We start from the raw sequence: 230686 nt of genomic DNA, 5'->3' as shown, positions 1-230686 counted from the left end.
TCCTGCTGCAACATGCGCACGCACCCGGCCGACGCGTTCTTGCCGATCGAGCGCCACTGCGGCGAGCCGTGGATGCGGTAAAGCGTGTCCTGGCCGTTCTGGAAAATGTACATGGCGCGGGCGCCGAGCGGATTGTCGAGGCCCGGATCCATGCCGCCGGCGTCGATGCCGTATTTCTTGAGGTGCGGCTGGCGCGCTACCATGTCGTCCGGCACCGTCCAGCGCGGCCACTTGCGCTTCCAGTGCACGACCGCGCGCCCCTTCCAGGCGCGCCCCGCGGCCCCGAGGCCGACGCCGTAGCGGATGGCGCGACCGCCCGGCAGGACGTAGTAGAGGAACATCGTCTGGGTATCGACGACGATCGAATAGGGCGGCTCGTTGGTGGCATAGGCCACTTCCTGGCGCAGGAACTGCGGCTTGATCTCCGTGTACTGGACGCCTGGAACGTCGTAGCCTTCGTCCTTCACCGGCGCATAGACCTTGGCGTAGTCGAAGGTCTTCGTCGGCACGCCCGCGGCATCGGCAGCCTTTTCCGGCGAACCACCGTCGCCGGCGATCGGCTCGATCAGCTTCGGCTTCGGTTCTGGTTTCGGGATCTGCGTGCAAGCGCTCAAGACAGAGCTGGCGATCACCGCGAGCAGCGAGCGGCGGGACAAATTCATCGACACTTTATTCTATTCCAGGTTGGGGATTTCGGTAGGAAATGTTCCGAGGAGAGGCCCAAGGCTGTTGGGCCGAACCGTGACCGAAATGTGGTGAAAATCATTCTTTGGCGTGGATCGCCGCTCGCTGGGGGCACTCGTTTCCGGAGTGTTGCAGAATTCCCGCGCCACCTCTGTTGGCCGCCTTAGCCAACGGCCAGATCACCCTTCGCGGGATCCGGAATGACGACGATGGTGCTGCCGTCCCGCACCTGATCGTAGAGATAGACGACATCCTGATTGAGCAGGCGAATGCAGCCCGACGAGACCGCCTTGCCGATCGAATGCGCCTCGGGACTGCCGTGGATCCGATAGAGCGTGTCCTTGCCGTCCTTGTGGATGTAGAGCGCACGGGCGCCGAGCGGGTTCTTGATCCCCGGCGGCATGCCGCCATTGGCGATGCTGTAGGGCGCGAGCTTCGGCTGGCGCGCGACCATCTCGTCGGGCGGCGTCCAGCGCGGCCATTTGCGCTTGTAGGCGACGATCGCGCGACCAGACCACGCAAAGCCCTCGCGGCCGACGCCGATGCCGTAGCGCATCGCCCGCCCGCCGGGCAGCACATGATAGAGATATTTCGCCGGCGTATCGACGATGAGCGTGCCGGGCCGCTCGCCGCTCGGATAGTCCACCTCCTGTCGCCAGAACTTCGGATCGACCTCGGCGACCTTCACCTCGGGGATCGGAAACTCTTCATCCGGCATCGCGTAGTACATCGGCGGCACGGTCGGTCCGGCGGCGGCACGAACGGGTGCTGCCGCCAGCGGCACCACCGCCGGCGTCGGGCGCGCGGTCGCGCAACCGGTGACGAACAGCGAGGCTGCTCCGACAACAAGGCTGCGGCGGGTGAGCGTGATGCCGGTCTTGTGATCGGCCGCGGATGAAGAGGGCTCGTTTGGTTCGGTCATATCGGGCATTCAACGATTCGATTGTTGCAATGCCGCTTCAGAGGGAAGTCCTACCTTAAGGCTGCCTTAAGGGAGCGATTTAAGAGTTCCGCTCTCAAAAATGTGAGGAATAGCAATGCGAGTCCTGATCGTCGAAGACGATGACATCCTGCGTGACGGGCTGAAGGTCGGCCTGGCTCTGGCCGGCTTCACCACCGATGCCGTCAGCACCTGCGATGCAGCGGCGACGGCGCTGGCCGCCAACGGCTTCGACGCGATCGTGCTCGACCTGATGCTTCCAGATGGTTCCGGCATGGATATCCTCAAGGACTTGCGCTCCAGCCAGAATGACACTCCCGTGCTGCTGTTGACGGCCCGCGACACGGTTCGCGATCGTGTGGCCGGCCTCGACACCGGCGCCGACGACTACCTCGGGAAACCCTTCGACCTCGACGAAGTGGCCGCACGGTTGCGGGCGCTGTCTCGGCGGTCTACCGGCCGTGCGACGGCGGCGCTCGAATGGGCAGGCCTGCGGCTCGATCCCGCCCGACAGTCGGTGGAACAGGCCGGCAAGCCAGTGCAACTCTCGCGGCGCGAATATTCGATCCTGCACACGCTGATGGCACACCCCGGCGTCATCTTTTCGAAAACCAAGCTCGAAGACAGGCTCTACGGCTGGCAGGAGGAAATCGAAAGCAACGCCGTCGAGGTTCATATCCACCACCTGCGCAACAAGCTCGGCCCCGGCCTGATCGAAACCGTCAGAGGCATCGGCTACCGGCTGGGTGGGGCCGGCTGATGCGGTCGCTGCGCACCCGCCTCTTCGCCATACTGTTGATCACGACAGGACTGCTGTGGCTGTCGGCGACGGTCTGGATCTTCCTCAGCACGCGCGCCGAGGTGGAGCGTGTGCTCGACGCGCGACTGATGGAGGCCGCGCGCATGGTGAATTCGCTGATCGTCAGCCCCGACATGATGAAGGAAGAAGGCGACGGTGGCGCCAACCGTCCGGCGCAGAGTGCGATCAAGATACCGGTTCTGGAGCACCCGCATTACGACCGGCAGCTCTCCTGCCAGATCTGGTCGCTGGACGGCACACTGATCGGCAAGTCTGACAGCGCTCCCGACACGACGCTCGCGCCGCATGCGATGGGTTTCTCGGAAACCGTCATCAACGGCGAGACCTGGCGGGTTTTCGCGGTTGAGAATGCCAGCCTCGGCGTGCGTGTCCTCGTCGGTGACAACCTTCGCATCCGCGACCGGCTGGTCAACGATCTGGTCAAGGGATTGCTGCTACCGGCGCTGTTGATCATCCCGCTTCTCGCCGTGCTGATCTGGCTCAGCGTCGGGCGCGGGCTGGCACCGCTTCGGAAACTTGCGGGCGATCTCGCCGCGCGCGAGGCTTCGGATCTTCACGCGATTGAAGACGCGGGCACGACGCGTGAAATCAGCCCGGTGTTGAAATCGCTGAACGGCCTCTTCGCCCGTGTCGCCGGCGCCCGCGAGCGCGAACAGAACTTCATCGCCTTTGCCGCCCACGAACTGCGCACGCCTCTGGCGGGTCTCAAGACGCAAGCCCAGGTCGCGCTTGCCAGCGACGACGGCGAGATCCGTGAGAAGGCGCTCGGCCAGATTGTCGCCGGGGTCGACCGGACCGGCAAGCTGGTGCGGCAACTGCTCGACATCGCCTCCGTCGAAGCCTCCGAGAGTGCCAAGCCGGCAGGAGCCTTCGATGTCGGTGAAATATTCACAGGGCTTAGGACCGAACTCGCCGGCCAGGCTCACCGGGTCGACGTCGCCATCGACCCGCACCTCTTCGGTGTGAAGATCGACATGGATCCGGACCTCTTTCGCCTGGCGGCGCGCAACCTCCTGGAAAATGCCATCAACCATTCGCCGCCTGGGGCAACAGTTTCCTGTACCTGCGAGATGGCGGCCGGCCGCCTCGTCATTGTGATCAACGACACAGGCCCCGGCATTCCCGACGAGGAGATGCCGCACGTGACCGAGCGTTTCTTCCGCGGCCGCTTCAAGACATCGGTCGGCAGCGGCCTGGGCCTCAGCATCGTCGAACAAGCGCTGGATCGTACCGGCGCGGAACTCGAGCTCCGCAACCGGGACGGCGGCGGTTTGTCGGCCCGCATCGTGCTGCAGCAAAGCCTCATCCGGTGACCAGCCTCAGGGCCGAAGCACAAACCTACAGCGCCGCGCGTCTTATCAGACGCGCAAAGGTCGCTGTAGCACTTTGAATTGCTGCATGTTTTTACCCTTTAATCGGGTACGATTAAAGGAAACATGCAGTAGCTCGAAAGGAGGCGTTGACCTCAGGATCAGGCGTGACACGCTCAGGCATGGTTCAGATCGGTCATCGGCGAGAACCCAATCTCCGGATGGCGCGAACCGAAAGGAGAAAGTCATGGCAGCGAACGGCAGCTACAACGGAAAGTGCTTCTGCGGCGCAGTCGAGATCGAAGTGAACGGCGATCCGGCCGCCATGGGCTTCTGTCATTGCAATTCGTGCCGGACGTGGTCGGCGGGACCCGTGAATGCATTCACGCTTTGGCCGCCGGAGAAGGTCCGCATCGTCAAGGGCGCGGACAATCTTGTCGGCTACCAGAAGACCGCGACGAGCGTGCGCAAATGGTGCAAGGCCTGCGGCGGTCACCTCATGACCGAGCATCCGCTCTGGGGCGTGACGGACGTCTTTGCTGCGGTCATCCCGGCTCTGCCGTTCAAACCCGCGCTCCACGTCAACTATCAGGAGACGGTGCTGCCGATGAAGGACGGCTTGCCCAAATATCGCGACTTCCCGCCGGCATTCGGCGGCACCGGAGAATTGATCGCGGAGTGAATCAGGCTGCAGCCGGAGCGATGCTCGCCAGATAGTGCTGAAGGGCTGTGCGGGTGTTGACGAACAGGCGATCGGGGCCGAGCTGATCGGCAAAACCGGAGGCCCGCACATAGGCGAGCACATCCGGGTTCAGCTCGGCCAGCCAGACGGTGACCCCGTGCTCGCTGATGCGACGCTCGCCCTCCATCATCATCTGCAGCGCGGAATATTCGATATCGAAGACCCGGCTCATGTCGAGCACGAGAACCTTGGGCTTGTGCTTGGCGACCAGCATCTGCGCCTGGTCTGCCACTTGCTGGGCATTGGCAAAGAACAGGCGCCCCTCCGGCCGAAGGATCAGCAGCCCTTCGAAGGTCTCGTCGTCAGGATGATCCGGCGACAGCGGCCGGAGCCGATCGGTGCCGCGCTTGCGGCCGACGACATAGACCTTCGCCGATGCCGCCTGGCGGGCCAGTCCGATGAAGGAAAGCACGATCGCGACGATGATGCCCTGCAGCGTCCCGAAGAGCAGCACCCCGAGAAAGGCCGCCAGCGCCCAATGGAACTCCATGAGGCGCACCTTGCGCACCGACCAGAAATCCGCCGGTTTGATGAGCCCGATCGAATAGACGATGACGATCGCCGCCAGCACCGCCTGTGGCAGGAGACCGAGCAGGGGCGCCAGCACCAGCATCGTGGCAGCCGCTGCCGCAGCGGTGACCAGCGACGCCACCTGCGAATGTCCACCGACGGCACGCACGACGGCCGTCTGTGATGTTCCGCCGCCCGCGCTCATGGCGCCGAACAATGCACCGCCGAGATTTGCAGCACCGGTTGCCAGCAATTCGCGGTTCGCCCTGATCGGCGGGTCGGAGGGGGCGGCAAATGCGCGTCCGGCGGCGATAGTCTCGGTGAAGCTCATCAAGGCGATGCCGAGCGCGCCGGGCAGAAGCTCCTGGGCAAGACCGAGGCTCGGAAGCGTGATCGAAGGCAGAGACTGCGGGATGAAGCCGACGGTGGAGACACCGAGCGCCTCGAGGCCGGCAAACCAGGAAAGCGCGATGCCTGCCGCCACCGCCAGAAGCGGCGCCGGCGAATGCGGCCAGAGCCGCTCCATCGCAAGAAGCGCCACCAGCGCCGCAGCCGCAATCGCAAGCGTCAGTAGCGAGGTCTCGGACAGATGGCCGGCGATGCTGAGGATATCCCGGAAGAACCCTTCCTTGGTGATGTGAAGGCCAAGCAGCTTCGGCACCTGGTCGAGCACGATGACGAGGCCAATGCCGGCCTTGAAGCCGATCAGGACCGGCGAGGAGATGAAGTTGGCGACAAAGCCGAAGCGGAGAAGCGAAGCCAGGATGAGAAGCCCACCGGTCATCGCCGTCAGCGTCGCGGTTGCCGTTATCAACTTGCCGGGATCGCCATCCGGGACGGCAAGGCCGAGCTGTGTTCCGGCGAGAATGGCAAGGGTCGTGGTCGACGAGACGCTCAGCACCCGGGACGTGCCGAGAAGCGCGTAGATGATCATCGGCACGAAGGCGGTGTAGAGACCGACACTGACAGGCAGACCGGCGACCGTAGCATAGGCCATCGCCTTTGGCAGAACCACGGCAGCGGCCGTGAGACCTGCAATCACGTCGAGCCGGAAACCCGCAGTGGCACCGCGACCGTCGCCGACAGGCGAATGCTCGTTCGATGCCATCCGGACTATCCTCTGGCAGGAGCTTTCATGAAGTTATTCTAAAGCGATAGCACTGGGTAAAATCCGTTGCAAGGAACGCCTCAGCCACACTTCGGGCATCGCTTGTCGCCTACCAAAGCAGACGCTGGCAGGCTGCTCGACTTGCGGATATCTTGAGGACTGCGGGTGCCGGGCCGAGAGGGGATTTCGGCGGCAGGGAGCGAAGCCAAGGCGGACCGTCGCAGGCGTACGGAATCGTTAGCCTGGCGGGCTTCCTACCTGGCGAGAGGGAGGGTTGCGTGGCGAAATCTGATCGCAGGAGCCATTCAAAAAGAATGCGGCGCCTGTTCTTCTCCAATCTCTACCAGCAACTTCAGGTGCTCTGGCCGATCTTCTCCGCAATCCTGATCGTGATGACCGGATGCGGTGTCATCATTGGCCGCATCGAGGAATGGCGGCTCGATGAATCCCTCTATTTCACCTTCGTCACCGGGCTGACGATCGGCTACGGCGACATCACGCCCAAACACCTGGGCGCACGGCTACTGGCTCTGGTGATAGGCTTTTCCGGCATCGTCCTGACCGGCCTCGTCGCGGCCATCAGCGTTCAGGCGCTGAACGCGACGAGCAAGGGTGAAACGGACGATCGCTGAGGAGAGCGGGCCGGCAGTGTACCCCCGCTCCCCGTCCAAGTCTACCGAAGCTTAGCCGGCCACGAAGCGCCCTTCGGACACGATCTCGGAGAGGGCTTTGCGCGGGCTTGGTTGCTCGCGCTGTTGCAGCGCCTCCGGAAGCAGAGCCTTGTCGCCGAGGCGTCCGATCGCAACGGCAGCCTCGATCCGGTAGTTTTCGGGAACTTCGAGTTCGGCCCGCGCGCGGTCGTAGTCGATGCCGGCCATGCCGTGCGCCTGCCAGCCGGAATGGGCCGCCTGCAGGGCGAGTGCGCCCCAGGCGGCGCCCGTATCGAAGGAATGGGTGTAGGAAGGCACCTCCTCGCTGGCGCCTGGCGGCAGCAGGGAGGTTTTCGACAGCACGAAGATGAGGGCCGAAGCCTCTTTTGCCCAACTGCGGTTGAACTCGTTCAGAAGACCGAGCAGCTTCTCCCAGTCCTGTCCGCCGCGGCGGGCATAGACGAAATGCCAGGGCTGGGCATTGTAGGCTGATGGCGCCCAGCGGGCGGCCTCCAGGATTTCGAACAGCTCGGCCTCGGAAATCTCTTCGCCCGAGTAGGCCCGCGGCGACCAGCGTTCGAGAAAAAGCGGATTGATCGTGTGATCCGCGACGCGTGAATTCACATGCAATGTCATGGGGATGGTCCATTCATCGGCGACGTGCTGCCGCCGTTCGGGTTGGTCATTGACGGCCGAAGCTTTCGTACCGGTCGCAACGACTTCTCAAGGTCGAGATTTCATCGGAGAGTTCGGCGATACGGTCCCTGAGCTCATTGGCCGTGCCGTCCTCGACATCGTCGAAGCCGAAACAGTCTCGCGCCTCGTGAAGCTCCAAACGGCCCTGCAGGACCTCGCGAATTGCGCTCAAACGCTCAAATTGCCGCAGCATACTCATCTCGGACCTCATTTCAGGCGGTCAACGCAAACCTGCGCCGACCGGAAGGCGTTTCTGCCCAGCTCGATTCCTGACCGAGCCTTTCCGAGATTATCCACTCAAATAGTAGATTAAAGGAATTCTGACCCAAAGAGCAGGCGAGAGATGAAAAACTGCTCCGTTTTTGGCGCACGTCAGAGCCGTGAGTGAAGGAGCGATGCAGTGGAGGAAGGAGGCCCCCGGCGACGGTGTCACGCCCCTTGGCATTGGTGGACCTGGGCGATGGGAGGCTCGCCCAGGTCGGAAGCGGTCAAGCGGTCGGGAGGTCCTTCGCGTCGGGGCGGTTGCCATCGAGGAAGCCCATGTCCCGTTTCAGGTGATCCGACAGGTCTCGGACGTCGACGATATCGAGCGCCGGGCGCTTCCGAGCGAACAGAGGCGCCAGCCAGGAGCGCGCGGAAAAATCGTTGGTCGACGAAAAACTACGTACTTGAATGGTTGTCATAGCCGTCATCCTCTTCATCAATCCGTCTAATGGACGGACCTTGAAAATGGTTACGAACGGCATCACCTTCCAATCGAATATCGCTTACCATGCATAAGGCCATTTAATGCATAAGACACTTCCGCTTCCACCATTGACGGCTATCCGCGTCTTTGAGGCGGTTGCCCGGCATGGAAGCTTCACCAAGGCCGCAACCGAGCTCGGCATGACGCAAGCCGCGGTGAGCTATCAGATCAAGGTTCTCGAGGATCGGGTCGGTGCACCCCTGTTTCTGCGCCGCCCACGCCAGATCGCCTTGACAGAAGTCGGACAGCGGCTCGCTCCGGCGGTCACGCAGGCTTTCGAGCAACTCAGCGAAGCCTATGTCACGGCGCGCGGCGGCGCCCAGGGAACGCTGGTCATCAGCACGATCGCCACTTTCGCCTCCAATTGGCTGGCGCGGCGTCTTGGCTCCTTTCAGATCGCCCACCCTTCCCTTGCCGTCCGCCTTCAAACGGAGCCTCACCTGGTGGACTTCAGCCGCGAGGAGGTCGACATCGGTATTCGCTCCGGCCGCGGCGACTGGCCGGGGCTTGCAGCGCATCGGCTGATCAACGCCGACTTCACGCCTATGCTCAGCCCGAGCCTTGCTGCCAGTATCGGCGGGGTGAAAGAGCCGGCCGATCTGTTGCGTCTGCCGCTGCTCGATCCCGGCGATCCCTGGTGGGCGAAATGGTTTGCGGCCGCGAATGTGCCTGCCGAGGGGCTTTCAAGTCGTCCCGGCGCCAGCATGGGCGCACAGGCCTATGAGGGCAACGCCGCGACGGCCGGCCAGGGCGTGGCGATCCTGACGCCGGCGTTCTTCGCCGCCGAGCTGGCCGATGGGCGCCTCGTCCAGCCCTTCGATCTTCTCTGCAACGACGAGCATGCCTACTGGCTGGTCTATCCGGAGACGCGGCGCAATTCACCGAAGATCAGCGCCTTCCGCCAATGGATCCTCGGCGAAATCACGGCATCTTCGCGCTGAAGCGGGAATCGAGAAGGGCACCCCGCACGGGACTGATCTGCCATGGAATTTTGAATCTTTGCGGAACTCTCGGGCGTGCCCGGGAGTTGCAGTCCCGAAGCGCCCATAGTGAGGGCATGCGGGAGCGAACATGCAACGCGAGCCGACGGAACAGTTCCGTTCAGCCACGGAGAACGCCTGGTGGACCGTAAATCGCGGCGATGGACCGATCGTCGGCACCGCGATCCACAATGGGCATGCGATGCGTAGCGATGCCCGGGCGCTGGTGGCGTTGACGGAGGAAGAAAGGCTGCGCGAGGAGGACCCGTTCACCGAGTTCATCATCCGGGACCTTGCCAACCGCATCGTCGTCCATCGCTCCCGTTTCGAGGTCGATATCAATCGTGCCCGCGCAGGCGCCATCTATCTCCAGCCCGCACAGGCCTGGGGCCTTTCCGTCTGGCGGGAGCAGCCGCCTGCGGCGCTGATTGCGGCGTCCCTTGCCGTCCATGACGAATACTATGCCATGCTACGGTCGATGCTGACGGCGATCGAGCGCCGCCATCAGCGCTTCATCGTGCTCGACATACACAGCTACAACCATCGGCGTCAGGGGCCGGAGGCCGAACCGGCCGATATCGCCGAGACGCCCGAGATCAACATCGGGACCTCCTCCATGGATCGGGTCAAATGGGCCGACGTGATCGATACGCTGGTCGCTGCCATCAGCGCCACCACGCTCGCGGGTCGGCCTGTGGATGTGCGTGAAAACATTGCCTTCCAGGGACGCGGAGAACAGACGCGCTTCATTCACGAGCACTTTCCCGATACGGGCTGCGCGATCGCGATCGAGTTCAAGAAGACCTTCATGGACGAGTGGACCGGCAAGCCAGACCTCGAAGCGCTGAGGTCACTGCGCACACTGGTCGGATCACTCGTTCCAATCCTGACCGAGGCGCTCGCGAGGCAGCGATGACGGACGGGAGATCCATGCGCGCGAGCCCCGACCCGGAGTGGCTCGATGAAGCCATAGCCCGGCTGAAGGATGGTCGCGCCGTGCGACGGGACTTCGGCGAGGGTGGACGGCTGCACATCGACCGCCTGCTTCCCTTCCTCTGCGTTCATATCGCAGCCGAGCACCAGCAGCCGGTCGCGCGCGATATCGCCCAGGCGAATGCCGCCTATCTGCTGGCTCCGAGCGTCGATATCGCCGCCGTCGTCATCGAGCGGATCGGCCGCGTGATCGAAGAGCGCCAGGGCATGTTCATCGTTCTCGAATTCGCGGAGCTCGAAAGCGATGACCCGCCGGCCAAGGACGCGCCGTTCCTGCCGCCCTTCCTGATCGAGGTCGTCGCCGGGCTAAGCGCCGCCGAGCAGGTTGCCGCGAAAGCACTGATCGAGACGGCCGCGACGATCGAAGGAAAGTTCCGGACCCCGCATGTGACGCTTGTCGAGCGGCAACCGGATGCGACCGCGCGCAGAGAAACCCTGGCGCTCGACTATCCCCATCTCACCGTGCGTTTTGCCCCCATCTACTGCGAGCCAGGCACCCGCCGCATCTATCCGCAATTGCGCGAGCGGCTGGTTGCGAGCGTCTTCGATGCCGGCCTCCGCGCCGTTGCGGCCTTCGCCCGCGCGCGGTCCGACGACTTCCGGCTGCCGACGCACCGCGCCCTTGGCCGGAAAGCCTTCGTCGACGCGGTCGTGCGGGCCGACCGCGGCATCGACGAGATTGCCTCGAGTTTCGATTTCCTGCTCGCGGTGACGCCGATCAACGCGGAAACCGCCTGGGCGGAATTCGCGTCGAGCGGCTTTGCCCGAAGTCCCCGCCTCTACTATCGGCCGCTGGCGCTGCAGATCGAAACGGCCAAGCGCAAACTCTTCACCCTCAATTTCGAACATCTCGAAGATCCGCTGCTCTACGCCCTCTATCGGGAAAAGCAGCAGGAGGTCGATCTCCAGCTCTCGATGATTTCCGCGCGCGAGACCCGCAAATTCGTCGAGCTCGGCCGCGCACTCTACGGCCCGGTGGAAAGCGAACTTCTCAACGCCGCGTCCGACATCCTTGCACGCACCGCAGCCGATGGCGCCTCGTCTCCGACATCCGCCAACAAGCGCGACTGCGACTACATAAGGGAGCGTGCGCAGGCGATGATATCAGCCTATCGGCGCCAATCAGCCGATTTCACCGCCTCCGTCGAAATTCGCGACGACCTGCCAGCCGGCATGCTCGTCTCGCGCGGCCAATTGCTGATCGCCCGAAGCTCGGCACTCGACCCCGACCGCGTCGAGGCGCTGCTCAACCACGAGGTCGGCGTGCACCTGCTGACCTATTTCAACGGCTCGGCGCAGGGCCTCAGGATCCTCCGCTCCGGGCTTGCAGGTTACGAGGGCATGCAGGAAGGGCTTGCCGTTTTCGCCGAATACTTGAGCGCGGGAATGACCGCGGACCGGCTGCGGGTGCTTGCGGCGCGAGTCGTCGGCTGCGCGGCCCTGCTCGACGGCGCACTGTTTGCGGAGACCTACCGGCTGCTTGTCGACGGCCACGGCTTCGGCACCGCCGAGGCCTTCAACATCACACTGCGCATCTATCGCGGCGGCGGGCTGGTCAAGGACGCGATCTACCTGCGCGGCCTGCTGCAGCTTCTCGACCATCTCGCCGACGGCGGCAGTCTTGAGCCCTTCTGGATGGGCAAGATCGCCGCCTCGCATTTCGGTGCGATCCAGGAACTCAATTTGCGCGGCCTCCTTGGTGCCGCGGCCATTCGCCCTATTTTCCTCGATGACGTCAAAGCGCGCGACAGACTTCAGCGAGCCCAAAGGGGAATAACTCCGCTCGACATGGTCGCAGACTAGGAAACCGGATGCGCATCGCCTTTCTCGTCAACTCCATCGAGGGTGAAGGGACGTTCTACGCGACGACGTCGCTTGCGCTTGCAGCGCTCGCCCGCGGCCACGAGATCGTCTACGTAACGCCTGGTGATTTCATCCTGAGGCCCGATGGCCGCCTGATGATCCACGCCCTCAACCTCGGCGCGGCAAAGCCGCGCAAGGCCGAAACCTTCATCGCCGCATTAAGGGGCGACGCAACAGGGCGAGACATCCTGGACATCGCCGACGTCGACGTTCTGTTTCTGAGAAACGACCCGTCGGAAGACGCCGGTCCGCGCCCCTGGGCCACCCAGGCGGGCGTGATCTTCGGGCGGCTTGCGGCCGAGCGCGGGGCAATCGTCGTCAACGATCCCGACGGGCTGGCGCGGGCGCAGAACAAGCTCTATCTCCAGGACTTCCCCGAGATGGTCCGGCCGACCACGCTGATCTCGAAGCATATCGAGGAGATCAGGGCCTTTGTCGACGAGCACCCGGAAGGCGTCATCCTGAAGCCGCTGCAGGGCTCCGGCGGCAAGAACGTCTTCAAGGTGAGTTCCAGCCACGAGACGAACCTCAACCAGATTTTCGAGGCCGTCAGCGAGATGGGCTATGTGATCGCGCAGGAATATCTGCCGGCCGCAACGGAAGGCGACGTCAGGCTGTTCCTGATGAACGGCCGGCCGCTCAAACGCGGCGATACCTATGCTGCGGTTCGGCGCGTCCCGGCGGAAGGTGAGCTGCGTTCCAACATGCATGTCAACGGCAGGCCCGTCGCCGCCGTCGTCACGCCGGAAATGCTCGCGGTGGCCGAACAGATGCGGCCGAAGCTGGTGCGCGACGGCATGTTCCTCGTCGGGTTGGACGTCGTCGGCGACAAGCTCGTCGAGGTGAATGTCTTTACCCCCGGGGCCCTGCCCGAAATCGCCGAACTGACATCGATCGAATTCAGCGAGGACATCGTGGCGGCGCTTGAACGGAAGCTCGGCATCAAACGGACCAATGCCGGCGGCCTCTCCAATCGCGAGCTGGCCACCCTGTAACCCATAGCCAGCCCTCGCGACGGGCCCGGCGACCGGGGAAATCCTACCTTTCACACTGTCAAAGCACTGTGCGCGCGGTATAAGCGCCGCGCAGCCGAGTATCTTCGTGCTCCCAAGCGAAGATCACGGCTGCCGCCGGCGCGTCCAATGCGACGCCCTCCCAAGGCCCAAGCTCCGGCGTCAACGACATCACGAGGTTAAACCATTGGCAGGTATCATCACCAAGGGCGCTGAGCCCACGCGCGCGGCCTCATCCGCGTCACCGGACGCGACGGGCTATCGATTTGCCCTCTTCGCGCTCACCTCACTGTTCTTCATGTGGGGCTTCATTACGTGCCTGAACGACATTCTGATCCCGCATCTGAAGAACGTCTTCTCGCTCAACTACACGCAGTCGATGCTGATCCAGTTCTGCTTCTTCGGCGCCTATTTCATCGTCTCGCTGCCCGCCGGCGCGCTCGTCAAGCGCATCAGCTACAAATGGGGGATCGTACTCGGCCTCGTCATCGCCGCCATCGGCTGCGCACTGTTCATCCCTGCGGCAAGCTATCGCATCTATGCACTGTTCCTCGGTGCTCTCTTCGTGCTGGCAAGCGGCATCACGCTGCTGCAGGTTTCGGCCAACCCCTATGTGACCGTGCTTGGTCCGCCGGATACGGCCGCGAGCCGCCTGACCCTGACCCAGGCCTTCAACTCGCTCGGCACGACGCTGGCCCCGATGTTCGGTGCGGCGTTGATCCTGTCGGCTGCTGTCGTCGCCACCACCGACGCGACGCCGGAGCAGCTCGACGCCCTGAGGCTCGCAGAAGCAAGCGCAGTCAAGATGCCCTACCTGCTTCTTGCCGCCGCCTTCCTGCTGCTTGCGGCGCTCTTCGCCGCCCTGAAGCTTCCGACCGTCGAAGTGCATGACGAGATCGAGCCGATCACCGACGGCAAGTCGGCTTGGCACTACCGCCACCTGGTCCTCGGCGCCATCGGCATCTTCGTCTATGTCGGCGCGGAGGTCAGCATCGGCAGCTTCCTCGTCAACTTCTTGAACCAGCCCGATATTGCCGGCCTCTCCGAAGCCGAAGCCGCCCATTATGTGATGTATTTCTGGGGCGGAGCGATGGTCGGCCGGTTCATCGGCGCGGTTGCGATGCGCTTCGTCGACGACGGCAAGGCGCTGGCCTTCAACGCAGTCGCAGCGATCGTGCTGTTGCTGCTAACCGTCTTTGCCGGCGGCAGCGTTGCCATGTGGTCGGTTCTGGCGATTGGGCTTTTCAATTCGATCATGTTCCCGACGATCTTCAGCCTGGCGCTCTACGGCCTCGGGAAATACACGAGCCAGGGCTCCGGCATCCTGTGCCTGGCAATCGTCGGCGGCGCGCTGTTGCCGCTCGTTCAGGGCGGCCTTGCCGACACGATCGGCATCCACCTCGCCTTCCTGATGCCCGTCGCCTGCTATGCCTATATCGCCTTCTACGGCCTGAAGGGGCACAAGCCGACCTGATCTCAAAAGCCGCACTTCGCCGCCTCGGCGGCGAAGTGCTTCCAGCCTCTTGAATTGGCGCAGTTCCAGACGGAGACCGCTTCACATTTTCCTGGAATTGTTCTGGCGCCTAGATCACTTCACAGTTTCATTGAAACAGTGAAGTGATCTAACTCCTTGAAATTACGCAATTCCGGACGGAAAACCGTTCCACACTTTTCCTGGAATTGCTCTAAAGCGACTCGTCGACGATGACGACCGGGCGCCCCATCGAGCAAGCCTCCACTCGCGCTTCGACGCGGTAGACCGAGCGCAGCATGTCCGCGGTGATGACCTCATGAGTCGGACCGCTCGCCAGAACCGAACCGCCGCTGATGACGATCGTGTCGTCGCAGTAGCGCAGCGCATGGTTCAGGTCGTGCAGCGCGATCAGCACCGCCATGCCCGACTGCGCCGACAGGCGCTTCATGAAGCCGAGCACTTCGATCTGGCGGAAGAGATCTAGCGCCGACGTCGGTTCGTCCATCAACAGCACTTCGGGCTTGCGCACCAGGGCCTGGGCGATGGAGACGAGCTGGCGCTGGCCACCGGAGAGTTCGCCAAGGCCGCGAAAGGCGAGGTCGGCGATCCGGAGTTCGCCGAGCACCCGGTCGATCTCGGCGAGTTCGGCGTCCTTCACCTTCCAGCCGGAACCCTGCTTGGCCGACAGAAGCACCGACTCGTACACGGTGAGCACGGCATTGCCGCCGGTATCCTGCGGCATGTAGCAGATGCCCTCAGGCCCCTTGGCCGTGTCCGAAAGATGGACAGTGCCGGGCCCGGACGTCAGGCTTGCGATGCGCTTGAACAGCGTCGACTTGCCGGCGGCATTGGGACCGATCACCGCCGTCAGGCCACCGCCCCTAAGGACACCTGTATTGACGTCCGACAGCACCACGCGCCGGCCATAGTTCGCACCGACCTTTTCCAGCGTCAGGCTTACCATGCGCGCCTCCTGTTGGTGAAAATCAGCACGAAGAAGAAGGGCACGCCGACGAGTGCGGTGATGACGCCGATCGGCAGCACCGCGCCCGGGATCAGCATCTTGCTGACGACCGAGGTGACCGAAAGCAGCAGCGCGCCGCAGAGCACCGAGGCCGGCAGAAAGAAGCGCTGATCCTCGCCGACCAGCATGCGGGCGATATGCGGCCCGACGAGACCGACGAAACCGATCGTGCCGACGAAGGAGACCGGGATCGCCGCAAGCAGGCTGACCGTCATCATCGCTTCGAGCCTTAGCCGGCGAACATTGATGCCGAAGCTCGCCGCCTTGTCGTCGCCGAGCCGAAGCGCCGTCAGCGCCCAGGCGTGCCGTGCAAAGAGCGGCAAGGCGAACAGGAGCACGGCGCCGGTGATCCAGACCTTCGGCCAGGTTGCCTTGGTGAGGCTGCCCATCGTCCAGAAGACGACGGCGGCCAGCGCCTGTTCGGAGGCGAGGTATTCGAGCAGCGACAGCGCGGCATTGAAAGTGAAGACGAGCGCGATGCCGAGCAGCACGATCGTTTCGACGGTGACGCCGCGCATGGTGGAGGCGAAGTGGATGAAGAGCGCCGCCAGCATCGCCATCAGGAAGGCGTTGATCGGCACCATGTATTGGACGGCAACCGGAAAGACCGCGACACCGGCAACGAGGCCGAGGGCTGCGCCGAAACCGGCGGCGGCGGAGATGCCGAGCGTGAACGGACTTGCCAGCGGATTGGCGAGAATCGTCTGCATCTGCGCGCCGGCGACCGACAGCGAGGCACCGACCGTCACGGCCATCAGCGCGATCGGCATGCGGATGTCCCAGATCACCACCCGGAGCTGGTCGCTCACCGTTTCCGACCGGAACAGCGCCGTCAGCACATCGGCAAGCGGATAGTTCGCAGGCCCAAGCGCCATGTCGACCGCGACGGACGCAAACAGCGCGCCGATGAGACAGAAGATCAACACCAAACGGCGCAGGACGAGCGCGCGATAGCGCCCTCGTCCCTCAATGCCGGAAATTTGGTCGGTCACAGCAACCATCATTCACCACCCTTCGGAAACGAGGCGAAGTAGCCGGGGCGATAGGTCACCGGCAGGAACTTCTCATGGAACTCGCGGAACGTCCGGTCCGGGTCGATGTCGGCAAAGAGCTCCGGATGGAACCACTTGGCAAACTGCTGGATCGGAATGAACTCGTAGGGCGCGCCGTAGAACTGGTGCCAGACGGCATGGACATTGCCCTCCTTCACCGCCTTCAGGCCGGGGAAGCCGGGGCGCTGCATCAGGCCGCGCAAACGCTCCACGGCCGCCGCCGTATCGGCGCCACGGCCGACGCTGACGAACTGGTTGAGATCGGATTCCGCCGACCAGTTGCTGCCGGTGATGATGACATGGTCGGGATCGCTGACGATGAGCTGCTCGGGATTGAGGTCGCCGAAGGTGCCCTTGATCACGTCCGAACCGATATTGTGGCCTCCGGCCTCTTCCACCATCTTGCCGAAATTGGCCGGACCGAAGGTTCGGCAGCAGACGACGTCGCCGGTGATGCCGGGCGAGCGCTCGATAAAGACCTTTGGGCGCGCGATTGCACCGGCCTTCTGCAGGCGGTCCGTCACCAGTGCGATCTGGGCGTTGCGGTATTCGATGAATTCGCGCGCCTTCGCCTCGGCACCGAAGAGCTGGCCGAGGATTTCGACCGATTTCTCGCTGTTGGCCGCAGGATCGACGCGGAAATCGAGATAGACGACGGCAATGCCGGCAGCCGCCGCCTTCTCGATGAAGCCCGATTCCTCGACGGCCTTCTCAGCCTCGAGGTTCAGGGTCAGCACGTCGGGCTGCAACGCAATGGCCGCTTCGAGGCTGAAATCGCCTGAAGGGATATAGCCGAAACGCGGCAGCTTCTCGATCTCGGGGAAGCGCTCGACATAGGCAGCGTAGGAATCCGGATCCTTTTTCACGAGGTCGTCGCGCCAGCCGACGATCGTGTCGAAGACATGCTCGCCTTTCAACGCCGCCGCGACATGGATCTGCCGCGCCTCGCCCAGCAGAACCCGCTTGGCCGGAAGTGCGATTTCGACCCGACGGCCGGTCACGTCGACGATTTCCGCAGCACTGGCCGGCAGAGCCGCCAGCACGATGGCGGCGATCATCGCCGAGGCGATTGTCCTGAAGATCGGCATTCTCATTCCTTTCGATCGTGACGCTGCTGCTGTTTCTTTAAATCGTATGCGATTTAAGGACGAAAACACGCAGCAATTCAAAGTGCTACGGCGACCTTTGCGCGTCCAATAAGACGCGCGGCGCCGTAGAGACCTCCCCTCTTCCGGCTGTCGATCTGCTTACTTGCTGGTCGTTAGCGAAACGAAGTAGCCGCTCTCATAGGGAAGCGGCAGGAAGCGCTCGTGCAGCTCCTTGAACGTCGCTTCCGGGTCGAGGTCGGCGAAGAGATCCGGATGCAGCCACTTGGCGATCTGCTGGATCGCGACGAACTGATAGGGGTTGTTGTAGAACTGGTGCCAGATGGCATGGACCTGGCCGTCCTTGACCGCCTGGACACCGGTGAAGGCCGGGCGCTTGGTCAGGTTTTCGAGCTTGCGGGCCGCTTCCTTTTGATCGGCGCCATAACCGACGCCGACCCAGGCGCCGCCCGGCACGTAACCCTGCCAGTTGCCGCCGGTAATGATGATCTGGTCCGGGTTCGCGGCGATGATCTGCTCCGGATTGACCGTGCCGAAGGTGCCGGGGATGATGTCCTTGGCCATGTTCACGCCGCCGGCGAATTCGACCATCTTGCCGAAATTCTCATTGCCGAAGGACATGCAGCAATCGTCGGAGTAACCGCCGGCGCGCTCGACGAAGACCAGCGGCTTCTTCGGATTGGCCTTCGCCAAGACGTCGGTCACCTTGGCGATGCTCTCGGCGCGGAACTTGATGAACTCTTCGGCCTTTTCTTCCTTGCCGAGCAGCTTACCCATCACACGCATGCTCGGCTCGGTGTTTTCCATCGGCTTTTCGCGGAAGTCGACATAGACGAGCGGGATACCAACCTTGGCGAGCTTTTCGATGTAGCCGGCCTCTTCCGTTGCGGTCTTGGCATCGACATTCATCAAGACAACATCGGGCTTCAGCGCCACCGCCTGCTCGATGTCGAAGGTGCCGTCCTTCATGCCGCCGAAGGTCGGCAGCTTGGCGATATCAGGGTATTTCGCGAGATAGGCGGCGTAGCTTTCCGGATCGGCCTTGGAGAGATCGTCGCGCCAGCCGACGACGCGCTTGAACGGGTCGTCGCGGTCGAGCGCGCCGAGGAAATAGATCTGGCGCCCTTCGCCGAGGATCACGTGCTCGACCGGCACATTGACCTCGACATCGCGGCCGGTCACGTCTTTCAGCGTCACGACATCAGCGAAGGCTGCCGTTGAAAAAAGCACACAAAAGCCCGTGGCAGCCGCAGCCACCCTGTTGAAAAACCGCATTGTTTTCTGCTCCGCTGGGAAAATCGACGCGATCTAATGTTTCATGACTTTATTAGTCAACATTTATCTTTTAGAACGCCTCCAAACAGAGGCGGCGGTACCGACATGAGCGATGTAACGGATCGGCAGAACTACAACCTGCGGGACGAGATCAAGGCCTACTGGTCGGAGCGCGCTGCAACTTTCGATCTGTCGCCGGGACACGAGATCTTCTCGGAGGAGGAGCGCGCGGCCTGGCACGCGTTGTTTCTACGCCACCTCGGACCAGGCGCCGGCCGCGCCGCGCTGGACCTTGCAAGTGGGACGGGCGTCATCTCGCATCTGCTCGACGAACTCGGCTTCAAGGTGCAGGGCCTGGATTGGGCCGAACCCATGCTCGAGCGCGCTCGCGAAAAGGCCCGCAAGCGTGGCCGCTCCATCCGCTTCGCCCTCGGCGACGCCGAAAATACCATGGAGCCCGACGGCCATTACGATGTGATCGTCAACCGGCACCTGGTGTGGACGCTCGTCGATCCGGCCGCAGCCTTTGCCGAATGGCTGCGTGTCCTGAAGCCCGGCGGGGTGCTGCTGATCGTCGATGGCGACTTTGTGAACACCACAGCGCTCGAGCGGCTGTTCTCAAAGCTCAGCGCCTGGGGACAGCGCCTCGGCCTCTTCAAGGCGGAAACGCCGACCGGCTCACCGCAGATGATGGCGACGCATCGCAGCATTCTCTCCCGCGTGCATTTCTCAGAGGGCGCCCGCGCCGAGGCCGTCGTCGAACTGTTGCGGGAGGTCGGCTTCGTCGACATCACCGTCGACCGGGACCTCCGCGAGATCCATCGCACCCAGGCCAGGAACTGGAATGTCTTCAAGGGTCTGGCACGGCAGTCCCAGCATCGCTACGCTGTTCGGGCCAAAAAACCCTACTGCATGTCTCCTTAAATCGACTTCGATTTAAGGACAAAGACATGCAGAAAATCAAAGTGCTACAGCGACCTTTGCGCGTCTGATAAGACGCGCGGCGCTGTAGCAAAATCTTGCCATTGGGATTGCCCGATATCGGTTAATCCCCCACATGATAGGACGGAATTTCGACAGCCCTGTCGTGAACGATCAACTGAAATAGGTAGAATAAATGCGCGCTACAATCTTGTTGGCAATGGTTCTCAGCCTCGCCGCATGCTCCCAAACCGGCGGTGGCGGTTACAGCGGGGACTACGAAGGCGGCGACGGTGACTTCTATCCCGGGATCGTCGCTCCAAAGTAGACCTGACTCACTGTAAACCGTGATCTACGATCCCTTCCCGTCGACATTGTGCAAACTTGCGATTGGCGGGGTGGGTTCTCAATAGCGCGTCACGCGCAAGTGAATGGCGTCATGCGATGCACTTGTAGAAGAACGTCGCAGGATCGCCCGCTGGTGTACGGCCAGCCGCTCTAGCTGCCAATCCGTTCCGCCAAGCGCCGCAGGCCTGGAATGTCCTTGAGCGTCAGCTTCTGCCGCCCGCCCTGGACGAGACCCTGCCCTTCCCAGGCGCTGAGGATGCGCGAGACCGTGTGCAGCGTCGTTCCGGTCATCTCGGCGATATCCTGGCGCGAGATCGGGAAGTCGATGCGGATGCCGCCGCCGTCGGGTTTACCGGCCTGTTCGGCGAGCCGCAGCACCGTATGCGCGACGCGGCGCTCGACCTCTTCCGTCGACATTTCGCGGATGCGGGTATGCGCCTCGTCGAGACGCTGCCCGATCGTATGCATGGCGTTGACGGCGAGGTGGGGGTTCTTCTCGACGAAGACGTTCCAGAGTTCCGTCGGCCAGGCGAGAACGAGACTCTCGGTCGCCGCCGTCGCCGTTCCCGGATAGTCGCTGCGCTGCAGCGCACGGGCAAAGCCGAAGAGGTCGCCGGGATTGACGACCCGGACGATGATCTGCTGCCCATCTTTGGTGACCTGGGTCACCTTCAGCCGGCCGTGCAGAAGCAGGAAGAAGAAGTCTGCCTGCGCACCCTGTTCGAACACGGCTTCGTTCTGCGGAACGCGCCGCACGGTGGCGCGCGTCAGCAGCGAATCCAGTTCCTGGTCGCTCATCTTCTGGAACAGAGGGAGCGATTTGACGAGTGTGCGATCGAGTGCAGCCACTTTGGCCCTACATCCTGCCGTTTGAGTTGCTCTGCTCTAGCACAGCCCGGAACCCTGCAAAAGGACCACGGCGCCGCACGTCCTGTCAGATGTGCAAAGGACGTCATAGCACCGCGATTGCCACATGCTTTTGCCCCTAGATCGGTGACGATCTAGGGGCAAAAGCATGTATTGGACCTTGCGCCGGTTGAGAGGTGCGAGCCCCAGCGGGTCCCCTGGCTGCGCCATGTCACCCGGCGCCCTGGAGCCGGCGTTCGAAGGCATAGAGAAAGCCCGAATACCAGCGGCCGTCGCGCACCAACCGGAAGCCGAGATTATCGGGCGGCACGCCGACGGCGCAGCCGCCGCTTTTCGGATCACGGATGAAGAAGCTCATCGACGCCCGGTGCTTGCCGTTGACGACGAAGATGCCGCAGGCGGGCGCCTCCTTCAAAACCTCGCCATCGTCGCCGATCGTGACGCGGCGGTGGCAGGTCTCTGTCCATTCCCAGACATTGCCGTCCAGGTCGGCAACGCCGTACTCGTTCTCGCCGAAAGCGCCCGAAGGCTGCGGCAGCGGGTCCTTCGCCCGCTGCCGGCTCGCCTCGCGCTCGTAGTCCGCCAACCAACGCAGCGCCGGATTGTCCTTGCTGCCGTCGATCCCGAGCGCATCGTCAGGAAACTTGGAGCCGGCGGCAAAGGCCCATTGCTGGTCGGTCGGCAGGCGCCAGACCTCGCCGGTCTTCTTGGTCAGCCACGCCGCATAGTCGTTCGCGTCGGTATAGTTGACCCCGGTCATCGGCACGCCCGACAGGGCCGCGCCGTGACCGCCCTCCGGCTGCTGGCAGGCGCCGTCGGCGATGCAGCGATCAAAGTCCTGGCGCGTCACCTGGTACTTCATGATCTCGAGCGGCTGCTCGAGCGCAGCAACGACGATGGGCGCATCGACGGCAAAGCCGTTCTTCAGGAAGTGTCCCTCCGCCCGATAGCTCATTTGACGCGGTGCGATCGTCACGGTCACCGGTGGCCTGATCGACAGGTCGACGCCGTCCTGGAGATCGTCGAACAGCCCCACCTTCGCCGAAAGCACGCCACCGATTGCGGCCAAAAGGACGGCCGGGGCTGCGAGCGAGAGGAGCGAAACCGCAGATTTCTTGTTGCTGGTCATGGGAGGTCTCCGGGGAAAGGGCACGCGCTGACGAGCGCGTGCCTTCGTTCGCGTGTGGGGTCGCGCAGGTCGCGGCCCCGCAATCACCTTGCTTCAGCCGTCTACATCGACGCCGGCTTGACGACCGAAGTCATGAGGTCGTCGTTCCAATCGCCGGTGACCTTGAAGTGGCCGGCAGCGCCCAGTTCGAACGCTTCGATCAGGTTGTGGTTGACATAGGCGTACACACCCGGCTGGCGGAAGGTGTAGAAGGCAGCGCCCGCGGTTCCGCCCGGAATGAGCCAGGTTTCCTGGTCGAGGTCCGGCGGGTTGCGGAACTTGCCGGTCGCCCAGACATAGTCCCCATGCCCACCGATCAGGTGCGGCCGTGTATCGCGGTTGGCCTGCGAATGGACGACGAGCACGCGCTCACCCACAGCCGCTGTCAGAGCGTTGTCGCCGGTCAGTGCGCCGACCGCGCCGTTGAAGACGATGTGGGTCGGGGTCAGCGTGCGCATCGCCTTCACCGCATCTTCATAGGCATCACCGGGGGTTTCGTACTTCTTGTAGTTCCCGGCCTCGTCCTTCGGCACGTAGAAATCCTGCTCGCCGACATAGTAGATCTTGTCATAGGTCAGCGGCTGACCCTTCTCGTCCTTCAGGCCCTCGCGCGGCAGCACTATGATGGCGCCGTTCATGCCCGAGGTGACGTGCCAGGGCACCATGCCTTCGGGCGCGCAATGGTAGACGAAGACGCCGGGCTTGGTGGCCTTGAAGCGAAGCGTGGTTTCCTCGCCCGGGTTGACCTGCGTCAGCGCACCACCGCCCAGCGCGCCGGTTGCGGCGTGGAAGTCGATGTTGTGCAGCAGCGTGTTCGTCGCCGGGTTGATCAGCCGGAGCTCGACATAGTCGTTCTCATGCACGACCAACAGCGGGCCAGGCACCGAGCCGTTGAAGGTCATCGCGTGGATCTCGGTGCCCTCGCGGTCGATCACCAGCTTCTTTTCCTCGATCGTCATGGTGAACTCGACGACGCGCGGTCCGGTCTTGGCGACCTGTTCATGGGCGTGGACGAAAGGCGGCTTGACGAGATCGACCTTCACGCGCGGCAGGGTCGAGATGTCGACGGGGACAGCACCCGCTGCCGTGGCGGCGCCGGCCGCCTGTGCCGAAGCGGTATGGAGAAGCGGCGCAACCGCGCCCGCCAGGGCAGCGCCGGCAAGCATCGTCCGGCGGGTCATCTGAAGTTGTTCAGTCATCTTGCTCTCCTTCGACGCGCTCCAGCGGCCGGAATTGGCCTTCTGCGAAACGCGCCTGTATTCAACGAGTTAGGGTGGGCGACGCCGACTTGGGCGGCCTCACCTCCGGTCTCGACCACCGGTCCCCCAGCAGTCACAAAAGAAATAGAACCACAGACGAATCGCGTCTTTGTCTTGGAACAAATCGTTTCGAGGCGATCGTTTTTCTTTGCCCCCGCATGAACACACCTGGCGGAGCGGGGCCGCGATACTTGCGTTTTCGCAAAGAGCCCCTCTGAAGCCATTGATAGATCAAGCCTCATCCGCAAGTCCGCAAGCACGCACGACGAGGACCACGATCATGTTGGACAGACTCATAAGACCGAAACCGAGCGGCGGCATTCCGCGCGGACTCTCCACCACCGGACCGGTGCTCTTCTCCTATGGCTTCCGGCCGTTCTTTCTCGGTGCCGCCCTCTGGGCGATCGGCGCCATGGTGCTGTGGATCTCGGCACTGGTTTTCGGGCTAGACCTTGCCGGCAACTACGGCGCCGCCCACTGGCACGCGCATGAGATGCTGTTCGGCTTCTCCTCCGCCGTGCTCGGCGGCTTCCTGTTGACGGCGATCCCGAACTGGACGGGAAGGCTGCCGGTCTCCGGCAGTCCGCTCGCCGCCCTCTTCGGGCTCTGGGTGGTCGGCCGGATTGCTCTGCTATCGAGCGGTTTGATCGGCCTGCCGGTCGCGGCCGGTATCGAAGCGTTGTTTCTGCCGGTGCTCCTGCTGATCTGCGCGCGCGAGGTGATCGTCGGTCGCAAATGGAAGGATCTGAAAGTCATCGGCGGGCTGGTGCTCCTGTCTGCCGCCAATATCTGCTTTCACCTTTCGGTTCTCAGCGACCTCGACGTCGATGCCGCGGCGCGGCTGGCGATCGGCGCCTACACCATGCTGATCATGATCGTTGGCGGACGTATCGTGCCGAGCTTCACGCGCAACTGGCTGAACAAGGTCGGGCGCACAAATTTCCCGGTGCCCTATAACCGTTTCGACACCGCGGCGATCCTGATCGGTGTTGCGGCGCTTGCGGCCTGGACCTTTGCGCCCATTCACATCGTCACGGCGGCAATCGCGCTCATCGCCTGCGCCTTCCATACGGTGCGGCTGTTCCGCTGGCGCGGATTGGCGACCTGGCCGGAGAAGCTGCTCTTCGTGCTGCACGCAGCCTACGCCTTCGTGCCGCTTGGCTTCCTGGCGGTCGCGGCCGGAGCGATCGAGCTCCTGAGCGAATACCCGGTCATGCATGTGCTGACCGTCGGCGTGATTGCGTCGATGATGCTTGCCGTCATGACGCGCGCCAGCCGTGGCCACACCGGACGGCCGCTGGTGGGTTCAGCACTCACCAGCAGCTCCTATGTCGCCATCATCGCCGCGGCGCTGATCCGGCCGCTCGCAGAGGTGCTGCCCGCACACTACCAGCACCTGATCGCGCTATCCGGCGGTTTGTGGATTGCCGCCTTCGCGCTGTTCACGCTTGAATACGGACCAATGCTGGTGTGCGATCGTCGTTCACCCCGCGCGTCATCCTGACGGCAGGTTCGAACCCAAAGAAGAAAGGCGCCGCATCAGCGGCGCCTTTTGTTTGTCGCAAGACAACTCTCAGAAGATGCTGCCGTGCGTCAATTCGACCAGGCCGTCGACCATCATCTCAGGCGTCCACGGCGGCTCGTAGGTCAGGCGCACTTCGGCATATTCGACGCCTGGCACATACCAGACGCAGTTCTGCACCGCCTCCTTGAGGAAGGCCGTCGCCGGGCAGCCCTTGATCGTCGTCGTCATGGTGACGCGGGCGATGCCGCCCTCCTGGACGTCGATGTCATAGATCAGGCCGAGATCAACGACGTTCTTGCCCATTTCGGGATCGATGATGATGCGCAGCGCATCGCGGATCTTCGCTTCGAGGTCCAGTGTTTCAGGCGCCGACATGAGATTGCCTCCCGCCAATGCGAACAAGGATGCGGTAGGTCTCGCCGGTCGCATCGAAATTGCCGGCCCATTTGTGGCCGCGTTTGGCGAGCTCCGGATAGAGGAACAGCGGCTCGCGCGCGAGCAAGGCGAACAGCACTTCGCCCTCCGTCATCTTCTCGGCCGTCGCCAGAATGCGCACCATCGGATCGGGCGGATCGAGGTCGGTGAGATCAAGCTGGCGGCTCGGGTCGGGCCAGGTGTCCAAATCCGTTTCGCCGGCCGAGAGCCTGATTTCCTCGACCTCGCCTTCGGGCGTGAACAGAACCTCCCAGTCGCCATTGTCGAGCGGGCGGTCCTGATGGGTGAAACCACGTCCGGCCATGACGCTGTAGAGCGGAACGGGCCGGAAGGTCGCAATCAGCTTCAGCGCCTGGCCCGGCGCCAGACTGTCGACGGCTTTCATGATGGCCTGGAACGGGTCGCTGCCACCGCGCAACAGCGGCCGGACATCGAGTTCATAGGGATCTTGGCTCATGGGAACCTCCGTGAGGAATGGATGGCAGAAACAGGCCTGGTCGAACTAGTCCGTCAGGCAATCGAAGTTCGGCCGGAACGTTGATCAGTCGCCGTGTTTGCACGAACTCCAGGATGAGCGCATTGACGGCAATCAATTGGCCGAGGCTCGCAAAGCGAAAGAGGACGGCACTACCGATCAGCAGGGCCAGAGTACCGAGCGCTACCGTCAGATAATAGAGCCGAAACCAGCGAAGGGCCGAGACCTCTACGACGAGATCCTGAACCCGCGGCGTCGGCCTACGCCCAAGCGCCGGCCCGTAGCATTCGAGCCAGGTCATGAACGGCACGATCTTGTAGAGCTGGGCGAGCCCCATGCCCGTCAGCCAGCCGAAGGCGACGAGATAGATGACGGCACCCGAACCAGCGTCGAGACGGCCGACCGCGAGCAGCGCGACGAAGAGCGCAGTCGCGGCGATCAGCGACGCGAAGGCGCCGATGCTGGCGCGGCTGTTGAGCTCGATCGCCTTGCGGCGACGCTCCCGGTAAATGCGCAGGATATCGCCGATATAGATCGCCACCACGGCGGCGCCGGAACCGACAGCGAGAAGCAGAAGCGGCGTACGACTGAGCGCACCCACGAGAATGACAGGCACCTCCGCTGCCAAAAGGCCGAGGCAAAGGGCGCCAAGCCCGAAGACCAGACGACTGCTTGTCTGCTCCTTGTCCGGCGACAGCATGAACATGGTCAAGAGCCTGTAGCTGACGCCCATGGTGGTGAAGCTCAACCAGCCACAGAGGCCCAGGGAAGCATGTAGCGAGACGCCTTCGATCGTTAGATCGATTGCGCTCTCCGCATCGACAAACCCGGAGAGCACGCCGGCATAGACGCCGCCGAGCAGCATCGTGCCGAAGAGCGCTGCAAGACCGACCGCGACGAAGCGGGCCGGGAGCGGCAGGGGACGCGCATGCCAGAGCGTGGCTGTGAAAGCAAAGCCAAGCGCCGAGAGGCCGACAATTGAGAAGGCAGCGCCGATAGGAAGGAGCGTCACCGGAAGATCTATCGCGCCGGACAGGCTGACGAAGCCAAATGTCAGACCGGCGATGCCTGCGATGAGGAACAGGAGGGCCGGCAGCGCTACGCTCGGGAAGGAAAGCGGCTGGCCGACGAGCACCGGCACGAACTGCAGCAGCGCACCGGTCATCAACAGGCTCAACCAGCCCAAGACGACGACATGCACGAGCGCCAGCGTTTCGGGCGCCTCAAGGGCTGAGACCGGGTAGCCGTAGCCGAGAACCATCATGATCTCGCCAAGGACGAGAAAGATCAGCGCGGCCGCAAAATAGGACATCGTCCAGCGGGATAGCGTGGCTGCGAACATGGCGATTCATCCGTAGATCACGATGGTTTTGGTCGAGCCGACCAAAAACCAAAAACGTGATCGATTCTCGTAAGTTGGGGCGGGATGTGAGCGGAAAACCGCACACACTTTTCCCGATCCCGCTCTTGAGGCGCACCGGGGGCTCAGTGCCCGCCGCAGCAGCAATCGCAGCCGGAGGACTGCTGTCGGCCGATTTCGACGCGCCAGACAGTCGGCCCCTGCTCAAGGTACTCCCAGGTGAACTCGCCCGGATAGCGCGTTTCCAGCTGGTAGTGCAGCGGACGCGGATCGTGATCGTTGATGATGATGAAGGCGCCACCCTCGGCAAGCGCATTCAGCATGCCGAAGATTTTCGGATGGCGCTCCACCGGCGGAATGGTCCGCACATCGATGAAGGGCTTGTCGGTCTCTGCAATGGTCATGGTCATCCGCTCTAGGCGCCGTCGTTTGATGATGGTCCGGGAAACGCCGGCGCACACGCCCCGGATTTCCGCAATCTAGCGACGGCGGCGCCGCGACATTTTGTCGAAGCGCAAACAAATCCCGGTTTGGCCGAGACCACGCCCGTCCTTGACTTTTCGCAAAGAGTTGCCGGGCCGCGAAGCCTAGAAAGGTGCATCCATCGCCACCCAGATGAGGACGAAATGTTAGCTTCCGCGCTCCTGAAATACGGTGAAATGCGCCTGCCGCGCTACACGAGTTACCCCACCGCACCACGCTTTGCCGCGGCGGTCGACGACCACACCTACGGCGACTGGCTGAAGGCGATCCCTAGGGGTGAGGCCGTGTCGCTCTATCTGCACATCCCGTTCTGTCGCTCCATGTGCTGGTACTGCGGCTGCCACACGACGATCACCAAGAAGGACGATCCGATCCTCGATTATCTCGATGTGCTGAGAGACGAGATCCGCATGGTCGCCGATACCATCGGCCGGCCGCTGCCGGTCGCGGAAGTGCACTTCGGCGGCGGTACGCCCACGATCATCGAGCCGCGCGAATTCCTGGCGCTGATGACCCTGATGCGCGAGCGCTTCGCGCTTTCGCCGTCGGCCAACGTCGCCGTCGAGATCGATCCGCGCCGGCTGACGCTCGCCATGGCCGAGGCGCTCGGCGAAGGCGGCGTCAGGCGCGCAAGCCTCGGCGTGCAAAGCTTCGATCCCGTCGTGCAGAAGGCGATCAACCGCATTCAGAGCGAGAAGCAGACGGCCGAAGCCGCCAGCCACCTGCGCGACGCCGGCATCGGCGGGATCAATTTCGACCTGATCTACGGCCTGCCGCATCAGACGGTTCGCTCCTGCGTCGAGACGGTCGAGGCGGCCGTGGCAATGCGCCCGGAACGGTTCGCCGTTTTCGGCTACGCCCATGTGCCAAGCTTCAAGAAGCACCAGCGCATGATCGACGAGAAAGCGCTGCCCGACAGTGCGGCCCGCGCCGAACAGGCAATGGCGATCAGCGAAGCGCTATGCAAGGCCGGCTACCGTCAGATCGGCCTCGACCACTTCGCCTTGCCTGACGACGATCTCGTCACCGCCCAGGCGACCGGACGGCTTCGCCGCAACTTCCAGGGCTACACGACCGACAATTGCGAGACGCTGATCGGTTTCGGCGCCTCGGCGATCGGCCGTTCGCGCGATGGGTACGTGCAGAACGAGGTACCGCCCGGTCTCTACGCCAGCCGGATCGCCTCGGGCCGGCTCGCAACAACCAAGGGCTACCGGCTGACCGACGAGGACCGTTTGCGCGCCGCGATCATCGAACGGCTGATGTGCGATTTCAGCGCGGATATTTCCACGATCGCCACGGCGCATGGCCAGGCCTGGCGAACGCTCGTCGACGGCAACGGCAAATTGGCCGAACTGCAGCAGGATGGGGTGATCGATATCGCTGATGGCGTCATCACGGTCCGCCCCGAACACCGCTTCGTCATCCGCGCGGTGGCGGCCGCCTTCGATGCCTATATCGACGAGTCCCAGAGGGTACATGGCAAGGCGGCTTGAGCGATCTTATCCCGTCTTGAACGCAAAAGGCCCGGCGATTGCCGGGCCTTCTTTTCTTCTCGGTTGACTACCACCTCCACTATCCCACCAGATTGCGGTAGATCGCCGGCAGTGCCGCGGGCAGGCGCGAGATGTTGCCGACGACGGCGTAGCCGTTCTGGCCGAACATGGCAGGCACATAGGACTTCGCCTCGCGGTCGACGGTGACGGCAAAGGTGTTGATGCCGCTGCGCCGCGCTTCCGTGACCGCGCGGCGGCTGTCTTCGAGCGCGAAGCGCCCCTCGTAATGGTCGATGTCGTTGGGCTTGCCGTCGGTCAGTACCAGCAGAAGCTTCTTGCGGTTCGGTTGCCGGCTAAGCTCGGCCGAGGCATGGCGGATCGCAGCGCCGATGCGGGTGTAGTAGCCGGGTTTGAGCGCCGCGATGCGCGCCTCGACCAGGGGTCCCATCGCCTCGTTGAAGGCCTTCACCGTTTCGACCCGCACCCAGTCGCGCCGTCGCGAGGTAAACGTCAGGATCGAGTGGTTGTCGCCGCAGGCCGACAGCCCGTGCGCAAGAATGAGCAGCGCCTCCTTCTCGACGTCGAGCACCCGCCGGTTGTCGGACCAGGAATCGGTCGACAGCGACACGTCGACGAGGATCGTCACCGCCAGATCGTGCACCTGCGGCCGGCTCATCAGATGGATGCGGTCGCTGCCCTGGCCGCCGGCAGCGAGATCGGTGCGGGCGCGCACGACCGCATCGAGATCGAGATCGGCGCCGTCGAGTTGCGCGCGCAGCATCTCGTGCCGCGGGCGCAGCACTTCGAACTGGCGCCGCACCCGGCGGATGAGGCTCTTGCTTTCCTCCGTGAGCTCGGTCCGCTCTTCCTGGGCCGAGGCAGGCGTCGCCAGCACCCGGCAATGGTCCTTGAGGTATTGTCCGGTCCGGTAGTTCCACTCCGGATAAGTAAGCTCGGCCGTCAATGGCGTCGCATCGACGGCTTCCGGCGGCAGGTCGAGATCGAAGCGGAAGCGCGCCGAGGGGCGTCCCTTACGCTCGCCGAGCGTCATGTCGTCGAGTTCCTCGGCCGCCTTGCTGTCATGGTCGTCGCTGTCGTCGCCGGGGCGGTCGACATTGACCATCTCGGCCATGGCGAGGATCTTCTCGAACCGGTTGAGAATGAACGGGCTGCGCTCCCCTTTACGGTTCTCAGGGTTTTCGCGCACGGCGACGTGGCGTTCGACTTCAGCAACCGCACTTTGAGTGCCCGGCGTCGCGGCGACATCCTCGTCGCGCGTGGTTGTCGTTTCGGTGCGCAGCAGCGTGTCCGGCCAGAGCGGCATCGGCAGCATCGGCAGGTAACCGGGCGGCGCACGATGCGGGAAGATCACCGGCAGCGTCGCATCCGCTTCACCTGCGACCTTGCGCAATAGGCGCAGGATACGATTTTCGAGATGTTGCTCGATCGATGGCAGCGCGCCCCGCTGCCGCTCAGCAAGCGTCGCCTCGGCCAGGCGCCGATAGCGCCGCCGGAGACCGGGGAACCGCTGGAAGACTTCCTCGACCGTTTCCTGGGCGCGCGATACCAGCGCCAGGTCGCGACGGAGCGGATCGGTTTCGTCGATGGGGTTGACGGGCATCGTCGCCATATAGGCGACGAGCCAGTGATAGAGATCCCGGTTCAGGTCTTTCGTCGGAAAGATGTCGATCTCGCCCGGCAGCATCAGCGACGCGTGGTCGCGCGCCGGCTGGACGAGCTTCTCTTCGCCGAGCCCCATGCGCTGCCGCCACCGCAAGCGATGGCCCGACGTGCGACCGCGGGCCGGCACGATCTGCACCGCAGCCTCACCGCCGTGACCGCGAAAGCATACGGCGAGCACCGGCATCATGTCGGCGAGCTTCACCGCCTGTTCCGGATAGCGCCGCCAGGTTCTGGTATTGCCGACGAAGCGGTGCCAGGCCCGTCCGACGGTCTCTTCGAGCTCGAGGAAATCAAGCATGGTCCACCTCAGGCGATCAGCGAACCGGCCACTTCGAGAAGTGCTGCACGCACATCCGGCTCGTCGGTGAGCGGCTCGATCATCGCTGCCCGCACCGCATCCTTGACCGGCATGCCGGCATCGATCAGCGAGGCGCAGTAGACGAGCAGCCGGGTCGACACGCCTTCTTCCAGGTCATGCCCCTTAAGCGCACGCAGCCGCTGCGCGAGGTTGACGAGTGGCGCCACCTGGCTCTCCAGCAATCCGCTCTCCTGGGAAACGACTGATATCTCCTCGTTCCGCGGCAGGAAGTCGAATTCGATCGCCACGAAACGTTGCCTTGTGCTGGGCTTCAGGCTCTTGAGCAGGTTCTGGTAGCCGGGATTGTAGGAAACGATCAGCATGAAGCTCGACGGTGCTTCGAGCAGTTCGCCGGTGCGCTCCAGCGGCAGCATGCGGCGGTCGTCGGTCAGCGGATGCAGCACGACGGCCACGTCCTTGCGGGCCTCGACGATCTCGTCGAGGTAGCAGACGCCGCCATTGCGCACGGCGCGGGTCAGGGGGCCGTCGACCCAGACGGTATCACCGCCCTTCAGGAGATAGCGGCCGGTGAGGTCGGCGGCGGCAAGATCGTCGTGGCAGGAAACAGTCGAAAGCGGCAAGCCTAGCTTCGCTGCCATGTGGCTGACGAAACGGGTCTTGCCGCAACCGGTCGGTCCCTTGAGGAGCAGCGGCAGTTGCCGCACCCAGGCGCTTTCGAAAAGCGCGCACTCATTACCGGAGGGACTATAGGCGGGAATATCGAGCGCCGCGCGACTGGCGGCGGTTTGGACAGGGCTCATGGCAGGTCTCCATGGTGGGATTTCTTGGGGGTGCCGGCGCGGCAAACCGCGCCGGCCGATAGGTCATTCGGCAGGCTGGACGACGCCGGCGAGCTTCGCGCTGCGCTCGCGGCCGGGGACGAGAACCGCCCAGATGAACATCAGCGCCGAGATCAGCACGACGGCACCGGAGCCGAGGCGGATCCAGTAGAACAGCGCGAGCTGGTCCTGGACGTCCATGTAGCTTTCGCCGAGCACCCGCTGCAGGTGCGCCTGGAGGACACCGGCGAAGGTGAGCGCGAAGGTCATGACCGACATGGCGGTGCACATGGTCCAGAAGCTCACCATCGACAGCCACTGGTTATAGGGCGCGCGGCCGCGGATCTCCGGGATGGCATAGGCCATGACCGCCAGGTTCAGCATCACATAGGCGCCGAAGAAGGCGAGGTGTCCGTGGGCCGCGGTCACCTGCGTGCCGTGGGTGTAGTAGTTCACCGAAGACAGCGTGTGCAGGAAGCCCCAGACGCCGGCACCGAAGAAGGCCATGACCGAGCAACCGATCGACCAGAGGAGGGCTGCGCGATTCGGATGCTTGCGGCCGGCCTTCCAGGTCATCACGAAGGTGAAGATCACCATGGTGAAGAAGGGGGCCACTTCGAGCGTCGAGAATAGCGAACCGATCCACTGCCAGTAGCCCGGCGCACCGATCCAGTAATAGTGGTGGCCCGTGCCGAGAATACCGGAGAAGAGCGCCAGGCCGACGATGACATAGAGCCACTTCTCGACGACTTCGCGATCGATACCGTTGAGCTTGATCATCAGGAAGGCGAGCACCGATGCCATGATCAGTTCCCAGACGCCTTCGACCCAGAGGTGGACGACGTACCACCAGTACATCTTGTCGAGTGCCAGGTTGATCGGGTTGTAGAAGGCGAAAAGGAAGAAGATCGCCACGCCCCAGAGCCCGAAGATCAGGATGTTGGTAACGGTCGTCTTGCGGCCTTTCAGCACCGTCAGCGTGATGTTGTAGAGGAACATCAGCGCGACGATGACGATTCCCACCTTGATCGCGAAGGGCTGTTCGAGGAATTCGCGCCCCTCATGAATGTGCAGGAGGTAGCCGACGACGGCGACGGCCGCGGCGATCAGGAAGATCCAGAACTGCGCAATGGCGATCTTCGTGCTGTAGAGTTCGGTTTCCGCCTCTTCCGGCAGCAGGTAATAGGTCGCGCCCATGAAGCCCATGAGCAGCCAGACGATCAGCGCGTTGGTGTGGACCATGCGCACGATATTGAAGGGCAGCAGCTCGGAGAGCGTATTGGGTAGGACATAGATGGTGCCGGCAAGCACGCCGAACAGCACCTGGGCGAGAAACAGGCCGAGCGCTCCGTAGAAGTAGAGCATCGCGACCTTCTGGGTTTGGTATTTCATGGTGTCACACTCCAATCGGTTCGCTTAACCCGCCTCGTTCGGCGGCCAGTCCTGGGTCTTGATGCGGCTCGTCCATTCCAGGAAGTCGGCGAGGTCGTTGAGTTCCTGTTCGGTGAGGTTGAACTGCGGCATCTGCCGCCGCCCCTCGATGCCGGTAGGCTGGGCAGCCATCCAGGCTTTGAGCGTTTCGCGGGCGCCGTCTCGATCGGCCTCGCCGCCGAAGCGCTTCCAGACATTGCCGAGCTCGGGCGCGAAGTAGGCGCCTTCGCCCAACAATGTGTGGCAGTTGATACAGGAGTTCTTTTCCCAGACGTGTTTGCCGCGTGCGACCGCATCGGTCAGCGTCGTCTCATCCGTCGAGGTCGTCCGCATGTAGTAGTGGCTGTGGGCTGTCAGCCCCACGAAGATTGCGAAGAAAAAGAAGGACCCGCCGTAAAAGACGTTACGGGCCCCGGTTTTGGTGAGGCGTTCTGCCATCACGTGGTCCTTTCGATTTCAGTTGGCCGCGAAGAGCGCGGCCGGCTGATCTGATCCCCTCCCCGTGTGGCGTCGGAATTTGCGACACCTGCAACAACCGGGGCGAACCCATGTCTAGGGAAATCGGCGGCGGCTTCTTTGCGTTTCGGCAAACAAGTCGGCGGGTGAGCTCAGATGAAGAGAACGGTGCTCAACACCAGCTTCGCTGCGGCGAGCAGGACGAGCGTTACGGGCCAAATCAAAAGGCCTAAGCGAAGGGCGGACGGCGCCTGCCTGAGCCCCATGAAATCGAGCGCAACGAACCGGCATTTGACAACGGCGAGCCCGAGCAAGAGCGCGATGACGGAGGCCGTCGGCCCGACGATCGCCATCAACGCCATGCCCGCGAGCACGACCACGGCGAGCACGAGCCAGGTGTTGAACAATTGTCGGGGATTTCGGTCGGTCATGGCACTCACACGAGATAGACGAGCGGAAACATCACGATCCAGACGAGATCGATCACATGCCACAGCGTGGTGATCAGGGTGACGTTGCCGGATGCCGGGCGCCACGCAACGATGAGCAGCACAAAGGCACCGAAGACGACGTGCAGCAGATGGAAACCGGTGACGAGGAAATAAAGTTCGAAGAAGGAGCCGAATGCAGGATCGCCGGCGACGCCCGCCTCCGTACTGTATTCGAAGAGCTTGATCGCCACGAAGGCAAAGCCGATAAGCGCGGCATTCACCAGCGCCCGCCGGCGCTGCCCGAGCGACGCCCGCGGCCTTGTCGCCAGGGCCGCCTGCCAGCCGCTGGTCAGAAGAACAAGCGTGTTGATACCGGCAAGCAGCGGATCGAGATGCAAACGGGCGGCAACAAGCGCGTCCGGCTGGACGAGACCGACAAGCAGAAAACCGGCAAGCAGAATGCCGAAGGCGGCAAGTTCGCTCCAGACGAGCACCCAGAGCAGCAGTGTGTCCGTCGTGTCCTCTTCCGCCGTCGCGGCAATCGGATGACTGCGCGCATCCATGTCAGCGCCTCCGTCAAAAAACTTGAGGCTTGAGCTAGGCACGGGCGCCCACCCTGTCTTTGCGATTGAGCAAAGAAGGCGGCAGGGGGCGGGGCTATTGGCGGGAAACAAAGGAGCCTTCCGATGACAGACGCACAGATCGGCCTTTCCGTCGCCACCCCCATCATCATCGTCTTCGCCCTGGTGCTTTATCGTATGGGCGTGCTTCAGCGCGGCGCGACGCTGTCGGCGATCCTCTCCTCCGTTGCGATCGCCATCGTTCTCTTCCTCGATCGCTAAGGCGCGAAGTCTTCCGCGGCGCCAGCTGCCTGGACCTACAGCGCCGCGCGTCTTATCAGACGCGCAAAGGTCGCTGTAGCACTTTGATTTTCTGCATGTCTTTGTCCTTAAATCGAGATCGATTCAAGGAGACATGCAGTAAGGGAGTGGACTCCTAACCACGCTCGCGGACGGCTTGTCAGAGTCCGCTTTTGGAGCGGTGAGCGGCCCTTCCGAGTCATGTTATAATCGGAGTTCGAGCCTCGCGGTTGAAGCCACATGTCAGCACTGCTCAGCTTCGGTTTCTTCCGCATCCAAAATGGGCGCGTGTCGCGGGCGCGGAGCGATGCAGAAGAGTTCAGCCTGACGAGCTGCCCTCTCTCACGGAATAGGGGAGGATCGGGGTATGATCGACCAATGGCTATTCAAGAGCGAGACTTACGATAACTGCAATTGCGCCATGAACTGCGGCTGCCAGTTCAACCTGCCGAGCACCCACGGCTATTGTCAGTCGGCTTTCGTCGGCAAGATTGTGGAAGGCTACTTTGGCGATACGCCGATAGCGGGCCTGAACTGGGCGGCGATGTACAAGTGGCCAGGTGAAATCAAGGATGGAAACGGCCAGCGCCTGATCGTTATCGACGAGCGTGCGGATCAAGCGCAACGGAGCGCGCTTGAAGCGATCATCTCGGGCGAAGCAGGCGAACCACTCAGCAATCTGTTCTCCGTGTTCGCGTCCACATGCTCGGAATTTTGCGAAACATTGTTCCTGCCGATTCATCTTGAAGCGGACCTGGAACTCAGAACCGCCAGAGTAGAGATACCCGGCGTCATGCGCAGCACCGGTCGGCCGATGATTAACGAGTTTACTGGTCAACCGTTCCACATTGCGATGGCGCGTCCGAGTGGCAGTTTCGAGTTTACCTACGCAGAGATCGGGCTAGGCACGACCGCGGTCACCGGGGGTATAGACATGGCCTACGAGGACTCATGGGCGCATTTTTGCGTTCACCACTTCAATCAGAATGGTTTGGTCCGCGAAAGATCAAGACTGACTGCATGGCTTGATCGATTGACACCGCGTCCGTGAATGACGGCGACGGAGCCAAGCCTGGCCAAAGGCCGCGGCCGTGTTCCGGGCTTGCAAACTCCAAGTCACAATCTGATTGAGGTGACAAGGACGCCGTCGCCAACGCGTGCCGCACACACACACACCTTGTTCGTATCGCGCGAGACAAGCGTCCGAGCCGTGAACGGTCACGCCGCAGACTTTGAGAAATGTCAAAGAGGACCGTTGCCGTCGGGTGTAGTTCAAACACGACACTCAACGGAGCAGATCGATGCAGCAGCAATTTTCGGAACACCACGAGCTGGGACAGGCTTACCGCGAGCTTCTTTCGCTGTGCGATCGCCTCGAGACGCTCGCCGATTCCATTCCGCGCCGCATCGACCTGACAAGCTGCCGGATGATCATGACCGAACTGCCGGAAAAGCTCAGGCGCGTCCACGCGCTGGAGGAAATGATCCTGTTTCCGGCGGTCGAGGACCAGCGCGAGACCGACGATCGCGACGCCTTGATCGCCCGACTGCGCGCCGAACACGACCAGGACGATCGGGCAGCCGTCGAACTGGTGCGCGTGCTGAAGGCCGTTCTCGATGACAGGGCAGCGCTCAGCTGGGATGCGATCGGCTATATGTTGCGGGCCTTCTTCGAAACCGTTCGTCGCCATGTGGCAACGGAGCGCCTGCTTCTCTGGCGCCATGCGTGAGGCGATCGACATGACCTATTTTCTTCTCGCCTTCGCCGTCTTCCTCCTGCTCCATCTCGTGCCGGCCTGGCCGGCGCTGCGCCAAGGCCTGATCGACCGGCTCGGCCGCTCGACCTATTTCGCGGTCTACTCGCTTCTGTCGCTGCTCGCTCTCGGCTTCGTCTTTCACGCAGCGCTGCAGCTCGATTTCATCCCGCTCTGGGAACCGGCCGCGTGGCAGGCGTGGGTGACCTTCGTGCTGGCGCCATCAGGCATCTTTCTCGTGCTGGCGGGCCTCTTCAGCGAGAACGCTTTGTCCGTCTCCATCTATCAGGGGAACGACCGGCCCGGCGCCATCGTGACGATCACCCGGCATCCAGTGCTCTGGGGCTTCCTGCTCTGGGCCGCCGGTCATATCGTGCCCAATGGGGACCTGCGCTCGCTGGTACTTTTCGGCGGCTTCGCGCTGTTTTCCGTCGGCGGTTTCTTCATGCTCGAAAAGCGCGCCCGCCGCCGTCTCGGTGGGGGCTGGCAAGCGGCCTCGAAGGGCACATCGGTCTGGCCCTTCGCCGCAATCATCAGGGGCGAAACCCATTTGCGCGCCGATCCCGTGATGATCATCGCCGCCTTTGCCACCGTTGCGATTGCCGTCTGGCTGCTGCTCGGCGGGCATGAGGTCCTCTTCGGCGCCGATCCGCTGCTCCAGGCTGGTGCCTTCGACTAGAGCAATTCCAGGAAAAGTGTGAAACGGTTTTCCGTCCGGAATTGCGTAATTTCAAATACTTAGATCACTTCAGTGTTTCGATGAAACAATGAAGTGATCTAGCCCTCGCCCTGCCAGGCCCTCGCCAGCGGGGGGATCGGCAGCGCCAGGAGGTCGATCGCGCGCGCGGCCAGATGGTCGACGATGGCGTCGACGGTTTCAGGTCGATGGTAGAAGGCCGGTACGGGCGGCATGATGATCGCCCCCATTTCCGTGACGGCGCACATGTTGCGCAGGTGGCCGAGATGCAGCGGCGTCTCACGCGCCATCAGTATCAGCCTGCGGCGCTCCTTCAGATGCACGTCGGCCGCGCGAACCACGAGATTGTCAGCCATGCCGGCGGAGATCGCCGCGAGCGTACGCATGGAGCACGGCGCCACGATCATGCCCGCCGTCGAAAACGACCCGCTCGCAATTGCCGCCCCGATGTCGGCGTGGTCATAGGTTCGGGTAGCCCTACGTAACAGCGACGGAAGCGCCTCCGCGCCAACCTCGTGCGCGAGTGTGCGGTGTGCCGCCGGCGACAGAACGAGGTGCAGCTCGACGCTGTCGATATCGCCAAGCCGCTCGGCGATGCGCACGGCAATCGCGGCACCGGAAGCGCCGGTAACACCGAGGACGATTTTCATTCTGGTCATCGCGTCGGCCCTCCAAGCCCGAGACCGGCCCAGATCGCATCCACCTGACGAGTAACCTCTGGCGACATTTCGAGGACCCGCCCCCATTCACGATCGGTTTCGGTGCCGATCTTGTTGGTGGCGTCGAGCCCGAGCTTGCCGCCGAGGCCAGAGCGCGGCGAGGCGAAGTCGAGATAGTCGATCGGCGTACCCTCGATCACCGTCACGTCGCGGCTGGCATCGAAACGAGTCGCCAAAGCCCACATCACATCGGACCAGTTGCGCACATCGATATCCGGGTCGACGGCGATGATCAGCTTGGTGTAGCTGAACTGCGGCAGCATCGACCAAAGCCCCATCATCACGCGTTTGGCCTGCCCCGGATAACGCTTGTCGATCGAGACGACCATCGCCCTGTAGGAACAGGCTTCGGGCGGCAGCCAGAGATCGGATATCTCCGGAAACTGCTTGCGAACCAGCGGTACGAACAGCCTGTTCATCGCTTCGCCGAGCCGCGAGGGCTCGTCCGGCGGCCGGCCGGTATAGGTCGAAAGATAGAGCGGGTTCCGGCGCATGGTGATCGCCGACAGGCGCATGACCGGGAACGACTCGACCGAATTATAGTAGCCGGTGTGGTCGCCATAGGGGCCCTCCTCCGCCGTTTCGACGGCCGAAACGGCACCCTCCAGCACGATCTCCGCATTGGCCGGCACCGAAAGCGGCACGGTCTTCGCCTTCACAAGCTGCGTCCTGCCGCGTCTGAGCAGTCCCGAGAAATTCAGTTCGCTCAGTCCGTCCGGAAGCGGCATGACCGCGGCGAGGATCGTTGCCGGGTCGGCGCCGATGACGACCGCGATCGGCATATCCTGACCCAGCCGTTGCCACAAACGGTGGTGGCGGGCGCCGCCGCGGTGCGCGAGCCAGCGCACGATCGCACGATCGGGGCCGAGCACCTGCATGCGATAAATACCGACATTGACATCCAGCGGATCGTCCGGCGCGCGCGTGATCACCAGCGGCCAGGTGATGAGCGGCGCAGGCTCGCCCGGCCAGCACCATTGGACCGGCAGGCGCCCGAGGTCGATTTCCTGATCACGCCAGACGACCTCCTGGCAGAGTGCGCGCGCTACCTTTCGCGGCCGCATATACATCGCCGATCTCAACAGAGGCAGCCGGTCCCAGGCATCGCGCAGGGACTGCGGCGCTCTGGGGTCGCGCAGTTCCGCCAGTTCGGCGGCAAGCGCATCGAGCCCTCCCGGCATCAGGCCGAAACCACGTTCGATCCGACGTTCCGACCCGAAGAGATTGGTGAGAAGCGGGATCGGCTGCACGGCGCCAGATGCATCAACCGGCTGTTCGAAAAGAAGTGCCGGCCCGTCGTCCGCAAGCACGCGGCGGTGGATCTCGGTCACTTCATGCACCAGCGAAACCGGCCGTGAGATACGCTTCAGGTCGCCCTCGCGCTCGAGCGTATCGACAAAATCCTGAAGCGTTGCAAAGCCCTGGGACGGGCGGAAGGTCCTGTTCATGGAGCCTGTTTGTGGCGGCGAATGGCCCTTGTCTTTGACGTGGCGCAAACAACCGGCGGCGGCGGGCGACTAGCATGCGCCGCATCGTCCGATTCCGTCGCTCCGCAGGTAGTCCCCAAAGGTAACAATGACACTTCCGCTCGCCATCACCGCACCTCTCAGCGTCGTTCCCATCATCGCCATCGAAAGCGTGGTGCGACGCGTCTTCGCCCGCGTGATCGGGACCCATCCCGGCCTCTTCGATCGCTTGGCCGACCATGCCAGCAAGCGCTACGCCTTCCTGCCCTCCGATCTGCCGATCGGCTTTCTCGTCGAGCCGTCCGTGCCGCGCATCTCCGTCCACCGCAAGGGGCGAGCACCGGCCTCCGATGCCTGCATGGAAGGTGAACTCGTCCTGCTGCTGGCGCTGCTCGAAGGCCGCATCGATGGCGACGCCGTCTTCTTCTCGCGTGATCTCACCGTCAGCGGCGACATGGAGGCGATGCTCGCGCTGCGCAACGCGCTCGACGATTGCGAAATCGATCTTCCACGCGATCTTGCGCGGATGAGTGGGCCGTTCGCACCGCTCGTGCGCCGCGCCACGGAGGAAATCCGCGAGCGCGCACTTGGCCGTGTTGTCAAGGAGGAGGCTCCCCAATGGAACTGATCTGCCCCGCCGGCACGCCGGCCGCCTTCCGCGAAGCCGTCGATGCCGGCGCCGACGCGGTCTATTGCGGTTTTCGCGACGAAACCAACGCCCGCAATTTTCCCGGGCTGAACTTCTCCCGAGAGGAACTCCGGACGGCAATTGCCTATGCCAAGCAGCGCAAGGTGATGACCTTCGTCGCGATCAACACCTTCATGCGCGCCGGCCAGGAGACGCTCTGGCACCAGGCGGTGGACGACGCCGTGGCACTCGGCGCCGATGCCGTCATCCTCGCCGACTTCGGCCTGATGGCCTACACGGTCGAGCGCCATCCGCAGCAGCGGCTGCATGTCTCCGTGCAAGCCTCCGCCTCCAATGCCGATGCCGTGCGGTTCCTCGTCGAGGCCTTCGCGGCAAAACGCGTCGTGCTTCCGCGCACACTGACGATCGCCGACATCGCCCGCCTCGCCAAGCAGATCGATTGCGAGATCGAGGTCTTCGCCTTTGGCGGCCTCTGCGTCATGGCCGAGGGGCGCTGTTCGCTCTCTTCCTACGCCACGGGCAAGTCGCCCAACATGAACGGCGTCTGCTCGCCCGCAAGCCATGTGCGTTACCGCCAGGATGGGCGCGATCTCGTCTCCGAGCTCGGCGACTACACGATCAATCGCTTCCCGGCCGGCGAGGCCGCCGGCTATCCGACGCTCTGCAAGGGACGTTTCGACATTGCCGACGAGCGCGGCTACGCCTTCGAGGATCCGGTTTCGCTCGACGTGATGGACCATATCGATGCGCTGCGCAGCGCGGGCGTCAGCGCACTGAAGATCGAAGGGCGGCAGCGCGGCAAGGCCTATGTCGCCGAGGTCGTCTCGGTGATGCGGCGGGCGCTGACCGCCGGCGCCGCCGAGCGGCCCGGTTTGGTATCGCGGCTTAAAGCGCTCAGCGAAGGCCAGAAGACGACAACAGGCGCCTATGAGAAGCGCTGGAGGTAATCGGCCCATGACCACATCTACGAGCCCATCCAAGCCCGCCTTGAGCCTCGGCCCGGTCTATTATCTCTGGGACGGCCCCAAGTGGCGCGACTTCTATTTCCGCATCGCCGACGAGGCGCCGATCGCCCATGTAACGATCGGCGAGGCCGTGTGCTCGAAGCGGCTGCATTTCATCGAGCCGCATGTCGGCGAGGTCATCGAACGGCTGGAGAGTGCCGGCAAAGAGGTGAGCCTCGCCTCGCTGGCGCTGGTGACGCTGGAACGCGAAAGCCAGCTCGTGCGCGGGCTGGTGCGTGACAGCACCTACCCGATCGAGGCCAACGACCTATCCGCGCTGCACCTGCTTGCCGGCAGGCCGCATTCGGTCGGTCCGCTGGTCAACGTCTATAACGGCGCAACCGCCAGGCTATTGGCATCGAGGGGCGCGACGAGCATCTGTCTGCCGCCAGAACTGCCGATCGCGTCGGTGCGCGGCATCATCAAGGACAATCCGAGCCTCGCTTTCGAGATCTTCGCGTTCGGTCGCGTGCCGCTGGCAATCTCGGCGCGCTGCGCCCATGCCCGTTCCAAGGGCCTGATCAAGGACAATTGCCAGTTCATCTGCGGCGAGGATACGGATGGCCTGACCGTCGAGACGCTCGACCGTCAGCCTTTCCTTGCTCTCAACGGCGTGCAGACCATGTCGCACACCTGCCAGGCGCTGATGCAGGAACTGCCTGAACTTGCCGCCGCCGGCGTCTCCCGGATCCGGCTGTCCCCACAGGACTGCGACATGGTCGCCGTCGCCGAGATCTATGGCGACGCGATCGTCGGCCGGCGCGCCATCGACGAAAGCCTGGCACGCCTCGAGTCTGTCTATCCGGGAGTCCCGTTTTCCAATGGCTTCCACCACGGCCAGACGGGAGCGGCCTGGGTCAAGGTACCAGCGTCCTTGGCGATCCCGGTTGCCTGAGTCGCGGGCCGGCCACACTTGTGCCGGGCGACAAGGAAGCAACGATGCCGACTTCCGTCACATCGCCTCGTCCCAATGGCTGGTGGGCGGCACTACGCCCTTGGTGAACAGGAAGCAGCCATAAAGGCGCGCCTCGCCGGTCACGATGACGCAATAGGCGCGTCTTGCTTCCTCGTAGAAGGCGAAGCGCTCGATCGCGTACATCTTCGGCGCGTCGCCATCCGCCCGTGCGATTTCGGCCTGCACCTCCAGCTGGACATCCGGCAACTCCCCCGCCTTGGCTTCTGGCGCCATTCGAGCGGCGGGAGGCTGCAGCGGCGTATCGAGCGGCATGACGGAGAGGATTGCTCTGGCTGCGCGCGCAGCCGAAACATTGGCAATGTGCAATGGCAGGCCAAGCCGGGTGTTGCGGGCAATCGTGTCGGCCGGAAAGTTCGCGTCGACGAGTGCGATTCGGTCTCCGTGACCCATGGAGCGAAGCGCGTGCAACACGTCCGCATTCAGCGCCGGGTCAACATTCATAAGCATCAGCCTATCCTTTCCTCAGCTTGTCTCTGCCACGGAAATCCGGGCACGAAACTGCGATGCATGCGGGCCTTATCGCCCCAGCAGCGCGCATGAACGTTTCTCGTTGGTTGGGAGCGGGCGGCGGGCCGCCCGGATCAAATGCCCGTCAGCCGCTCGCGATATTTGTCGATGATGACGGCGAGGATGATGACGACGCCTGTTATCATCTGGCGCATGAAGTCGCTGAGGCCGAACAGGATGAGGCCGTTGGCGAGCACGCCGGTGATGCAGGCGCCAAGCAGCGTGCCGATCACCGTGCCCCGACCGCCATTGAGACTGGTGCCGCCAATGATGACTGCGGCGATGGCATTCAGTTCGAAGCCGATGCCGATGATCGGGCTGGCGATGTTGAGGCGGGCCATGTAGACCATGGCGGCAATGCCGACGAGCGCGCCGGCGATGGTGAACGCCGCCACCTTGTAGAACATCAGCGAGTGGCCGGCGAGGCGCACGGCCTCCTCATTGTTGCCGATGCCATAGAGCAGCCGGCCGAACACCGTCTTCGACAGCACGAACCAGGCGATCGCGACGAGCACCAGCGCGATCAGGAAGACCACGGGTATGCCGAAGATCATCTGCGAACCGAAGGCATTGAAGCTCGGCGGAAAGGAATAGATCGTCCGCGCATCCGTCACCTGCAGTGCTGCGCCGCGGGCGATGTTGAGCATACCAAGCGTGACGATGAAGGAGGGTAGCCCCCAGAAGGCGCTGATCCAGCCATTGAGGAAGCCGCAGACCACGCCGGTGCCGACGGCGGCGAGCGTCGCGAGGGCTACTGCCTGAAACACAGAGAGGTCGGGGATCGTCAGTACCGTGCCGCCGACGACGGCGCAGAAGGCGAGCATCGAGCCGACGGAAAGATCGATGCCGCCGATCAGGATGACGAAGGTCATGCCGACGGCGAGGATCAGGTTGATGGTGATCTGCGTCAGGATATTGGAGATGTTGTTGGGCGTCAGGAAATGCTCGGTGCTGACCGAGAAGAACACGATCAAAAGCAGCAGCGCAAGGCCGATACCGGCATCGCGCAGGAGCACCTTCGGCGACCAGCCCGTCAGCCGGCGCGTATCGACGGTATCGCTCGCTTGTGTCTTTTCGAGTGCTTGCATCTCAGTGCCTCGCCTGTTGCTGCTCGCCCTGGTAGGCATATTGCAGGATACGTTCTTCAGAAAATTCCGGCCTCGACAGTTCGCCGACGACGCGGTGCTGCGACATCACCAGGATGCGGTCCGACAGGGTCATCAGTTCCGGCAGTTCGGACGAAACGATCAGGAGCGCGAGACCGCGTTCGGCGAACTGGCGGATCAGCGCATAGATTTCGGCCTTCGCGCCGACGTCGACGCCGCGCGTCGGTTCGTCGAGCAGCAACACCTTCGGATTGCGCGCCAACCACTTGGCGAGCACCACCTTCTGCTGGTTGCCGCCGGAAAGCGTCGCGGCATTCCTGCCCGGCCCGCCATATTTCAGCTTGAGCTCGGCACCGAGCCGCTCCGTCACCGCGATCTCGGCCTTCCTGTCGAGGATGCCGGCACTTGAAACGTCCGAGAGAGACGCAAGCGTGACATTGGCGGCGATCGGCATGTTTAGGATCAACCCCTCTTCCTTCCTGTCTTCGGTGACGAAACCGATGCCGGCATTGATCGCCTCGCGCGGCGAGCGGAAGGAAACGGGCGCGCCCTCAAGACGAAGCGCGCCGGAGAGCGGTGGCTCGGCAGCGGCAATCGCGCGCAAGAGCTCGGTGCGCCCCGAACCGACGAGACCGGCAATCCCGAGGATTTCACCCTTGTGCAATTGCAGCGAGATGCCCTCAGTATGGGGCGATTGCGGATGGCGGAAGTTGACGAGCGACAGCGCTTCTTCGGGGCGCGCCAACGACACCATTTCGCTCGCCATCTGCTGTTGCAGCTTGCGGCCGACCATGGCGCGCACCAGTTCGTCCTGGTTGGTTTCGGCAATCGGCCGCGAGAACACCGTCTCGCCATTGCGCAGCACCGTTACCCGGTCGCAAATGCGGAAGACCTCGTCGAGGTGATGGGAAACGAAGATGATCGAAACGCCGCGACTGCGAAGCTCGTTGATGATCTTGAACAGCCGCTCGGTCTCGCGCGACGTCAGCGTAGCCGTCGGCTCGTCCAGTATGAGGATGCGGCTTTCCGTCATCAGCGCGCGGGCAACTTCGACGAGCTGGCGATGGGCGATGCCGAGCCGCTCGACCGGCCAACGCACGTCGATATCGCTGAGCCCGATGGCATCGAGCGCGGCACGCGCGCCGGCATGCATCTCCTGCAGTCTGACAACGCCGAGTGCATTGCGCGGCAGATGTTCGATGAAGATGTTTTCCGCCACCGACAGATAGGGCAGCAGATTGAATTCCTGGTGCACGACCTGGAGGCCGTTCGCCTTGGCCTCGCGCGGCGTCGTCGGCGCATAGAGCCGTCCGGCAAGGTTGATCTCGCCTTCGTCCGGACGGACGATGCCGCAGAGAACCTTGATCAGGGTCGATTTGCCGGCACCGTTCTCGCCGATCAGGCCATGCACTTCGCCTGGCGCAATAGAAAGGCTGACGCCATTCAGCGCCTTGGTGCCGCCGAAGGCCTTCCTGACATCGTGCAGTTCCAGAACGGGCGGCGTCGAAATGTCAGCCGCATCCGCGCGCACAGATTCCGTGTTCATCATAATCTAGCCCTTTGAAACGCAGCAGTTCCGAACGGGAGCCAATCGCATCCCGCGTCTGCTGTTCCTGCCTAAGCCGCACCGGGCGACACCCGGTGCGGTAGAAGCAATCTCTGGGCTATTTCACGTCGTCCTTGGACACGAGTTTGATGTCGGTCTTGACCCAGCCTTCAAGCTTGGGACCGCCAGCGACGACGGCGAGCGCCTTGTCGATCGCATTGGCCGCCATCTCCGAGCCGAACTGATCGACGGTCGCGAGCAGCTTGCCGTCCTTCAGCATAGGCGCGACCGCTGGCACGTTGTCGAAGCCGACGACCTTGATGTCATTGCGGCCGACCGCATCGAGCGCCTTGACCACCCCGATCGCCATGGAATCGTTGGCTGCGAGCACACCCTGGATATCGGGATGCGCCGTCAGCATGGTGGAAAAGACGGCGTTCGCCTCTTCCGTTTCCCAATGAGCCGTGCGGGAATCGAGCAGATCGAGCTTGCCGGCGGCGATCGCGTCTTCAAAACCGAGCTTGCGCTGCGCCGCATTGTCGGCGCCCGGGTTGCCTTCGAGGATCACGACCTTGCCGCCGGCGCCAAGGTCCTTGGCGAGCGCATCGCCAACCATCTTGGCACCGCCGCGATTGTCGGGACCGACGAAGGCGAGGTCGACACCCGCATCCTTCTTCGCCTGCTCGTCGAGCGAGACGTCGAAGTTGACGACGACGATGCCGGCGTCCATCGCCTTCTTCAGCGGCGCGACCATGGCGCGGGAGTCGGCTGGTGCGATGACGATCGCGTCGACGCCTTGGGTGATGAAGTTTTCGACGCCGTTCAGCTGGCTCTCGAAATCCGTCTCGTTCTGCATGCCGATGGCTTTGAGCTCGTAGTCGCCACGCTTCTTTGCGTGCGCCTCTGCGCCTTCGAGCATGTTCTTGAAGAAGTCGTTGGCAAGCGACTTCATGACGAGGCCGACGACGGGCTTGTCGGCGGCCATCGCGATTGTGGGCAGAGCGGTGGCAACAGTGAGCGCGACGATAGATGCGAATCTTGAAAGCTTCATGGGTTCTCCTCCGGTGAAACGACGGTCCTCCAACCATCGATGAAACGTTTCATCGCGTCATCGCGAATGAGCCGCTTCTGCCGCCAAGAAGAGCGAAAGATCTCTCTGCTGTCAATATGAAACGTTTCATCACGGTGAAATTTGTGCTGGAAGTCGCTATCTGTTACCGGCATTCTCTGATTTGAGATGAAGAAGCCAGCCGCCACCCGATACTCCGGGGGCTTGCGATAACGCATTGATCTGCTGCATGATTTCTAACCGCAGCGGACGCAGAAAATGGGACTGGAGCCGACCGTTTGAACCCGACGATAAAGGATGTTGCCCAGCGTGCCGGTGTCTCCGTGGGCACTGTTTCGCGCGTCCTCGCCAAGAACAAGACGGTCAGCGAAGACATCCGGAAGAAAGTGGAAGCAACGATTGAGGCAATCGGCTACCGCCCGAACATCCTCGGCCGCAGTCTCAGGCTCGCCAAAACCGACATCATCGGGCTCGTCGTGCCAGATATCACCAATCCCTTCTTCGCCGAGCTTGCCAAGCACGTCGAGATGCTTGCTTCGACCGAGGGATATTCGGTCCTGCTCGCCAACACCCATGACGACCCGGAGGCGGAAAGGCAGCAGATCGAGACACTGCTCGGACGCCTGCCCGCCGGTTTGATCCTCGTTCCGGTCAGCAACAGTCTCGTCGACGGACTTGTCGCCGGCACGCGGACGGTAACCGTCGACCGGCCCTTGAGCGGGCATGCACTCGTTGCCGTCGACAACAGGCGGGGCGGCTACCTCGCCGCCGATCATCTGCTCGCACTCGGGCATCGCCGGCTCGGCTACATCAGCGGACCGAGTTCGACCGAAGTGTCGGGCCAGCGCCGCGATGGCTTCAAGCAGCGGCTCGAGGAATTCCGCACGACCCATCCAGGCGAATACGTCGCACCGCAAGTCGTCGAAGGTCACTTCGACTACCGCTCGGGCGAAGAGCTCGGTAAGCAGATGCTGACACAAGCGGCAGCAACGCGCCCGACGGCGATCGCCACTGCGAGCGATCAGCAGGCGATCGGTCTTCTGCGCGCCGCCGGCGACATGGGCGTGCGCGTGCCGACCGATCTTTCGATCGTCGGCTTCGACGACATCCCGCTTGCCTCGCTGGTGCTGCCGCGCCTGACGACGATCCGCCAGCCGATCGACGAGATCGCACGGCTGGCGCTGGACGGCGTGCTCGGCAGCCACGCGCTGCAGGAGGAATACAAGCTGCAGCCAGTCCTCATACGCCGCGGATCCTGCGCAGCGCCCGGGACGCCCTGACCGCGAGCGTACCCAAGTGAGGCGCGAAAATTGCGCGCGATTTCCGCACCCGTCTCGCAGCGGCTAAAAGCCCAGCACCACAGCCCCTCCGGTGAGCCCGGCACCCGCCGCCGTCAGCAACAGTTTCTCCCCGCGAGCGAACGGCCGCACTTCCCGCGCCAGCGATAACGACAGCGGGATCGTCGCGGCGGACGAATTTCCGTAGTCCGCGATGGTCCGCACGGTTCTTGCAGGCTCGATGGCAAGGCGATCGCAGACGGCGTCAAAGATCCGGGCGTTGGCCTGATGCGGCACGAAGCGGCTGATCTCTTGGGAATTGCAGCCGGCGGCATCCATTGCGCGGACGGCACAGGCTGTCATCATCTCCACCGCCTGAGCGAACATCTCCCGCCCGTCGCGCATCGTCATCAGGAAATCCTCGGGCAGCAAACCCGGCGAGAACGGTTGGCTGCTGCCGCCGGCAGCGATCGAGATCAGGTCGTAGCGGCTGCCGTCGGCGGCAAGATCAACGCCAAGCAAACCGGTCTGCGGGTCATCGGCGGGCGCGACGACAACAGCTCCGGCTGCATCGGCAAAGAGAACGGCGCTTGCTCTTTCCGCAGGATTGATGCGCCGGCTGAGGATATTGGCCGCCACCACCAGAACCGGTTTTCCCTGCGCGCGCACGAAGCCGTCAGCGAGCGTCAGCGCATAGAGAAACCCCGAGCACGCACCGGCCAGATCGATCGCGCCGGAACGGGTGAGCCCAAGCCGGTGGGCGAGCAAAGGTGCGGAAGGCGGCAGGAGATGATCGGGTGTCGAGGTCGCGAGCAAGGTCAGGGCGACATCGCCCCGCGGCATGCCGGCATCATCAAGCGCCGCCGCGCCGGCGCTCGACGCAAGTCCCGTCAATGTCTCGCCATCCTCAACCCAGCGCCGCTCGCGAATGCCGGTACGACGCTCGATCCAGCCGGGTTCGAGACCAAGCTTCGCTTCGATCTCGCAGTTGGCTACGCGGCGCTCGGGCACGGCATGACCGAAGCCCATGAGCCGCGACGACCGTGCGGCGCTCACAGCCGCCCTGCCACGAAAAGCGACGTCGCCTCGTCGATCGCGCCATAGGCCCGGTCGAGCTCATCGGCGGTCACGCAATAGGGTGGCATCAGATAGATGACGTTGCCGAGCGGGCGGATCAGCAATCGCCGCTCGCGGAAGAAGGCCCTGAGCCGCGGGCCGACCTCGGAGAGGTACCCGCCTCCCGGAACCTTGAGATCAAGGGCAGCAACCGTTCCAAGCTGGCGGGTATTGCGGAAGCGGGGATCGTCGCCGAAGCGAGCGACATGCCGACGCTGCCGTTCGGCCAGCGCGTCGATCCGTTCCCGCACAGGTTCTTCTTTCCAGACGGTAAGATTGGCGAGCGCTGCCGCGCAGGCGATCGGATTGGCCGTATAGGAACTCGAATGGAAGAACGTCTTGCGTCGATCTGTCGAGAGATGCGCCTCGAAGATCTCGGCCGTGCAGAGCGTTGCAGCCAAGGGTAGCGCGCCACCGGTTAGCCCCTTCGAGGTGCAAAGAATATCGGGCGTGATGCCAGCCTGCTCGCAGGCAAACAGCCTGCCCGTCCTTCCCCATCCGGTCATCACCTCGTCGGCGATCAACAGGCTGCCATGCCGTTCGGCAATCCGTTTCAACTCGGCAAGCACGGAAGCCGGGTAGGTCTTCATGCCGCCTGCACCGAGGAGCAGTGGTTCGATTAACAGGGCCGCAACCTCGCCGGTGGCACAGGCCGCCTCGAATGAATCGAGAGTCTCCTGTTCGCGACCCGGCTCCGGAAACGGTAGCCGATCGACGGCGAAGAGCAACGACGCGTAAGGCGTATTGAAGACGCCCCTTTCCCCCGCCGACATCGTGCCGATCGTGTCGCCATGATAGCCATGTTCGAGCACACAGATGCGATTTCGCGGCCGGCCGAGATTGTGGAAGAAACCAAGTGCCATCTTCAGCGCGACTTCGACCGCGGTCGAGCCGCTGTCGGAATAGAACACATGGGCGAGCCCGGAGGGCGCGATCTCGATCAACCCGCTCGCCAGGTCCTCCGCCGGCGCATGCGTATATTCGGCGAAGATCAGTTGGTCGTAGGTTTGCGAGGCTGCGCGGATCGCTTCCATGATGGCGGGATGCCGGTGGCCATGGGTGATGACCCACCAGGACGAGATCGCATCGAGGATCGCCGCCCCGTTTTCGTCGATGAGATAGGCGCCCTCGGTCCGGACGACACGTCGCATCGCCGGCTCCAGTGCATGCTGGGTGAAGGGATACCAGACGGTGGAGTTTCTCATGCCGGCACCTCCAGCAAATCGTCGATGTCGAAATTTTCGCGAAACGCCTGCCGCAGCCGTTCCGGCGTCAACGGGTCGAGCCGCGGTAGCCGCCCAAGCCGTCGAACCTCCCCAAGTTCCGCGATGATCGCTTCGCTGTCCGCCTGCTCGTCGCCGATGAAGACGACACCCAGGACCGGGATCGCACGGCGCCGGAGCGCCTCGAGCGACAACAGCGTGTGATTGATCGTGCCGAGCCCGGTGCGAGCACAGAGAATGACCGGGATTTGCCAGCGCGCGAATACATCGGCAAAGACGCTCCGCTCGGTGAGAGGCACCAGGAGCCCGCCTGCCCCCTCGATGACGAGCGGGCGATCGACCTTGGGCGGCAAGAGATGTTCAGGCACGATCGACACACCATCGATCCGCGCCGACAGGTGTGGCGAAGCCGGTGTTCGCAGCCGATAGGTCTCAGGCAGGATGCGCTCGGGCGGGATCCGACCGAGCCGCGCTACAGCCTCGCTGTCGGTCTCTTCATCGAGCCCCGACTGCACCGGCTTCCAGTAGCAACCGCAAAGCGCGTCTGTCAGCGCTGCGCAGAATATCGTCTTGCCGATGCCGGTGTCGGTGCCGGTGACGACGAAACGGGGCATCATGACCGCTCCTCCGCCATTGCGACCTTCAGGCGCTCCAGCATGTTCGCGATCATCGGGCGATCGACGTTCAACGTGATCGCGATCCGAAGCCGCGCGGTCCCCTCGGGAACGGTCGGTGGACGGATCGCCCTAATATCGAAACCTTCGGCGCGCATTCGCGCGGCAATCCGCACGGCACGACCGTTGTCGCCGACCGGGACTGGAAGGATCTGCGAGCCGCTGCCTTCGGTGCCGAGGGTTTCGGTGAACACGCGATTGGCGCAGGTCCTGAGATCATCGAACTCCGCCCGCCGCCGAGGCTCATCCACGAGTGTCACAAGAGCCTCGCGGACGGCAGCGGCAATGAGCGGCGAAGGCGCAGTCGCATAGATGAAGTTGCGAGCACGGTTGACGAGGTAGTCGCAGAGCACCGCATTTGCGCTGATCAGAGCACCGGAGACGCCGAGCGCCTTGCCGCAGGTGTGGAGAACGACGAGATTCCGTCGGCCTTCCAATTCCGCGGCCAGACCGCGGCCGTCGGGCCCGAAGACGCCGGTCGCATGCGCTTCGTCGACCACCAGAAAACCATCATGCCGCGCCGCAATCGCGGCGAGATCCGCAAGCGGCGCCCGGTCGCCGTCCATCGAATAGAGGCTTTCGACGGCAATCCAGGGATGTCCCATGCCGCCGTGCTTGCGCCACGTGCCGATCGCATCGGCGAAGGCGTCGACGTCGTTGTGCTTGACCGCGACCGCGCCGGCCCTGCTTGCGGCGATACCCTCATGGGCACTCGCATGGATCAGGGCATCGTGGACGATGATGTCGTCGCGCTGCGGCAGCGTCGAAAACAAGGCGGCATTGGCCGCATAGCCGCTACCGAAGAACAGCGTTCGCTCCGCGCCAAAGAAGGTGGCCGCCTCCGCCTCCAGCGCCTCATGTTCCGCATGGTTGCCGCGCAACAGCCGCGAACCGCCGGCCCCGACCGGCACGCCGCGCTCGATCGCTGCGACAATTGCAGCCTTCAGGCGCGGCGATCCGGCGAGGCCAAGATAGTCGTTCGAGGTGAAGTCGATGCCGTCCCCGGCGACGAGCTCGCGCCGACGCCCCTTGCGCTCGAGGCCATGAAGCGTCTTCTCCTGGCGAGCGAAGAGGCCCGCGGTCATTCGGCCGCTTCCGGTTCTGCCGTAAGCGCCATCGGCTTCAGCCCGAGGCGGCGGAAGAGGGCCGCATCGTAGTCCTCGCCGGGGTTGTCGGCCGTCAGCAGCGTCTCGCCGACGAAGATAGAATTGGCGCCGGCGAAGAAACAGAGCGCCTGCATCTCGTCGCTCATATCGGTGCGGCCGGCCGAAAGGCGGACATGCGACTGTGGCATCAGGATGCGCGCCAGCGCGATGGTGCGAACGAAATCGATCGGATCGACCGGCGCCGCATCGGCAAGCTTCGAGCCCGGAATCGGAATCAGCATGTTGATCGGCACGCTTTCGGGGGGCACCGGCAGATTGGCGAGCGTCACCAGCATCGAGATCCGATCGTCAGCCGTCTCGCCCATGCCGAGAATACCGCCTGCGCAGACCTTTATGCCCGCGTCGCGGACGTTCGCCAACGTTTCCAGCCGGTCGGCAAAACTGCGGGTGGTGATGATCTCGCCGTAGAAGCGCTCCGACGTATCGACATTGTGGTTGTAGTAATCGAGCCCGGCATCTGCGAGCCGCCCGGATTGTTCCGGCGTCAGCATGCCAAGCGTCATGCAGGTCTCCATGCCGAGCGACCGCACACCGCCGATCATGGCGACGATCGCCTCCATGTCGCGCTCCTTCGGGCTGCGCCAGGCGGCGCCCATGCAATAGCGCGTCGCGCCGCCGTCCCTCGCTTTCCGTGCTTCCGCAAGCACCCGCTCGACTTCCATCAGTTTCGACGCTTTCAGCCCCGTCGGGTAATGTGCCGACTGGCTGCAATAGCCGCAGTCTTCGGCGCAGCCGCCGGTCTTGATCGACAGCAGGCGGCTCATCTGGATGGCATTGGGGTCGAACTGGGCGCGGTGAACGGACTGGGCACGAAACAGAAGGTCGTTGAACGGCAAGTTATAGATTTCTTGCGCGTCGGCCAGACTCCAGGCGGTTTTGGCGGGCTTGGCGGCTCCCGAGGTCGGCTCGGTCGAACTGTTTGTGTCCAGCATGTTCGTTCACTTCCCTGTTTGCGGCAAAGCAAAATAGATAGAATCCATTATTATCTATAATTTTCACGGACACCGCATCAAGCAACCACCTAAAAGGAGAGCGTACGCTAATTAATCAACCATCGCGTGCTTATGTGCGCCTCGACGGCTGCGGTCAGAAGGGCAAATACCGCGACTTTCCGCCGCGGCGGCATCAGCTGATGGCGATAACAGCAACGGCCAGATGCCCGGATTTTCGGGACCTTGCGCCTTGCACTAGCCGTCGATCTCTCGACCAATGCCCGCTACCGACACCACCGAGCCTCAAGAACACACGTCCTTCCACTTTTTATAGATAATTTTTTGCGCACGAGGTACACACCGGCAGCCCTTGACAAAATCCGATCCAGCCGCTCAGTTTGAAGCATTCACCAGGGGTGTCCCGACAAGGGGCTGAGATTCTGCTAGGCGGTTTCCGCGGCGCAGTGACCCGTTGAACCTGATCCAGTTCATACTGGCGTAGGGACGGTGCAGACATCGCTGCCGCATTCGCGTTCGCGCGAGCAGATCTCGGCAAGGCGTCCTTCCCTCTCTTCCGGTCCGAGCTGGGTCTCCAACAATGGAGCCTCGGCAATGCGTATCTTCATCGCGATTCTGCTTCCTTCAGACCGACGTTCGGCTCGCCGCAGCTGGGCGCATTGACCATGCGCGCCCTGATCAAAGGTGCCGGCGTCGTCGGGCTGACCTTGGCGCATGAGCTGATCGCCCGCGGCGTCGAGGTGGCCGTTGCCGAGCGGCAGCCGGACTTCGGCGGGGCGGCCTCGTGGTTTGCCGGCGGCATGCTGGCGCCCTGGTGTGAACGCGAGAGCGCCGAGGAAACGGTGCTGACGCGCGGCATCGACGCCATCGACTGGTGGGACCGCGCGCTTCCGGGCGAAGTGTCGCGCAACGGCACCCTCGTCGTCGCTCCGCCGCGAGACGCCGGTGAACTCAAACGCTTCGCTTCGCGCACGACCGGCTTCGAATGGCTCGACGAAAAAGCGATCGCAAGGATCGAGCCGGCGCTTGCCGGACGCTTCCGAGAGGCGCTGTTCTTCCCGGGCGAGGCGCATCTCGACCCTCGTCGAGCGCTAGTCCTGCTGCGGCAAAAGCTCGTCGAGCACGGCGTCGCCTTCATCGGCGAGGTGGATAGTAACAGCGACAGCGATCTGATTGCCGACTGCAGCGGCGCTTCGCGCATCGGCGCCATCGCCGGCCTGCGCGGCGTGCGCGGCGAGATGCTCTATCTGCAGACCGGCGAAGTGGAATTGTCGCGGCCAGTCCGCCTGATCCATCCGCGTATCCCGCTCTACATCGTGCCGCGCGGCGATGGCCTCTTCATGTGCGGGGCGACCATGATCGAAACCGACGACGGCGGTCCGATCACCGCCCGCTCGCTGATGGAGTTGCTGAACGCAGCCTATGCGCTTCACCCCGCCTTCGGCGAGGCGCGCCTTCTCGAAACCGGCACCGGCGTCCGGCCGGCCTTTGCCGACAATCTGCCGCGCGTCACGCGTGCCGGAACCACCATCACGCTCAACGGGCTCTACCGCCACGGCTTCCTGCTTTCACCGGCCTTGGCCGAGGAAGCGGCGGATCTTGCCCTTGCCCGGAACCTGAAGGGAGACGCCGCATGAAATTGACCGTCAACGGCGAGGATCACGACCTCACAGTCACGACCCTTGCCGAACTCCTGGCCGCACTCGACTTCGAAGGGGACTGGCTTGCCACCGCCGTCAACGGCGAGCTGGTGCACCGAGCCGACCGTTCGGCCCATTCCCTCAGTGATCGCGACCGGATCGAAATTCTCTCGCCGATGAAAGGAGGCTGAGACATGCTGACGCTTTATGGACAGGAACTGCGTTCCCGCCTGCTTCTGGGCACCGCCCGCTACCCCTCGCCTGCCGCGCTCGAAGACGCGGTTCGTTCGTCGGCGACCGAGATCGTCACGGTTTCGCTGCGTCGCGAAACCGCCGGCGGCCGCCAGGGCGGCGCCTTCTTCGAACTGATCCGGTCGCTCGGCGTACATGTGCTGCCAAACACGGCCGGCTGCCACTCGGTGTCGGAGGCGGTGCTGACTGCCAAGATGGCACGCGAGGTCTTCGGCACCAACTGGATCAAGCTCGAAGTCATCGGCCATCAGGACACGCTTCAGCCCGACGTCTTCGGGCTGGTCGAGGCAGCACGCATCCTCTGCGCCGAAGGCTTCGAGGTCTTCCCCTACACGACCGACGACTTGGTGGTCGGCGAACGCCTCGTCGAGGCCGGATGTAGGGTGCTGATGCCCTGGTGCGCGCCGATCGGCAGCGCCATGGGGCCGCAGAACATCCCGGCGCTGCGAGCCATGCGGGCCCATTTTCCGGACATGCCGCTGATCGTCGATGCCGGCATCGGCCGACCCTCACACGCAACCACGGTGATGGAACTCGGCTTCGACGCGGTTCTGCTCAACACCGCCGTGGCCGGGGCAACGAAACCGGCCCTGATGGCCTCGGCCTTCGCCCGGGCAATCGACGCCGGACGCGATGCCTTCGAGGCGGGCATGCTCGAACCACGCGATTTTGCCGTTCCCTCCACGCCCGTCATCGGAAAGGCGGTGTTCGCGTGAAACTCGACCCCTTCTACCTCATCGTCGATAGCGCCCAATGGATCGAGCGGCTGGTGCCGCTCGGCGTGAAACTGGTGCAGCTTCGCGTCAAGGATCGTCCGGAAACGGAGCTTCGCGACGAGATCCGCGCGGCCAAGGCGATCTGTGACCATCATGGGTGCCAGCTCGTCGTCAACGACTACTGGCGCCTCGCGATCGACGAGGGCTGCGATTTCGTCCATCTCGGCCAGGAGGATCTCGCGGATGCGGATCTTGCCGCAATCCGCTCTTCCGGCGTGAAGCTCGGCCTCAGCACCCACGACGAGAGGGAGTTGGTGACGGCGCTTGCCGCCAAACCTGACTATGTCGCGCTCGGACCGATCTATCCGACGATCCTCAAGCAGATGAAATGGGATCCGCAGGGGCTGCCGCGCCTCTCCGCCTGGCGGGAGCGCGTCACGCCGCTGCCGCTCGTTGCGATCGGCGGCCTCAATATCGACCGGATTGCCGGCGTCTTCGAGCATGGCGCCGACAGCGCCGCGGTCGTCACCGATATCACGCTGAATGCCGATCCCGAGGGGCGGACGCGGGAGTGGATTGCACGCACCGCGCCGTGGCGCTGATCCAGGAAAACAGCAGGATCACCTGACGGCGCGGCTCTGCCTCAGGCAATCGCCAGTCCGGAAAGCCAGGCCGAACCCAGGCCGTGCTTGTCGCAATAGGCGGTAAGCCGGTCGCGCGTTTTGCCCGGCCGGTCGAGACCGAGAAAGCGGGAAGCGTTCCTCCAGAGGATATTCTGCTGGTGCTCGTCGCTGACGCTAGCGAGCGTCATCTGCTCGACTATTCTCGAAACATAGGCGTTGTAGTCCTTCTCCAGCGCCATCATCGACCAGTCGGTGCCGAACATGAGATGGCGGGCGTCGGGGTCATAATCATCAAGCCATTCGTCCAGCAGCTGCCGGATCTTCGCGTGAAGATTCTTGTCGTCGCTGCTGACCAGCTCGCTGAGATAACTCAAATCCGCGAACAGGTTCGGGCGACGCTCGTGATCGATCGTCCTGCCGATGATCTCTTCCCAGGTCGGCGGCCCGGAAAACTTGTCCTGGGCACAGGAGACCATCACGCCCGTCGGCGCCCCCGGGCGCAGGATTTCGTCGAAGGCGCCGAAATGCGCCAGGTTGATCCGCAGCTTGTCGTACTGGTTCGTGTCGAGCAGCTTCTTCCAATAGGCGGGGCTTGCAAGATTGCCATAGCCGCAGCCGGCCCCGATGCTGTTTTCCGCATGGGCCATGATCGGCACATCGTTGTCGCGACACCAGACGTAAAGCCGCTTGAGCGCGGCATCGATCGCCGGATCCGCATTGCCCCACGCCTTGAAGCCCATCGGCGGATAGATTTTGACGCCGATGAAGCCCTTTTCCATGATCGCATACTGGACGCTTGCCAGCGATGAACCCGGCCTTTGCGCTTCCCGATGCGGATCGAAGCCGACGAAGCTGTGCATGCGGATGCCGTGCTTCCTGGTGACGATCTGCTGGACCTCGTCCATGACATCGATCTGGTCGCGCTGTGGCGACGATGTCCCGTGAAGCGATCTATCGAAGTCCAGGATGCTCGGCGTGATCAGAGAGAGCCGACATTTGGACGCGAAGATCTTGATATAGGCTTCCGCCAGGTTTTCCCGATAGTCTTGCATCAGCCGGACGAAGGAAAGATAGGTTCCGATCTGGTCGTGCGCCTTTGCAGCGGTGGCCAACGTATCGACATCCTCTTCACTCACACCGCCGTCCGAACGCCGCTGGAATGTCTGCAGATTGGGCGCGCCGCCGAGCTGGCGCAGCAGGCCGTCGTAGTCAGGCGATTCGCCGACGCTGCGCCTCGAGAACGTCGAGCGTTGCTCGTCTGCGCGCGCGACCAGCTCCCTTATCGCGACGCGCAATTGTTCATCCTTGCGCCGCGCGAGCTCGGCGTCGGAAAGCCGCCGCGCGCCTTTTTTCAGAACAGCAAGTTCATGCTTGGCTTTGGGCGCGACGTCGCCAAGCGCTGTCACCAGGAAGACCACCAGGGCATTTTCCAGCCCCTTCGCCTCCTGCGCGTTCGAGGAGAGCCTTTTCTCCGGCATCTTCTCGCGCAGCGCCACGTAGCGAACCAGACCATCCACCGGCACATCGGCCGCATTGAAGAAATGGCAATGAACATCGATGATCGGATGACTGAGACTGCAGGCGCCGGGCGAAGGCAGATGCCGGCACCCGGAAAGCACATTTGCAAGCACGCCCGCCGAAACCAGCCGCAAGACATCGCGGCGCGTCACGGCGGCGACCGGACCAGCCCAGTCGACCCCCATCGTCCCCTCCTGTTGCGAGACCCCCTCGAACAATCGGGCAAACATTACTCCGTCCGAAAGCCGCGCGAAACAGATATTTACTTGCCGTTACTGGCGTCCCCTAGATCAGCGTGAGCCGACTTTCAGTCAGACAGGAGGCGTGTTACTCTAAAATCTTGGGGAGAATTTTGCGTGGTTGGTGGCGCCGGCAAATATGAGTTCCAACGTTACCTGTCCGGAGCCCTGGTCCAATGGTCCTCCCCGGCAGCGACGGAATCGGCTGCCCCCGCACGGGAAGACTTCCTCGGCTCGCTGCTTTTCGCCGACATTTCCGGCTTTACGCGTTTGACCGCCAAATGGTCCGAAAGTGACCGCGCTGCCGGCGCCGAACGCGTCAGCCTGCTTCTGAACGCCTTCATGGGCGAGCTCATCAACCATATCGAGGAGCATGGCGGCACGGTCTTGAGTTTCGCCGGCGACAGCCTGATTGCCGGCTGGCGGGCACCGTCCCCGGATGAGCTCGAACAGACGGCCTGGCGCAGCTGTTATTGCGCCGAACGGATCCGCGAGCAAATCGGCGGGCCGGGTAATCCCGAAGACGCGCTTCAACTGCGCATCGCCGTCGGTGCCGGCGCCATCACGCTGCTGCACCTGCTGCCGCGCGCGGACCAGCGTTGGCTGATCGTCGCAGGCGACTGCCTGGCCCAGGCCGATCATGTCGGCCAACTGAGCGACGCCGGAGAAATTCTCGTCTCCGATGCCGCGTGGCAGCTGATCGGCAGGCGCGCCAAGGGCGGGCTGAACCGGGAAGGGACCACACGCCTCCATAGCATCGAGCCCTTCTCGACCACGAAGGAAGCGCCCCGCACTCAGCCGGGCTCCGCAACCGACCGGCTTGAGGCCTATCTACCCCTTTCGCTGCGCAGCCGCCTGCTCTCACCGCTTTCACAATGGCTCGCAGACCTCAGGACCGTGACCGCGCTTTTCGTGCATATCGTCGGGCGCGATCTCGATACGGATCTCGATCGGTTGAACAAGCTCGTAGCACGATCGATTGCTGTCGTCGGCCGCACCGGTGGAGAGATCCTGCACACAGCCCTCCATTCCGGCGGGCTCGAAGTCTTCGCCGTCTTCGGCCTGCCCGGCAAGAAACATGCCGACAATGCGCGCCGGGCGATCATCGCTGCCCTTCGCCTGTCGAACGAGCTCGGCGAGCCGGATCTCGGCCTGTCGGCCGGCATCTCGACCGGCGAGAGCTTCTGCGGCGCACTCGGCACGATCCATCGTGCCGACTACACCGTCGTTGGAGCCGCCGTGAACATGGCCTCCCGGCTGGCGAGCGTTGCCGCAGGCCGCATTCTCGTCGACCAGGCGACGGCGAAGGAGACTGCCGGCCAGATTGCTTTTTCCGGCCCCTGGACACTTGCCGTGCCCGGCATGCGCGGCGGCGTGGTCGCCTTCGCGCCGATTGCCGAGACCGTCGCGACGATCGACACCAAGTCCCCCGTTCTCTTCAACCGGGCGCCCGAACTTGCAGCACTCAACGCGTACGTGGAGCGCGCAGGCAGAGGACAGGCCACCGGCGTGATGATCGTCAAGGGTGATTCCGGCGTCGGCAAATCGGCGCTGCTTCGTTCCTTCGTCGAAGCCTGCCGTGACCATGGAAGCCAGGTTCTGGTCGGCAATGCCGACGATATCGAAAGCGACGTGCCCTATTTTGCCTGGCGCGGCGTGATCCGCGACCTGCTTGGTATCGGTGACCTGCGCGGCGCCGAAGCCTCCGATCAGGTGATGCAGTTCTTCGCCCACCGAGCGGAACTCGCCCATCTGGCGCCGTTGCTGAACGATGCCATCAACCTCACCTTGACCGACACGGTCGAGACCCGGGCGATGTCGGGCGACGGGCGGTCGCACCGGCTGCGTGAATTGCTGCGCGACCTGATGGCCGACAGCCTTTCCTGGGGGCGCGGCCTGGTGGTGCTCGAGGACGTCCACTGGCTGGACGAGGCATCCGGTCAGCTGTTGGGCCGATTGGTTTCCGGAACGGCGCCGATCCCGGTCGTTGTGTCAACCCGCACGGCCAGGACGCAGCAGGACCTGACGCGGTGGACCGGACAACACCACAATGGTGCGCAGACACTTGATCTCTTGCCGCTCGACTTCGAGGGCACGATTTCACTCGTGCGCGCGTCGATCGGCAGCAGTTCCCCGGCAGATGGATTCTGCGAAGCGGTCTATGCGCAGTCGGCTGGAAACCCGCTGCTCATACGCGAAATCTGTCGGATGATCGGCGAACGGCGGTTGCCGAAGGCTGCGGAAACCCAGGCGCCCCTGTCGCTCGCCGAAACCCGTTCAAACGAAGCGACCTTGCTCAATACGGCCAAGGTCACCGTGATCGCCCGAACCGACCAGCTTTCGGCCGAGCTCCAGGCTCTCCTGAAGATCGCAAGCGCCATGGGCGCGACCTTTTCCATCGCCGAACTCCAGGCGCTTTCACCGATCAGGAAGTCCGCCTTGGACATCGAGGCAAGCATCGAGCGGCTGCAGGCGGCCCATCTGATCAAACCCATGGACGACCGTCCGGGTCGTTTCACATTCAGTCACGCCGTCATCCGACAGGCCATCTACGACAGCATGCTGTCGGAACAGCGCCGTGAGGCACATCGGGCCATCGCCCAGGCGATGGAGGAAAGCGGGCAGCCCGACAATGCGGAAAACCTGCCGCGCATATTGAGCCATTGGGAGCGCGCCGGCGATGCAGCTCTGGCATTCAACTACCTGGATCGTGTCGCCGAGCTGCGTCTGCGCCAGTTCGACAATGCCGCCGTCGTCGACCTGATCGAGCGCTTTTTCAAGACCGCGCGCGAGCTCTCGATCACGATCACGCCTGCCCGGCGGGCGGCCGCCTGTTTCCTGCTCGGGGAGGCCAGTCTCAATCTCGGCCGCGCCGAGGCTGCGAGGCATGCCTATGAGGAGGGCCTACGGCTTTCCGGCCTGCCGCTTCCACGCACATCGGCCGGCCTTGCGCTGCATCTCGTTCTCGATCTTGCCGAACAGGTGTGGCGTCGCGCGACCCACGGGGACAAGGACTGGATTCTGGAGCGCGAGATCTCGCGATCGCCATCCGATCCGTTCCTTCTCGCGGCAAAGGCGCATGAGGACCTGACGCGGATCTACTACTTCACCAGCGAGAAGCTGCGGCTGATCCATGCGACGCTTCGGGCGACGAACCTTGCCGAAAGAAACAAGTATGTCTCGCCGACGACCGCCACCAATTACGCGAGCCTCGGCGCCATATGCGGCGTGATCCCGCTTCACAAACAGGCCGAGCACTACAGCCGATTGGCCGCCGCCCTTTCGGAGCGCGTGGATCAACTGGGAACGCGCGTGCGCGTCGACCTTTTGTCGGGCATGTACCAAATCGGCATCGGCCATTGGCGCGAAGGCAAGCGGGCGTTCGAGGCCGGCCTCAACAACGCCTCGACCGTCGGCGATTTGAGACGCTGGTGCGAGGTGGCCGTTGGCCTCGAGACGATTTCCGGTCCCTGGTTGCTGACCTCCGCCTTCGAAGGCATTGCACCTTGGGAGATCCTGGTTCAGCGCATCTGCGAAGAGGGCCGCAGGCGCGGCGACACCCAGGTGCTTGGATGCGGCCTGCTCGGCCGCCTCAGGGGTCATGCGGCGCTGGGCCGATGGGCCGCCATCGACGCCGATCTCGATGAACTCAGGCAGATCATCACCGCCAAGGCCGACGGACTGGAACTCGTGCATTGCATCGAGGGCGCATCGCTTCTGGCGGAAGCCGCCCGGCGGCAAGGCGACACGCGCGAAGCAAAGGCGTGGTTCGAACGCGCATTCTCCTGGTGCCAGACGCTCAACCCGGCAATGAAGACGCGAACCCTGCCTGCGCTTGCCCGGCTGTTCGACGTCGCGAGCGACACGGATGGCGGCGACCCGGCAGCGGCACAGCTTGTCCTGCGAAAGCTCGAGCGGTTCGCGCGCGTCTATCCGATCGGCCGCCCAACGGCAGCACTCGGCGAGGCGACCCTTTACCTGCATCACGGCCAGCAACGACGCGCCGAGCGGGTGGCGCGATACGCCTTCGCAGAGGCGATACAATTGGAGATGCCGGCCGTGGCGCTCGCCTCGTTGCACCACCCGGCGGGGCCGAAGGATGCTGCGGCGTGGCAGGCCCTGGAGACAATGTTTGCCGTTCGGCAAAACACCTGGGGCGAGGTCCTCCAGCTCGATCAGGCCGAGTTTCCGCCCCATGTCCCGGTTGTTGCGTTCGAGGGAGGCCATGCGTGAACCAGTATCGAGTGCCTCGCGTCCTGATCGTGCTTGCGCATTTCGACGAGACCAGAAATCCGGAAGGTCGCCCCGATTTCATCCCGCAGGGAACCGGCCACCTGTTCCTGGCCGGCGCCTTCGCCCCTAATCGCGTGAGCCTTCGCGCCTACAGCGAATTTCACGACGGGCCGCTCGTCGACGAAGCGGCTTTCGCGGAACTCGACATGCTGGTGCTGACCGGGGTCACCGCCGCCTTCGACCGGATGCGTCATCTGACCGCCTATGCCCGCACGAAATCGCCAGGCTGCGTCATCGTCGCCGGCGGGCCGGTCGTCCGCAATCTGCCGGTTTCGAGCGCCGAAACCTTCGATTACGCCTGCGAAGGTGACGTCGAGGAGATGCAGGCGGTTATCACGGAGGTCTTTGGCGAATGGGCCGTCTCCGAGACGATCCTGCCGCGCTTCGACCTCGCCGGCTGGGGCGGCCCGGTCAGCTATGTCGAGACGAGCCGCTACTGCAATTTCAAGTGCAGCTTCTGTGCGCTCACCGCCGAAGGCCGGCGCTATCACAGCTACGACCTCGGCTATATCGAAGCGCAATTGCGCAATGTCCCGGCCAAGAAATACGTGCTGTTCATCGACAACAATTTCTACGGCAACAGCAAGGATGCCTTCCATGCCAAGCTCGACCTGATCCGGTCGCTTTGGAAAGAGGGGCTGTTTCAGGGTTGGATTGCGCTCGTCACCGGGGATTTCTTTCGAGACCCCGACAATCTCGAAGCGGTGCGGGCGGCCGGCTGTCTCGGCCTTTTCAGTGGCGTCGAGACGCTGAACGAAGCGCAATTGAAGCGCTACCAGAAGAAACAGAACCTCGTGGTGCCGCAGCTGGAAGCCATTCAGACCTGCCTCAAAGCCGGCGTCGCCTTCCAGTACGGGCTGATGTTCGACCCGTCGTCGCAGACGATGCAGGCGATGCAGGACGAACTCGCCTTCATCACCGGCGAGAGCAGAATGCCGCTGCCGGCCTTTCTGAGCCTGACGATCCCGCTGTTGGGCACCCCCCTGTTTGACGAATGCGCCGCGGAGGGCCGCTTCCTTCCATCCGCCAAACTGCGCGACATGGATGGGTTTACGCTGATGACCCGTCCCATCGACAACCTTGACGACGTCGCCCTGTTTGCCCGCAAGCTGTCGCGCCTCGACGGCAATCGGACCCAAATCCTGCGCCATTGCCTGGGCTTCTACCGCAATTACCGCCGATCGCTTTCAGGCCGGCAGATGATCCATCTGCTGGCCAACAGCCTGCGCCTCGCTTTGCCCTCGGTCATGCATCGCCATGGTCTTCCGACGCGTTCGGGCAGCGACGACAATCTCACCTATGTCACGACGACGCAGCCGCTTGGGCCGCTCTACACGCCGGCCTTTCGGGTCGGCGAAGGCTTCCGCTCGCATTTCGCGCCAACGATGATCACCGATGCCTCGGGCGCACTTGACGAAACCATTGCCCGCAATCTCGAATTTCGGACCAGCCAGCGGCAACGAACGAGCCTTGGCGTCGAACATAGCCCTGGTTGAAAGTGTCCCTGCGCCTGCGTCAATCTGCCCCTGATTGCAACCTCCAGTGCGTGAAGTTGGGTCGGCTTGGTAAGATTGGATTCAAACTTTTTGGGTAAGCTTCCGTTAGCTATTTCACACCTGTCGGCCGGCGATCGCCGTCGACCTTGTTTTGCGTACGGGTGCCCATGCGTCTTTCAGCTGCGACCGCAATCATCTTTGCCGGCCTGGTTTCCGGCTGCTCTTCCAGTTCGAGCCTGGACACGATCGCACCGCGGCCGTCGCGCGAAACGACCAGCTCTGTCGTGCTTTCGGCCGCGCCGGTACCCGCCGCCAATGTCGGCGCAAGGGTGGCCGAGGTCACGCCGCCCCAGAGCGTCCAATCCGCACCGCCGCAGGAAATGCTCGCCTGGGCCGGCCCGGTTCCGGAGCCCGAAGCCTTTGCGCCCACGGCCAATACCACGACGACCACGACGACCCTGGCCACGCCCGTTCCGGGCGCGCGCCCGGTCGCCTTCGTCGCGCCGGACAATCCGGTGACGCAGGCGATGCCGCAGGGGCGTTCGCGGATCTACGGTCACCGTTTCCGCGACGCCAAGCCGATCAATTTCGGCCGCGCCAAAAATCCGCGCAAGATGGCCGTTCACGGCGTCGATGTCTCACGCTGGCAGGGCGAGATCGACTGGACGAAGCTGCGCACTCAAGGGGCGAACTTCGCCTTCATCAAGGCGACGGACGGCGGCGACCATCTGGACCCGATGTTCAAGAAGAACTGGCGCGCCGCCAAGGCGGCCGGCATGCGGCGCGGCGCCTATCACTTCTTCTACTGGTGCCGCACCGCCGGCGAGCAGGCGGACTGGTTCATTCGCAACGTTCCGCGCGAGCCCGGCGCGCTGCCGCCGGTCATCGACGTCGAATACAACGGCGAATCGAGCTGCAAGCGTCGCCTGTCGCCGGAGCGCGTCCGCGAGAAGATGCAGGTGTTCATGGACAAGCTCGAGGCGCATTACGGCCAGCGCCCGATCATCTACACCGCCCCGGACTTTTATGCCGACAACCTGCAGGGCGCGTTCCAGAAGTATCCGTTCTGGCTGAGGGCCGTGGCCCAGCATCCGTCTAAGGTCTACCCGAACCGCAAGTGGCTGTTCTGGCAGTATTCGGGCTCGGGCCTGTCTCACGGCGTCGACGGCAAGATCGACCTCAACGTCTTCCACGGCAGCGAGGCGGAGTGGCACGACTGGCTGGAGGCGCGGGCGAATTGAGGCTCGGCCACGCTCTACAGCGCCGCTGGTCTTATCAGACGCGCAAAGGTCGCCGTAGCGCTTTGATTTGCTGCATGAGCTCACGATAGTCAGCCCCGGCAACTGCGACGTCAGCGCCTCTCCTTCCGTGTCAGGAAGAGGAGCGTTCCGCCAAGTTCGGAGATGACGATCTGGCTGCTATCCCAAACGAGCACGGAGACCGGTCGCGTCAAGCCGTCGACCACCGTCTCCCGGCTGCCCGTCGCCTTGTCGAGCCGCAGCAGCCGGCCGCTTCCTGACCGGAACCCTTGCTGCTGGTCGTATAGGCCGTGTTCGAGAATGAGCATCTGTCCTTCGTCGTCGAAAGCAATGGCGACCGGTGCGTTCAGGCCCTCAACGTCCGGCCGCACCTCCGTGCGCTCCCCTTTCTCGGCCATCGAAACGACCTTTCCGGCACCGCCGAGGAAGGGAAAGCCGCCGAAGAGCGCGACATAGAGGCGCCCCTCGCGAAGCGCGATACCGGTCGGCACGGCGTCGACCTCGTAGCTGTCTTCACCCTTGAACTCCGTCGGCGAGAGCGTCTCCAACCCAGTCGCCTGTTGCCGCAGACGACGGAAGCTCATGATCGTCTGCTTGCGGCCATCGACCCCAAGACGCTCGACACTGTTGCGCGCGGAGTCGACGACGTAATAGGCATCCTCGACGGCGACAAGGTCGAACGGGTTCCAGAAATCGGCGCTGATGACGTGGCGTCCGCCGGCACCGTCGAGCGCGATGAGCGCATGGTCATAGGGTCCCTCAGCGCCGTTTGCCGGCGTCCAGCCCTGGGCGACGATCAGTTTGTCACCGGCGCGAAACACGCGATAGGGACCGGTTGGGTCGCCGATCACATCGAGCCCATGGGGAAAGACCGGACCGAACGCATCGAAATCGCCGCCCGGCATGCGGCGATAGAGCCGGCCACTGGCGAGATCGGTGACGAGCAGAGCCTCGCCATCGCGAGAAAGGCCGGCGAAGGCGGCACCGGTTTTGCTGAAGCTTTCGAGCCGATAGCCGGGCGCGACCGTCGGCTCGGCAGCGGCTCCTGCTGCCAGAAGCAAAAAGGCGACGAGGATCGTCATCTGCCGGAACGGACGCATCGGAAGCCGCCATTGGCCGAGAACCGGAAATCCGGATCATAAGCCAAACGATAGGTTGTGGTAAGATGCGCCGGATCGCTGTTCCAGGACCCGCCACGCAGTACGCGATACGATCTGGCTCCCTTGGGTTCATAGGGCGCATAGAGATCGCTGGTCCATTCCCAGACATTGCCGATGAGATTGAGCACCCCCTCGCCGCTCGCGCCGGCGGCAAACGACATCGCCGGCGCAGTCATCGGATAGCCGTCGCTCGCATCGCCGGAGCAACAAATCGCCGCGCCGGCATTGACCCGCCAATGATCCGCCGGCGCCATGCCCCAAGGGAACGCCTGTCCCTCGGTTCCGCGCGCCGCTCTCTCATATTGCTGCTCCGACGGAAGGGTGAGGCCGTGATGACGGCAAAAGACGTCGGCATCCGCCCAGCTTACGCCGACGACAGGGTGATCGTCCAAACCAAGTAGCGGGTGATCGGCATAGAAGGCGGAGCGATGACCCGTTGCAGCCACGAAATCCTGATACTGACGATTCGTGATTTCGGTGCGGTTGATCGCGAACGCACCGCCTAGCAATTGCCGACGCGGACGCTCGTTGTCCGGGCCATTATCGCGACCGAAGACGAAGGTGCCGGCGGGAACATCGACGAGCGGATTGCCGGTGATCGGGCCGTCATCCGCGGAGGCTGACCCTGCCGCAAGCGTCAGCGCGATCGACACAGCCACTACCCGGAAATCAGAAGTCGACACGACGCTGAGACTCGCCATCGAACAGAAACACCCGGTCGGCCACGACCTTGATGCCAATCAGCTGGTCGATCTGGCCGGCGAAATTCTTGTCTGCACGCAAGGTCAGCAATTGAGCGCCGAGCCGCAGGCTGACCAGCGTGTTCTCGCCGGTGAGCTCGACCGAATAGATCGGCGCAACCAGATTGACATCGGCGTCTGCGGCGCTCGTTGCCTGGACATCTTCCGGGCGAACACCGAGAACCGCGCGGGGAATGGTCGCCCGGCCGAGCCCACCGACCCTGAAGCCGGCACTTGTGAATACACCGTCGCGCGCCCCGCCCGGAATGAGGTTCATCGGCGGCGAACCGATGAAGCCGGCGACGAACAGCGTGCGCGGATCGCTGTAGATTTCCCGCGGCGTTCCCAGTTGCTCGATCACACCCTTGTTCATGACCGCCACCCGGTGCGCCAGCGTCATCGCCTCGATCTGGTCATGGGTGACGTAAATCGTCGTGACCTGCAACTCGTGCTGAAGATGTTTCAGCTCCGCGCGCATCTGGGTGCGCAGCTTGGCATCCAGATTGGAAAGCGGCTCATCCATGAGAAAGACGCGCGGCGTGCGCACGATCGCCCGGGCGAGCGCGACGCGCTGGCGCTGGCCGCCGGAAAGCTCCTTCGGCAGGCGAGAGAGCATGGTCTCGAGTTCCACCCGGCGTGCGACCTCGGCGATACGTTGCTTGCGTTCCTCCTCAGGCACTTTGCGTATCCTGAGCGGGTAGCCGATGTTCTCCTCGACGGTCAGGTGCGGATAGAGCGCATAGGACTGGAAGACCATAGCCACGTCGCGGTATTTCGGCAGCACGCCATTGATGCGTACCGCATCGATGAAGATGTCACCCGATGTCGCCTCCTCGAGACCGGCAACCATGCGCATTGTCGTGGTCTTGCCGCAGCCGGAAGGGCCGAGCAGGACGAGAAACTCCTTGTCCCGAACCTCCAGATTGAAGTCGGACACCGCGACGAATTCGCCGAACTTCTTGCAGACGTTGCTGAACGTGACGGACGCCATCATCTCACCCCTTGACCGCCCCGAGAGACAGCCCCCGGACGAGATGCTTCTGAACAATGAAAGCGAAGATGACGATCGGCACACAGGCCATGAAGCCGGCGGCGCTTATTTCCCCCCAATAGGTCTTGTACTGCGTCACCCGCCCGGCGATGCCGATCGGCAGCGTCTGCGACTGCTCGGTGAGCGTGATGATCAGGGACAGCAGGAACTCGTTCCACGAGATGATCAGGCAGAAGATGGCCGTCGCCGCAAGCCCGGGCCTGGCGAGCGGCAAAGCGACATGCAGGAAGGCGCCCCAGCGCGTGTCCCCGTCGACAATCGCCGCCTCTTCCAGTTCGACCGGCAGGTCCTGGAAATAGCTCTTCATCATCCAGGTGGCGAACGGCAGGTTGAAGGCCGTGTAGGCGATGATCAGCGCCGACTTCGTGTTGAGCATGTCGAAGTAGTTGAAGAATAGGTAGAGCGGGATGATGCTGACGATCGGCGGCATCATCCGCGTCGACAGGATCCAGAACGAGATCTGCTTGCGCCATTGCCAGGGATAGCTGAAGCGCGCCAGCGCATAACCCGCCATCGTACCAAAAACCACGGAAACGATGGTCGTGCCGACCGCGACGAGGAAGCTGTTCAGCGCGTAACGCAGGAACGGTCGCTGAATGAAGGCTTCGTCATAGTGCTTCAATGTCGGGTTGCGCGGCAGCCATTCGGGCGGCACGGCGAAGATGTCGATGTCGAACTTGAACGAGTTCGCGGCGATCCAATAGATCGGGAAAAGCGTGAACACCAAGGCGACGAGGATCGCCAGATAGGCGGACAGGCGGATGAGCCATTCTCTGGTGCGGCTGCGTGTGGGGAGGGTCGTCGTCGCCATTGTCGTCAATCCGCCAGCCGCATGCGTTTCATGAACCAGGTGCTGAGAACGATCGTCACGAACAGGACGAACAGCGATATCGCCGCCGCATAGCCGGGATCGGCGAAGCGATAGGCGACCTGGTAGATATAGAGGCTCAGGACCTTGGTGCGATCGGCGGGACCTCCTCCCGTCAGGATGAAGACGAGATCGAAAAGGCGCAGCGCATCCATGACGCGCAGCAGCAAGGCAATGGCGATCACCGGTTTGAGGAACGGCAGCGTGAGGTCCCAGAACTGCCGCCAGGACGAGGCGCCATCAAGCGCGGCCGCTTCGTAGGGCTCGACCGGGAGACTTGCCAGCCCCGCCAGCATCAGAAGGAAGATGAAAGGCGTCCATTGCCAGACGTCGGCAACGATGATCGAAAACATCGCGAGGTTCACGTCGCCCGCCCAGGCCTGCAGTGGAAGGCCGAGGCGGTACATGATCTCGTTCAGCACGCCAAACTGTGGCTCGTAGATGATCTTCCAGGTGATCGCGACGGCAATCGGTGGCAGCATCATCGGGATCATCAGCACGGTCTTCAAGAAGGTGAGCCGGCGAATGAACCGATCAAGAAGCAGCGCGAGGCCGAGACCGAGCACGAACTCCACTGCCACGGAGACGATGGTAAAGACCGCAGTGTTGCGCAGCGCGACGTGAAATTGTGCATCGGTCAAGAGCCGCGCAAAATTGCCTGGACCGACGAATTGCCAGGGCAGGTCGGGATTGGGGCTGATCTTGTGGACCGCCGCATAGAACATATAGAGGCTGGGGAAGATCGTCAGCGCCAGAAGGATGAGCATGGTCGGCGCCAGCATCAGGTAGCGCAGGTGCCGCTCGGTCCAATGTTCGAACGCGCCACCCACTCGGAACGACGCCGCCGGTATGCCTTTGCCGGGCTTCAACATCGATTTCTCCCGCAGGCGCTACTGCATGTCTCCTCAAATCGACCTCGATTTAAGGACAAAGACATGCAGCAACTCAAAGTGCTGCAGCGACCTTTGCGCGTCTCGTAAGACGCGCGGCGCTGTAGCTGCACTGACCTCGAATGCGGTCCACCGGATCGATGCCGGTGGACCGCGAGGGCAGGGTTTGGCCCTGCCGATACATGCGTCCGCCTATTTAAGACCGGTGATTTCTTCGACCGCTGCCTGTGAGTTCTTCAGCGCTTCCTCGGGCGTAATCGTGCCCGCGACCGCCTTGGAGAGCTCAATACCGAAGGCGTTCTCGATCTCCGGCCACTTCGGGTGCCGCGGGCGAGGCGTCGAAGCCTGGATCGCCTCCATCAGCACGGGGTAATGGCGGAATTGCTCCTGCTTGGTCAGTTCCGGATCGGTGAAGACCGAGGTCCGCACCGGCGGATTACCGCGCCCGGCGGAGATCTTGATCTGCTCCGGCGAGGTCGCCCACAGCATGAAGTCGAACGCTTCCTGCTTGTTCTTGGAGGCCGACATGATGCCCATGGTCCAGTGGCCGATTTCCGAGCTGCCCGGTTTCGTGCCCGCCGGAATTGGGGTGTAGGAAATCTTGCCAACCATTTTCGACTGGCTCGGATCCTCGAAGGTCGCAACCCAGTTCGGCCAGTTGATAGACGAGGCGGCGGTGCCGGCGGCCAGCGCCGTACCCACTTCGTTGGCGTTGTAGCTCTCGATCCCCTTTGGCGAAACGTCGCGGAGCGCGATGAAGGTCTTCATCGCGGCGGCGCCTTCCGGCGTGTCGATCGTCACCTTCGTGCGATCCTGGTTGAACATATCGGCGCCGTAGGACCAGAAGATCGGCATGAAGTCGGCCACGACCGGGTTACCTTGACCGCCACGGAAGACGTAGCCGAAGTAGCGGCCGCCGCCGTCCTTGGTCAGGGTCTGGCTCGCCTTCAAGACGTCATCCCAGGTCTTGGGCGCGTCGACGCCGGCTTCCTTGTACTTGGCGGCGTCATAGAAGAACATCTGGGCGTTTCCCACATAGGGCAGGCAAACATAGGGGCCGGTATTGTAAGGGTTGCGGCAGATCGCCAGCGACTTCGACAGGAAGTCGGTGTCCGGCCCCTCTAGGCCCGCATTCTTGAAGTATGGCGTCAGATCCTCGAGATGTCCGTTCTCGGCAAAAAACGGAATCCACGGGTCATCCATCAGGATGATGTCGAACACGCCGGATTTGGTTGCCCCTGCATTGGCGCCCTGCTCGAAGACGTTGGCATAAGGCGCCTGCACGATCTCCACCTTCGTGCCCTTCATCTTCGAGTAGTCGTCGGCAGCAGCCCTAAGGCCATCACCCTCGCTGCTGGATGGCACGAGGACCGTGAAGTCGGCCCAAGCGGCTCCGTTGATCGCAAGCGCGGACGCCGCGGCAGCCAAGATGAGAAACAATTTGCGAACCATCATACACCTCCCAATCCGAGTTCTGGTCAAAGGTCGACTGTGCGGACGGCCTGACCGGGTCCGGCATGGTGGAGACACTGCCTCGACATCCACGAACGACTGAACTGCAAGATGAAACGGAGGCTGGCATCTCCTAAACCGGCTGTTACTCCCGCGATGAGTTTATCACATCGAAAGCCTTATTCAGAGAGGTTGTATTAGTATTCCCTGTTATTTGAGATTGCGCGACCAGCGAACGGCGACTCCGGTCTTTGTCAGATGGTCGATGCGTGAACGGAAGAAGCCCCGGAACGTGACGTTCCGGGGCTCAATCGCGACCTGACCGGGAGAAAAAGTCAGGCCGCCTGGATTTTCTTCGAAACCCGCGCCCATTCCGGGATCCAGTCGCGATGGGCAACCAGCAGATCGTCGACGAGCGACCAGATCTGGTCGAGGTCGAGTTCGGCCGCCGTGTGCGGATCCATCATCGCCGCGTGGTAGAGGTGCTCGCGGTTCTCGGTCACGAGCGCCTGCACCGTCAGTTCCTGGACGTTGATGTTGGTGCGGATCAGTGCGGTCAGCTGCGGCGGCAGGTCACCGATGAAGGTCGGCTGTATGCCCGAGGCATCGACGAGGCAGGGCACTTCCGCTGCGCAGTTTTCCGGCAGCGAGGTGATGCAGCCGTTGTTGCGGAGGTTGCCGTAGATCACCGACGGCTCGCCGGTCCAGACCGAGTTCATGATCGAGGAGGCGTATTCGTGGCTCTCTGCCACTTCGATCGTCTCGGCCTCCTTGAAGGCTGCAGCCTGCCCCTTCCAGCGCTCGATCTGCTCGACGCAGCGCTTCGGATATTCATCAAGCGGGATACCGAACTTCTCGATCAGATCAGGCCGGCCGTCCTTGATAAAATAGGGCGTGTATTCGGCGAAATGCTCGGAGCTTTCGGTGACGAAGTAACCGAGCCGCGTCAGCATCTCGTAGCGCACCTTGTTCGGGCAGCGCGGGTTCCAGTGGCTGGGCTTGGGGAAGCGGCCTTCGCGGTAGCCGCGCACCAGATCCGGATAGAGGTTGCGGAAGCTGCCGTCGGCCTGTTTGTGCTCGAAGGTCAGGTAGAAGGCCATGTGGTTGATGCCGGCCGCACGGTAGCGGATTTCCGACACCGGGATATCGAGATCGCGCGCCAGCTCGAAGGCCGTGCCCTGCACCGAGTGGCAGAGGCCGACCTGGCGGATCGTCGGGAATTTTTCCGAGATCGCCCAGGTGTTGATCGCCATCGGGTTGACATACTGCAGCAGAATGGCGTTGGGGCAGACCTGCAGCATGTCCTCGCAGATCTTCCAGAGGTGCGGCACCGTGCGAAGCCCGCGCATGATGCCGCCGACGCCGAGCGTGTCGGCAATCGTCTGGCGCAGGCCGTACTTCTTCGGCACTTCGAAATCGGTAACCGTGCAGGGCTCATAGCCGCCGATCTGGAAGGCGACGACGACGAAATCAGCACCTTCGAGCGCCTTGCGCTGGTTGGAATGGGTCTCGATCTTGGCTTTGACGCCGAGCGTGCGCACCAGTTTGCCGGCGACGATTTCGCTTTCGCCGAGGCGCTCAGGGTTGACGTCCATCAGCGCGATCGTCGCGGCGGACAGGGACGGCCGCTGCAGCACGTCGCCGATGATATTCTTCATGAAGACGGTGGAACCGGCGCCGATGAAGGTAATCTTGGGTTGTCTGGTCATGGATTGCCTCTGGTTTTTCGTGGTCATGCTGCCACATCGAAGGCGGCTTTCACGAGCCGTTCGGTGTAGGCGGTCTTGGGATTGGAAAGGATTTCGCTCACCGGCCCCTCCTCGACTATTCTGCCATGCTGCATCACCACCACCCGGTGGCAGAGCGCGCGCACGACCTTGAGGTCATGGGAGATGAAGAGGTAACTTAAGCCCCGCTCGTCCTGCAGCTTGCGCAACAGCTCGATGATCTGGGCCTGCACAGAGAGGTCGAGCGCCGAGGTCGGCTCGTCGAGCAGGATGAACTCCGGCTCGAGCGCAATCGCCCGGGCGATCGCGATGCGCTGGCGCTGGCCGCCGGAAAACTCATGCGGGAAGCGCGACAGGATGTTGCCCGGCATGCCGGCGGCGCTGAGCGCGTCCACCACCCGGTCGAGCCGCTCCTTGCGGTTCTGACCGATGCCATTGACGACCAGCCCCTCCTCGATGATCTGGCCGATCGACATGCGCGGATTGAGCGAGGCGAAGGGATCCTGAAAGACGATCTGGATGCGCGAACGCAAGGGCCGCATCGCGGTCCGGTCCTTGTCGTGGATCGGGATACCGTCGAAGAAGATCTCGCCGCCATCGGCATTGAGCAGGCGGATCAGCGCCTGGCCGAAGGTCGTCTTGCCGGAACCGGATTCACCGACAAGCCCAAGTGTCTCGTGCTTACGCAGATTGAGGCTCAGCCTGTCGACCGCGACGAGCTCGGAGAACTTCGGGCGAAACAGGCCGCCCTTCTTCAATGTGAAAGAGACCTTCACGTCGCGCCCGTCGAGCATGATCGGCGCATTGTCCGGCAGTGGCTTGGCGGCGCCTGACGGCTCCGATGAGAGCAGCCGTTTGGTATAGGGATGTGATGGGTTGGCAAAGAGCGCGGCCGTGGTGTTGTGCTCCTTCACCTCGCCATACTGCATGACATAGACGTAGTCCGAGAACTGCCGCACCACCGTCAGGTCGTGGGTGATCAGGATCACCGCCATGCCTAGCTCGCGCTGCAGGTCGCGGATCAGATTGAGGATCTGCGCCTGCACGGTGACGTCGAGCGCCGTCGTCGGCTCGTCGGCGATCAGTACATCCGGATCGTTGGCGAGCGCCATGGCGATCATCACCCGCTGGCGCTGGCCGCCGGAAAGCTGATGCGGATACTGGTTGAGCCGAAGCTCGGGGTCCGGGATCCGCACGTGGCGCAGCAGTTCCAGTGCACGCTCGGTTGCCGCGCGGCGGCTCATCCTGCGATGCGCCCGGATTGCCTCAATGATCTGCGCGCCGACCGTATAGACCGGATTGAGCGAACTCATCGGCTCCTGGAAGATCATCGCCAGCCGATTGCCACGCAAGGCGCGCCGTTCGCGTGGAGAGAATTTCAGCACGTCCTTGCCGTCATAGTCGATGCGCGATTGCGGAGCGACGGTGGCGCGCTTCGACAAAAGCCCCATCACGCTGCGGGCCGTCACCGATTTGCCCGAGCCGGACTCACCGACAATGGCGATGGTCTCGCCGCGGTAGAGCTGGAAGGACACGTCCTTCACCGCCTCCACCGTGCCATGCTCGACCTTGAAGCGGACCGCGACATTGCGGGCGTCGATGATCGGCCGGCCGTTGCGTTCGGTAAGATCCTTGCGCTCGGCGGGCGCAGCGGCGAGGACGTCGAATGTCTCAGTCATGAAGCGTCCTCCTCAATAGGGGTCGATGGCGTCGCGCAGGCCGTCGCCGAGAGCATTAAAGGCGAAGACTGTGACAAGCACGAAGGCGACGGGCGACAGGATCCAGGGATAGGACCCGATGACGGAATAGGTTGATGTGTCCTGCAGCATCAGCCCCCAGGAAATCAGCGGCGGCTTGACCGCAAAGCCGAGGAACCCGAGGAAGGATTCAAGCAGCACCACCTGCGGGATCGACAGCGTGACGGCGACGATCACGTGGCTCATCACGTTCGGCAGGATGTGCTGGAAGATGATGCGGCGGTCGCTGGCGCCGACGGCGATGGCCGCCCGCACATAATCGATACGGGCGAGCGCCAGCGTCTTGCCGCGCACCTCGCGCGACATCTGCGCCCAGCCGAGCGCCGACATGACGATGATGACGAAGGCGAGGAAGACGTTGGTCGGCGCCGTCACCGGGATCAGCGAGGTCAGCGCCAGATAGAGCGGCAGTTGAGGGAAGGCGAGAACCAGCTCGACGAAGCGCTGGGTCCAGACGTCGAAGCGGCCGCCAAAGTAACCCGACGCCATGCCGACGGTGGTGCCGACGACGGTCACGATCGAAACGACGATCAGCGCGATCATCAGCGAGATGCGTGATCCGACCAAAATTCGCGAGAGCACGTCGCGGCCGAACTTGTCGGTTCCGAGCAGATGCACCGGCGAGCCATCGACCGCGCCGAAAAGGTGGCGCTCGGCCGGGATCAGGCCGAAGAGGCGGTAGGGCGTGCCCTTGACGAAGAATCCGAGGATCTGCGGATTGTCGTAATCGGGGCCGATGATCGGCTGAAAGGTGATCGGGTCAAGCTCCGTGCCCTCGCTCAGCGGGTAGCTGCGCGGCGAAAAGACGAAGTTGCCGTCCTTGTCGGTGAAACTGATCGCCTGCGGCGGCGCGAAGGCGACACCGGTTGCCTTCGGATCGACCGGCGACAGGAAGTCGGCAAAGACCGCCATGAAGATCAGCAGGCCGACGAGGACCAGCCCGAGCATGCCCGTCCAGGAGCGCTTCAGCCGCCGCCAGACGAGCGCCTGGTAGCTTTCATTGTGCTGCTCGTTCTTGGGCTCGATGGCGAGCGGAAGGGTCGTCTCAATCTCGACGGTCATGCCGGGGCTCCTCCGAGACGCACGCGCGGATCAAGTGCTGCGAGCAGCATGTCGGCGATGATGTTGCCGAGGATCAGCGTGGCCGACAGCACCAACATGAAGGTGGCGGTGACATAGACGTCGCCCACCCACATGGAGCCGACGATGGCGGGACCGACGGTCGGCAGCGCGAAGATGATCGCGGTTTCGATCTCGCCCGTCAGCATATAGGGCAACACGACGCCCTGATACATGATCAGCGGGTGCAGGGCGTTCGGAACCGCGTGGCGCATGACCACGGCCCCTTCGCTCAAGCCCTTCGCTCGCGCCGTCTCGACATATTGCGCGTTCAGTGTGTCGAGCAGATTGCCGCGCATCACCCGCATATTGTAGGCGAGGCCGCCGAAGGTGGCGATCGCCACGACCGGCCAGACATGTTTGACCAGATCGACGAATTTGTCCCACGACCAGGGCGCGCCACCGTAGCGGGCCGAATGGAAGCTGTTGATTTCGCTGACATTGAAGTGGAAGACGAGGATATAGACGATGATCAGCGCCATCAGGAAGCGCGGCACCGTCATGCCGAGAAAGGCAACCGTCGAAAGCAGGCTATCGATCCAGGAATATTGCCGGGTCGCAGCGATGATGCCGAAGGAAATGCCGATCACCGACGCGAGAATGTGGCAGACGAGCGCCAGCGCCAGCGTGCGCGGCAGGCGTTCGCCGACGACATCGGCCACCGGCTTGTTGTAGTAGAGGCTGTGGCCGAAATCGCCACGCGTCAGGATGCCGGTCATCCAGTTGACGTATTGCACCGCCATCGGCTTATCGAGTCCATGCTCCTTGCGATAGGCCTGCGCCTGGGCTTCGGCTTCCTCATAGGACGCGCCGCCCTGGTTGATCAGCTGCGAGCGGATGTAATCGCTGTAGTCTCCGGGCGGGGCCTGGATGATGGCGAAGGTCGCGACGCTGAGGACAAGCAGCACCGGAATGGCAGAGGCGATGCGGACAAGCAGAAACCTGAACATGCCGTTTCCTTCTGTCGGTTGGGGTGATGGAGCGCTCCTCCGGCCTGCGACCGGAGGAGCAGCGTGGCATCAGTTGCTGAGGCCTTTCTCGCCGGGCTTGCCCGGAAGCTGTTCAGCGAAGAGCTCGAAGTCACCCTGCTTGTCAGAGGGAACGAAGAGGCGTTCGCGCATAACCGTGTCCTCCGCCCAGTTAAACATGAAGATCGGCGCGCCCGTCGGCACGTTGGCGAAGCGCTTGTTGATGATCAGCGCGCCCGGGTATTCGGTAAGACCGATCGTATCGAGGTTCGTTGTCGCGATCTTCTGATACTGCTTCATCAGTGCGACGCGCTCGGCATTGTCGTTGCTGGCGATGAACTTGTTGATGGTGTCGACAAGCTCCTGCTCGAACGGCATCAGATCGACCTGTCCACCCTCCGGCGCGCGGTGGTGCCAGCTGGTGCGCGGACCCGTTGCGCCAAGCTGCGGCGTGTTCTGCACGACGGACGCGTATTCCGGTCCATTTCGGTGAACCATCCAGTCGAAGCGGCCGGCATAGTTGGTCGCATCGCGCTGTTTGCCGTCGAGGGAATTCAGCACGACCCGAAGACCGAGTTTCTCCATCTGCCCGATGATACCTTCGGCGAGGTTGCGGTCGGTCGCGTAGCTGTTGTCGATAAGAAGCACGATCTCGACGTCTTGCCCACCGGCCTTGTCGGCCGGGAAGTTGACGAAGCCGTTGCCGTCGGTGTCTTTCAGGCCAGCTTTTTCGAGCAGAGCCTTCGCGCCATCGAGGTCAAAGGGATAATAGACGGTCGACTCACGGTCATAGAAGCTGGTGCCGGAGGAAAGTCCGCCCGGATAGATCGCCGTGAACGGACCCTTCACCAGCGCCTCGCCGAGCTTCTTGCGATCCACCGCCATGGTCACCGCCTTGCGGAAATCCTCGTTGCGGTTGAGCTCGCGCACGGCCTGGGCCCGTTCGTCCGGTTCGCCCCAGCCATTGGCCGAGAAGTTCATGTGCAGATTGTAGCCGATGAGGCGCGGGCCGAAGGCAAGCCGCGCGGGTGCCGTATCCTGGGCAGCGCGCTTCAGAGATTCGACGAAGTTTTCCGGCTGCTCGAGGTTGGAGAGATCGGCGGAACCGGCAATCGCCTGCACGTCGCGGTCGGCCCAGGTCGAGAGCTTGTAGTGCAGCTCGTTGATGTAAGGGAGCTGGTTGCCGGCCTCGTCCACCTTCCAGTAGTAGGGGTTGCGGCGCAGCACGATGATATCGTCAGCACGGTAGGCGACCGGCACCCAGGCGCCCATGACGGGGATGTTCATGTATTCCGGCGGGAAGGCGTTCTTGTACTGGTCGTAGGTCGTGCCGGCATACTTCGGATGCTTGGCTTTGAGGATATGCGACGGGCCCGGGCAGAAGGTGCCATAGGCCATGGCATAGAGGTGCTGGCGCGGGAAGGCCTCCTTGAAGGTCCATTCGACCGTGTACTGGTCGATCTTTTTCAGCGTCGTTCCGGCGCCGAAGGTCTCAGGCGTTGCGCCGTTTAGCGGAGATACATTCGGGTCGAGGACATTGTCGTCCCAGTAGAACATCACGTCGTCGGCGTCGAAGGGGTCGCCGTCCGACCATTTCGCACCCTCGACGAGATGCATCGTCAGCTTGTGGCCGTCAGCCGACCAGTCCCAGCTCCTGGCAAGGTTTGGCAGCGGCTCGACGTCGTTCGCTTCCACCTGGAAGAGCGGTGCGGTGCGGGTCAGGCATTCGGACATGCCGATGTCGATGCCGCCCCAGCCCTGGCTCTGGCCGGCGCTGTAGTTCCAGCCTTCCGGCCGGCCGCCGATCACGTGACGCAGCGTGTCGCCATAGACGCCGACGCCATCGGGCATATTGCCGCTCTTGAAGACCATCGGCTCCTTCGGCAGGCGCTCGGCAACCGGCGGCAGCTTGCCGGCCTTGACGTATTTCTCGGTGACCCAGGCCGGCTCCTTGTATTCCGGCAGCGTCTTGAACTCGGCGATCGAGTCGCGCGGCACATAGGTGATCTTGCCCTGGGCCGGGAACGGCGGCTGCTCGGGCACGACAGTGGGATCGGACGCCGCCGCCTGAAGGGCGAAGGTCGAGATGCCGACGAGCAGCAGGCTCGCCATTTTCGTCAGTCTGTGGCTGGTCATTGGCTCAGATTCTCCCTCTTTTCGCCGCGCCGAAGCGTGGCCTCCTCCTTGAAAGTCTGCAGTTGTGGCAGCGCAGCCCGCGTCTCCTCACGCGGGCATGCGCTGCAATCGGTTAGCCGGCGGCGCGGGCCGCCTGCCGCTCGGCACGCAGTTCGTCGAGCGAGCGCACCTGGCGTCGGGCGGCGCCGTTCCACTCGCGCGTTTTGACGGTGGCGCGGCTCAGGCGCTCCTTCGCGCCGTCGATGGCGTGGGCGTATTGCGGCAGCCACTGGGCTTGAGCGACGACCATCTCGTCGACCATCTGCCAGACTTCCTCAGGCGTGCAGATCGCACCGACCAGCGGATCGTGCAGCATTGCGAGCTTCAGAAGGTCGAGATCGCCCGTAACGGCCGCATGCACCGACATCCGCTGGACATTGATCGACGAGAGGCAGGTGGCGGCGCAGGCTTCCGGAAGCGTGATGCCCGAGACCATGTTGATGCCGAAGCGGTCGACGAAGCCGGGGGATTCGATGATCGCATCAGCCGGCAGGTTGGTAGTGACACCTGAATTCTTGACGTTGAAGTGGCCGCGATAGACACGCCCCGTCTCAAGCGCTTCCAGAATGTGGCTCGCATGCTCGTTCGAGCGCTTCTGGTGATCGAGCGGTTTTCCGGCGGCTTCCAGGAATTGCGGAAACTCGGTCTCGAACCAGTTGCGGGTTTCCGTCGAATACCTGAGATAGCCGCCGGTTTCGCCGTGGATCCAGTCCGACATGTCGATCCATCGGCTGATCTCTTCCGGGCGCTTGCGGTACCAGGGAAGATATTCGGAGAGATGGCCGTTGCTCTCGGTCGAGTAGACGCCGAAGCGCTTCAACACGTCGATGCGGAGCTTCTCCTGTTGCGAAAACACCGGGTGCGACTCGAAGGCGGCGATGAGTTCGTCCTTGCCTATTCTGCGGCCCTTGAGCCTGACGTCGACGAACCAGGTCTGGTGGTTGATACCGGAGCAGATGTAATCGAGTTCGCCCTCGCCGGCGCCGAGGATCTCGGCGATCTGCTCGCCGCCGTGCTGGACGCCGTGGCAGAGACCGACCGTGTCGACCTTGCCATATTCGATCGCCGCCCAGGTGTTCATCGCCATCGGGTTGGCATAGTTCAAGAACTTCGCACCCGGTTCTGCGACCGCGCGGATGTCCTTGCAGAAATCGAGAATAACCGGAATGTTGCGCTGGCCGTAGAGGATGCCGCCGGCGCAGATCGTATCGCCGACGCATTGGTCGACGCCATATTTCAGCGGAATGCGGATGTCGTCGGCATAGGCTTCCAGACCGCCGACGCGAACGCAGCTGATGATGTAGCGCGCACCTTCCAGCGCCTTCAGCCGATCGGTCGTCGCCGTCACCTTCGTCGGCAGGCGGTTGACCTCGACGATCCGGTCGAGGATCGCCTTGATCATCTCCAGATTGCGGGCACTGAGGTCGGTCAGCGCCACTTCGATATCACGCAGTTCCGGCACGGCGAGAATGTCGGTAAAGAGCTTCTTGGTGAAGCCGATGCTGCCGGCGCCGATGATGGCGATCTTGAATGTTGCCATGCCCTTTCACTCCTCATGAACTGCACGTGTGTCTGACAAAGGGTAAAATCAATTCACGGTTCCTTACCGCATATGCCTGCAACTTCGACGCAGCCCCTCATTTCTTACTGGCCGAAAGCGCCGCCTATTGCAGTGTTGGCCGTCATTATGTGTATAATCGCCGTCCCCGCCAGAGCGGTATTGTGCTTTCATGGGTAATTTTATGCTGCAAGATTTGATCAATAATGGCCCGATCATGCGAACGGTTTCGCTGCCGCGGGGGCGCCAGAGCCTGCACACGATGCCGACCAGCACCGGCTATGAAATGCGCACCAATGCCACCTATGACTGGGACGGAAGGAAGCGCGGCAACACGCCGTTCACCGTGCTGCAGCACACGATCGCGGGTGCTGGAAACCTGCGCTACGAGAATCGGAGCTATCGGGTGCGCGAGGGCGAGACGCTGCTCTTGCTCGTGCCGCACAATCATCGCTACTGGCTGGAAGACGGCGGGCGCTGGGAATTCTTCTGGATCTCGATGAACGGCGACGAAGCCTTGCGCGTCCATCGCGCGATCCTCGCCGTCACTGGCCCGGTGCTGAAGCTGCAGCCGGAAACGATCGAGCATCTGGCCGATTGCAGCCTGCGGCTGATCCGCGGCGGCGAGACGCCCGGGCGGGCTTCGGCGATCGCCTACGAGGCGGCGATGGCGCTTTATGACGACGTTTTCGGCTCGCACCCGGTGTTCAGCCACGAGCACCGAACGATGCACCGCGTCGTCGACCACATCATGAACAATCTGCAGAGCCCGCTTCCGGTGGAGGAGCTGGCGCGTGTCTCCGGCTTGAGCCGCGCGCATTTCTCCCGCGTCTTTGCCGCCAGCGAAGGCATGGCGCCGGCCGAATACGTTTTGCAGAAGCGATTGCAGCGCGCCGTGAAGCTCTTGACAAAGACGGCGAGCCTGCCGGTCAAGGAGGTGGCGATCCTCTCAGGCTTCGAAGACCCCAACTACTTCGCCAAGGTCTTCCGCCGGTCCTTCGGCCTGAGCCCGACCGAGTTCCGCACGACGGGCATGTATGCCAGCGTCGCCGCCGGTTCCGTCGAAGAGCCATCCGAGAGCATTTACGATCGGGCGCCATCGAACTGACGCCTCCTTGCATACGCGGCGGCACCGGGTTTCAGTGCCGGTACCGCCGCACAGAGAAGCAATCTTACGCCGTCAACACGTCCTCGATGTGGATCGGCAGCGAACGTACGCGCGTCCCCGTCGCATGGAACACCGCATTGGCAATGGCTGGCGCCGTTCCGACCAGGGCAATTTCGCCGAGGCCTTTCACGCCGAGGGCGTTGACGTGCGGGTCGACCTCGTCGACGAAGTGCGCTTCAAGCTGCGGTATGTCGAGGTTCACCGGCATGAGATAGTCGGCCATATGGGCATTGACCGGCCGGCCATCACGGCTATCCAGAACCGTGCGCTCCATCAGGGCCATGCCTATGCCGCCGATCATGCCGCCGGTGCACTGGCTACGGGCGAGCAACGGATTGACGACCCGACCAATGCCATAGGCGCCGACGATGCGGCGCACCCGGATGGTGCCGACATCCGGATCGACCGCGACTTCGGCAAAGACGGCACCGAAGGAATGCATCGAAAAGCGTTCGGCTACCTCAGCGGACCGCGCAGCCGATCCGTTCGCTTCGATCGGCGCGCCGGCCTTGGCGACGATCTCGCGATAGCTGATGCTCGTCGTTTCGCCGCGGCGCCGCAGCCGCCCGTCGCTCCACTCGAGCTCCCCGGCCACGACATTGTAGAGCGGCGACGCGGCATCGGCCGCCGCGAGACGCGCGACCTGCGCCTGCGCCTCGATGCAAGCCGCCTGAATGGCCGATCCGACCGAAGCCATGGTCCAGGAACCGCCATGGGATGGGGTCTGGGGGTAGCTTGACCGGCCGAGCCGGAAGCGGATCCGTTCCGGTGGCAGCCCAAGCGTCTCGGCGGCAACCTGGGTCATGGACGTATAGGTCCCCGGCCCCATGTCGCTGGCCGCGGCCTCGACCTCGACCGTGCCGTCGGCAAGCAGCCGCACCCGGGCGTTCGCCGCCGCGTGGAACGCCGGGTAGGTGGCGGTGGCCGCGCCCATGCCGATCAGCAGCCGCCCGTCACGCATCGAGCGCGGTTCGGGCGTGCGCCGGGCCCAGCCGAAACGCTCGGCACCGAGCGCGTAACATTGCATCAGCGAGCGGCTCGAGAACGGTTTGTTTTCCGCTTCGTCCTTCTCGGGCTCGTTGCGGCGCCGAAGCTCGATCGGGTCGATGCCGAGCTTGTAGGACAGCTCGTCCATCGCGCTTTCGAGCGCGAAGATGCCGCTCGCCTCTCCCGGCCCGCGCATGTGATTGGGTGTGCCGGTGTCGAGCTCGGTCAGCCGGTACTGGGTGCGCACGTTCGGGCAGGAATAGAGGTAATCCGTGACCGCCGTCAGCGCTTCCATGAACTGTTCATAACGGCTCGTTTCCCCCGTGCCTTCGTGAACGACGCCGGTGAGCTTGCCGTCGTTGGTGGCGCCGAGCGCCACGCGCTGAAGCGTGCGCGGCCGGTGGCCGGTGGTGAAGAACATCTGCTTGCGGGTGAGCACCAGCTTCACCGGCTTGCCGACGTGACGGGCGGCGAGCGCCGCCAGCGTCACATGCGGCCAGGTCCTGAGGCTCGTTCCAAAGGCCCCGCCAATGAAGGGACAGATCACCTCGACGTTTTCGACGGGCATGCCGAAGACTGCGGCAATTTCCGCCTGCTCGTTGACGAGATACTGGCTCTTGCTCCACAGCGTCAGCCGGTCGCCGCTCCAGGCGGCGATGGTTGCGTGTGGCTCCATCGGATTGTGGTTTTCCCGCGCCATTTCATAGGTGGCATCGAGCGTGACAGGCGCTCCTGCCACCGCTTTGTCGGCGTCGCCGCGCGCCCGGTCGGGAGACACGCGCCCGCGTGTATCGGGGACAATGCTCTCCGCCTTCGGGTCCATCGGGTCGACGAGCGGCGGCCGCGCCTCATAGGTCACGCGGAGCGCTGTGGCGGCGCGCTCGGCGTGATCGAGCGTGTCGGCAACGACGAGCGCAACCGGCTGGCCATAGAAGCGCACGGTATCGTCCTGCAACACGTGCAGCCGCTCGCCGGTGGCGGGGTCGATGCCGGCCTTGTGCGGGAGATAAGGCAGCTTCTCGGCGTTGCGGTCCGTGATGACGGCGACGACGCCGGGCATGCGCTCGACGTCGGCAGTCTGAAATCCCGTGACGCGGCCAAGGCCGATAGTTGAACTGACGATCACCGCATAGAGCTGGCCCGGCTGGTTGAAATCGGCGGCATAGCGCGCCCGACCCGTAACCTTGGCCCGGCCGTCGACCCGGATCATTGGTTTTCCGATGGTGTTGACGGTCATGCGACTTCTCCTGCCATTTCGAGTGCCCGGACAATCGTCCGCGGCAAGAGTTCGACCTTGAAGTGATTGTGCTGCAACGGCCGCGCGCCCTGTGTTGCCAGATGCGCCGCTGCCTCGAATGCCGGCCTTTCCAGGCGCTTGCCGACGAGGGCCGCCTCGCAATCGCGCAGGCGCCAGGGTCTCGTCCCGACGCCGCCGACGGCAAGGCGAGCCTCGCGGATCACCCCGTCTTCGACCGAAAGTGCAGCGGCCGCCGAAACGAGGGCAAATTCATAGGAGGCGCGGTCGCGCACCTTGAGATACCGCGCACGGCGACTGTAGGCCCCGCCGGGCACACGCAGTTCGACGATCAACTCACCGGGAAGCAGGCTGTGCTCGAGATGCGGCGTATCTCCGGGTAGCCGGAAGAGTTCTTCGATCGGAAAGTTGCGTTCGCCCTCAGGTCCCCGCACTCGCATCGTCGCATCGAGCGCCACCAGAGCAACGGCGACGTCGGAGGGATGCGTCGCAACGCAGTGCTCGCTGGTGCCGAGGATCGCGTGACCGGCGTTCAATCCGTCGATGGCGGCGCAGCCGGAGCCGGGCGTGCGTTTGTTGCAGCCGGCGTCCAGCATGCGGAAATAGGGACAGCGCACCCGTTGCAGCATGTTGCCGCCCATCGACGCCATGTTGCGCAGTTGCGGCGAGGCGCCCTCAATCAAGCTTTCGGCGATCAATGGCTGCAGCCGTTGGACGTTGCGATCGGCCGCGACTTCGGACATGCGAGCCAGCGCGCCGATGACGAGGTCGTCGCCCTCAACGCGGATACCGCCAAGCGGTAGCGCGTTGATGTCGACGAGCCGTTCCGGGCGCTCGACCTCTTCGCGCATCAGGTCGATGAGCGTGGTGCCGCCGGCAATATAGCGCGCGCCGCCGGCGGCCGCCGCAATCGCCGCTTCGGCACTCTCAGGTTTTTCCATCGTGAAAGGAAGCATGGTCAGCCCCTCCCCGCCGCGTCGGCAACAGCCGCGACGATGCCGGGATAGGCGCCGCAACGACAGATGTTGCCGCTCATCCAGAAGCGGATCTCGTCCGTCGAGCCCGCATGGCCTTCAGCGATACAGCCGACACCTGACATGATCTGCCCCGGCGTGCAGAAGCCGCACTGTAGGCCCTCATGCACCACGAAGGCTTCCTGGAGCGGATGCAGCACGCCATCTTTCTCGAGCCCTTCGATCGTTTCGATCCGGGCGCCGTCGTGCATGCATGCCAGTGTGAGACAGGAGACGATGCGCTTGCCGTCGACAAGCACCGTGCAGGCGCCGCAGGCGCCCTGGTTGCACCCCTTCTTGGTGCCGGTGAGATCAAGCGTCTCGCGCAGGACGTCCAGGATCGATTGCCTTGGGTCGATGGTCAGAACATGCAGTTCGCCGTTCACGGTCATGGTCAGGGTCATGGGGCTTACCTCCTTCGCCGGAGAACCTGTCGCTGCCGCCGACTGAGACGGCAGCGCTGCCAGCGCCACGGTTCCGGCACCTGCCAGAAGCGCTTCCCGGCGCGACAGCACCGGACCTTGCACATAGGATTCTGATCTATTTTCGACCATCTCGGAAACACTCTCCTGCCTCAACAAACCGTGCAGAAGATAGGCGTCGAACGACGGCGTTACTGTTGCGATCTTTCGATCCTGCTTGAAAGTTGCGGCGGTCGAGGACGCCGGTGCACGGGAGCGCCGGCCCGGTCGCAGCCGAGGTCAAAGCCGACGGCGAAACTCGCTCGGGGTGAGGCCTGTCACTTTGCGAAAGCTCGAAGCGAAGGCCGATTGCGTTTCATAGCCGACGACAAGAGCGATATCGGTGATGCGCAGCGTCCGGTCCGCAAGCAGCGCCTTGGCGTGGGCGATGCGCTGCCGTGTCAGCCAGACATAGGGCGTGTGCCCGGTTGCCACACGAAAAGCGGTACAAAAATGAAAGCGGCTGAGATTCACGAGATCCGCCAGCTCCTGAAGCCGAATATCCTTGGTGAGATTGTCACGCATGTAGGTGGTGACACGCTTGATCTGCCAGGCCGAAAGGCCACGCCGTGGTCCGGGGGCGAGGGGCACGGACATTGCGGCGTGCCCGCGCAGAAGCTGGAGACAGACGAGATCGAGAAGCTGCTCGATGAACAGGTGCGATACCGCGTCACCGGTACTGATCTCGTCGTTGATCAAGGACATGATCGTAAACAGTTTGGGATCGCTGAAATTCACGCGGTCGAGAAGCTCGGGCTCACGACCATTCCCAACCTGATCCGCGCAGGCAAGCAGGCGCTGGTGCCCCAGAAAGATATTCGACACTTCGACGGCACCATCCGCGCGCCAAAGTCCTTCGTGCCCCCTGGGCGCAAAAGTGATGGTGCCGGCTAGCGCCGGCGCGGCGATCGTCTGACGACCAACCTTCAACGAAGCAGTCCCGTCGCCTGCATACTTCGCCGCGAGAATATGATCCTTCAGTGGTGGCAGGTGGTACTCGAAGGGCTCGTTGCGCCAACGGCCGACCAAGCGCGTATCGCCGGAGAACACCTCCGGAATGACCGGCGGGGAAAACCCGCGCTGCAAGCGACGGATATGAACCTCCGTATCCGCAAGTCCCATTCCGCCCATTCGATCTTGTCTCTCGTGGATAGCCCGAAACGCGTTATCTCCCGGAGAACTAACATCTTTCGCCGCGCGCGAAAATATCGCCCGCGGGTCAAGTTTTCGACCCGCGGGCTGCAATCACGCCCAGGCTTGCCGGCGGTACTCGGCCACCCCCAGGAAAACGCCACCAAGGTCGGCATGCATCGCCCGCGCGATCACGCGGAAATCATGTTCGCTGATGGCGAGATGACCGAAACGAAGTTTCTGATCCCAGTTTCGATTGCCCTCGGCAAATTCCAGGCTGTCGAGCCACGGACGGACGGGAGCCTCCATACTGTCCGCCCAATCGATATCGCCGCGATGCGGCGCGACTCCACCCATTGCAAAGAAGTGGGGCGGACGCTCCTTGACCACACCGATGGCCGTAAAACAAGCGAGCCCCGCTCTGCCGCTGAAGGCGGCGTTGGGTGAATAACCGATAAAACCGTCGCCCGCCTTCATGCGCGTCAACGGCTGCACGTTGCCGTAGCCGAATCGCGAGAAGCCGCCTTCCGAGGCATGGTGCATGTCATCACCGGAAACCGCGCCGATCCAGAAGTTGCGCTCGCCCGCCCGGCTTCCTGCACCCACTTGAAACACATCCTGCGCCAACATCCGTCATCCCTCGATCTCTGATCATGGGAGCACTTTACGCGCGACCGCTGCCAGATTCTGTCAGCATTGAATTCGAGGAATTGGTGCCGGGGCAACCTGGATTTCGGCGGAGCAGTTGCCCCGCGTGCAACCGTTCGCCACAAAGCAAAAGCGCCCGCAGGAGATGCAGGCGCTTGGCAAATTTTCAGTCTGTGTAGATCGCCTTAGCGGGCGAAGGCCGTGCGTGCGACGCGGTCGATGTCGGCGCGTTCGATGCCGAGGTCACGGAGTTCCCGGTTCGACATGCGGCCCAGCTCGGTGACCGTCTGACGATACTTGCGCCAGTTGTTGATGGAGCGTGCAATGTTCATTTGATCCCCCTTTCAATGGGCTTTCGAAGCCTGGCAGCCAGTCCTTGGCGCCTCGTTTCGCTTCGATGAACACCTTATAACTCAGGCCTTTGGTAAGTTGCAGCGCTCAAAAGTCAGCGCTCCCATGTGGGAAATGCATGGGTCGTTTTGCGTGCCGCAAGCTCAAGCGCAAAGCCCGCGCGTTGTGATCCTCCCTTGTTCGCGCCCTACCGGACAGAAGGCAAAAGCAACAGCTGCGTGCATTCGAAATGTCAGCCTCGCACAATCGTTGCCACGGAAGCTGTTGATCCCGACGGCAGAGACAAGTATTTCTTTTGTCGACAAAGGAATCCGAGATGACCGATATCGACACCGACAACAGCCCCATCCCTGAACGCAAGCGCGGTTCCGGCGTGAAGATGGTCTATGACCTCCTGCGCGACGAGATCCTCGATCTGGTGCTGCCACCGGGCAGCCCGATCGACGAAGTGCAGCTTGCCGAGCGACTGAAGATGTCGCGCACGCCGATCCGCGAGGCGCTGGTCCGGCTTGCCGGCGAAGGGTTGATCGACACGCTGCCCAACCGCTCGACGATGGTGGCGAACATCGACTTCCTCAACTTGAACCCGTTCTTCGACGCGCTGGTGCTGATGTACCGCGTCACCACGCGGCTTGCGGCACAGAACCACCGTCCGGAAGACCTGCCGATCATTCGCGGCTTCCACGAGGACTATGCCGCGGCCGTCCAGGCGCGCGACGCGCTGACGATGATCGCCACCAATGCCGCTTTCCATGCGGCGATCGCCGAGGCCGGCCGCAATCCCTATTTCACCAGCCTGTTCCGCCGGCTGCTCGACGAGGGGCGGCGCATCCTGCGTCTCTACTACCAGTCTTACGAGGAGCAGTTCCCGCAGCGCTTCGTCGACGAGCACGCGGCGATCATCGCGGCAATCGCAGCGCGCGACATCGAGACGGCGGACCGTCTCGGCAAGGCGCATGCCGAGCAGATCGTCGAGCAGGTGCAAAAGCTTTTTGCCCGGAACAACAAGCTCGACATCGCCTTGTAGCAGTCTTTGTATTTTTCTTGTCGACAAATAAAATACAAACGGCTATTGTCTAGATCAAAGGCAAGGGCGCGCGTGCGCCGTTGCCCCGAAAACAAAGCCGAGAGGAGTTTCAGATGAAGGCTCAGATTTTCACCGGCGTCATCCCGGCGCTGATGACCCCCTGCAAGGAAGACCGCACCCCCGATTTCGACGCGCTGGTGCGCAAGGGCCAGGAGCTGATCGCTCAGGGCATGTCGGCCGTCGTCTATTGCGGCTCGATGGGTGACTGGCCGCTCTTGACCGATGCGCAGCGCATGGAAGGCGTCGAGCGCCTGGTCAAGGCCGGTATCCCGGTTATCGTCGGCACCGGCGCCGTCAACACCGCTTCGGCCGTCGCCCATGCCGCACACGCCGAAAAGGTCGGCACCCAGGGCCTGATGGTCATCCCGCGCGTGCTGTCACGCGGTTCGGTCGTCGCCGCCCAGAAGAACCACTTCAAGGCCATTCTTTCGGCCGCCCCGAGCCTGCCGGCGGTCATCTACAACAGCCCCTATTACGGCTTTGCCACCCGCGCCGACCTGTTCTTCGCACTGCGCGCCGAACATCCGAACCTCGTCGGCTTCAAGGAATTCGGCGGCGCCGCCGACATGCGCTATGCGGCCGAGAACATCACCAGCCGTGACGATGGTGTCTCGCTGATGATCGGCGTCGACACGGCCGTGTTCCACGGCTTCGTCAACTGCGGCGCGACGGGTGCGATCACCGGCATCGGCTGCGTGCTGCCGAAGGAAGTCATCCACATGTGCAACCTGTCGCGTGGCGCCGCCGAAGGCGACGTCGACGCACGTCTGCGCGCACTGGAACTGGAACAGGCACTCGCCGTTCTCTCCTCCTTCGACGAAGGCCCGGACCTCGTTCTCTACTTCAAGCACATGATGGTGCTGAAGGGTGACAAGGAATACACGCTGCACTTCAACGAGAGCGACGTGCTCTCGGACAGCCAGCGCGGCTACGTCGAGGCCCAGTTCAAGCTGTTCAACAGCTGGTATGCCGAGTGGAGCAAGCTCCCGGGCGCCGTCCAGAAGTACAAGGCCTGATCGTTCGATCGGCCCGCAATTGAAAAAGGCCCTCCGGTTGGAGGGCCTTTTTTCGTCGCCCCTATTCAACATCGCAGAGTGCCTCGGGATCGCAGGCACCAGCCAAGGTTTCCCTCATTCCTGTGCTTGTCACAGGAATCTAGCCAGCCCGAGTCCTCGGGCTGAAAGGTCTTTTGCCCCGACGGACGTCGGGTCGCTGGATCCCCGCCACAAGGGCGAGGATGAGGGAGAATGGGGCGGTCCTCTCGTCAATCAAGAACTTTCAGTGCAGCAAAAAGCCCCCGGTCGGGGGCCCTTCCGTTTGATAAGATCCGGTTGTGAGCGGAAGAAGCCGCGAAAAGGTCAGCCGTTGCTTACGCGACGGCGTCAAGCCCGAGCGCGAGCAGCCGGTCGAGCTGCTCCATCTCCGCCGTGTTGAGCACGATGCCATCCGTTTCCGACTTGGCGCGCGCGACGAAGCGGCGCTGCGACGGCAGGCGGGCGCCCTGGCCGACGATCGCTTCGAACAGCGCTTCGGCGCGTGCAAAGGGATCGCCGGGACGGCCGGCTGCAAACTTCTCCGGCGAGAAGGCGACGATCAGTTCGCCGTGGAAGGGTGCAAGTGTCGTGGTGCCAAGATAATCGAGCACTTCCGGGCTCGTCAGGTCGCCGATCATGATGCCGGCGAGGAGTTCGACCATCGTACCGATCGCCGAACCCTTGTGGCCGCCGAAGGGCAGCATCGCGCCGGCAAGGGCCGCTTCCGGATCGGTCGTCGGATTGCCCTCGGCATCGATCGCCCATCCCTCGGGCAACGGCTTGCCGGCGCGGCGGTGAAGCTCGATCTCGCCGCGGGCGGCAACCGAGGTCGCGAAATCGAAGACGTAGGGCGACTTGCCCTGGCGCGGCCAGCCGAAGGCGAATGGGTTGGTACCGAGCAGCGGCTTGTTGCCGCCGGTCGGTGCAACCGTCGCGTAGCTCGGGCACATGACGAGACCGGCAAGACCTTCGCCGGTCAATCCTTCGACCTCAGGCCAGAGGGCGGAGAAATGGGTGCAATCGTTGATGACCAGTGCGGCGACACCGAGCGAGCGGGCGCGCTCGGCAAGCACCGGCAGGCCGAGCTCGAAGGCCGGGTTGGCGAAGCCGCCCTTGGCGTTGACCTTGACGATGGCGGACCCTTCGCCGGCATCGAGTTCCGGCACCGCATCCGGCTTCACCTTGCTGGCCTTGACTGTCCGGAGCGCCCCTTCGATGCGGTAGATGCCATGCGATTTGCAGGCGTCGCGCTCGCCGGCGACGATCACGCGGGCAAGCGCGCCTGCCTGGACGTCATTCAGCCCCGCCTTCAGGAAGATCGCCTCGACGCGCTCGAAAAGTGCTGAAATCGTCAGGGTGTTGGTTTCGCTCATCTCTCTCCCTCTCAAATGCTGCGCCTGATCCGGATGAGCCAGTCAGGCGATTGATGTTCTGCATACATATAGTATACAAAGATCCGACAAGTGCAATTCAGCCATGATCCCCTCTGCCACAAAAGGCAATCCGGGATCGAACGAAAGGATCGCCAGATGGCCTACACCCCCAAAGGAAAACACCTTGTCGCCGGCGAATGGCTCGACGGCGCGGGCACCTTCGCATCCGCACCCGCTCACGGACCGATCCATCAGTTTGCCACCGGCACCGTGGAGCTGGTCAACCGTGCGGCTGAAGCCGCGGAAGAAGCGTTCCTGAGCTACGGTTATTCGATCCGCGCCGAGCGCGCCGCCTTCCTGCGGGCCATTGCCGACGAGATCGAGGCGCGCGCCGAGGCAATCACCGAGATCGGCAGCCAGGAAACCGGCCTGCCGGAAGCCCGCCTGCAGGGCGAGCGCGGCCGCACCACCGGCCAGCTCCGCCTCTTTGCCGACCACATCGAGAAGGGCGACTATCTCGACCGCCGCTTCGACGCCGCCCTGCCCGAGCGCCAGCCGGCGCCGCGCCCGGAAATCCGCCTCATCCAGCGGCCGATCGGCCCGGTCGCCGTCTTCGGCGCCTCGAACTTCCCGCTCGCCTTCTCGACCGCTGGCGGCGACACGGCAGCGGCGCTGGCCGCAGGCTGCCCCGTTGTCGTCAAGGGCCATTCGGCCCATCCCGGCACCGGTGAAATCGTCGCTGAGGCAGTCGAAGCTGCGATCCGCAAGACCGGTGTACATCCGGGCGTATTCTCGCTCATCCAGGGCGGCAACCGACAGGTCGGCGAAGCGCTGGTGCAGCATCCGCTGATCAAGGCCGTCGGCTTCACCGGTTCGCTCGCCGGTGGCCGTGCACTCTTCAATCTTTGCGCCGCACGCCCGGAACCGATCCCGTTCTTCGGTGAGCTCGGTTCGGTCAACCCGATGTTCCTGCTGCCGGAAGCGCTCAAGGCGCGCGCTGAAACGCTCGGCCAGGGCTGGGCCGGCTCGCTGACCATGGGCGCCGGCCAGTTCTGCACCAACCCCGGCATCGCCGTGGTCGTGGAAGGTGCTGACGCCGACCGCTTCACCGCTGCCGCGGTCGAGGCTCTTGGCAAGGTGGCGCCGCAGACGATGCTGACCGACGGCATCGCCAAGGCCTATCACGATGGGCAGGCGCGCTTTGAAAGCCGCAACGCCGTGAAGCCGCTGCTCACCACCGAATCCTCCGGCCGCTCGGTCTCGCCGAACCTGTTCGAAACGACCGGCGACCAGTTCCTCGCCGACCATGCGCTCGGCGAAGAAGTCTTCGGTCCGCTCGGCCTCGTGATCCGCGTCGGTTCGACCAGCGAAATGGAGCAACTCGCCCGCGGCTTCCAAGGACAGCTGACCACCACGATCCACATGGATGCAGCCGACCTCGAGACCGCCCGCCGTCTGCGCCCGATCCTCGAACGCAAGGCCGGCCGCGTGCTCGTCAACGGTTTCCCGACCGGCGTCGAGGTGGTCGATTCGATGGTGCATGGCGGCCCCTACCCGGCCTCGACCAACTTCGGCGCGACCAGCGTCGGCACCCTGTCGATCCGCCGCTTCCTGCGCCCGGTCGCCTACCAGAACATGCCGGAAGGCCTGCTGCCCGAGGATTTCCAGGGCTAAAACGGAATGTGGAATGGGCGGGCGGCTTGCCGCCCGCAGTCCGCTCTCACACGTGAGACACGACAGATCGCTGCGCAGGCATCCCATTTGGCGAAACAAATGGGATGCCTGCGCGCGTTTTGCGTTATGAAGATATACTTTTTGTATACTAATTGTATTTTTCTATTGATTTGTGCTCTCTAAAACGGAATAGTGCGACAGCCGTCAAACGGCACTCATTTCAGGGAGAGAGATAATGAAGACTTCGGTGCTCGCGCTCGGCCTCGTTGCGGCCGCTGCTCTGACCAGCCAGGCCCATGCCGACAAGCTGGATGACGTCATCGGCTCGGGAACGCTGCGTTGCGCGGTCGTGCTCGACTTCCCGCCGATGGGTTCTCGCGACGAGAACAACAACCCGATCGGCTTTGACGTCGACTACTGCAACGACCTCGCCAAGGCCCTCGGCGTCACCGCCGAAATCGTCGAGACCCCGTTCCCGGAGCGCATTCCCGCTCTGATGTCGGGCCGTGTCGACGTCGGCGTTGCCTCGACCTCGGACACGCTTGAGCGCGCCAAGACCGTCGGCATGACGATCCCCTACTTCGCCTTCGAAATGGCCGTGACCGCCAATGAAAAGTCGGGCGTCAAGTCCTTCGAAGACATGAAGGGCAAGGTCGTCGGCGCCACCGCCGGTACCTTCGAAGCCATCGCGCTTGAAAAACAGGTCAAGGAATGGGGCGCCGGCGAGTTCCGTCCGTACCAGACCCAGGCCGACGTCTTCCTCGCTCTGAGCCAAGGCCAGATCGACGCCACGGTTTCGACCTCGACCGTTGCGCAGGCCAACGTGAAGACCGGCAAGTTCCCGGGCATCGCCGTTGTCGGCAAGGCTCCGTTCGACACCGACTACGTCGCGCTCTTCACCAACCGCGAAGAATACGGCTTCGTCAACTTCCTCAACCTCTTCATCAACCAGCAGGTCCGCACCGGCCGCTACGCAGAACTCTACGAAAAGTGGGTCGGCGGCGAGCTTCCCGACCTTACGGCAAAGGGCGTTTACCGCTAATCTGGCCGTCCATCTGGCGGCGCGGAGTGTAGCTTCGCGCCGCTATTCGTTTCCGAAGAGGCGAGACGAAACATGTTCAGTTATACCTTCCATTGGAACCAGGCGCTGAAAGCCCTGCCGCAGATGCTCGATGGAGCGCTGGTCACCTTGCAGGTGGCTCTGCTCTCGATGGTCATCGGCCTGGCACTGGCGCTGGCGCTGACGGCCTGCCGCCTTTCCGGCAATCGCATCCTCGGCGGTTTTGCCACCGCTTGGGTCGAAATCGCCCGCAACACGCCGGCACTGTTCCAGATCTACATGGCCCATTTCGGCCTTGGCAATTTCGGCATCCATCTGAGCCCCTATACGGCGCTGCTCGCCGGGATCGCCTTCAACAATGCCGGTTATCTCGCGGAAAACTTCCGCGGCGCGCTCAAGGCCATTCCCGACACCCAGGCGCGCGCCGGTCGCTCGCTGGGCATGACGCCGGTGCAGGCCTTTCGCTACATCGTGCTGCCGCAGATGCTGCGCATCGCCTTCCTCCCCGTTACCAACCAGATGGTCTGGGCAATCCTGATGACCTCGCTTGGCGTTACCGTCGGCATGAACACCGACCTTGCCGGCATCACCCAGGAACTGAACGCCCGCTCGTTCCGCACCTTCGAATTCTTCGCGATCGCCGCAGTGATCTACTACCTGATCGCCAAGGCCGTGACGCTGGCAGCCCGTCTGCTCGCCGCGCGCATGTTCCGCTACTAAGGAGAGGTGAGAGATGTTCAATACCGCCCTCACCCTCGCTGATCTCGGCTTCCTGCTGCAGGGCGCCCTGATGACGCTTGCGGTCACCGCCGTCTCGGTCACGGCCGGCACCGTTCTCGGCATCATCTTCGGCGTCGTGCGCAACCAGGTCGGCCCCTATTGGGGTGCACCGCTCACCTTCGTGCTCGACGTCTTCCGCTCGGTGCCGCTGCTGATTCAGCTCGTGCTTGCCAATGCCTTCCAGGCGATCGCCAAGCTCGGCTGGGCACCGTTCACGACCTCCTGCGTGGTGCTGTCGCTCTATACGGCCGCCTATTGCACCGAGATCGTGCGCGGCGGCATCTCCTCGGTGCCGCCGACGACGCGCCGCGCCGCCCGTTCGCTCGGCATGACCTGGTGGCAGGACATGCGCTACATCGTGGCGCCGCTTGCGACCCGCGTTTCGCTGCCGTCCTGGATCGGTCTGACGCTCGGCGTCATGAAGGACTCCGCACTCGTCCTCTGGCTCGGCCTGATCGAGTTGCTGCGCGCCTCGCAGGTGCTCATCACCCGCCTCCAGGAACCGCTGCTGATCCTTCTGATCTGCGGCGCCATCTACTTCCTCATCAGCTTCCCAATCGCCCGACTCGGCGGTTACCTTGAAAAACGGTGGTCCAATGATTGAGATCCAAAACGTTCGCAAATCCTTCGGCTCGCTGGAGGTTCTCAAAGGCATCGACCTTACCGTCAACAAGGGCGAGGTGCTGACCATCATTGGCGGCTCCGGTTCCGGCAAATCGACGCTGCTTACCTGCATCAACGGTCTCGAGCCGATCGATGCCGGCCGCATCCTCGTCGACGGCACCGAGGTCCACGCGAAATCAACAAACCTCAACAAGCTGCGCAGCAAGCTCGGCATCGTCTTCCAGCAGTTCAATGCTTTCCCGCACCTGACCGTGCTTGAAAACGTCATGCTGGCGCCGCGCAAGGTGCTCGGCCTCTCCAAGGAAAAGGCCGAGGAGAACGCCGTCAAGCAGCTCACGCACGTTGGCCTCGGCGAGAAGCTCTCGGTCTACCCCACCCGCATGTCGGGCGGCCAGCAGCAGCGCATGGCAATCGCCCGGGCGCTTGCCATGTCGCCGGAATATATGCTGTTCGACGAAGTGACCTCGGCGCTTGACCCGCAGCTCGTCGGCGAAGTGCTCGATACGCTGCGCATGCTGGCGTCCGAAGGCATGACGATGATCTGCGTCACGCACGAAATGAAGTTTGCCCGCGAAGTCTCCGACCGCGTGGCTTTCTTCCACAAGGGCGTGATGGCGGAAATCGCAGCACCCGAGGCGCTCTTCGGCGCCCCGAAGGACCCGGAACTCAAGAAGTTCCTGGCAGCGACGCACTGAGCCGATCATGAAGGATGCAGCTCAGCCTGACGTCATCGTCATCGGCGCCGGCGTTGTCGGCCTATCGGCGGCCATCGCCGCCCAGGCACGGGGACTTTCCGTCACCGTGCTCGACCGGGAAGGCCCGGCCGCAGGTGCCTCGGCGGGCAATGCCGGGGCCTTCGCCTTTACCGATATCCTGCCGCTCGCCTCGCCCGGCATCCTCAAAAAGGCGCCGAAGTGGCTGCTCGACCCGCTTGGGCCCTTGAGCGTCCCGCCCGCCTACGCGGCGCAGATCGCCCCTTGGATGTTCCGCTTCTGGCGCGCCTGCTCGCCTAAGAAGGTGGCGCATTCGACGACGGCCCAGACGGCGATGATGGACCTGTCAAAGGCGGAGCTAGAACCCTTCCTCACCGCAACCGGCACCCTGCCGATGCTGCGCAAGGAAGGCAATCTCCAGGTCTATGAAAGCGAGACCGAGCTGAAGGCGTCGCTTCCCGGCTGGAAGGCGCGGTCCGAGCACGGCATCGAATTCCGCCATATGGCTGCTGCCGAAATGGCCGATATCCAGCCCGGTCTCGCGCCGCGCTTTACTCATGGCACGTTTACCCCCGGCTGGTACTCGATCGCCGATCCGAAGCTCTATACCCTCGCGCTCGCGGACCATTTCCGCGCCAAGGGGGGCGTCATCGAACGCGCCGAGGTTACGGCATTGCGGCCGGTCGAGGGTGGCGTGGAACTGACGTCCAACGGCAAGACACGGCGTGCGGACCAGGTTGTGCTATCCGCCGGCGCCTTCTCGCACCAGATCGCCCGGACGCTCGGCGAACGTATCCCTCTGGAAACCGAGCGCGGATACAACACCACGCTGCCGGAGGATGCCTTTGATCTGCGCACCCAGGTCACCTTCGGCGGCCACGGCTTCGTCGTCTCGCGGCTTTCGACCGGCATACGGGTTGGCGGCGCCGTCGAGCTTGGCGGCCTGAAGCTGCCGCCGAATTTCCGCCGCTCGGAAGCGATGCTGAAGAAGGCGCAGGCCTTCCTGCCCGGCTTCAAAAGCGAAGGCGGCGTGCAGTGGATGGGCTTCCGCCCGTCACTGCCCGACAGCCTGCCGGCGATCGGCCGCGCCCGCGCCACGGGGCGCGTGGTCTACGCCTTCGGCCACGGCCATCTGGGTCTCACGCAATCGGCCGGCACCGCGCGCCTCGTCGCCGATCTCCTGACCGGCCGACGGCCGTCAATCGACATCCAATCCTTCTCGCCGCAACGTTTCTGATAGGGCTTCGACCATGGCCAACCACACCTTCTCCTGCATCGACGGACACACCTGCGGCAACCCGGTCCGCCTCGTTTCCGGCGGCGGGCCGCGGCTCGAAGGGGCCAACATGCTGGAGAAGCGGGCCCACTTTCTGCGCGAGTTCGACTGGATCCGCACCGGCCTGATGTTCGAGCCGCGCGGCCACGACATGATGTCGGGCTCGATCCTCTATCCGCCGACGCGGCCGGACTGTGACGTCGCGGTGCTCTTCATCGAGACTTCCGGCTGCCTGCCGATGTGCGGCCACGGCACGATCGGCACCATCACCATGGCGATCGAGAACGGGCTGATCACCCCGCGCGAACCCGGCAAGCTGTCGATCGACGCGCCGGCCGGCAAGGTCGATATCACCTACCGCCAGGAAGGTCGCTTCGTCGAGGAAGTGCGGCTTACCAACGTGCCCGGTTTCCTCTACGCCGAGGGGCTGACAGCCGAGGTCGAGGGCCTCGGCGAGGTCGTGGCCGACGTTGCCTATGGCGGCAACTTCTACGCCATCGTCGAGCCGCAGAAGAATTTCCGCGACATGGCCGACCACACGGCCGGCGAACTCGTCGGCTGGAGCCCGAAGCTGCGCGCAGCACTCAATGCCAAGTACGAGTTCGTCCATCCAGAGCACCCGGAAATCCAGGGCCTCAGCCACATCCAGTGGACCGGCAAGCCGACTAAAGGCGAGGCGCATGCGCGCAACGCGGTGTTCTACGGCGAAAAGGCGATCGACCGTTCGCCCTGCGGCACCGGCACATCGGCGCGCATGGCGCAACTGGCCGCCAAGGGCAAGCTCACTGTCGGTGACGAGTTCGTGCATGAATCGATCATCGGCTCGCTGTTCAAGGGCCGTGTCGAGGCGGCGACCAAGGTCGCCGGCCGTGACGCCATCATTCCTTCGATTGCCGGCTGGGCCCGTATGACCGGCATCAACACAATCTTCATCGATGACCGCGACCCCTTCGCCCATGGATTTGTCGTAAAATGACCCAATCGATCTCCGCCCGCAGTATTCTGACCGGCTCCGCCGGTGGCCCCATCATCGCCACCCAGGAGGCGCTGAGCTTCTGGGGCGGGGTCGATCCGGCAACCGGCGGGGTGATCGATGTGCACCACCCGCTGCATGGGCTCTGTCTCACCGGCGGCATCCTGATGATGCCGTCGAGCCGCGGCTCCTGCACCGGTTCGGGCGTTCTGCTCGATATGGCGCTGACGGGCCGTGCACCGGCAGCGCTGGTGTTCTCGGAGGCCGAGGACGTGTTGACGCTCGGCGCACTGATTGCGGCGGAGATGTTTGGCAAGTCCTTGCCGGTCCTCAGGCTTTCCCGCGAAGCCTTCAAGACGCTCTCACAGGCAAAGTCTGCGCGGATCAGCGCGACCGCGATCGAAGCCGACGGCCTGACGATCCCGGTCGAACCGCCGGCAACGGCAGCTCTTGATCTGACCGAAGCCGACCGCGCCAAACTCGATGGCCGCGAGGGCGTTGCGGTCCAGCAGGCGATGCGGATCATTTCGGCGATGGCCGCACAGCAGGGGGCGGAAAAGCTCATCGACGTGGTCCAGGGCCATATCGACGGCTGCATCTATGCGAGCCCCGCCAACCTCACCTTCGCCGAAAAGATGGCGAACATGGGCGCCAAGGTTCGCGTGCCGACCACGATGAACGCGATCTCGGTCGACCGCGCCAACTGGCGGGCGCAGGGCGTGCCGGAAAGTTTCGGCGACCCGGCGGCTAAGCTTGCCGACGCCTATGTGCGCATGGGCTGTCGCCCGACCTTCACCTGTTCGCCCTATCTGCTCGACAGCGCACCGAAATCAGGCGAATCCATTGCCTGGGCGGAATCCAACGCCGTGATCTTCGCCAATACCGTGCTTGGCGCCCGCACGGCGAAACACCCTGACTTCCTCGACCTCTGCATCGCGCTCACCGGCCGTGCACCGCTCTCGGGTGTCTATCTCGACGAACCGCGCAAGGCGAAGCGCGTCATCGACGTGGAACTGCCTGATGGTATCGACGATGCCTTCTGGCCGCTGATCGGCTACCTCGCCGGCAAGGCCGCGCCCGACCGCATTCCACTTCTGCGCGGTCTTGCTTCCGCAAAGCCTTCGCGCGACGACCTGAAGGCGCTCTGCGCCGCCTTCGGCACCACATCCGCAGCCCCCATGTTGCATGTGGACGGTGTAACCCCGGAAGCGGAAGGTGCCGCGGCTGAGAATGCCGACCAATCGGCCATCACGCGCGCCGACATGGCCGAGGCCTGGGTTCATTTCAACGAGGGACCAGCCGAGGTCGAGCTCGTCGCAATCGGCAGCCCGCATGCATCGCTGGAAGAATGCCGCGCTCTGGCAGCGGCCTTCGACGGTCGCAACCGGCATGGCGATGTCGCCGTGATCGTGACCGCCGGACGAGACGCGATCGCCGCAGCACGGGAAGAAGGTCTGCTGGCTCGACTGGAGGCAAGCGGCATCCAGGTGCTGCCGGATCTCTGCTGGTGCTCGATCTCGGAACCAGTGTTCCCGACGAAGACCCGGGCGCTGATGACCAATTCCGGCAAATACGCGCATTACGGCCCCGGCCTCTCCGGCCGCGCCGTTCGCTTCGGCAGCCTCGCCGATTGCGTTGAAGCGGCGCTCACGGGCCGCGTCCCGGCACGTCTGCCGGCCTGGCTGTCGTGACGACTTCGCCGCCGGCTTAGGCGCCGCGCGGCGGTGCCGTCGAGGCCCGCGGCACCAGATGACAGGCGAGTTCGACGCGACGCGGCGGCGCCGGAATGCCGGACAGCGTGTCGCGCAAAAGGTCGAGCGCGACCGAGCCGATCTCGCGCATCGGAATATGCATCGTCGTCAGCGGCGGATTGAGGAAGGCCGCCTGCGGCAGATCATCCATGCCCATGACAGAGACATCGCCCGGAACCGAAAAGCCCTTCTGTTGAATGCCGAGCATGGCGCCGACGGCGAGGCTGTCGCCGGCCGCGAGCACCGCGGTGAAATCCAGCCCCCGCTCCGAAATCCGCTGCGTCAGCGCCTGTATCGCAAGCTCCGGCAGCCAGTCCTCGACGGTGACGAGCAAGTCGTCGGTAGCGGGCAGGCCTTTCGCGAGCAGCCCGTCGCGCCAGCCCTCGTAGCGCCGTTCAATCGTACGGCGCCCCGGCCGCATCAGAAACAGGATGCGCTCGTGGCCGAGTTCGATCAGGTGATCGGTCGCAAGCCGCGCGCTCGATCGGTTGCAGGGTGTGACGCTCGATAGCCGCATATAAGGGTCGTCGCTGTTCAAGAGCACGACCGGCTTGTCGAAACCGCGGGTGGCGGCGATCATGCCCTCGTCGTCAATGGTGAGGAAAAGAAGCCCGGCAACCTGCTCGTCCTCCTCAGCCTCGGCGAGGACCGCAAGCTCCTCGTTGCGGTCGGCGATCGGCCTGGTGACGATTTCGAGGTCCAGCGCCTGGGCGCGCTCCTTCAACCCCTCCAGCACGTAGTGTGTGAACTGATTGCGCACATAGTCGATCATCGCGGCACTGGACGCCGCCACGATAACCTTCTGCCCGGCGACCGCCGTCGGCACGACATAGTTGGCGTTCTTCGCCGCCTCCAGCACCTTCTGGCGGATTTCCGCGCGCACGCCCTTTTCGCCGGCAAGGGCGCGGGAGGCGGTGCTCAAGGAGACGCCGCAGGCCTCGGCAATGTCTTCCAGCCGAACACGCTTGCTCTTTTTGCCGCGTTTGCCCGGCAGCGGTTTTGCGATCATGCGATCCTCCCTTGCCACAATATTGGGAAAAATTTTCATATTGCGCAAGAAAAAACATCGTGCCTTTATCTTTCTCAAGAAAGCCGAGGGAAGAGCGGCTTAAGGAGGAGGAGTGCCATGGGCCTCAACGCCCACGATATTCGCACGGGTCTCGATCGTCTTGTCGGCGGCATGACCGGACTCAAGCATGACGGCCGGTTCGATGAACCGAACCTCGACGGCACCGCAGGCGACTACATCAGCTTCGAAAGCTGGGAATGGCCGCAGGGTGTCGGCCTCTACGGCCTGATCAAGCTCTGGCTGTTTACCGGCCGCGAGGACATCCGTCAGCTTATCGAAGGCTGGTACGAAGGACGCCTTGCTGCCGGGCTTCCGGAACTCAACGTCAACACGACCGCGCCGATGCTCGGCCTCTCGGTTCTCTGGGCCAAATCCAGGAATCCCCGCTGGAAGCCGCTGCTCGACGACTGGGCGAACCGGGTGATGAGCGAAATGGGCCGGACGCCGGAAGGCGGTTTCGAGCACCATGTCTCCGACAAGGTGAATGACAACGAGCTCTGGGACGACACGCTCTACATGGTCGCCCTGTTCCTAGCCTCCTATGGCCAGGCCAGCGGCCGTCGCGAACTCGTCGACGAGGCCTCGCGGCAGTTTCTCGTCCATGCCCGTTACTTGGCCGACACCCAGTCGGGCCTCTGGTTCCATGGCTGGACCTTCGACGGCCGGCACAATTTCGCCCGCGCCCGCTGGGCCCGCGGCAATGCCTGGATCACCGCCGGCATGCTCGATTTCTTCGACCTCGCGGAACTCGCGGCACCGGTCAAGGAATACCTGCGCGGTGTGCTCGTCACCCAGGTCGAGGCACTGTTGCCGCTGCAGGCCGCTTCCGGCGCCTGGCGCACGCTGCTCGACGACGCGACCTCCTATGAGGAAATTTCCGCGACGGCCGGCATCGGCTACGGCCTGCTCAAGGGCTATCGGCTCGGCTATGGAACGCCGGCATGGCGCAACGCCGGACTGCGCGCACTTGAGGCGGTGATGCGCAACATCGATGAAAGCGGCACCGTGCTCAACGTCTCCTACGGCACACGCATGGGCCACGACCTGCAATTCTACAAGGACATACCAATTCAGCCGACCGGCTATGGCCAGGCACTGGCAATCCTGTGCCTCTCCGAAGCCCTGCAGCATGTCGGCGCGGAAGGACAGGCAGCATGACGATGAAGGTTCTCTACGGGGCCAACCCCGAGGATATCAAAGGCTACGACACGGCGCGGCTGCGCCGCGAGTTCCTGATCAGTGATCTCTTTGCGGAAGACGCGGTGAACTTCACCTATACCCATGTCGACCGGCTGATCCTCGGCGGCGCCGTGCCGAAGACGAAAAGCGTATCCTTCGGCTCCGGCGCCGATATCGGCACGCCCTATCTGCTTTCGGCGCGCGAGATGGGCATCGCCAATCTCGGCGGCACCGGCACCATCACCGTCGACGGCAAGAACTTCGTGCTCGAAAATCGCGACGTGCTCTATGTCGGGCGTGGTGCAAAGGAGATCGTCGTTGCAAGCGAGAGCGCCGACCGCCCGGCCCGCTTCTACATGAACTCGGTGCCCGCCGGCGCCGAACTGCCGCACCGGCTGATCAAGAGGGCCGAGGCAAAGGCGCTCGAGCTCGGCGACGTCAAGCGCTCGAACAAGCGGCGCCTCGTCATGTACATCCATCCGGAAGTCATGCCCTCCTGCCTGCTTCTGATGGGCATTACCGATCTGGCCGAAGGCAGCGCCTGGAACACCATGCCGCCGCATGTGCACGAGCGCCGAATGGAGGCCTATTGTTACTTCGACATGGCGTCCGAAGACCGGATCGTCCACGTGATGGGCGAGCCGGAGGAGACCCGGCACCTGATCGTCGCAAACGGCGACGCCGTGCTTTCGCCCGCCTGGTCGATCCATATGGGCGCCGGCACCGGCCCCTATGCCTTCGTCTGGGGCATGACCGGCGAGAACCAGGAATACAACGACGTCACCCCCGTAGCCTTGGCTGAGCTGAAATGAGCGATACGATTTTCCATCTGAAGAAGAACCTCGCTGCGGGACAGGCCGTCGGCTACTGGCAGCTCGGCGCGATTGCCGAGGAGCGCTTCGACGTGCCGGACCAGCCGATGAAGGGCGAGATGGACCCCTTCTTCTTCCTGACCAAGCACAAGAACTTCATCCCGCACGAATACCCCTGCAGGACGATTTTTGCCGAACAGTTTCGCGGCAAGCGGCCGCAGGTGCGCGGCACCTTCGAGGCCAGCCGCTGGTGGCTGCCCTTCGGCTCGCCACGGCTCGATCTCTCCGGCTTCTGGTTCCGGCCAACACGACTTGCGACCTGGGCCCGCACCTCGATCGAGGCCGACACGGCTGGCCCGGCGAAAATCCGCCTCGGCACCTGCGGCGGTGCAGTGCTCTTCCTGAACGGCGCAGAGGTCGGCTGGATGGCGCCCTATAGCCGCAATCTCGAGGCCAAGGCCGAATTCGAACTGCCGCTCCAGGCCGGTCTCAACGAAGTCACGATCTTCTTCGACGACCTCGCCGAACGCGATGCGCGTTATTTCTTCCAGTTCGACTATCTCTCGGGACCGACGGCGCGCGTGGCGCTGCCCGTTCCCTGCCCAAGTGCGGCCGCCTCCGATATCGAGACCGCACTCGACGGCATGCATTTTGACCGGACCGCCTATTTCGAGGGCGACATCACCCTTCTCTTCGCCGCCGCCCTGCCGCTTGACGTCAAGGTCAATGTCGCGGTCGAAGGCGACTTCATGTCGACCGAGCGCTTCGACCACGACTTCGTGCTGAAGGCCGGCGACAAGAGGCTGGTGATCGGACCATCGGAGGAGACGCCGGCCGACTTTCGCCATTTCCGCATCACGCTCAATGCTGGCGGCTTCGTCGCCTCGCGCTCTCTGGGCGTCGAGATCTGCCACGCCGGCCGCCAGGGCAAACCGTCGGAAACGCTTGGGCATCGCATCGCCGAGACGCTCGACGAGATCTCGGGCTTTTCCGAGCGCGACACGGTGCGCGCCTTTGCCCGGCTTGCAAGCGGGCGCGGCGGTGCCGACACGGATGCGATGATCGAGGAGATCCTGCCGTCGATTGAGGATTGCCACGACTGCGCCGACTTCTCGCTGGTGCCGCTGATCTGGTCGCGCACCACATGGGGCCAGGATATCGGCGAAAAGACGCGCGATCGCATCGATCAGGCGATCCTTGGCTTCCGCTACTGGATGGATGAGCCCGGCAACGACGTGCAGTGGTATTTCTCCGAAAACCACGCGCTTCTGTTCCACACTTCGGCCTATCTCGCCGGCCATCTCTTCCCCGAGGCGAGCTTCCGTCGCTCCGGCCGCAAGGGCAGCGAGCAAAGCGCCGTCGGTGCTGCCCGCGTTCGCGCCTGGCTCGATCATTTCGAGGCCTGGGAAATGGCGGAGTTCAACTCCGCGCCCTATTACCCGATCGACCTCAAGGGCCTGACGGCACTGGCGGCACTCTCGCCCGACGCCGACATCGCCGACCGCGCCAAGAAGGGCATCGTCCGCCTCTGCGAGATCATCGCCCGTTCGGCTCACCACGGTATGGTGACGGCAGCCCAGGGGCGCTCCTACGAGCACACGCTTTGCGCCGGCCGCTCGCTCGAGCTTTCGGCCGTAGCCCGATTGCTCTGGGGCAAGGGCTGGTACGGCCGCCGCGTGCATGTGCTGCCGCAACTCGCCGTCTGCCTTCGCGATCACGGCCTCGTCGTGCCGGAAGCGCTTGCCGCCGTCGCCTGCCATGAGGACGATGCGGCCCATCAGGAGTGGCGCTTCGCCCAGGGCGAAAACCGCTTTGCGGCGCTCTACCATTACAAAGGCCGCCATTTCGCCATGGGCTCGGCGGCGCATTATCGCTGGAACGAATGGGGCTATCAGGAAACGGTGCTGCATTTGCGCCTTGGCCAGCGCCCCGAAGCGGCGATCTGGATCAACCATCCGGGCGAGACCATTCAGTTCGGGTACGGCCGGCCCTCCTATTGGGGTGGTTGCGGCACCCTCCCTCGTGCCCACCAGTACAGGGGGCTGGCCGTACTCGACTTTGCGACCGTCAGCGAGCAACCGGATTTCACCCACGCCTGGTTCCCGGTCGCCGAGTTCGACGAAAGCAGGGTCAAGGGCAAACTCGCGCTGGCCCGCAGCGGCCGCGGCGCCGTGGTGCTGATCGGCGCAACCGACCTGTCCTCGATCACCGATGGACCGTCCGCCAATGCGGAGTTGCGCCAGCCGGGCCACAAGACACGTTGGATCGTTCGGGTCTGCGAAGCCACGGGCCTTGCTGAAGTCGAAGCCCGGTTTGCTGCGCTTTCGATCGAGGAGACCGGTGACGGATCTTTTGTCATCAACGATCCGGACTATGGCCGCGTCGTCTTCCGCAACGACGGTTCGACGGAAGCCGAAGGGCGCACCATCGCCGCCAAGGATTTCACCGTGGCAGGTGAGGCAACCATGCTCGCCGCCAGATAAGGCGAAAAGAATTGCGCCGGCCGGGGAAGCCGGCGCCATCCCAAGCGAGCGGGAGGAAGCTCGTGTATGGATAAGTGGAGGAGAAAGACAATGAAGAAGACCGGAACGATGCTCGCGGCGATCGCCGTCGGGCTCCTGACGTCGACGGCGGCAATGGCCGGCGACGTGCGCATCATGTGGTACTCCGATGGCGTCGAGGGCGAGGTGCTGAAGGACCTGCTCGACCGCTTCATGAAGGAGAACCCGGGGATCAACGTGATCCTCGACAATGTTTCCTACAGCGTCGTGCGCGAGCAATTGCCCGTGCAGCTTGAGGCGGGCAACGGCCCGGATATCGCCCGCGTCACCAACCTGAAGGCCCAGAGCCAGCACTGGCTCGATCTCAGGCCACTGGTCGCAGACGCCGCCTATTGGGACACAAACTTCGGCGATCAGGCCGACTGGATGCGGCCTGACGGCTCCAACCAGATCTCCGGTTTCATGACGCAGATCACCATTGCCGGCGGCTTTGCCAACAAGACGCTGTTCGACCAGGCGGGCGTCGCGATCCCCGGCAAGGATGCGACCTGGGACGATTGGGCAAAGGCTGCCAAGCAGGTGGCCGAAAACCAGCAGGTCCCCTTCCCGATGGCGCTCGACCGCTCCGGCCATCGCTTGAGCGGTCCGAACCTCGCTTTTGGCGGCAACTATATCGGCACCGACGGCAAACCGGCTCCGCTCGACGACGGCACGAAAAACTTCCTGAAGACCTTCGTCGGCTGGGTCGCCGACGGTACGATGAGCAAGGACGTCTGGGTTTCGGCCGCAGGCTCCACCTATCGCGCCGCTGCGGACGACTTCATCAACGGCCAGCTCGTCTATTACTATTCCGGCTCCTGGCAGGTTCCGAACTTCTCGACGAAGATCGGCACAAACTTCGACTGGGTGGCGACCGGCAGCCCCTGCGGTCCGGCGAACTGCACCGGCATGACCGGCGGCGCGGGTCTGGTGGCGGTCAAGTACACCAAGAACCCGAAGGAAGTCGCCAAGGTGATGGATTATCTCGCGAGCGAGCCGATCGTGAAGGAGTTCTCCGAACGCACCCTGTTCCTGCCTGCGCATAACGGCGTGCTTGCCAAGGGGCTCGACTTCAAGACCGACGACGCCCAGGCGAAGGCGGCGCTCAACGGCTTCGTCGAGGCGAGCAAGTCGCTCTCCGACGAGGCGCGCAAGCTCCCCGGCTGGCTCTGGTCCGACGCCGTCTACGGCGCGCTCGTCACCCGCGTCAGCCAGGCGGCTGCAGGGGAAATGACCATCGACGAGGCGTATACGCGCATCGACTCCGATATCGCCACCAAGGTGAAAGACAGCGGCAACTGATCCTGGCGATCGATGCCCGGTTTCCGACGGCGTGACCTATCATGCCGTCGGATCGGCCCGCACACACGTAAGTCCTTGCTTACCTATTAAATGTGCCGGCAAATAGCGCTCGCCCGCCTCTTGCGGGCGAAACATCAAAATCCGGTGACGATCGTCGCGCTTATAGGCGCGACCGGTGGGTGAGGTAGCAGACGATGAAGGCAGATGTTCCAGGACGAAGCGGCTCCGGCCTTGGCGAGGCGGCCATGGTGCCCGTTCGCTTGGCTATGAGCGCTATCGACGCGCCGTTGCGCTGGGTTCAGCGGCGGCTCGGCATCGGCGGCATGGCGACCTTCTTCCTGCTGCCGAACATGCTGATCTTCGGCATCTTCGTGCTGCTGCCGTTCTTCATCAACTTCGCCTATTCCATGACCGGCGGCACGGCCCTCTTCCTGCCGGACCGGAGCTTCGTTGGCACCGAGCAGTATGCCCGTCTCTTCGACTGCGCGAACTACACCGATCCGAACACTTGCGCTGAAGACACGTTCTGGACCGCTGTCGGCAACACGGCGTGGTTCGTGTTGCTGCAGGTCAGCCTGATGATCCTGTTTTCGCTGGTGACGGCGCTGATCCTCAATCGCGAGCTCATGGCGCGCAGCTTCTGGCGGGCGGTGTTCTTCTTTCCGGTGCTGCTGTCGCCCGTGGTCGTTGGCCTGATCTGGAAATGGATCCTGCAGCGCCAGGGCCTCCTCAATTTCGGCCTCTACAGTCTCGGCCTCGAGCCGCATACCTGGCTCAACGATCGCAACTGGTCCTTTGCCGCGACCGTCGGCGTTTCGATCTGGGCGCATATGGGCTTCTACACGCTGATCCTGCTTGCCGGCCTGCAGGCGATCCCGAAGGATCTCTATGAGGCCGCCGAAATGGACGGCACCCGGCCTGCGCGCGCCTTCTGGCGCATCACCCTGCCGTTGTTGATGCCGAACCTGCTGGTCGTCGTCGTGCTCGTCTTGATCCGCGCCGTGCAGATCTTCGACGAGGTTTACGTGTTGACCGGTGGCGGCCCGGGAACAAGCACGCTCTATCTCACCCAATACATCTACGAGACAGGCTTTGCGACGCAGTTGCGCAATCCGGGCCTTGCAGCAGCCGCCTCGATCCTGATGGGCGTCGTGCTGGTGATCCTGACGTTGGTGCAGCTTGGCCTTGGCCGCAAAGGCGAAAACAAGGGAGGCCGCAAATGAGCCGCGTCGCCGAATTCATCTTCCGCCGCCGCGGCCGCAACGGCTGGCACTGGACCGATATCGTCACCTGGGTCTGGCTCGTCGGTGGTCTCTTCATCATGTTCGGGCCGGCGGTCTGGCTCGTCGGCTCCTCCTTCAAGTCGCCGGCAGCGCTTGCCGAGTTTCCGCCGACGATCATGCCCTATGTGACGCAGAAGGCGACCGTCGAAGGTTATGACAAGCCGCTCGACCTCTACGAAGTCACGCTTGCCGATGGCAGCAGGAAGGTGCTCGCCGAGGTTCGCCGCATCGGCATCGTCAGCCAGATGGTTTCGCCGGACAAACCGACCGAGATCGTCAAGGTCAACATCGCCGAGCGTGCGCCGGTGCGCACCATGTCCTTCGCCACCTCGAACTACAGCGAGCCCTTCACCCATTTCGATTTCGTCCGCTATCTCTGGAACTCCGTCTTCGTCACGGTGACAGCGACGGTGATCACGCTCATCGTCAACTCGATGGCCGCCTTTGCACTCAGCAAATACGAGTTCCGCGGCCGCACCTTCGCCATGCTCCTGATCCTTGCGACGCTGATGGTGCCGCTCTCGGTGATCATGGTGCCGCTCTATTCGATCGTCTCGGCGCTCGGTCTGTTCAACAATCTCTGGGGGGTGATCCTGCCGACGGTCGCGACACCGACCGGCGTCTTCATCCTGCGCCAATACATGCTGACCATTCCCGACGAGCTGATCGACGCCGCGCGCATGGACAAGGCGTCCGAGTGGCAGATCTACTGGCGCATCATCCTGCCGCTGACGGCACCGGCGCTCGCCGTGCTTGCGATCTTCTCCGTCGTCTGGCGCTGGAACGACTTCCTCTGGCCGCTGATCGTGCTCTCCCGCAAGGAGCTATACACGCTGCAGGTCGGCCTCAGCATCTATTCCGGCGAGCTGAACGTGCAGTGGCATTTCATTCTCGCCATGACGGTCGTGACGATGATCCCGGTCGTCCTGGTCTTCATCTTCCTGCAACGCTTCATCACCACCGGCATTGCCGGAACCGGATTGAAATAAGGGGGCACCCATGGGCCACATCAAGCTTACCAATGTGACCAAGTCGTTCGGCGCTGTCGACGTGCTTCATGACATCAACCTGGAAATCAAGGACGGCGAGCTCGTCGTCTTCGTCGGCCCCTCCGGCTGCGGCAAGTCCACGCTGCTGCGCATGATCGCCGGGCTGGAAAAGCCCACCGGCGGAGAACTCGCGATCGACGGCAAGGTGGTCAACGACGTGCCGGCCGCCGACCGCGGCCTCGCCATGGTCTTCCAGTCCTACGCGCTCTATCCGCACATGAGCGTGCGCCAGAACCTCGCCTTCGGCCTCGAAAACACCCGGATGCCGAAGGCCGAGATCGCCGAGCGCATTGGGGAAGCCGCCCGCATGCTGGAAATCGAGCCTTATCTCGAACGCCGGCCGGGGCAGCTCTCGGGCGGGCAGCGCCAGCGCGTTGCGATCGGCCGCGCAATTGTCCGACGCCCGGTCGCCTTCCTGCTCGACGAACCGCTGTCGAACCTCGACGCGGAACTGCGCGGCTCGACCCGTGCAGAATTGGCGGCCCTTCACGCCCGGCTGTCGGCGACGATGATCTATGTGACGCATGATCAGGTGGAAGCGATGACGCTTGCCGACCGCATCGTGGTCTTGCGGGCCGGCCGCATCGAGCAGATCGGAACGCCGCTCGAGCTTTACAACAAGCCGGCCAACCGCTTCGTCGCCGGTTTTATCGGCTCGCCGCACATGAATTTCCTTGAAGGCACGCTGGAAGCGGCAGGCGCCGGCACGGCGGTCGCGACGCTGAAGGGCGGTCACCGCCTGGAGGTTCCGATGGCGGGCGGCGCAGTCGCAGCCGGAGCACCAATCACCCTCGGCGTGCGGCCGCATCACATCACGCTCGATGCAGGCGAAAACAGCATTCCCGCGAAGATCCGGCTCGTCGAGGCGCTCGGCTCGGAAACCGTGCTGCATGCAGATGTCGCAGGCCAGAAGCTGCTGGTCGTTGCTCCCGGCCAGCATAACCTCGCGCAGGGCGACGACATCCGGCTGTCGCTGGCGGCCGCCCCCATCCATCTCTTCAACGAGAAGGGGCTCCGCCTTGAACGCGCTGTTTGATCTCACCGGCAAGACCGCCCTCGTCACCGGCGCCCGCACCGGCCTCGGCCAGGGCATGGCCCTGGCACTCGCGCGGGCCGGCGCTGATATCGCCGCCCTCGGCTCGTCGCCGATGCCCGAAACGGCGGCGCTGGTACGAGAGGCGGGTGTTCGCTTTCACGAACTGACCGTCGATCTCTCCAAGCCTTTCGACGCGGCGTCGGCGATCGGCGACGTCGTGGCTGCCCTCGGCGGCGTCGATATCCTCGTCAACAATGCCGGCATCATCCGCCGCGCCGACCTGCTCGACTATTCGGAGGAAGACTGGGACAGCGTGCTCGACGTCAACCTGAAGGCGGCCTTCCTGCTGTCGCAGGCGGCAGCCAGGCACATGGTTTCGACCGGACGCGCGGGCCGGATCGTCAATGTCGCCTCGATGCTGACCTTCCAGGGCGGCATCCGCGTGCCGGCCTATGCGGCATCGAAGCACGGCATTGCCGGCCTTACCAAGGCAATGGCCAACGAGCTGGCACCGCACGGAATTACGGTCAACGCGATTGCGCCGGGCTACATGGCGACCGACAACACCGAGGCGCTGCGCAACGACCCCGATCGCAACGCCCAGATCTCCGCGCGCATTCCGATGGGGCGGTGGGGAACGCCAAGCGATCTGGCGACCGCCGTGCTCTTCTTCGCAGCACCTGCGTCCGGCTATGTCACCGGAACCGTGCTGCCGGTCGACGGCGGCTGGCTGGTTCGCTAGGCGCGGCCGATGCCCTTCTCCGCCCAGCGCCTGCGCACGCTTCTCGGTCTCGCCGATACGGAACTATTTCCGGATGTCTGCGAGATGGAGGATCGTGGTTCTTATGTCGTCGAGAGGCTGCGCTTTCGCACACCTCGCAACGGCGCTGAAATCCGCGGCTTTCTGACACGACCACCCGTCAACGACGGGCCTCGACCAGCGATCCTCTACGCCCATGCCCATGGCGGACGCTACGAGATCGGCGCGAACGAACTGCTTGATGGCCGACCGGCACTGCTCAGCCCGCCTGGGCCCGTTCTCGCGCAGCACGGCTTCGTTACCCTGTGCATCGACATGCCGACGTTCGGAGAGCGCTCGATCGTAACAGAGAGCGCCGCGACGAAGGCTGCCCTCTGGTATGGCGAAACCCTTTTCGGCCAGATGCTTTCCGAGCAGCAGGCAGCGCTCACCTGGCTTTCAATGCGTGACGACGTCGACCCGGCGCGCATCGGCATGACCGGGATCTCGATGGGCGCCACCCTCTCCTACTTCCTGGCTGCGCTCGACCCGCGGATCGCGGCAATCGCCCACCTCTGCTGCTATGCGGATTTCGCCACGCTCGTCGCAACCGGCGCTCACGATCTGCACGGCCATTATCTCACGATCCCCGGCCTGCTCACGGAGACCTCGACCGGCGAAATCGCCGGGCTCGTTGCCCCGCGGCCACAATTGATCTGTGTGGGGCTCGACGATCCGCTGACGCCGCCGCAGGCGGTGGAGCGGGCCCATGCCGCAACGCGCGCCGCCTATCGGGCGGCTGGCGCCGAGCGCAACTTATCCTTGGTTGCAGAGCCAGGCATCGGCCACGTCGAAACGCCGACCATGCGGGATGCGGTTCTGGCCTTCCTTGCCCATCACCTCGGCGCGCCAGTCAGCGGCTGAGGAAGCCAACTCTTCGCGCGCGGGCGGAAAGCATGGCTTTCACGCTTCGCGAAAGTCGATCGTGCCGACCTTCTTGCCCCGTCACCACCGGTCCGATCAGGATTTCGTGATGTCGCAGTCACGATTTTTCATTCATCGAAACAACCCCTTCGAGAATCACGAGAAAGCGAGTACTCTGAGGGAACATTGCGCATGGGACGCCGTTTATTCGAATGAGCGAGCCGATAAGCAGCGATCCCCGTCTCAGCCAGCGGCCGCGGGAGAGCATGATGCAAAAGAGCGAATGCGACGTTTTTGATCTCTTCTCGGAGATCTATACCAGTGCAGCGCAAGAAGAAATCAGCCTTCAAGAATACCTCCTCGCATGTCGCGACGACAAAAGCATGTATGCCACCGCGCAAGAGCGGATGGTCACTGCCATCGGTAATCCAACCCTGATCGATACCAGCGCGGACGAGCGTCTCGGCCGCATCTTTTCAAACCGTACCGTCAAGATCTATCCATCCTTCGCCGATTTCTACGGCATGGAAGACACGATCGAGCGGATCGTCGGTTACTTCCGCTACGCTGCCCAGGGGCTCGAGGAGCGCAAGCAGATCCTCTACCTGCTCGGACCGGTCGGCGGCGGCAAGTCGTCACTCGCCGAGCGGCTGAAGAAACTGATGGAGCTGCAGCCGATCTACACGCTGGCAGTCGGCGGCAAGGTCAGCCCCGTCTTCGAATCCCCGCTCGGTCTCTTTCATCCCGACCGCATGGCCGACTTGCTCGAGGACAAGTACGGGATCGGCAGGCGCCGTCTGACCGGTCTGATTTCGCCCTGGGCGACGAAGCGGCTCGACGAAGTCGACGGCGATATCTCCAAGTTCAGTGTGGTCAAGCTGATGCCATCGCGGCTGCGCCAAGTGGCGATCGCGAAGACAGAACCCGGCGACGAGAACAACCAGGACGTTTCCTCGCTGGTCGGCAAGGTGGACATCCGCCAGCTTGAAAACTACAGCCAGGCCGACCCCGACGCCTATTCCTACAGCGGCGGCCTCAACCGCACGACGCAGGGGCTGCTCGAATTCGTCGAAATGTTCAAGGCCCCGATCAAGGTTCTGCACCCGCTGCTGACGGCGACCCAGGAAGGCAACTATAACGGCACCGAAAGCTTCGGAGGGTTCCCCTACCAGGGCATCGTCGTTGCGCATTCCAACGAATCGGAATGGCTGCAATTCAAGAACAACAAGAACAACGAGGCCTTCCTCGACCGCATCCTGGTCGTCAAGGTGCCCTACTGCCTGCGCGTTACCGAGGAACGGCAGATCTACGAGAAGCTGCTGCGCGAAAGCGAACTCACCAAGAGCCCCTGCGCGCCCGAGGTGCTGGAAAGCCTCAGCCGCTTCACGGTCTCGACGCGGCTTGCCCGCCACGAGAACTCGCCGCTCTATACCAAGATGCGGGTCTATGACGGCGAGAACCTGAAGGACACCGATCCCAAGGCGAAGTCCGTTCAGGAATATCGCGACGCCGCCGGCGTCGACGAGGGCATGACCGGCATCAGCACCCGCTTTGCCTTCAAGGTGTTGTCCGAGACCTTCAACTATGACACCAAGGAGGTCGCGGCCGATCCCGTGCACCTCATGTACATCCTGGAGCAGGCGATCCGCCGCGAACAGTTCCCGAAGGAGACCGAGGCGAGCTATCTCGATTTCATCAAGTCCGAGCTTGCCTCGCGCTACGCCGAATTCATCGGCCACGAAATCCAGAAGGCCTATCTCGAATCCTACAGCGAATACGGTCAGAACCTCTTCGACCGCTACATCGCCTATGCCGACGCCTGGTTGGAAGATCAGGACTTCAAGGATCCCGACACGGGGCAGATCCTCAACCGGGAGATCCTCGATAGCGAGCTGTCGCAGATCGAAAAGCCGGCCGGCATTGCCAACCCCAAGGACTTCCGCAACGAGGTCGTAAAGTTCACCCTGCGCGCCCGCGCCAAGAACCATGGGCGCAACCCCTCCTGGACGAGCTACGAGAAGCTTCGCGACGTGATCGAGAAGCGCATGTTCGGTCAGGTCGAAGACCTGCTGCCGGTCATCAGCTTCGGCTCGAAGAAGGACAGCGCCTCCGAGAAGCAGCATGCAGAATTCGTCCAGCGCATGACCGAGCGCGGCTATACCGAGCGCCAGGTCCGGCGGCTGGTGGATTGGTACATGCGGGTCAACAAGGCGGGCTGACGATGCCGAAGCAGGGGATTGGTATATGCCGAATTTCATCGACCGGCGGCTCAATCCGAAGGATAAGAGCCTCGGCAACCGACAGCGTTTTCTGAAACGGGCCCGCGAGGAACTCAAGCGGGTCATCAAGGAACAGGTCAAATCCGACAGGATCATCGACGTCGATGCCGCCCACGGCGTGCCGATGCCGACCGACGGTGCCAGTGAGCCGACATTCCAGCCGGCCCGCGGCAGCGGCGAACGCAACTATGTGCTTCCCGGCAACAAGCAGTTTTCGGCAGGCGACCGCCTGCCGAAGCCGGAAGCGGGTGGGGGTGGAGGCGGCAAGGGCCGCCCCGGGACCGGAGAAAGCGAAGACGACTTCCAGTTTATCCTGTCGCGCGAAGAGGTGCTGGATCTCTTCTTTGAGGACCTGGAGCTGCCCGATATGGTCAAGCTCAGCCTCAAGGAAACGGTGACGTTCAAGCCGCGCCGCGCCGGCTTTGCCACCGCCGGCACGCCGACCAACATCAATGTCGGGCGGACCATGCGCAACAGCTTCGGCCGGCGCATGGCGCTGCATCGGCCCAAGGAAAAGGAACTGACCGTCCTTTCCGAGGAGATTGCGCGGCTGGAGGCCGTGACGGAGCTTTCGCCGAAGGACCGCCAGAGGCTCAGCGAACTGCGCGGCGAATGGGAAAGGATCGAGCGCAAGCGACGGCGCATTCCCTATGTCGATCCCGTCGACATCCGCTTCAACCGCTTCGAGCAACAACCGCTGCCGAACGCCAATGCGGTCATGTTCTGCCTGATGGACGTCTCGGCCTCCATGGGCGAACGCGAGAAGGACCTCGCCAAGCGCTTCTTCGTGCTTCTGCACCTGTTTCTGAAACGGCGCTACGAACGCATCGACATCGTCTTCATCCGCCACACGGACGAGGCCCGCGAGGTCGACGAGGAGACGTTCTTCTACAGCACCCAGAGCGGCGGCACGATCGTTTCGACTGCGCTCGAGGAGATGATCAGGATCATCGAGGACCGCTACCCCTCGCAGATCTGGAATATCTATGCCGCGCAGGCCTCCGACGGCGACAACATCATCGGCGACAGCGAGCATTGCGCAGCGCTGCTCAGAGAGAAACTGACGAAGCTCTGCCAGTACTATGCCTATGTCGAGATCATCGACGAGCGCGAGACGGAAATCTTCGGATCGACGGACAACGGCACCGCGCTCTGGCGCGCCTATCGCACGGTGGATGGCGAGAAGACGAATTTCCAGATGACCCGGATCGCCAAGCCCGCTGACATCTACCCGGTCTTCCGCAGGCTCTTTGCCCGGCAACCGGCCTCACGCACCCGGAAATGAGGGGACGACCGGATGGCTCGACGCGCGACTTCAGGCCTCCTGTTCCAGGGCTCGGACTGGAACTTCACGACCCTTTCGCGTGCCTATGACGCGATCGAGCAAGTCGCGCTTGAGGAAATGGGCCTCAGCGTCTACCCCAACCAGCTGGAGATCATCACCTCCGAGCAGATGCTCGACGCCTATTCCTCGGTCGGCATGCCGCTCATGTACCAGCACTGGTCCTTCGGCAAACGCTTCGCCTATGAGGAGCACCACTATCGCAAGGGCCACCGCGGTCTCGCCTATGAACTGGTGATCAACTCCAACCCCTGCATCACCTATCTCATGGAAGAAAACACGATGGCGATGCAGGCCCTAGTCACGGCGCATGCGGCCTTCGGCCACAATCATTTTTTCAAGAACAACTACCTCTTCCGCCAGTGGACCGATGCCGGCGCGATCCTGAGCTACATGGATTTCGCCAAGAAATACGTGACCAAATGCGAGGAGCGACACGGCACCGCCGCCGTCGAGGCGATCCTCGATTCGGCCCACGCGCTGATGGACCAAGGTGTCTTCCGCTATCGCCGGCCGCCGCGGCTCTCCTCCGAAAAGGTTCGGGAACGGGCGCGGGAGCGGCTGGAATATGAGGAGCAGACCTATAGCGATCTCTGGCGAACGCTGCCGCAGACGGCCGAAAGCCATGACCCGGCCGAAGCCGAACGGGACGCTTCCGAGCGCAAGAAGGTGCTCAACTTGCCGGAAGAAAACCTGCTCTATTTTCTCGAGAAGCACAGCCTGATCCTGGAACCGTGGCAGCGGGAACTGCTGCGGATCGTCCGGGTGATAGCGCAATATTTCTACCCGCAGCGGCAGACGAAGGTGATGAACGAGGGCTGCGCGACCTTCGTGCACTACACCATCATCAACCGGCTCTACGACCAGGGCCGGATTGGTGAGGGCCACATGCTGGAACTCTTGCAGAGCCACTCCAACGTCGTGTTCCAGCCGGACTTCGACGACCGGCGCTATCCCGGCATCAACCCCTATGCGCTCGGCTTTGCAATGATGCAGGACATCCAGCGGATCGCAACCGAGCCGACCGCCGAGGACCGCGACTGGTTTCCGTCCTTTGCCGGCAACGGCGACTGGATGGAGACGCTGCGCGATGCCTGGGCCAACCACCGCGACGAATCCTTCATCCTGCAGTATCTGAGCCCGGCCGTGATGCGCAAATTCCGGCTGTTCCACCTCGCGGACCGCGCTTCCGAGCGTTTTGTCGAGGTCGCGTCGATCCACAACGAACGCGGCTATTCGGCCGTTCGCTCGGCGCTTTCCAACAGCTACGACGTCGCCGCCAACCAGCCTGATATTCAGGTGATGGACGTCGATCTGCTGGGGGACCGGCACCTTCGCTTGCAGCACAACGTCAAGAGCGGCATCGTGCTCGAAGAGGGCAGCCGTAACGCGACGTTGCGTCATGTGCGCCACCTCTGGGGTTACGAAGTCAGCCTCGCCGGCGTCGACCCGCAAACCGGTCGCACTGTGTATGAATATTCGACCGCAAAGGACGCCTGAGCGAGACGCGAGCGGGCCGCCTCTCCCCGTGAATGCCGGCAAGGGCAGCGCCTTGGATGGGCACAAACGGGCATCACAAGAATTCAGGGCAGGCATTAGAATTATTTGGTCTTATGGCTGCCTCAAGTACGTGCGCGCTGCGCCGCGCGGCGGAGCACGGGTCTACGCCTCAACGGAAAAGATTTTCCGTTTCAGCCGGCGAGCGCTTCCTGTGCCGGAGGCGGTGACAAGGCCGCAGCCTGCTGTGCCGCCGCAGCAGCCAGCCATTCGCTGAACGCCTGCATCGCCGGCGTGACAGGACGTGATTTCAGCCGCGTCAGCCAGTAGCTACCCATCGAGGTGTGGGCGTCGAAAGGCTGTCGGATCGTGCCGTTCGACAGCAACCGCGAGAACATCAGTGGGGGCGCGAGTGCGACGCCAATCCCCTGGGCTGCAGCCTCCATCATCGCCAGCGAACTATCGAAGACGATGCCCTTCAGCAGCGGCGCCGGATAGGCAATGCCGGCCGCTTCGAACCAGTTCACCCATTCATCGGCCCGGTAGGACCTGAGCAGCGTTTCGTTCAGGAGATCGGCGGGCGTCGTCAGCCGATCGGCGATCTCGGGAATGCAGAGTACGGAAAGCGGCGCCTCGAAGAGCCGCGTCGCCTCGATATTATGCCAGGAGCCGCCGCCGAAGCGGATGGCGAAATCCAGGCCTTCCGCGGCCATGTCGACCCGGTTGTTGTTGGTCGAGAGCCGGACATCGATGAACGGGTATTTGGCCTGGAAGTCGGCAAGCCGCGGCAACAGCCAGCCGACGGCAAAGGTGCCGACGGCGCCGATCATCAGCACTTCGCGAATGTGCCCGGCCTCGAAGCGCTCGAGCATGTCGGCCATCCGATCGAAGGAATCCCGCAGCACCGGCAGCAATGCCTCCCCCTCCGCCGTGATCATCAGTCCGCGCGGCAATCGCTTGAACAGGGTGACGTTCAGCCGGCTTTCGAGCAGCTTGACCTGGTGGCTCACCGCGGCCTGCGTCACGCAGAGTTCGATCGCCGCGCGGGTGAAGCTCAAATGCCGCGCCGATGCCTCGAAGGCGCGCAGCGCATTGAGCGGAAGATATGGCCTGACCATGTATGCCCTAACTCATCTAATGGGTCTCGCAAATAAACGTGGTTTGTTGCGCCGGCACAATCCCTTTACGGTGAAATCAATCGGCTGACGCGGCTGTAGCTCGGCAGCGTCAGCTCAGGAAGGTGCGGCCGATTGCGCCGCTTACGAGGATCGGTCCCACGCGCCGTTTCGGCTACAGCGCCGCGCGTCTCATCAGACGAGCAAAGGTCGCTGTAGAACTTTGATTTGCTGCATGTCTTCGTTCTCAAATCGACGTCGATTTAAGGAGACATGCAGTCGCCATAGCGCCCAAACGCATCGTCTCCGCAGCCGACATCACGCATGCCGGCGAAGCCAAATGCCGTTCCAAGACAGGCCGCGAGCCGCACGGACATCCGTGCCGGCCAGCCCGTCTATTGCCCCAAAGGTCCGTTCCGCCCTTATGAAGTTCATCGCAAACCTGCTTGGTACATCCCTCAATCTCGTAACCGTCGTCGCACTTGCGGCGGTCACGGTCGTCGCAGCGTTGACGCGACACCTGCCCGATCACCGCACGCTCGCGAACTGGGAACCGGCAGTCACCACCCGCCTCTATGCCGGCGACGGCACGATGGTCGGAGAACTCGCGCGCGAACGCCGGCTGTTCCTGCCGATCGGCGCGATCGCCGTTCGCATCCGCCAGGCATTCCTTTCGGCCGAGGACAAGAATTTCTACGCCCATCCCGGAATTGACGTTGCGAGCATCGGCACGGCGCTCCTGTCCAATCTCGCCAACTACGGTTCCGGCCGTCGCATGATCGGCGGCTCGACGATCACGCAGCAGATCGCCAAGAATTTCCTCCTGTCTTCCGACCGGACCGTGGAGCGGAAGCTGCGCGAAGCGATCCTTTCGCTGCGGATCGACCAGACCTATTCCAAGGACCGTATTCTCGAACTCTATCTCAACGACATCTATCTCGGGCGCGGCGCCTATGGCGTGGCACAGGCAGCGCTCACCTATTTCGACAAGCCGGTGAGCGAGCTCTCGGTTCCGGAGGCGGCCTTCCTTGCCGCCCTGCCGAAGGCGCCCAACAATTACGATCCCGATCGCCAGGCGGAGCGCGCAATGGGCCGCCGCAACTGGGTCATCGACCAGATGCGCCGGAATGGCTTTATCGACGCAGCGACGGCTGCCCAGGCGGCGGCAGCTCCTCTCGGCGTCGATCGGCGCACGCCGTCGCCCGCGGTCGCCGCTGCCGACTACTTCACCGAAGAGGTCCGCCGCCAGCTCAACACCCAGTATGGCGAGGCTGCACTCTACACCGCCGGCTTTTCGGTGCGCACCACGCTCGATCCGTCGCTGCAGGAGGCGGCGATGAAAGCGTTGCGCAAGGGCCTCGTCGCCTATGACCAGGCGAAAGGCTACCGCGGCCCGGTCGCCAGAATATCCTCGATCAAGGACTGGCCTTCCGCGCTCGCCAAGCTCCGGCCACTTTCCGATGTGCCGGAATGGCGGCTGGGCGTGGTGCTCGCCGCGGGGGAGGCCGAGGCGGAAATCGGTCTCCGCCCGGAGGCTACAGCGTCAAACGGGATCGCCCCGGTAGTGACCATAGGCCTTGACCGGAAAGGCGTCTCCTGGGCGCTTTGCCGTTCGATCAAGGGAAAGCGCAGCTGCGCCAAGGATGTCGACGGCGTTCTGTCGCCCGGCGATGTCGTTTATGTGGAGAAGCAGGAGAACGGCTATGTCCTGCGGCAGCCGCCACTCGTTCAGGGCGCGCTCGTTTCCATGGATCCGAACACCGGCCGAGTGCTTGCCGTTGCCGGTGGCTTCTCCTATGCCCAGTCGGAATTCAACCGTGCGACCCAGGCCTATCGCCAGCCCGGTTCGTCCTTCAAGCCCTTCGTCTATGCCGCCGCTCTCGACAACGGCTATGCGCCGACGACGCTGGTGATGGACGCGCCGATCGCGCTTGCCGACGGTGCCGGCCGCATGTGGAAACCGAAGAACTATGACGGGCGCTTCAGCGGTCCTTCCACCTTGCGCGTCGGGCTGGAAAACAGTCGCAACCTGATGACCGTGCGTCTCGCCCGACATCTCGGCATGGATCTCGTGGCAGATTACGGCAAGCGCTTCGGCATCTATGACGAGCTCAAACCCTATCTGCCGATGTCGCTCGGCGCCGGCGAGACGACGCTGTTGCGGCTGGTTTCGGCCTATGCGGTCATTGCCAATGGCGGCAAGGCGGTCACGCCCTCGATGGTCGACCGCATCCAGGACCGCTACGGCCGCACGATCTTTCGCCACGACCAGCGCCGCTGCGACGATTGCAACGCCGCCGACTGGACCGGCCAGGAAGAACCTGTGCCGGTCGACGATCGCGACTATGTGCTCGATCCGATGACGGCCTACCAGGTCACCTCGATGCTGCGCGGCGTCGTCGAGCGCGGCACTGCCAGGAACGTCGGCTCGCTCGGCGTGCCGGTTGCCGGCAAGACCGGAACCACCAACGACGAGAAGGACGTCTGGTTCGTCGGCTTCACCCCGAACATCGTCACCGGCGTTTTCCTTGGCTACGACGCGCCGAAGCCGATGGGCTATGGTGAAACCGGCGGCGGTCTCGCCGCACCCATCTTCATCGACTTCATGAAGACAGCACTTCAAGGGCGTCCGGCGGCCGATTTCCACGCGCCACCAGGCATGATGCTGGAGGCGATCGACAGGAAGAGCGGCCAGCCTGTGCCCGAGGGCACGCCCGGGGCCATTGTCGAATCCTTCAAGCCAGGGACGGCCCCCTGCATGAGCGGGTGCGCCGTCATCGACGGTTTCGAAACGGCGAGCACGTCGGCCACCGCCGACCCAGACCTCTCCCCGGAACTGCGTGAAAAGCTGCTCACCAACGGCAACGGGCTCTATTGATATGGTACGTCAGGTTCAGTCCCATCCGGATCATCGCGGCCGGCTCCTCTTTGTCATCGGCGCTTTCGCGCTGGTCTTCGGGCTCATGCTCGCGCGCCTCGTCCAGCTTGGCGTCGCGGACTATGAGCGGACCGGCTACATACCGCCGCCGCCGAGCCTCGGCCGTCCATCGATCCTCGACCGAAACGGCAATCTTCTGGCGATCGACGTGCCGAGTTCCGGGCTTTATGCCGAACCACGGCTGATCGTCGATGTCGACGAGGCCGTCGAGAAACTGACCGCGATCTTCCCAGAACTCGATAGGCGCGACCTCTACCGACGGCTGAAGAGTGGTGCCGCCTTTGCCTGGATCAAACGCCAGGTGACGCCGGCAGAGGAACAGGCCGTCTGGAACGCCGGCATTCCCGCTATCGGTTTCCAGCGCGAGAAACAGCGCTTTTATCCCAACGGATCGCTCGCCGCCCATGTGCTCGGCACCGTCGACATCGACAATATCGGCATCGCCGGTATCGAGAGATGGATCGAGGGACAGGGGCTGGAGGTCCTGCGCCAAAGCGGCATGGATCTCTCCCACCGCAATCTCGAGCCGGTGAGTGTCACGCTCGACATCCGCATCCAGCACGCGCTCGAGACCGAGCTGCGCAAGGCGATCGCCAAGTTCAGCGCCAAGGCGGGCGCCGGGCTGGTGCTTGATGTCACCAATGGCGAGATCCTGGCGCTCGTTTCCTATCCCGATTTCGACCCGAATCTGCCTGTCGATGCGCTGAAGCCCGATCGCATCAACCGCATCGCCGCCGCCACCTTCGAGATGGGGTCGACCTTCAAGGCGCTGACGACGGCGATGGCGCTCGACTCGGGCCAGTTCACCCTTCGCTCCGTCATCGACGCGAGCAGGCCGCTCGCCTTCGGCCGTTTCCGCATCAACGACTATCGCGGCCAGTATCGGCCGCTGACGCTGCCCGAAGCCTTCATCTACTCCTCCAATATTTCGATGGCGAAGATGGCGATTGCCGTTGGTCCGGAAAATCTGCGGACGTTCCTGACGCGGTTCGGGCAGATGTCACGGCTGACGACCGAACTACCGGAAAGCGCCCACCCGCAATTGCCGCGGCGCTGGGGCGAGATCGACACGGCCACCGCTTCCTACGGCCACGGCATCGCCGTCACGCCGCTGCAGGCAAGCATCGCGGTGGCAGCGCTCGTCAATGGCGGCCGGCTCATCCGGCCGACCCTGATCAAGGGCGCGCCGCTCGAAGATCGTCTGCTGGCCCGCGACCTGATCAAGCCGGAGACCGGCGAGGCTCTGCGTTATCTGCTGCGGCTCAACGCCAAGACCGGCTCGGCGAAACGGGCCGAGGTCAAAGGCTATTTCATCGGCGGCAAGACCGGCACGGCCGAGAAGGTCGTCGGCGGCCGTTACTCCAAGGAACTCAACATCACGTCCTTCATGGGCATCGTCCCGGTGGATAACCCGCGTTATCTCCTGCTCACCTTGCTCGATGAGCCGAAGGGCCTGCCGGAAACCTATGGTTTCCGCACCTCGGGCTGGAACGCAACACCGCTCGGAGGTGCGGTCTTCGAGCGCATCCTGCCGATGCTGGCGCTGATGCCCGATTTCGAGATCGCCGATGTCAGCTTTCCAGACATCAGTAGCCAAGGGACCTTTGGCTCACAGCTCTTTCCGTCTTCGGCGAGCAAGGGCGAACGCAACAGCCGTCCCATCGACGGCGCGCTCTGACGCGCGCCTTGCCTGAACGCAGCAACGCCCCCGTGGCTTCCACGAGGGCGTGTGCATGCTCGAACAAAGGTTAGTTAATGCTTACCTTTCGATCATGCGGTTCCAGCGCTTGTTCCATTCCTGCCGGTTCTGGTTAATTGCATCCCAATCGAGAACCTTGGCGGTCTCCATGTTGGTCTTGAAGGTCGAAAGCTTCGCGTTCGCCGCATCCGTGCCCGCCTTGGCATTGATGTTCGACGGGATGATGTTGCCGTTGTCGAGGGCCAGGCTCTGCGCCTCGGCCGAAAGCAGGTAGTGGGCGAGCTTCTGGCTGAGGTCCGGCTCGCTGTTGTTGGCGATCACGCATTCGGTGACGGCGAGCACCACGGAGCCTTCCTTGGGCTGGGCATATTCGACCGGAATGCCCTTGTCCTTCAGGTTGTTGACGGCCGTCGGCGTCAGCGGGAAGATCGCCGCCTCGCCGGTCTGCACCATCTCCGAGATCTTGGCCGAGCTCGGGATGAACTCGATGACGTTCTTGCCGATCGTATCGGAGAACTTCTCGAAACCGGGCTCGACGTTGGTCTCATTGCCGCCCTGGATGCGGTTGAACATCAGGAAGGCGTGCAGGCCGAAGCTCGATGCCGAAGCCGACTGGAACACCACGGCGTTCTCGAACTTCGGATCGGCCATGTCCATCCACGAGGTCGGCGCTGGCCAGCCTTTTTCGTCGAAGAGCTTCTTATTGTAGGCAAGCCCGGTCATGCCCATGTCGACGCCGATCGCCATGTCGTCCTTGAGGCGCGCGGACGGCTGGATCTGGTCGAGCACCGGATCGGCGGCAATCTTCTGGCAGAGGCCGCCGCCGATCGCGCGCACCATCACGCCGTCGTCGAGCAGCATGACATGCATCTGCGGATTGTCCTTGGCGGCCGTCGCCTTGGCGAGGATATCGGCCGAGGTGCCGGGCACGACGACGACCTTGACGTCGTTCGCCTTCTCGAAGGGCGGCAGCACGTGTTCGGTATAGGCACGCTCGAAGTTGCCGCCGTTCATGCCGATATAGAGCGTCTTGGTTTCCGCCGACGCGGCGTTCTGCTGCAGGACAAAGGCCAGAAGCGCGAGAGCCGTGGTTTTGGTAAGCCGTTGGTCGATCATGGTATTCCCCTTTCTGTTTACAACGAGGCTGCAGTCTCGGCCGAAACCTTGCGGAAGCGGCCAATGGAAAAGGCGTTGATGGGCGTGATGCTGCGCCCGTCGGTGACGAGCTCTGAGAGCACCTCGCCGACGGCGGGCGCGGTCTGGAACCCAGCGCCGCAGAAGCCGAAGGCGTGGAAAAGGCCTGATGTCGTTTCGCTCGGGCCGATCACAGGGTTGCCGTCGGGCATCTCGGCCTCGGTGCCGGACCAGAAACGAATGACCTGGGCTTCGGCCAGATGCGGGAAAAGCGCGATGGCGCGCTGCATGACCGAAGAGACGGCGGTCACCGACGGGCGTGAGTAGTCCTCGTCGGCAAGCGGCAGACCACGACCACCGCCCATGACGTAGTTGCCACGGGCCACCTGCCGGCCATAGAAGCTGCCGCCCTGCTCGCCCATGCTGACAGGCAGACGCAACGGCAGCGGCTCGGTGACGACCATCGAGGGGTAGATGCGTGTGAGCGGCACCGCCTCGCCGAACTGGGCAGCAAACCGATCGGACCAGGCACCGGCGCTGTTGACCAGTTGCCGGCAGCGGACCTCGATGCCGTCACCGGCGAGGATGGCAAAGCCGTTGCCCGTCGTAGTAACCTCGCGCACCGGCGTCTGCTCCAATACGGTGACGCCGGCGTGTTCGGCTGCCCGCGCAAACGCAGGCGCGACGAGACGCGGATTGGCATGGCCGTCCTCGGGGCAGAGCGACGCACCGACCGCCTTCGCCGACAGCCATGGAAACCGCTCCGTCAGGGCAGATCCCGCGACCAGTTCGAGCCCGAGGCCGTAATCGCTTGTTGTCTGCGCATAGGCTTCGAGCTTGGCGAAATCCTTCTCGGTGCGGGCGAGCTTCAGATGGCCGGAGCGGACATATTCGGCATCGATGCCGATCATCGCCTTCAGCTGCGGCCAGATCCGGTGCGACCGCTGCGAAAGCGGCAATTGTTCCGGAGGGCGGCCCTGCCGGCGCACGCCGCCATAGTTCACCCCGCTCGCCTGGGCGCCGCAATAGCCTTTGTCGAGCAGCGCGACGGAGAGCCCGGCCTTGCGCATGGCAAGGGCTGCGGAGCTGCCGACCAGCCCGCCGCCGATGATCGTGACGTCGACTGAGATGCGCCGGCTCATGAACGGACCTCCGCTTCGGCACCAGCGCCGAAACCGAGCGGGATCGGCTTGACCGGCGCCTGGGCGCGCAGACGGCCGACCGCGCCGGCGGAGGTGCCGCACGCACCGCTCAGGAGTTCGGTCGCAGCAGCGGAGCACATCCGCCCCTGGCAACGGCCCATGCCAACGCGGCTCAACGCCTTCAGGCGGTTGATTTCGGTGATCGATCCTGCCGCGATAGCGCGGCGTCCCTCGGCGATGGTGATCTCCTCGCAACGGCAAAGCGTCGTTTCGTCGGGAACTGTCTCGAACCAGTCATCCGGGAAGGGAAAGGCGCGTTCGAGGATGTCGCGCTGGCGCAGGATCGCGTCACGCGCTGCCACCAGGCGGGTTGTATCCGCCGACCTTTGACCCATGTCCTGAAGCAGGGCGGCAGCCACGAGCTCGCCAGAGATTTCCGCTGCATCCGCACCGGCAATGCCGCTGCCGTCGCCGGCAACATAGACGTCCGGCCGGCTCGTGCGCCCCATGGTGTCGCGCTCCGGCAGCCAGACGCGGTCACGCTCGTCGAAGCGGAAACGGCAACCGGCAAGATCGGCAAGCTGGGTTTCCGGCCGGAGCGCGAAGCCGTAGGCGAGCGCGTCGCAGGCAATCGTCTCGACGACATCGCCCTTGAGCGTCCGCCGGCGGAAACGCAGACCCTCGACTTGGCCCTTGCCGAGAACCGCCTCGGGCCGCACGCCACAACGGATCCTCACGCCGGCAAGCTGGAGCTGCAGCCCGTAGAAGAGACCGAGCGCGACGATGCGTGGCGCGTGCACGGCAAGCGACAGCAGGTGCCGCTTCGATGTGATGGGTGCGGTATCGAGAACGGCTTCGACGCGCGCGCCGGCCTTCATGTATTGCCAGGCAACGAGATAGAGCAGCGGCCCGGACCCCATGAAGGCGACGCGATCGCCGATCGTGCACCCTTGCGCTTTGAGCGCTGTCTGCGAGGCACCGAGCGTATAGACGCCGGGTGTCGTCCACCCCGGGAACGGCAGCACGCGATCGGTCGCACCGGTGCAGAGAATCAGTTGCGAAAAGCCGATCTGCCGATGAACGCCCGATGAGAGAATATCGAGCTGATTGCCACGTTCGGGGGCGGAGATGTTCCAGACGAGCGTTTCGGGCTGGTAGTCAATTTCGGGCAGCAGCGCCTCGAAGCTCTCATGCAGCCTCTGTGCTTTGCCGGCTTCCGAACCGTAGCGGCTCCGGTAGGAGCGGCCGTCGTCGATCAGCGGGCGGCGATAGATCTGGCCGCCGGCGCGTTGGCCTTCATCAAGCATGATCGGCCTGAGGCCGGCGTGGACGAGGCGCGCGGCAGCACGGATGCCGGCGGGGCCGGCGCCGACGATGACCGGTGACGACGGCTCACTCATGGGCGGTCTCCGCCATCGCCCCGAGATCGGTGATGAAGGCCATGCCCGGCAGCAGGGCCGTGCTGCAGGCCCTGACGCGGCGGCCATCCTCCATCATCACGTAGCAATCCTGGCAGGCACCGATCAGGCAGAATCCGGCCCGGTCCTCGCCGGTGAATTCGCTCTGACGCAGACGGCCACTGACGGAGAGGATCGCCGTCAGCACCGTGTCGCCGCGCCGCCCGGTTTCCGCCGCGCCGTTCAGCGTGAAGGGCACAGGTGTCTCGTCCAGGCGGTAGCGCCGCCGGAATTGTGCAGGCATCGACATCGGATCTCAGCCCTTGCCCACCAGGAGCCGGTCGAGACCGAACAGGCGATCGAGAATGATCATGGTGACGGTTGCGAGCGCGATCATCAGCGTCGAAACGGCCGCCATCATCGGATCGATGGATTCGCTGGCATACATGTACATGCGCACCGGCAGGGTGACCGTCGACGGCGAGGTGACGAAGATCGACATGGTCAGCTCGTCGAAGCTGTTGATGAAGGCGAGCAGCCAGCCACCGCTGATGCCGGGCAGCATGAGCGGCATGGTGATCCGGCGAAACACCGTCCACTCGGCGGCACCCAGCGTGCGCGCCGCGTTCTCGGCATTGCGGTCCATGCTGGTCAGCGACGCGAGGATCAGCCGCAGCGTATAGGGCGTGACGACGATCGCGTGGGTGGCGACCAGCCAGCCGAAGGATCCACCCATGCCCATCAGCGAGAAGAGACGCAGGAAGGCAACGCCGAGGACGAGGTGCGGAATAATCAGCGGCGACAGGAACAAGGCATTCAGCGCCTCGCGGCCGCGGAACTCGTAGCGGGTGATCGCCAGCGCCGCCGGCACCGCAAACACGGTGGAGATGGTGGCCGAAAGCAGTGCCAGCCGGACGCTGTTGCCGAAGGAGGACATGAAGTCTGCGTGATGGAACACCGCCTCGAACCAGCGCAGCGAGAGCCCGTTCCAGGGCATCGCCAGCGTGTTTTCCGGCGTGAAGGCGACGAGGCAGACGACCACCATCGGCGCCAGCATGAAGACGACGACGAGGCTGTGGAAGGCGAGAGCAATGGGTCCGTTTCTCTGCATGGCTTCAACCCAGCTTGCGCTTTGCCTGCCGCTCGATGAGGCGGTTATAGGCGAGCATGATCACGAGATTGGCGACAAGCACGATAATCGCGATGGTGGCGCCGAGCGGCCAGTTGAGCTCGATCAGGAACTCGTCGTAGACGAGCGTCGCCGCCATCTTCAGACGTCGGCCGCCAAGCAGGCCGGGAATGGCAAAGGAACTTGCCGAAAGCGCAAAGACGATCAGGCTGCCTGAGAGGATACCGAGGGACGCTTGCGGAAAGACGATACGGCGAAGGGCGGTGAAGCGCGAGGCGCCGAGGGTGAGTGCCGCCGCCTCGACTGTCGGATCGAGTTTCTGCAGCACGGTCCAGACCGGGATCACCATGAACGGCAGCATGATATGCACGAGACCGATGACGATCGCCGTCTCCGTATAGAGTAGTTGGACCGGATCGAGGCCGACGACGGCAAGTGCGCTGTTCACGAAGCCGTTCTTGCCGAGCAGCATGCTCCAGCCGAAGGTGCGCACCACGACGGAGACGAGCAGTGGTCCGATGATCACCAGGAGGAAAATCGAGCGCCAGGGCTTGCGCATGTTCGAGAGAACATAGGCCTCCGGCACGCCGATCAGCACGGTGATGACCGTCGTCAAGAGCGCCAGCCGCAGCGTGCGCCAGAAGGTCGAAAGATAGTACTCGTCCTGCAGCACCGTCAGGTAGTTGGCGAAGGTGAAGTCACTCTGGATGCCGGCGGTATAGTCGTAGCTGTTGAAGGAGAGGATGACCGTCAAGAGCAGCGGCAAGAGGACGAGACCGATGAAGAACAGGGTCGTCGGACCGGAGAGCGCCAGCGGCGCCAGCAGGCGCGGCTTGATGGCGGAGGTGGCGGCGCTCATTGCTTCGCCGCTCCGGCCAGCACACGACAATCGGCGTTCTGCCAGGCGAGCCCGACGGTTTCACCTTCCAGCGGCGGTGGCGCGCCGAGATTGGGAACCGCAACGGCAAGGACGCCTGCGGGGGTCTCGGCGCTGACCAGCCATTGGCTGCCCATGAAATAGCGCGTCGTCACCTTGCCCTGGATCTGGCCCTCGGCCGGCTCCGTCAGCCGCAGCTTTTCCGGACGGATGAAGACCGAGACCTTGCCATCCGGCTCGCGACGATCGGTGTTGAAGCGGATCGGCGTGTTGTCGATGCTGATCGACGCGCCCTTGCCGTTGAAGGCCGCGGTCGCGCGCAGGAAATTGGACTTGCCGACGAAGGACGAGATGAAGTCGTTGCGCGGATGCTCGTAGAGCTCGTAGGGCGTGTCGACCTGGGTGATGCGCCCCTTTTCCATGACGACGACGCGATCGCTGATCGACAGCGCTTCCGCCTGGTCATGGGTCACCATGATGGTGGTGATGCCGACCGTCTGCTGGATACGGCGAAGCTCGAACTGCATCTCTTCGCGAAGCTGCGCGTCGAGGTTCGAAAGCGGCTCGTCGAGCAAGAGCACCGGCGGGTTGATGACGAGCGCACGGGCGATCGCGACGCGCTGGCGTTGACCGCCGGACATCTCGCGCGGGTAGCGATCGGCAAGGGCCGAGAGATGGACGAGTGCCAGGATTTCCTTGATGCGCCTGTCGCGCTCCGCCTTCGCAACCTTGCGCATCTCCAAGCCGAAGGAGACGTTCTGCGCGACGGTCATGTGCGGGAAAAGCGCATAGCTCTGGAACACGACGCCGAGTTCGCGCTGCGGTGGCGGCAGGTGGGTGATGGCGCGCCCGCCCATGGTGATGGTGCCGGCGGACGGACCCACGAGCCCGGTGATCATCTGCAGGGTCGTCGTCTTGCCGCAACCGGACGGGCCGAGCAGCGAGATGAACTCGCCCTTTTCGACTGCCAGATCGAAATCATGAACGGCCGCAACCGATCCATAGAACTTGGAGACCTTCTCGAGGTTCAGGAAACTCATGCTCACTCTCCCGTGGGTCGCTACCCCCGGAGATCGCCTGCCCCGTTTTTCTTGTCGGCGATCCCGGCGGCGACGACACGTCGTCAACCATCAAACCTCATCTCAGGCGATGCGATATCCGCCGGACGCAACCGCGACGACAAAGGCGCGATTTCGCGATCGGGATAGCCTCCCGGCTATCCACGTTGTGGCGCATCCATCCCTCAAGAAAGGCTTGTGAATTAACTCCAGGAAATTGACGAAAAACACAAATGCAATTTTCTATTTTGGAATTTTTTGTTAGAAAAATCCGATATACGGAATCCTGTCATGTGAATTTTGAGAGATTTGCGCGTATGCCGAAATCAGAGAATGCAGGAAGCTCCAGCCTTTCCAAGGCGATCCACATCCTGAAAGATCTCGCGGAGAACGCGACGGAGGGTGTGCGCGTGATCGATCTCGCGCGCAGGCTGAATCTCACCCAGCCGTCGGCGCACCGGCTGCTGAAGAGCCTGATCGCCGAAGGGCTCGTCGAGCAGATGCCGGACAGCAAATCCTACCGTCTGTCGTTGGAGTTCTTCTCGATCGCGTCTCAGGCGCGTAGGCGCGAGGGCATTCTCGACATCGCCCGGCCATCGCTTCTCAGGCTCTCGGCCACCTTCAACGACACCGTCTTCCTGCTGGTGCGCAGCAATTTCGACGCGATCTGCCTCGACCGGGTCGAAGGACCCTTCCCGATCCGCTCCTTTACCGGCGACATCGGCGGCAAGGTGCCGCTCGGCATCGGCCAGGGCAGTATCGCCATTCTCGCCCACCTGCCGGAGGAGGAGCGCGAGGCGATCATCAAGTTCAACATGCCGCGCATCATGGACCGGGCCGCGATCGACGAGGTGGATCTGCGCATCAAGATCGAGGAGGTCAGGCGGATCGGTGCCGCGCAGATGAACTTTGAAATGATCGAGGGCATGGCCGGTCTCGGCGTGCCGGTGCTCGACCGCAACGGCATTGCAGTCGCCTCCTTAAGTATCGGCACGCTGGCATCGCGCCTGACGGAAACGCGAAGCGGCACCATCACCGACCTCTTGAAGGCCGAGGCGCAGGCAATCAGCAGCAAGCTCAACCCCTTCGACCCGACGCTGCGCTATCCGGCGTCAGCGCTACGGGCCGCGCAGAAGAGCTGAGAGACGCACACGTCGCAGCGCAGCGACAGCTCACGCCTCCAGGAAGGCGCGGGCGAAGCCCGGCTCGGTCACCTCGATCGAGCCATCCGGAAGCTTCAGGAAGCGCTCGATCGCGGTGCCGTAGGTTCGCATCCAGCCATCGAGCATCGCCGCCGCGCCATCGAGATCGCCGGCCTCGTAACGTTGCAGCGCCTTGTACATTACCTTGGCAACGCTCACGCGCAGTTGCAGCAGCATCAAGGCTGCGGCTTCCGGATCGGGCGCATCGAGCGTCCCCTCCTCATGCCCGCGCCGCAGCATCTCGGCGACCAGGGGTATGCTGACCGCCAGCAGAGCCTCATCAATGCGGTGATAGAGAGCAACGTTTTCGGGCTTGAAAAGCGCGTTGAAGGTGTTCTTCAACTGCGGCGCCATGTCGATCTTCGTCCGCCGCGAGCCGGCGAAAAGCGCGTTCAATTGCCCGACGGCGTCGAGCGACGGGTCTTCGACGAGCGGCTGGAGTTCCTCTAGGTTTCGCCGCGCCATCCGGGTCGCGACGGCCTCCAGCAGCGCCTCCTTGGAGACGAAGTAGTGATAGAAAGCGCCCTTCGAGACGTTCGCCTCACGGATGACGTCGTTGACCGTTGTGTTCTCGTAGCCGTGCTGGAAGAACAGCCGTTCGGCGCAATCGATCAGCTCGTTCGATCGGACTTCCGGCGATTTTTTCGTTCTGACCATAAGCACTCCCAGAACAGCGGCTTAGCACGGGTTCACAGCGCGGTCCACGACGCTCCCGATGGCAAGGTAACACGCATCCTTGAAACAAACCGACCGTCGGTCTATTTATACAGAACGGACTGCAAGCATTCAAGGAGCGTCTCGTGCAGCTGTCTCGTTTTGCAATCGGAGGGGCGATCATCGTCGCCATCGGCGCGGCGGTTTCCTTGTATCTGTTTCGCCCGGTTCCCGTGTCCATCATTGCGCCAAAGCGCGGCGACGCGGCGGAGATCATCTATGCGGATGGCGTCGTGGAGCCCCGCACCTGGGCGAAGGTCACACCGACGGTCGCCGAACGGATCGTCGAACAATGCAATTGCGAAGGTGAACGTGTCGCCAAGGGCGACGTGCTCGCCCGCCTCGACGACACCGAGGCACGGGCAGCACTCGGCGAACTCCAGGCACGGCTGACGCTGGCGCAGGAGGAGTATCGGCGCAAGCTGGCGCTCGCCGAACGCAGCACGATCAGCGCACAGGAAGTCGACCGGGCACGCAGCGAACTCGGCCAGCTCGAGGCCCTTGTCGCCGGCCGTCAGGCGCGGCTCGCGACCTATGTGCTGCGCGCGCCGAGCGCCGGCCAGGTGCTCAGGCAGGACGGCGAGATCGGCGAAGTCGCGGATCTCGGCACGGTGCTCTTCTGGGTCGGGGAACCGAAACCGCTGATCGTCACGGCCGACGTCAACGAAGAGGATATTCCGCGCGTCGAAGTCGGTCAGCGCGCGTTGTTGCGATCGGATGCCTTCCCCAACCAGAAGCTGGAGGCGACGGTCGACAGCATCACCCCCAAGGGCGACCCGGTGACAAAGACCTATCGCGTCCGCTTCCGCCTGCCCGACGACACGCCGCTTCGGATCGGCATGTCGACGGATGTCAACATCGTCGTTCGGGTGTCGCATGGTGCCTTGATCCTCCCGACCGTGGCGCTGGAGGGGACAAAGGCTGCGGTGATCGACGGCAATCATGCCAGGATACGCGAATTGAAAACGGGCATACGCGGCGCCGACGGCGTCGAGGTTCTCTCCGGTCTGGAAGATGGCGCGCGCGTCGTCTCCCCCTTCCCGACCGGCCTTGCCGATGGCACGCGCGTCAAGGTTACGCCCGTCCCAGGAACATGAGCTCACCATGCGCCTCATCCTCGACCTCGCGCTGACCCACATCTCCGGCCGCGGCCGGCAGACGATCGTCGCCATGCTGGGCGTTGCGGTCGGCGTCGGGTTCTCCATCGCGATGGCGGCTCTGATGCAGGGCGGCCAGGACGATTTCGTCCGCCAGCTCGTCGACACCATGCCGCATGTCCAGGTGACCGACGAGGAGCGGGCGGCGCGGCGGCAACCGGCGGAAGACCTGTTCGATGCAGCGGCCATTTCCGGCCTCAGGCCACGCGACGATCGGCGCGGCATCATCAACCCCACCGCGGCACTCTCCTGGCTCGACGGCTGGATCCCGGGCCGCTTTGCCGCCACCCTCAAGGCGCAAGGCGTCATTCGCTATTCCGGCCAGGAGGTCGGTGCTGCCGTCATCGGCATCGATCCGCAGGCGGAACCAGGCGTCTCGCCGATCATCGGAGACTTTAAGGCCGGCAGCTTCGCCGCACTTGCCGCCGGCGGCAACAATGTGGTGGTCGGCGATACCATGGCATCCCGGCTCGGCGCCAAGCTCGGCGATACGCTCACCGCCGTCTCTTCAGAAGGGCTCAGCCGCCGCTTCAAGATCGTCGGGCTCTTCCACACCGGCACGACGGCGCGCGACGAGGGCGAAGCCTATGTGCTGCAGAAGAACGCGCAGATCCTCTCGGCCCGGCCGAACGCGATCAACGAGATCAACATCAAGCTCGACGATCCGAACGCGGCGCCCACGGTGGCACGCCGCGTCGAGGCGGAGCTCGGCTACAAGGCGGTCGCCTGGCAGGAGGCGAACGAGTCGATCCTCGAGGCACTCGTCGTGCGCAACGTCATCATGTACACGGTCGTTGCGGCAATCATGCTGGTCGCAGGCTTCGGCATCTTCAACATCATCTCGACGATCACGCACGAGAAGGCGCGCGACATCGCCATCATGAAGTCGCTCGGCTTCACCGAGGCCGACATGCGCATCCTGTTCGTGCTCGAAGGTGTGGCGATTGCGACAGCCGGCACGCTGCTCGGCTGGACGCTCGGCTTGGCCATGGTCTACGCGCTCTCGCTCGTGCGCTTCGAGATATCCGCGACCGGCCAGGAAATGACCCGGCTACCGATCGCCTGGAGCATGCTGCACTATCTGATCGCCGCCGCCTTCGCGCTCGGATCGGCGGCCGTCGCCGGCTATCTGCCGGCACGGCGCGCCGCCCGCGCCAATCCCGTCGACATCATCAGGGGCGCGACATGAGCACGCTGATCGAAACAAGGGATCTGACGCGCATCCTCTGGGAGACGGTGCCGGTCACCCTGGTGAAGGACATCTCTCTTGTTATCGGAGAGCAGGAGTTCGTCGCAGTCACCGGCCCTTCAGGCTCGGGCAAGTCGTCGCTCCTCTATCTGCTCGGCCTGCTCGACCGGCCGACCGGCGGCACGCTCGTGATCCGCGACCGGGACACGGCCCGGATGGACGAGGATGAAAGGGCCGCCACGCGGCTTGCCAATATCGGCTTCGTCTTCCAGTTCCATTTCCTGCTGCCGGAATTCACTGCCCGCGAGAATGTCGAGATTCCCATGCGCAAGCTCGGTCGCCTTGGCCGGAACGAGATGCGCCAAAGGGCGAGCGATCTGCTTGCAGCACTTGGCCTTGCCGATCATCTCGACAAACGGCCAGACCAGCTTTCGGGCGGCCAGCGCCAGCGCGTGGCCGTGGCCCGCGCACTGGCCAACGATCCGCCGCTGATCCTTGCGGACGAGCCGACCGGCAGCCTCGACAGCCAGAGCTCCGAACAGGTCTTCAAGATCCTGGAAACGCTGGTGCGCGAGCGGGGAAAGACGGTGGTCGCAGTCACCCACGACCTCGACATGGCCTCGCGCATGGACCGGCGCCTTCATCTGATCGATGGGCGCCTGACCACGGAGGCGGACAGGGCCTCAGGCGAAGGCGTGTTGCCGGACACCTGACGCCCGGCGAAACCTCAGCCGAGGCCGAAGACGACATCGCTTTCCGTCAGAACCGAAAGCGAAACGTCCTCGATCAGAATGCCCTCGGCATCGGAACCGTTGAAGGCGACGAACACGCCGTCGGCCGTATCGTGCGCAGCAGCGAGAAAATCGGCATAGCTGTGAATGCCCGTGGCGTCCTGGGCGTCCTCGGAAAAGGCGATCCGATCGCCCAGCCTGCCGTTGAAATCAAGGATGCGATCGAGACCGGCTTCGCCGGAGGTTTCCGACGACCAGAGAAACGTGTCGGCGCCGCTGCCGCCCGTCAGCCGATCGGTGCCATTGCCACCGCTCAAGAGGTCATTTTGCGAACCGCCGTCGAGGATATCCGCACCGTCACCGCCGAAGAGCTGGTCGTTTTCCGAGGCGCCGCTCAGCGTGTCGTTTCCGCCGCGCCCGTCGAGGATGTCGTTGCCGCTCGACGAATAGAAGGTGTCGTTGTCTTCGGCGCCGCGCAGCACGTCGTCGTAGCGCCCGGACGTGACGTTGAAATATTCGACATTGGCGAAGGTCAGTCCGGTATGCGTTATGCCGCGTGCCGCATCGAAAACCGTCGCCTCAGGCAAGCCGCCGTAGTTGAGGTACAACAGATCCCGCCCTTCGCCGCCATCGGCCTCCCCGAGGTAACGGGCGTTGAGCGTGTCGTTGCCCGAGCCGCCGCGCAGGATAGACGCGACGCCAAGGCTGCCGCTGCCGGGAAAGGTATCCTGCAGCCAATCATCGCCGGCGCCGCCGTCGAGCACGTCGCTGCCGCCGTCATTGGCGAGCGTATCCCGGCCGTCACCACCAAAAGCCACGTCGTCGCCAGCGCCCGTCTCGATCGTGTCGTCTCCGGCGCCTGCATCGATATAGTCGTTTCCGTCCTCGCCATCGAACCGGTCACGCCCGGCACCGCCTTCGAGATGGTCGTTTCCGGCACCGGCATCGACCACGAGATAGGTAAGGTCGCCCGCGATGACCCGGTCGTTCCCACTGCCGAGCGCGAGGCTCACCTCCTCGAAGCCGCGCAGCACGGTGCCGGTCGAAGCCTTGCCAGCAGCGAAATCGATGATGAGGTCGCTCGTGCGCTCCATCTCGCTGATATAGAGCCAGTCCTGGCCCGCACCGCCGTCGATCTCGGCGGAGTAGAGTGTGGAGATGATCTGGTCACTGCCGTCGCCGCCAAAAAGACGGTTGGCACCGAGCCCGTCGGTGATCCTGTCGTCGCCCGCGCCGGCTTCGACGACATCGTTGCCGCCGGCAGTCTCGATGACGTCGTCAAGGGCGCTACCCGTAACACGGTCGCTTCCGCGTCCCGTCAGCAGCACAACCCGCTCGACATCCTGATGCTGGACGAAGAGGTGCCGCTCAGTCTGCGTCCCGTCTCCGATAATGCCGTGACCATTGTCCAGGTTGAACACGACCGGAGCAGTCGATCCCGAGAGATCGACGACCAGCGTATCGTCTCCGGCGCCACCAAGAATGGTGCTGCCCGCCCCGACGAGAACGAAGCGGTCGTTTCCATCGCCGCCATCGAGACGGTCGTGTCCGCCCCTATTGGTGATGATGTCGTTTCCCGCACCCGCATTGACGACGTCGATGCCGGCTCCGGTCGAGATCCGGTCGGACCCGGCGGTCCCCGTGATCCGGTCGTCGCCGCTGCCGGCAAGAAGGCGCAGCCACTCGATATCGTGGAAGAAGACATGCCGGCTGACAGCGCTCGGGTCGCCGACATAGCCATGGCCGCCGGTACCGTTGAGGACCATCCGGTCGGCGCTTTGCGAGAAATCGACGACGAGACCGTCAAAACCCCTGCCTCCGGTAATGGCCCCGCCGGTCCCGGTGAGAACGATCTGGTCACTGCCGTCGCCGCCGTCGATCCGGTCGTAGCCGCTCGAACTCGTCAACATGTCGTCATGCGCCCCGCCGTCGACAAAATCGTCGCCGGCGCCGCCATCGATCGTATCGATGCCGACGAGGCCCCAGATGTGGTCGCGTTCCTCGGTGCCCTTCAAAACATCGCTCGCAGACGAGCCTACGATCTTCGCCATATCGCTATCCTCTTCGATCGACTTTAAGAATATGTTCAAAGACTCGAATATACATCCCGAATTCTGAATGTATTACAGGGCTGACACAAAGCAATATCGAATAAACTTGCCGAATATATGCAATTTAATTTGAAATATATATTAGATATCCCGAGACAATCGCCAAGTTTGACGAGATCTGAAAAAAGAGATGGTCGGAAATTGTGCTGAGGGGCTTTTAAACTATACCCGGAAGACGAAGCGGGCAAACGGATGCACCGGGACGTCATCGCGGTGCAGGGAGGGATTTAGGGTCCAGGGGACCGACGGCCGTGCTTTCTAGTCGACCTCGCCGTACCAGCGTATGACGCTTTCGACCGAACGTCGAACCGGGCCTAGAAGCTTGCTGTCGCGAGTATGGCCTCACGATCACGCCCATGCTGACCTCCAGGACAGGCCCCTGGCATTTGTCGCTCTAAGTTTAGCGGTGCTGCCGCCTTGGTACGATGGTCTGGTTGTGGAGCTAGATCCGCGCGCTTTCAGGATAGCGAGGGTGGCTGGGAAAGCCGGACGGAAAACAACAAAAAGGGCGGCGCTCGAGCGCCGCCCCAGAGGAGAGACTATTGGGCTCGGTCAGTTGATGATCTGTACCACCGTTCTCGACTGCGGCTCCACGATCACCCGTTGGTCGTTGACGACTGCATAGGCGTAGCGCGGGTTTTGCGGAACCGGCGTCAGGACGACAGCCGACGGGATCGGCTTACCGACCACGACCTGTTCCTGGACGACGACAGACGCCGGAGCCGGCTGCTGCACGACATAGGTGACAACTTCCGGGGGCGGGGGCGTCAGCGCTGCACCGAGCGCGCCACCCACCACGGCGCCGACGCCGGCACCGATCGGGCCGCCGACGACAGCACCCGCTGCCGCACCACCGGCCATGCCTGCAGCCGTACCGGCTTCCTTGTTGGCGTCCTGAGCAAGGGCGGAGCCTGCCAGTAGAGCAGCAACAGCCGCCGTAATTACAAGCTTCTTCATGATCTCATCCTTTCGTTCGATCACAAACTCAACGAAAGGGATAATAAATTGTTCCAATATTACCTTCTTGCTTTCGGATCACGCTTGATAACTTCCGTTAACAGTCGCCTGCACAATCAAAACAAGCACGGACGATGCCTTACATAATCCGACAAAGAGCAATTCGATACTTTATATTCGCGACCATATTCTAGAGAATGCCCGGTTCGCATGGTTCCATTTTGAAAGCGCCGACTGACCCGTGAGCAGCGGGTTTCCGCCACGCGGCACACGATCTGCCACGCTAGTCGCGGGGCAACTTGCCAAGGAGCAGTTTGTTCCCCTCCCTGTTTCCGCAGCGCGAACATTTGAGCGTTCGGCCGATGGAATTGAGGTGGATGTCCCATCCGCAGGTGCTGGCTATCGCCCGACGGTCAATGCGCCCTTGATGCCGGCACTTCCCGCATTTTGCCACGAGCACATACCACTCCGGCAGCAGCTCCAGGGTCGAGCCGTAGTCGGCAGCATTTTCGCGCGGCATCAGGTCGATGCTTCGACGATGCCTCATGGTCAGTCCTCTCGAAGCTTCGCCTCGATCCGCCCATCACCGCACGCGGGCATCGGCGGTTTCGTGCGGATTGCCCCCGTTGGAGTTCCGCCAGGCGCCCTGGTATCGGCCCATCGGTCTCGCGGTAGTCGTTGCTTCACCGTGCCGAACCGTCGAGCCGTAGCGAAAGCTGCACGCCGCCGCGCTTCAGCCGCGGCAGGGGCGGCGTCATGTCGATGCGTCCGAAGGTCCGCTTCCGCCACTCGGCTTCGCGCTCCCGCTTCTTCCGGGCGGCTGCAACGGCAGCCATGGCGCGTTCGATCACTTCTTCCGTATGGGTCATGGTTTCTGTCCGGTTCATGGGAAACCTCCATTTTGTTCACGTTATGTTCTTATTTTAGCACTCCAATGTCAACTCCCTTCGCGAGGGCGGGCGAATCGCATGCAACGGGATCGATGAATCATCTCTCGTCAGCCGGCAGCAGACGGTCAAATCCGCCATCGCCAAGGCAACAATGGCCAAAAGATCGGTTTGTTCCGACGCCCAATTTACCTTGTTTTTCAGTGCCGGAAGGCCCGCCGCGGGGCCAGCCTCATTAACCTTCGCACTGCTGAATTAACCATTTGTTAACCATTTCCTCGATACACCGAGGCAACGGAAAATTTACCAAGATGAACGATGTGTTAACCGAATCCCGGCCGATCCGCCTCAAGGGGCGCTCCTTCCTTGCGCTAGCGCTGACCCCCGAGCTGCCCCTCGAGGATTGGCTCACACGGCTCGACGATCTGGCTTCCCGCTCCGCCGGTTTCTTCCTCCGGCGGCCCGTCGTGCTCGACGTCGATGGCCTCGAAATCGATCGTTCGCAACTGCGCGAACTCGTCGATCAGCTCGGCAAACGCAATGTCCGAATCATGGGCATCGAGGGGGCGCGACAGTCGCTGCTCGGCGCCGATCTGCCACCGGCGATGAACGACGGGCGCCCGGCAGCCGACTATGAAGCGAAGATGGCGGAGCAGGCAGAAAAGGCCGAGGTGCCGGGAGCAGCAACGGAAGCCGTCATCACGGCCGAACCGCTTGCCGCCAAGGCAACACCCTCGATGGTCGTGACCCAGCCGGTGCGCTCCGGACAGTCGCTGTTCTTCCCGGAAGGCGACGTGACGATCATCGGCTCGGTCGCTTCTGGCGCCGAGGTCGTCGCCGGCGGATCGATCCATATCTACGGCGCGCTGCGCGGCCGGGCGATGGCCGGCACCACCGGCAATGCTTCGGCACGGATCTTCTGCCGCAAGCTCGAAGCGGAACTGATTGCGATCGACGGCTTTTACAAGACCGCCGACGACATGGAGCAGCATCTGCGCGGCAAGTCCGTTCAGATCTGGCTCGACGGCGAAGCGCTCAAGGCGGGAACGCTCGGCTAGAGCGGGATGGGGATGGTCGGGCGGACACCGCGCGCATCCCGCTTAGGTTCTGGGTCGATCCAGAACCATCGTGACGTAAGGCGAAGGCGTAGTTTAAATACTTGGAGAGATGAATGGGCAAGGTAGTCGTAGTTACATCGGGCAAAGGCGGCGTCGGCAAGACGACGTCCAGCGCCGCATTGGGTGCTGCGCTTGCGCAGAACGGCGACAAGGTCGTGGTCGTCGACTTCGATGTCGGTCTGCGCAATCTCGATCTCGTCATGGGCGCGGAACGGCGTGTCGTTTATGACCTGGTCAATGTGATCCAGGGGGAGGCCAAGCTGTCGCAGGCGCTGATCCGCGACAAGCGGGTCGAAACGCTTTACCTACTGCCGGCCTCGCAGACCCGCGACAAGGACAATCTGACGCCGGAAGGCGTCGAGAAGGTCATCGCCGCCCTGCAGAACGCCTTCGATTGGGTGATCTGCGACAGCCCCGCCGGCATCGAACGCGGCGCGACGCTCGCCATGCGCCACGCCGATATCGCCATCGTCGTGACCAACCCGGAAGTCTCGTCGGTGCGCGACTCCGACCGCATCATCGGCCTGCTCGATTCCAAGACGCTCAAGGCCGAAAACGGCGAGCGGATGGAAAAGCACCTGCTGCTCACCCGCTACGACCCGCTTCGCGCCGAGCGCGGCGATATGCTGAAGGTCGACGACGTGCTCGAAATCCTGTCGATCCCGCTGATGGGCATCATCCCGGAAAGCGCTGACGTGCTTCGTGCATCCAACGTCGGCTCGCCGGTCACGCTGGCAGACAACCGCTCAGCGCCGGCGCTGGCCTATTTCGACGCAGCGCGCCGGCTGAAGGGCGAAACCCTGCCAATCACCATTCCCGGTGAAAAGCGCAGCTTCCTCGGCAAGATTTTCGGAAGGAAGGCGGCATGAATCTGTTCGGTTTCTTCTCCCGCTCCCAGTCAGCACCGGCCGCCCGCGAACGGCTGCAGGTACTGCTGGCGCATGAGCGCGCATCGGCCGGCGATTCCGATCTCGTCACCAAGCTGCGCGACGAAATTCTGAAGGCGATCTCCAAGCACATGCAGATCGACGACGAAAAGGTCAAGGTGACGATGGAACGCGGCGCGCAGGTCTCGACGCTCGCGGTCGATATCGAGATCCCCTTCGACGCGAAGAAGGCGGCCTGACGGCCGCCCATTCGTTCCATATGACGTCAACGCGTCTCCGGATACCTTTAGCCGGACAATATCGACAGATGTTGTCCGGCTTTTTCGTGAGAGGTCAGAACTCCGGCGCGACGCCGAAGACGAACTCACTGTCGCCCGACATGTTGAAATACTGGCGATCCGTCCCCGCCGGAATGTAGAAACCGTCGCGCGGATTGAGCTCGAACCAGACCTGGCCTTCCGCTTCCGGCACATGGATGTTCAATGTGCCCGACACGACGTAGAGGCATCTGATAGCGCTGGCGAAACCCGACCTCGTCGCTTTCGGCAGCGCCCGTTCGATCGCGCTCGCCTGTTTCCGTTTCGCCAACGACGGTCGCCAGCTTTGCGACCGTCCTCGGCTTCAACGACTTCCGCGACCTGAAGGCGTTCTTTCAACAACACCTGCGAAATGCGTGGACGGTATCGGCCTCACAATAGAGGACGCCCGCGCGCTGACGCTCAGGCCGCCTTTTGCGGCAGCGGCCCGACATAGAGCGAACGCGGCCGGATAAGGCGGCCCTCCAACGCCTGTTCGCGTGCGTGGGCGATCCAGCCGACCGTCCGGCCGATCGCAAAGACGCCGGTGAAGGCTTCGCGCGGGAACTTCAGCGCGTCGAGCAGAAGCGCCGTGTAGAACTCCACATTGACGTCGAGCGGACGGTCGGGCTTGCGCACCTTCAGGATGGCGAGTGCCGATTGCTCGACCGCTTCGGCCAGTTGAATACGATCGCGGTTCGCCGGGTCGGCGGCGCTCAGTTGCTTCAACGCGCCTTTCAGCGCGTCGGCGCGGGGATCGCGGACGCGATAGACGCGATGGCCAAAACCCATCAATCGTTCGCCGTTGTCGAGCGCCTTCGAGAGCCAGGCTTGCGCGTTCCCCGGCGTCCCGATCGCATCCAGCATGTCGAGCACCGGACCAGGCGCACCTCCGTGGAGCGGTCCCTTGAGCGCGCTGATCGCAGCAAGAACCGAAGACGTGAGACCGGCTTTCGTGGACGCGACCACGCGCGACGCGAAGGTCGAAGCGTTGAGGCCGTGATCCGAGATCGTCACCAGATAGGCATCGAGCGCCGCCACTTCTTCCTTGCTCGGCACTCTGGCGCCGAGCATCGCGAGGATATCGGCCGAATGCGAAAGTGCCGGCGTCGGCGCGACCGGGGTTTCACCCTTCTTCAGGCGCAGCGCCGCCGGCAGGAAGACGGCCGGGGCGGCTAGCAAGCGCAGTGCCGTATCGGGATCGTCTCCATCCGGAAGCCGGGCGATCAGCGCACGCATGATGTCGACCGGCGGCAGTTCCAGCAACACATCGTCGATGGCGCTGATATGGGCGAACACTTCTGCCCGCTTCTGCCCGAGGCGCCTGGCGAGTTCGGCTCGATCCGGAACGGCCCCCAGCAGCCCGCCGAACAACAGGGCGATGACATCTTCATAGCGCGCTTGCCCGACCAGATGATCGAGCGAGACGCCGCGGATGATCAATTCGCCGGCTTCACCGTTGACATGGGAGAGCTGCGTTTCAGCGGCGACGACGTCTTCAAGTCCGTTCTTCATCATCAAGTTTCTCCTTTACGCCAAGAATGATCCAACCTAGATCTATTGACGTCAATCTTGATGCAATCGATCAACATGAAGACACTCTGGATCACCGCCGAAGAGGCGCTCGCCCGGCTCGGCAGCAAGCGGCAGACGCTCTACGCCAATGTCAGTCGCGGGCGCATCCGCGCCAAGCCCGACCCTTCCGACCCGCGCCGCAGCCTCTATCAGGCCGACGACGTGCACCGGCTGGCCGAACGTCAAGCCGGCAGGCGGCAGGCGGCGGTCGTCGCCGCCGAAACGATCCGCTGGGGTGAGCCGGTTCTGCAGACGACGATCTCCAGTATTGCCGGAGGGCGGCTATTCTATCGCGGCCGTGATGCGGTCGAACTCTGCAACGACGCGACGCTGGAGCAGATCGCGACGCTACTTTGGCAAGCATCCGAGCCAGTGACCGTTCCCGCCGGCGAACACGGCGGCAGCCAATCGCGCCTGGCCGCAACGTTCGCACGCCTGGCTGCACGGATCGAAGGCGACCTGCCGGCGCTCGGCCGCCGTCCGGCGATATTGAAGGCTGAAGCCGCCGACGTGCTTGCGAGCGTCGCGGCGGGAATGGCGCCGTCGCCAGAGCAGATGCCGCTGCACCGGCGGCTGGCGCTGGGCTGGGGACGGCCGGAGGCGGCGGAGCCGATCCGCAAGTGTCTGGTGCTGACCGCGGAGCACGAGCTCAACGTTTCGGCCTTCGCAGCCCGCGTCACGGCTTCCTCCGGCGCGGCGCTTTCTGCCGCCACGCTATCAGGGCTTGCCACTCTCACCGGGCCTCGACATGGCGGCGCCTGGCTCAGCGTCACGCGGTTGGCCGAACAGGCGGCAGCAAGCGGCGTGCGCGAGGCGATCCGGGGAATGCTCTCCTCCGAGGGAGTGGTCAGGGCCTTTGGCCACCGGCTCTATCCCGATGGCGATCCGCGCGCCAGGGCGATCATGGCAAGCTTCGAGGTGCCTGCGCTCTACACCACATTGGCCGAAGCCGGCGAGGAGTTGCTCGGCGAACCAGCCAATCTCGACTTTTCGCTGGCCGCCCTCGCAGCGGCCTATGCCCTGCCTGAAGATGCGCCGCTCGTAATTTTCGCGCTTGCGCGCACCGTCGGCTGGCTCGCTCATGCGATGGAGCAGATCGAGAGCGGCGAACTGATCCGCCCTCGCGCGCATTACGCAGGCTCCTAGCTATTTCTTCGACGCCCGCATGAACCCGAGGCATGGGCGAGAAGAATAGTTTCCAGGAGAAAGCGCGAACAGCGTTTATTACATAAAGTTAACAATTTGGTTTTCCAAACAAGAAAGGAGAAATATTACATTATAGTAACATGACTAGCGCGCATCTAAGTATTACCTTCGAACCGAGGTTGAATATTGCCGGCGACCGCTTCGGCCGCGACGCGACAATAGGAGACGGCCTCGCAGGGAAGCTCCTCCCGCTTCCCGCGTAGAAGGAGATGCAGATATGCGCTCGCCCCTCAAGACCACCACCATCGCAACCCTTGCCCTCGTCGTTTTCGCCGGCGGTGCCTTTGCGGCCGATCACCACGACTTCGGTCGCGAGAGTGACAAGGGCGCCTACACGGGCGATTACTACCAGGGCATTTTCACCCAGGACGACATGACGGCCCCGGCCATGCCGGTCTACCGAGCACCGGTTCACATGGCATCGTCGCGTCTCGACCGCGTCCTGCATGAACTCCGGGTCGACAACCACCGGATCAATGCCGACCGCGAACAGGGCAAGCTGACCGCGGCAAACTACGCGAAGCTTGAACGTGAGGACGGCGCAGTGCGCGCCCAGGCGGTCAAGACCGCCGCCGCCCACAACGGCATGCTGCCTACGCAATCCTATGCGCGGCTGCAGAACGAAGTTCGGCACCTCGACCGAGACATTGCCCGGATGGCCTGATCGACAGGCAGATGCGGCCCACCCGGCTTCCGGGTGAGCGCCACCGACGGCGCCGGGCTCGCCCCACGAGCCCGGCGTCGTCGGCAATCAACACAAGCCCTTGCACGAAGCTGACCGAAGCAATGAGCCGTGTTCGCCTCCCCCCGGGGGCGCACGCCTGAGGTTTCTCGGCGACCTGGCAGCGAAAGGAACAAGATCATGTCAAACATTCTCATGAGGTACCGTGCTGCCGCCCTCCTCGGCGCTGCCGTCATCATCGCGCCCTTGTCCATGGCAGCCTTTGCAGGCCATGGCGCGGCTGCGGACGCCGCGACCGGTCCGGCCGTTGCGGTGCCACTTATGTCCGGCGCCTCCTTCGCTCCGATCGTGTCGGCAGACAAGCCGGCGGTCGTCACGATCACGACCGTGATCAAGGCCGACAACGCCGGCAACGACGAAACCTCGCAACTCGGCGGAAACTCGCCCTTCGACGAGCAGTTTCGCCAGTTCTTCCGCGACCAGGGCATTCCGCTGCCGGACCAGGCCCCGCAACAGCGCCCCGCGCAACGGGCCGAGGCGCTCGGCTCCGGCTTTATCGTGACCACGGACGGCTACATCGTCACCAACAATCACGTCATCGACAAGGCATCGAGCATCACAGTGACCCTTGACGACGGCACGCAGATGCCCGCCAAGCTTGTCGGCACCGATCCGAAGAACGACCTCGCCGTCCTGAAGATCAAACCGGCGAAGCCGCTTGCCACCGTTGCCTGGGGCGATTCCGACACCTTGCGGGTCGGCGATCAGGTGCTTGCGATCGGCAACCCCTTCGGCATCGGCACGACGGTGACCGCCGGCATCGTCTCGGCGCGTGGCCGCGATCTGCACAGCGGTCCCTATGACGACTTCATCCAGATCGACGCGCCGATCAATCGCGGCAACTCCGGCGGACCGCTGGTCGATGCTGCGGGCCGGGTCGTCGGCATCAACACCGCCATCTATTCGCCGAACGGCGGCAGCGTCGGCGTCGGTTTCGCCATTCCCTCGGATCAGGCGCAGAAGGTCGTCGCCGAGTTGATGAAGGACGGCTCGATCCAGCACGGCTTCATCGGCGTCGAAATTCAACCGGTGACCGCTGACATCGCCGATGCGATCGGCCTCCGTCAGGCAGAAGGCGCGCTCGTCGCCGGCGTCAATGATGGAACACCCGCCGCCAGGGCAGGCCTCAAGGCTGGCGACATCATCACCGCCCTCGGCGGCAGCCCGATCAAGTCGCCACGTGATCTCTCGCGCATGGTGGCAGACCTCTCGCCCGGCACCTCGAAGAGCGTGAGCGTCTGGCGGACCGGCAAGACCAAGGACCTCTCGATCACCGTCGGCCGCAACGCCGGGGATCAACAGTAAGTATCTTCCGTCGCGCGCGGACGACAGCTAGGTCCCGCCCCTTTGCCTGCCCGGCCGTAAGGCGGCCGGGCACAATTGTCAGCGTTAGCCTATGGCGTTGGTCGCCCCGCCCTCTGGGCCAGCCTTTTCTTTCCGGTTTTGCTCGCGCCAGGATCCGGGACTGAAGGATGTTACCCGGCGGAATTCGCGATTGAAATTCGACTTCGTCTGGAAGCCGGATTCAAGCATCGCCGAGGTCACCGACATGTCGGTCTCACGCAGCAGCCGGCAGGCTTCGGCAATTCGGAAATCGTTGATGTATTGAGAGACGTTCTTGCCGGCCAGCCGATTGACGGCGGCCGATATCTGCCGGGCCGGCAGGCCTGCGCGCCGCGCCAGACGCGACAAAGTGAGATTTTCGTCGCGGGCCAGTTTCTGGCTGAGCAGCAACTGTTCGACGCGATCCAGGATCTCCCGGTCCTGCGGCACTGAAACCGGATCCTCATCGGCGACCGTGCTGGCTACCGGAAACGCGCGCGCACGGTCCGCGACCATCGCGGTCAGGCCGATGAAGAGCAATCCCAGCATGTTTCCGTTGCTGACGATGAGGCCGATGTTCGCCCCCTTCGTCCATTCAAAGTCCAGGATGATCGCAAGATCGAAGAGGGCCGACACACAGAGCGAGACCGCGGCAATGACCAAAGCGCGGTGCGCCGCAACGGCGCCTTCAAAACGCGCTTCGTCCAGTGCATCCGTGCCGGTGCGGGCAAGGTTCAAAAGCGCCAGCGCATATCCGACATATTCGACGATCAGGGCGAAGTCGATATATCTCGGCGCGAGCAGCACGAGCATGAGGATGCCGATGGTCGGCGTCACGTGAATCCACCCGGCGCCGGGAACGCTTCGCTCCTCGCTGCGGATCAGGCTGTGGAAACTCGCGAGCACCAGCGGCGGAACACAGCTTGCGAGCACCGGCAAAGCAAATCGCAATGCTGCAACCTCGTAACCCCAGCGCAGGCCGACGACCACCGACTGAAGGGCGCAGAGCGTCACCAAGGCGAGAAACGCCCGATTGCGCTTCGCGGGTTCGTCGCCGCGCAGCATGACAACCAGCAGGATCAGCAACAGCAAGGCGACGACGAACGGCAACGGCAGGAAGATCAAGAGCGAGTCCTTTGGCAGGCAGATAACCCCGCAAGTCATGGCCCAGATCGCGATTCGGGACGACCTGAATCGCGATCAAGGACGCGGAGAGGCGCGACGCCGGCGACGATCGTGCGTCTTTTCCAACCCAGCGAGATGCCCATGCCCCTCCTTCAGTTTCTGCCCGCCGCCGTTTTCATCCTGGCCGTTGCCACCCCCTCGCATGCCCATGATGTCGGTGTGCGCGAAATCAGCGTTCCGGCTCCTGAACGGGGACGAGATCTCTCTGTCACCATCTGGTATCCCGCCGCGGCCGGCGGCGAAACCACCCTTGTCGGCGACAACCAGATCTTTAAGGGAACAGAGGCCGCAAGGAACGCCCCCTCCCTCCCGGGGCCGTTCCCCCTGGTCGTCGTTTCGCACGGCTCCGGAGGCCGCGTTCAGGCGATGAGCTGGCTGGCGACCGCGCTCGCAGAGGCTGGTTTCATCGTCGCCGGCCCCAACCATCCAGGCACGACCAGCGGCGATTCGACGCCCGCCAACACGCCGAAGCTCTGGGAGCGCACGGCCGATCTTTCCGCCGTCATCGACAAGCTCACCGGCACCGGCGAATGGAACAAGGTAATCGACGCCGACCGGATCGCCGTCCTCGGTTTTTCTCTCGGAGGCGCGACCGCCATGGAGCTATCGGGCGCCCGCGCCGATCTCGATGCCTATGCCGGCTACTGCGACAGCTACGGGAAATGGGATTGCGCCTGGTTCGCCGGCGGCAAAGGCTATGTCGACGACATGCCGGTCGAGGTCGGCAAGCTCGATCTTCGCACGATCGACAAAGCCCGCTTCGAACAATCGAACCACGATCCCCGCATCAAGTCGGCGGTACTGATCGATCCGGGTCTCGCCCAGGCCTATGGGCAAGAAAGCCTGAAAAAGATCGCGATACCGATGCATTTCATCAATCTCGGCAGTCCAGAGACCATCCCCCTGGCCGTCGCCTCCAAGCCTTTGGCGGCACTGACGCCAAAGGGCTCCTATGCCGCAATCGCCGGGGCCGACCATTTCAGTTTCCTGCCGGAATGCAAGGACGGCGCCGCCGAAGCGCTGAAATCCTTCGGCGAAGTCGACCCCATCTGCGAGCCGACCGAGCGTCCCCGCACCGACATCCATGCCGATATCATCAAGCTGGCGCGCGAAGCCTTGCAGCAGAGCCTTGGCGAATAGCGGTTGGTGAGAGCGCAAGGCTGACGGCGATACGCACTCCGGATCGCCGCCCGGCCAAGCGGGACCGCGCTTTGCCGTCCCTTCTTCCAGAAACGGTACCTCGACACCGCAAGTGGATTCATCGGGACCAACGCTGCGAAATACATTGGCTTACAAAAAGCGCGCCCGGCCGACACACCGCCAATACACACATCCGTTGAAATCAGGATGCTTCCAACGACGCACACTCGATCAACGCTATGACGGAGAGACCCATGAAAACGACTCGCATCATTGCCGCCGCAGCCCTGCTGATCGCCGGCAGCATGACGACGCTTCGCATGGCTGAGGCTCAGCAGATGCAGGGCATTCAGCGCACGGACCTGATCAAGAACGAGATCAGCGTGCCCGGACACGAGGCTGTGCAGGTCCGCGTCGATATCGACCCGGGAACTACGTCGATCAAGCATTCCCATCCGGGCGAAGAAATCGCCTATGTGCTCGAAGGTTCACTGGAATACCAGCTCGAGGGCCGGGCGCCGGTGACGCTTCAGGCAGGCCAGGCGTTGTTCATTCCGGCTGGCGTTGCCCATGTGGCAAAGAACGTTGGCACCGCCAAGGCATCGGAACTCGCGACCTACATCGTCACCAAGGACACGCCGCTCGTCGTTCCAGTCAAGTGAGGCACGTTGATGAGTTGCGCGGTGCTGCTGGTGAATCCGCCTTCAAGCGTGAAGGAATTCGAGCAGCGCCGCGTTGAATGCCGGCGCGGACTCGATGTTGACGATATGCCGGCCGGGCAATGACAGATGCCGCCCTTGCTGCACGCGGGCGGCGATGTTTTCGAGGTCGGATGGCGGACAAACCGGATCCCCGTCGCCGGAAATGGCGAGCACGGGATTGGCGATCTTGACGATTTCTTCTCGCAAATCCGCACCCGCCAGCGCTGTGCAGCCGCCGATATAGCCATCGGTCGAAGTAGCGCCGAAGCCCTCGAGGACGCGACCGACGGCTTCACGATGGCTGGCTGCGAATTCCGGGCTGAACCAGCGTTCGGCTGTGGAAGCGGTCAAAGCCGCGAGGCCGTCCGCCCTGACGCTGTCGATGCGCGCGGCCCATCCCTCGGGTGTGCCGATGCGCGCCGCCGTCGCGCATAGCACGAGCCTGCCCAGGCGCTTGCCGGCGTGCACGCCCAGCCATTGCCCGGTCAGGCCGCCGATCGACAGGCCGCAGAAATGCGTCCGTTCGATCTCCAGCGCATCCAGAAGAGCCAGCACGTCATGGCCGAGATCAGCGAGCGTATAGGGCGGTGGCGGCGCCGAGGAACGACCATGGCCCCGGCGGTCGTAACGCAGCACGCGGAAATGCGGCGAAAGCTCCCCGATCTGGGCGTCCCACATGGAGAGGTCGGTGCCGAGAGAATTGCAGAAGAGCAGCCAGGGTGTATTGCCGCTTTGGTCGCCGTCGATGCGGTAATGAAGCCGATGGCTGGGTAGGTCGAGATAGGCCATGAAACGGGCACTCCAATCAGGGAAGCCGCCAGCGAAGGCGGCTTCATGGTTGTTGGCGCGACGCTGCGCCTCATAGGCATGCGCGCTGCGGCACGAGTCTCGCACGCGCAAAGGGATGGCGGCCGGATGCCTTCATGGTCCGGCCGCCATTGCCGTTCGCTAAGCCGTCGCCAGTTGCGCGACCTCGTCGCGGCGGGCGTTGCTGATCGCAAAGACCAGCATGGCGAGCGCCGAGATCGCAGCCGGGATCGCGAAGATCGCGAAATTCTGCTGCAGCGGAAACTCCTGCGCCAGGAGCACCCCGCCGAGCGTCGGGCCGACGATTGCGCCGATGCGACCGACGCCCGAGGCCCAGCCCAATCCGGTAGAGCGGACCGAGAGGTTATAGAGCTGTGCCACGCTGGCATAGAGCAGGATCTGCGTGCCGATCGTGGTGGCGCCGGCGACGAACACCATCAGGAACAGAAGGGCCGGCGGCAGGTTGAAGCCGATCAGCGCGATGGACAGGGCTGCTGCGACGAAGAATCCGATGACCACCTTCGGCAGGCCGAACCGGTCGCCGAGCCAGCCGCCGGCAATCGCGCCGACCATGCCGCCGAAATTCAGCGAAAACAGGCTGAGCAGGCTCGCCTTCTCGGCGTAGCCGGCTTCCTGCAGCACCTTCGGCAGCCAGGACGACAGCAGATAGACGAGCAGCAGGCAGCAGAAGAACGCGACCCACAGCATGATCGTGCGCAGCGTGCGCTGATGCCGGAAGAGCTCCAGGACCGACGCCGAGGCGCCCTTCGCCTCGGAGAAGACCAGCCTGTCGGCCACGCTGAGACGCGCGTCGGGATCGATCTTCGCATAGATCCGCTTCGCTTCCTCCTGCTTGCCCTGGCGGATGAGGAAGCCGAGCGATTCCGGCAACTTCCAGAGGATCACCGGCAGCAAGAGCAGCGGCACCGCGGCGATAAAGAACATCGGCTTCCAGCCATAGGACGGAATGAGGCCGATGCCGAGACCGGCGGCGACCATGCCACCGACCGAATAGCCGGAGAACATCAACGCCACCAGGGTGCCGCGCAGACGCTTCGGCGCGTATTCGTTCATCAGTGCCACGGCATTGGGCATCAAGCCGCCGCAGCCGAGACCGGCGAAAAACCGGAAGATCTTGAACTGTTCGGGCGAACCGGCAAGCCCCGTCAGCAAGGTCGAGACCGTGAACAGCACGAAGCTGATGGCGATGCCCTTCTTACGGCCGATCCGGTCGGCGAGCGGGCCGAAGATCAGCGCCCCGAACATCATGCCGAACAGTGCCCAGGCCTGCAGCGCGCCGGCCTGCGGCTTGCTCAGTCCCCATTCGGCGATCAGCGTCGGCAGCACGGTGCCGGCGACGAAGACGTCATAACCGTCGACAATCAGCAGCAGCGCTGAGAGCGCAACCACCATCCACTGGAAGCCGCCAAGGGGGCTCCCGTCTATTGCCTCATTCACATCGATAGAGCGCATCATCTCCTCCCCAGGTCGTTGCGCGTTTCAGATAGAGAGCCGTCAGCCGAGATCGCCGCCGGCGACCGGCAGCACGCTGCCGGTGATGTAGGAGGCCTCGTCGGAGGCCAGGAACAGAATGGGTGCCGCCTGCTCTTCGATGCTGCCGTAGCGCTTCATGAAGCTCGACTGCTTTACCTGGGCGACGACGTCGCCCATCCAGGCCTTCTCGGCGTCGCTGTCGCCCGCGGCATTGCGCGGGACACGGCGTGGCGGCGCCTCCGTCCCACCCGGCGCGGTCGCGACGACGCGGATGTTGCGCTCGGCAAGTTCCATCGCCAGCGACTGGGTGATGGCGTTGACACCGCCTTTCGCCGCGGAATAGGGCACGCGGTGAATGCCGCGCGTGGCATTCGAGGACACGTTGACGATGGTGCCGCCGCCACGGGTAAAGAGATGCGGCAGCACCGCGTGGCAACAGTAGAGCGTCGGCATCAGCGAGCGGCGGATTTCCGCATCGATCTGCAAGGGTTCGAATTCGGCAAAGGGGCGCATGCGGATCGCACCGCCGACATTGTTGATCAGGATGTCGATGCCGCCGAATGTTTCGGAGGCAAAGCGCATGGCAGCAGCGGCACCCTCATGGGTTTCGAGATCGGCGTTGAAGGCTGCCGCCCGATCGCCCCCGGCCTCCGCCGCCACCTCTGTGACGAAGTCGGCGCGGTCGACGAACACCACCTTGCCGCCTTCAGCCGCAGCACGCAGCGCCACAGCGCGGCCGATGCCCTGAGCGGCACCTGTGACCACGAGCACCTTGCCGGCGAAGCGACCTTCGAAGCGAACCGTGCTCATGCGGCCTCCTTCGCCACCGCATTGGGCGTGAACTTCTCGTAGTGGAAGCTGTTGGGCAACATACCGGTGTCGTCGAGATGTCTGCGCACCGCATCGACCATCGGTGGCGGGCCGCAAAGATAGACATCGACATCGCCGCCATTGAGCAGTTCGTCCGGCATGTGCTGGGTAACCCAGCCCTTGCGCGGATGGCTGGAGGCAGCGTCGGCCACGACAGTGCTGTAGGTGAAGTTGGCGAGCCGTTTGGCATAGGCCTCGATCTCATCGACAAGCACCAGGTCGAGGTCACGGGTGACGCCATAGATCAGGTGGATCTTCTGCTGCGCGTTGGACTGGGCCAGCACTTCGAGCATCGACAGGAATGGCGCAAGACCGGTACCGCCGGCCAGCAACAGCAGGGGGCGTTGGACTTCTCTCAGATAAAAGCTGCCGAGCGGCCCTGTCAGTTCGAGTTTCGTGCCGGCTTCGGCACGCTCCAGCCAGCTGCTCATCAGACCGCCGGGGATCTTCTTGATCAGGAAGCCGATGCGCGCTTCGCCCGGCGCCGAAGAGAAGGAGTAGGAGCGGCTCTGGCCGCTGCCCGGCACGTCGATGTTGACATATTGGCCGGGGAGAAAGACGGTTGCTGCGGCCGCGTCCACGTCCAGTTCGAGCACGATCGCCGCATCGTTGTGCGGGGCGACGCGGGCGACCGTTGCCGAGAACTTCTGCTGTCCGGTCTTGCAGGCGGCCGATGTCGTCGGCACCGCGATGACGCAATCGCTCGACGGTTTCATCTGGCAGGTCAGCACCAGACCGCTTGCCGCCTCATCGGATGTAAGCGCATCGTCGATGAAATCGTCGCCGAGGTCGTAGGCGCCGCTTTCGGCGCGACACTTGCAGGTGCCGCAGACGCCGTCGGAACAGTCCATCGGCAGGTTGATCTTGTTGCGGAAAGCAGCGTCGAGCACCTTCTCGTCGTCCCGGCATTCGACGAAACGGGTGACGCCGTCCTCGAAATTCAAAGCGATCCTGTAGCTGGCCATGGTTACTCCTCCCATTCCCTTGTCGTCAGGCAACCGTCATCAGATGTGATAGACGTCGATGACCTGGCGGATGTAGTCGTTCTTCAGCACGATCTTCTTTTGCGAAATCACGAGCCCGTCGCCGCTTTTGCGCAGCGTCACGAACATGGTGCCGAAGAAATGGTCGGTGACCTTGTAGCGATGGTTGAGCGTGTGGAAGTTGTAGCGGACGTCCGCCTCCTCACCGCGATCAGTCACAAGCTCGACATTGGTGACGTTGTGGCTGGTGCGCGGCTCCGGCGTGGACGCGCCTGAGCGTTCGGTCTTGATGCGGAAGACGCGATCTTCCAGGCCGTCGCGGCTCGGATAGAAGATCAGCGAGATCTCAGACTGCGGATCTTCGGTCAGCTGATCGTCATCGTCCCAGGCCGGCATCCAGTAGGTGACGTCGGGCGCATAGCAGGTCAGCCATTCGTCCCATTCGCGGTCGTCGAGCAGGCGCGCTTCGCGGTAGAGGAAGGCGCAGGCGGTGTCGTAGGAGATGCTCATGCGACCGCTCCCTTCTTCTCGGAGGCAAGTGCTGCGCGCATCACCTTCGCCCAATATTCGTGCTGGCGGACGAAGAGGCCCTCGTCCTCGCTGCGCTCGCCGGAAAGCAGCGGCTCAAGCCCCATGCGTTTGGCGTTATCATCCGGTCCGTCGATCCAGAGCGGCGCGCCGCGCGACAGATCGTTCCAAAGTGCGGTGATGCCGGCATAGCCCTGCTGGCAGGCGCGGAATTCTTCGAGATCGTCGGCCGTGCCCATGCCGGAGACGTTGAAGAAATCCTCGTATTGGCGGATGCGCAGCGTCCGATCGGCCGCACTTTCGCCCTTCGGCGCGAAGCAGAAGATGCTGATTTCGGTCTTGTCGACGCTGATCGGACGGGTGACGCGGATTTGCGTGCTGAACTGGTCCATCAGGAACACGTTCGGGTAGAGGCAGAGGTTGCGGGTCTGATTGACGATGAAATCCGCCTTCACCTCGCCAACGCGCGCCTCGATCTCCTCACGGGCGTGGAAGACCGGCCGGACCTCGGGGTTCATGGTATTGGTCCAGAGCAGGATGTGGCCGTTGTCGAAACCGTAGACGCCGGCGACCGAGCGGCTCCAGCTGGAGGCATCGACCGCCTTGGTGCCCTCCTCGTGGCGACGGCCCATGGTCGCTGCATAGTTCCAGTGGACGGAGCTGACGTGATAACCGTCGCAGCCGTTTTCCATCTGCAGCTTCCAGTTTCCGTCGTAGATGTAGGAGGAGTTGCCGCGCAGCACTTCGAGGCCGTCAGGCGCCTGGTCGACGATCTGGTCGATGATCACCTTCGTTTCGCCGAGGTAATCCTCGAGCGAGCTGACGTCCGGGTTCAGGCTGCCGAAGAGGAAGCCGCGATAGCTTTCGAAACGGGCGACGCGCTTCAGGTCGTGCGAGCCATCTTTCGCAAATTGCGGCGGATATTGCGTGGTCTTCTCGTCCTTCACCTTCAACAGCTTGCCGGTGTTGGAGAAGGTCCAGCCGTGGAAGGGACAGGTGAAACTGCCCTTGTTGCCGTGCTTGCGCCGGCAGAGCATCGCACCGCGGTGGGCGCAGGCATTGATGACCGCGTGCAGTTCGCCTGATTTGTCGCGGGTGACGACAACCGGCTGCCGGCCGATATAGGTGGTGTAATAGTCGTTGTTCTCGGGGATCTGGCTCTCGTGGGCGAGGTAGACCCAGTTGCTCTCGAAGATGTGCTTCATCTCCAGCTCGAAGAGGTCTTCGTTGGTGAAGATATCGCGGCGGCACCGGAACATGCCGGTCTCATGATCGTCCTCGACGGCGGTGGCGAGCAGGTGATCAAGGGCTTCGGCTTTGTCGATAACAGCAGACATGGTTCTTCTCCCGCAAACGGCGCGCCGCATTCGGCCTGGCGATTGCAACAATGTCGGTGGTCAGGGTGCGGCGGCTCATCCGGCCGCCGCGGAAACGAAACAATCAGGCGGCGGCGCGCTTGCGCTGCTCGTTGATCTGGTTGTCGACGCCATTCACCAATGAGGTGAGATGAATGTCGAATTCGATCTCGGCGAAGGGACTGGAGAGACCGTTCGCCTTGATGCTCGCCTCGTCGGTCCGCTCGGTGACATCGGGCACCAGGCCGTCGCGGGTCGCATAGGCAAAGTCGTCGTTGACCAAGGGGTCGCCAGCAATGTTGATCTGGGTCGTCAGCTTGCGATGACCGTCGGCGCTGATGAAGAAATGGATATGCGCCGGGCGCTGGCCATGACGGCCAAGAGCCGAGAGCAGTTGCTCGGTCGGGCTTCCCGGAGGCACGCCGTAGCCATGCGGCACGATGCTCTGGAATTTGTAACAGCCCTTGGCATCGGTGACGATCGTGCGGCGCATGTTGAAGGGCGCCTGTACGCCGGTCGGGTCGAAATGCGAATAGAAGCCGCGGGTATCACAGTGCCAGACTTCGACCGTTGCGCCTTTCAGCGGTTGGCCGTCGGCATCATAGACCACGCCGTGCATGATCAGCGGGTGACCGTTGGTATCGCGGCCGTCATCGAGACGGGCAAAACCTTCCGACGCCGGTGCACCGGCGACATAGAGCGGGCCTTCGATGGTGCGCGGTGTCGGATTCTTGATGCCGAGCTCTTCATCGATCGCGTCGAGGCGTTCGTCGAGGAAGTGGTCGAGACCGAGGCCGGGTGAAATCAGGCCGGCCTGGCCGGCAGCGCCGATCTCGTTCAGCCAGGCAATGCCCGTCCAGTATTCGTCCGGGGTGATGTCGAGATCGTCGATCGCCTTGAACAGATCCGACATCAGCCGATGCACGATCTGCTTGACGCGCGGATTGCCGCCATCCTTGTCGAGACCGCTTAAGGTCTTCAGGAAATCCTGGGTCTCCGGCTTGTCGAAAATCTTCACGGTCATGATCATTCCTCCACTTGGATTGTCTTGAAAGCGGGTGCCGCCTGCCAACCTCCCGGCAGCGGCACGGACAAAATTCTAGGTATCGTTCTCACGGATCGACGACGGGTGCCGAAGCAGCGGCGTGACCTCGATCTCCATGAACTTGAACAGCGGCAGACCGGACAGGATCTCGTGCAGCTCGGCATTGTCCTTGACGTCAAAGACGCTGTAGTTCGCGTACTGGCCGGCGATCCGCCAGATATGCCGCCACTTGCCGTTTTGCTGCAGTGCCTGCGAATAGGCCTTCTCTCGCGCGAGAATCTCGGCCACCTCTCCGGCGGGCAGGTCATGGGGAAGGCGAACATCCATCCGTACGTGAAACAGCATGGCCCGATCCTCACTTCGCAACGCTGATGGTCTTGCGCAGCCCATCGCGCGCAAAGAATTTCAGGCGGTCTTCATCCAGTTCGATCCCGAGGCCCGGTCCATCCGGCACCGTCAGCTCGAAATCGCTGTAGTCGAGCGGCGTCGCCAGGATTTCCTCGGTCAGGAGCAGCGGCCCGAAAAGCTCCGTGCCCCATTGCAAATTGGCGAAGGTGGAAAACACATGGGCTGACGCCACGGTGCCGATGCCACCTTCCAGCATCGTGCCGCCATAGAGCTCGATGCCGGCGGCATCGGCGATGGCGGCGACGCGCTGCGCGTTGAACAACCCGCCGCTCTGCTCGATCTTGACCGCGAAGACGTCTGCGCCCTTGGTCTTGGCAATCTCGAAAGCGGATTCGGGACCGGTGAGGGACTCGTCTGCCATCAGCGCCACCGGGAAACGACGGACCAGGCGATTGAGTGCTGCAGTCGATGCGACCGGCTGCTCGACCAGCTCGCAGCCCGCATCGGCGAGCGCCGCCATGCCATAAGCCGCCTCAAATTCGCTCCAGGCCATGTTGACGTCGACGCGCACCGCGCCGCGGTCGCCCAGCGCCTGCTTGATCGCCGCCACATGGGCGATATCGTCCTTCAACGGCTTCGCGCCGATCTTCAGCTTGAAGATCCGGTGGCGGCGAAGGTCGAGCATCTTTTCGGCCTCGGCAATGTCCGTGGCGGTGTCACCGGAAGCGAGCGTCCAGGCGACCGGCAGGCGCTTACGCAGCGCTCCGCCCAGGAGTTCGCCGACCGATAGGTCGAGACGCTTGCCGTGGGCGTCGAGCAGCGCCGTTTCGACCGCGCTCTTGGCGAAACGGTTTTCCTTCACCGCCTTGCCGATGCGCGCCAATAATCCGCGCACGCGGGTCGCGTCCTCGCCGACCATGACAGGCGCGAAATAGGTATCGATCGCAAGCTTCATGCTTTCCGGGCTCTCGCCGCCATAGGCGAGACCGCCGATCGTCGTGCCTTCGCCGATCCCGACGGTGCCGTCGCTGCAATGGACCTTCACCAGCATCAGCGTTTGGCCGGTCATGGTCGCGACCGAGAGCTTGTGCGGCCGGATCGTCGGCAGATCGACCAGCATCGTTTCGACCCGTTCGACGACGGGGACGAAGGCTGCAGTCGGAACGATGGGTGCAAGGGTCGTGTTCATGGCGTGACTGTGCGCCGCGCACCGGGTGGCGTCCAACACCATTTGGGTTCGCTATGATACCTTTATGGTATAGTGTGATAGAGATTTCGCAGATTCATGCGGTTACCGCACTGCAACATACCGCTATGATAGGTAAATGAGGGCCTGAACATGGATCTGCGCCAGCTTCGCTACTTCGTCGCCGTCGCCCGCGAGCGCAACTTCACCCGCGCCGCCGAGCAGCTGCATATCGCCCAGCCGCCCTTGAGCCGGCAGATCCAGCTTCTGGAGGAAGAGCTGGGCGTGCCGCTGATCATCCGCGCGAGCCGTCCCGTGCGGCTAACGGAGGCAGGCCGGTTGTTTTACGAACAGTCGCTGCAGGTTCTGGGCCGGGTCGAGCAGATGGTGGAGGCCACGCGCCGGATCGGTCTCAACCAGAACCGTGTTCTGTCCATCGGCTTCGTCGCCTCCACGCTCTATGGCGGGCTGCCGACGCTCGTGCGCAAGCTGAGGCAGAATGCGCCGGAACTCGATATCCGGCTATTGGAGATGGTGTCGGTGCAGCAAATCGCTGCGCTCAAGGAGGGCCGAATCGATGTCGGCTTCGGCCGGCTTCACCACAGCGATCCCAATGTCGTCGGCATCCTCATGCGCGAAGAGCGCCTCGCCGTGGCGATACCCCAGGGCACGCCGCTTGCCGAAGACACGTCGCCTTTGCCCTTGAATGCGCTCGCCGGCCAGAAGCTGATCGTCTATCCGAAGGAGCCGCGGCCGAGCTATGCCGACCATGTGCTGAGCCTGCTTCATGCCCACGATGTGCGCCCTGCCGAGGTGCATGAAGTGCGGGAGATCCAGAGTGCCCTTGGCCTCGTCGCCTCGGAAGCCGGCCTTTGCATCGTCCCCTCCTCGGCGCGTCAGGTGCGGTCAGACGTTCACTATCGCATGATCGAGGGAGAACGCGCGACCTCTCCTGTCATCCTCAATCACCGGGTCGGCGACAATTCACGCCACATCGAGCTGATCAAGCAGTTGATCGAAGAGATGTATGCGGAAAACCCGCCCTGGCTTGGTCTCGAGCACAATCTGCCATTCCGTCCCTCCTTCGTTAAATGACGGGGTCCGGCACGCACGCGCCATGCGTTCGGTTGCCCGAAGGGTCTGCGCTCTCAGCCCATACATCCAGCACCATCTGCCGAAGCAAAAGCGCCTCCGCCCACCGGTCCGTCGTGTCGTGGCCGTCCCTGTCCGTGATCGCATAGGGTCTGGGGCCGAGCTCGCAGGTCATGACCAACGCGGCATCATTGGCGGCGCGGGACCGCCAATGGCGGAAGCCATAGCCCCACCATTCGCGGAAGAGATCGACCCAGGGGCGATGCTGCGGAAAGGACATCTCGATCTGGATCTGCTGGCACGAGCCGACGCGGCCGTGGAAGGCCTGGGCGTTGTGGAGGATGCGCCGGATCTGGGCGTAGCTCTCGTCTTCCACCGGAAAGGCGAACTCGCGGCCGACCAGATAGTGCGAGAGATCGGCGAGCAGCGGCAAATTGGGGCGCCGGTTCAGCAGTTCCAGCGTGAACAAGAGGTCGCTGGTGATCCGGTGGCGATGGGTTTCGATATAGACGGGGACATCTGCCCTTTCGGCGAGCCGCATCCATCCGTCCAGAAGCGGCAGGCAATCTTCCACCCGGCGCGGACGGACATCCGCCTGCAGGTCGATGTGGCTGACAGGAAATTCTGAGGCAAGTTCGAGCGTCAGTCGCAGGTCTTCGACAGTCCGGGGGAAACAGACGCCTTCGATCTTCAATCCAGTGCCGCGGATCGCTTCGTTGAGGCGGACGACGTCATCACGGTTGGTGTAATGCGCGCTGATGCCGTCGAACCCGGCCTCGACGATATCAGCGATGTTTTCTTCAAGGCTACGTTCGTGGCCATCCGGGTGCCGACGCTCCATTGCCCAGAGCGACTGAAAGACAAGCAGCTTCTGCATCAGGCGGCTCGCGCGCTCTTCAGCAGCGCCTTCAAGTTTACGCCAGGGTCGATAAGCGCCTGAGGGTCCGGGCTGATACCGGCGGCGATCAACATCTCCGCCAGCTTTATATCCTTGGCAAGACCATTGCCGAGACCGAGGCCTGCGGCAGCGACGAGGCGACCGCCATCCAGGTAGAATTCCAGCTCGCCACCGTCGAGCTGGCGCGTGACACTCTGATGGTCCGGATGCGGCAGGCCCACCACCTGCAAACCGAGATCGTACTGATCGGTCCAGAACCAGGGAATGGCCGCAAAAGCCTCCTTGCCGCCGGTCATGTTGCGGGCCGCGGTCTCCGCCTGGCTGCGCGCATTGCGCCAGCTCTCGAAGCGAATGTACCCGCCGCCCGGCTGCGCCACCGCGGCGCAGTCGCCGGCCGCAAAGACGTTCGGGTCGCTGGTGCGAAGATAATCGTCCGTCAGGATGCCGTTGCCGGTGGCAAGGCCCGCCGCCTCGGCGAGCGCGATATCCGGCGACACGCCGATCGCCGCAACGATGATATCGGCAGGCACCGCGCTGCCATCGGCGAGGAGAACGGCATCGTCGGCGATCTCGGCAATACCCTGGCCAAGATGAAACGCAACGCCTTCGTCCTGATGCCGCGCATGGAGCTTGGCGGCAAAGCGTGGCGGAACCGCGCGCCCAAGCGGCTTCGGCGCCATCTCGACAACGCTGACGGTTATGCCTTTGCCACGCAACACGGCCGCGAGCTCCATGCCGATCAGACCGCCGCCGACGATGGCAACACTTTTTCCCGGGTCGGCGCTGGAGAAGATTGTCGCCGCATCCGCATAGGTGCGAAAGTCGAGCGCGCGCTCAGCCCCAGGGCATGTCAACCGCCTCGGGCGAGCACCGGTCGCAAGCAGCAGCTTGTCATAGGCGAGCACTCGTCCGTCGCTCAAGGCGACAGACCCGGCATCCGCATCAAGGCTCAAGGCCGACACGCCCTGGAGAAAGTTGATGCCGGCGGCCTCAAGTGCCTCGGCACCGCAGATCGGCTTCATCTGTACCGCGCCGTCCAAAGGCTTCGACAGAGGCGGGCGCTCATAGGGCAGATGCGGTTCCGTGCCGACCAGCGTGACGCCGCGGGTAAAGCCCGATTCACGCAGGGCAAAGGCCGCGCGGGTGCCGGATTCCCCGGCGCCGATGATGACGATGCCGTTCATGGCTTGCTCCATCGATCATAAGTTGGAGCGGGATGCGGGCGGATAACCGCACGCACTGTTCCTCATCCCGCTCAGGAAAGGTGGCCGGCGCAGGCAGGAGAAATGCGCCGGCCTACAGCGCCGCGCGTCTTATCAGACGCGCAAAGGTCGCTGTAGCACTTTGAATTGCTGCATGTTTTTGACCTTTAATCGGCTACGAATAAAGGAAACATGCAGTAGGAGGATCAGTTGCGAGTCGCGTAGTCGGCCATGTTCTTGGGCGTGACGAGCTCGAAGGGAACCATCACTTCGCGTTCGACGGCCTTGCCGCGCGCCAGCGCGACGGCAGCATCGAGCGCGCTCGCCGACTGGCCCTTGGCATTCTGGAACACCGTCGCATCGAGGTCGCCCGCGGCCATGGCGGCGAGACCATCCTGCGTCGCATCGATGCCGACGACGATCACGTCGTCCATCGACACACCAGCGGCTTTGAGTGCCTGTATGGCGCCGATCGCCATTTCGTCGTTATTGGCAAAAACCACGTCGATTGGGCGCCCGGCCGTGATCCAGTTCGTGGTGAGGTCCATCGCGTTGGTGCGCGTCCAAGCGGCGGACTGCTCGTCGGCGATGGTTGCGCCCTTGCAGTCGCCGGCAGCCAGCGTCTTCTTGAACGACGAGGTGCGGTCCCGCGAGGCCTGGTGGGCGAGATCGCCCATCAGGATATAGACCTGCGCGTCACCGGCCTTGCCCTTTTCCTTGAGCAGCGAACAGGCGGCCTCGGCGCCCAGCTTGCCGGAGTCCGTTTCCCGGCTTCCGACATAGGCCTGCTTTACCGGCAACTGGGCGACATTGTCCGGCTGGAGGTTGAGATAGACGAGCGGAATGCCCGCCTTCTCCGCCGCTTCGCTGATGCCGGGGGCTGCCGAGGTATCGGCGAGCGTCGTGATGATCGCGTCGACGCCAGACGCAATGAAGTTGTTCACCTGATTGAGCTGCTTGGAGATGTCGGTCTGGGCGTCCTCAATCTGGACATTGACGCCTCCGGTTTCCGATGCTCTGGCGCTGATGCCTTCACGCAGCAGCGTCTGGAAGTTGTTGTCGAAGCTCTGCATCGAGACACCGATCGTCTCCGCCGAGGCAGCACTTCCCATCAAGGCGGCAAGGGCAGCCGCCAGGTACATGGATTTCATGATTTCCTCCCAATGGGTGCCGGATCACCCGAGTGCATTCCGGAGGTCCCACGGACCCGATCAAGCTTGAGTGGTTCGAGCGCGCGCGGTAAGCGCGGACCCTAGCCGAGGGCCACGCGGACCTCTCCGTCGACGATTTCGGCGGGATAGGTCTTCAGGTTTTCGCAAGCCGGCAGCCTTATGGCTTCGCCGGTGCGATAGTCGAAGGCGCCGGAATGCTTGGGACATTCCACTTCGAAGTCCATGACCAGGCCTTCGGCGAGATGGATTGCCTCGTGGGTGCAGAGGCCGGCGGTGCAATAGACGCTGTCATCCGGGCCGCGGTAGACCGCGTAGGTGCGGCCGGCGTGGTCGAAGCGGATCGCCCCTTCCTGTTCGATGTCCTCAAGTTTGCAGGCGGGTACCCAGGTGATCACGTTGCTCATTCTGCTGCCTCCCCGATCGTGTTGCGTGCCTTGCGGGCTGCGAGTTTCTCTTTGCGTTTGCGATAGCGCTCCTGCATCCGCGCCTCGCCTTCTTTGGAGCCGTCGTGCCAGGTGCCGAACCAGCGATCGAGCGGGATCAGGGCGTCGCCGTAATTCACCTCGAAATACTTGTGGTGCAGGTAATGCGCATAGGCGTGGCTATCGACGAGGGTGTCTTCACCGACCTCGACCTTGTCGAAGCCGACATGGCCGGGAATGGCGCCGAAGCCCGCATAGTGAAGCTGATAGAGCATCAGGATCGGGTTGGACGGCAGGACCAGGTGGTAGAAGGCGGTACCGAAATAGAGCAGGTGCTCGACCGGATGCATCGACAGCGACGACCAGGGCGACGGGTTCACCGAATTGTGGTGGACCGAATGCACCCACTTGTAGAGCAGCGGCGTGTGGATAAGCCGATGGATGCAGAAGAAGTGGAACTCGTGGATGACGGGAACGACCAGCGCGACCAGGGCGAGCGTCCAGGGATTGTCCGCAAAGGTGAGCCACGGCGCGTAACCATTGGCATAGGCCCAGAGCATGCCAACCTCGACGGCGGTCCAGATCGTCACGCCTGAAAGGAAGGTGCGCAGGATGTTGTCGAAGTTCTGGCTTTCAAACCAGAAGGCCTTGCTCTTCTGTTCGGCCGGGAACTTGCCATTGTACTTGAAGCGGTTTTCCTGCCGTTTCAGCACGTAGAGGTGCAGTTCGAAGGCACCGTAGAACAGGAAGACGCAGACCGCGTTGACCACGTAGAGCCAGGCGATCCAACCGATGCCCAAAGTCTGCATCGTCGACATCGGCGGAATGACCCAAGCCCAGTAGGCAACGGCCGAAGCGGCGAAAGTCGCATTCCACGGAAAGAAATAGTGCGGCAGCCACTTCAGGAGCGCCAACAGTTTGGGCGGAAAGGCAAACAGCGGCGCCGTTTCGACCGGTTGATTCGGCGCCCAGTCGCCACGCTTGTTGCGCGTTCCATACTTCAAGTCGTCCATAACGCTCTCCTCCCGGCGGATCGCGGGCGTTCCGCACAAATTCCGGTGAAGGAGAGCGCCTTCCGCTTCGCTCGGGACCGCGTTCTCCTTCTTGATAAAAATCTAGCAGGAGGCGTTCTGAACGGCGAAGGCTTGTTTGATCAAATCAGATCAAAGGCTCTCGGCCGTGACGGTGATGAAGCGAATGGGCGCCTTGTCCGGTTCCAGCTCTGAAAGGCCGATCCGGCGCAGCACAAGGTCAAGGGCGCGGCGGGCCTGCGCCTCGGGCGCCTGATCGAGCACGACGTCCATGATGCCGTCGCTAAGCGCCTTGCGCGTATAATCGGTCAGTTCGTGGCCGACAAAGAAAACCTCCCTGCCGCGCGGATGGCGGCGAAGAACATCGATCAAAGCGGCGTTGGCGCCGCCGGCGTTGTAGAGCCCGGCCATATCCGGATACATCTCGAGCGCTGATAGCAACGTTTCGGCGCTGTAGTGCTCCTCGTCGCGGGTGAAGCCCAGCCACTCGAACCGGCGCTCGCCCGGATGCTCCTGGAAATAGTCCGAAAAGCCGCTGAGGCGATCGCGGTGGACCTGATAGATCGGATGGCAGAGGGCGACCACGGGACCGGGACGAGATGCCATGCGCGCGATGAAGAGCCCCGCCGTCCGTCCCGCCGCGTAATTGTCGATGCCGACGAATTCGCCCTGCTTCTCGGACGCCCGTGTGACGACATGGATCACCGGCACCCCGCGCGAAACGACCGTCTCGACCGCGGCGCTGATCAGCGGACTATTGGGCACGGCAAGGATCAGGCCAGCGCGCGGGACCTCGGTCGCAAGAATCCGCCTGGCAATCTCGTCCGGCTTCATCTCCTCGGTGAAGCTGCGTTGCACTACGACAAGCGGATCAAGCGTCTCCGCGATCCTTTCGAACGCTTTGGAAAGCCGGCGATAGAAGGTCGTTTCGGGGCGGACCATCAGCACGTCGATGCGCAAAAGACCGCGATGGGTGTCGGGCAGCGTGCGCGGATAGTTCAGCGTGCGCGCCGCAACAACCACCCTCTCGACCAGTTCGGGGCGAACGCCGCCACGTCCGTTGAGCACCCGCTCGACCGTGGCCGTTCCGACACCCGCCAACTCTGCAATGTCGCGATAGTTCGGCTTGCTCACCCTGGCATCCTCGCCGGATTTCAGATGCGTCTCCACAGCGCCATAGCATGTGTCGCGGCCAGTTCGACAGAGCGCGCCTTGCAATTGCTGTGTTGCCCTCGCCCTAAACCGCCGATGGCCTATATCAACCGGGTATTCGAGATCGGCAGAGGGCTTCCATGACCTATGAGTTGTACTACTGGGACGGCATTCAGGGCCGGGGCGAATTCGTGCGCCTTGCGCTCGAAGACGCCGGCGCCGATTACGTCGACGTTACGCGCGAACGGGGCCGCGGCACTGGCGAAATGATGAAGCTGATGGAAAACACTGCCGAGCCACGCATCCCTTTTGCGCCGCCGTTCTTGAGGGATGGCGACCAGATCATTTCGCATGTGGCCAACATCCTTTTTTACCTCGGCCCGAGGCTCGGGCTCGCGCCCAAGGAGGAGGCGCTGCGCTGGTTCGCCAACGGTCTGCAACTCACCATCACCGACTTCATTGCCGAGGTGCACGACACCCACCACCCGATCGCAACCTCGAAATACTACGAGGAGCAGAAGGTGGAGGCGAAGGACCGGGCGATCGAATTCGTCACCAACCGCCTCCCCAAGTTTCTCGGCTACTTCGAACGGGTGCTTGAACAAAACCCCGATGGCAGCGGCCACGCCGTCGGCGACGGCGCAACCTATATCGATCTCTCGCTATTCCAGGTGATCGAAGGGCTTCGCTATGCCTTCCCGAAGGCGATGCGCCATTACGAGCGGCAATACTCCGAGCTTTTGAAGCTGCACGCTTCGGTGAAAGCGAGGCCGAACATCGCCGCCTATCTCGCGTCGCCGCGACGCCTGGCTTTCAACGAGAACGGTATCTTCCGCCGCTACCCGGAGCTGGATATCGAGCCCTGAAGGACAATCCCGCCTGCTCCTTACGCGGCGGCAGACTGTTGCTCGCGAAGAAACCCGGACAGGCGCTGCAGACCCTCGCGAAGAATGCTTTCGCTGTTGGCGTAGCCGATCCTGAGATAGCCCTCCATATCCATTGCGCTGCCAGGCGTCAGCATCACCCCGGTGCGCTCTAACAATCCGAGGCAGAATGCTTCGGAGGTCATCGGCAGATCGTATTTCAGTAGTGCCGTGGTGCCCGAATGCGGCTTGACCCAGGAGATCCGCGGTTCGCTGTCGACCCAGTCCGACAGCACCGCGAGGTTGGTGCGGGTAATCCTCCGGCTGCGCGCCAAGATCTTGTGGCGGTTTTCCAGCGCCATTGCCGCGAAGTGATCGTCCAGCATGCCGACGCTGATCGTGTTGTAATCGCGGTGGATCGAAACGGCATGGATCAGTTCGGGTGGCGCGACGATCCAGCCGAGCCGCAGGCCGGCGAGCGAAAACGTCTTCGACATGCTGCCGGTGCTGACGCCCTTTTCGTAGAGGTCTGCGATCGATGCCGTCAAACCGTCGCCCTCTTGATCCGTGCCGCGATAAACCTCGTCGCAGAGGATCCATGCGCCGCAGCCGCGCGCGATACCGACGATCTTTTCGAGGTAGCCGCAATCCATCAGCGCGCCGGTCGGGTTGTTCGGATTGTTGATGGCGATCAGCTTCGTGCCGGGGATAGCGAGCCGCTGCAACTGCTCGAGATCAGGCAGGAAACCGGTCTCCTCCGTCAGTTTCAGGATCTGCGTATCGGCGCCATAGCTTTCCGGGATCGAATAGTGCTGCTGGTAGGTCGGCAGCACCGAAATCACCCGGTCGCCCGGTTCGACGAGAGTCTCATGCACCAGTGCATTGGCGCCGATCGCACCATGCGTGGTGACGACGTTTTCGATCGCCTGTTTCGCATAGAGGCTTGCGATCTGCCCGCGCAGCCGTTCGGAACCCTCGATGGCGCCATAGGTCAGCTTCAGCGGCAGCAGTTCGGCAAGGATCGTGTCCGTCTTGCCCGCCATTTCCAACAATTCCGCCACGGTCAGCGATTCAACGCAGGTCTCGGCGAGATTCCATTCGCAATGGTTCTCGTAGCGGTTCATCCAGATTTCGACGCCGAAGTCGCGGATTTTCATGTCAGTGACCTTTCGAATGTTGGGCTATGGCTGCGAGTAAGCCGGACCTGTCGGCGACGTTGAGAATTGTCGCTTGCTGTGACATGAAGCCCTTCCTGTTGGCACAGCTGCGCATGTGGCCTCCGTCGCGGTCGGAGGCACCAGAAATGGCTGGCCGTTGATGGTCGATCCGTATAGAAGAACGATATGAGCAATATATTGCACAGTCAAGATCGATCCGACGTGCTGACCCATGTCGCGGACAATCTCCGGCGCATCCGCATGGCGGCGGGACTGAGCCAGACGGCACTGGCCAAGGCCTCCGGCATCAGCCGCCGCATGATCGTCGCGGTCGAAGGCGGTGACGCCAATATCAGCCTCTCCAGCCTCGACAAGCTGGCGGCCGCCATGAACGTCGGCTTCGTCGATCTCGTCAGGGACCCGTCGCGCCAATCCCGTGACAACATCGACGCTGTGACCTGGCGCGGCCAACAGGCAGAGAGCGAAGCGCGGCTGCTCGCTTCTGCCCCCGCTACGTCCGAAGCCCAGATGTGGCTCTGGTCGCTCGCCCCAGGCGAGCGCTATGACGCCGAGCCCGACCCGCAAGGGTGGCACGAAATGCTGTTCGTCACGGAAGGCACCTTGACGCTTGAGGTCGCTGGCGTGCGCAAGCGATACGCCAGCGGTACCTTCGCGGTCTATAGCTCCGCCCAGGCCTACGCCTACATCAATGACGGTGGCGAAGTCGTGCGGTTCGTCCGCAACGTCATTTCCTAGCGCACCGGTAGCCGGCTAACAGACGCAGGCCGGCGGGCAAGAGCCGGAGGGGAGGCCGCTCCACGACAACGTGAAGGCGCCGGCTCACCAATCGCGGAAGCTCGGTCCGGCGCGCTTGATTCGCGCAGACCCGAACGGAAGGATGCCCGGCACTCGGCGAGTGAGGGACGGGGATCGCTGCTTCTGAAAGTCGAACCACCGGATGGCTGGATGAGCCAGGACGGCCGTGTCCTGTTCGATGCCGTGAGGCCGAACGCTTCGCCTCGAATGCGCGGCTCGCCTTCTCGCTGGCGATCGCCGCCTTGATGCTGGCGCTCTCGATCATCGTCGGGCGCTGGAGTCGGCCAGCGGCTGCAGGCCGAATCCCGCCACCTCGGCGCATCGATCGTCGTTTCGGCGGAAGCCTTCGCGGGGGAAAGATCGACGAAGCCGGATCAGGCAGGTGGGTGCGCCACGACGGCGTGCGTCTGCGCGGGCGCAGCGAAACCATCGACGCCTACGCCTACAAGTGATCCGGCTTCGAAACGCTCGCTATTCGACGTAGTTCCAGGGGATGAAGCGATAGAGCGTCTCGTCCCGGGCCACGTGGCCGACACCGGGGAACGGCAGGTGAGCGCCGGCAACGAGGTAGCGGCCATCTGCCGCTTCTGCCAGTGCCACCGCACGGGTCGCGGCCGCCGCTGTTCCATCGACGTCGAAGCTGACGAAGACGTCGGGAGCGTCGAACTGGACGTGGTCGCCATGGATCACGTCACCCCAGAAGACCAGACGCTGGCCGTCATCGGCTTGGAGCACGATCGAGGAATGTCCGGGCGTATGCCCGGCTCGTAGGATCGATCCGAGGTTCGGCAACACGTCCGCATTGTCGGCGAAACGCTTTACTTTTCCGGCGGCGATATAGGGAGCCAGAGCGTCCTCGGCGCGCTGGAAGTCGGTCTTCTGCGCCTCCGTCATCGTCGTCACGCCCTCGCGCTCGATCCAGTAACGATACTCGCGGTCGGCGAGATGGATTTCGGCATTCGGAAACTGGGGCTTGCCGTCGACGGTAAGGCCGCCGGAGTGATCGGCATGCACGTGGGTCAAAACAACGGCGTCAACCTGGTCGGGCCGGTAGCCGGAGGCCGTGAGATGGCGGATGAGCTTGCCGGCGGCGGCGCCGAGCAAGGCGCCGGACCCCGCATCGATCAGCACCAGGCGCTTGCCGTCGTTTACCAGATAGGCGTTGATCGACAAATGCGGCTCCTTGCCGAGGAAGGCCTCGTCGAGCCTGCGCTGCAGTTCGCCCTCGGGCTCGTTCTGATAGATCTTCGCCATGGGCAGTGCCAGCGTGCCGTCCGAAAGCGCCGTGACTTCAAACTTTCCGAAGCGGAAGCGGTAGTAACCGGCATTGGCGACGGTCGAGAACGGGGCGGCGGAAAAGGCAAACCGCGGTGCGAGCGGCAACAGGGCCGTGGCGGCGAGAAGGCCCAAAGCTTGTCTGCGAGTGGTCATGATCGGCTCCTTCGATTGGATGCGACGAAGCTATCAATTCAACTCTCCGTCGATTATCCTGCGATCATGGAAGTGATTGTTCCGGAAACGCATGAAATCCCCCCAGTCTCCCGATCTCAATAACCTCAGGATCTTCCTCGAGGTCGCCCGCACCGAGAGTTTCTCAGCCGCAGCACTTCGCCTGCACCTTCCGCCAAGCACGGTTAGCCGGCGCTTGGCTGAGCTTGAAACCGCGCTTGGCGTCGCGCTGCTGCTGCGCTCCACGCGCCGGGTCTCCCTGACCGAGGCGGGCAAGCACCTGCTCGAGTCGATCGGCGGGGCCGTAGAGCTCATCGATCGCGGCATTGCGGGTTTCCGGCCCGCCGATGGCGCCGCCCGCGGGCGACTGCGGGTCGCCACATCCGTCGCCTTTGCCCGCACCTTCCTGCCGCCGATCCTGAAGCGCTATGCGGAGCTTTGCCCGGAGGTTCAGGTCGATCTGCAGACGGCACACAACAATGTCGATCTGATCGGAGAAAGCGTCGATGTGGCGCTGAGAATGGGCGAGCCGGTCGACAGCGAGATGATCTACCGAAAGATCGGAACGATCGAACAGCGGCTCTACGCCGCGCCGGCCTACTGCGACGGGTTATCGCTCTCGTCACCCGAGGACCTGATGCATGTCGCGCTGGTGGCGCACCGGACCCGGATGCGGCGGGAACTGGCCCACTGGGTGCTCTTCGACGGCAACCGGCATTTCACGCTTGAGCGTCCGCCCTCGATTGTCGTCGACGATCCGGCGATCGGAGAGCGCCTGATCGCCGAGGGTCTCGGCATCGGCATGCTGAGCGACGCGCTCGCCGCCGATGGTGTCACCACCGGGCGGCTCGTTCCGGTCCTTGCCGAATGGTCCGGACCAGCCACACACCTCTACTATCTCTACCATCAGCAACTGGGTGATCTGCCGAAAGTGGCAGAATTCCTGAGGGCGGTGCGCGAAACGTTCCGGGTTCGGAGCGAGTGACCTCGCGGCCAAAGCCTGTCGCGCAAAAGTGCGCAGCGGTTTTGCGACAACGACATGCGAAATATCAAGAACTTAAAGCGCAAGGAGCGAATCTGAAAGATCGCGATGCGCTTTAGCGCTGGCTCTCTTCGATCGAATCCACCCTGTCCGGATAGAACGCCAACCGATCTTTGATGGCGGCCACCGCCGTATGCGGGCTTTCATAGGTCCAGACGGCGTTCCTCGACCGCTCGCCGCCGGATGGGATGCTGAAATAGGAAGCGTCGCCCTTGTATGGGCAGTTGGACGAATGATCCGTGCGCGACAGCAACGACATGTCGACATCCTTGCGCGGAATGTACTGCACCGCCGGGTAGGATGCCTCGCGCAAAGTCAGCGCATCGCGAGTGTCGGCGATAACGCGCCCACCGAGCGTGACGACGACACGCGCCGGATTTCTCTCGACTGTGATCGGATGATCGGGGCCGGGAATCTTGATCGGTTTGTCTGACATGAGCGACCGCCTCTGAAACGTTGCTGATGTCTAGATGGTAGACTTACTGTCGAATTCCAACCGGTCACGCCAAAAGCGCCTGCGACGCCTGACCAAGGACGGGCGAACAGGGCGGCTTTTTCGGCGGGCGCCGCGGTTCGTCTTCAGATATTCGCCACCGGCGAACTGATCGCTGCGGCAGGCTCTGCCTCGACGGCAGGCGGATTGCTCTCATCCAGCAGCTTGCGCACTTCCATCACGCCCTTTGCCGTATCCGACCAGCTGTGTCTCCAGACGAGAAGTCCCACTGAGCCGACAATGCCGACAAGAAATGCGATCGGGCCCATGAACCAGAGAGCGGCGGCAACGGTGAAGTAGTAGGAGCGAACGCCCTGACTGAAGGAGCGAAGGGCCGGATTGATCATCAGCGACAAGGCGTGGGTCCATGCGGCGATGTCCCGGTCTTCCTCCCGCGACGGACTGGCTCCGATTGCCGCGAGGCAATAATTGATCTGCCGGACCGCCCAGATGAATTCGGAAAGCCCCCGCAGCAATGTCGCCATGACGAGCAGCACCTTGCACTGGAACAGCCACAGCGGTTCGATCGGCGCGAACATCGAAATGATCCCCGCCTGAAGACCGGCCGTCGGCTGGATGAAAAGCGCACTGCTCATGGCAACGATGACGATGAGATTGGCCGAACCGAAAAACGAGGCCGAATTGATCGTGTGCCCGAGGATGGCGGCATCGCCGATGAAGTTGGTGTCCCGCGTCAGGACCTCGCGCATCCAGGCCCGCCTGATATGCACCATGTCCAGCATCAGGCTGTCTGTCCGGCGCGGCCAGCCAAGCGCCATCATCGGCTCCAATCCCACCCAGGTTACGAGGAACAGGATAATCGCAATCCAATCAAGCATCTGCACGGCCGGCCTCCCACTATAGCTGCTGCTAATTGAAGCAGGTGGGACGGGTACGTCAACGCGCTCGCGAGCGGTGGCGCGATCGAACCATCCGCACTGGTCTAAGTTTGAGGGCGGCGGATGTGCTGGGTCACACCGGTCGAGGGCTGGTCACCACTTCACCCGCAGGCCGATATTACCTTCGAGCACGTCGATCTTTTCCCCACCGAGATTGGTGGTGTAGTCAGCTGTGACATAGAGGCTTGTGGTCTCCGACAGCTTTGCGACCAGACCGCCGCCGAGTTCCAGCGCCGTTCCGCCCCTCTCTGTCACGATCGGGTCCGCACCGAAGGTCACGCCCTGATCGGCGTCGAAACTGTGCCAGAGGTTGGCCTTGAGGTAGGGCTGGAAGATTGTCGTCTCGGCAATCACTTCGCCTTGCAGGCGGAAGCCCAGCCGTCCGGTCACCGCGTCGTCGCTGTCGAACTTGACGCTTGAAAACGCATCGCGCTGATCGTCAAGCGACAGATGCTGCCAGATGATCTGCGCCTGCGGCTCCAGCGTCCAGCCTTCACCGATGGCGATCGGATAACCGCCTTCGAGCGAAGCCGTGATGCCGCTACCATCGACCTCGACACCGCTGCCGCCGACCGACCGGGCGTCGCCGTCAAACCAGCTGCCCATCAGAACTGCGTCGAGATACCAGCCGCCGGGGCCGATATGGGTCCAGTAGCCGCCAAAGCTGTTGGCCCTGACATCGATCTCGCCGACATGCAGATTGTTCCAGCCGACTGCCTGCCCGGCGATGTCGCCATCGGCACGTGCGTGGCTGAAGAATACGCCGACGCGGTCGTGATGGCCTTGCGCCGACTCCCAACCGAAGAGATCCTGGCCGATCTGAAAGCCCAGGATATTGCCGTCGAAGCTGGGATCGACAGTTCCCTTCCAGTTCAGTTCCGTCTTCTGGCCGAAGACACGGCCCCAGCTTGCCGTCAGGGTGCCCACCCCGTCGAGCAGCGATTGTTCGCCACGCCGTTCATGGAATGTGCCAAGGGTCGAAAGCGCCAGATATTCGGCCATCGGTGGGACTGCGGAATAGGTCGGAACCTCGACGCGATAGAGCGGCACGACTTCGACTACGGTCGGCACTCCGCCAATGTCCACGGTCACGATTTCGGGCTCGACCGGCGTCGCGTCCTCCGAAGGTGGCGCAACGCCGGGGCCAGGAGGAAGGATGACGATTTCCGGCTCTACGACCGGCGGCACTGTGGGCGGCACCGCCGGCGGGTCGACGATAATTGGCGGTACGATCTCGGGTGGCGGCGTTGTCGGCGTCGGCACGACGACGAGCGTCGAGCGCAGATAGAAATTCTCTTCCGACCCGGCCGTCACGCCGCCCTTGTAGAGCAAATATTCGTGGGCGCCGGCGGCGACCCTGCCATTGAGCGCGAAGGCGCTTGCCGCTGAAGTCGCACCATTGGCGAGCTCGACGACCATAATGCCATCCGCAAGCGTATCGGCACCGGCACCTCCGGCGTTGACAACGCTGACGGCAGTTGTGCCGGTCGCCGTGCCGCCTGACACGACGAGGCGATCCGATGGCGAGGCGTCAGCGTCCAGAACGGTATTGAGTACCAGCAGGCCACCATTGCCGGTGTAGTTGCCATTGACCGTAAAGCGATCGCTCGTGCTTGCGCCGGCATCCGACAGATCGATGGTGCCGGCATTGATGACCGCCACTATTTGACCGGGCGCGGCTGCCGAGACCGCCGCATTGGTCCCGCCACCGCGAAGCGTGCTCGATGCATCGACATTGAGCGTGCCGGTTCCCGAACCGCTGTCACCGAGCGTCAGATTGCCATCAAAGGTCAACACGCTGCCGGCGTTGGCATTGATGGTTTCCCAGCTTTGGAACCGCGCCACGCCGCCGGTCTGGACGTTTTCCAACGTCAAGCCGTCGACACCCAGGCCGCCGGTAAGCGTATCGGTCCCGGCGAGGTTGGCGCTCGTCAGGTTGCGAAGCGTTGCAGTGTCATTGTCGGCCCCGAGGTCAACGCTACCATCGATGGTGCCGCCGCTGTCCCACGTGAACGTATCCGTTCCGAAACTCATCAGGACATTGCCGCCGACAGACCCGCCCGTCACCGTCACGCTATCCGTGCCGCCGCTGACGCTGATGTTGCCGCCGATCATGCCGCCGGAGAGAATGATCGTGTCGTTGCCGAAGCCTGCGACCAGGTTGTTGTCGATCGTGCCTCCCGACATGTCGAACAGGTTGTCGTCGAGCAGCATGTTGACGCGGCCGATGCGCCCGCCGGTCATGACTGCGCTGTCGCCGTCGTCAAAGAAGCCGACGATATGGCCGCCCGACATGAAGAACGTGTCGAGGTTGTCACCCTGGTTCAGCGACTGCAGCGTACCGCTGGTCATCGTGAAACTGTCGCTGCCTGCGCCCTGCTGAAGGTTGGCGCTGATCGTTCCGCTGTGGATCTCGACGGTGTCGCTGCCGGCGCCGAAGGTGACGGCGCTGGTAATGGTACCGGTACCACCGACAGGCAGGGAAAGCGTATTGTTGCCGCCAAGATCCGTAAAGCCGGCCGAAGTGCCGCTGTCGCACAGATAGATGTCGTCACCGGCGGTCGGCACGAAGCTGCATGCGGCGGCGGCCGGCAGGCTCTGCAGACAGAGACCGATCGCGGTCGAGGCCAAAAAGCCGAGCCGCCGGGCGGGAAGAAAACGCGCCGGACAGCAATCCGATTTGGAGGCGTCTTCGTGCCGTGCAACTTCGTGATGCATCGTCTCTCCTTTGGCTGAGGAAGGCCCCGGTGGAACATCAGGGTCCGCCTTCTATCCGCGGTTGCTGATATCAGCCACGGGAGCCGCAAACTGACAACCGTCAAATTTTGGGGTCAGATCGAAACATGAGCCGGCAAACGGTCACCTCGTCTTTGCGATCGCTTTGACGGCTAGGATCCGGCCGGCGGCCAGCCAGTCGTGCGGGAGAGCGTAAGCACTTGCACAGGCAAGAGCGGAACTCTCACGGCCGCCGATTGACTTCTCCTGTATCCTGGATACAATTTGCCTCGATCTTGGGAGGGATCAATGAACCAATCCTTCGAATGGCGAAGCCAGTCACGACTTCTCGACGAAGTGGCACAGGCACTTCGCGAACGCATCTATGCCGGCGTCTATGCGCCGGGCGCGACGCTGCGCCAGGAAAAGATTGCCGCCGAGTTCGGCATCAGCCGCACGCCGCTGCGCGAAGCCCTGCGGGTGCTTGAGCGCGACGGGCTGGTTGTCAACAAGCCGGGCAGCGGTGTCAGGGTCGCAACCGCCGACCTGCCGAAGCTGCTTGACGCCTATGCGGTGCGCGAAGCGATGGACGGCGTTGCCGCCCGCAATGCCGCCGAGCGCGCGACCACTGCCGAGATCAAGGATCTGGCAAAACAGGTGGAGCGCCAGCGCAAGACTGTCGAGAACTGGGATCCCGCCGCCTACACCCAGTCCAACGTGATCTTTCACGAGGCGATCGTCGCCGCCTCGCGCAACACATCGCTCGCACCGCTCGGACCGCTTCTGCGTATGACCTCGCAGGTTTTTGCCCCTGCCTTTTCGCTCTCCAGTGAACGCGCGAGCACCGCAGTCGCCGAACATGGGCTGATCGTCGAGGCGATCGCGGCACGAAACCTCGACGAGGCCGAAAAGCTGGCGCGCGCCCATATCAACGCGACGGCAACGAGATTGAAGGCGCTCCTTGAGGCGCGCGAGACCGACCAAGAGGCATGACGTGAAGACCTACGGAAATTTCATCGCGAATACGTGGCAGGACGCATTAGGCGGCGAGTTCATCGCCGTTCGGGATCCCTCCAATGGCCAGGAGTTCGCGCGCATCGCCCGGGGAACCCGGGACGATATCGACCTCGCCGTGCGCTCCGCGCGCGCTGCCCTTGCGGGCGACTGGGGACGCATGACGCCGACCGAGCGCGGCCGGGTGCTGACCCGGATCTCAGGCGCGGTGCTGCGCAACATCGATATTCTGACGGAGCTCGAGGCGCGCGACGTCGGCAAGCCGTTGACGCAGGCGCGTGCCGACGTCGTGGCGCTCGCCCGCTATCTCGAATTCTACGGCGGCGCCGCCGACAAGGTACATGGCGACACCATCCCCTATCAGAACGGCTTCACCGTCCTGACCGTCTACGAGCCGCACGGCGTCACGGGACATATCATCCCTTGGAACTACCCGATGCAGATCCTCGGCCGAAGCCTCGGTGCAGCCCTTGCCATGGGCAACGCGGCAGTGGTCAAGCCGGCCGAAGAGGCGTGCCTGACGATCCTGGAGTTTGCCCGCATTGCCGAAGAGGAAGGCCTGCCGGCGGGCGCGTTGAACGTTGTGACCGGCTTCGGTTCTGAGGCGGGTGCGGCTCTCTCGGAACACCCCGACGTCAACCACATCTCGTTCACCGGTTCGGTTCGAACCGGTGAGATGGTGCAGGCGGCGGCCGCGAAGAACGCGGTCCCGGTGACGCTCGAACTCGGCGGCAAGTCGGCCCAGATCGTCTTTGCCGATGCCGACCTCGATCGCGCCGTTCCCTTCCTGGTCAATGCCGGCATCCAGAACGCCGGCCAGACCTGCTCGGCCTCGTCGCGCATTCTCGTTGAGCGCGCCGTTTACGAAGAGGTCGTGGCGCGGATGAGCGAACGGTATCGCACGCTGAAGGTCGGCCCAGCCGGCGCCGATCTCTCCGTCGGTCCGGTCGTCTCGCGAAGGCAAAAGGCAATCATCGAGGACTTCCTCGCAGGCGCCGCCAAGGATGGCTTGAAGGTTGCGGCGCAAGGCGAGATCGTTGCCGATGCCCCGGCTGAAGGCGCCTATGTCGCACCCACCCTCTTGCGTGACGTCCCGCACGAGCACCGCACGGTACAGGAAGAAATCTTCGGCCCGGTGCAGGTGATCATGCCGTTCGACGGCGAGGACGAAGCCATCCGGCTCGCCAACGGCACCGCCTATGGCCTCGTCTGCGGCGTCTGGACCAATGACGGCGGTAGGCAGTTGCGGATGGCGCGTGCCGTTCACGCCGGCCAGGTCTTCATCAACAATTACGGCGCCGGCGGTGGCGTCGAGCTGCCTTTCGGCGGCGTCAAGAAATCCGGCCATGGCCGCGAGAAGGGCTTTGAGGCCCTCTACGGTTTCGCCAGCATGAAAACCATCTCTGTCTACCACGGCTAGAGCGGGACGAGTGTGGGCGGCTTTCCGCCCACAATCTGCTCCGCAAAATTGCCTTAGGAGGAACACGTGTCACTAGAAGGTAAAGTCGCTCTCATCACCGGCGCGGGCTCCGGCTTCGGCGAGGGCATCGCCAAACGTTTCGTCGAAGGCGGCGCCAAGGTCATCGTCGTCGATCGCGACGCCAAAGGCGCGGAGCGTGTCGCCAGCGAACTCGGCGGCAATGCCTTTGCCGTGGTCGCCGATATTGCCAAAGAGGCGGACGTCGAAGCGGCCGTCGCGGCCGGCATCGAAAAATTCGGTCGGGTCGATATCCTGATCAACAATGCCGGCATCGGTCACAAGCCACAGAACGCCGAACTGGTCGAGCCGGACGAGTTCGACCGCATCCTCGGCGTCAATGTGCGCGGCGTCTATCTGATGACGCGGGCGCTCTTGCCGCACATGAAGGCGAACAAGTCGGGCGTGATCGTCAACATCGCGTCGACCGGCGCCAACCGGCCGCGGCCGAACCTTGCCTGGTACAATGCAACCAAGGGCTGGGTGGTCTCCGCCACCAAGGCGCTGGCGATCGAGCTCGCTCCGTTCAACATTCGCGTCGTCGCGCTCAATCCGGTCGCCGGCGAGACGCCGTTGCTTTCCACGTTCATGGGCGAAGACACCGAGGAAATCCGCAAGAAGTTCCGCGACTCCATTCCGCTCGGACGCCTGCTGAAGCCCGAGGATCTGGCCGAGGCCGCCTTCTTCGTCGCCTCACCACAGGCATCGATGATCACTGGTGTGGCGCTCGACGTCGACGGCGGCCGCTCGATCTAAGTAACTGGGACCATAAACAACCAAACCGCAAAGCGGGGGAACCATGATGAACTTGACGAAATGGGCACTTGCCTCGTGCTTCATCGCCGCGTCGCTGACGACGGCGATGGCCAAGGACACGATCACCGTCGGCCAGGTTCTGGAGCCGCCGGGCCTCGACCCGACCGCCGGTGCCGCAGCACCGATCCGCTACATCACCTACGGCAACCTCTTCGAGGGTCTGGTGCGCGTGGTCGAGGACGGCAGCGTCAAGCCGCTGCTCGCCGAAAGCTGGACGGTATCGGATGACCAGAAGACCTACAGCTTCAAGCTTCGTCAGGGCGTCAAGTTCCACGACGGCACGCCATTCGACTGCTCGGTCGTGAAGTTCTCCTATGAGCGTGCGGTCGCGGCCGACTCCACCAATGCGCAGAAGGGCCTGTTCGAGCCGATCGAAAAGACCGAATGCCCGGATCCGGCAACCGCAGTCGTGACGCTGAAGCGCCCGGCCTCCAATTTCCTGTTCAACATGGCCTGGGGCGACGCGGTCATGATCGCGCCGTCGTCGGCAGCCGACAACAAGACCAAGCCTGTCGGCACCGGCCCGTTCAAGTTCAAGGAATGGGCGAAGGGCGACAAGGTGGTGCTTGAAAAGAACGCCGATTACTGGGGCGAACCGGCCAAACTCAGCGAAGTGACCTTCAAGTTCATCAGCGACCCGTCGGCCGCCGCCGCCGCCGTTCTCGCCGGCAACGTCGACGCCTTCCCGATGTTCCAGGCGGCCGAACTCGTCAGCCAGTTCCAGAGCGATCCGAACCTGCAGGTCGAGGTCGGCAGCACATCCGGCAAGGTCGTGCTTGCGCTCAACAATGCGCGCAAGCCCTTCGACGATGTCCGCGTCCGCCAGGCACTCGCTTATGCTATCGACCGCAAGGCGCTAGTCGAAGGCACCTATTCGGGCTTCGGTACGACCATCGGCTCGCATTATTCGCCGGTCGAACCCGGTTATGTCGATCTCAACGATACCTACCCCTATGACCCCGGCAAGGCGCAGCAGCTGTTGCAAGAAGCGGGAGTCCAAGGCCTTGAGATCACCATCATGCTGCCGCCGCCGGCCTATGCCCGTCGTGGCGGCGAGATCATCGCGGCCATGCTCAGCGAAGTCGGCGTCAAGGTGAACCTCGTTCCGATCGAATTCGCGCAATGGCTCGACCAGGTGTTCAAGAACTCGGACTTCGACGCGACGATCATCGCGCATGCCGAGGCCCGCGACCTCGATATCTATGCCCGCGACAAGTACTACTTCAACTACCAGAACCCCGAGTACAAGGCGCTCTACAAGTCCTTCACGCTCGCTTCGACCGAAGCCGAGCAGCTGGACCTCGCAGGCCAGCTCCAGCGCAAGCTGGCGGCCGACGAGCCGAACGTCTTCCTCTACGCGTTGCCGAAGATCGGCGTCTGGAACAAGAAGGTGAAGGGCCTCTGGAAGAACATGCCGGTTCCGGCCGACGACCAGACCCAGACCTATTGGGAAAACTAAGGATTGGCATCCGCCCCTTTGACGAGGGGCAGTTGCAGATCACGTGTTGACCGGCACACCCGGCGCCGGTCAACACTCGCTCTTTCCGGGAGGTTGATGTGATTTCCTTCATCGGTGGTCGCCTTGTGTCGCTCGTTCTGACGACGCTCGCCGCCTCAGTCATCGTCTTTCTGCTGATGCAGGTGCTTCCCGGCGACCCCGCCGTGCTGATGCTCGGCATGAATGCCGACGCCGAAGCGATCGCGGCTCTGCACCGGCAGCTCGGCCTAGATCAGCCGATCTGGATCCGCTACCTCCACTGGATCGGCGGCTTCGTCGTCGGCGATTTCGGCATGAGTCTGACCTACTCTGTCCCGATCCGCGAACTGCTCGGGCCCCGCATTCTGGTGACGCTGCCGCTCGCTCTGCTCTCGATGGCGATCTCCGTCGTCGTCGCCATCGCCATCGGCGTCTATGCCGCCGCCAATCGCGGCAAGGCCGGCGACACCGTGGTCATGGGCATCGCCCAGGTCGGCGTCGCCATCCCAAATTTCTGGCTGGCGCTGCTCTTCATCCTGCTCTTTGCGCTGAAGCTCGCCTGGTTTCCTGCCTCAGGTTTTGCCGGCTGGGAAGGCGGCATCTGGAACGGCCTGCAGTCGTTGATCCTGCCCGCCTTCGCGCTCGGCCTGCCGCTTGCCGCCATTCTCGCACGTGTGACCCGCTCCGCCGTCATCGAAACGCTCGGCGAGGATTTCATCCGCACCGCCCGCGCCAAGGGACTGAGCCGGTCCGGAGCGCTCTGGAAACACGCCGTGCCGAACGCGCTGATCCCTGTTGTCACCATAATCGGCCTGCAGTTCTCCTTCCTGCTTGCCGGAACGATCATCATCGAGAACGTCTTCAATCTGCCGGGCATCGGCCGTCTCGTCTTCCAGGCCATCGCCCAGCGCGATCTGGTGACCGTTCAGACGCTGGTGACGCTGCTAGCCGCTTCCGTCATCACCATCAATTTCCTCGTCGATCTGGTCTACGGCTACCTGGATCCGCGGCTGTCGACGGAGGGCCACTGATGTCGAGCCCCGCAGTCACCTCTGATCCCGGCCTCATCTCCAAACTCATCGGCAGCCGCAGCCTGACGATCGGAGCGACCGTCACCCTGATTCTTGTGGCGATGGCGCTCGTCTCCTTTGTCTGGACGCCCTATTCGCCGACGGCGATGAACTTCCGCGACAAGCTGCAGGGACCGAGCTTCAGCCACTGGTTCGGCACCGACAATTTCGGCCGCGACATCCTGTCGATGATCATGGTCGGCGCCCGCAACTCGATCTCCGTCTCGATCGTCGCCGTGCTGGTCGGCGCCGGCATCGGCGTGCCACTCGGCGCCTGGGCTGCCGCCCGCGGCGGCTGGGTCGACGGTCTCGTCATGCGCATGAGCGATCTTGCCTTTGCCTTCCCGGCGCTTTTGACTGCGGTCATCATCACCGCGATCTTCGGTCCGGGCGCCACCAATGCGATGATCGCGATCGGCATTTTCAACATCCCGGTCTTTGCCCGCGTCACCCGCGGCGCCTCGATGGGCCTCTGGAAGCGCGAATATGTGCAAGCCGCGCGCTGCGCCGGTCGCGGCGACGTGGCGATCACTGTTCTGCACATCCTGCCCAACATCAACCACGTGCTGCTCGTCCAGGTGACGATCCAGTTCGCCTTGGCAATCGTTGCCGAAGCCGGCCTCTCCTATGTCGGTCTCGGCACGCAGCCGCCGATGCCGAGCTGGGGCAAGATGCTGAACGACGCCCAGACCTTCATCTATCAGGCGCCCTGGCTCGCGATCTTCCCGGGGCTGGCGATCACCTTCGCCGTGCTCGGGCTCAATCTGCTTGGCGACGGTCTGCGCGACATCCTCGATCCGCGCGTGAGGCGGCAACGATGACGAAACCCTTGCTTCAGATGGCCGGCATGTCGGTCGAACTCTCGGCGGGCGAAAGCCAGGTCGATATCGTCTGCGATATTGATCTCGAGCTCAACCGCGGCGAGCGCCTCGGCATCGTCGGCGAATCCGGCAGCGGCAAGTCGATGACGGCACTCGCCGTCATGGGCCTGTTGCCGCAGCGCATGCGGGTGCGCGGCGAGCTTCTGTTCGACGGTCGCAATCTCGCTGGCCTGACTGAGGCCGAATATTGCGGCTATCGCGGCCGACGCGTCGCGATGATCTTTCAGGAGCCGATGACGGCGCTGAACCCGGTGAAGTCGATCGGCGCACAAATCGCAGAGGGACGGCGGCTGCATCTCGGCGAAACCAAAGCCGATGCCGAAAAGAAGGCGCGGGCGCTTCTCGACCGGGTCGGCCTGCCGGCGCCGCGCTTCGACCTGGATCTTTATCCGCATCAGCTCTCCGGCGGCCAGCGGCAGCGCGTGATGATCGCCATGGCGATCGCCTGCGAACCGGACCTCCTGATCGCCGACGAGCCGACGACAGCGCTCGACGTGACCGTGCAGGCGCAGATCCTAGATCTGCTCGACGAACTGATCGAAGACACCGGCACGGCGCTGATGCTCATCACCCACGATCTCGGCGTCGTCTCCGAAATGACCGACCGCATCGCCGTCATGTACGCAGGCCGCATCATCGAGACCGGGCGCACGGACGATGTCTTCGCCCGCATGGCGCATCCCTATGCGCGCGGCCTCTTCGCCGCATCGCCGCACGGCGCAGCACTCGCACCACGCCACGAAGGCGCGGGGCGGCCAAGGCTGAACGCCATTCCCGGCATCGTTCCGGATCCCTTTGGCCGGCCACCCTTCTGCTCCTTCGCCGAGCGTTGTTCCTTCGCTCAGCAGGATTGCCGGCAGGCGATCCCGACGCTGGACCTGATCAATACCGATGGAAATGTGCCGCATCGCGCCGCCTGCTTTCATCCGCGCGAGAGGATGGTGGCACCGTGAGCGAGACCATTCTCAAGACCACCGATCTGGTGCGCGAATACGATCTGCCACGCCCGTCGATCTTCTCGAAACACAGCCGCCTGCGCGTGCTCCATGGCGTCAACATCGAACTCGCCGCCGGCCAGAGCCTCGGCATCGTCGGCGAAAGCGGCTCCGGCAAATCGACGCTGGCCCGCGCGGTGATGGGACTGGAGCGGCCGCAATCGGGCGAGGTCAATATCGCCGGCACGAACATCTACGCGCTCGATCGCGCCGGACTGCGTGAAGCACGAAAAGGTTTCCAGGCGATCTTCCAGGATCCCTACGGCTCGCTCGATCCGCGCCATACGGTCCGGACGATCATCTCCGAGCCGATCGTGTCGCTGGAGCGCGGCACCGGAACGGCGGAGCGTGAACGACGCATCGCCGAAGTGCTGGAGGCCGTCGGCCTGCCGCTTGCGTCCGCCGAAAAGTACCCGCACGAATTCTCGGGCGGCCAGCGGCAGCGCATCGCCATTGCCCGGGCGCTGATCACCCGCCCGGCGCTGATCGTCGCCGACGAACCGGTGTCTGCGCTGGACGTCTCGATCCAGGCGCAAGTGCTAAACCTTATGATGGATTTGCAGGAAAAGCTCGGCCTCTCCTATCTGTTCATCAGCCATGATCTCGGCGTCGTGCGCGCCATCACCGACCGGGTCGCCGTCATGCATCTCGGCCGCATCGTCGAGGAGGGCCCGACGGCCGAAGTGTTCGATAACCCGCGCCATCCATACACTCAGGCGCTGGTCGCTGCCGTACCCAAGCCCTTCTCCGGCCGCCGCAAGCGGATACGTTCTGACGGCCCCCCGCAGACGCCCGTCCATACCGCAACAACCGCAGCCGGCTGCGCCTATGCCGCCGTCTGTCCCATGAGGCAGGAGATCTGCCTCACCCGCACGCCCGTGGCCAAGCCGGTGACGCCGGCCTGGTCCGCCCGCTGTCATTTTGCCTAGGAATAACCCCATGTCCGAACTCGCCGATCTCTCCGCCGTCGACCTGGTCGAGGCCTATCGTTCGAAGAAGCTCTCTCCCGTCGAAGTCACCGAAGCCGTCATTGCCCGCATCGACGCCTCCGAGCCGAAGCTGAACGCGCTCTGGGCCTATGACCCGGCCGAAGCCCGCAAGGCCGCCAGGGCATCGGAGGAGCGTTGGGCGAAGGGCGAACCGCTCGGCGCGATCGATGGCGTGCCGGTGACGATCAAGGAAAACATCGCAACGAAGGGCACGGCCGTGCCGCTCGGCTGTGCCGCCGTGTCGCTGACGCCGGCCGCAGCCGACGCGCCGCCGGCCGCCCGCACCCGCGAGGCGGGCGGCATTCTGCTCGCCAAGACCACGATGCCCGATTACGGCATGCTTTCCTCCGGTCTCTCCAGCTTCCACAAGCTTGCCCGCAACCCGTGGGACCTCTCGGCCAATCCGGGAGGATCGAGCGCCGGCGCGGGTGCTGCGGCCGCCGCCGGCTATGGTCCCCTGCACATCGGCACCGATATCGGCGGCTCGGTCCGCCTGCCGGCCGGCTGGTGCGGCGTCGTCGGTCTCAAACCATCTGCCGGCCGTGTCCCGATCAATCCGCCCTTTATCGGCCGCGTCGCCGGGCCGATGACCCGGACCGTTGCCGACACGGCGCTTTACATGTCGGTGCTGTCGAAGCCGGATGCTCGCGACACGATGGCCCTGCCCTATGCCGACATCCCCTGGCTCGATCTCGATCGCGGCGTGAAGGGCCTGAAGATCGGCCTCTGGCTTGACGCCGGCTTCGGCCAGGCGGTCACCGAGGAAACCGAAATGGCCGTCAGCCGAGCGGCCAAGCTCTTTGCCGATGCCGGTGCGATCATCGAACCGGTCGGCCCGTTCCTCACCCGCGAGATGATCGACGGTCTCGACCGCTTCTGGCGCGCGCGCGGCTGGGAAGACGTGTCACGGCTTTCGCCGGAAAAACAGGCGCAGATCCTGCCCTATATCTTCGACTGGATCAAAACGGCCGAGAATTTTTCCGGCCGCGAGGTCTATACCGGCTTCGCCCAGATCGAAGCCATGCGCAACGCGCTGCATGCGGCGCTGAGCGGCTTTGATTTCATCCTGTCGCCGACCGCGCCGACCGCGTCCTATCCCGCCGAATGGGCCTCCCCGGTCAACGACCCGCAGAAGCCATTCGAACACATCGCCTTCACCGTCGCCGTCAACATGGGTGGACAGCCGGCGATCTCGCTCAACTGCGGCTATACCGAACGCGGCCTGCCGATCGGCCTGCAGATCATCGGCCAGTCCTTCGACGATATCGGCGTGCTGCGCCTTGCCCGTGCTTACGAAACCATGCGTCCTGAGCAGCGTCCCTGGCCGAAGGTGGCAGCGTGACCGACACGATGCGTTACACCGTCGAAAGCGGCGATCTGGAAAACATCGTCTCCCGGCTGCTCGACATCGTTCGCCGGCTCGGCGTCAGCGTTTCGAAGCTTGCCGTCGAAGTGGACGGCGGCAAGGCCAGGCTCGAAATCGCCGTCGCGCCGACCTCGCAAAGCGTCGCCAACACGCTGCGCGAGCGCATCGGGCAGATCGAGGGCGCCCGACCGCTACCGCGCATCGAGAATAGCGTCGCCTCGTAGACAGGCGAAGCTTTCAACAACACCCACGCGGCGAAGCCGCTTTAGAGACTGAAAACCACAGGAGTGCCGAAAATGGCTCGCAAACTTTTCATCCTTCCCGGCGACGGCATCGGCCCGGAAGCCATGGCGGAAGTCCGCAAAATCATCGCCTACATGAATGCCGAGCTTGGCGCCGGCTTCGTGACGGACGAGGGGCTGGTCGGCGGTTCGGCCTATGACGCCCACGGCCAGGCGATCTCGGAAGCGGATATGCAAAAGGCGCTCGCCGCCGATGCGGTGCTGTTCGGCGCCGTCGGCGGTCCGAAGTGGGATGCGGTTCCTTACGAAGTGCGCCCGGAAGCCGGGCTGTTGCGCCTGCGCAAGGATCTCGAACTGTTCGCCAACCTGCGTCCGGCGATCTGCTACCCGGCACTGGCTGCCGCCTCGTCGCTGAAGCCGGAACTCGTCGAAGGCCTCGACATCCTGATCGTGCGCGAACTGACCGGTGGCGTCTATTTCGGTGAACCGAAGCAGATCATCGATCTCGGCAACGGCCAGAAGCGCGGCATCGACACCCAGGTCTACGACACCTACGAGATCGAGCGCATCGCCGGCGTCGCCTTCGAATTGGCCCGCACGAGGCAGAACCGCGTCTGCTCGATGGAAAAGCGCAACGTCATGAAGTCGGGCGTGTTGTGGAACCAGGTGGTGACCGAGACGCACAAGGCGAAATACTCCGACGTTCAGCTCGAGCACATGCTGGCCGATGCCGGCGGCATGCAGCTGGTGCGCCAGCCCAAGCAGTTCGACGTCATCGTCACCGACAACCTGTTCGGCGACATGCTGTCGGACGTGGCGGCGATGCTGACCGGTTCGCTCGGCATGCTGCCGTCGGCCTCGCTCGGCGCCCCGGACGGCGTCACCGGCAAACGCAAGGCGCTCTACGAGCCGGTGCATGGCTCGGCCCCCGACATTGCCGGCAAGGGCATTGCCAACCCGATCGCGATGATCGCCTCCTTTGCCATGTGCCTGCGTTACTCCTTCAACCTGGTGACGGAAGCCGACAATCTGGAGAAGGCGATCGCCGCCGTGCTCGATAAGGGCATCCGCACCGGCGACATCATGGCCGAGGGTGCCAAGAAGGTCGGCACCACGGAAATGGGCGATGCCATCCTCGCCGAGTTCAAGGCACTGTCGGCGTAAGCGACAGACGATCCCGGCAGGCGTGGTCTGTCGGCACGAAAACCAACACCTCCGGAGCGCATCCGGAGGTGTTTTGCGTTTGATCATCCTGAAGGAAAACGATGCCTCAGATCGTAATCCCCCCGTCGATATTGATCGCCTGACCGGTGATGAAGGCCGCTTCGTCGGAGGCGAGGAAGGCGCAGATGGCGGCGACCTCCTCGACCTTGCCGAAGCGACCGGCCGGCTGGCGGCTGATGAAAGACCGGTAAGCCTCGTCACGGCTTCCGAACTTCTCGCCGAGTTCGCCGATGCGCTCTTCCAGAGAAGGCGACGCGATTGTTCCGGGGCAGACCGAGTTGCAGCGAATGCCATGGGAGACATAGTCGGCGGCAACCGCCTTGGTGAGACCGATGACGCCACCCTTGGCGGCACCGTAGGCCGCACGGCGCGGAAAACCCTTGATCGACGAGGCGACCGAACCGATGGTGATGATGCTGCCACCAGCAGCCTTCATCTTCGGGATCGCGCCGGCAATGACGTTATAGGCACTGTCGAGCGTGATGTTCACCGAGCGCCGCCAGTCCTCGGCCGAGCATTCCTCGATCGTGCCCTGGTGTACATAACCGACCGCATGCACGAGGATATCGACCCGCGTAAAGCCGGCGAAATAGGCGGCAACGGCGGCATGATCCGTTGCGTCCAGCCGTATCGTCGCGGCACCGTCAAGCGTGGCGAGCAGGCCATCGTTGATGTCGCTCGCATGAACCTCGGCCCCTTCCGCCATCAGCCGTTCGGCAACGGCGCGGCCGATGCCCTGGCCGGCGGCGGTGACCACAGCCACGCGTCCGGCCAATCGTCCCGTCTTTTCACTCATGATCCGTTTCCCTTCGCGCGTATTAAATGGCCTCAACCGTCTGGCGCTGGCGGCCGAGGCCGTCGATTCCGAGTTCCACCACATCGCCGGGTTTGAGATAACGCGGCGGCTTCTTGCCCATGCCGACGCCCGGAGGCGTACCGGTGCAAATGACATCGCCCGGTTCCAGCACACAGAATTCGCTCATGTAGGAGACGATGGTTGCGACGTCGAAAATCATGCGTGCGGTCGTGCCCGCCTGCATGCGTTCGCCGTTAACGTCGAGCCACATCGACAGCGCCTGCGGATCCGCCACCTCGTCACGGGTCACGAGCCATGGGCCTGTCGGGCAGAAGTTCGGGAAGCTCTTGCCCTTCACCCATTGCCCGCCGCGCTCCATCTGCCAGGCGCGCTCGGAGACATCGTTGACGACGGTATAACCGAAGACATGGTCCATGGCCGCGTCACGCGAAACATTCAGGGCGCGTTTGCCGATGACGATGCCAAGTTCGACCTCCCAGTCAAGCTTTGACATTTTTTCTGAATGGAGAAGCGGGGCGTTCGGACCGCAATAGGTGCCGATCGCCTTGTTGAAAAGGATCGGTTCGGATGGCACCGGCAGACCCGCCTCTTCCGCATGGTCGGAGTAGTTGAGGCCGACGCACCAGATCGTGCCCGGCCGCGCCATCGGCGGCAGGATATCCGCGTCGATCACCGGCACTGCGGGCAGGGCGGACAGATCGACGCCGGACAGCGTCGCGGCAACATCAGGCAAAGTCTCCGCCGTGAAGTCCTGCACGAGCGAAGAGACATCCCGCGCGCCGCCTTCGCGATCGAGGATGCAAGGCACTGCGAAGCCGTCGACGGTGAGGCGCAACAATTTCATTCTCTTGGCCTTTCGATGGGAATGCCTGGGCGAGCGACGCTCAGCCGGTGGGAGCCGCTTCGACGGAAAGTCGGTAGCGGGTGCTGAAGGTTTGGTCGGGTTCGAACGCGATTGCGGTCGCGATGCCCGATGCCGCAATGGGATTGGCCGCCGTGGAGACCGCCGGCCCCAGATCGAAGGCGGAAGCGATCGGCTCGACGCCAAGCGCCACGTGCTGCCCGTTCCAGGGGTAGGCCTTGCGGCCGCGGTTGCTGTGCCAGAGCAGCAGGCTCGGAAAATGCTCCTTCTGCCAGGCGAGCCGGGCGCGAAAACCCTCGTCGCGATAGTGGAGCCCCAGGCTGCCATCGATGCCCGAGAGCTGCAGCAGGTCCTCGGTCTCTTCGACAAACGGTATCTGCGAAGCATCGAGCATGGCACCGCCGCGCGTCTCGACCTTGCCGAGCGATGGCCATTGCCGCGCGGGCGAAAACAAGGCCGCGCCCGGCTCGACATCGCCGGGGAAACTCCAGACGCGATCATAGGCACCGGGCTCAATGGCAACGGAACCGGAGCGAACGGGCAACCGGAACGTCGGGTGCAGACCGATCGGCAGGCGGCATGGACGCCTTGCCTCGACTTCCAAGGTGACGTCGACAGCAGCCGCGTGTGGATCAGGCACGATCCGCCGCCGCAGCAACCGGATCGGATGGTTCTCCGGATAACGGCACTCCATCGTGATCAGACGCTCGTCACAGGCACCCCAGGTCCAGTGGACATTCGAGCCGTGACCATGCGGCACGCCGGCGCCCTCGAAACTCTCACCGTTCGCGGACCAGCCAGCGGGGAGCGTTCGGTTGGCGTCGCTGCCGAAGGGGACGCAGGGCCACTCACCGCGCAATTCCTGCAGGATTTCTGGCAATGTCTCGCGCTCGGGATCGCTGCCCCAGGGCGCGACATGCAAGGGGCTGATCTGGCGCCCGTCCGGCAGCAGGAACAGTACGGGGCCGAGCATGCCGCCCAGCGACTGCACCGAGAGGCAACCATGCGCCCAGGCGAGCGCGCGTCTGGTCGTCTGCGCGCTCACCTTGTGGCCACCCCGAAGCGATTTTCGGGCAAACCAGGCACCTCGACCCGCATGGCATAGAGGCTGCCCGCGAGGCGTTCGTCGGGTCCGGCGCCGGCCGTAGTGATGTAGAGCGTCTTGAGGCCTGCGCCGCCGAAGGTGCAGGTGGTGATGTTGGTGACCGGCATCTCGATCGCCTCGGCAAGGCTGCCATCCGGGGCAATGCGGGCAATGCAGCGTCCGCCATAGCGGCAATTCCAGAGGACCCCCTCGCTGTCGATCGCCGAGCCATCGGGCGAACCGCGATCGAAACCGGTGAAAAAATGCCGTTCGCCTGAGATCGCGCCCTTCGCCACATCGTAGTCGAAAGCGTAGATCTCGTTTGCGAGCGTGTCGCCGAAATAGAAGGTATTTCGGTCCGGGCTCCAGCAGAGCGTATTGGAAATGCCGAGGTCATGCCGCCATTCGCTGACGGCGCCATCCGGCGCGATCCGATAGAGTATGCCCTCCCCAGGCCCCACCTCGCCGAGCTGACCATCGGGCAGCACATTGTTCTTCATCGAGCCGACCCAGAAATTTCCGACCGGATCAGTGCGGCCGTCATTGAGGCGCACCCGCGGCGCACCGGGCAGAGCAAAACCGTGATCCTCACGCCGGTCGGCCTCCGGCCACCACCAGATCAGCTTCGACCCGAGGGCGACGAGCAGACGCCCGTCTTCGCTCGTCAGCGAGATGGCGACCACCGGCTCGTCGAACAGCCAGGTCCGGACGGCACGCGTCGCCTCGTCGTAGCGATGGATGAGGAAGCGGTTGATGTCGGTCCAGTAGAGCGCCGTTTCCGCCGCCGACCAGACGGCGCCCTCGCCGCAACGGTCGCCGACGGGCGCGACACAAACAAGCTCTCGCGCCATTGCTGCCTCCTATTCCGCCGCCATGCTCGTCGGGATGGACCGCGACGGCCCGAGCGCCTCGGCGTTTTGCACCAGCGCCTTCATGTAGCCGAGCGCAAAAGCCTTGCCGGCGTGCCAGGAAGCGCCGCAGGTCATCGCCGGCGTATGGTCGGGGATCATCACGCCCTGGTAGTTTTCGTCGCGCAGGATGCGGATGATTTCGGCCATGTCGATATCGCCTTCGTCGACGAAGGTTTCGACGTAGCGCGGCATCTTTCCGCGCACGTTGCGGAAATGGATGTAGCCGATGCGGCCGGAGCGGGCGAAGCGGCGTACATGCTCGTAGATATCGCCGCCCGGCATCTCCTGCAGCGAGCCGAGGCAGAGTTCCAGGCCGTTCGAGGGGGAGTCGACGATCGCCATCAGCCGGTCGTATTTTTCCGGTCGGTTGACGAGCCGCGCGGTGCCGCGCAGTTCCTCCGCCGGCGGGTCGTCGGGGTGAGCGCCGAGTACGACACCCGCCTCTTCGGCGACCGGCACCACTTCCTTCAAGAAATGGGCAAGGCGATCCCAGAGCTCCGCCGAGCTGACGGAGACGGAAGCAGCACCGGCAACGCCGCGACGATAGCGCATGTTCCAGACCATGCCATCAGGAATCGGCGCATCCGGACTGGGTGCGACGCTGTTTTCGACGCCGAAGCCGACGGACTCGGCACCGCCGCGGGCATAGGGGCCACGCGTCCAGCCATAGACGCCGGCAAGCGAGAAATTGTAGCCGATGCAGGGGATGCCGGCGCGGCCGGCATCGCGGATGAGCTGCTTCAGCCCCTCGATCTGCTGGGCGCGTTCAGGTCCGTCCAGAAGCACGTCGGACCAGAAGCGCGGCGAGAAGTTCTCGATCGCCGCCACTTCCAGACCACCGGCGCGTACGTCCCTCACCAGCCCCGAAAGTTCTTCGTAAGACCACAGCCGATCGCCGGAGCAGTCGCCCCAACCCCCCTGGTCGCCGCTGTCGATCTTCGGATCCTTGCCGGCGAAATAGTTGGTCAGATGCGCCACGACATGGGTCGCACCCGCCTGCTGCGCAAACTGAAAATTGTCCGGGGTGAGCTGTTCCCGGTAAAGCCCAAGGCCGATCTTCATCTTATCGTTTCCTGTTTGATTACTTGACGCCGATGCCGGCGGTAAGACCGCCGTCGATGCGGAAGTCCGAGCCGGTGACGAAGGCGGCGCGGTCGGAGGCGAGGTAGGCGACGAGTTCCGCCACCTCCTCCGGCTCGCCGATGCGGCCGATCGGGTGGGCGGCACCGAAGCGGGCAAAGGCTTCCGCTTCGCTGACGCCTTCGCCGCCATATGTGCGGGCGGCGAGCGAAAGCAGCGGCGTTCGCACCGAACCGGGGCTCACCGAGTTCACCCGGACCTTGGCTGCCGCATGGTCGAGTGCCATGGCGCGGGTCAGCGCGTGGATCGCGCCCTTGGAGGCGACATAGGCCGCGACATTCTGCTGACAGGCATGGCCCTGCACCGAAGAGATATTGACGATGGCGCCGCCGCCGCGCTTGACCATTTCCGGAATGCCGAAGCGGCCGGTCAGGTAAATCGAGCCGACATTAACAGAGAGGCAGCGGGCGAAGGTCTCGGCGCTGGTATCGAGAACCGTGCCATAGGGGTGGACGGCTGCGGCATTGACGATAATGTCGAGGCCGCCATGGCGCAGCACCGCCTCGCGCACCGCCGCTTCCACTTCGGCTTCCACGGACACGTCCGTAAGCCGCGTCGACATTTGCAGGTCGCGCTGCTTCGCCACGCGATCGAAGATCTCGTTTGTGGCAACGTCGTTGCCGCAGGCAAGCACCGTGGCACCGTGAGACGCCAGGCGGATCGCCGAGGCAAGGCCGATCCCGGACGTGCCGGTGACCAGCGCGATTTTACCCTTGAATTCAGTCATGATTGTCTCCGCGATGGATCGCGATGGTTTCAGGTCGTACAGATCCGAAACCACAAGCGTGATCGATTTTCGTAAGGGAGCGGAATGCGTGCACCCCGCTCCGGTCTCAACGCACCCGTTCCAGGACCTGGTTGAGAAGCACGGCGCCGAGGATGATCCCGCCGCGCACGACGTATTGCCAATATTCGCTGACATTCATCAGCGTCATGCCGTTGGAGATGCAGCCGAGGAACAGAACGCCGATCAGCGTGCCCCAGATGCGGCCCTTGCCGCCGAAGAGAGAGGTGCCGCCTATGATGACGGCTGCGATCACGTCGAGTTCCATGCCGGTCGCCGTCGTCCCGGTGCCCGCGCCGATCTGCGAAGCAATCAGCGTGCCGGAGACGGCCGTGAGAGCGCCGGTGAGCCCCAGTGTCAGCGCCTTCACCTTCCAGATGTCGATGCCGGAGAGTCGTGCCGCCTCCATGTTGCCACCGACGGCATAAACCTCGCGGCCGAAGCTCGTGTACTTCATCAGGAAGTGCATGCCGGCAAAGGTCAGCGCGAAGATATAGACCGGGAACGGAATGCCGAAGAGGTAGCCGCCGCCGAGGAAATCGAAGCCGAGCGGAAAGGACGACATCGGGAAACCGCCGGTGATCAGATTGGCGACACCGCGTAGCGCTGCGAAAAGCGCGAGCGTGGTGATGAAGGTCGGCACGTTGAACCATTGCCGGAAGCGACCGGTGAGGTAGCCGAGCGTGAAGCCGAGCAACAGCGCCACGCCAAAACCGACTGTGACCGCACCCCAGTCGCCGAAGACACCGGCGAAGCGGTCGGCGAACCAGGCGACGATGCAGCCGGCGAGCGCGGCACCGGCTCCGACCGAAAGGTCGATTTCGCCGCTGATGATCACGGCGGTCATGCCGAAGGCGATGATGCCGAGCATCGAGACCGTGCGGAGCACGTTCAGCACGTTGCCGGTAGAGGCGAAGCCGGGCGCGACCAGGATCAGGAAAATCACCAGCGCCGCGAGAATGATCTCCATCGGGTAGGTCTTGAGGAACTTGAGCGGCGTGTTCTGGCCACCAGCTTCGGTCGTTTGGCTCACAAGTGTCATTGCTTGGCCCCTTCCATGCACAGGCCGTAAAGTTCGGTAAGGTCGGTTTTCGTCGGATCCACCTCGGCGACGACAGCGCCGTGGTGCATGACGAGGATGCGGTCGGCGACTTCGAGGACCTCCTCGAGTTCCGTCGAGACGAAGATGCTGGCGAGACCAGCAGCCGCCTTCTGCCAGATGATGTCGAAGATCTGGCGCTTGGCCTGGACGTCGACGCCACGGCTCGGCTCATCGAAGAACATGACGGAGGGCTGCCGGTTCAACCATTTGCCGATCACCACCTTCTGCTGGTTGCCGCCGGAAAGCGACGACACCGGCAGTTCCGGATCGCCGCACTTGATGTGCAGATCGGCGATCTGGCGACGGACATGCGGCTGCTCGCGCCGGCGCGAGATGAAACCGTTGCGCGAGATCGGACCGAGGCTTGCCATACAGAGATTGTCGGCCGTCGAAAGCGATTGCACGAGGCCGACTTCCTTGCGGTTTTCCGGCGTGTAGCCGAGGCCGGCCTTGCGCATGTCGCGCGGGCTGGCACCGGTCATGTCGCGACCGTCGAACGTGACCGAACCGCCGTCGATCCGGTCGGCCCCAAAAATCGCCCGCATGAGCTCGGTGCGGCCGGCACCAAGCAGACCGGCGATGCCGAGGATCTCGCCGGGATAGAGGTCGAAGGAGACATCCTGAAAATGTCCGGTCCGACTGAGATTGCGGACCTCGAGCACGGGTTTGGCGCGGTCAAGCGTTCGCCGCGGCGGACGTGTGGCGCGCGCGGCATCGCCGAACATCATGCCGACAATCGCGGAAGGCGTCGTCTCCTTCATCGCAACGGAACCGATATAGTGGCCGTCGCGGATAACCGTGCAAGTGTCGGCGATTTCGAAGAGTTCGCTCATGCGGTGGGTGATGTAGATCATCGTCACGCCATGGGCGCGCAGCCGCTCGATCAGCGCGAAGAGCTGCTTGACCTCGCGGGAAGCGAGCGCCGAGGTCGGCTCGTCCAGAAGCAGGATAGACGGGTTGAAGGACATTGCCTTGACGATCTCAACCACCTGCTGCTGGCCGACGCTGAGTGCGGAGACCGGTTGGCGGGAATCGATCGCAAGCCCCATGTCGGCGAGCAGTTCGCCGGCGCGCCGGTGCAGGCCGGCCCAGTCGACGACGCTGAAGCCGGCGCGGCGGCGGTGCGGCAGCCGACCGAGAAAGATGTTCTCGCCGACAGAAAGCTCCGGCACCAGCGAGAGCTCCTGGTGCACGGTGACGATGCCGGCGGCAAAGGCATCATGCGGCGATGTGAAATGGCGGTCCTCGCCATTGACGCTGATCGTGCCGGATGTCGGCTCGGTCACGCCGGCGAGAAGCTTGACCAGCGTCGACTTGCCCGAGCCGTTCTTGCCCATGAGGGCATGCACCTGGCCGGGTGCGAAGCTGTGGGTGAATTCGGAGAGGGCGACAGTCGGGCCGTAACGCTTGGTCACGGTCCGAAAGTCCAGCCGTCCCTGCACCCCTTGCAACGCGGCTGACCTTAGTTGCGGATAGCTCATGCGGTTTTCCTGCTGTGCGCGGCGAAGGAGCGGCGGGCGATGCCCGCCGCTCGGTTCACTTTCAGGCTCTTACTTCAGGGCCTTCAGGCCTTCCTTGTAGGCAGCGACCCCTTCAGCGTTGACGCGTGTCAGAGGCAGAACGGGCACGTTGACCTTGGTCTCGATCTTCTTGCCGTCGAGCAGGTTCTGCGCGGCTTCGATTGCCTGCTTGCCGACCTCGAGCGGCTGCTGCGCCGTCGTTGCCTGCAGCACGTTGTCGGAGTTCAGGAGCATATTGGCGAGCTGCTCGGAACCGTCGGTGCCGAAGACGAAGACCTTGCCTTCAAGGCCCGCCTTCTTGACCGCCTGCACTGCACCGATCGTGCCGCCTTCGTTGGCAGCATAGATCACCCGGATATCGGGATTGGCCGTCAGCATGTCGCTTGCGACGGCGAGTGCCTTTTCGGCGAGCCAGGCGTCCTGTTGCGCGACGATGTCGACCTGATCCTTGACGACGCTTAGGAAACCATCGACGCGGGCATTCGACTGTTCGGGAAGCAGCGCCTTGAAGGCGAGCGTGCCGATCTTGACCTTCTCGCCATTGCCCAGTGTCTTCAGGAAGTCGGTCGCGGCCTTGCCGGTGCCGATGCCGATATCGCGGTCCGAACTCATCACCGTCGCCTGGGCGACGTCGCCGTTGGCCGAGGTGCCATAGGTCACCACCGTGATGCCAGCGTCACGCGCCTTCTTCAGCGCCGGCACCGAAGCGTCGGCCGAAAGCGGCGCCACGACAATCGAGTTCACGCCGCGGGCGATGTAGGTATCGATCAGCTGGGCTTCCTTCTCCAGCTTGCTATCGCTGTTGCCGGCCAGAAGCTCGTCGCCGGCGGCTTCGGCCGCCTTTTCCATCCCGATCTGGATGCCGCGGAAATACTGGTCCTGCTGGAATACGATGCCGGCAATCGCCTTGCCGCCGGCATGTGCCGCACCCGGCGCAAAGCTGACGGTGGCAAGCAATGCTGCAAGCGCCAGAATGTGACGTTTCGAATTGTTCATTTTGGTTCTCCTCCCAAGTGCCCTGTTCGTGCCGCCGGACCAACGGGCGAGTGGATCCGGCAAACGGATGCCAGCACCGCCCATTTGGGGAGCGGTCCAGGCGAAAATGTCTATGTGCTCATCGCGACGGCTGGCCGCCGGGTGCTGCATCGACAAAGCGGATGCCGAACTCCAGGTGGCGGCTCATCAGGTAGACGTAGGCGATGCGGTCGCGGGCCCTCAGTGCCCGGATGATCTCGGCATGGGCCTCGAAGGTCGCCGCATGCACCGGGCGCTCCGCCTTGCCGAGCCGCATGACCTCCTCGATCACGGAGCGCAGCATGTGATAGGCGGCGACCGTCGTGCGATTGCCGGATAGCTCCACGATCGCCTGATGGAACAGGTAGTCGCACTGCGCCGCTTCCTCGACGCTGTCCGCTTCCAGGATCCGCGCGTTGATCGCATCCAGCCGGTCGAAATCGGCGTCAGTAGCCGTCAGGATGATGTGCTCGCCGACACCCGTCTCGATGATGCGGCGGAAGCCCTGGAGGTCGCGGAAAGAGTCCGGCGAGACGCCGTTGTGAAAGGCAAAAAGCCGGCGGATCGCCTCGCCGTGGCCGCCGCTGATGACGGCGCCGACCTTCGGCCGGGTCTCGACCATGCCATAGGCGCGCAGCACCTGCAGCGCCTCGCGCACCGTGTTGCGCCCGGCCTGGAATTGTTCGCCAAGATCGCGCTCGGTCGGCAGCGCGTCGCCGATGCCGAGACCGCGCTCGGAGATCATGTCGCGGATCTGCTCGACCAGCCGGTCCACGGCCGAGGTCTTGCCCGGCTCGACGGGCTCCACACCCGACAACGCCTCTTCTCGTACAGAACTGCTCACCGGCCATCCTCCCTGCAATGCTCTATTTGTTGGTCCAGATTACGCTTTCAGTCAAGCGCAATCTCTCAAATTTCGCACAAAGTTGCCAACGCCGTCCAAAATTCCGTCGACAAGGCTTGAATTGTTGGACCAATCGGACATTATTGACGGGCGTGGTCCAACAATAGCCACTGACGCGGGTAGGAGTTCTGCATGAGACTGATGGAAGAGTGTTTTCGCTGGTATGGGCCAAATGATCCGGTGCCGCTCAGCCATATCCGGCAGGCGGGGGCCACGGGGATCGTCTCGGCGCTGCATCATATCTATGACGGATCGCCCTGGTCGGATGAAGCGATCCTTGCCCAAAAGGCGCTGATTGAAGCCGCCGGTATGCGCTGGAGTGTCGTCGAGAGCATCCCGGTTCACAACTCGATCAAGCTCGCGACATCAGACAGCGCCCGCTACATCGGCTGGTACAAGGACACGCTGCGAGCGCTGGCGCGCGCGGGTATCACGACTGTCTGCTACAACTTCATGCCGGTGGTCGACTGGACGCGCACCGAGCTGATGCAGCCGTTGGCGAATGGCGGCTATGCGCTGCGCTTCGACGCGGTCGACTTTGCCGCCTACGATCTCTTCGTGCTGAAGCGGCCGCGCGTCGCGGATAGTTACTCCGAACGGCAGATTTTCGCCGCCCGCCAGCGTTTCGATCAGATGGACCAGGCGAAGATCGACCGGATCGAACGCAATCTCATTGCCGGCCTGCCGGCAACCGAGCGGCAGTTCAATCGGGCGAGCTTTCTGGCCGCCCTTGCCGAGTATGACGGCGTGACGGCAGACGCCCTACATGCCAACCTGGCGCGCTTCCTCAAGGAGATCGTTCCGGTGGCGGAGGAGGTCGGTATCCGGCTTTGCATCCACCCCGATGATCCGGCCTTTTCGCTCTATGGCCTGCCGCGCATCGTTTCGACGGCCGCGGATGTAAGGCGCATCCTCGCCGCCGTCGACAGCCAAGCCAACGGCATCACCTTCTGCACCGGATCCTATGGCACGCGCACCGACAATGATCTGCCAGCCATGGTTCGTGAATTCGGCCCACGCATTCACTTTGCCCACCTGCGCAATGTCCAGCGGGAGGAGGACGGCTCCTTCTACGAGGCCGATCATCTCGGCGGATCGAGCGACATGCCGGCAGTGATCCTTGCGCTGATGCAGGAACAGGAGCGTCGGCTACAGGAAGGCCGCGCCGACTGGCAAATCCCGCTTCGCCCGGATCACGGGCACCTCCTGGCCGACGACATCGGCAAGGAGCGGATCAACCCTGGCTATTCGCTGATCGGCCGGTTGAAGGGCCTCGCGGAAATCAGAGGCGTGATGCAGGGCATCGCTACCGCCATGGCACACGTGGCTTGAGGGAAGAGAAATGACACGTTTTGAAGACGATACCGAACTGTTTGCCGCCATGCGCAGCCGTCTGTTCACGGCCGTGGTCGGCGACATCCTCGACACGATGGGGCTGCAACACCAGTTCCTGCCGCCGCAGATCCGGGCGCTCCGCGACGACATGGTCGCCGTCGGACGGGCGATGCCGGTGCTCGAAGCCGATTTCTTCGCAACCGCCGAGGCCAGCGGCCATTCGGAATTTAGCAGCAAGCCCTTCGGCCTGATGTTCCACGCGCTCGACAGCCTGAAGCCCAACGAGATCTATGTCTGCTCCGGTTCCTCGCCGCGCTATGCGGTCTGGGGCGAGTTGATGTCGACCCGGGCAATGAAACTCAAAGCAGCGGGTGCGATCTGCGACGGCTATTGCCGCGACAGCGCCGGCATCCTCGCGCTTGATTTCCCGACCTTCTGCTACGGATCCTACGCGCAGGACCAGGGGCCGCGCGGCAAGGTCGTCGACTACGGTATCCCGATCGAGATCGGCGGCATCCGCATCCGGCCGGGCGATATCCTCTTCGGCGACCGCGACGGCGTGCTCGTTATCCCGCGCGAGGCGGAACGGGAAGCAATCGCGCTGGCGCTGGAGAAAGCCGAAACCGAAAGCAAGGTCCGCCTCGCGATCGAGGCCGGCATGAGCACCGTCGATGCTTTCGAGCGCTTCGGCGTGATGTGACCACTAAGTGAGGCGCCGGAGCCCGGCGCCTCACTTAAGTCGGCTGAGATCCACCGGGCGATTGTTGATGATCGCCTCCATGGAAAAGAACCCCGTGACCGTGGCGAGATCGAAGTTCGTGATGAGCTTCTGATAAAAGGCGTCGTAGCCGCCCATGCCCCGGGTCACCACCTTGATCAGATAATCCCAGTCCCCGCCGATCCTGTAGAAGTCAATCACTTCCGGCAGCCGCTCGACATGCTGCCGGAAGCCGTCGCTCCATTCCTTGGAGTGATGGCGTGTGCGGATCATCACGATCACCGTCAGATCCAGGCCCAGAGCACTGAGATCGATGTCGCAGTGCGAACCCCGGATCATGCCGATCGACTGCAGACGCTGAAGGCGCCGCCAGCAGGCATTTTGCGATAACCCGACCCGCTCGGCCAACTCACGCTGCGAGAGGCTCGAATCCTTTTGCAGCAACGTCATGATCTTCAGATCAAAACTATCTATTTTTGATGATTCTTCGATCATTTGACACAATACAGCGCGACTGGCGCAGGAAGATAGGTGAATTTTTTGACCATGAAGGGGAATATAATCGCTGTCAATGTTCGCTCCAAGGGAGGTCAGCGAGATGATCGTTCCAACAGTTCACCGCCACTCCTGTGAGGAGCTTAGCCCGCTTGCCAAGTTCCGCCAGGCTTTGAACCGCCCGGGCGTGATTGCCGATCTTCGCGACGATCTCGTCGGCGCGAAGGCGCAGATCGTCGGTCCATACGGCACGAAGCCGCTCGTCTATGCCGATTATGTCGCCTCCGGCCGGGCACTGCGAGTAATCGAAAGCTTCGTGCTCGACGAAGTCCTGCCCTATTACGCCAACAGCCACACGGAAGCTTCCTATTGCGGGGGCTTCATGACCCGGTTGCGGCGGGAAGCGCGCGCGCTGATCGGCGAATTCTGCGGCGCCAGTGCGAAACACGCTGTCATTTTCACCGGCTCCGGCGCGACCTCGGGCATCAACCGCCTGGTCAAGCTCTTCGGCGTTGCCGAAGCCGTGGCGGCAGGCAAAGAAGTCCGCGTCATCATCGGCCCCTATGAACACCACTCCAACATCCTGCCCTGGCGTGAAAGCGGCGCTGAGATCGTCGAACTGGCCGAATGCCCCGCGGGCGGGCCGGATCTCGCCGAGCTTGCCGAAGCGCTCAATGCCGGTGCGCCTGATCTGACCATCTGCGCTCTGTCCGCCGGCTCGAACATCACCGGCATCACCAGCGACGTCTCGGCGATCACCCGGGTGGTCAAGGCCGCCGGCGCGAAGATGATCTGGGATTACGCCGGCGCCGGCCCCTACGTTCCGATTGCGATGTCGCCTGCCGGCGCCGAGATCGACGCCATCGTCGTCTCGCCGCACAAGTTCATCGGCGGCCCGGGCGCCTCCGGTATCCTGATCGTTCGGCGCGACGGCGTCACCACCGACAAGCCGACCTGGCCGGGTGGCGGCACCGTGAAGTTCGTTTCGCCAGATACCCACGACTACAGTGGCAACCTTGAGGCCCGCGAGGAAGCGGGCACACCGAACGTCGTCGGCGACATCCGCGCGGCCCTCGCCTTCATCGTCAAGCATGCAATCGGGCTTGAGGAGATGGAAAGACGCAACCGCGCACTGACCAAACAGGCCTTTGCCGCCTGGAAGACCGTCCCGCAGCTGGAGCTGCTCGGCCTTCAGGAACCGGATCGCCTGCCGATCTTCTCCTTCCGCATCAGGAACGGCAAGGGCGGTTACGTCCACCAGCAGCTCGTTACCCGCATGCTGAGTGACCGCTTCGGCATCCAGGCACGCGGCGGCTGCGCCTGTGCCGGGCCTTACGTACACCGGCTGCTGTCGATCGATTCTGAACACTCCGAACAGATCCGACAGGCGATCCTCGCCGGCGAAGAGATCGAGAAGCCCGGGTTCACACGGCTGAACTTCAGCGTCCTGCTTTCGGACGAAAAGGTGAAGTTCATCCTCGATTGCGTCGCGCAGCTGGCGGCGGACGCGCCCACCTTCGAAGCCGATTACGATTTTGACCCCGCTCGCGCAATCTTCTTCCCGTGCGCAACGGCTGAAGAGGCGCTCGCCTATGCATAAGCCCGATGTGACCGGCTTTTACGACGCCCGCACCGGCAGCATCCAGTATGTTGTTGCCGATCCAGCGACGGGCAAATGCGCGATCATCGATCCGGTGCTCGATTTCGACGAGAAGTCGGGCTCGACCGCCACGCGGAACGCCGACGCGATCCTCGACCATGTCGCCGCCAACGGCCTGACCGTCGAATGGATCCTCGACACCCACCCTCATGCCGACCATTTCTCGGCGGCGCGCTATCTCAAAACAAAGACCGGTGCGCCGACGGCGATCGGCGAACACGTGAAGGGTGTGCAGCGGATCTGGAAAGCGATCTATAACTGGCCGGATTTCGCCTGCGACGGCTCGCAATGGGACCGGCTGTTTGTCGACGGCGAAACGTTCCGGATCGGCGAACTCAAGGCCCGAGTGATCCATTCGCCCGGCCACACACTCGCGTCGATCTCTTACGTGATCGGCGACGCCGCCTTCATCCACGACACGCTGTTCATGCCCGACAGCGGCTCGGCGCGCGCCGATTTTCCCGGCGGAAGCGCTGCCGACCTTTGGCGGTCGATCCAGGCCATCCTGGCGTTGCCGGATGAGACACGGCTCTTCACAGGTCACGACTATTGCCCCGGCGGCCGCGAGGCGCGCTGGGAAAGCACCGTCGCGGAGCAGAAGTCCAAAAACCCGCATGTCGCCGGCAAGTCCGAGGCCGATTTCGTCGGCCTGCGCGAGGCCCGCGACCGAACCTTGCCGATGCCGAAACTCATTCTGCATGCGCTGCAGGTGAATGTTCGCGGCGGCGAGCTCCCGGCCACCGAAGACAATGGCCGGCGCTACCTGAAAATCCCGCTCGACGCCCTTCCCGGTTCGATCTGGGGGTAGAGGCATCGTGGCGGATCCTTTCCAGCAAATGCTGCTCGCGATCGGCTCCGGCTCGCTCACCGGCTTCACGCTCGGCCTGATCGGTGGCGGCGGCTCGATCCTGGCAACCCCGCTCCTCATCTATGTGGTCGGCATTCGCGACGTGCATACGGCGCTCGGCACCGGAGCGCTCGCCGTTTCCGCAAACGCCTATCTCAACCTCATCGGCCATGCGCTTCGCGGCCACCTCTGGTGGCGGTGCGCTCTGATCTTCACGGTGGCCGGCTCGCTCGGCGCCTATCTTGGCTCCAGCCTCGGCAAACTGGTCGACGGCCAGCGCCTGCTGTTCCTGTTCGGGCTGGTGATGATGTTCGTCAGCTTCGCCATGAAAAAGGTAAAGTGCGACACGGCGGCCACGCCGCAATCGCTTTCGATCGGGACGCACGGCAAGACCGGAGTGACGGCGCTTTTGACCGGTACCTGCTCCGGTTTCTTCGGCATCGGCGGCGGTTTCCTGATCGTCCCTGGCCTCCTGCTTGCAACCGGCATGCCGCTCATCAATGCGGTCGGCACGTCGTTGCTTGCCGTCGGCACCTTCGGCCTGACGACCGCGATCAACTACGCTTCCTCGGGTTTGGTGGACTGGCGCATCGCCGGCTACTTCATCGCCGGCGGCATTTTGGGCGGAATCGTCGGCACCATCGTCTCCACCCGGCTTGCGACCCAGCGCGATACGCTGACGCAGATTTTCCGCGCCATCATCTTTTCCGTCAGCCTCTATGTTCTCTGGCGCAGCTACGGGGCACCGTGACCCGGCCGCGGTGGTCGGCAACCGACCTGGCGGCGATACTGAGCGGTCCTTGGCCGGAAACATACGCAGCCAGTCCGAAATCGTACTGTTTGCATCATTCAAGACAAAGGTGTAGCGTGTTCTAATCCTGTCAGCACTCTTTCGGACAGGAACAAGCCAATGACCGTTCAATCCATAGATCTCTCGAACAGCACGCCGCTGACCAAGCGGTCGATCTCGCAGCTTCCGATCAACCTGTTCGCATCGGTAATGGGCATCACGGGCCTGAGCCTCGCCTGGCGCGAAGCCACCAGGACGATCGGACTGCCGGCCCTTCCCGGGGAATATGTCGGCTGGCTCGGTACCTCGATCTTTCTGAGCCTTGCCCTGGGCTATGCCATCAAATGGCGCCGCCACCCTGGCTTGGTCGCCGCTGAATTCGCCCATCCGGTTCAAAGCAACTTCTTTGCGACCGTCGCAATCGGCCTGCTTCTGCAGTCTGCCTTTCTGAACCTTTACAGCCCGCTGCTGTCAGAGGTCGTCTGGACCATCGCGTCTGCGCTGACCTTCGCCCTCGCCTATGTCGTCGCCAGAGGCTTCCTCGGCCGGCAGCAGTCGCGCGATACCACCCTGCCGCCGCTACTCATCCCCGGCGTCGCCACCCTTGATATCGCCGTTACTGGCCACGCCATGCCGTTCTCCTGGGCGCATGAAGTCAATATGTTTGCCTTTTCGGTCGGCAGCGTCATCGCCGCGGTCTTTATCGCGCTCATCTTCTCGCGGCTGCGCCACGAAGATCCGCTTCCGGCGCTGGCTCGGCCGTCCCTCATGGTTCTGGTCGCCCCCTTTGCCGTCGGCTTCCTTGCCTATACTAACGTCACGGGTTCGGTCGATCTCTTCGCCACGGTCCTGTTCTACTTTGCCCTGTTTCTCATGCTCGTCCTGTCGCCGATGGTGTTCCGCTCCCATGTTCCCTTTAGCGTCGCCTGGTGGGCCATCAGCTTTCCGCTTGCTGCCCTGTCGATCGCCTTCTTCCGGTATGCGGCTTCTGCCGAGAGCGCTATCCTCACCGGCCTGGCTGGGCTGTTCTTCCTGTTTCTCGCCGGCGCCATCGCTGTCGTCTTCTATCGAACGGTCAGCATCATACTGACCGGCAGATTGTTCGAGGTTCGTTAATGGCCGTTCACAAGGTCGCCATCGTCGCCATGCAGGGGGTGCAGCTTCTCGATGTTATCGGGCCCTCGGACGTGTTTGCGGAGGCCAACCGTCAGAGCGGCACCGACCATTATTCCGTGGAGGTCGTCAGCGCGTCCGGCAGTCCGGTGCGCGGATCTTCCGGGTTGACGCTGCTGCCGGATCGGTCGCTGGAGGAAGGTGTTTCCGACATCGATACGTTGCTTGTGGCCGGGGATCCGCTCATTCATGAACGGCCACTGCCGGCATCGCTTCTCGCCTGGGTGAAGGAAGCATCGGCTCGCGCCAGCCGTTTCGGATCGGTGTGCTCCGGCGCCTTCGTGCTCGGCGAGGCGGGTCTCTTAAACGGCAGGCGGGCGACGACGCATTGGTCGCAAGCGGCGGAATTCGGCAAGCGCTTCCCGGAGGTGAAACTCGAGCCCAACCGCATTTTCACCAAGGACGGCAACGTCTGGACCTCAGCCGGCGTAACGGCCGGCATCGACCTGGCGCTTGCCATCGTCGAGAAGGATCTCGGCCTGGACATCGCCTTGAAGGTCGCGCGTGAACTCGTTGTCTTCCTCAAGCGGCCCGGCGGCCAGACCCAGTTCAGCACCCTTCTCGCCGGCCAGCTTGCACAGAAGACACCCATTCGTGCGGCTCAGGATTTTATTGCCGACAATCTCTCTTCCGACCTCAGCGTCGCAGCGGTTGCCCGGCGCGTCGGCATGAGCGAGCGAAACTTCTCCAGGCAGTTCAAACAGGAGGTGGGCATGACGCCCGCCGACTATGTGGAGAGCATGCGGCTGGAGGCGGGGCGCAGGCTTGCCGAAGACACCGGCATTCCACTCAAAAAGATTGCCACGGATATCGGCTTCCATGACGATATCGCCTTCCGTCGTTCCTTCGTTCGTCGATTCGGCACGTCGCCGGCCGCCTATCGCAAGAGCTTCGGATCGTAGGCACGCCAGCTTGGTCCACAAGCGGCCTGACATCTGGAGAAGCCAGCCATGTTCGACCTGATCATCCGCGACGCCAACCTGCCGGACGGACGCCAGGGCATCGATGCCGGTGTTGCGGGCGGAAAGATCGCCGCAATCGAGCCGAACCTTGCCGCGACCGCGGGCGAAGAGATCGACGCCACCGGCCGGTTGCTGAGCCCACCCTTCTGCGATCCGCATTTCCACATGGACGCAACGCTGTCGCTCGGCCTGCCACGGATGAACGTCTCCGGCACGCTGCTTGAGGGCATCGCGCTCTGGGGCGAGTTGCGCCCAACCTTGACCAAGGAGGCGCTGGTCGAGCGGGCGCTGCGTTATTGCGATCTCGCCGTCAGCCAGGGTCTTCTTGCCATCCGCAGCCATGTGGACACCTCGGATCCGCGGCTGGTGACGGCGGAAGCCCTGCTGGAGGTCAAGGAGAAGGTCGCGCCCTATATCGACCTGCAGCTCGTCGCCTTCCCGCAGGATGGCTACTATCGGGCGCAGGATGGCGCGGCGTCGCTCGAACGCGCCCTCGACATGGGTGTCGACATAGTTGGCGGCATTCCGCATTTCGAACGGACGATGGAAGAGGGCGCACGCTCGGTGGCGGCACTCTGCCGCATCGCCGCCGACCGTGGCCTGCCCGTCGACATGCATTGCGACGAGACCGACGATCCGCTGTCGCGCCACATCGAGACGCTGGCGGCCGAAACCGTGCGCTTCGGGTTGCAGGGACGCGTCGCGGGCTCGCATCTGACCTCGATGCACTCGATGGACAACTACTATGTTTCCAAGCTCATCCCGCTGATGGTCGAGGCTGAGATCAACGTCATTCCCAATCCGCTGATCAACATCATGCTGCAGGGACGGCACGACACCTATCCGAAACGGCGCGGCATGACGCGGGTCAGGGAATTGATGGCGGCAGGAATCAACGTCTCCTTCGGGCATGACTGCGTCATGGATCCCTGGTACTCGATGGGGTCTGGCGACATGCTGGAGGTCGCGCACATGGCTGTTCATGTGGCGCAGATGGGCGGCATCGAGGACAAGCGCAGGATATTCGACGCGATCACCGTGAACTCGGCGAAAACCATGGGGCTGGAAGGCTATGGGCTGGAGGTGGGCTGCAAGGCCGATCTGGTCCTCTTGCAGGCGGCCGATGTCAGCGAGGCCCTGCGGCTGAAACCGAACCGGCTGTTCGTCATCAAGGCCGGCAAGGTCATCGCCAAAACGGCGCCGCGCATCGGCGAGCTCTTCCTCGACGGGCGCCCGGCATCGATCGACATTGGGCGGGACTACATCCCACAAACGTAGTCGGCCATGAGTTCCGCCTAGTCCTCGAAATCGCCGAAGACGTTCTGCAGCCGGGTCAGCTGCGCCACGCGCTCGCCGACATCGTCGCCGAGCACGACGATGATGTTGCTCAAGAGCAGGTCCATCACCGCGACCGTCGTCGCAGCCCCATCCCAGAGCGGACCGTGCGAGCCGGGAACGACCAGGCAGATGTCGGAGACTTCGGGCGCCCAGGGGCAGAACTCGTCGGTATAGAGGATGACCTTGACGCCGGCGCGACGGGCTTCCTCGGCGAGCGGCCGCGCCTTGGCGGCGAAACGACGCACGTCGTGCAGGAACAGGACCCGGCCATCGACCGAGCCGTCGAGCAGCTCGGCATAGGTGCCGTTGAGGCCGTCGACGAACTGGACGCGCGGCCGCGTATAGGACAATTGGCTGGCGAAATACTGGGCGATGCCGCGAACGTTCTGATAGGCCGCGACATAGACCTCGCTGGCAGAAATCAGCGCATCGATCGTCTGCTGCCATTCCGGCGCGGTCGTCAGCTCATAGATCATGCCGAGATTGTCGACCTGCTGCTGGATCAGGCCGGCGAGCAGCTTGCCTTCGCGGTTATCCTCCCGCAACCGGCCGACCGAGCCCTTGACCTGCCAGGCGGGATTGTTGGAGCCGTCACGCCTGAGTTCGTGTTTCAGCTGGTCGAGACCATCGAAGCCCAAGCGCCGAAGATAGCGCCCAACGGTCATCGGCGAAACCTCGAGACGGGTCGCGATCGAGCGCGCCGTCTCGAAAGGAATATCGGCGAGGTTGCGCTCGATGTAGTTGGCGATGAGCTTGTCCGACTTCGAGCGTCTCATCTCGTCGCTGCGCAGCAGCTTCAGGATGCGCGGTGCCACGTCCCCTCCCGTTCCAAAGCGACATTCGTCATTTCAGACGGACAAAGGTCGCTGGAGCACTTTGAATTTTTGCATGTTTATCCTCAGCCAGGAGGTAAGGAAATACGCAGTGCTTTTGAAGCGGATGCCGGGTAACAAACCGCCGCATCCGCTCCTGTCGTCGCATCGCGTCTTTATTGCGCCGTCTTCACCTTCGTCCAGACCCGGTCGAGCTGGCGCACGCCGGGGCCGAGGTCTTCGAAGATCTGCAGGTTCTGCATCGTCTCCGAAGGCGGGTTGATTTCCTTGCTGTTCTTGATCTGCTCGGGGGTCAATTGCCGCGCCGGTACGTTGGCCGTCCCGTTGGTCTGCTGCTCGATATTGAGCGCCGCGACTTCCGGGCGCGTATAGAACTGCAGGAACTTGATGGCGTTGTCCTTGTTGGGGGCAGATTTCAGGACGCAGATATCCTCCTGGTACATCGTCGCGCCTTCCTCGGGGATCACGTAGCCGAGATCCTTCGGGTTGGCGAAGACATCGACCATAGAGCCGACAAAGAAATGACCGGCAGCCACATCGCCGGCGGCGACCATCGGGCGGGTGTCATAGGTAAAGGCGGCAACGTCGGGCTTCATCGCGATGATCGTATCGGCAGCCTGCTGCAATTCCGCCGGGTCGGTGGAATTGACCTTGTGACCATTGAGGATCAGGCCGACCGAAAGCACCTCGCGCATGTCATCAAGCAGCGTGAACTTCAGCCCCTTCGCCTTCACCGTCTCGATCAGGTCGCGCCATCCGGTTACGTCCTTGCCGAGCAGTTTACGGTTGTAGAGGATGCCGACCGAGCCGAAGGCGTAGGGCAGGCAAAATTCGCCCTTCGGGTCGCTCTTGGCGCGCAGGAAGGTCGGGTCGATGTTCTTGAAACCCTCGTAGTCGTTGATGTCCGTCTTTTCGAGCAGGTCGAGCTTAGCCATGATGTCCTGCATGTGCACCGACGGGAAGACGATGTCGTAACCCGTGGCCCCACCCTGGATCTTCGCCAGCATCTCCTCGTTCGAGGAATAGGTGGAGAGGTTCACCTTGATCTGAGTCTCTTCCTCGAACTTCTTCAGCACCGCAGGATTGATGTATTCGCCCCAGTTGTAGATGTTGAGCTCAGCCGCTTGCGCCGTGCCGAACAGCGCGAAAAGCGTCGTCAGCGAAAGGGCCATGGTGCGTGCGCGGGCGGCGAAGGGCCTCTTGCCTTCACGTCTCACCCCATTCGTCATTGTCATCATCATTCTCCTCTGATGGTCATGGCCGTTCGGCCCCTCTACGGCCCTTGCCGGCCGCTTCCGGATCACAGCTTCTGGTGGCCGTTGACTCCGATCAGCAAATGGTATCCATATATCTAAAACGCACAAGCGTTATTTGCATAACATTTTGGGGAACAGAAGTATGCAGAATTCCATCGTCCGGCTGGTGGAGGCGAGCAAGGCCTTCGCCACTCCGGAAGGCGGCACCGTGACCGCTCTCGACAGAATCGATCTCGATGTCCGCCGCAACGAATTCCTGACCTTGCTCGGGCCTTCCGGCTGCGGCAAGACTACGCTGCTGCAGGCGATCAGCGGTTTCGTCGAGCTCGACGGCGGCTCTATCCTGATCGACGGCGAGGACATCACCGACCGGCCGCCCTACCGCCGCCCGGTCAACACCGTCTTCCAGAACTATGCGCTGTTTCCGCACATGACGGTCGGCGAAAACGTCGCCTATTCGCTGGAAGTCGCGGGCGTCGCCAAGCCGGCGCGCCGTGAAAAGGTCGCCGCCGCGCTGAAGATGGTCGGGCTCGAAGGCATGGAGGCGCGCCGCCCGCGCCAGCTCTCCGGCGGCCAGCAACAGCGCGTGGCGCTGGCCCGCGCCATCATCGCCCGGCCGAAGCTCTTGCTGCTCGACGAACCGCTGTCGGCGCTCGACAAGAACCTGCGTCAGGCGATGCAGATCGAACTGAAGACGCTGCAGAACGAGCTCGGCATCTCCTTCATCTTCGTCACCCACGACCAGCAGGAAGCGCTGACGATGTCGGATCGCGTCGCCGTGCTCTCCGGTGGCCGCATCCAGCAGCTCGATACGCCGCGCGCCATCTACGACCACCCGGTCAACACCTTCGTCGCCACCTTCATCGGCGCCAGCAACCTGTTCGAGGGCACGCTCGACGGCGACCGGCTGATGACAACGGATGGCATGGCGATCCGCCACCAGCCCTGCGAGCGGAAAATCTCGACAAAGGCGACGGCACTGATCCGGCCGGAGCAGTTCTTTCTCGCTGAGGAAAATGCGCCCTTCCCGACGATCGATGTCGATCTCGACCAGATTGTTTTCGTCGGCTCCACCTTCGAGCTGTTCGGCCGCACCGCCGAGGGCCGCAGGGTGATTGCCGAAGTGCCGGCCAACCGCCGCAATCTCGTCGGCGCGGTCGAGCGAACCCGGAAGGCGCGACTTGCCTATGACCCCGCCGCCGTGCACCTGATCGGCGAAAGTGCAGGTGCCTGAGATGTCGATCGCCAGCCGCCGCCGCTTTCAACTTGGCCTTCTGCTCGGGCCGGTCTCGGCCTTTCTCGCCGTCTTCTTCCTCGGTCCGCTCGCGATCATGGTCGTCACAAGCTTCTTGGCACCCGGCCTTTATGGCGGGGTGGAGTGGACCTTCTATCCGCATAATTTCGGGCGGATCCTCGGTTTTGCCGATCCGATGTTCGAGGAGTTCGATCCGATCTACATCGCGATCTTTCTGCGCTCGGTCGAGATCGCGGCCCTGACGGTGCTCGCGACCCTTCTCGTCTGCTATCCCGCCGCCTTCTGCATCGCCCGGCTTTCCGAGCGCTGGAAGAACTTCTGCCTGTTCCTGATCACGTTGCCCTTCTTCACCAGCCTGATCGTGCGCCTCTTCGTCTGGGTGCTGATCCTGCGCCAGACCGGCCTCGTCAACGAGATGCTTCTGTCAACGGGGCTGATCGAACGGCCGCTCGACCTGATCTACACCAAGGGCGCGATCATCCTCGGCATGACCTATGTGTTCATTCCCTTCATGTTCATGCCCGTTTATGCCAGCGTCGAGAAACTCGACTGGACCCTGGTGCGCGCCTCGCTCGATCTCGGCGCCGGGCCACTGCGCACCTTCTGGCGCATCATCCTGCCGCTGACGGCTCCCGGCATTGCCGGTGGCGCGGTCATCGTCTTCATTCCGGCGCTCGGCAACTTCGTTGTGCCGGCGGTGCTTGGCGGCGCCAAGGTGATGATGTTCGGCAACCTGATCGAACAGCAGTTCCTCGCGGCCCGCAACTGGCCCTTCGGCGCAGCACTGGCGATGATGGTGATGACCGTAATGCTGGTGATGATGATCGCCCATGTGGTGCTTTCCGGACGGCGCAGCGCTGCCGCCGCCCTGGCACGGTGAGGTGACCCATGAAGCTCGCTCGATCCCTATTCACCGGCAGCCTGCTCGCCTACACCGGCCTCTTCTTCGCCTTCATCTACATTCCGCTCGTCGTCATCGCCGTCTATTCGTTCAACGCCAATCCGGTGAACATGATGACCTGGACGGGCTTCACCACCGAATGGTACGCCCAGGTTCTCGGCTTCAAGACCAAGGTTTCCGAAAGCGCGCTTTACATCGAATCGACGGGCCAACTGCTGCAGGCGGTCTGGAACAGCCTGGTCATCGCGGCCTCCACGACGGCCATTGCGACCATCTTCGGCACGGCGATCGCCATCGGCCTCTATCGCTTCGAATTCGTCGGCCAGCGCTTCTACCGGGTGGTGATGTTCATGCCGATGCTGATGCCGGATATCGTGCTCGGCATCGCGCTTCTGATCTTCTTCGTCAATTCCGGCATCCGGCTGGGGTTGACGACGATCATCATCGGCCAGTGCACCTTCCTGATCTCTTACGTCTTCATCGTCGTCTCGGCCCGACTTGCCGGCATGGACCGGACGCTGGAGCACGCGTCCGCCGATCTCGGCGCCAATGAATGGATGACCTTTCGCCGGGTGGTGCTGCCGCAGCTCTTTCCGGCAATCGTCGGCGGCGCGCTGCTCGCCTTCATCATCTCGATGGACGATCTCGTCATCACCTATTTCATCGCCGGCGTCGACGTCACTACGCTGCCGATGTTCATCTTCTCCATGCTTCGGCGCGGCATCAAACCGGAGATCAACGCGATTGCCGTGATGATGCTCTCCTTCTCCTTCGTCGTCGCCTCGCTCGGCCTTTACCTTCGCTCCCGGCAGAAATGATCATGAACGATAAAACTCCCGCCTCGCCCACCGCTCGCGCCCGCGATATCGGGCTGCCGTTTTCCGGCCGCACCGGCCGCTTCAACGCCATCACCGACGTCGAAGGCATAACCGTCGGCTTCCGCACGATCGCGGAAGAGACGCCGCGCCCGGGCCGCAAGCGTCCTGTCCGCACCGGCGTCACCGCCATCCTTCCGCATGCCGGTTCAGCCACGCCCGTTCCCGTCTATGCCGGCGTGCACCGCTTCAACGGCAACGGCGAGATGACCGGCACCCACTGGATCGAGGACGGCGGCTTCTTCCTCGGGCCCGTCATGATCACCAACACCCATGCCGTCGGCATGACGCACCACGCCACCATCCAATGGATGCTGGAGCGCTACCGGTCGACGTATGACACGGATGATTTCCTCTGGCTGATGCCGGTGGTGGCGGAGACCTATGACGGTGTCTTGAACGACATCAACGGCCAGCCGATCACCGAGACAGATGTGCGCGCAGCACTCGACGGCGCCGCGTCCGGTCCGGTGCAGGAAGGCAATTGCGGCGGCGGAACCGGCATGATCGCCTATGGCTTCAAGGGCGGCACCGGCACCGCATCGCGCGTCGTCGAATTCGGTGGCCGCGACTACACGATCGGTACGCTGGTACAGGCCAATCACGGCCAACGCGACTGGCTGACGATCCGCGGCGTTCCGGTCGGCGAGCACATGCGCGACGGCACGCCGCAAAGCCAGATGCAGGAGCGCGGCTCGATCATCGTCGTGATCGCCACCGACCTGCCGATGGCGCCGCATCAGCTGAAGCGCTTGGCGCGTCGGGCGGCGATCGGCATCGGCCGCAACGGCACGCCCGGCGGCAACAATTCCGGCGACATCTTCCTCGCCTTTTCCACGGCCAACACTCAGCCGATGGCGCACAAGGCGCCGCCGCGTCTGTCGCTGGAGATCGTCAACGACGACCTGCTCGACCCGGTCTATCTCGCGACTGTCGACAGCGTCGAGGAAGCGGTGGTCAACGCGATGATCGCGGCGGAAGATTCCGGCGGCACGGCCCATGATCGCTTCAAGATCCAGGCGATCCGGCATGAGCCTCTGATGGAGGTGATGCGGAACTACGGCCGATAGTCGGCGACCAACGTGGCAATGCGATCGGGGCCGGCAATCTTAGCCGGCTCCTGATGAGCTCACCCGTGCGCGGCGCCAGTCGCTCGGCGCCTCACCGACCCTCAGGCGAAAGAAGCGCGAGAAATACGCGGCATCAGCAAAGCCGATTTCATAGGCGATGTCTTCCAGCGGCCGTACGGTGAAGAGCAGCAGGCGCTTGGCCTCGAGCAATCGACGCTCGTTGATGAGCTCCTTGACCTGCATGCCGAAGGCGTCCCTGCTCGCCTTGGCGATGAGGTGCGGTGTCGTTGCCAGCGCGTCGGTGTATTGCACGACGCTCCAGTTTTGCCGGAAGTGCAGATCGATAAGCCGGCGCAGCTGAGCCGCCAGCATCGCCTGCGACGGCTGGGCCGGAGATGGCGTGGCGGATGCCAGACGGGCGATCTGGGTGAGGACGGCCGCGACCAGCGAGGCGAGCATCTGTTGGGTGCCGGGCGCACCGCCGGCATATTCGTCGGCAACGATATCGAGCAGTTCGGCAAGACGGCGCCAGCCCCGGTCCTCGCCGTCGCCACGGATCATGACCGGCGCATCAACAGGAAGCGTGGTGTTCTCCCGGATCGACAGCAGCGCGCCATCGGCGACCGAGACGACGACCGCGTCGCTCGTCTCAGGATCGACGGAAAAACCATGCACGATGCCGCTCGGCACGAAGCTGACGGCCGGTGCCAAAAAGTCCAATGGCCTGTCGTCGATGAAATAGGTGCCGCGGCCGCTCATCCAGAAGGTGATCTGCCCCATCTGATCGTGTTTATGCGCCTTCACCTGTCCCTGATGCAGGTTACGCCGCGCCATCACCGTCTCGACATGGAAAAATCCGGGTTCGAGTTGTTGCTCCGGTTCACCGTAGACGAAGAAACTTGGAATGGCGTCGGTCATGGCCCACCGAAAAAAGTACAAGTCATTTTGCCATTCTGTCCATGGCGGCCAATGATTTCAACGCTTAGCCTTGACGAAACTCAAGGAGGAGAAAATGAGAGCAGAGGATTTCCGCGCCGACAGGACGCGGCCCTTCACCGGCGCCGAATATCTGGAAAGCCTGCGCGACGGCCGCGAGGTCTATATCAACGGCGAACGCATCAAGGACGTGACCAGCCATCCGGCGATGCGCAATTCCGCCCGGTCGCTCGCCAGGCTCTATGACGCGCTGCATGATCCGGCAAAAAGGGACATCCTGACGGCGCCGACCGACACGGGGTCCGGCGGCTACACCCACAAATATTTCCGCGTCGCCCGCTCCTCCGCCGATCTTGCCGCCCAGCAGGGCGCGATCGCCGAATGGGCACGCATGTCCTATGGCTGGATGGGCCGCACCGCCGACTACAAGGCGGCGCTGATGAACACGCTCGGCGCCAATGCCAATTGGTATGGCCCGTTCAAGGACAACGCGCTCGCCTGGCATAAACGCGCCCAGGAAGCGGCGCTCTTCATGAACCACGCGATCGTCAACCCGCCGATCGACCGCCACAAGCCGGCCGATGCGGTCAAGGACGTCTTCGTCCACATCACCAAGGAAACGGACGCCGGCATCTACGTCTCAGGTGCCAAGGTGGTCGCGACCTCTTCGGCGCTGACGCACTATAATTTCCTGGCGCAAAGTTCGGCGACGGTAACGGAGGATCCCTCGCTCTCGGTGATGTTCATCGTTCCGATGAACGCGCCCGGGATCAAGATGTTCTGCCGCGTCTCCTACGAGCAGACAGCCAACACCGTCGGCCATCCCTTCGACTATCCGCTGTCGTCGCGCTTCGACGAGAACGATGCGATCCTGGTGCTCGACAACGTCTTCGTGCCCTGGGAGGACGTCCTGGTCTTGCGCGATGCCGCCAAGATCCTCTCCTTCCACCCGGCTTCCGGCTTCATGCACGGCTACTGCTTCCAGGGCTGCACCCGTTTCGCCGTGAAACTCGACTTCCTCGCCGGTCTGCTTGCCAAGGCGCTCCGTGCAACCGGCGGCGACGCCTTCCGCGGCAATCAGGCAGCACTCGGCGAGGTCATCGCGCTCCGCCACATGTTCTGGAGCTTCTCCAACGCCATGGCCCACAATCCCATCCCCTGGGCCGATGGCGCCGTGCTTCCCAATCTCGAGGCGGCGCTTTCCTATCGAACCTTCATGTCGGAGGCCTACCCGCGTGTGATCGAGACGATCCGCAAGGTTATCGCCTCGGGCCTCATCTACCTGCCCTCATCAGTGCGCGACTTCGGCAATCCCGAGATCGATCGTTACCTGGCGCAATATGTCCGCGGCTCTAACGATATGGGGCACATCGCGCGCATCAAGATCATGAAACTGCTCTGGGACGCGACCGGCACGGAGTTCGGCGGACGCCACGCGCTCTACGAACTCAACTATGCCGGCGCGCCTGAAGAGGTGCGGCTGCAGGTCTTGAAAGGGGCCGAACGCGGCGGGCGTCTCAAGGAGATGGAAGCGCTCGTCGACCAGTGCATGGCGGACTATGACGAGAACGGCTGGACCGGCAGCACCTGGCTTCCGCCGCTCGACGATGCGGCCGCTCTGCGCAACGCCGCCGAATGAGGCCCGTCATGGAACCGCTCGTTTCGAAGACGGAGTTTCGCAACGCCATGGCGCGGGTCTGCGCGCCGGTCAATGTCATCACCACCAACGGACCCGCCGGACGCGGCGGGTTCACCGCCACCGCCATGTGCTCGGTGACCGACGAGCCGCCGACGCTGCTCGTCTGCATGAACCGCAACTCCACCCAATGCGGCCTGTTCATCGACAACCGGCGCTTCTGCGTCAACGTGCTCAGCCACGACCATAGGGATCTCGCCGGCCATTTCGCCGGCGCGACGCCGGATATGGCCGCCCGCTATGCCGCGGCCGACTGGGTCGAGATGCAATCCGGCAGCTTCGCGGTCAAAGACGCCATCGTCTCGCTCGACTGCGAACTCGCCGAGGCGCGGCTGCTTGGAACACACCACATCCTCATCGGCCGGGTCGTCGGCATCCGCTCGCGCAGCGACGGCAATGCGCTGCTCTATTTCGATCGCAACTACGTGCATGTGCCGACGCAGCTCGGAAGTTTCGGCGGCTAGGCGTAGGCGGGGTCTCGCCCCGCCTACATGAACACGGCCATTGACGGACGTTTCGCCAAAGAGCCGAGGCAATCCACATCCACGTGCTGTTCAGTGCCTTTTGTTTTTTCCGTAAAACGCTCTATTTGCTTGGCGCGCAATGAGAAAGGAAAACGGAATGGTGGTTGCTGAGCCAGCCGGACGGCCGACGACGGACGCGAAAGGCAGGGAATTCGATCGCCTGACCGCCCTTGGACATCTCGACATTCTCGACACGCCAAGGGATGAAGGCCTTGAGCGGGTCGTGCGGCTGATAAAACAGATCTTCGCCATCGACATCGGCATCGTCTCGTTGGTCGACGCACATCGACAATGGTACAAGGCCTGCTCGGGGCTCGCATTCGACGAAGTTCCCCGGGAAGACACTTTCTGCCGATATGTTATCGCCTCCGAGGAACCGCTTGTCGTGCACGACGCCACACAGGATCCGCGGTTTTCGCGACATCCGCCGTCACCGGCCCGGAACATGTTCGGTTCTACGCAGGCGTTCCGTTCAAGACGCGGGATGGTCATACGGTCGGGACCGTATGCGCGATCGACCGCGCGCCGAGACACTTCACCGACAAAGACCTGACGATCCTGACCGAACTGGCGGGCGTGGCGATGGACCGGATCGATTTGCTCCGGTCGGCCGCGACGGATGGGCTCACCGGCACGTTGACGCGCCGCGCCTTCCGCGAGGAGGCGGACAAGCTGATTTCGCTCGCCATAAGGCACCAGCACGACGTATCGTGCATCGTCCTCGACGTCGACCACTTCAAGCGGGTCAACGACACGCACGGGCATGCGGCAGGAGACGAGGTCTTGAAGGCCGTGAGCGCCGTCTGCCAGTCCAATCTGCGGGCAAGCGATCTGTTCGGGCGGCTCGGCGGCGAGGAGTTCGCAATCATGCTGCCGCACGTGGACGCGAACGGCGCACTCGCCGCCGCGGAAAAGCTGCGGGCAGCGATTGCCGCGCAAATGATCCATGGTGACTTTGGTCAGCTTGCAGTCACCGCGAGCTTCGGCACATCGGCGCTATCGCTCAAGAGCAGGGAGATCGGTACATTGCTCGCCCAGGCGGACGCGGCAATGTATCTCGCCAAGGCCAGCGGACGGAACCGCTGCGTCGAGTGGAGCAGTCTCGAAGTCGGCTATCCGTCAGGCCCCCGTCAACGCGTCCTGAAGGCCGGAACCATTCTTTTCGACGACAGGCATTCAAAGATAGAGTGCACCATCCGGTCGCTTGGCGCCGATGGCGCTGCGGTCACCGTTTCAAATTCCGCCGGCATCCCACCGGAACTCGTGCTGGTCGTCGCCGGCGAAGGTTTCGAGACCAAATGCCATGTGGTGGCACGAGACCGGCAAAATCTCGAGCTGGCCTTCGGATAGCACGCTCCCGACAGATGCGCGCGGTCGACCGGTCGCGGTCCCCGCAAGCCCGGTCAGAGCTGGATCCAGGCGGTTTTTAGGTCGGTGTACTTGTCCAGCGCATGCAGCGACTTGTCATGGCCGTTGCCGGACTGCCTGACACCGCCAAGCGGCACCGTGTTGTCGGCGCCGCCATAGGTATTGACGTGCACGACCCCGGCGCGGATGCCGCGCACCATCCGGTGCGCGCGCGACAGGTTTGCAGTCCAGACGGCCGACGCCAGGCCATAGTCGGTCGCATTGGCGATCCGGAGTGCGTCGGCATCGTCGTCGAAGGGGATGATTGCAAGTACCGGCCCGAAGACCTCTTCCTTCGCCAGCTTCATTTCAGGCTGAACGTCGAAGACGGTCGGCTGCATGTAGAAGCCGCCGGTCTCTTCAAGGATGCGCTTGCCGCCAGAGCGCAGCCGCGCGCCTTCGGCCTCGGCACCGCGAACGAATTCGAGGTTTTTCTGGAGCTGGATCTCGCTCGAAATCGCGCCAGCCTCGGTCGAAAGAAGCAGCGGATCGCCGACCTTCATCGATGCCGCAATCGCCGCCACCTTCTCGGCAAAGGCTTCGTGAATGGAGCGCTCGACCAGCAGCCGGGAGCCGGCGACGCAAACCTGGCCGGAATTGCGGAAGATGCCATAGGCGGAGATGCGTGCGGCCTGATCGAGATCCGGTGCATCGGCAAAGACAACGTTCGGCGACTTGCCGCCGAGTTCGAGATAGACGCGTTTCAGGTTCGAGCGCGCCGAATATTCGAGCAGCCGGCGGCCGACGCTGCCGGAGCCGGTGAAGGCAAGCACGTCGATATCGTCATGCAGCCCGATAGCCTCACCCGTCGTCGCACCCCGCCCGGTCACGACATTCAGGACGCCCTCCGGCAGGCCGGCTTCGGCGCAGATGTCGGCGAGCCTGAGCAAGCTGAGCGAGGCGCCCTCCGCCGGCTTCAGCACCACGGAATTGCCGGCGGCGAGCGCCGGCGCGATCTTCCAGGCGCCGATCATCAAAGGGAAATTCCAGGGAACGATCGCGGCGACCACGCCGATCGGTTCGCGATGCACGAGGCCGAGAATGCTGTCGGCGGTCGGCGCGATCTCGCCATAGACCTTGTCGAGCGCCTCGGCATAGTAGCGGAAGGTTCCGGCGGCACTGCCCGACTCGGCCTTCAGTGCCATCGAAATTTCGGTGCCGTTGTCGCGCACACCAAGGACCGCAAGCTCCAGCGCCTGCGCTTCGATGATTTCGGCAATGCGCGTGAGCACCTTCTTGCGGAACGCGGGAGCCGCCTTCGACCAGCTTCCTTTTTCGAAAATGGTGCGCGCGGCACGGACCGCCGCGTCGACGTCGGACGCGCCCGCGTCTGCTATCGTCGTCAGGTGACTGCCGTCGATCGGCGAGACGACGTCAAGCGCTTCGCCGGATAGGCTCTCCCGCCAGCGGCCGTTGATGAACAGCTTTTGGCCCTCGACGGCGAGGCTACGCAATTGGTCGATCTTGTCCTGCATGATGTCCGGTCCCGTTTGCATTGCCGGGACGGCGGAGGGCCCGCCATCCCTTCTTAGGTGATACGCAGTTTCGGACGGAAGCCGCTTGGCGTCGTTCCGGGAACTGCATGGCAGCGATCAGATCTCCTGGCCTGCGCCAAGGCGGGCGAACTCGATCGGATTGCCCGACTTCAGCGATGCCGCAAGCGCCAGACCGATGACACCGAAGATCACGACAAGGCCCGGCAGGAACACGGCGAGCATGCCGGTGGCGCCCGCCAGATCGCCGAAATTGACTGCGATCGCGATGATGACGGCAACGAGGATCAGGCCGGTGACGATGGGAATGACCTTGGTCACCAGCGGGTTCCGTTCGAGGCCGGGATTGCGGCTGAAGAAGGCGACGATCGCAAAGGCGGTGAAGGCCATCAGCGTCATGACGGCGAGCGTGCCGACATTCGTCAGCCACGAAAACAGCGCCAGCACCGGATCCTGACCCGTCGCCGCAAAGAGTGCCACGACGAGGACGGCGATGACGGTCTGGATCAGCGAGCCGACATGCGGGCTGTGGTAGACCGGGTGGGTGACGCCGATCGAGGCGGGCAGCAGCCGTTCGCGGCCGGCGACGTAGAGATACCGGGCAACACCGTTGTGGAACGCCAGCACGCCGGCGAACAGGCTGGTGACGAAGAGCAAGTTCATCAGCGGCGGCAACCAACCGCCGGCATAACGCTCGGCAAGGCCGAAGAGGAAGGTGGTCGGATCGGCAAGGCCCTGCAGTTCCGGCACCAGCTTGTCGGCACCGGCCGCATTCACCATCAGCCAGGAGGTGAACATGTAGAAGACGCCGATAATCAGCACTGAGATATAGGTCGCGCGCGGCACCGTTTTGTGAGGCTCGCGGGCTTCTTCACTGTAGATCGTCGTCGCCTCGAAGCCGATGAAGGCGGCAAAGCAGAAGAGAATGCCGATCGACGGCGAGCCGGACAGAATGGCCGTGGGCGTAAACGAGACCGCCGTCAGCCCGCTGTCGCCGCCCTTGGCGAGGATCGCGATATCGATGACGAGCACGACGAGATATTCGAGGATGACGAGGACGGTCAGCACCTTGGCAGAGAGGTCGACCCGGCGATAGCCGAGCACGCCGACGGCGGCGATGCCCACGAACGTCCAGACCCACCAGGGCAGATCGACCCCTAAGCCGGCGAAGAGCCCCGCCGTCGCGGCGCCGAAGAGGCCGAAGACGCCAATCTGCATGGCGTTGTAGGCAAGGATGGCGATCATTGCCGCGGCGCCGCCCATCAGCCCACCGAGGCCCTGGGCCGTATAGGCATAGAAGGCGCCAGCATTGCGGATATGCCGCGCCATGGCGACGTAGCCGATGGAAAACAACAGCAGGATCAACGTGACGAGCAGGAAGGTGCCGGGAATACCGGCACCGTTGCCAAGCAGCATCGACAGCGGAACGCCGCCGGCGACCGCTGTCAGCGGCGCGGCAGCGGATACGACGAGAAAGGTGACCGCGCCGACGCCGAGGGCGTTCTTGCGCAACTGGTTCGCCCCGGTCACGGGCGAGGATGGATTGGTCATGGTCTTAGGCTCCCCTGGTTGGCGCGTGCGCCTTTTCGCCTCCGGTCCTTCTCTCCGGCGGCAGCTCCCTGAAGCGGACTTGAAGCGCGGGGATTTGTTTTTGTCTTGGCCGCGCAAGTCTTTCGGTTCAATATATGAACCTTAGCTTCAAATATAGACTTGCAAAAAGCGTTCGGCCCTGTCAAGTTATTTCGCATGTTAAGTATCTCGGCCAGAGACAACCACGAGGGCGGACGCACCGCCCCATGAAAGGGAACAGGCAGAGATGACTTGCGACGGCGCTCAACGACGGAGGAATGGATGAGCACCATCGGTAAGGCCCTGACTTTGCTTGACGCGATCTCGCGGCTCGAGAAAGAAGCAGGTCTCAGCGATATCGCGCGGCATTGCGGGCTCGACAAGGCAACTGCCCGGCGCTTTCTCGTCGAACTGGAAAAGCACGGCTTCGTCGAGCAGGACGCGGAGACCCGGCGCTATCGTCTGGGCGGAGCGCCTGTGCGGCTTGCCCGTATCCGTGAGGCGCGCTTCCCCTATCTGAGCGTGGCGACCCCCTTCGCCCGGGAGCTTGCGAGCCTAGCGGGCGAGACCGTTCACCTTTCTGAATACGCCGCCGGCCGCCTTTCGACTGTTCACGTGGAGGACTCGCAGCGGGCCCACCGCGTCATAGTCGATGTCGGGAGCATCCTGCCTTTCCACGCGACCGCGTCCGGTCTTGGCTTCCTTGCCTTCTGCCCGCCGAAGGACATCGACGCGGCCCTGTCGGCGCCGCTCAAGGCCTTTACCGATCAGACGTTGACGGAGCCCGCAGTCCTGCGCCAGACCCTGGGCGAGACCCTCCGGCGCGGCTACTCGATCTGCCATCACGGGCTCGAAACCGGCGTCGTCAGTGTCGCCGCACCGATCCGCGCGCCAGGCAGCACACCGGTCGGCGCGATCGCCATCGCAGCCCCCGCAACGCGGGCCGACAAGGAGACGGTGGAAAAGATGGGGCGCGCCGCGATGGCGGCGGCGAGACGCATTTCCGAAAGACTGTTCGGGTTGGAGCAGGTTGCTGCCGATCCGCTGGCAAGGAGGGCCGGCTGATGAATGCCATGAACCGTCTCCCCAATATCCTGGTCGTGGGTACGGGAGACACCAAGTGCGACGAACTCCAGTTCATGGCGTCCGTCATCCGCGAAGCCGGCGGCCTGCCTGTCATGATGGATGTCAGCATTCTCGGCGATCCGCCCTATGTGCCCGAATATTCGCGCCATGACATCGCCGAAGCCGCGGGTGTCACCATTGAAGCGATTGCGGCCAGCGGCGACGAACACAGCGCCATGGCGCTGATGGCGGAGGGTGCCGCCGCCCTCACCCGCACCCTTTATGAAAGCGGCCAGGCCGATGGCGTCATCATCCTCGGCGGCTCGATGGGCACGGATCTCGCCCTCGACGTCGCCGCCGCACTGCCGCTCGGTGTGCCGAAATTCATCGTCTCGACCATCGCCTATTCGCACCTGCTGCCGCCGGAGCGCATTGCTCCCGACCTGATGATGATCCTCTGGGCCGGCGGTCTCTACGGCCTCAACGGCATCTGCCGCTCCGTTCTTTCCCAGGCCTGCGGCGCGGTCGTCGGCGCTGCCCGGTTCGGCACGAGGCCGGACGGATCGCGGCCGCTGATCGGCATGACCTCGCTCGGCTCGAGCTGCCTCAAATACATGAAATACCTGAAGCCGGAACTGGAACGCCGCGGCTACGACGTCGCTGTCTTCCATTCGACCGGCATGGGCGGCCGCGCCTTCGAGGCGATCGCGGCGCAAAAAGGATTCACCGCCGTCTTCGACTTCTGCATCCAGGAGGTCAGCAACCATCACCACGGCACCGTGGTCACCTCCGGCCCGGACCGGTTGGAAAATGCCGGACGAGCCGGCATCCCGCAGATCGTCGCGCCCGGCGCGGTCGACATGGTCGACCTGCCGGCCTGGCAGCCCGTTCCGCAAGCCTTCGCCGACCGCCCCTATCACGCTCACAATCGCCTGCTCGGCTCCGTCACCGCATCCTCCGAGGGACGACGCGAGATCGCCCGCGTCATCGGCGGCAAACTGAAGGGCACCAACGCCGAGGTCGCCTTCATCCTGCCGCTCAAGGGGATCCAGGAATGGGACCAGCCCGACGAGCCGCTCTACGAACCGGAGGCACTCGATGCTTTCATCGAGGAGATGCGCCGGCAGATCCCCTCAGGCGTCGCCCTGCACGAGGTCGATAGCCACATCAATGCGCCGGCGTTCTCACAAGCTGCGCTTGCGATCTTCGACGACTGGGTGGCGCGCGGCATCGTGCCCGAGGGTCGCCCATGACGAACACCATGACGGACAAGGCACTGATCCTCGATTTCGGTGGCGTCGTCACCCGCACGCTGTTCGAGACCCACGACATCACCGAACGTGCGCTCGGGCTCGCGCCCGGCACGCTCACCTGGCGCGGTCCATTCGAAACCGCAACCGACCCGCTCTGGGCTGCCATGCAGCGGCGCGAGATTACCGAACGGGACTATTGGACGGAACGCACCCGCGAGGTCGGCCGCCTGCTTTGTGAAGACTGGAGCGACATGAAGACCTTCGTGGAGCGGGCGCGTGGGGCCGAACCGGGACTGGTGCTGCGGCCCGAGGCACGCGACGCAATCCTCACGGCTCACAGGGCAGGCATCCGGCTCGCGATCCTCTCCAACGAGCTCGACCTCTTCTACGGCGTCGCGTTCCGTGAGCGCTTTCCGCTGATCGAACTCTTCGAGACGATCGTCGACGCCACCTACACCAACATCCTGAAGCCGGATCCGCGCGCCTACGAGCTGGTGCTGAGCCAGCTCAATTTGCCGCGCGAGGCCTGTGTCTTCGTGGATGACCAGTTGAAGAACATCGAGGGTGCGCGGGCCGTCGGCCTGCCTCACGTCCATTTTGACGTCACCCGACCCGCAGAAAGCTACGCCAGAGCGCTTCAGATGCTCGGCCTTGAACTGACAGGAGCATGACCATGCGCGAAACCAACTTCCTCATCGAGAACAACGCCCGCCATCTCTGGCATCCGATGGCGCACCCGGCCGAGATGCAGGCAACGCCACCGCGCATCATCAATGCCGGCAAAGGCGTCGAGATCGTCGACATCCACGGCAAAAAGGTGCTCGATGCGGTCGGCGGTCTCTGGAACGTCAACCTCGGCTATTCCTGCGAACCGGTGAAGGAAGCGATCCGTCGCCAGCTCGACGAGCTGCCCTATTACTCGACGTTTCGCGGCACCACCAACTCACCGCTGATCGAGCTTTCCTACGAGCTCGCCGAATGGTTCCGCGAGGATGGGCTGACGCGCTCGTTCTTCACCTCGGGCGGTTCGGACTCCGTCGAGACCTGCCTGCGCCTCGCCCGCCAGTACCACAAGCTCAATGGCCAACCGGAACGCACCAAGTTCGTCGCACTGAAGAAGGGCTACCACGGCACCCATTTCGGCGGCGCCTCGGTCAATGGCAACGCCAATTTCCGCCGCAACTACGAGCCGCTCTTGCCGGGCGTCTACCACCTTCCGGCGCCCTACACCTATCGCAACCCCTTCGACACGACCGATGGTGCTGCAATCGCCAGGGCGATCGCGCGGCTCTTCGAGGACGAGATCGCTTTCCAGGGCGCAGACACGATCGCCGCGCTGATCATGGAGCCGGTGCTCGGCGCCGGCGGCGTGATCGTGCCGCACGAGACCTTCATGCCGCTGATGCGCGAGATCTGCGACCGGCACGGCATCCTCTTGATCGCCGACGAGGTGATCACCGCTTTCGGCCGTACCGGCGCCTGGACCGGCTCACGCCTCTTTGGCGTGAAGCCGGATTTCATGTCGACCGCCAAGGCGATCACCAACGGCTATTACCCTTTCGGTGCCGTGATGATCTCGGACAAGGTTGCCGAGGCTTTCGAAAGCAACAAGACGGCTGCGGGCTCGATCGGCCACGGCTACACCTATTCCGGCCACCCGGTGGGTGCTGCGGCCGCACTCGCAACCCTGAAGGAAACCCGTAAGCACAACGTGGCGGCGAATGCCGAGGCACGTGGCGAAGAGCTTATCGCCGGTCTCGAAGCTCTAAAGAGCCGACACGAATTGATCGGCGACGTGCGCGGAAAGGGGCTGATGTGTGCGATCGAACTCGTCTCGGACAGGGAGAAGAAGGCCGGTGCCGCAAAGGATGTCGTCCAGAAGGTTCAGGACGTGACCTATGATGCCGGCGTCATGGTGCGCACGTCAGGCGCCAACGTCATCCTGTCGCCGCCGCTCATCGTGACCGCAGGCGACGTCGCCCGTATCCTCTCGGCGCTCGATGCCGGCCTTAGCGCAGCACGGGGCTAGCGCGATGGGCGAAAACCGGGACCTGATTGCGCGCCGCGAGCGGCTGCTCGGGCGCAACATGTCGCTGTTCTACGAGGAGCCGGTGCATCTCGTGCGCGGCGAAGGCGTCTGGCTTTTTGACGCCGACGGTCGCCGCTATCTCGACTGCTACAACAATGTGCCGCATGTCGGCCATTGCCATCCGCGGGTGAGCGAGGCGATCGCCCGGCAGGCCTCGACGCTCAATACCCACACCCGCTACCTGCACGAAGGCATTCTCGACTATATCGAGCGGCTGACCGCCACCTTCGACAATAGCCTCGATACGGCGATCCTGACCTGCACCGGAAGCGAGGCGAACGACGTCGCGCTACGCATGGCCCAGGCGGTGACCGGCAGGACCGGCGTGATCGCCACCGACCATACCTATCATGGCAACACGACCGCCGTGTCACAGCTCTCGACCCGCATGCCGCCGGTCGGCGGCTTCGGTGGCCATGTCCGCCACGTGCCGGCGCCCGACAGCTACCGGCCGCTCGGTGGCGAGCCGGGTGCTGCCTTTGCCGCGGCTTTCACCGCCAAGGTCGAGGAAGCGATCGCCTCGTTGCAGCAAAGCCCGCACGGCTTTTCGGCGCTGATCATCGATCCTTTCTTCGCCAACGAAGGATTTCCGGACCTGTCGGCGGGCTTTCTCGATGGTGCGGTCGCCGCCGTCAGAAAGGCGGGCGGGCTCGTCATTGCCGACGAGGTCCAGCCCGGTTTCGGCCGCACCGGCGGCCATATGTGGGGGCACCAGAAGGCGGGCTTCGTTCCGGATATCGTCACCCTCGGAAAACCGATGGGCAACGGCCACCCGATCGGCGGCGTCGTGGCGGGCGCCGAAACGCTCAACGCCTTCCGCAAGGCGTTTCGCTACTTCAACACGTTCGGCGGCAATCCGGTGTCCTGTGCGGCGGCCATGGCCGTGCTCGATGTGATCGCAGACGAAAACCTCATCGAGAACGCCGCCCAAGTCGGCGCCTATGCCAAGGCCGGCCTCGCGCGGCTTGCGGACAAACATGGAATGATCGGCGACATCAGGGGCAGCGGCCTGTTCTTCGGTGCGGAACTCGTCACCGATCGCGCCGAAAAGACGCCGGCGAGCACGCTCGCAACGAAGGTGATCAACGACATGCGCGACCGCGGCGTGCTGATGGGCAAGCTCGGCATCCACCAGTGCACGACGAAGATCCGTCCGCCGATGCCATTTACCCGCGATAACGCGGATCTCATGCTGTCGACGCTCGACGACGTGCTTTCCGGTCTGTGAGCGGCTGATGTCTGCGGATCTGCCGAAACCCTTTCGTGACGCGCTCGACAACCGGGCTCGCCAGGCGCTCGCCCATTGGGGCGTTGCTGACCAAGAGCCGGAGTTGCTGAAGTACCGGGAAAACGCCGTGTTTCGCGTCCACCTGGCCGATGGTCGCCCGGCGGCGCTGCGCCTCCACCGTGCCGGCTATCACAGTGCGGCGGCACTGCGCTCGGAACTGCAATGGATGGCAGCACTCGGCAACGGCGGCCTTGCGGTGCCGCGACCGATCGCGACGACGGACGGGCGCTCGCTTGTCGCCCTGCCTGAAGGTGGCGCGTTTGCCGCACAGCATGCCGATGCGATCAACTGGATGGATGGAGAGCCGTTGGGCGAAAGCGGTAAACCGCTGTCCCACTCACCCGAGAGGCTCGTCGAGATCTTCTCGGCGCTCGGCGCCTCCATGGCCGAGATGCACAATCTCGCCGACGGCTGGACGCCGACCGAGGGCTTCTGGCGTCCGGCCTGGGATGAGGACGGCCTGCTTGGGGAGCGGCCGCTCTGGGGACGCTTCTGGGATTGCGAGGGTCTGTCGTCAGCGCAAGCCATGGCGCTTTCGGCTTTGCGCGGTGACCTCAGGCGGCGCGTCGCAACTCTGCCGACTCCGGCTAAGGATTTCGGGTTGATCCATGCGGACCTCGTTCGGGAAAATGTGCTGGTCGGCGAGGCGGGGGTCAAATTCATCGATTTCGACGACGCGGGTTACGGTTTGCGCCTTTTCGACATCGCCACCACCCTGCTGAAGAATCGGCGCGAGCCGGCTTACGGGATGATCGAGACGGCCTTGATATCAGGCTATCGCAGCCGGCGCGCGCTCAGCGCCGAGACGCTGTCCAGCCTGCCGCTGTTCCTCGTGCTTCGCAGCCTCACCTATATCGGCTGGTTCTCTGCGCGGCCGGAACTACCCGGCGCCCGCGAGCGTGTCTTGCGCTACGCCGACGAGACGCTGGCGCTCGCACGAGAGCTGGGTTTCATATGATCGTGAAGTATCCGAAGCACTCAGTCGTTGAGGCTGGCCAGTTCGTCCAGCATGTCGAGCAGGACTTCGACGCGCTCACGGCCATAGCGGGTTTCGAGGTCCTCGTAGATCGCACGGCTCTCGGGGCTGACGTCGGCGATCACCCGCATGCCCTCGGGTGCAATCTCCAGGAGGACGCGCCGGCCGTCGTCGGCATCCTTGTGCTTGGTGATCAGGCCCCGCTCCTCGAGCGAGCGGATGATGCGGGTGAGGCTCGGCGCCAGGATGAAGGCCTTGTCGGCCATTTCCGACGCATCGACGCGGCCGGCTTCCGCAAGGATACGGATCACCCGCCATTGCTGCTCGGTAATGTCGTGGCGCGCCAGCATCGGCCGGAAATGCGCCATGACCGCTTCGCGTGCCCGCAACAGGGCAATCGGCAGCGAACGGCGGGTGTTGTGCGGCAAAAGGGCGTCGTGGCCAAGGTCAGCAGGGGTTTTCTCGCGGCTCATGAGCGTTCTATCGGACATTTTCTTTCGTTCTGCAATTGGCAGGCGCGGGCAGAGACTTCGACCTTCTTGACACCGCCATCGATTTCGTTAACGTGTTAAATATATGAGAGCGCATCGGGAGGAAAGATGCCGCACCTGACAATCGAATACTCAGGCAATCTCGACAACCGCGTCGACTTCGCCCGACTTTGCCGGACCGTCCACAAGACGATCCTCGGCACCGGCCTTTTCGAGCTCGGCGCCATCAGGGTGCGCACGATCCGCAGCGCCGACTATGCGATCGCCGACCTTGTGCCGGACAATGGCTTCATCGACCTGTCCTTCCGCATCGGTCGCGGCCGCAGCGAAGCCGAGAAGAAGTCGACTGGGGAAGCCATTTTCAAGGCCGTCAGCGATGAACTCGCGATGCTTTTCGAGACGCCGCATTTCGCTCTCAGCCTGGAGATTCGGGAGATCGACCCGGATCTGAGCTGGAAAAAGAACGCCATTCACCCCCGGCTGCGCGCCACCAAAGGCTAGGCGCAGCCCCTCCCCAAAGCACAGCAGCGCGCGGCGAAAGTCTGCGCCAGCATCGGAGAACACCATGTCCAAGCTCGATGAAAACCTCGCCAAGTCGGAAGGCTATCTCGCCCGCTTCAAGAGCGGAGGCGTGCTCAATCACATCAACGGCGAAGCGGTGCCCGCGCTTGACGGCGAAACCTTCGAGACGATCTCGCCTGTTGACTTGAAGCCACTTGCAAGGATCGCCCGCGGCAAGGCTGCCGATATCGACCGGGCGGCAAAGGCCGCGAAGGCTGCTTTCGCCGAATGGGCCGCTATGCCCGGCGAAACGCGCAAGAAACTGCTTCACAAGATTGCCGACGCGATCGTTGCCCGCGCCGAAGAGATCGCCTTTGTCGAGTGCATGGACACCGGACAATCGCTGAAGTTCATGGCCAAGGCGGCGCTGCGGGGTGCCGAGAATTTCCGCTTCTTCGCCGACCGGGCGCCGGAGGCGCGCGACGGCAAGGTGCTGCGCGGCGGCAACCAGATCAACATGACGACACGCGTGCCGATCGGCCCGGTCGGCATCATCACCCCCTGGAACACGCCGTTCATGCTGTCGACCTGGAAGATTGCGCCTGCGCTTGCCGCCGGCTGCACGGTCGTGCACAAGCCGGCGGAATTCTCGCCGCTGACGGCGCGGCTGCTGGTGGAGATCGCCGAGGATGCGGGACTGCCGAAGGGCGTCTGGAACCTCGTCAACGGCTTCGGCGAAGATGCCGGCCGCGCGCTCACCGAGCACCCCGATATCAAGGCGATCGGCTTCGTCGGCGAGAGCCGCACCGGCTCGATGATCATGAAGCAGGGAGCCGACACGCTGAAGCGCGTTCATTTCGAACTCGGTGGCAAGAACCCGGTCATCGTCTTTGCCGATGCCGACCTCGAGCGCGCTGCCGATGCGGCGGTGTTCATGATCTACTCGCTGAACGGCGAGCGCTGCACCTCGTCCTCGCGCCTGCTGGTCGAGGGGAGCATCTATGATCGGTTCACCGCACTCGTTGCCGAAAAGGCGAAGCGCATCAAGGTCGGCCACCCACTCGACCCGGAAACCGTCGTCGGCCCGCTCATCCATCCGGTGCACGAGAAGAAGGTGCTCGATTACATTCGCATCGGCCGCGAGGAAGGTGCTACTGTTGCCGCTGGCGGCGAGAAGTTCGCCGGTCCGGGCGGTGGCTGCTATGTCACCCCGACGCTTTTCACCGGTGCCAACAACACCATGCGCATCGCCCAGGAGGAAATCTTCGGGCCGGTGCTTACGGCAATCCCGTTCAAGGACGAGGCGGAGGCACTGGCGATCGCCAACGATGTGCAATACGGCCTGACCGGCTATCTCTGGACCTCTGACGTCACCCGCGCCTTCCGCTTTACCGATCACCTCGAAGCCGGGATGATCTGGGTGAACTCGGAGAACGTGCGCCACCTGCCGACGCCCTTCGGCGGCGTCAAGAGCTCGGGCATCGGCCGCGACGGCGGCGACTGGTCGTTCGATTTTTATATGGAAACCAAGAACATCGCCTTTGCCAGCTCGGCGCATGCGATCGCCAAGCTCGGCGGCTGAGCGCGCTGGCAGAAAAATCTGGAGGAGACATCAATGCCCTTGCCGAAACCGAACCTCTATCCGCCCTTCAACATCGTGCGGCTGAGCCATGTGGAGCTCGCCGTCACCGATCTCGCCAAGTCACGCGCCTTCTATGTGGATGTGCTCGGCCTGCAGGTCACCGACGAGACGGCGGACACGATCTATCTCAGGGCCATGGAGGAGCGTGGCCACCATTGCATCATCCTGAAGAAGGCGGCGACTGCCGAGGCCCGTGACCTGGGCTTCAAGGTCTATGGTGACGAGGATCTCGAAAAGGCGGCGCATTTCTTTAGGGCCAAGGACCTACCGGTCGAGTGGATCGAGCGTCCCTACCAGTCGCGCACCTTCCGCACCCGTGACCCGCAGGGCATCCCGCTCGAATTCTATTCGAAGATGGACCGCCTGCCGCCGATCCACCAGAAATACGCGCTCTATCGCGGTGTGAAGCCGTTGCGCATCGATCATTTCAACTGCTTCTCGCCTGATGTCGACGAGGCCGTCGCCTTCTACAACGAGATCGGTTTCCGGGTAACGGAATACACCGCCGACGAGGAAACCGGCCGCCTCTGGGCCGCCTGGACCCACCGCAAGGGTGGCGTGCACGACATCGCCTTTACCAACGGTCGCGGACCGCGCCTGCACCACACGGCCTTCTGGGTGCCGACGCCGCTCAATATCATCGACCTGCTCGACCTGATGTCGACCTCCGGCTGGCTCGCCAATATCGAGCGCGGCCCAGGCCGGCACGGCATCTCCAATGCCTTCTTCCTCTATGTCCGCGATCCGGACGGCCACCGCATCGAGATCTATTGCTCGGACTACCAGACAGTCGATCCCGATCTCGAGCCGATCAAATGGGACCTGAAGGATCCGCAGCGGCAGACCCTCTGGGGCGCGCCGGCGCCAAAATCCTGGTTCGAGGAAGGCAGCGCCTTTGCCGGTGCCGAGATACGGGACTCGATCCTGAAAGCCCAACCGATCATCGCGCCCTGACAGTTGGCAACAGGGATCGGGTACGGCCAAGAGAGCAGGACGGGAGGAAGCAGATGGATCAGAAGACTTTTGGAGAATGGTCGCTGAAGGCGGCGCAATGGGGTGCCGACTATCGGGCATCACTGCGCGGCCGGCCGGTTCGGGCCCAGACGGCACCGGGTGCGATTGCCGCCCAGATACCGTCGCGGCCGCCGCAGACGGGCGAGGACATGGAAGCGATCTTCGAGGATTTCGAGAAGATCATCCTGCCCGGCATGACCCATTGGCAGCACCCGCGGTTCTTCGCCTATTTCCCGGCGAATGCCGCACCCGTCTCGGTCGTCGCCGAGTATCTGGTCACCGCCATGGCGGCGCAATGCATGCTCTGGCAAACCTCGCCGGCGGCGACCGAGCTCGAGACAAAGGTGATCGACTGGCTGCGCCAGGCGATTGGCCTGCCGGAGGGATTCTCCGGCGTGATCCAGGATTCGGCCTCATCGGCGACGCTCTCTGCCGTGCTGGTTATGCGCGAGAAGGCGCTGGGCTGGAACGGCAACAAGAAAGGCCTCGCAGGCCAGCCGCAACTTCGAATCTATTCCTCCGACCAGGTCCATACCTCGATCGACCGGGCGATCTGGGTGTCAGGCGTCGGCGAAGAAAACCTCGTGCGTATTCCGGCAAGAGGGCCGCGCCGCGCGATGGACGCAAGCGCGCTCGAAGCGGCCATTATCAGGGACAAGGCGGCGGGGCTGCTGCCGGCGGGCGTGATCGCCTGCACCGGCGGGACGAGCACCGGCGCCTGTGACGACATCGCCGAGGTGGTGCGCATCGCGCACGCGCATGGTCTCTACGTCCATGTCGATGCCGCCTGGGCGGGTGCCGCGATGATCTGCGAGGAATTCCGGGAACTCTGGGCCGGCGTCGAGAAGGCGGATTCGATCGTCTTCAACCCGCACAAATGGCTGGGCGCGCAGTTCGACTGCTCGGCGCATTTCATCCGCAGCCCGGACGATCTGGTCAAAACCCTGGCGATACAGCCGGAATATCTGAAGACCCATGGCCGCGACGGCATCATCAACTATTCGGAATGGACGATCCCACTTGGCCGGCGCTTCCGGGCGCTGAAACTCTGGTTTTTGTTGCGCTTCCATGGGCTCGAAGGGCTGCAGACGATGATCCGCAACCATGTGCGCTGGTCCGAGCAACTGGCGGTGCGGCTCGCGAAGCACAAGGATTTCGAGATCGTCACGGAGCCGATGCTGTCGCTGTTTTCGTTCCGCCACCGCAGTCAAGGGAATCCGGACGCTCACAACATTGCGCTCGTCAATGCGATCAATGACGATGGCCGCATCTACCTGACGCAAACCCGCGTCGACGGCCACGTTGCGATCCGGTTCCAGGCCGGTCAGTTCGACATGACCGAAGAGGACGCCGACACCGCCTTCGAGGTGATCACCGAAGTCGCCGGTGCGCTGAACAACCATCGAAAGAATACGGAAGCGGCCCTATGAACCACCCCCGTTTTGTGAGTTTCTCGGTTGGTGGCAAAAACGGCTATGGCCTCGCTTCCGGCGATGGTGTCGTCGACCTGTCGAAGCGGCACGGATCGATCTGGCCGACGCTACGTGAGGTGATCGAGGCGGGCGCGCTCGCCCGGCTTGTCGACGATGCGGCGGGACTGGCGGCCGACGTCACCCTTGATGAAATCCGCTACGAAATCCCGGTACCGGCGCCCGAAAAAATCATCTGCGTCGGCGTCAATTTCCCCGACCGCAATGAGGAATACAAGGACGGCCAGGCGGCACCTTCCAATCCATCGCTGTTCATCCGCTTCCCGCGCTCCTTCACCGGGCACGGGCAGCCG

At 63.4% G+C, this 230686-nt stretch carries 212 protein-coding genes, 2 pseudogenes and 1 riboswitch (2 of these 215 running past the window's edge); of the genes and pseudogenes, 105 read left to right on the top strand and 109 right to left on the bottom strand.

Translation table 11 applies throughout. The features are described from left to right. Both V7S54_RS08435 and V7S54_RS08430 read right to left on the bottom strand, forming a co-directional pair. Positions 1–662, bottom strand: the 5' portion of a protein-coding gene (locus V7S54_RS08435; RefSeq protein WP_336408210.1) for a L,D-transpeptidase. The gene continues 55 nt to the left of window position 1, outside the view; 662 of the gene's 717 nt are visible here — the first part of the coding sequence; its start codon is at positions 660–662; its stop codon lies beyond the left edge, outside the window. 185 nt (positions 663–847) lie between these two features. Further along, positions 848–1606 carry a L,D-transpeptidase gene (locus tag V7S54_RS08430; RefSeq protein ID WP_336408209.1) on the bottom strand — a complete coding sequence of 253 codons (759 nt, stop codon included), beginning with the start codon at positions 1604–1606 and terminating at the stop codon, positions 848–850. Positions 1607–1721: 115 nt separating this feature from the next. On the opposite strand from V7S54_RS08430, the gene V7S54_RS08425 reads away from it, so the two are divergent. The 3 genes from V7S54_RS08425 (at position 1722) to V7S54_RS08415 (ending at position 4436) form a co-directional block, all read left to right on the top strand. Further along, positions 1722–2384, top strand: coding sequence for a response regulator transcription factor (locus V7S54_RS08425; RefSeq protein WP_336408208.1), 663 nt, complete (start codon positions 1722–1724; stop codon positions 2382–2384). Then, positions 2384–3757: an ATP-binding protein gene (locus V7S54_RS08420; protein WP_336408207.1), complete on the top strand. Its 1374-nt coding sequence runs from the start codon at positions 2384–2386 to the stop codon at positions 3755–3757. The genes V7S54_RS08425 and V7S54_RS08420 overlap by 1 nt, the downstream gene beginning before the upstream one ends. Before the next feature lie 244 nt (positions 3758–4001). Next, the gene (locus tag V7S54_RS08415) at positions 4002–4436 is read left to right on the top strand and encodes a GFA family protein (protein ID WP_065373319.1); all 435 of its coding nucleotides are present in this window, start codon (positions 4002–4004) and stop codon (positions 4434–4436) included. A gap of 1 nt (position 4437) precedes the next feature. Here the strand turns inward: V7S54_RS08415 and V7S54_RS08410 are convergent, their stop codons facing one another. Next, on the bottom strand, positions 4438–6114 hold the full coding sequence (locus V7S54_RS08410; RefSeq protein WP_336408206.1) for a SulP family inorganic anion transporter: 1677 nt from the start codon (positions 6112–6114) through the stop codon (positions 4438–4440). A 314-nt stretch (positions 6115–6428) separates the two neighbouring features. Between V7S54_RS08410 and V7S54_RS08405 the strand changes: the two genes are divergently transcribed. Next, positions 6429–6746, top strand: a complete 318-nt coding sequence (locus V7S54_RS08405; RefSeq protein ID WP_336408205.1) for a potassium channel family protein — start codon at positions 6429–6431, stop codon at positions 6744–6746. A gap of 51 nt (positions 6747–6797) precedes the next feature. Here the strand turns inward: V7S54_RS08405 and V7S54_RS08400 are convergent, their stop codons facing one another. The 3 genes from V7S54_RS08400 to V7S54_RS08390 all read right to left on the bottom strand — a co-directional run bounded on the left by V7S54_RS08400 (position 6798) and on the right by V7S54_RS08390 (position 8143). Further along, positions 6798–7400: a nitroreductase family protein gene (locus V7S54_RS08400; RefSeq protein WP_065373321.1), complete on the bottom strand. Its 603-nt coding sequence runs from the start codon at positions 7398–7400 to the stop codon at positions 6798–6800. 46 nt (positions 7401–7446) lie between these two features. Continuing rightward, positions 7447–7659, bottom strand: coding sequence for a hypothetical protein (locus V7S54_RS08395; protein ID WP_057251848.1), 213 nt, complete (start codon positions 7657–7659; stop codon positions 7447–7449). A gap of 289 nt (positions 7660–7948) precedes the next feature. After that, a complete protein-coding gene (locus V7S54_RS08390) occupies positions 7949–8143 on the bottom strand; it encodes a hypothetical protein (RefSeq protein WP_065373462.1) in 195 nt (64 codons plus the stop codon). A gap of 106 nt (positions 8144–8249) precedes the next feature. Between V7S54_RS08390 and gcvA the strand changes: the two genes are divergently transcribed. The 5 genes from gcvA (at position 8250) to V7S54_RS08365 (ending at position 14531) form a co-directional block, all read left to right on the top strand. Further along, on the top strand, positions 8250–9149 hold the full coding sequence (gene gcvA / locus V7S54_RS08385; protein ID WP_065373322.1) for a transcriptional regulator GcvA: 900 nt from the start codon (positions 8250–8252) through the stop codon (positions 9147–9149). Between the two features lie 130 nt (positions 9150–9279). Next, complete coding sequence (locus V7S54_RS08380; RefSeq protein ID WP_065373323.1) at positions 9280–10104, top strand: N-formylglutamate amidohydrolase; 825 nt, start codon at positions 9280–9282, stop codon at positions 10102–10104. Beyond that, positions 10101–11984, top strand: coding sequence for a flavohemoglobin expression-modulating QEGLA motif protein (locus tag V7S54_RS08375; protein WP_336408204.1), 1884 nt, complete (start codon positions 10101–10103; stop codon positions 11982–11984). Before V7S54_RS08380 ends, V7S54_RS08375 begins: the two co-directional genes overlap by 4 nt. An 8-nt stretch (positions 11985–11992) precedes the next feature. After that, positions 11993–13039 carry a glutathione synthetase gene (locus V7S54_RS08370; RefSeq protein WP_336408203.1) on the top strand — a complete coding sequence of 349 codons (1047 nt, stop codon included), beginning with the start codon at positions 11993–11995 and terminating at the stop codon, positions 13037–13039. Between the two features lie 217 nt (positions 13040–13256). Next, positions 13257–14531: a sugar MFS transporter gene (locus tag V7S54_RS08365; RefSeq protein WP_336408336.1), complete on the top strand. Its 1275-nt coding sequence runs from the start codon at positions 13257–13259 to the stop codon at positions 14529–14531. A gap of 211 nt (positions 14532–14742) precedes the next feature. Here the strand turns inward: V7S54_RS08365 and V7S54_RS08360 are convergent, their stop codons facing one another. The 4 genes from V7S54_RS08360 to V7S54_RS08345 all read right to left on the bottom strand — a co-directional run bounded on the left by V7S54_RS08360 (position 14743) and on the right by V7S54_RS08345 (position 18988). After that, on the bottom strand, positions 14743–15495 hold the full coding sequence (locus V7S54_RS08360; RefSeq protein WP_336408202.1) for an ABC transporter ATP-binding protein: 753 nt from the start codon (positions 15493–15495) through the stop codon (positions 14743–14745). Continuing rightward, positions 15489–16559 (bottom strand): FecCD family ABC transporter permease, encoded by a 1071-nt coding sequence (locus tag V7S54_RS08355; RefSeq protein WP_442892544.1) that lies wholly within the window; start codon positions 16557–16559, stop codon positions 15489–15491. Before V7S54_RS08355 ends, V7S54_RS08360 begins: the two co-directional genes overlap by 7 nt. Further along, positions 16556–17701, bottom strand: coding sequence for an ABC transporter substrate-binding protein (locus V7S54_RS08350; RefSeq protein WP_336408201.1), 1146 nt, complete (start codon positions 17699–17701; stop codon positions 16556–16558). Before V7S54_RS08350 ends, V7S54_RS08355 begins: the two co-directional genes overlap by 4 nt. A 153-nt stretch (positions 17702–17854) precedes the next feature. Continuing rightward, complete coding sequence (locus tag V7S54_RS08345) at positions 17855–18988, bottom strand: ABC transporter substrate-binding protein (RefSeq protein ID WP_065373330.1); 1134 nt, start codon at positions 18986–18988, stop codon at positions 17855–17857. A gap of 105 nt (positions 18989–19093) precedes the next feature. Here V7S54_RS08345 and V7S54_RS08340 point away from each other — a divergent pair, with 105 nt between their 5' ends. Then, entirely contained in the window at positions 19094–19912 is an 819-nt protein-coding gene (locus V7S54_RS08340) for a class I SAM-dependent methyltransferase (protein ID WP_065373331.1), read from the top strand. Between the two features lie 495 nt (positions 19913–20407). Here the strand turns inward: V7S54_RS08340 and V7S54_RS08335 are convergent, their stop codons facing one another. The 3 genes from V7S54_RS08335 to nirK form a co-directional block, all read right to left on the bottom strand. Further along, a complete protein-coding gene (locus V7S54_RS08335; protein ID WP_065373332.1) occupies positions 20408–21106 on the bottom strand; it encodes a Crp/Fnr family transcriptional regulator in 699 nt (232 codons plus the stop codon). Positions 21107–21335: 229 nt separating this feature from the next. Beyond that, positions 21336–22253: an SUMF1/EgtB/PvdO family nonheme iron enzyme gene (locus V7S54_RS08330; protein WP_336408200.1), complete on the bottom strand. Its 918-nt coding sequence runs from the start codon at positions 22251–22253 to the stop codon at positions 21336–21338. Between the two features lie 101 nt (positions 22254–22354). Continuing rightward, positions 22355–23491 carry a copper-containing nitrite reductase gene (gene nirK / locus V7S54_RS08325; RefSeq protein ID WP_336408199.1) on the bottom strand — a complete coding sequence of 379 codons (1137 nt, stop codon included), beginning with the start codon at positions 23489–23491 and terminating at the stop codon, positions 22355–22357. A gap of 340 nt (positions 23492–23831) precedes the next feature. Between nirK and V7S54_RS08320 the strand changes: the two genes are divergently transcribed. Next, positions 23832–25055, top strand: a complete 1224-nt coding sequence (locus V7S54_RS08320) for an NnrS family protein (RefSeq protein ID WP_065373335.1) — start codon at positions 23832–23834, stop codon at positions 25053–25055. 69 nt (positions 25056–25124) lie between these two features. Here V7S54_RS08320 and V7S54_RS08315 read toward each other — a convergent pair whose 3' ends face one another. The 4 genes from V7S54_RS08315 to V7S54_RS08300 all read right to left on the bottom strand — a co-directional run bounded on the left by V7S54_RS08315 (position 25125) and on the right by V7S54_RS08300 (position 27750). Further along, the gene (locus tag V7S54_RS08315; RefSeq protein WP_065373336.1) at positions 25125–25451 is read right to left on the bottom strand and encodes a metal-sulfur cluster assembly factor; all 327 of its coding nucleotides are present in this window, start codon (positions 25449–25451) and stop codon (positions 25125–25127) included. Continuing rightward, positions 25438–25968 (bottom strand): DUF2249 domain-containing protein, encoded by a 531-nt coding sequence (locus V7S54_RS08310; RefSeq protein ID WP_336408198.1) that lies wholly within the window; start codon positions 25966–25968, stop codon positions 25438–25440. Before V7S54_RS08310 ends, V7S54_RS08315 begins: the two co-directional genes overlap by 14 nt. After that, positions 25949–27328: a hypothetical protein gene (locus tag V7S54_RS08305; RefSeq protein ID WP_336408197.1), complete on the bottom strand. Its 1380-nt coding sequence runs from the start codon at positions 27326–27328 to the stop codon at positions 25949–25951. The genes V7S54_RS08310 and V7S54_RS08305 overlap by 20 nt, the downstream gene beginning before the upstream one ends. 143 nt (positions 27329–27471) lie before the next feature. Further along, a complete protein-coding gene (locus tag V7S54_RS08300; protein WP_275025714.1) occupies positions 27472–27750 on the bottom strand; it encodes a DUF2249 domain-containing protein in 279 nt (92 codons plus the stop codon). 222 nt (positions 27751–27972) lie between these two features. Between V7S54_RS08300 and hemN the strand changes: the two genes are divergently transcribed. Beyond that, positions 27973–29325 carry an oxygen-independent coproporphyrinogen III oxidase gene (gene hemN / locus V7S54_RS08295; RefSeq protein WP_336408196.1) on the top strand — a complete coding sequence of 451 codons (1353 nt, stop codon included), beginning with the start codon at positions 27973–27975 and terminating at the stop codon, positions 29323–29325. A gap of 79 nt (positions 29326–29404) precedes the next feature. Here the strand turns inward: hemN and V7S54_RS08290 are convergent, their stop codons facing one another. From V7S54_RS08290 to V7S54_RS08265, 6 genes are all read right to left on the bottom strand, one after another. Beyond that, on the bottom strand, positions 29405–31306 hold the full coding sequence (locus tag V7S54_RS08290; RefSeq protein ID WP_336408195.1) for a nitric oxide reductase activation protein NorD: 1902 nt from the start codon (positions 31304–31306) through the stop codon (positions 29405–29407). Positions 31307–31314: 8 nt separating this feature from the next. After that, on the bottom strand, positions 31315–32127 hold the full coding sequence (locus tag V7S54_RS08285; RefSeq protein ID WP_336408194.1) for a CbbQ/NirQ/NorQ/GpvN family protein: 813 nt from the start codon (positions 32125–32127) through the stop codon (positions 31315–31317). A 63-nt stretch (positions 32128–32190) separates the two neighbouring features. Beyond that, positions 32191–33537, bottom strand: a complete 1347-nt coding sequence (locus V7S54_RS08280) for a nitric-oxide reductase large subunit (protein WP_058322846.1) — start codon at positions 33535–33537, stop codon at positions 32191–32193. Positions 33538–33561: 24 nt separating this feature from the next. Continuing rightward, positions 33562–34014, bottom strand: a complete 453-nt coding sequence (locus V7S54_RS08275) for a c-type cytochrome (protein WP_065373342.1) — start codon at positions 34012–34014, stop codon at positions 33562–33564. Between the two features lie 170 nt (positions 34015–34184). Then, positions 34185–34463 carry a cytochrome C oxidase subunit IV family protein gene (locus V7S54_RS08270; protein WP_336408193.1) on the bottom strand — a complete coding sequence of 93 codons (279 nt, stop codon included), beginning with the start codon at positions 34461–34463 and terminating at the stop codon, positions 34185–34187. Between the two features lie 5 nt (positions 34464–34468). Then, positions 34469–35026: a cytochrome c oxidase subunit 3 gene (locus V7S54_RS08265; protein WP_336408192.1), complete on the bottom strand. Its 558-nt coding sequence runs from the start codon at positions 35024–35026 to the stop codon at positions 34469–34471. Positions 35027–35149: 123 nt separating this feature from the next. On the opposite strand from V7S54_RS08265, the gene V7S54_RS08260 reads away from it, so the two are divergent. The 4 genes from V7S54_RS08260 to V7S54_RS08245 all read left to right on the top strand — a co-directional run bounded on the left by V7S54_RS08260 (position 35150) and on the right by V7S54_RS08245 (position 37756). Further along, positions 35150–35305: a hypothetical protein gene (locus V7S54_RS08260; RefSeq protein ID WP_089044838.1), complete on the top strand. Its 156-nt coding sequence runs from the start codon at positions 35150–35152 to the stop codon at positions 35303–35305. 385 nt (positions 35306–35690) lie between these two features. After that, on the top strand, positions 35691–36374 hold the full coding sequence (locus V7S54_RS08255; RefSeq protein WP_336408191.1) for a DUF1326 domain-containing protein: 684 nt from the start codon (positions 35691–35693) through the stop codon (positions 36372–36374). Positions 36375–36624: 250 nt separating this feature from the next. Continuing rightward, entirely contained in the window at positions 36625–37053 is a 429-nt protein-coding gene (locus V7S54_RS08250; protein WP_336408190.1) for a hemerythrin domain-containing protein, read from the top strand. A gap of 10 nt (positions 37054–37063) precedes the next feature. Beyond that, positions 37064–37756 carry an NnrU family protein gene (locus V7S54_RS08245; protein ID WP_336408189.1) on the top strand — a complete coding sequence of 231 codons (693 nt, stop codon included), beginning with the start codon at positions 37064–37066 and terminating at the stop codon, positions 37754–37756. Between the two features lie 98 nt (positions 37757–37854). Here the strand turns inward: V7S54_RS08245 and V7S54_RS08240 are convergent, their stop codons facing one another. Continuing rightward, positions 37855–38433 (bottom strand): UbiX family flavin prenyltransferase, encoded by a 579-nt coding sequence (locus V7S54_RS08240; protein WP_336408188.1) that lies wholly within the window; start codon positions 38431–38433, stop codon positions 37855–37857. Beyond that, positions 38430–39941 carry a UbiD family decarboxylase gene (locus V7S54_RS08235; RefSeq protein WP_336408187.1) on the bottom strand — a complete coding sequence of 504 codons (1512 nt, stop codon included), beginning with the start codon at positions 39939–39941 and terminating at the stop codon, positions 38430–38432. The genes V7S54_RS08240 and V7S54_RS08235 overlap by 4 nt, the downstream gene beginning before the upstream one ends. A 127-nt stretch (positions 39942–40068) precedes the next feature. On the opposite strand from V7S54_RS08235, the gene ubiT reads away from it, so the two are divergent. From ubiT to ubiV, 3 genes are read left to right on the top strand one after another with little or no spacing between them, the layout of a single operon-like run. Beyond that, positions 40069–40587 carry a ubiquinone anaerobic biosynthesis accessory factor UbiT gene (ubiT, locus tag V7S54_RS08230; RefSeq protein WP_336408186.1) on the top strand — a complete coding sequence of 173 codons (519 nt, stop codon included), beginning with the start codon at positions 40069–40071 and terminating at the stop codon, positions 40585–40587. Next, positions 40578–41555, top strand: coding sequence for a ubiquinone anaerobic biosynthesis protein UbiU (gene ubiU, locus V7S54_RS08225; protein ID WP_336408185.1), 978 nt, complete (start codon positions 40578–40580; stop codon positions 41553–41555). Before ubiT ends, ubiU begins: the two co-directional genes overlap by 10 nt. A gap of 7 nt (positions 41556–41562) precedes the next feature. After that, positions 41563–42507 (top strand): ubiquinone anaerobic biosynthesis protein UbiV, encoded by a 945-nt coding sequence (gene ubiV, locus V7S54_RS08220; protein WP_336408184.1) that lies wholly within the window; start codon positions 41563–41565, stop codon positions 42505–42507. 57 nt (positions 42508–42564) lie between these two features. Here ubiV and V7S54_RS08215 read toward each other — a convergent pair whose 3' ends face one another. From V7S54_RS08215 to V7S54_RS08195, 5 genes are all read right to left on the bottom strand, one after another. Beyond that, complete coding sequence (locus V7S54_RS08215) at positions 42565–43035, bottom strand: RbsD/FucU family protein (protein WP_336408183.1); 471 nt, start codon at positions 43033–43035, stop codon at positions 42565–42567. 134 nt (positions 43036–43169) lie between these two features. Beyond that, positions 43170–44183 (bottom strand): ABC transporter permease, encoded by a 1014-nt coding sequence (locus V7S54_RS08210; RefSeq protein WP_336408182.1) that lies wholly within the window; start codon positions 44181–44183, stop codon positions 43170–43172. Between the two features lies 1 nt (position 44184). Further along, entirely contained in the window at positions 44185–45747 is a 1563-nt protein-coding gene (locus V7S54_RS08205; protein ID WP_336408181.1) for a sugar ABC transporter ATP-binding protein, read from the bottom strand. Positions 45748–45865: 118 nt separating this feature from the next. Further along, positions 45866–46798 carry a sugar ABC transporter substrate-binding protein gene (locus V7S54_RS08200; protein WP_336408180.1) on the bottom strand — a complete coding sequence of 311 codons (933 nt, stop codon included), beginning with the start codon at positions 46796–46798 and terminating at the stop codon, positions 45866–45868. Beyond that, entirely contained in the window at positions 46795–47034 is a 240-nt protein-coding gene (locus V7S54_RS08195; protein WP_336408179.1) for a hypothetical protein, read from the bottom strand. The genes V7S54_RS08200 and V7S54_RS08195 overlap by 4 nt, the downstream gene beginning before the upstream one ends. Positions 47035–47094: 60 nt before the next feature. On the opposite strand from V7S54_RS08195, the gene V7S54_RS08190 reads away from it, so the two are divergent. After that, positions 47095–48096 carry a LacI family DNA-binding transcriptional regulator gene (locus V7S54_RS08190; RefSeq protein ID WP_336408178.1) on the top strand — a complete coding sequence of 334 codons (1002 nt, stop codon included), beginning with the start codon at positions 47095–47097 and terminating at the stop codon, positions 48094–48096. A 63-nt stretch (positions 48097–48159) separates the two neighbouring features. On the opposite strand, the gene V7S54_RS08185 is transcribed toward V7S54_RS08190, so the two are convergent. From V7S54_RS08185 to V7S54_RS08160, 6 genes are all read right to left on the bottom strand, one after another. Next, positions 48160–49149, bottom strand: a complete 990-nt coding sequence (locus tag V7S54_RS08185) for a beta-ketoacyl-ACP synthase III (protein WP_336408177.1) — start codon at positions 49147–49149, stop codon at positions 48160–48162. Continuing rightward, entirely contained in the window at positions 49146–50414 is a 1269-nt protein-coding gene (locus tag V7S54_RS08180) for an adenosylmethionine--8-amino-7-oxononanoate transaminase (protein ID WP_336408176.1), read from the bottom strand. Before V7S54_RS08180 ends, V7S54_RS08185 begins: the two co-directional genes overlap by 4 nt. Then, entirely contained in the window at positions 50411–51049 is a 639-nt protein-coding gene (gene bioD / locus V7S54_RS08175; RefSeq protein ID WP_336408175.1) for a dethiobiotin synthase, read from the bottom strand. The genes V7S54_RS08180 and bioD overlap by 4 nt, the downstream gene beginning before the upstream one ends. Next, a complete protein-coding gene (locus tag V7S54_RS08170) occupies positions 51046–52191 on the bottom strand; it encodes an 8-amino-7-oxononanoate synthase (RefSeq protein ID WP_336408174.1) in 1146 nt (381 codons plus the stop codon). Before V7S54_RS08170 ends, bioD begins: the two co-directional genes overlap by 4 nt. Continuing rightward, a complete protein-coding gene (gene bioB, locus V7S54_RS08165; protein WP_336408173.1) occupies positions 52188–53204 on the bottom strand; it encodes a biotin synthase BioB in 1017 nt (338 codons plus the stop codon). The genes V7S54_RS08170 and bioB overlap by 4 nt, the downstream gene beginning before the upstream one ends. Positions 53205–53606: 402 nt before the next feature. Further along, a riboswitch (TPP riboswitch) is annotated at positions 53607–53727 on the top strand. Next, the gene (locus V7S54_RS08160) at positions 53693–53830 is read right to left on the bottom strand and encodes a hypothetical protein (protein WP_162770845.1); all 138 of its coding nucleotides are present in this window, start codon (positions 53828–53830) and stop codon (positions 53693–53695) included. (Overlaps the previous riboswitch by 35 nt.) A 57-nt stretch (positions 53831–53887) precedes the next feature. On the opposite strand from V7S54_RS08160, the gene thiO reads away from it, so the two are divergent. From thiO to V7S54_RS08140, 4 genes are read left to right on the top strand one after another with little or no spacing between them, the layout of a single operon-like run. Continuing rightward, on the top strand, positions 53888–54859 hold the full coding sequence (gene thiO, locus V7S54_RS08155; RefSeq protein WP_336408172.1) for a glycine oxidase ThiO: 972 nt from the start codon (positions 53888–53890) through the stop codon (positions 54857–54859). Next, a complete protein-coding gene (gene thiS, locus V7S54_RS08150) occupies positions 54856–55053 on the top strand; it encodes a sulfur carrier protein ThiS (protein WP_057251890.1) in 198 nt (65 codons plus the stop codon). The genes thiO and thiS overlap by 4 nt, the downstream gene beginning before the upstream one ends. Positions 55054–55056: 3 nt before the next feature. Continuing rightward, positions 55057–55830, top strand: a complete 774-nt coding sequence (locus V7S54_RS08145) for a thiazole synthase (protein WP_336408171.1) — start codon at positions 55057–55059, stop codon at positions 55828–55830. Then, positions 55827–56432, top strand: coding sequence for a thiamine phosphate synthase (locus V7S54_RS08140; protein WP_336408170.1), 606 nt, complete (start codon positions 55827–55829; stop codon positions 56430–56432). Before V7S54_RS08145 ends, V7S54_RS08140 begins: the two co-directional genes overlap by 4 nt. Before the next feature lie 41 nt (positions 56433–56473). On the opposite strand, the gene V7S54_RS08135 is transcribed toward V7S54_RS08140, so the two are convergent. Continuing rightward, on the bottom strand, positions 56474–58156 hold the full coding sequence (locus V7S54_RS08135) for an amidohydrolase family protein (protein ID WP_336408169.1): 1683 nt from the start codon (positions 58154–58156) through the stop codon (positions 56474–56476). A gap of 171 nt (positions 58157–58327) precedes the next feature. Between V7S54_RS08135 and V7S54_RS08130 the strand changes: the two genes are divergently transcribed. The 3 genes from V7S54_RS08130 to V7S54_RS08120 all read left to right on the top strand — a co-directional run bounded on the left by V7S54_RS08130 (position 58328) and on the right by V7S54_RS08120 (position 65240). Beyond that, positions 58328–62443: an AAA family ATPase gene (locus V7S54_RS08130; RefSeq protein WP_336408168.1), complete on the top strand. Its 4116-nt coding sequence runs from the start codon at positions 58328–58330 to the stop codon at positions 62441–62443. Continuing rightward, a complete protein-coding gene (locus V7S54_RS08125) occupies positions 62440–63999 on the top strand; it encodes a B12-binding domain-containing radical SAM protein (RefSeq protein ID WP_336408167.1) in 1560 nt (519 codons plus the stop codon). The genes V7S54_RS08130 and V7S54_RS08125 overlap by 4 nt, the downstream gene beginning before the upstream one ends. Positions 64000–64166: 167 nt before the next feature. After that, the gene (locus tag V7S54_RS08120; protein ID WP_336408166.1) at positions 64167–65240 is read left to right on the top strand and encodes a glycoside hydrolase family 25 protein; all 1074 of its coding nucleotides are present in this window, start codon (positions 64167–64169) and stop codon (positions 65238–65240) included. Between the two features lie 110 nt (positions 65241–65350). Here V7S54_RS08120 and V7S54_RS08115 read toward each other — a convergent pair whose 3' ends face one another. The 12 genes from V7S54_RS08115 to V7S54_RS08060 form a co-directional block, all read right to left on the bottom strand. After that, a complete protein-coding gene (locus V7S54_RS08115) occupies positions 65351–66358 on the bottom strand; it encodes a ScyD/ScyE family protein (protein ID WP_336408165.1) in 1008 nt (335 codons plus the stop codon). Continuing rightward, positions 66337–67059, bottom strand: a complete 723-nt coding sequence (locus V7S54_RS08110) for a formylglycine-generating enzyme family protein (protein WP_442892549.1) — start codon at positions 67057–67059, stop codon at positions 66337–66339. Before V7S54_RS08110 ends, V7S54_RS08115 begins: the two co-directional genes overlap by 22 nt. Positions 67060–67087: 28 nt before the next feature. Then, positions 67088–68149, bottom strand: a complete 1062-nt coding sequence (locus tag V7S54_RS08105; protein WP_336408163.1) for an ABC transporter ATP-binding protein — start codon at positions 68147–68149, stop codon at positions 67088–67090. A gap of 4 nt (positions 68150–68153) precedes the next feature. Continuing rightward, positions 68154–69020, bottom strand: coding sequence for a carbohydrate ABC transporter permease (locus V7S54_RS08100; protein ID WP_065373369.1), 867 nt, complete (start codon positions 69018–69020; stop codon positions 68154–68156). A gap of 5 nt (positions 69021–69025) precedes the next feature. Beyond that, entirely contained in the window at positions 69026–69949 is a 924-nt protein-coding gene (locus tag V7S54_RS08095; RefSeq protein WP_336408162.1) for a carbohydrate ABC transporter permease, read from the bottom strand. Positions 69950–70159: 210 nt separating this feature from the next. Next, the gene (locus tag V7S54_RS08090) at positions 70160–71419 is read right to left on the bottom strand and encodes an ABC transporter substrate-binding protein (RefSeq protein ID WP_065373371.1); all 1260 of its coding nucleotides are present in this window, start codon (positions 71417–71419) and stop codon (positions 70160–70162) included. 335 nt (positions 71420–71754) lie between these two features. Next, the gene (locus tag V7S54_RS08085) at positions 71755–73128 is read right to left on the bottom strand and encodes an alpha-glucosidase/alpha-galactosidase (RefSeq protein ID WP_336408161.1); all 1374 of its coding nucleotides are present in this window, start codon (positions 73126–73128) and stop codon (positions 71755–71757) included. 23 nt (positions 73129–73151) lie between these two features. Next, on the bottom strand, positions 73152–74825 hold the full coding sequence (locus V7S54_RS08080) for an ABC transporter ATP-binding protein (protein ID WP_336408160.1): 1674 nt from the start codon (positions 74823–74825) through the stop codon (positions 73152–73154). A gap of 12 nt (positions 74826–74837) precedes the next feature. Further along, entirely contained in the window at positions 74838–75965 is a 1128-nt protein-coding gene (locus tag V7S54_RS08075) for an ABC transporter permease (protein WP_336408159.1), read from the bottom strand. Beyond that, a complete protein-coding gene (locus V7S54_RS08070) occupies positions 75962–76972 on the bottom strand; it encodes an ABC transporter permease (RefSeq protein ID WP_065373374.1) in 1011 nt (336 codons plus the stop codon). Before V7S54_RS08070 ends, V7S54_RS08075 begins: the two co-directional genes overlap by 4 nt. A 69-nt stretch (positions 76973–77041) precedes the next feature. Next, positions 77042–79126 carry an ABC transporter substrate-binding protein gene (locus V7S54_RS08065; protein ID WP_336408158.1) on the bottom strand — a complete coding sequence of 695 codons (2085 nt, stop codon included), beginning with the start codon at positions 79124–79126 and terminating at the stop codon, positions 77042–77044. Between the two features lie 112 nt (positions 79127–79238). Further along, the gene (locus V7S54_RS08060; protein WP_336408157.1) at positions 79239–80705 is read right to left on the bottom strand and encodes an alpha-glucosidase/alpha-galactosidase; all 1467 of its coding nucleotides are present in this window, start codon (positions 80703–80705) and stop codon (positions 79239–79241) included. A gap of 190 nt (positions 80706–80895) precedes the next feature. On the opposite strand from V7S54_RS08060, the gene V7S54_RS08055 reads away from it, so the two are divergent. Continuing rightward, positions 80896–81831: an AraC family transcriptional regulator gene (locus V7S54_RS08055; protein WP_336408156.1), complete on the top strand. Its 936-nt coding sequence runs from the start codon at positions 80896–80898 to the stop codon at positions 81829–81831. 64 nt (positions 81832–81895) lie between these two features. On the opposite strand, the gene V7S54_RS08050 is transcribed toward V7S54_RS08055, so the two are convergent. From V7S54_RS08050 to V7S54_RS08025, 6 genes are all read right to left on the bottom strand, one after another. Then, positions 81896–84115 carry a xanthine dehydrogenase family protein molybdopterin-binding subunit gene (locus V7S54_RS08050; RefSeq protein WP_336408155.1) on the bottom strand — a complete coding sequence of 740 codons (2220 nt, stop codon included), beginning with the start codon at positions 84113–84115 and terminating at the stop codon, positions 81896–81898. Continuing rightward, positions 84112–85089: an FAD binding domain-containing protein gene (locus V7S54_RS08045; protein WP_065373379.1), complete on the bottom strand. Its 978-nt coding sequence runs from the start codon at positions 85087–85089 to the stop codon at positions 84112–84114. The genes V7S54_RS08050 and V7S54_RS08045 overlap by 4 nt, the downstream gene beginning before the upstream one ends. Positions 85090–85091: 2 nt before the next feature. Beyond that, positions 85092–85700, bottom strand: coding sequence for a (2Fe-2S)-binding protein (locus tag V7S54_RS08040; protein ID WP_065373380.1), 609 nt, complete (start codon positions 85698–85700; stop codon positions 85092–85094). A gap of 147 nt (positions 85701–85847) precedes the next feature. Continuing rightward, positions 85848–86729 carry a helix-turn-helix transcriptional regulator gene (locus tag V7S54_RS08035; protein ID WP_234792939.1) on the bottom strand — a complete coding sequence of 294 codons (882 nt, stop codon included), beginning with the start codon at positions 86727–86729 and terminating at the stop codon, positions 85848–85850. A gap of 123 nt (positions 86730–86852) precedes the next feature. Beyond that, positions 86853–87368 carry an EVE domain-containing protein gene (locus V7S54_RS08030; protein WP_083203527.1) on the bottom strand — a complete coding sequence of 172 codons (516 nt, stop codon included), beginning with the start codon at positions 87366–87368 and terminating at the stop codon, positions 86853–86855. 203 nt (positions 87369–87571) lie between these two features. Next, the gene (locus V7S54_RS08025; RefSeq protein WP_064817045.1) at positions 87572–87718 is read right to left on the bottom strand and encodes a DUF1127 domain-containing protein; all 147 of its coding nucleotides are present in this window, start codon (positions 87716–87718) and stop codon (positions 87572–87574) included. 335 nt (positions 87719–88053) lie between these two features. On the opposite strand from V7S54_RS08025, the gene V7S54_RS08020 reads away from it, so the two are divergent. Both V7S54_RS08020 and V7S54_RS08015 read left to right on the top strand, forming a co-directional pair. Next, a complete protein-coding gene (locus V7S54_RS08020) occupies positions 88054–88764 on the top strand; it encodes a GntR family transcriptional regulator (RefSeq protein WP_057252112.1) in 711 nt (236 codons plus the stop codon). 113 nt (positions 88765–88877) lie between these two features. Continuing rightward, the gene (locus V7S54_RS08015; RefSeq protein ID WP_336408154.1) at positions 88878–89840 is read left to right on the top strand and encodes a dihydrodipicolinate synthase family protein; all 963 of its coding nucleotides are present in this window, start codon (positions 88878–88880) and stop codon (positions 89838–89840) included. 353 nt (positions 89841–90193) lie between these two features. Here the strand turns inward: V7S54_RS08015 and V7S54_RS08010 are convergent, their stop codons facing one another. Next, on the bottom strand, positions 90194–91231 hold the full coding sequence (locus V7S54_RS08010; RefSeq protein WP_336408153.1) for an Ldh family oxidoreductase: 1038 nt from the start codon (positions 91229–91231) through the stop codon (positions 90194–90196). A gap of 156 nt (positions 91232–91387) precedes the next feature. Here V7S54_RS08010 and V7S54_RS08005 point away from each other — a divergent pair, with 156 nt between their 5' ends. From V7S54_RS08005 to lhpI, 8 genes are all read left to right on the top strand, one after another. Then, the gene (locus V7S54_RS08005) at positions 91388–92905 is read left to right on the top strand and encodes an aldehyde dehydrogenase (NADP(+)) (protein ID WP_336408152.1); all 1518 of its coding nucleotides are present in this window, start codon (positions 91388–91390) and stop codon (positions 92903–92905) included. A 235-nt stretch (positions 92906–93140) separates the two neighbouring features. Then, positions 93141–93947, top strand: coding sequence for an ABC transporter substrate-binding protein (locus V7S54_RS08000; protein ID WP_057251920.1), 807 nt, complete (start codon positions 93141–93143; stop codon positions 93945–93947). 72 nt (positions 93948–94019) lie between these two features. Further along, complete coding sequence (locus V7S54_RS07995; protein ID WP_336408151.1) at positions 94020–94685, top strand: amino acid ABC transporter permease; 666 nt, start codon at positions 94020–94022, stop codon at positions 94683–94685. Between the two features lie 13 nt (positions 94686–94698). Further along, positions 94699–95349, top strand: coding sequence for an amino acid ABC transporter permease (locus tag V7S54_RS07990; protein ID WP_336408150.1), 651 nt, complete (start codon positions 94699–94701; stop codon positions 95347–95349). Continuing rightward, positions 95342–96064, top strand: coding sequence for an amino acid ABC transporter ATP-binding protein (locus V7S54_RS07985; protein WP_065373388.1), 723 nt, complete (start codon positions 95342–95344; stop codon positions 96062–96064). The genes V7S54_RS07990 and V7S54_RS07985 overlap by 8 nt, the downstream gene beginning before the upstream one ends. Before the next feature lie 7 nt (positions 96065–96071). Continuing rightward, the gene (locus V7S54_RS07980) at positions 96072–97319 is read left to right on the top strand and encodes an NAD(P)/FAD-dependent oxidoreductase (protein ID WP_336408149.1); all 1248 of its coding nucleotides are present in this window, start codon (positions 96072–96074) and stop codon (positions 97317–97319) included. Positions 97320–97332: 13 nt separating this feature from the next. Continuing rightward, positions 97333–98334, top strand: coding sequence for a 4-hydroxyproline epimerase (locus tag V7S54_RS07975; RefSeq protein ID WP_336408148.1), 1002 nt, complete (start codon positions 97333–97335; stop codon positions 98332–98334). Continuing rightward, positions 98331–100022 (top strand): cis-3-hydroxy-L-proline dehydratase, encoded by a 1692-nt coding sequence (lhpI, locus tag V7S54_RS07970; protein WP_336408147.1) that lies wholly within the window; start codon positions 98331–98333, stop codon positions 100020–100022. Before V7S54_RS07975 ends, lhpI begins: the two co-directional genes overlap by 4 nt. A gap of 16 nt (positions 100023–100038) precedes the next feature. Here lhpI and V7S54_RS07965 read toward each other — a convergent pair whose 3' ends face one another. Continuing rightward, positions 100039–101091, bottom strand: coding sequence for a LacI family DNA-binding transcriptional regulator (locus V7S54_RS07965; RefSeq protein WP_065373392.1), 1053 nt, complete (start codon positions 101089–101091; stop codon positions 100039–100041). A 117-nt stretch (positions 101092–101208) separates the two neighbouring features. Between V7S54_RS07965 and bglB the strand changes: the two genes are divergently transcribed. The 12 genes from bglB to V7S54_RS07905 all read left to right on the top strand — a co-directional run bounded on the left by bglB (position 101209) and on the right by V7S54_RS07905 (position 117136). Continuing rightward, a complete protein-coding gene (bglB, locus tag V7S54_RS07960) occupies positions 101209–102309 on the top strand; it encodes a beta-galactosidase BglB (RefSeq protein WP_336408146.1) in 1101 nt (366 codons plus the stop codon). After that, complete coding sequence (gene kduI / locus V7S54_RS07955) at positions 102306–103142, top strand: 5-dehydro-4-deoxy-D-glucuronate isomerase (RefSeq protein ID WP_336408145.1); 837 nt, start codon at positions 102306–102308, stop codon at positions 103140–103142. The genes bglB and kduI overlap by 4 nt, the downstream gene beginning before the upstream one ends. Beyond that, entirely contained in the window at positions 103139–105625 is a 2487-nt protein-coding gene (locus V7S54_RS07950) for a hypothetical protein (RefSeq protein ID WP_336408144.1), read from the top strand. Before kduI ends, V7S54_RS07950 begins: the two co-directional genes overlap by 4 nt. A 90-nt stretch (positions 105626–105715) precedes the next feature. Further along, positions 105716–106984, top strand: a complete 1269-nt coding sequence (locus V7S54_RS07945) for an ABC transporter substrate-binding protein (protein ID WP_336408143.1) — start codon at positions 105716–105718, stop codon at positions 106982–106984. A 194-nt stretch (positions 106985–107178) separates the two neighbouring features. Then, a complete protein-coding gene (locus V7S54_RS07940) occupies positions 107179–108207 on the top strand; it encodes a carbohydrate ABC transporter permease (RefSeq protein ID WP_065373396.1) in 1029 nt (342 codons plus the stop codon). Further along, on the top strand, positions 108204–109256 hold the full coding sequence (locus V7S54_RS07935; protein WP_336408142.1) for a carbohydrate ABC transporter permease: 1053 nt from the start codon (positions 108204–108206) through the stop codon (positions 109254–109256). Before V7S54_RS07940 ends, V7S54_RS07935 begins: the two co-directional genes overlap by 4 nt. A gap of 10 nt (positions 109257–109266) precedes the next feature. Beyond that, a complete protein-coding gene (locus V7S54_RS07930) occupies positions 109267–110352 on the top strand; it encodes an ABC transporter ATP-binding protein (RefSeq protein WP_065373398.1) in 1086 nt (361 codons plus the stop codon). Beyond that, positions 110336–111094 (top strand): 2-dehydro-3-deoxy-D-gluconate 5-dehydrogenase KduD, encoded by a 759-nt coding sequence (kduD, locus tag V7S54_RS07925; protein ID WP_065373399.1) that lies wholly within the window; start codon positions 110336–110338, stop codon positions 111092–111094. Before V7S54_RS07930 ends, kduD begins: the two co-directional genes overlap by 17 nt. A gap of 9 nt (positions 111095–111103) precedes the next feature. Beyond that, on the top strand, positions 111104–112015 hold the full coding sequence (locus V7S54_RS07920; RefSeq protein WP_336408141.1) for an alpha/beta hydrolase family protein: 912 nt from the start codon (positions 111104–111106) through the stop codon (positions 112013–112015). 269 nt (positions 112016–112284) lie between these two features. Continuing rightward, positions 112285–114234 (top strand): PrkA family serine protein kinase, encoded by a 1950-nt coding sequence (locus V7S54_RS07915; protein WP_034798403.1) that lies wholly within the window; start codon positions 112285–112287, stop codon positions 114232–114234. A gap of 25 nt (positions 114235–114259) precedes the next feature. Further along, a complete protein-coding gene (locus V7S54_RS07910; RefSeq protein ID WP_336408140.1) occupies positions 114260–115579 on the top strand; it encodes a YeaH/YhbH family protein in 1320 nt (439 codons plus the stop codon). A gap of 12 nt (positions 115580–115591) precedes the next feature. Next, on the top strand, positions 115592–117136 hold the full coding sequence (locus V7S54_RS07905) for a SpoVR family protein (protein ID WP_336408139.1): 1545 nt from the start codon (positions 115592–115594) through the stop codon (positions 117134–117136). Between the two features lie 191 nt (positions 117137–117327). Here V7S54_RS07905 and V7S54_RS07900 read toward each other — a convergent pair whose 3' ends face one another. After that, on the bottom strand, positions 117328–118251 hold the full coding sequence (locus tag V7S54_RS07900; protein WP_336408138.1) for a LysR family transcriptional regulator: 924 nt from the start codon (positions 118249–118251) through the stop codon (positions 117328–117330). A gap of 421 nt (positions 118252–118672) precedes the next feature. On the opposite strand from V7S54_RS07900, the gene V7S54_RS07895 reads away from it, so the two are divergent. Together V7S54_RS07895 and V7S54_RS07890 are read left to right on the top strand one after the other, a co-directional pair. Further along, positions 118673–121126: a penicillin-binding protein 1A gene (locus V7S54_RS07895; protein WP_336408137.1), complete on the top strand. Its 2454-nt coding sequence runs from the start codon at positions 118673–118675 to the stop codon at positions 121124–121126. A 1-nt stretch (position 121127) separates the two neighbouring features. Continuing rightward, positions 121128–122864, top strand: a complete 1737-nt coding sequence (locus V7S54_RS07890; RefSeq protein ID WP_336408136.1) for a peptidoglycan D,D-transpeptidase FtsI family protein — start codon at positions 121128–121130, stop codon at positions 122862–122864. 81 nt (positions 122865–122945) lie between these two features. Here V7S54_RS07890 and V7S54_RS07885 read toward each other — a convergent pair whose 3' ends face one another. The 7 genes from V7S54_RS07885 to V7S54_RS07855 are packed head-to-tail and all read right to left on the bottom strand — an operon-like array spanning position 122946 to position 129604. Beyond that, entirely contained in the window at positions 122946–124001 is a 1056-nt protein-coding gene (locus tag V7S54_RS07885; protein ID WP_065373405.1) for an ABC transporter substrate-binding protein, read from the bottom strand. Positions 124002–124018: 17 nt separating this feature from the next. Next, a complete protein-coding gene (locus V7S54_RS07880; protein ID WP_336408135.1) occupies positions 124019–125161 on the bottom strand; it encodes an NAD(P)/FAD-dependent oxidoreductase in 1143 nt (380 codons plus the stop codon). Next, positions 125158–126561, bottom strand: a complete 1404-nt coding sequence (locus V7S54_RS07875; protein WP_336408134.1) for an FAD/NAD(P)-dependent oxidoreductase — start codon at positions 126559–126561, stop codon at positions 125158–125160. Before V7S54_RS07875 ends, V7S54_RS07880 begins: the two co-directional genes overlap by 4 nt. Beyond that, positions 126554–126868 (bottom strand): (2Fe-2S)-binding protein, encoded by a 315-nt coding sequence (locus V7S54_RS07870; protein ID WP_065373408.1) that lies wholly within the window; start codon positions 126866–126868, stop codon positions 126554–126556. The genes V7S54_RS07875 and V7S54_RS07870 overlap by 8 nt, the downstream gene beginning before the upstream one ends. A gap of 6 nt (positions 126869–126874) precedes the next feature. Then, the gene (locus tag V7S54_RS07865; RefSeq protein WP_065373409.1) at positions 126875–127669 is read right to left on the bottom strand and encodes an ABC transporter permease; all 795 of its coding nucleotides are present in this window, start codon (positions 127667–127669) and stop codon (positions 126875–126877) included. A gap of 4 nt (positions 127670–127673) precedes the next feature. Then, positions 127674–128546 carry an ABC transporter permease gene (locus tag V7S54_RS07860; protein WP_065373410.1) on the bottom strand — a complete coding sequence of 291 codons (873 nt, stop codon included), beginning with the start codon at positions 128544–128546 and terminating at the stop codon, positions 127674–127676. Then, positions 128543–129604 (bottom strand): ABC transporter ATP-binding protein, encoded by a 1062-nt coding sequence (locus V7S54_RS07855; protein WP_065373411.1) that lies wholly within the window; start codon positions 129602–129604, stop codon positions 128543–128545. The genes V7S54_RS07860 and V7S54_RS07855 overlap by 4 nt, the downstream gene beginning before the upstream one ends. A gap of 335 nt (positions 129605–129939) precedes the next feature. Between V7S54_RS07855 and V7S54_RS07850 the strand changes: the two genes are divergently transcribed. Continuing rightward, a complete protein-coding gene (locus V7S54_RS07850) occupies positions 129940–130764 on the top strand; it encodes an IclR family transcriptional regulator (protein WP_065373412.1) in 825 nt (274 codons plus the stop codon). A gap of 30 nt (positions 130765–130794) precedes the next feature. Here V7S54_RS07850 and V7S54_RS07845 read toward each other — a convergent pair whose 3' ends face one another. Next, positions 130795–131481, bottom strand: a complete 687-nt coding sequence (locus V7S54_RS07845) for a TetR/AcrR family transcriptional regulator (RefSeq protein WP_057251947.1) — start codon at positions 131479–131481, stop codon at positions 130795–130797. 143 nt (positions 131482–131624) lie between these two features. On the opposite strand from V7S54_RS07845, the gene V7S54_RS07840 reads away from it, so the two are divergent. From V7S54_RS07840 to V7S54_RS07830, 3 genes are read left to right on the top strand one after another with little or no spacing between them, the layout of a single operon-like run. Continuing rightward, positions 131625–132635: an efflux RND transporter periplasmic adaptor subunit gene (locus V7S54_RS07840; protein ID WP_065373413.1), complete on the top strand. Its 1011-nt coding sequence runs from the start codon at positions 131625–131627 to the stop codon at positions 132633–132635. 7 nt (positions 132636–132642) lie between these two features. Beyond that, positions 132643–133884 (top strand): ABC transporter permease, encoded by a 1242-nt coding sequence (locus V7S54_RS07835; RefSeq protein ID WP_065373414.1) that lies wholly within the window; start codon positions 132643–132645, stop codon positions 133882–133884. Continuing rightward, complete coding sequence (locus tag V7S54_RS07830) at positions 133881–134597, top strand: ABC transporter ATP-binding protein (RefSeq protein ID WP_065373415.1); 717 nt, start codon at positions 133881–133883, stop codon at positions 134595–134597. The genes V7S54_RS07835 and V7S54_RS07830 overlap by 4 nt, the downstream gene beginning before the upstream one ends. A 14-nt stretch (positions 134598–134611) precedes the next feature. Here the strand turns inward: V7S54_RS07830 and V7S54_RS07825 are convergent, their stop codons facing one another. The 3 genes from V7S54_RS07825 to V7S54_RS07815 all read right to left on the bottom strand — a co-directional run bounded on the left by V7S54_RS07825 (position 134612) and on the right by V7S54_RS07815 (position 138552). Next, entirely contained in the window at positions 134612–136666 is a 2055-nt protein-coding gene (locus V7S54_RS07825) for a calcium-binding protein (protein WP_083203530.1), read from the bottom strand. A gap of 612 nt (positions 136667–137278) precedes the next feature. Then, the gene (locus V7S54_RS07820; protein ID WP_141679324.1) at positions 137279–137683 is read right to left on the bottom strand and encodes a DUF1236 domain-containing protein; all 405 of its coding nucleotides are present in this window, start codon (positions 137681–137683) and stop codon (positions 137279–137281) included. Between the two features lie 683 nt (positions 137684–138366). Then, positions 138367–138552, bottom strand: a complete 186-nt coding sequence (locus tag V7S54_RS07815) for a hypothetical protein (RefSeq protein WP_057252114.1) — start codon at positions 138550–138552, stop codon at positions 138367–138369. A 329-nt stretch (positions 138553–138881) separates the two neighbouring features. Here V7S54_RS07815 and minC point away from each other — a divergent pair, with 329 nt between their 5' ends. The 3 genes from minC to minE all read left to right on the top strand — a co-directional run bounded on the left by minC (position 138882) and on the right by minE (position 140814). Next, positions 138882–139628, top strand: a complete 747-nt coding sequence (minC, locus tag V7S54_RS07810) for a septum site-determining protein MinC (RefSeq protein WP_065373417.1) — start codon at positions 138882–138884, stop codon at positions 139626–139628. Between the two features lie 113 nt (positions 139629–139741). Next, a complete protein-coding gene (gene minD, locus V7S54_RS07805) occupies positions 139742–140557 on the top strand; it encodes a septum site-determining protein MinD (protein ID WP_057251955.1) in 816 nt (271 codons plus the stop codon). Next, a complete protein-coding gene (gene minE, locus V7S54_RS07800) occupies positions 140554–140814 on the top strand; it encodes a cell division topological specificity factor MinE (RefSeq protein ID WP_057251956.1) in 261 nt (86 codons plus the stop codon). Before minD ends, minE begins: the two co-directional genes overlap by 4 nt. 94 nt (positions 140815–140908) lie before the next feature. Here the strand turns inward: minE and V7S54_RS07795 are convergent, their stop codons facing one another. Both V7S54_RS07795 and V7S54_RS07790 read right to left on the bottom strand, forming a co-directional pair. Next, positions 140909–141163 carry a cupin domain-containing protein gene (locus V7S54_RS07795; protein WP_065373418.1) on the bottom strand — a complete coding sequence of 85 codons (255 nt, stop codon included), beginning with the start codon at positions 141161–141163 and terminating at the stop codon, positions 140909–140911. A 131-nt stretch (positions 141164–141294) separates the two neighbouring features. Then, on the bottom strand, positions 141295–142386 hold the full coding sequence (locus V7S54_RS07790; protein WP_065373475.1) for a citrate synthase/methylcitrate synthase: 1092 nt from the start codon (positions 142384–142386) through the stop codon (positions 141295–141297). Positions 142387–142446: 60 nt separating this feature from the next. On the opposite strand from V7S54_RS07790, the gene V7S54_RS07785 reads away from it, so the two are divergent. The 3 genes and pseudogenes from V7S54_RS07785 to V7S54_RS07775 all read left to right on the top strand — a co-directional run. After that, positions 142447–143592 carry a citrate synthase gene (locus V7S54_RS07785; protein ID WP_234792940.1) on the top strand — a complete coding sequence of 382 codons (1146 nt, stop codon included), beginning with the start codon at positions 142447–142449 and terminating at the stop codon, positions 143590–143592. Between the two features lie 277 nt (positions 143593–143869). After that, a complete protein-coding gene (locus V7S54_RS07780; protein ID WP_065373419.1) occupies positions 143870–144316 on the top strand; it encodes a hypothetical protein in 447 nt (148 codons plus the stop codon). 198 nt (positions 144317–144514) lie between these two features. Beyond that, positions 144515–145696 (top strand): annotated as a pseudogene (locus tag V7S54_RS07775) (Do family serine endopeptidase); the annotation flags it as partial. An 87-nt stretch (positions 145697–145783) separates the two neighbouring features. Here V7S54_RS07775 and V7S54_RS07770 read toward each other — a convergent pair. Beyond that, positions 145784–146881 (bottom strand): helix-turn-helix domain-containing protein, encoded by a 1098-nt coding sequence (locus V7S54_RS07770; RefSeq protein WP_327078000.1) that lies wholly within the window; start codon positions 146879–146881, stop codon positions 145784–145786. Between the two features lie 102 nt (positions 146882–146983). Between V7S54_RS07770 and V7S54_RS07765 the strand changes: the two genes are divergently transcribed. Beyond that, positions 146984–148042 carry an alpha/beta hydrolase family protein gene (locus tag V7S54_RS07765; protein WP_065373420.1) on the top strand — a complete coding sequence of 353 codons (1059 nt, stop codon included), beginning with the start codon at positions 146984–146986 and terminating at the stop codon, positions 148040–148042. A gap of 254 nt (positions 148043–148296) precedes the next feature. Then, entirely contained in the window at positions 148297–148704 is a 408-nt protein-coding gene (locus tag V7S54_RS07760) for a cupin domain-containing protein (protein ID WP_065373421.1), read from the top strand. Between the two features lie 42 nt (positions 148705–148746). Here the strand turns inward: V7S54_RS07760 and pcaD are convergent, their stop codons facing one another. From pcaD to V7S54_RS07715, 9 genes are all read right to left on the bottom strand, one after another. Continuing rightward, entirely contained in the window at positions 148747–149532 is a 786-nt protein-coding gene (gene pcaD, locus V7S54_RS07755; protein ID WP_065373478.1) for a 3-oxoadipate enol-lactonase, read from the bottom strand. A 159-nt stretch (positions 149533–149691) separates the two neighbouring features. Then, positions 149692–151026, bottom strand: coding sequence for an MFS transporter (locus tag V7S54_RS07750; protein WP_210183789.1), 1335 nt, complete (start codon positions 151024–151026; stop codon positions 149692–149694). 39 nt (positions 151027–151065) lie between these two features. Continuing rightward, positions 151066–151854: a benzoate diol dehydrogenase BenD gene (gene benD / locus V7S54_RS07745; RefSeq protein WP_065373423.1), complete on the bottom strand. Its 789-nt coding sequence runs from the start codon at positions 151852–151854 to the stop codon at positions 151066–151068. Continuing rightward, a complete protein-coding gene (benC, locus tag V7S54_RS07740) occupies positions 151851–152879 on the bottom strand; it encodes a benzoate 1,2-dioxygenase electron transfer component BenC (protein ID WP_065373424.1) in 1029 nt (342 codons plus the stop codon). The genes benD and benC overlap by 4 nt, the downstream gene beginning before the upstream one ends. A gap of 39 nt (positions 152880–152918) precedes the next feature. Next, positions 152919–153407 carry a benzoate 1,2-dioxygenase small subunit gene (gene benB / locus V7S54_RS07735; RefSeq protein WP_065373425.1) on the bottom strand — a complete coding sequence of 163 codons (489 nt, stop codon included), beginning with the start codon at positions 153405–153407 and terminating at the stop codon, positions 152919–152921. After that, positions 153404–154762, bottom strand: a complete 1359-nt coding sequence (locus tag V7S54_RS07730; RefSeq protein ID WP_336408133.1) for a Rieske 2Fe-2S domain-containing protein — start codon at positions 154760–154762, stop codon at positions 153404–153406. Before V7S54_RS07730 ends, benB begins: the two co-directional genes overlap by 4 nt. Before the next feature lie 103 nt (positions 154763–154865). Continuing rightward, a complete protein-coding gene (catA, locus tag V7S54_RS07725) occupies positions 154866–155804 on the bottom strand; it encodes a catechol 1,2-dioxygenase (RefSeq protein ID WP_336408132.1) in 939 nt (312 codons plus the stop codon). Positions 155805–155879: 75 nt separating this feature from the next. Continuing rightward, entirely contained in the window at positions 155880–156170 is a 291-nt protein-coding gene (gene catC, locus V7S54_RS07720) for a muconolactone Delta-isomerase (RefSeq protein ID WP_065373427.1), read from the bottom strand. Between the two features lie 10 nt (positions 156171–156180). Next, on the bottom strand, positions 156181–157362 hold the full coding sequence (locus V7S54_RS07715; RefSeq protein ID WP_336408131.1) for a muconate/chloromuconate family cycloisomerase: 1182 nt from the start codon (positions 157360–157362) through the stop codon (positions 156181–156183). Positions 157363–157512: 150 nt separating this feature from the next. Here V7S54_RS07715 and V7S54_RS07710 point away from each other — a divergent pair, with 150 nt between their 5' ends. Next, positions 157513–158454, top strand: a complete 942-nt coding sequence (locus V7S54_RS07710) for a LysR family transcriptional regulator (protein WP_336408130.1) — start codon at positions 157513–157515, stop codon at positions 158452–158454. Here V7S54_RS07710 and V7S54_RS07705 read toward each other — a convergent pair. The 6 genes from V7S54_RS07705 to V7S54_RS07680 form a co-directional block, all read right to left on the bottom strand. Further along, on the bottom strand, positions 158447–159328 hold the full coding sequence (locus V7S54_RS07705) for a sugar phosphate isomerase/epimerase family protein (protein WP_336408129.1): 882 nt from the start codon (positions 159326–159328) through the stop codon (positions 158447–158449). The two genes, V7S54_RS07710 and V7S54_RS07705, sit on opposite strands and share 8 nt — an antisense overlap. Continuing rightward, positions 159328–160533, bottom strand: a complete 1206-nt coding sequence (locus V7S54_RS07700; protein ID WP_336408128.1) for an NAD(P)/FAD-dependent oxidoreductase — start codon at positions 160531–160533, stop codon at positions 159328–159330. The genes V7S54_RS07705 and V7S54_RS07700 overlap by 1 nt, the downstream gene beginning before the upstream one ends. Positions 160534–160757: 224 nt before the next feature. Continuing rightward, positions 160758–161702, bottom strand: coding sequence for a substrate-binding domain-containing protein (locus V7S54_RS07695; RefSeq protein ID WP_336408127.1), 945 nt, complete (start codon positions 161700–161702; stop codon positions 160758–160760). Positions 161703–161803: 101 nt separating this feature from the next. Beyond that, on the bottom strand, positions 161804–162115 hold the full coding sequence (locus tag V7S54_RS07690; RefSeq protein ID WP_065373480.1) for a MocE family 2Fe-2S type ferredoxin: 312 nt from the start codon (positions 162113–162115) through the stop codon (positions 161804–161806). Positions 162116–162123: 8 nt separating this feature from the next. Next, entirely contained in the window at positions 162124–163158 is a 1035-nt protein-coding gene (locus V7S54_RS07685) for a sterol desaturase family protein (RefSeq protein ID WP_336408126.1), read from the bottom strand. Positions 163159–163308: 150 nt separating this feature from the next. Beyond that, positions 163309–164310 carry a LacI family DNA-binding transcriptional regulator gene (locus V7S54_RS07680; RefSeq protein ID WP_336408125.1) on the bottom strand — a complete coding sequence of 334 codons (1002 nt, stop codon included), beginning with the start codon at positions 164308–164310 and terminating at the stop codon, positions 163309–163311. A 158-nt stretch (positions 164311–164468) separates the two neighbouring features. On the opposite strand from V7S54_RS07680, the gene V7S54_RS07675 reads away from it, so the two are divergent. Further along, positions 164469–165194 (top strand): glutathione S-transferase, encoded by a 726-nt coding sequence (locus V7S54_RS07675; protein ID WP_057251975.1) that lies wholly within the window; start codon positions 164469–164471, stop codon positions 165192–165194. A 20-nt stretch (positions 165195–165214) separates the two neighbouring features. On the opposite strand, the gene V7S54_RS07670 is transcribed toward V7S54_RS07675, so the two are convergent. Then, positions 165215–166348, bottom strand: a complete 1134-nt coding sequence (locus V7S54_RS07670) for an aminotransferase (protein WP_336408124.1) — start codon at positions 166346–166348, stop codon at positions 165215–165217. 186 nt (positions 166349–166534) lie between these two features. On the opposite strand from V7S54_RS07670, the gene V7S54_RS07665 reads away from it, so the two are divergent. Further along, the gene (locus V7S54_RS07665; protein ID WP_336408123.1) at positions 166535–167104 is read left to right on the top strand and encodes a helix-turn-helix domain-containing protein; all 570 of its coding nucleotides are present in this window, start codon (positions 166535–166537) and stop codon (positions 167102–167104) included. 531 nt (positions 167105–167635) lie between these two features. Here the strand turns inward: V7S54_RS07665 and V7S54_RS07660 are convergent. Further along, positions 167636–168595 carry an MBL fold metallo-hydrolase gene (locus V7S54_RS07660; protein WP_336408121.1) on the bottom strand — a complete coding sequence of 320 codons (960 nt, stop codon included), beginning with the start codon at positions 168593–168595 and terminating at the stop codon, positions 167636–167638. 91 nt (positions 168596–168686) lie between these two features. On the opposite strand from V7S54_RS07660, the gene V7S54_RS07655 reads away from it, so the two are divergent. After that, entirely contained in the window at positions 168687–169598 is a 912-nt protein-coding gene (locus V7S54_RS07655) for a LysR family transcriptional regulator (protein ID WP_336408120.1), read from the top strand. A 112-nt stretch (positions 169599–169710) separates the two neighbouring features. On the opposite strand, the gene V7S54_RS07650 is transcribed toward V7S54_RS07655, so the two are convergent. From V7S54_RS07650 to V7S54_RS07640, 3 genes are all read right to left on the bottom strand, one after another. Continuing rightward, positions 169711–170091 (bottom strand): DUF427 domain-containing protein, encoded by a 381-nt coding sequence (locus tag V7S54_RS07650; protein ID WP_336408119.1) that lies wholly within the window; start codon positions 170089–170091, stop codon positions 169711–169713. A gap of 143 nt (positions 170092–170234) precedes the next feature. Continuing rightward, positions 170235–170987: a DUF599 domain-containing protein gene (locus tag V7S54_RS07645; protein WP_442892548.1), complete on the bottom strand. Its 753-nt coding sequence runs from the start codon at positions 170985–170987 to the stop codon at positions 170235–170237. 153 nt (positions 170988–171140) lie between these two features. Then, positions 171141–173765, bottom strand: a complete 2625-nt coding sequence (locus tag V7S54_RS07640; protein ID WP_336408117.1) for an autotransporter family protein — start codon at positions 173763–173765, stop codon at positions 171141–171143. Positions 173766–174071: 306 nt separating this feature from the next. Here V7S54_RS07640 and V7S54_RS07635 point away from each other — a divergent pair, with 306 nt between their 5' ends. From V7S54_RS07635 to leuB, 11 genes are all read left to right on the top strand, one after another. After that, a complete protein-coding gene (locus tag V7S54_RS07635; RefSeq protein WP_336408116.1) occupies positions 174072–174755 on the top strand; it encodes a GntR family transcriptional regulator in 684 nt (227 codons plus the stop codon). A 1-nt stretch (position 174756) separates the two neighbouring features. Further along, complete coding sequence (locus V7S54_RS07630; protein WP_336408115.1) at positions 174757–176196, top strand: aldehyde dehydrogenase family protein; 1440 nt, start codon at positions 174757–174759, stop codon at positions 176194–176196. A gap of 66 nt (positions 176197–176262) precedes the next feature. Further along, entirely contained in the window at positions 176263–177009 is a 747-nt protein-coding gene (locus V7S54_RS07625; RefSeq protein WP_336408114.1) for a glucose 1-dehydrogenase, read from the top strand. 43 nt (positions 177010–177052) lie between these two features. After that, positions 177053–178528 (top strand): ABC transporter substrate-binding protein, encoded by a 1476-nt coding sequence (locus tag V7S54_RS07620; protein WP_336408113.1) that lies wholly within the window; start codon positions 177053–177055, stop codon positions 178526–178528. A gap of 98 nt (positions 178529–178626) precedes the next feature. After that, positions 178627–179577 carry an ABC transporter permease gene (locus V7S54_RS07615; RefSeq protein WP_065377520.1) on the top strand — a complete coding sequence of 317 codons (951 nt, stop codon included), beginning with the start codon at positions 178627–178629 and terminating at the stop codon, positions 179575–179577. Continuing rightward, entirely contained in the window at positions 179577–180437 is an 861-nt protein-coding gene (locus V7S54_RS07610; protein WP_336408112.1) for an ABC transporter permease, read from the top strand. Before V7S54_RS07615 ends, V7S54_RS07610 begins: the two co-directional genes overlap by 1 nt. Then, entirely contained in the window at positions 180434–181450 is a 1017-nt protein-coding gene (locus tag V7S54_RS07605) for an ABC transporter ATP-binding protein (RefSeq protein ID WP_336408111.1), read from the top strand. Before V7S54_RS07610 ends, V7S54_RS07605 begins: the two co-directional genes overlap by 4 nt. After that, entirely contained in the window at positions 181447–182421 is a 975-nt protein-coding gene (locus V7S54_RS07600) for an ABC transporter ATP-binding protein (RefSeq protein WP_065377523.1), read from the top strand. Before V7S54_RS07605 ends, V7S54_RS07600 begins: the two co-directional genes overlap by 4 nt. Positions 182422–182431: 10 nt before the next feature. Beyond that, a complete protein-coding gene (locus V7S54_RS07595) occupies positions 182432–183823 on the top strand; it encodes an amidase (protein WP_065377524.1) in 1392 nt (463 codons plus the stop codon). Continuing rightward, positions 183820–184071 (top strand): hypothetical protein, encoded by a 252-nt coding sequence (locus V7S54_RS07590; protein ID WP_065377525.1) that lies wholly within the window; start codon positions 183820–183822, stop codon positions 184069–184071. Before V7S54_RS07595 ends, V7S54_RS07590 begins: the two co-directional genes overlap by 4 nt. Before the next feature lie 72 nt (positions 184072–184143). Further along, positions 184144–185253 (top strand): 3-isopropylmalate dehydrogenase, encoded by a 1110-nt coding sequence (gene leuB / locus V7S54_RS07585; RefSeq protein ID WP_336408110.1) that lies wholly within the window; start codon positions 184144–184146, stop codon positions 185251–185253. Between the two features lie 106 nt (positions 185254–185359). On the opposite strand, the gene V7S54_RS07580 is transcribed toward leuB, so the two are convergent. From V7S54_RS07580 to V7S54_RS07535, 10 genes are all read right to left on the bottom strand, one after another. After that, entirely contained in the window at positions 185360–186109 is a 750-nt protein-coding gene (locus V7S54_RS07580) for an SDR family oxidoreductase (protein ID WP_336408109.1), read from the bottom strand. A 22-nt stretch (positions 186110–186131) separates the two neighbouring features. Then, on the bottom strand, positions 186132–186974 hold the full coding sequence (locus V7S54_RS07575) for a fumarylacetoacetate hydrolase family protein (RefSeq protein ID WP_336408108.1): 843 nt from the start codon (positions 186972–186974) through the stop codon (positions 186132–186134). Positions 186975–187014: 40 nt separating this feature from the next. Continuing rightward, on the bottom strand, positions 187015–188037 hold the full coding sequence (locus V7S54_RS07570) for a hypothetical protein (protein WP_336408107.1): 1023 nt from the start codon (positions 188035–188037) through the stop codon (positions 187015–187017). After that, on the bottom strand, positions 188034–188927 hold the full coding sequence (locus V7S54_RS07565; RefSeq protein ID WP_336408106.1) for an SMP-30/gluconolactonase/LRE family protein: 894 nt from the start codon (positions 188925–188927) through the stop codon (positions 188034–188036). Before V7S54_RS07565 ends, V7S54_RS07570 begins: the two co-directional genes overlap by 4 nt. A 9-nt stretch (positions 188928–188936) precedes the next feature. Next, entirely contained in the window at positions 188937–190049 is a 1113-nt protein-coding gene (locus tag V7S54_RS07560; protein WP_336408105.1) for a mannonate dehydratase, read from the bottom strand. Between the two features lie 19 nt (positions 190050–190068). Further along, positions 190069–190854 (bottom strand): SDR family NAD(P)-dependent oxidoreductase, encoded by a 786-nt coding sequence (locus tag V7S54_RS07555; protein WP_336408104.1) that lies wholly within the window; start codon positions 190852–190854, stop codon positions 190069–190071. A 106-nt stretch (positions 190855–190960) separates the two neighbouring features. Then, positions 190961–191953 (bottom strand): ABC transporter permease, encoded by a 993-nt coding sequence (locus tag V7S54_RS07550; protein WP_057251200.1) that lies wholly within the window; start codon positions 191951–191953, stop codon positions 190961–190963. Next, entirely contained in the window at positions 191950–193494 is a 1545-nt protein-coding gene (locus V7S54_RS07545; RefSeq protein ID WP_336408103.1) for a sugar ABC transporter ATP-binding protein, read from the bottom strand. Before V7S54_RS07545 ends, V7S54_RS07550 begins: the two co-directional genes overlap by 4 nt. A gap of 69 nt (positions 193495–193563) precedes the next feature. Then, positions 193564–194529: a substrate-binding domain-containing protein gene (locus V7S54_RS07540; protein ID WP_336408102.1), complete on the bottom strand. Its 966-nt coding sequence runs from the start codon at positions 194527–194529 to the stop codon at positions 193564–193566. A gap of 118 nt (positions 194530–194647) precedes the next feature. Beyond that, the gene (locus V7S54_RS07535; RefSeq protein ID WP_083203815.1) at positions 194648–195391 is read right to left on the bottom strand and encodes a FadR/GntR family transcriptional regulator; all 744 of its coding nucleotides are present in this window, start codon (positions 195389–195391) and stop codon (positions 194648–194650) included. Between the two features lie 201 nt (positions 195392–195592). On the opposite strand from V7S54_RS07535, the gene uxuA reads away from it, so the two are divergent. Both uxuA and V7S54_RS07525 read left to right on the top strand, forming a co-directional pair. Continuing rightward, positions 195593–196783: a mannonate dehydratase gene (uxuA, locus tag V7S54_RS07530; RefSeq protein ID WP_336408334.1), complete on the top strand. Its 1191-nt coding sequence runs from the start codon at positions 195593–195595 to the stop codon at positions 196781–196783. 10 nt (positions 196784–196793) lie between these two features. Further along, positions 196794–197486 (top strand): RraA family protein, encoded by a 693-nt coding sequence (locus V7S54_RS07525; protein ID WP_336408101.1) that lies wholly within the window; start codon positions 196794–196796, stop codon positions 197484–197486. A 30-nt stretch (positions 197487–197516) separates the two neighbouring features. On the opposite strand, the gene V7S54_RS07520 is transcribed toward V7S54_RS07525, so the two are convergent. Next, positions 197517–197999 (bottom strand): Lrp/AsnC family transcriptional regulator, encoded by a 483-nt coding sequence (locus V7S54_RS07520; protein WP_057251205.1) that lies wholly within the window; start codon positions 197997–197999, stop codon positions 197517–197519. Between the two features lie 103 nt (positions 198000–198102). Here V7S54_RS07520 and V7S54_RS07515 point away from each other — a divergent pair, with 103 nt between their 5' ends. The 6 genes from V7S54_RS07515 to V7S54_RS07490 all read left to right on the top strand — a co-directional run bounded on the left by V7S54_RS07515 (position 198103) and on the right by V7S54_RS07490 (position 204709). Further along, entirely contained in the window at positions 198103–199599 is a 1497-nt protein-coding gene (locus V7S54_RS07515) for an aminotransferase class V-fold PLP-dependent enzyme (RefSeq protein ID WP_065376699.1), read from the top strand. Then, entirely contained in the window at positions 199592–200467 is an 876-nt protein-coding gene (locus V7S54_RS07510; RefSeq protein ID WP_065376700.1) for an MBL fold metallo-hydrolase, read from the top strand. The genes V7S54_RS07515 and V7S54_RS07510 overlap by 8 nt, the downstream gene beginning before the upstream one ends. Before the next feature lie 28 nt (positions 200468–200495). Then, the gene (locus tag V7S54_RS07505; RefSeq protein WP_336408333.1) at positions 200496–201257 is read left to right on the top strand and encodes a sulfite exporter TauE/SafE family protein; all 762 of its coding nucleotides are present in this window, start codon (positions 200496–200498) and stop codon (positions 201255–201257) included. A gap of 159 nt (positions 201258–201416) precedes the next feature. Further along, a complete protein-coding gene (locus tag V7S54_RS07500) occupies positions 201417–202412 on the top strand; it encodes an SLAC1 anion channel family protein (protein ID WP_065376702.1) in 996 nt (331 codons plus the stop codon). Continuing rightward, positions 202412–203371 (top strand): GlxA family transcriptional regulator, encoded by a 960-nt coding sequence (locus tag V7S54_RS07495; RefSeq protein ID WP_336408100.1) that lies wholly within the window; start codon positions 202412–202414, stop codon positions 203369–203371. The genes V7S54_RS07500 and V7S54_RS07495 overlap by 1 nt, the downstream gene beginning before the upstream one ends. Before the next feature lie 48 nt (positions 203372–203419). Continuing rightward, on the top strand, positions 203420–204709 hold the full coding sequence (locus tag V7S54_RS07490) for an amidohydrolase family protein (protein WP_065376704.1): 1290 nt from the start codon (positions 203420–203422) through the stop codon (positions 204707–204709). A 17-nt stretch (positions 204710–204726) separates the two neighbouring features. Here V7S54_RS07490 and V7S54_RS07485 read toward each other — a convergent pair whose 3' ends face one another. Both V7S54_RS07485 and V7S54_RS07480 read right to left on the bottom strand, forming a co-directional pair. Then, positions 204727–205584 (bottom strand): MurR/RpiR family transcriptional regulator, encoded by an 858-nt coding sequence (locus V7S54_RS07485; RefSeq protein ID WP_065376705.1) that lies wholly within the window; start codon positions 205582–205584, stop codon positions 204727–204729. A 173-nt stretch (positions 205585–205757) separates the two neighbouring features. After that, positions 205758–206837 (bottom strand): polyamine ABC transporter substrate-binding protein, encoded by a 1080-nt coding sequence (locus V7S54_RS07480; RefSeq protein ID WP_234793187.1) that lies wholly within the window; start codon positions 206835–206837, stop codon positions 205758–205760. 163 nt (positions 206838–207000) lie between these two features. On the opposite strand from V7S54_RS07480, the gene V7S54_RS07475 reads away from it, so the two are divergent. The 4 genes from V7S54_RS07475 to V7S54_RS07460 are packed head-to-tail and all read left to right on the top strand — an operon-like array spanning position 207001 to position 210959. Beyond that, complete coding sequence (locus tag V7S54_RS07475; RefSeq protein WP_065376706.1) at positions 207001–208092, top strand: ABC transporter ATP-binding protein; 1092 nt, start codon at positions 207001–207003, stop codon at positions 208090–208092. 1 nt (position 208093) lies between these two features. Next, positions 208094–208993 carry an ABC transporter permease gene (locus V7S54_RS07470; protein WP_336408099.1) on the top strand — a complete coding sequence of 300 codons (900 nt, stop codon included), beginning with the start codon at positions 208094–208096 and terminating at the stop codon, positions 208991–208993. An 8-nt stretch (positions 208994–209001) separates the two neighbouring features. Beyond that, entirely contained in the window at positions 209002–209832 is an 831-nt protein-coding gene (locus tag V7S54_RS07465; RefSeq protein ID WP_065376708.1) for an ABC transporter permease, read from the top strand. A gap of 2 nt (positions 209833–209834) precedes the next feature. Next, a complete protein-coding gene (locus V7S54_RS07460; protein WP_065376772.1) occupies positions 209835–210959 on the top strand; it encodes a DmpA family aminopeptidase in 1125 nt (374 codons plus the stop codon). A gap of 39 nt (positions 210960–210998) precedes the next feature. Here the strand turns inward: V7S54_RS07460 and V7S54_RS07455 are convergent, their stop codons facing one another. Next, positions 210999–211877, bottom strand: coding sequence for a helix-turn-helix domain-containing protein (locus tag V7S54_RS07455; RefSeq protein WP_336408098.1), 879 nt, complete (start codon positions 211875–211877; stop codon positions 210999–211001). Between the two features lie 94 nt (positions 211878–211971). Between V7S54_RS07455 and V7S54_RS07450 the strand changes: the two genes are divergently transcribed. The 3 genes and pseudogenes from V7S54_RS07450 (at position 211972) to V7S54_RS07440 (ending at position 215465) form a co-directional block, all read left to right on the top strand. Continuing rightward, complete coding sequence (locus V7S54_RS07450; RefSeq protein ID WP_336408097.1) at positions 211972–213534, top strand: 4-hydroxyphenylacetate 3-hydroxylase N-terminal domain-containing protein; 1563 nt, start codon at positions 211972–211974, stop codon at positions 213532–213534. 8 nt (positions 213535–213542) lie between these two features. Further along, complete coding sequence (locus V7S54_RS07445) at positions 213543–214055, top strand: flavin reductase (RefSeq protein WP_336408096.1); 513 nt, start codon at positions 213543–213545, stop codon at positions 214053–214055. Positions 214056–214212: 157 nt separating this feature from the next. Continuing rightward, positions 214213–215465, top strand: a pseudogene (locus V7S54_RS07440) (sensor domain-containing diguanylate cyclase). A gap of 53 nt (positions 215466–215518) precedes the next feature. Here V7S54_RS07440 and V7S54_RS07435 read toward each other — a convergent pair. After that, a complete protein-coding gene (locus V7S54_RS07435; protein ID WP_336408095.1) occupies positions 215519–216997 on the bottom strand; it encodes an aldehyde dehydrogenase in 1479 nt (492 codons plus the stop codon). A gap of 117 nt (positions 216998–217114) precedes the next feature. Continuing rightward, positions 217115–218566, bottom strand: coding sequence for an APC family permease (locus V7S54_RS07430; protein ID WP_336408094.1), 1452 nt, complete (start codon positions 218564–218566; stop codon positions 217115–217117). Between the two features lie 300 nt (positions 218567–218866). On the opposite strand from V7S54_RS07430, the gene V7S54_RS07425 reads away from it, so the two are divergent. From V7S54_RS07425 to V7S54_RS07400, 6 genes are read left to right on the top strand one after another with little or no spacing between them, the layout of a single operon-like run. Continuing rightward, positions 218867–219649: an IclR family transcriptional regulator gene (locus tag V7S54_RS07425; RefSeq protein WP_336408093.1), complete on the top strand. Its 783-nt coding sequence runs from the start codon at positions 218867–218869 to the stop codon at positions 219647–219649. Then, the gene (locus V7S54_RS07420; RefSeq protein WP_336408092.1) at positions 219649–220902 is read left to right on the top strand and encodes a Tm-1-like ATP-binding domain-containing protein; all 1254 of its coding nucleotides are present in this window, start codon (positions 219649–219651) and stop codon (positions 220900–220902) included. The genes V7S54_RS07425 and V7S54_RS07420 overlap by 1 nt, the downstream gene beginning before the upstream one ends. Continuing rightward, the gene (locus V7S54_RS07415) at positions 220899–221573 is read left to right on the top strand and encodes an HAD family hydrolase (protein WP_442892543.1); all 675 of its coding nucleotides are present in this window, start codon (positions 220899–220901) and stop codon (positions 221571–221573) included. The genes V7S54_RS07420 and V7S54_RS07415 overlap by 4 nt, the downstream gene beginning before the upstream one ends. 2 nt (positions 221574–221575) lie before the next feature. Further along, positions 221576–222931, top strand: coding sequence for an aspartate aminotransferase family protein (locus V7S54_RS07410; protein ID WP_336408091.1), 1356 nt, complete (start codon positions 221576–221578; stop codon positions 222929–222931). Positions 222932–222935: 4 nt separating this feature from the next. Next, positions 222936–224219 (top strand): aspartate aminotransferase family protein, encoded by a 1284-nt coding sequence (locus tag V7S54_RS07405; RefSeq protein ID WP_336408090.1) that lies wholly within the window; start codon positions 222936–222938, stop codon positions 224217–224219. A gap of 7 nt (positions 224220–224226) precedes the next feature. Then, entirely contained in the window at positions 224227–225237 is a 1011-nt protein-coding gene (locus tag V7S54_RS07400) for a phosphotransferase (RefSeq protein ID WP_336408089.1), read from the top strand. Positions 225238–225257: 20 nt separating this feature from the next. On the opposite strand, the gene hpaR is transcribed toward V7S54_RS07400, so the two are convergent. Then, entirely contained in the window at positions 225258–225746 is a 489-nt protein-coding gene (hpaR, locus tag V7S54_RS07395; protein ID WP_057251228.1) for a homoprotocatechuate degradation operon regulator HpaR, read from the bottom strand. A gap of 108 nt (positions 225747–225854) precedes the next feature. Here hpaR and V7S54_RS07390 point away from each other — a divergent pair, with 108 nt between their 5' ends. The 5 genes from V7S54_RS07390 to V7S54_RS07370 form a co-directional block, all read left to right on the top strand. Further along, positions 225855–226247 (top strand): 5-carboxymethyl-2-hydroxymuconate Delta-isomerase, encoded by a 393-nt coding sequence (locus tag V7S54_RS07390; protein WP_336408088.1) that lies wholly within the window; start codon positions 225855–225857, stop codon positions 226245–226247. Between the two features lie 64 nt (positions 226248–226311). Continuing rightward, the gene (hpaE, locus tag V7S54_RS07385; RefSeq protein ID WP_336408087.1) at positions 226312–227829 is read left to right on the top strand and encodes a 5-carboxymethyl-2-hydroxymuconate semialdehyde dehydrogenase; all 1518 of its coding nucleotides are present in this window, start codon (positions 226312–226314) and stop codon (positions 227827–227829) included. A gap of 33 nt (positions 227830–227862) precedes the next feature. Next, the gene (hpaD, locus tag V7S54_RS07380; RefSeq protein ID WP_336408086.1) at positions 227863–228843 is read left to right on the top strand and encodes a 3,4-dihydroxyphenylacetate 2,3-dioxygenase; all 981 of its coding nucleotides are present in this window, start codon (positions 227863–227865) and stop codon (positions 228841–228843) included. 53 nt (positions 228844–228896) lie between these two features. Further along, positions 228897–230333: a pyridoxal phosphate-dependent decarboxylase family protein gene (locus V7S54_RS07375; RefSeq protein WP_336408085.1), complete on the top strand. Its 1437-nt coding sequence runs from the start codon at positions 228897–228899 to the stop codon at positions 230331–230333. Further along, positions 230330–230686 carry the start of a fumarylacetoacetate hydrolase family protein gene (locus V7S54_RS07370; RefSeq protein WP_336408084.1) on the top strand. The gene runs 513 nt beyond the window's last position, so the window shows 357 of its 870 coding nt (coding positions 1–357); its start codon is at positions 230330–230332; its stop codon lies beyond the right edge, outside the window. The genes V7S54_RS07375 and V7S54_RS07370 overlap by 4 nt, the downstream gene beginning before the upstream one ends.

This window comes from Ensifer sp. CCNWLY38 (assembly GCF_037120565.1).
Lineage (GTDB): Bacteria > Pseudomonadota > Alphaproteobacteria > Rhizobiales > Rhizobiaceae > Ensifer > Ensifer adhaerens_H.
The sequence above is the reverse complement of the archived record's forward strand: the minus strand, read 5'-3'. Positions and strand labels throughout refer to the sequence as shown.

Bases quoted from the DNA above. Each gene is read 5' to 3' on its own strand.
- V7S54_RS08035 (WP_234792939.1), bottom strand. From the start codon at position 86,729: ATGGGACTTGCGGATACGGAGGTTCATATCCGTCGCTTGCAGCGCGGG.
- V7S54_RS08280 (WP_058322846.1), bottom strand. From the start codon at position 33,537: ATGAAATACCAAACCCAGAAGGTCGCGATGCTCTACTTCTACGGAGCG.
- V7S54_RS08065 (WP_336408158.1), bottom strand. From the start codon at position 79,126: ATGACCAGCCACAGACTGACGAAAATGGCGAGCCTGCTGCTCGTCGGC.
- V7S54_RS08095 (WP_336408162.1), bottom strand. From the start codon at position 69,949: ATGTTGAAGCCCGGCAAAGGCATACCGGCGGCGTCGTTCCGAGTGGGT.
- V7S54_RS08410 (WP_336408206.1), bottom strand. From the start codon at position 6,114: ATGGCATCGAACGAGCATTCGCCTGTCGGCGACGGTCGCGGTGCCACT.
- nirK (WP_336408199.1), bottom strand. From the start codon at position 23,491: ATGACTGAACAACTTCAGATGACCCGCCGGACGATGCTTGCCGGCGCT.
- V7S54_RS08210 (WP_336408182.1), bottom strand. From the start codon at position 44,183: ATGCAAGCACTCGAAAAGACACAAGCGAGCGATACCGTCGATACGCGC.
- V7S54_RS07665 (WP_336408123.1), top strand. From the start codon at position 166,535: ATGAGCAATATATTGCACAGTCAAGATCGATCCGACGTGCTGACCCAT.
- V7S54_RS08000 (WP_057251920.1), top strand. From the start codon at position 93,141: ATGAAGACTTCGGTGCTCGCGCTCGGCCTCGTTGCGGCCGCTGCTCTG.
- V7S54_RS08265 (WP_336408192.1), bottom strand. From the start codon at position 35,026: ATGGATGCGCGCAGTCATCCGATTGCCGCGACGGCGGAAGAGGACACG.
- V7S54_RS08340 (WP_065373331.1), top strand. From the start codon at position 19,094: ATGAGCGATGTAACGGATCGGCAGAACTACAACCTGCGGGACGAGATC.
- V7S54_RS07480 (WP_234793187.1), bottom strand. From the start codon at position 206,837: ATGACAATGACGAATGGGGTGAGACGTGAAGGCAAGAGGCCCTTCGCC.
- V7S54_RS07645 (WP_442892548.1), bottom strand. From the start codon at position 170,987: ATGCTTGATTGGATTGCGATTATCCTGTTCCTCGTAACCTGGGTGGGA.
- catC (WP_065373427.1), bottom strand. From the start codon at position 156,170: ATGCTGTTTCACGTACGGATGGATGTTCGCCTTCCCCATGACCTGCCC.
- V7S54_RS07750 (WP_210183789.1), bottom strand. From the start codon at position 151,026: ATGATGCGCTCTATCGATGTGAATGAGGCAATAGACGGGAGCCCCCTT.
- V7S54_RS07770 (WP_327078000.1), bottom strand. From the start codon at position 146,881: ATGACTTGCGGGGTTATCTGCCTGCCAAAGGACTCGCTCTTGATCTTC.
- V7S54_RS07505 (WP_336408333.1), top strand. From the start codon at position 200,496: ATGCTGCTCGCGATCGGCTCCGGCTCGCTCACCGGCTTCACGCTCGGC.
- V7S54_RS07880 (WP_336408135.1), bottom strand. From the start codon at position 125,161: ATGAGCCGGCGCATCTCAGTCGACGTCACGATCATCGGCGGCGGGCTG.
- V7S54_RS07915 (WP_034798403.1), top strand. From the start codon at position 112,285: ATGCAAAAGAGCGAATGCGACGTTTTTGATCTCTTCTCGGAGATCTAT.
- V7S54_RS07435 (WP_336408095.1), bottom strand. From the start codon at position 216,997: ATGCAGGACAAGATCGACCAATTGCGTAGCCTCGCCGTCGAGGGCCAA.
- V7S54_RS07605 (WP_336408111.1), top strand. From the start codon at position 180,434: ATGACGAAACCCTTGCTTCAGATGGCCGGCATGTCGGTCGAACTCTCG.
- V7S54_RS07540 (WP_336408102.1), bottom strand. From the start codon at position 194,529: ATGAACAATTCGAAACGTCACATTCTGGCGCTTGCAGCATTGCTTGCC.
- V7S54_RS07940 (WP_065373396.1), top strand. From the start codon at position 107,179: ATGAAGGCAGATGTTCCAGGACGAAGCGGCTCCGGCCTTGGCGAGGCG.
- V7S54_RS08070 (WP_065373374.1), bottom strand. From the start codon at position 76,972: ATGTTCAGGTTTCTGCTTGTCCGCATCGCCTCTGCCATTCCGGTGCTG.
- V7S54_RS07910 (WP_336408140.1), top strand. From the start codon at position 114,260: ATGCCGAATTTCATCGACCGGCGGCTCAATCCGAAGGATAAGAGCCTC.
- V7S54_RS07900 (WP_336408138.1), bottom strand. From the start codon at position 118,251: ATGGTCAGGCCATATCTTCCGCTCAATGCGCTGCGCGCCTTCGAGGCA.
- gcvA (WP_065373322.1), top strand. From the start codon at position 8,250: ATGCATAAGACACTTCCGCTTCCACCATTGACGGCTATCCGCGTCTTT.
- V7S54_RS07515 (WP_065376699.1), top strand. From the start codon at position 198,103: ATGATCGTTCCAACAGTTCACCGCCACTCCTGTGAGGAGCTTAGCCCG.
- V7S54_RS07495 (WP_336408100.1), top strand. From the start codon at position 202,412: ATGGCCGTTCACAAGGTCGCCATCGTCGCCATGCAGGGGGTGCAGCTT.
- V7S54_RS07855 (WP_065373411.1), bottom strand. From the start codon at position 129,604: ATGAGTTTCCTGAACCTCGAGAAGGTCTCCAAGTTCTATGGATCGGTT.
- V7S54_RS07410 (WP_336408091.1), top strand. From the start codon at position 221,576: ATGCGCGAAACCAACTTCCTCATCGAGAACAACGCCCGCCATCTCTGG.
- V7S54_RS08270 (WP_336408193.1), bottom strand. From the start codon at position 34,463: ATGACCGACCGAAATCCCCGACAATTGTTCAACACCTGGCTCGTGCTC.
- V7S54_RS08080 (WP_336408160.1), bottom strand. From the start codon at position 74,825: ATGACTGAGACATTCGACGTCCTCGCCGCTGCGCCCGCCGAGCGCAAG.
- V7S54_RS07930 (WP_065373398.1), top strand. From the start codon at position 109,267: ATGGGCCACATCAAGCTTACCAATGTGACCAAGTCGTTCGGCGCTGTC.
- V7S54_RS08290 (WP_336408195.1), bottom strand. From the start codon at position 31,306: ATGCTTGATTTCCTCGAGCTCGAAGAGACCGTCGGACGGGCCTGGCAC.
- V7S54_RS07595 (WP_065377524.1), top strand. From the start codon at position 182,432: ATGTCCGAACTCGCCGATCTCTCCGCCGTCGACCTGGTCGAGGCCTAT.
- bioB (WP_336408173.1), bottom strand. From the start codon at position 53,204: ATGCTGGACACAAACAGTTCGACCGAGCCGACCTCGGGAGCCGCCAAG.
- V7S54_RS07860 (WP_065373410.1), bottom strand. From the start codon at position 128,546: ATGAGCGCCGCCACCTCCGCCATCAAGCCGCGCCTGCTGGCGCCGCTG.
- V7S54_RS08405 (WP_336408205.1), top strand. From the start codon at position 6,429: ATGCGGCGCCTGTTCTTCTCCAATCTCTACCAGCAACTTCAGGTGCTC.
- V7S54_RS07850 (WP_065373412.1), top strand. From the start codon at position 129,940: ATGCCGAAATCAGAGAATGCAGGAAGCTCCAGCCTTTCCAAGGCGATC.
- V7S54_RS07555 (WP_336408104.1), bottom strand. From the start codon at position 190,854: ATGACTGAATTCAAGGGTAAAATCGCGCTGGTCACCGGCACGTCCGGG.
- V7S54_RS07790 (WP_065373475.1), bottom strand. From the start codon at position 142,386: ATGAAGAACGGACTTGAAGACGTCGTCGCCGCTGAAACGCAGCTCTCC.
- V7S54_RS08240 (WP_336408188.1), bottom strand. From the start codon at position 38,433: ATGACCAGAATGAAAATCGTCCTCGGTGTTACCGGCGCTTCCGGTGCC.
- V7S54_RS08055 (WP_336408156.1), top strand. From the start codon at position 80,896: ATGGGTAATTTTATGCTGCAAGATTTGATCAATAATGGCCCGATCATG.
- hpaD (WP_336408086.1), top strand. From the start codon at position 227,863: ATGCCCTTGCCGAAACCGAACCTCTATCCGCCCTTCAACATCGTGCGG.
- V7S54_RS07950 (WP_336408144.1), top strand. From the start codon at position 103,139: ATGAGCGATACGATTTTCCATCTGAAGAAGAACCTCGCTGCGGGACAG.
- V7S54_RS07845 (WP_057251947.1), bottom strand. From the start codon at position 131,481: ATGGTCAGAACGAAAAAATCGCCGGAAGTCCGATCGAACGAGCTGATC.
- minC (WP_065373417.1), top strand. From the start codon at position 138,882: ATGAACGATGTGTTAACCGAATCCCGGCCGATCCGCCTCAAGGGGCGC.
- V7S54_RS07675 (WP_057251975.1), top strand. From the start codon at position 164,469: ATGACCTATGAGTTGTACTACTGGGACGGCATTCAGGGCCGGGGCGAA.
- V7S54_RS07520 (WP_057251205.1), bottom strand. From the start codon at position 197,999: ATGATCGAAGAATCATCAAAAATAGATAGTTTTGATCTGAAGATCATG.
- V7S54_RS08350 (WP_336408201.1), bottom strand. From the start codon at position 17,701: ATGAGAATGCCGATCTTCAGGACAATCGCCTCGGCGATGATCGCCGCC.
- benB (WP_065373425.1), bottom strand. From the start codon at position 153,407: ATGAGCATCTCCTACGACACCGCCTGCGCCTTCCTCTACCGCGAAGCG.
- ubiT (WP_336408186.1), top strand. From the start codon at position 40,069: ATGACACTTCCGCTCGCCATCACCGCACCTCTCAGCGTCGTTCCCATC.
- V7S54_RS07890 (WP_336408136.1), top strand. From the start codon at position 121,128: ATGGTACGTCAGGTTCAGTCCCATCCGGATCATCGCGGCCGGCTCCTC.
- V7S54_RS07965 (WP_065373392.1), bottom strand. From the start codon at position 101,091: ATGATCGCAAAACCGCTGCCGGGCAAACGCGGCAAAAAGAGCAAGCGT.
- V7S54_RS07865 (WP_065373409.1), bottom strand. From the start codon at position 127,669: ATGCAGAGAAACGGACCCATTGCTCTCGCCTTCCACAGCCTCGTCGTC.
- V7S54_RS08135 (WP_336408169.1), bottom strand. From the start codon at position 58,156: ATGGGGGTCGACTGGGCTGGTCCGGTCGCCGCCGTGACGCGCCGCGAT.
- V7S54_RS07550 (WP_057251200.1), bottom strand. From the start codon at position 191,953: ATGACACTTGTGAGCCAAACGACCGAAGCTGGTGGCCAGAACACGCCG.
- V7S54_RS07405 (WP_336408090.1), top strand. From the start codon at position 222,936: ATGGGCGAAAACCGGGACCTGATTGCGCGCCGCGAGCGGCTGCTCGGG.
- V7S54_RS08420 (WP_336408207.1), top strand. From the start codon at position 2,384: ATGCGGTCGCTGCGCACCCGCCTCTTCGCCATACTGTTGATCACGACA.
- V7S54_RS07895 (WP_336408137.1), top strand. From the start codon at position 118,673: ATGAAGTTCATCGCAAACCTGCTTGGTACATCCCTCAATCTCGTAACC.
- V7S54_RS08025 (WP_064817045.1), bottom strand. From the start codon at position 87,718: ATGAACATTGCACGCTCCATCAACAACTGGCGCAAGTATCGTCAGACG.
- V7S54_RS07830 (WP_065373415.1), top strand. From the start codon at position 133,881: ATGAGCACGCTGATCGAAACAAGGGATCTGACGCGCATCCTCTGGGAG.
- V7S54_RS08310 (WP_336408198.1), bottom strand. From the start codon at position 25,968: ATGAGCCAAGATCCCTATGAACTCGATGTCCGGCCGCTGTTGCGCGGT.
- V7S54_RS08020 (WP_057252112.1), top strand. From the start codon at position 88,054: ATGACCGATATCGACACCGACAACAGCCCCATCCCTGAACGCAAGCGC.
- V7S54_RS07780 (WP_065373419.1), top strand. From the start codon at position 143,870: ATGCGCTCGCCCCTCAAGACCACCACCATCGCAACCCTTGCCCTCGTC.
- bglB (WP_336408146.1), top strand. From the start codon at position 101,209: ATGGGCCTCAACGCCCACGATATTCGCACGGGTCTCGATCGTCTTGTC.
- V7S54_RS07415 (WP_442892543.1), top strand. From the start codon at position 220,899: ATGACGAACACCATGACGGACAAGGCACTGATCCTCGATTTCGGTGGC.
- V7S54_RS08330 (WP_336408200.1), bottom strand. From the start codon at position 22,253: ATGACCAGCAACAAGAAATCTGCGGTTTCGCTCCTCTCGCTCGCAGCC.
- V7S54_RS08075 (WP_336408159.1), bottom strand. From the start codon at position 75,965: ATGACCGTCGAGATTGAGACGACCCTTCCGCTCGCCATCGAGCCCAAG.
- V7S54_RS07425 (WP_336408093.1), top strand. From the start codon at position 218,867: ATGAGCACCATCGGTAAGGCCCTGACTTTGCTTGACGCGATCTCGCGG.
- V7S54_RS08245 (WP_336408189.1), top strand. From the start codon at position 37,064: ATGACCTATTTTCTTCTCGCCTTCGCCGTCTTCCTCCTGCTCCATCTC.
- uxuA (WP_336408334.1), top strand. From the start codon at position 195,593: ATGGAAGAGTGTTTTCGCTGGTATGGGCCAAATGATCCGGTGCCGCTC.
- V7S54_RS07430 (WP_336408094.1), bottom strand. From the start codon at position 218,566: ATGACCAATCCATCCTCGCCCGTGACCGGGGCGAACCAGTTGCGCAAG.
- V7S54_RS07705 (WP_336408129.1), bottom strand. From the start codon at position 159,328: ATGCAGAAGCTGCTTGTCTTTCAGTCGCTCTGGGCAATGGAGCGTCGG.
- V7S54_RS07655 (WP_336408120.1), top strand. From the start codon at position 168,687: ATGAAATCCCCCCAGTCTCCCGATCTCAATAACCTCAGGATCTTCCTC.
- V7S54_RS08320 (WP_065373335.1), top strand. From the start codon at position 23,832: ATGTTGGACAGACTCATAAGACCGAAACCGAGCGGCGGCATTCCGCGC.
- V7S54_RS08030 (WP_083203527.1), bottom strand. From the start codon at position 87,368: ATGTTGGCGCAGGATGTGTTTCAAGTGGGTGCAGGAAGCCGGGCGGGC.
- pcaD (WP_065373478.1), bottom strand. From the start codon at position 149,532: ATGGCCTATCTCGACCTACCCAGCCATCGGCTTCATTACCGCATCGAC.
- V7S54_RS07815 (WP_057252114.1), bottom strand. From the start codon at position 138,552: ATGACCCATACGGAAGAAGTGATCGAACGCGCCATGGCTGCCGTTGCA.
- hpaE (WP_336408087.1), top strand. From the start codon at position 226,312: ATGTCCAAGCTCGATGAAAACCTCGCCAAGTCGGAAGGCTATCTCGCC.
- V7S54_RS08050 (WP_336408155.1), bottom strand. From the start codon at position 84,115: ATGACCGTCAACACCATCGGAAAACCAATGATCCGGGTCGACGGCCGG.
- V7S54_RS08180 (WP_336408176.1), bottom strand. From the start codon at position 50,414: ATGAGAAACTCCACCGTCTGGTATCCCTTCACCCAGCATGCACTGGAG.
- V7S54_RS07905 (WP_336408139.1), top strand. From the start codon at position 115,592: ATGGCTCGACGCGCGACTTCAGGCCTCCTGTTCCAGGGCTCGGACTGG.
- V7S54_RS07920 (WP_336408141.1), top strand. From the start codon at position 111,104: ATGCCCTTCTCCGCCCAGCGCCTGCGCACGCTTCTCGGTCTCGCCGAT.
- V7S54_RS08430 (WP_336408209.1), bottom strand. From the start codon at position 1,606: ATGACCGAACCAAACGAGCCCTCTTCATCCGCGGCCGATCACAAGACC.
- V7S54_RS07445 (WP_336408096.1), top strand. From the start codon at position 213,543: ATGGAACCGCTCGTTTCGAAGACGGAGTTTCGCAACGCCATGGCGCGG.
- V7S54_RS07420 (WP_336408092.1), top strand. From the start codon at position 219,649: ATGAATGCCATGAACCGTCTCCCCAATATCCTGGTCGTGGGTACGGGA.
- V7S54_RS08120 (WP_336408166.1), top strand. From the start codon at position 64,167: ATGCGTCTTTCAGCTGCGACCGCAATCATCTTTGCCGGCCTGGTTTCC.
- V7S54_RS08355 (WP_442892544.1), bottom strand. From the start codon at position 16,559: ATGATGGTTGCTGTGACCGACCAAATTTCCGGCATTGAGGGACGAGGG.
- V7S54_RS08170 (WP_336408174.1), bottom strand. From the start codon at position 52,191: ATGACCGCGGGCCTCTTCGCTCGCCAGGAGAAGACGCTTCATGGCCTC.
- V7S54_RS07875 (WP_336408134.1), bottom strand. From the start codon at position 126,561: ATGAGTGAGCCGTCGTCACCGGTCATCGTCGGCGCCGGCCCCGCCGGC.
- kduI (WP_336408145.1), top strand. From the start codon at position 102,306: ATGACGATGAAGGTTCTCTACGGGGCCAACCCCGAGGATATCAAAGGC.
- V7S54_RS08115 (WP_336408165.1), bottom strand. From the start codon at position 66,358: ATGCGTCCGTTCCGGCAGATGACGATCCTCGTCGCCTTTTTGCTTCTG.
- V7S54_RS07620 (WP_336408113.1), top strand. From the start codon at position 177,053: ATGATGAACTTGACGAAATGGGCACTTGCCTCGTGCTTCATCGCCGCG.
- V7S54_RS07785 (WP_234792940.1), top strand. From the start codon at position 142,447: ATGCAATCGATCAACATGAAGACACTCTGGATCACCGCCGAAGAGGCG.
- V7S54_RS08345 (WP_065373330.1), bottom strand. From the start codon at position 18,988: ATGCGGTTTTTCAACAGGGTGGCTGCGGCTGCCACGGGCTTTTGTGTG.
- V7S54_RS07760 (WP_065373421.1), top strand. From the start codon at position 148,297: ATGAAAACGACTCGCATCATTGCCGCCGCAGCCCTGCTGATCGCCGGC.
- V7S54_RS07825 (WP_083203530.1), bottom strand. From the start codon at position 136,666: ATGGCGAAGATCGTAGGCTCGTCTGCGAGCGATGTTTTGAAGGGCACC.
- V7S54_RS08305 (WP_336408197.1), bottom strand. From the start codon at position 27,328: ATGTTCGCAGCCACGCTATCCCGCTGGACGATGTCCTATTTTGCGGCC.
- V7S54_RS08255 (WP_336408191.1), top strand. From the start codon at position 35,691: ATGATCGACCAATGGCTATTCAAGAGCGAGACTTACGATAACTGCAAT.
- V7S54_RS07560 (WP_336408105.1), bottom strand. From the start codon at position 190,049: ATGAAGATCGGCCTTGGGCTTTACCGGGAACAGCTCACCCCGGACAAT.
- V7S54_RS08275 (WP_065373342.1), bottom strand. From the start codon at position 34,014: ATGGCAGAACGCCTCACCAAAACCGGGGCCCGTAACGTCTTTTACGGC.
- V7S54_RS07670 (WP_336408124.1), bottom strand. From the start codon at position 166,348: ATGAAAATCCGCGACTTCGGCGTCGAAATCTGGATGAACCGCTACGAG.
- V7S54_RS07490 (WP_065376704.1), top strand. From the start codon at position 203,420: ATGTTCGACCTGATCATCCGCGACGCCAACCTGCCGGACGGACGCCAG.
- V7S54_RS08040 (WP_065373380.1), bottom strand. From the start codon at position 85,700: ATGGTCGAAAATAGATCAGAATCCTATGTGCAAGGTCCGGTGCTGTCG.
- V7S54_RS07695 (WP_336408127.1), bottom strand. From the start codon at position 161,702: ATGAAATCCATGTACCTGGCGGCTGCCCTTGCCGCCTTGATGGGAAGT.
- V7S54_RS07465 (WP_065376708.1), top strand. From the start codon at position 209,002: ATGAAGCTCGCTCGATCCCTATTCACCGGCAGCCTGCTCGCCTACACC.
- V7S54_RS08375 (WP_336408204.1), top strand. From the start codon at position 10,101: ATGACGGACGGGAGATCCATGCGCGCGAGCCCCGACCCGGAGTGGCTC.
- V7S54_RS08205 (WP_336408181.1), bottom strand. From the start codon at position 45,747: ATGAACACGGAATCTGTGCGCGCGGATGCGGCTGACATTTCGACGCCG.
- benD (WP_065373423.1), bottom strand. From the start codon at position 151,854: ATGAGCACGGTTCGCTTCGAAGGTCGCTTCGCCGGCAAGGTGCTCGTG.
- V7S54_RS08015 (WP_336408154.1), top strand. From the start codon at position 88,878: ATGAAGGCTCAGATTTTCACCGGCGTCATCCCGGCGCTGATGACCCCC.
- hemN (WP_336408196.1), top strand. From the start codon at position 27,973: ATGTTAGCTTCCGCGCTCCTGAAATACGGTGAAATGCGCCTGCCGCGC.
- V7S54_RS07650 (WP_336408119.1), bottom strand. From the start codon at position 170,091: ATGTCAGACAAACCGATCAAGATTCCCGGCCCCGATCATCCGATCACA.
- V7S54_RS08105 (WP_336408163.1), bottom strand. From the start codon at position 68,149: ATGGCGTCCGTCACGTTCAGCAACGTCTGCAAGAAGTTCGGCGAATTC.
- V7S54_RS07545 (WP_336408103.1), bottom strand. From the start codon at position 193,494: ATGAGCTATCCGCAACTAAGGTCAGCCGCGTTGCAAGGGGTGCAGGGA.
- V7S54_RS07715 (WP_336408131.1), bottom strand. From the start codon at position 157,362: ATGAACACGACCCTTGCACCCATCGTTCCGACTGCAGCCTTCGTCCCC.
- minE (WP_057251956.1), top strand. From the start codon at position 140,554: ATGAATCTGTTCGGTTTCTTCTCCCGCTCCCAGTCAGCACCGGCCGCC.
- V7S54_RS07935 (WP_336408142.1), top strand. From the start codon at position 108,204: ATGAGCCGCGTCGCCGAATTCATCTTCCGCCGCCGCGGCCGCAACGGC.
- V7S54_RS07975 (WP_336408148.1), top strand. From the start codon at position 97,333: ATGGCCAACCACACCTTCTCCTGCATCGACGGACACACCTGCGGCAAC.
- V7S54_RS08235 (WP_336408187.1), bottom strand. From the start codon at position 39,941: ATGAACAGGACCTTCCGCCCGTCCCAGGGCTTTGCAACGCTTCAGGAT.
- V7S54_RS07995 (WP_336408151.1), top strand. From the start codon at position 94,020: ATGTTCAGTTATACCTTCCATTGGAACCAGGCGCTGAAAGCCCTGCCG.
- V7S54_RS07470 (WP_336408099.1), top strand. From the start codon at position 208,094: ATGTCGATCGCCAGCCGCCGCCGCTTTCAACTTGGCCTTCTGCTCGGG.
- V7S54_RS07700 (WP_336408128.1), bottom strand. From the start codon at position 160,533: ATGAACGGCATCGTCATCATCGGCGCCGGGGAATCCGGCACCCGCGCG.
- V7S54_RS07685 (WP_336408126.1), bottom strand. From the start codon at position 163,158: ATGGACGACTTGAAGTATGGAACGCGCAACAAGCGTGGCGACTGGGCG.
- V7S54_RS07730 (WP_336408133.1), bottom strand. From the start codon at position 154,762: ATGTCTGCTGTTATCGACAAAGCCGAAGCCCTTGATCACCTGCTCGCC.
- V7S54_RS07765 (WP_065373420.1), top strand. From the start codon at position 146,984: ATGCCCCTCCTTCAGTTTCTGCCCGCCGCCGTTTTCATCCTGGCCGTT.
- V7S54_RS08090 (WP_065373371.1), bottom strand. From the start codon at position 71,419: ATGGTTCGCAAATTGTTTCTCATCTTGGCTGCCGCGGCGTCCGCGCTT.
- thiS (WP_057251890.1), top strand. From the start codon at position 54,856: ATGAAATTGACCGTCAACGGCGAGGATCACGACCTCACAGTCACGACC.
- V7S54_RS07565 (WP_336408106.1), bottom strand. From the start codon at position 188,927: ATGGCGCGAGAGCTTGTTTGTGTCGCGCCCGTCGGCGACCGTTGCGGC.
- V7S54_RS08160 (WP_162770845.1), bottom strand. From the start codon at position 53,830: ATGAAGATACGCATTGCCGAGGCTCCATTGTTGGAGACCCAGCTCGGA.
- V7S54_RS07870 (WP_065373408.1), bottom strand. From the start codon at position 126,868: ATGTCGATGCCTGCACAATTCCGGCGGCGCTACCGCCTGGACGAGACA.
- V7S54_RS08370 (WP_336408203.1), top strand. From the start codon at position 11,993: ATGCGCATCGCCTTTCTCGTCAACTCCATCGAGGGTGAAGGGACGTTC.
- V7S54_RS08005 (WP_336408152.1), top strand. From the start codon at position 91,388: ATGGCCTACACCCCCAAAGGAAAACACCTTGTCGCCGGCGAATGGCTC.
- V7S54_RS07375 (WP_336408085.1), top strand. From the start codon at position 228,897: ATGGATCAGAAGACTTTTGGAGAATGGTCGCTGAAGGCGGCGCAATGG.
- ubiV (WP_336408184.1), top strand. From the start codon at position 41,563: ATGACCACATCTACGAGCCCATCCAAGCCCGCCTTGAGCCTCGGCCCG.
- minD (WP_057251955.1), top strand. From the start codon at position 139,742: ATGGGCAAGGTAGTCGTAGTTACATCGGGCAAAGGCGGCGTCGGCAAG.
- V7S54_RS08300 (WP_275025714.1), bottom strand. From the start codon at position 27,750: ATGACCATTGCAGAGACCGACAAGCCCTTCATCGATGTGCGGACCATT.
- V7S54_RS08260 (WP_089044838.1), top strand. From the start codon at position 35,150: ATGACAGACGCACAGATCGGCCTTTCCGTCGCCACCCCCATCATCATC.
- V7S54_RS07580 (WP_336408109.1), bottom strand. From the start codon at position 186,109: ATGAGTGAAAAGACGGGACGATTGGCCGGACGCGTGGCTGTGGTCACC.
- V7S54_RS08415 (WP_065373319.1), top strand. From the start codon at position 4,002: ATGGCAGCGAACGGCAGCTACAACGGAAAGTGCTTCTGCGGCGCAGTC.
- V7S54_RS08215 (WP_336408183.1), bottom strand. From the start codon at position 43,035: ATGCTTATGAATGTTGACCCGGCGCTGAATGCGGACGTGTTGCACGCG.
- V7S54_RS07985 (WP_065373388.1), top strand. From the start codon at position 95,342: ATGATTGAGATCCAAAACGTTCGCAAATCCTTCGGCTCGCTGGAGGTT.
- V7S54_RS08200 (WP_336408180.1), bottom strand. From the start codon at position 46,798: ATGAAGCTTTCAAGATTCGCATCTATCGTCGCGCTCACTGTTGCCACC.
- V7S54_RS08400 (WP_065373321.1), bottom strand. From the start codon at position 7,400: ATGACATTGCATGTGAATTCACGCGTCGCGGATCACACGATCAATCCG.
- V7S54_RS07575 (WP_336408108.1), bottom strand. From the start codon at position 186,974: ATGAAATTGTTGCGCCTCACCGTCGACGGCTTCGCAGTGCCTTGCATC.
- V7S54_RS07660 (WP_336408121.1), bottom strand. From the start codon at position 168,595: ATGACCACTCGCAGACAAGCTTTGGGCCTTCTCGCCGCCACGGCCCTG.
- V7S54_RS08315 (WP_065373336.1), bottom strand. From the start codon at position 25,451: ATGTCGGCGCCTGAAACACTGGACCTCGAAGCGAAGATCCGCGATGCG.
- V7S54_RS08100 (WP_065373369.1), bottom strand. From the start codon at position 69,020: ATGGCGACGACGACCCTCCCCACACGCAGCCGCACCAGAGAATGGCTC.
- V7S54_RS07510 (WP_065376700.1), top strand. From the start codon at position 199,592: ATGCATAAGCCCGATGTGACCGGCTTTTACGACGCCCGCACCGGCAGC.
- V7S54_RS07635 (WP_336408116.1), top strand. From the start codon at position 174,072: ATGAACCAATCCTTCGAATGGCGAAGCCAGTCACGACTTCTCGACGAA.
- V7S54_RS08010 (WP_336408153.1), bottom strand. From the start codon at position 91,231: ATGAGCGAAACCAACACCCTGACGATTTCAGCACTTTTCGAGCGCGTC.
- V7S54_RS08045 (WP_065373379.1), bottom strand. From the start codon at position 85,089: ATGCTTCCTTTCACGATGGAAAAACCTGAGAGTGCCGAAGCGGCGATT.
- V7S54_RS07400 (WP_336408089.1), top strand. From the start codon at position 224,227: ATGTCTGCGGATCTGCCGAAACCCTTTCGTGACGCGCTCGACAACCGG.
- V7S54_RS07610 (WP_336408112.1), top strand. From the start codon at position 179,577: ATGTCGAGCCCCGCAGTCACCTCTGATCCCGGCCTCATCTCCAAACTC.
- V7S54_RS07640 (WP_336408117.1), bottom strand. From the start codon at position 173,765: ATGCATCACGAAGTTGCACGGCACGAAGACGCCTCCAAATCGGATTGC.
- V7S54_RS08060 (WP_336408157.1), bottom strand. From the start codon at position 80,705: ATGGCAACATTCAAGATCGCCATCATCGGCGCCGGCAGCATCGGCTTC.
- V7S54_RS07835 (WP_065373414.1), top strand. From the start codon at position 132,643: ATGCGCCTCATCCTCGACCTCGCGCTGACCCACATCTCCGGCCGCGGC.
- V7S54_RS08380 (WP_065373323.1), top strand. From the start codon at position 9,280: ATGCAACGCGAGCCGACGGAACAGTTCCGTTCAGCCACGGAGAACGCC.
- V7S54_RS07525 (WP_336408101.1), top strand. From the start codon at position 196,794: ATGACACGTTTTGAAGACGATACCGAACTGTTTGCCGCCATGCGCAGC.
- V7S54_RS08395 (WP_057251848.1), bottom strand. From the start codon at position 7,659: ATGAGTATGCTGCGGCAATTTGAGCGTTTGAGCGCAATTCGCGAGGTC.
- ubiU (WP_336408185.1), top strand. From the start codon at position 40,578: ATGGAACTGATCTGCCCCGCCGGCACGCCGGCCGCCTTCCGCGAAGCC.
- V7S54_RS08085 (WP_336408161.1), bottom strand. From the start codon at position 73,128: ATGACCAGACAACCCAAGATTACCTTCATCGGCGCCGGTTCCACCGTC.
- thiO (WP_336408172.1), top strand. From the start codon at position 53,888: ATGCGCGCCCTGATCAAAGGTGCCGGCGTCGTCGGGCTGACCTTGGCG.
- leuB (WP_336408110.1), top strand. From the start codon at position 184,144: ATGGCTCGCAAACTTTTCATCCTTCCCGGCGACGGCATCGGCCCGGAA.
- lhpI (WP_336408147.1), top strand. From the start codon at position 98,331: ATGACCCAATCGATCTCCGCCCGCAGTATTCTGACCGGCTCCGCCGGT.
- V7S54_RS08285 (WP_336408194.1), bottom strand. From the start codon at position 32,127: ATGAGCCCTGTCCAAACCGCCGCCAGTCGCGCGGCGCTCGATATTCCC.
- hpaR (WP_057251228.1), bottom strand. From the start codon at position 225,746: ATGTCCGATAGAACGCTCATGAGCCGCGAGAAAACCCCTGCTGACCTT.
- V7S54_RS07945 (WP_336408143.1), top strand. From the start codon at position 105,716: ATGAAGAAGACCGGAACGATGCTCGCGGCGATCGCCGTCGGGCTCCTG.
- V7S54_RS07455 (WP_336408098.1), bottom strand. From the start codon at position 211,877: ATGACCGACGCCATTCCAAGTTTCTTCGTCTACGGTGAACCGGAGCAA.
- V7S54_RS07980 (WP_336408149.1), top strand. From the start codon at position 96,072: ATGAAGGATGCAGCTCAGCCTGACGTCATCGTCATCGGCGCCGGCGTT.
- V7S54_RS08145 (WP_336408171.1), top strand. From the start codon at position 55,057: ATGCTGACGCTTTATGGACAGGAACTGCGTTCCCGCCTGCTTCTGGGC.
- V7S54_RS07390 (WP_336408088.1), top strand. From the start codon at position 225,855: ATGCCGCACCTGACAATCGAATACTCAGGCAATCTCGACAACCGCGTC.
- V7S54_RS08425 (WP_336408208.1), top strand. From the start codon at position 1,722: ATGCGAGTCCTGATCGTCGAAGACGATGACATCCTGCGTGACGGGCTG.
- V7S54_RS07460 (WP_065376772.1), top strand. From the start codon at position 209,835: ATGAACGATAAAACTCCCGCCTCGCCCACCGCTCGCGCCCGCGATATC.
- catA (WP_336408132.1), bottom strand. From the start codon at position 155,804: ATGACCGTGAAGATTTTCGACAAGCCGGAGACCCAGGATTTCCTGAAG.
- V7S54_RS08390 (WP_065373462.1), bottom strand. From the start codon at position 8,143: ATGACAACCATTCAAGTACGTAGTTTTTCGTCGACCAACGATTTTTCC.
- V7S54_RS07500 (WP_065376702.1), top strand. From the start codon at position 201,417: ATGACCGTTCAATCCATAGATCTCTCGAACAGCACGCCGCTGACCAAG.
- bioD (WP_336408175.1), bottom strand. From the start codon at position 51,049: ATGATGCCCCGTTTCGTCGTCACCGGCACCGACACCGGCATCGGCAAG.
- benC (WP_065373424.1), bottom strand. From the start codon at position 152,879: ATGGCCAGCTACAGGATCGCTTTGAATTTCGAGGACGGCGTCACCCGT.
- V7S54_RS07710 (WP_336408130.1), top strand. From the start codon at position 157,513: ATGGATCTGCGCCAGCTTCGCTACTTCGTCGCCGTCGCCCGCGAGCGC.
- V7S54_RS08250 (WP_336408190.1), top strand. From the start codon at position 36,625: ATGCAGCAGCAATTTTCGGAACACCACGAGCTGGGACAGGCTTACCGC.
- V7S54_RS08360 (WP_336408202.1), bottom strand. From the start codon at position 15,495: ATGGTAAGCCTGACGCTGGAAAAGGTCGGTGCGAACTATGGCCGGCGC.
- V7S54_RS07820 (WP_141679324.1), bottom strand. From the start codon at position 137,683: ATGAAGAAGCTTGTAATTACGGCGGCTGTTGCTGCTCTACTGGCAGGC.
- V7S54_RS07885 (WP_065373405.1), bottom strand. From the start codon at position 124,001: ATGATCGACCAACGGCTTACCAAAACCACGGCTCTCGCGCTTCTGGCC.
- V7S54_RS08195 (WP_336408179.1), bottom strand. From the start codon at position 47,034: ATGCGTTATCGCAAGCCCCCGGAGTATCGGGTGGCGGCTGGCTTCTTC.
- V7S54_RS07475 (WP_065376706.1), top strand. From the start codon at position 207,001: ATGCAGAATTCCATCGTCCGGCTGGTGGAGGCGAGCAAGGCCTTCGCC.
- V7S54_RS07450 (WP_336408097.1), top strand. From the start codon at position 211,972: ATGAGAGCAGAGGATTTCCGCGCCGACAGGACGCGGCCCTTCACCGGC.
- V7S54_RS07990 (WP_336408150.1), top strand. From the start codon at position 94,699: ATGTTCAATACCGCCCTCACCCTCGCTGATCTCGGCTTCCTGCTGCAG.